Source organism: Candidatus Pelagibacter sp. PS_34 (genome assembly GCF_059417845.1).
This window is the reverse complement of sequence record NZ_CM182068.1, coordinates 353,187-583,872: the sequence shown is the minus strand read 5'-3', so window position 1 is coordinate 583,872 and position 230,686 is coordinate 353,187. Positions and strand designations below refer to the sequence as shown.

Here is a 230,686-nt window from a genome sequence, read left to right as displayed (position 1 = left end):
TTGCTTTAAGTGTTTGGGAATCTATTGACTCGATAGTTCTTTTAATATTCTCTATTCTTGACGGTAGTGTTGTGAAGGATACACAAAAATTTATCATAGCTTAATTTTATTCAATGCGTTATTTTTAAATAAATTTGCTTCTTTAATGTATCTTCTAACCATTTCTGTTGATTTATGTCCTGTCATAGCCATTATACTTCTTTCTTCTGCTCCAGATTCTGCGGCAGATGTCGCAAAACCTGATCTTAAACTATGTCCAGAGTAATTTCTGCTATCTATACCTGCTAATTTTAAATACTCTTTTATTAGTAAAGCAACTGTTTGGTCAGTTAATCTATTTTCTGATATTTTTGATCCCTTAATAAACCTTCTGAATAACGCTCCAGTTTTTATCTTTGATATTTCAATCCATTTTTGGATTGAGATTACTGGGCAATATTGTGGATTTTCAAAGTAGGGTAGTCCTTTTACAGAACCCTCACCAAATTGGTCTGTCTTAGATCTTCTAAGGTTAATCTTAAGACCTTCTTCCACAAAATCTAGATCTTCACAATCTAATGAAACAATCTCATTTCTTCTAAAACCGCCAGAAAATCCAATTAAGATAATTGACCTATCTCTTAATTTCTTTATTTCCTCTTTCTTTTGTTCATCTATTACATTAATAATTTTTTTTAAACTGTTAATTAATAATGGTTTTTTACCTCTTTGAATACTTCCTTTTCTTCTCTTAATACCCATAATATTTTCAATAATTGAAGGATGTTTAGTATCTAAATAATGACCTTTAAGTTTATGTATGACACCTATTGATACTAATCTTCTCTTTAAAGTGCTCATTTTAACGTTTTTAGTTGATAAATGAGTTAAATATAATGAGACTATTTTTGGCTCTGACGGAAGAGATTTAAATCCATTTTGAGTACAGAACAATCCAAAGTCATTAAAATCAGATTTATAAGCTCTAACAGTATTGATTGCTTTGGAACTTTGAAGGTTTAATAATGTTTCTTCTTGTAATGCTTTTATATCTGTTATTATTTCATTCATATATTAGTATTGATAACCATTAATTATCGTTAGTAATATATTAAGTGATTTTATATGTCAATAGTTTATTTTAAGCTAAATGAATTTATTAAAAGATAAAAATGAACTTGCTTTAGAGTTTCCAAAACTAACAGTTTATAGACCCAAATTTTACAGTATGGTTTCTGTAAAAGGTTTTTTTAAGACAAATGCTAAAACATTATGGACATGTAAAAAAAAATTTTTTATAGATTATATGGATGCTATCGGTATGGCAGAATCTATTCCCGATCCAAGGTTTAAATAATCTAATATTTTTAATAATAACAATAATTTAAGCAATATAACTAAACTAAATGATTAGAAAATTAATGATAAAAGATAAGGAAAATTGGTCTAAATTGTATAATGGTTATGCTGATTTCTACAAAGCTCCAATGAATACAGAGGTTTTAGACACTTTATGGGAATGGATTCACGATGATAATCATATTGTTAATGGCATTTGCTTTGAATTAGAAGGTAAAATTGTTGGTATTGCTCATTATAGAACAATGCCAAGACCAATTAAGGGCCAATATATTGGCTTTTTAGATGATCTATTTGTGGAACCAGAGTTTAGAGGTCAAAAAATAGCTCAAAAACTTATTAGTCACCTAAAATCATTATCTAAAGCCAATAATTGGGATGGAATTCGTTGGATCACCCACTCTTCCAATGAAAATGCAAAGAAATTATATGATAAAATAGCTAATAACACTGGTTTTGAACTCTATGAACTTAAAGGGAACTAAGTTTCAGCTAAAAGTTTGGAATTACCTAAAGAAAATACCCAAAGGTAAAGTTAAAACCTACTTGGAAGTTGCTAAAGCTATTGGAAAACCTAAGGCATTCAGAGCTGTTGCTAATGCAGTGGGTAAAAACCCTTATCCACCTAAAATACCATGTCACCGAGTCATCAGATCAGATGGAAGTCTCGGCGGTTACTCTGGAAAAGGTGGAATTCAACAAAAACGACGTTTATTGAGATCAGAAAAAGTCTTCATAAAATAGTACTTTTAACCTCAAAAAACGCCAAAAACCCTTGTTATTAAACACTTTTTAGGTATTTTGCCATATTTTCGTTTAATTGCTGTAATACATCCTTCAGTTGTACTACAAATATACTTTTGGCTAAAATAGACCATCCTATGAGCGTTTAAACAGTATATTCTCATACTGCATTGCTCTACTTGTCAACAATAGCAACGATTATAGAGAGAGTAAAAAAGACCATTTTACTAGCTTTTTTAACCCCTATTCTACTCAATAAACACTCTAATCTTAACAAAAATACCCTATTAATTGAAATAAGTATTTAATATCAATACTAAATCACCATTTTAGCCAGCTTAAAAACTATGTTTAATTTACTAAAAATTAAAATTACCCAATTCTCGCTTTTTCAACGTTAGAAAAATAGATTTATGCTACTTTTATTTTATTTTTAAGCTATTTTAGTAACTATAATTTAACTATTTTTAAATATTATTATATTTTATCTGTAATTTTCATAAATTAATAATATTATAATTAAATCAATAATTACAATAGTATATAATATATTATTAATATATAACGTTAGCTATTAGTAAACAAATAATACCTAGTTAATAGGATTTAATATAAGATTCTCTTCTGGAGATATAAACTCCACTCATAATAATAATGGATAAGCCTAAGAATGTCCAATTATCAGGAAAGTCACTAAAAAAGTAATAGCCAATAATTATATTAGTAATGATTTCGAAGTAGCTAAATGGAGCCAATTTAGAGGCATCGGCGTATTTAAGTGATAATATAAGAAATAAGTGCCCAATGCAGGCAAATACGCCTATTGAGGCCATCATAGACCATTGAGAAGGAGTTGGATTAACCCATACAAATGGAATTAATCCTGAAACGGCGATTAACCCAACCAATCCAGTTAGTAATAATGTTAATAAAGGGTTATCTGAAGTGCTCAATTTACGTGTAATTATTAAATAGAACCCATACATTACACCTGTTCCTAATGCAGCTAGACTGGCCAAGTTAATCTCCACAAAACCTGGTCTTATAACCACTAGAGAGCCTATAAATCCTATAATAACAGCAGTCCACCTTCTTATACCCACCTTCTCACCCAAAAATATAGGAGAAAATGCAGTAACAATTAAAGGTGCTACAAAAGCAAGTGTCAGGGCTTTAGCTAGAGAAATAACAGATATTGCGTAGAAAAAACAAATATTAGCAGAAAGTAGTATTAGCCCTCTTATTATTTGTAACTTAGGCTTATCTGTCCAAACAAGCTGCTTATTATAAAACAAGAACATTATTGGGAGAGTGAATGCGACCGTAAAAAAATATCTAGCCCACGTGATCTGTAAAACTGGCATATCAGCACTTAAATATTTTGCAAAACCATCCATGATTGGAAGCATTACCCAGGCTAAAAGGTTAAATATGATGGCTTTCATAAGCCAATTGATACAGTTTAATTAAAGTACTTTAAAGCAAAGAATACGACTACTGGAATAGTAAAAAAAGACATGACTGTTGAAACAACAATGGTACTAGCAACACTATCTACAATCTTTTTCGGTGAATAAATTGATGCTACAAGATAATTTAAAACAGCACTGGGCATTGAACATTGAATTAATAGAACACCAGCAGCAAAACCTGAGAGGTTAAAATATTTTATTATTGAAAAACCAATTATTGGGCCAATTATTACTCTTCCAATTGATGATATAAATGCTTTTTTGAATGAAAAAACCTTAAAACGAGTAAGAGCAATTCCTAAAGACATTAATATTAAAAAAATCGTAGCGTACATTAACAGAAAAGTTGTATTTTCAATAAAGAGAGGAAGTTCTATTCTAAAGTATAGAAAAATTACTGAAATTATAATCGCATAAAAGGGTGGGTTTTTAAGAATTACACTTAAATCAAATTTTCTATCAGCAAGAAATACTCCAAGAGTAAAATGGCATAGCACTATTAAGGCTGAAATTGCAGCAGCAATACCTAAACCTTGAGTGCCGTAAGCGAATAAACATATTGGTAAACCCATATTACCAGTATTAGGCATAACAAAGGGAGGTAATTCACGAATAATATCTTTAGTATTTAAAAAAAATAAAAAAACTATACCTATTATTGTAAAAATAAAAATTGCTATCAAATAGTACCAAAAATAATTTTTAAAAATGTCAAAAGACATTCCAGTTGATGTTAAAGAATATATTATCATTGCTGGAGTACCAATATTTGCTGCAAAGGTAGTAATAAAAGAAGTGTCTAATTTTGGATTATTTTTGCCAAGATAATAACCAATACCAACAACAAAAAAGACAGGAAATAAAACCTCAAACAGTTTTAGATATATTTCCATTAATTATAAATTCTAATCAATGTTGGGTATCTTAGAATATTTTTGTCTTTATTAAAAATAGAAAGACAGTTCTTAGAATTAAGCTCATTAGTTTTATGAGTAATAATAACAATTGTAGCTTTATTATTTTTTTTGTCAGGAGTTTGGATTAATCTTTTTACTGAAATTTTATACTTAGCTAGTCGGTTTGTGATTGTTGATAAAACACCTGGTTTGTCTTTAACTTCAAATCTCAAATATAGTGAATTCACATAATTATCAACGTTGTAACACTTAATTAATTTACGTTTATTGCCAGGAATGCCAAAAGGCTTCTTAATATTACCTCTTAAAATTGAGAGTAAATCTGATAATAAAGATGAAGAAGTAGGTCCAGGGCCAGCTCCCTCCCCTTGCAATATACTTTCACCCACAGGTTTTCCTTCGAGAATAACAGCATTCATAACACCACCAACGTTACCTATGTACGAATTTTTACTAACTAAGCATGGGTGTACAGTTTCAAAAAGTTGGCCATTAATTAGTTCTGAAATGCCAAGGAGTTTGATTCGTAAATTTAATTGATTGGAAATTTCTATGTCTTTTAATTCAATTTTTTCAATACCTTCCATTAAGCATTTATGTTTTGAAATTTTAGTATTAAAAGCTAGAGCAGACAAAATTCTTACTTTAGCAAATGCATCAAAACCATTTAAATCTAATTTAGGGTTACCTGGTTCAGCGTATCCCAATTTTTGAGCTTTTTTTAATACATTTAAAAAACTATCATTAGAATTTTCCATTTCTGAAAGAATATAGTTAGAAGTACCATTTAAAATTCCATAAACTTTAGAAATTTTGTTAGTTGCAAGACCCTCTTTAATAGTTCTTAATATTGGAATACCACCAGCAACAGATGCTTCAAATTCTAAATTAACATTATTTTCCTCTGCTAATTTTCCCAAATAATCACCATGTTTAGAGATAAGTGCTTTATTAGGAGTGATTACATGTATTTTATTTTTTAAAGCAGTTTCCACAACTTTTTTTGAAATCCCATCTGACATACCTATAGCTTCAAATAAAATATCTACTTTGGTCTTATTAAAAATTTCTAATGGGTTTTTAAAAAATATTTTCTTATTAACTTTAAATCTTCTTTTTTTAGAAATGCTTCTTGCTGAAACAGCTACTACTTTAATCTTTTTACCTGTCTTAAGTTCAATATCTTTTTTTTTAGTGTTAAGTTCATTTAACAAATAAATGCCAACTTGTCCTAGACCAACTACAGCAATATTGATTATATTTTTCATCTATTGGTTAATATCTGGGTATTCTGCATTTTTTGAATAATCTTTAAGAAAGAGGTTAAATTCATCAAAAGTCATAGATTTGTAATCACCAGTTTTTTTTAATATCTGAGAAAGTTTTTTGTCATCATTAGACTTTTTAATAGAATCTCCATTCCAATTAATAGACTCTTTGTTTAATGTGCACGAAGTTAAAAATACAATTAAAGATAAAAATAAGTATTTCAAATTAATCCTTTTGTTTCATTAAAACCAAATTTGATATTCATATTTTGTATTGCTTGACCTGCCCCACCTTTAATTAAATTATCAATAACAGATAAAATAATAACTCTATTTTTATACTTAGTTTTACAAATTACTATAGAGCAATTATTTGTGTTAATTACGTCATTTGTACTTAACAATGAATTTGTTTTTAAAATTTTAACGAATCTGTTTTTTGAATATTGACTCTTTAAAGTATTTTCTAAATTTTTAATACTTACACTTTTGCTAAGGTTTACGTAAATAGTACTAAGTATCCCTCTAAACATTGGCGTTAAATGGGGTGTGAATGTAAAAGAAAATTTATTTGTAGTGTGGTTTTCAATTTCTTGTTGAATTTCAGAGTTATGTCTATGGAAACCTACACCATAAGCAGTTAAGGATTCATAAAGATTTTTATCCTTATATTTTTTATGTACACCTCTCCCAGCACCAGAGTAACCAGATTTTGAATCTATAATAACATTATCTGTTTTTATTAAATTTTTTTTAACTAAAGGAATAAGTGGTAAAAGTATTGATGTTGGGTAGCAACCTGGACATCCAATAATATTAAATTTCTTTACTTTACCACCATTGATTTCTGGTAATGAATAAATTGACTTTTTAATATTTTTGATAGATCTGTGTTTTTGTTTGTACCATTTTAGATAATCTGATGCTTTATTAAGTCTAAAGTCTGCAGCTAAATCAATTAATACATTATGCTTTAATAAATCATTTGAAATATCTTGTGCTTCACCATTAGGTAGAGCTGTAAAAACAAGGTCTATGTTTTTTAAAAGTTCTTTATTGTATCTAATAATTTTAGGTAATTTTTTTGAACTTAATGATTTTTCATAACTAGAGATATTTTTTCCAACAGACGTATTACCACAAAGATATTTAATGTTAACATTGCTGTGTTTAACTAATAATTTAATTAATTGAACACCAATATAACCAGTTGATCCAGCAACTAAAACATTAAGCTTAGGCATTTTTTTATTATAACAGTTTAGAGTTAAAAAAGAATTATCTTTTCGAGAATTGGAAGCTTCTTCTTGCTTTTCTACGACCAGGTTTTTTTCTTTCAACCGATCTAGAGTCTCTAGTATTAAGCTTTTCTGTCTTAAGTACTGCTCTATTCTCTGAATCAAATAAGATTAATGCTTTAGCAATACCATGAACCATTGCACCAGCTTGACCAGTATGTCCACCACCTGCTACACTACATCTTACATCATAATCAGTTGCTTGGTTTATAATCTCAAATGGTCTTGTGATTTGCATTTTGTGACTTCCGCTAGTGAAGTACTCATCCATAGTTCTGCCATTAACGTAAATTTTGCCAGTACCCTTTTTCACCCAAATTTTTGCAATAGATTTTTTTCTTCTACCAGTTGCGTATTTACTATCTTTAAAATCTAATTTAATTTTAGGTTTTTTTGTAGACACTTTATTTGGTGAAGCTGCTGTTTCCATATTAATTTCTTATTAAATTTTTACTGTTTAATTTACCTAAGTCTAAAAGTTTTGGGTTTTGTGCCGCATGAGGGTGTTCTTCACCAGCATAAATTTTTACTTTAGTTAATTGTTTTCTTCCTAGAACTCCACCAGGTAACATTCTTTTAATAGCTAATTTTAATGTCTCTCCAGGTTTATTTTTTTCTAATAACTTTTCAGGAGTAATTTCTTTAATTCCACCTGGGTGACCAGTATGTCTATAATATTTTTTATCTTTAAATTTTTTTCCAGTGAACTTTGCTTGTTCAACATTTTTAACAACAACAAAATCACCATCATCCATATGAGGTGTAAAAGTTGTTTTATTTTTTCCTCTAACAATCATAGCGATAATAGAAGCTAATCTGCCAACTACAGCATTTTTAGCATCAATCTCAAACCAGTTACTGTTTAAATCACCACTTTTTAGAAATTTTGTCATTGTGCGAGGATTAATACTATTATTAGATATAATGTCAATTTTATATTTCCCTTGCAATATCTTGCTTAAATGATATTTTTATATAGCCGATTTGTTCCTATTGCAGGCTAGTTATTGCTAAAAAGGATTTTTTACCCACATTATCGGTAGGCGCATTTGAACTGTATTGTACGCCTTGCATAAAGCAAAAGTACTAAAAAAGGAGTATTAAGATGAGTACAAAAAGACAAAACCCTGAGACTATAGCTATACATGGTGGTGATTATAGAAATGATCCAACAACCAAAGCAGTAGCAGTTCCAATTTATAGAACAACATCGTATCAATTTGATAGTACTGAACATGCTGCGAATTTGTTTGCTCTTAAGGAATTTGGAAATATTTATACAAGAATAATGAATCCAACAAATGATGCTCTTGAAAAAAGAGTTGCTTCATTAGAAGGAGGATTAGCCTGTTTAACAGTAGCATCTGGACAAACCGCATCAACTTTTGCAATTTTAAACGTTGCACAAGCCGGAGATAATATAGTCAGCTCTACGGATTTATATGGAGGTACTATTTCGTTATTCACGCATACATTAAGTAAACTTGGTATTGAAGTTAGATATGCAGACCCTTCTGACCCAAAAAACTTTGAAAAAGCTGTTGATGATAAAACTAGAGCTTTTTATGGTGAGACTTTACCAAATCCTTATTTGAGAGTTTTTCCAATTAAAGAAGTTTCTGATATTGGTAAAAAATACAATATACCATTAATAATGGACAACACAGCTGCCCCTGTAATTTGCAAACCTTTAGAACATGGTGCTGCAGTAGTAGTTTATTCATTAACAAAATATATAGGTGGTCACGGTACAGTTGTAGGTGGAGCTTTAGTTGATGGAGGTAATTTTGATTGGACAGCTGATCCCAAAAGACAACCTTTATTTAACGAACCGGACGCAAGTTACGGTGGAGCTATATGGGGAAAAGTGGTTCCAGAATTAACTGGGGCTAATGTTTCTTTTGCAGTAAGAGCGCGGGTTACATTACTAAGAGATCTTGGTTCTGCCCTATCACCTGACAATGCATTTGGAATTATTCAAGGGCTTGAAACAGTTGCTCTTAGAATGAAACAACACTGCTCAAATGCATCAAAAGTTGTTGACTATTTAAAGAAAAATAAAGAAGTAACAAGAGTAATCTATCCAACAGAACATGAAGGTAAAATTGCTGATCGTGCTAAAAAATACCTTAATGAAGGAAATGGTGGTTTAGTTGGTATTGAGCTCAAAGGTGGTATTGAAGCAGGTAAGAGATTTATCGAGTCTTTAAAAATGTTTTATCATGTTGCAAATATTGGAGACGCAAGAAGTTTAGCAATTCATCCTGCAACAACAACTCATAGTCAGTTAACAGAAAAAGAATTGTTAGCCTCAGGTGTAACTCCTGGATACGTAAGATTATGTATTGGTATTGAGCATATAGATGACATTATTGAGGATTTAGACCAAGCTTTAAATAAATCTTCTAAAGGGAATTTGAAAGCAGTTAGTTAGAGTTTTTATATAATATCAAAAAATAAGAACTCAAAACTAATATTGAACCTAGCTGGTGTAGTGAAGCGTATGTAATCTCTACACCAGAAATCAAAGTTATAATTCCTAAAAAAATTTGAAACAAGATAGCAACATCAAAAAATAATACATATTTAAAATCATATTGTTTTTTAAAATAGATAAAATTTAAAATGATTATAAAAAATAAAAGCAAATATGCAGTTGATCTATGCAAAAATTGAATAATTGATGGGTTGTTAAATAATTGAGTACTAATTAAATCACCATAACTAACATCATTTGGAAAAAAACTACCATTCATATCAGGCCATGAATTATAGATAAGACCACCATCTAAACCTGATAAAAAAGCACCCAATACAATCTGCAAAACTATCAATTTAAGTATAAATAATAAAAATAAATTTGGAATTTTATTTTCAAATTTCTTAATTTTATGAATATCTAAAATATACCAAAAAATTAAACATAAAATAAATAAAGCCAAAGATAAATGAATGCTAAGTCTAAAGTGACTAACGTCATTATTTTCAATTAATCCGCTAGATACCATATACCAACCAATGAACCCCTGAAGACACACAAGAAAAAAAATCCAATAATATTTATTAGAATAATGCAGAGTTTTTTTAAAATAAAGAGTGAAGAAAAGCAAAGGCACTAAAGTAAACAAACCTACAAATCTTGCTAACAATCTATGAGCATACTCCCAATAAAAAATCACTTTAAATTCATCTAAGGACATGCCGTAGTTAATATTTTTATATTCAGGAATTTTTTTGTACTCTGAGAAATAAAAATTCCACTCATTAATATTCATAGGTGGGAGTATTCCAGTAAAGAGCTCCCAGGCTGTGATTGATAAACCAGAGTCTGTTAGTCTAGTAAGACCACCGACAGCTACCATAAGAACAATTAATGAAAATAAAGTTATTAACCACAATTTCAAATATTTTATATAGTTGTCGCTATTTACAAACATAAATTATACTTATAATAATTATCTTAATAACCAATTGAATAAATGTCGCCTACAAATAAAAAAAAACTAAATCAGATTAGAATTAAGCTTGATAAACTTGATAATGATTTACTTAAATTAATCAAAAAAAGATCTTCTCTAGTCAATGAAGTGCTAAAAGTAAAAATACATAAAAAAGAAATAATTGATCAAAAAAGAATCAATTTTATACTTAAAAAAATTAAAAAAAAATCAATACAAACTAATATTGACCCAAAAATCACTAATAGAATTTGGAAAAATATGATTTGGTCTTTTATTGATTACGAAAAAAGAAATTTTAGAAAAAAATAATACTATTTACTGTGTGGAGGTAATTTTTTTTCCACAAACATTTCATGTTTTCTTGTAGAAGGGTTATATTTCTTTGCAGACAATTTAACTTTAGCTTTTTCACCACCTGCAGGTTTTTTAACATAATAAAAAAAAGGACTATCAGGTTTAGCCTCAGGTACTAATCTAACTTTAACGTGCGTTTTTTTTGCCATTTTATTTTAAACTTTTTATCTTTTTTATTAAATCCGAAATCTTCTTAAGTTTATTTTTTAAATTATAATCAGCATTTATAGAATTATTTGGTAATTCGTCAAGTTTTAATGATTTATCAGAATTAAGAACTTTTTTAACACCAATAATTGTCATTCCTTGATCTTTGAGTAGATATTTAACTTTTTTTAAAACCTCAATAGTATCATTATTATAATATCTTCTATTACCATGTAAAATTTTTGGCTTAATTTGCTTAAATTCCTTCTCCCAAAATCGAATAGTATGAGTATTCAAGGTTCCTTTTTTTTTGTTTACAAGACCAAGAATTTTAGCAACCTCACCTATTGACTTATAAGCATCATTATTTTTATAAATCATTCTTAGAATTTACCAAATCTTTAAATTCCTTAGAAGCTTTAAATAAAACAACATCTCTATTAGATATAGTTGTTTGTTCTTTTGTTTTGGGATTTCGTCCAATTCTACTTTTTTTTGCCCTTATAGAAAAAGTACCAAATTTAGAGAGCTTTAATTTTTTTTCTATTTTTAAATTGTCTACTATTGTGATTAGAAAATCATCAATCAAATTTTCAGATATATTTTTTGAAAAACCAATTTGCATATAAATTGAATTTATAAGATCTTTTTTTGTTAAGTTAGTTCTTTGCATTAACTTATGTTGTTTCTTATCTTTTCTATTAAATTACCAGTTACAATTCTAGTGCAAACACTTAATGAGTTTGAAAAGCCTATATAATCTGTTCCACCATGGCTTTTAATAACAGGAGAATCTAAACCTATGAAAATTGCACCATTATAAAGTCTTGGATCTAATCTTTCTTTAAATTTTTTTAAATTTGAAATATTTAGTAAAGATGAAATTTTACCAATAAGATTACCTGTCATGGCTTTCTTTAATTCACTGGTAATAAAATTTGCAGTACCCTCAGCTGTCTTCAAAGCAATATTTCCAGTAAATCCATCTGCAACGATAACATTCACATCGCCATTCATTAACTGATTACCTTCTATATAACCCTTAAACTCAAAGTCATTGTTATTTCTTTGATTTAATTGTTGGTAAGTTTCTTTGATAGTCTCATTACCTTTAATTTCTTCAGACCCTATATTTAATAAAGCAACTTTAGCTGTATCATCTGGATATAAGGATTTAAATAACGAAGATCCCATTATAGAAAAATCAATTAAATTTTTTGGACTACATTCGATATTAGCTCCCAAATCTAGCACAACACTCATGTTCTTTTTATTTGGCCATAAAGCAGAAAGAGCTGGTTTATCAATGTTTTCAATCATCTTTAGATTAAGTTTTGAAATAACAAGTAATGCTCCAGTGTTACCGGCAGAAATAACTATGTCAGATTTTTTTTCTTTAACACTTTGTATGGCTAACCACATACTAGTGTTTTTTCCTCTTTTAGCTCCTTCTAAAGGACTATCAGTTCCTTTAACCAAATCTTTAGTGTGAATTATTTCAAATGAAGATGTGGGTAATTGATCATTTAAATAATTTTGGATTTTTTCCTTATCACCAAAAATTTGATAAAAAGTATTAGCGTTACTTTTATAATGATGATTAATGCCATCAATAATTTTTTTTGGTGAGTTATCTCCACCCATTGCATCAACTGCAATTTTTATTATTTTGCTCATTTAATTTTGGACTTTTATTCCTTAGGATCTAAAACTTGTCTACCTCTATACATGCCTGTTTTTAGATCTAAGTGATGAGGCAATCTGTATTCTCCAGATTTCTTGTCCTCAACAATATTGGTAGATTTGAACTTCATATTCTGAGCTCTTCTCATTCCAGTTCTTGACGGTGATTGTTTTCGTTTAGGTACAGCCATAATAAAATTAATGCTTAACTACACCTTTTATATAAGAATTTAAAGTATTATTTCTTAAATTTAACCTATAATTTTCAAAATATTTAACCAAATACTCAATATTAGATGAATTATCTAAAAAATTTACCAAAATAGAGTTTCTAGATTCTATATCCAATTCATCCCAACTGTGAATTTTGTCGATCATTCCATAGAATAAGTTTAAGTAATCTTTCATTTTTTTATTAATTGACTGGTCACCGTAACCAATTTCCCTGATGCTTAATTCAACTTGTCTGAAGGTAAAATCATAAATCTCTTGTAGTATTTTTTTATCATTATTTTCCTTATAAACTTTCAAAAAGAAAGCGAAATGCAGTAAAAAAAATATTAATCTATCAGAAAAAGTATCCTGATTTTTAAAACCCTTATACAAATCTTTATTTCTAGTTAATTTAACTAAATTGTTGTAAATATTTAAATATTCTTTGCTCATGAAAAATTATTTTTATCTAATTATTATTTTTTTATTTATTTCAAATTGTACATTAAATAAAGTTATAAAACATCATGGAGTACATTTTTTAGAAAAGAAGAATGAAAAACTTATAATTGGTAAAACAAATAAAAACGATATAATTGAACTTTTAGGACCTCCTTCAACAAAAGGAGCTTTTAATCAGGAATTATGGATTTATATGGAAATACAAACTAGCTCTTCAAAACTATCAAATTTAGGGAAAAAAGAATTGTTAAAAAATAATATCTTGCTATTGGATATTGATAACAGAGGTGTTTTATCAAAAAATATTTTTCTTACTAAAGAAGACATGAACAATATAAAATTTTCCGGAGACACAACTCAAATGAATTATTCTAAAAATAATTTTATATATGAGTTTTTGTACTCAATAAGACAAAAAATAAACGACCCTCTCGGTAAAAAAAAAATAAATTAATTTAACCAGCAATCACCGCCAACAATAGTAAAGCCACAATATTTGTAATTTTAATCATTGGATTAACAGCAGGACCAGCAGTATCTTTGTAAGGATCTCCAACAGTGTCACCAGTTACAGCAGCTTTATGTGCTTCAGAACCCTTTCCACCGTGATTTCCATCTTCAATATATTTTTTTGCATTATCCCAAGCACCACCACCAGCAGTCATTGAAACAGCTACAAATAAACCTGTAATAATTACACCTAATAACATTGCACCTACTGCAGCTAAAGCAGCAACTTGACCACCTATAGCTAGTATTACAAAGTATAAAACAATAGGAGAAAGAACTGGCAGTAACGAAGGTATAATCATCTCTCTAATTGCAGCTAAAGTTAATAGATCAACTAGTTTAGCATAATCAGGTTTTTGTTTACCCTTCATGATACCTGGGTATTTTTTAAATTGTCTTCTTACTTCAACAACCACTGCACCACCTGCTCTACCAACAGCTTGCATACCCATTGATCCAAATAAATATGGAAGCATTCCACCAATTAATAAACCAACTACAACGTAAGGATTTGATAAATCAAAAGTTACAACAATTCCTTCAAGCTTTGAACCGGCTACACCTGAAAAGTGCTTGATGTCTTCAACATAAGCTGCAAATAATACTAGAGCACCTAAACCTGCAGAACCTATGGCATAACCTTTAGTAACAGCTTTGGTCGTATTACCTACTGCATCTAATGCATCGGTAGTTTTTCTAACACTATTTGGTAATTTAGCCATTTCAGCAATACCACCAGCATTATCTGTTACAGGACCATAAGCATCAAGCGCAACAACCATACCTGCTAATGCAAGCATTGTAGTTACTGAAATAGCGATACCATAAAGACCTGCGATTGAATTTGTTGCTAATATACCCGCAACAATAATTAAAGCTGGTACTGCAGTAGCTTCCATAGAAACAGCTAAGCCTTGAATAACATTTGTTCCATGACCAGTTGTAGATGATTTAGCAATACTTCTTACTGGTCTGTATTCAGTACCAGTGTAGTATTCAGTAATCCAAATTAATAGTCCAGTAATAACTAAACCAATTATTCCACAATAATACAAACTCATACCAGTAAAGCTTTTACCATTAACAGTATATTCACTTGCAAATCCAATTACATAATCAGTAACAGGGTATAAAATTATTAATGAAGAAACAGCAGAAACTACAAACCCTTTATATAAAGCGTTCATAACATTTTTACTTTTTCCAAGTTTAACAAAGAAAGTTCCTAAGATTGATGTTAAAATACAAGCACCACCAATAGTTAGAGGATAGATCATCATATTTAAATCACCATAAAAAAATATCGAAGAAAGAACCATTGTTGCAACAATTGTTACAGCGTAAGTTTCAAATAAATCTGCTGCCATACCAGCACAATCACCAACGTTATCTCCAACATTATCAGCAATTACAGCTGGATTTCTAGGGTCATCTTCTGGAATACCCGCTTCAACTTTACCAACTAAGTCAGCACCAACATCAGCACCTTTTGTAAAAATTCCACCACCTAATCTTGCAAAAATTGATATTAAAGAAGCACCAAAACCTAATGCAACTAATGCATTAACAACTTCTCTGTCATCAATACCTGCTTTTAATAAAAAATAGTAATAAACTGCGATTGCAAGTAAAGCTAATCCAGCAACTAACATTCCAGTTACAGCACCTGATTTAAATGCAACAGCAAGACCGCTTGCTAAGCCTTTTCTTGATGCTTCAGCAGTTCTAACGTTAGCTTGAACAGAAACTAACATTCCAACATAACCAGCTATACCTGATAATGTAGCACCAATAAAATAACCTAAACCAACTAATGGACTGAACACAAAGCAAATAATAACTAAAACAACAACTCCAACCACGGCAATTGTTTTATATTGTCTTGCTAAATAAGCCTTAGCACCAATTTGAATTGCTGATGCTATTTCTTGCATCTTGGCATTTCCAGCACTTGAGTTAAGGATATTCATTCCTGTAAAAAAACCATAAACGATTGAAAGAGATCCAGCTGCTATGGTAAATAATAATATTGTTTCTATTAGTGAGTTCATTTTGCCTTTGGTTGTTTGGTTGTTAAATTTTATTCTTTAAATTCCGGACAATACAAAAAAAGCAATAAAAGGCAATATTTAACTTTTTAAAACTTATGCAAATAACCTTTATTTTTAAGGGTAATTTGTCGATTTGCATCATCAATAATGGATAATTTTTTAACATGACTTTGAATTGTGCCAATTTTAGTTAGCTTAACTCTACAATTAGTAGCTATTTTTTTTATGATTCTCATCTTATTTTTAGAAGCTGTAAATAATACCTGATAATCATCACCATTAGAAATGTAATTAATCTTAGATAGTTTTTTAAGAGCAAGTATCTTCTTTAGGTTATTTGAAATTGGAATATCTTTTAAAAAAATTTTATAGGATAATTTCTGATTATTAATCATTTTATCAAGGTCAGCTATAAGTCCATCAGATATATCAATTGAGGTATTGGCAAACTTTTTAATTTGATCAATTAATTTTAATTGAATATTTGGCATAAAATATTGATTAGTAAAATATTTTTTTAATCTTGAATTAAGCTTAATTTTATTTTTTAAAACTAATAGCCCTAAATAACTATCTCCTAAATTTCCAGAGACATATACATCATCATAAAGTTTAGCTTTGTTTCTATAGATAATATTGTTGGCAAAACCTATTGAAGTAATTGTAAAACTTAACTTGTTAGAAAAAACTGTATCTCCACCACTTAAAAATATTTTATATTTATTCTGTTCTTGATTAAGTGATTTGCTGATTTTTGATAAATTTAATTTAGAAAAACTTTTTTTATTGCCAGAACCAGAAATAAAATAATATTTTGGTTTAATGCCTTTGCATATTAGGTCTGAAATTGATGATCTAATTATTTTTTTAATGACAAGCTCAGGTCTTTTAAAGTCTATGAAATGATTGCCTTCTGTATATGTGTCAACAGATACTGCTAATTTATTTTTTTTATCAAAAAAAACATCATCATTCAAATTTAAAGCACTTGGTGATTTTTTAGAGAGTTTTTGAAAATAATTTTTTATTAATTCAAATTCATGCATCAGTAGTTCTTATTTTTTTAGCTATTTTATCTAATATTGCATTTAAATATTTAGTTTGACCATCTTCTAAAAAAAAGTTTGATGCATCAAGATATTCTTTAATAATTATTTTAGAAGAAACTTTAGGTTTGTATAAAAACTCAAATATAGCAGATTTTACTATCACTTGAAAAACCTGATCTAAATTAGTTAACTGTAAATCTTCGCTTAGATATTTTTTAACTTCTTCTTTAATAACTTCATCTCTTTCAATAGTACCTAAAACAACATCTTTAATGAATTTTTTAAATCTATGTTTGGGAAAAGTTAAGTCTGTGTCATCATTAAAAAAATTTCCATATAATTTTTGGATAATAATAACCCTCGGACTTTGATTAGGATTATATGGAGTTCTCATTGTTATTGAGAAAGAACAGATATTACAGCTTGAGCTGCTTCTCTACCCTTTTTCTTCCTAGCTATAGCTTGACGCATATTAAGACAAGTAATAATTCCATTACCAATAGGTTTTTTACTATCTACAGAAAGTTTCATTATTGCATCAGTTGAAGAATGAGAAATAAAGTCAAAATGAGGTGTTTGGCCTTTAATAACACAACCAAGAGCTAAAAAAGCATCATATTTTTTTATATTCTTTGAAATTGTAACTGGTATTTCAAAAACACCAGGGACATTGATAATTTTTATTAAACTAGATTTGGGTAATATGCTCTTTGCGCTACTTAGTAAACCCATTGATATATCTTTATAATAATCAGCTATAACTATTAAATATTTTCTTTTCATTAAATAATTTCCTGTTTGGTAATCTTTATATCATAACCTTCTAAACCAATAACTTTTTTAAGAGACTTAGTAATTAATATCATATTTTTAATCTTTAAATCTTTAATTATTTGAGCACCAATACCATAATTTCTTATAAGCTTATCATTTCCTTTTTTATAGAAATTTTTGTTTTTATAATCCTTAAGTGTTTGTGTAACAGATTTTAAATTTGTATCTTTTATAAAAACTAAAACACAGTTATTAAATTTCTTAAAATAATTTAAAGTTTTATCAAATGAATTCGGTAATTGTTGATTGATTAAATAATTTTGAACTACGTTAGAAGAAATTACTCTAACTCTTGGTATTAGCCCTTTTTTAATATTTCCTTTAATCAAAGCAAAATGCTCAGATCCATCTAAAAGGTTTTCATAAATTCGAATTTTATATTTTTGATTTTTTACTTTAATATCTGATTGTTTTTTAAGTTTAATTAGTTTTTCTTTTTTTAAACGATAAGCAATAAGGTCTTCGATTTTACCTATCTTTAAATTATGTTTGTTTGCAAAATCAAATAAATCTTGGCCTTTGGCCATTGTTCCATCTTCATTCATTATTTCACAAATAACTGCAGAGTTATTTTTTTTAGCAAGTTTTGAAATATCAACAGAGGCTTCTGTGTGGCCAGCTCTTACTAAAACGCCGCCATCTTTCGCAATAATTGGAAAAACATGTCCAGGTGAAACTATGTCTTTCTTATTTGCATTTTTTTTTGAAGCAATTTTAATTGTCTTTGCTCTATCTTTTGCTGAGATACCTGTTGTTATTCCTTTTTTTGCTTCAATAGAAATTGTAAATGCAGTTTTATTCCTTGATTGATTTATAGGCGACATCAAAGATAAATTTAATCGCTTTGCTTGTACACTATCTAGCGCCAGACAAATTAATCCACGACCATATTTTGCCATAAAATTTATATTTTTAGCGCTTGAGTCAGTGGTTGATATTATTAAGTCTCCTTCGTTTTCTCTTTTCTCATCATCAACTAAGATGAACATACCGCCCTTCTTTGCGATATTTATTATACTTTCAATGGATGCATAATTATTTTTTTTCATTAAAATAATTTCTAACGTATTTAGATAAGATATCTATCTCTATATTAACTAGACTGCTTTTTTTTAATGAAGATAAATTGGTTAGCTTAAAAGTGTGTGGAATAACCCAAACTTGAAAACCTTTTTTGGTTACTTTGGAAATTGTTAAAGAAATTCCATTTATACATATAGAAGCTTTATCAATTAAATTTGCTCGTTCTTTTTTAACAATTTCAAAATCAAATAAATATGATTTATCAATTTTTTTAATACTTTGTATTTTACCTACTGCATCGATGTGGCCTTGACAAATATGTCCTGATATTTTTTGACCAAATTTTAAAGGAAGTTCAAGATTAATTTTATCATTTATTTTTAAGAATTTAAATTTTGATCTTTGTGTAGTTTCATCAGAAAGATAAAATTCCATTATCTGATTTTTAATGTCGATTAATGTTAAGCAAACACCATCACAAGAAACTGATACGCCCAAATCTTTTCTCGTTAATTTTAAATCAGCTTTTACAAAAATATTAATACCTTTTGATCTTTTTTCAAATTTAGTAATTAAACCTTGATTAAAAATTATTCCATTAAACATAATATTATTTGTAAAGTGTAATTACATCATTGCCTAATTTTTTATTAATTTTCAATTTATTTTTATAATTTTTCTTTAATTCTTTAAGAAAACCAAACTTTTTATGATTAACTAACATTGATAAACTTTTACTACATTTGTATAAATAAAATTCATTAAATAATTTTTTTTTAATAATGTGTTTAGAAAGATCATTTCCTCCTTCAACTAATAAATTCCTACAACCAAGGACATAGAGTTTCATTAAAATTGATTTGATATCAAAGCTATTTTTATTTAATTTACTTTTTATTAAAATTATACCCTTTTTTTTTAACATTAATTTCACCTCGGCTTTGGTGTTATGATAAAAAATTATAGTATTGTCTTTATTTGCTGTTTTAAAAATATATGAATTCTTTTTAATTTCTAAGTTTCTATCTAAAATAATTCTTTTAGGGGAAAATTTACTCAAACCTTCAAGTCTGCAATTGAGTTTTGGATTATCTTTATTTAAAGTTTTGGAGGAAATCATTAACGAGTCATTTTTATATCTAAGAAAATGTGTAAATTTATCAGTGTGAATATCTGAAATTCTTTTAGTATCTTTGCTATATATCAAATTATTTTTAGAAATTGCAATTTTACCAGTAACATAAGGAAGGTTTCTTTTTCTATTAAAAAAATAAGGTATATAAAATTTATTAATTTTTTTTTTTAATAAATTTTTTTTTACTAAAATATTTTTCGACTTAAGAATTTTTAATGTTTTACCTTTAACTTTTTTATCAATATCTTCAACTCCATAGACAACTTCTTTAATTTTTTTTTTAATTATAATATTTGTGCACGGAGGGGTTTTTCCATAATGACTACATGGTTCAAGGGTCACGTACATTTTTGAGCCTTTTAAATTTTCATGTGAATTTTTAATAGCATTAAATTCCGCATGAGGTGTACCTTTAAAACCTGTTTGACCAATTGAAAGTATTTTATTATTTTTAACAATTACACAACCTACGGAAGGATTAATTCCAGTTAGTCCATGACGAGCTTTTGCCAAATTCAAGGCAAGCTCCATAAAAATTTTATCTTTATTTGAAAATTTATCTTTTTTTGTAGACATCTAATTTGTCCACGAATTGCACAAAGTCTTTTTCTTCTCTAAAATTTCTATAAACAGATGCAAATCTAACGTATGCAACAGGATCAAGATCTTTCAAACCTTCCATAACCATTGTGCCAATTGTATTTGATGAAATTTCACTTTGACCAAGTTCTTCTAAAGCTCTTGAAGTTCGACTAATAAATTTTTCTGCTGTTTCGGTATCAATAGGTCTTTTCTTTAAGGCTATATAAATTGATTTAGAAAGTTTATCTCTATCAAATGATGATTTTCTTCCATTCTTTTTGACAACCATTATTTCTCTAAATTGTACTCTTTCGAAAGTTGTGAATCTAGCTCCACACACACAAAGTCTTCTTCTTCTTATGGCTGTTCCATCTTCTGTAGGTCTAGAGTCTACTACTGATGTTTCACCTTTTTTACAAATTGAACAAATCATTATTTTAAATTTTTATATATTGGAAAGTTAGATGTAAGATCTATAACTTCATTTCTAACCTCTTCTTCAATTTTACTGTTATCCTCGGGGTTTTCAGACAAACCTTTTACAACTTTAGTAATTAATTCACCAACTTTCTCAAACTCTTTCAATCCAAAGCCTCTAGTTGTTGCAGCTTGAGTTCCAAGTCTTATCCCAGAAGTAATCATTGGCTTTTCAGAATCAAAAGGTATTCCATTTTTGTTACAGGTAATATTAGCATTTGAAAGGCTTTCGGCTGCAGCATTGCCTTTGACATTGAAAGGTCTTAGATCAACTAACATTAAATGTGTATCCGTTCCACCAGAATAAATCTTAAAACCATTATTCTTAAGTGTCTCAGATAAAATTTTAGCATTTGCCAAAACTGATTTGATATAATCTTTAAAATCTGGTCTTAAAGCTTCCAAAAACCCAGCAGCCTTTCCAGCGATGACATGCATCAACGGTCCACCTTGATAACCAGGAAATACTGCAGTATTAAATTTTTTTGCTAGGTCTTCATGATTAGTTAAAATAATTCCACCTCTAGCACTTCTGAAAACTTTATGAGTTGTTGAAGTAACTACGTGTGCGTGTTCACATGGGTTAGGATAACCTTTACCAGCAACTAAACCTGAAAAATGAGCCATATCCACCATCAAATATGCCCCTACTTTATCAGCAATCTCTCTAAATCTTTTAAAGTCAATTACTCTAGAATAAGCGCTACCACCACAAATTATGAGTTTTGGTTTATGTTCTAATGCAAGTTTTTCAACATTATCATAATCAATAAGTTCAGACTCTTTATCAACGTCATACCCTATGGGATTAAACCATTTACCTGACATTGATATTTTTAACCCATGAGTAATATGTCCACCAGAATTTAAACTCATTCCCATAAATGTATCACCAGGATTTAATAGCGCTAAAAATACAGCACCATTTGCTTGAGCCCCAGAATGTGGTTGGACATTTGCAAATTTACAATCAAAAATATTCTTTAATCTCTCTATGGCTAAATTTTCAGCAACATCAACATGCTCACATCCATTATAGTATCTTTTTCCAGGATATCCTTCTGCATATTTATTTGTTAATACAGAGCCTTGAGCCTCTAAAACAGCTTGAGAAACTATATTTTCAGAAGCAATTAATTCTATATGTTGTTGTTGTCTTTTTAGCTCATCACTTATGGCTTTATGTAATTCTGGATCAGTTACAGATAAGCTGTCTTCAAAAAAGCTTTTATAATTTTCATTTAAATAGTTTTTTTCACTAGACATAATTAAATTTTTTTAATTCTTTTTGCGTGTCTTCCACCTTCAAACTTTGTATTTAAAAAAACGCTAACACAATTTAAAGCAGTTTTTTTAGTAAGAAGTCTTGATCCTAATGTAATGATATTTGCATCGTTATGCAATCTTGATAATTTAGTTGATTTCAAATTAAAACACTGAGCAGCACGTATATTTTTATGTCTATTTGCAGCAATATTCATTCCCATCCCAGAGCCACATACGAGTATGCCGGCATGATTATTGTTTGTTTTAACTTTTTTAGCAACTTTATGAGCATAGTCTGGATAGTCAACACTTTCACTATTGAATGGACCTAAGTCTGTATAGTTAATTTTCTTTTTTTCTAAATGAAGTTTAATTAATTCTTTTAATTTATAGCCAGCGTGATCAGAGGATAAAAATATTTTTTTCAATTTAATTAAACTTATAATCTAAAACACAGGCTACCAAGTGAACTCTGTTTTCTTCACCACCATTAAAGGCATTATGGTATTTTACATTATTAGTTACCCACACTGAGCCATCAGCAGGCATATGTTTTGCGACATTATCAATAACCATTAAACAACCAGGGTTTGTAATTATAGGTATATGTAACCTTGGCTCTGGATCTCTATGCCAACTCAATGTTGATCTTGGCTCCTTAAGTAAAATTCTAACTCTACCTAATTTGTATTTTGAAGAAAGTGTATCAAATACTTCCTTGAAATAAGTGTTTTCATAGTCTGGTATAAATTCAGAGTATGCGGACTCATCTATTGAAATATCTCTAGTAACTTCTTTTCCTGATTTGTCTGGTTTTGTCCAGTAAGAGCCTCTAGCCTTGCTTCCTTTAATAGAATCTGGATCTCCAGGAATTTGTGTTAAACAAATAGCGCCAAAGTGAGCAATGCCACCGCCATCATCAAATTTTCTTGTTTGAACAATTTGATTATAAGCTTCTTGGAGTTTATTAATATCAAATTTAATATCTTGTTTTTGAAAATCACTAAAATCTAAAACTTTTTGATCTTTTTTAAGATCTAGGTCAATTATGTTATTGTTGTCTAAGCTCATGCAGTTGTTTTCTACCTTTTTTAATATATATTTGTATAATACATTTGTCGCATTTTAAAAGCAGATTTAAACATGATTACAGGAAATTACCCAAATTTAAGACTTAGACGTAGTCGTAAAAATGATTGGTCTAGAAGATTAGTTCAAGAAAATAGCCTGTCATCTAGCGATTTTATATTACCTATATTTTTGATTGATGGAAAAAATACAAAACAATCCATTAAAACAATGCCTGATGTTTATAGATACACAATAGATAAGCTTGGAATTATTGTTGATAAAGCAATCAAAAACAAAATACCTATGGTTGCATTGTTCCCTTATACAAATAAAACAAAAAAAAATGAAATTGGAACTGAAGCATTAAATGAAGACAATCTTGTTTGTAAGGCCATTCGATATATTAAAAAAAGATATAAAAATGAAATTGGTATTATGTGTGATGTAGCTTTAGATCCTTATACCTCACATGGTCACGATGGTTTAATAAAATCTGGCTACGTGTTAAATGATGAAACTATTGAAGTATTAATAAATCAATCATTGTTACAAGCAGAAATTGGCTGTGATGTTCTGGCTCCCTCAGACATGATGGATGGAAGAATAGGTAAAATAAGAAAAGCTTTAGATAAGGAGGGTCATGAAATGGTTCAACTACTTTCTTATGCAGTAAAATATGCTTCAAGTTTTTATGGTCCATTCAGAGATGCCGTTGGTTCTAAAGGTTTGTTAAAGGGTGATAAGAAAAATTATCAAATGGACTTTAGAAATAGCAATGAAGCAATAAGAGAGGTGGCGCTAGATATTAAAGAAGGAGCTGATATGGTTATGGTTAAACCCGGTATGCCCTATCTTGATATAATTAAAACAGTTAAAGATAATTTTAAAATTCCTGTTCTCGCTTACCAAGTATCAGGTGAATACTCACTATTAAGTAATAGTATCAAAAAAGGTCTAATAGATAAAAACTCAGTGTTAGAGAGCTTGATTGCTTTTAAAAGAGCCGGAGCAAACGCTATAGTAAGCTATTATGCAGATAGAATTGAAGATTTAATAAAATAACTATTTTAAAAGATTAATAAAATGAGTTCTAGAAGTAGGAAGATTTAAATTATTTGGTTTTAGAATACTTTTTTCAAGGTAATCACTAACAAGCTTGAGACCTTTAAGTAAATTTTTTAAATTAACATCCATATTATTTTCATCTATTAGAAAATTTGGAATACTTTTTTTTTCAGTTGAGGATTTAACGTAATAATTGACTTCACTATCAACAATTTCTTTTTCAGCCATAGTTTTTAATTCCAAATCATATCCCAATAATTTTAAAAGTTCTAACTCCCAGAAAATATATTTTTGAATCCAATTTTCAGAGTTTAATATTTCAAAAAATTTATCAATTAATTTAAAAATTTCTTTATTAGATTGTGCTTCAGCAGTAAGAAGTTTTATAAGGTGCATTGCCGATGTAATGCATGATAATTTTTGATTTTCGTCAAAATAGAGTGGAGTTAAAGCTTTTAGAATTTCTATTTTAAAATAACCAATTCTAGTAACACTTTTTGAATTATAGTTTACATAAATTTTATTACCAATTTGCAAATAGTTTTTAATTTTCTTTGAAGTTCCGCCAAAAATTATTCCTGAAATTTTTCCATGGTTTTCTGTAAAAACTTCTGCAATTATTGAATTTTCACTATATCTATTTTTAGAAACTAAATAAGCGCTATCGTCCCAATTCATTTTTTAAAAACATCCTCAAAACATAACGATGCAGCATTTTGTTCTGCTTCTTTTTTAGAAGTTCCTTCAGCTGTGAAAAATTTAGTATTTTTTAATTTAACAGCAACTTTAAAGAGTGGTTTGTGTCGAGGACCAGTATTAGATATTAGCTTATAAATAGGCAAAACTTTAAAAATCTTAAGCGAGTATTCTTGTAGTTTTGTTTTTGCATCAATTTGAGTTACTACACTTGCTGTAATATGTTCACTCCATAAATTAAGAATAAATTTTTCAGTAAAATTTAAACCTTTGTCAAGATAGATTGCTCCAATTAAAGCCTCTAAACAGTCTGCTACTATTTTGTCTTCAATTTCAATTTTTTTATTTTTAGGGTTTAAAACTAAAATATATTTCTCTAGTTCAATTGTTTTAGCAATTTCTAGACATTTTTTTTTATTTACTAATGATGCAAATTTTTTATCTAATACGCCTTCTCTTTCTTCTGGATAAAGTTCTAGTAATTTTTTTGCAATAATAAGACCTAAAACTCTATCTCCTAAAAATTCAATTTTTTCATTATTGTTGATTGAATCAAAGCTTTTGTGCGTTAAGCTTTTAATAAAAATTTTTTGATCTGAAAACTTTAATTTTAATTTTTTTTCTAATATTGTGTGAATAATTTTCATTAAATAATTTTCTTAAAAAACCTGTCAAATCTAATTGTCTTATGCCATTTCCAAAAAGAAAAAATATTTCCAATTCTAAAATCAGATGAAAAAAAAAGAAATTGAGCCTTACCAACTAAATTATCTTCATGTACATATCCAACACTAGTCAAGTATCTGCTATCTTTAGAGCAATCTCTGTTGTCTCCTAAAAAAAAATAGTGTTGAGAAGGAACTATAAAATTATCAGAATTTTGAAAACTATAATTTTTTAAATATACACTATTATGTATTTTGCCATTTGGAAGTTTTTCCTCAAATGTATTAACGTCTATAGTTTGATTTCCACAATAAGTTTTATCATTTTGGGAAATTCTAGATTTTAATATCTGATTATTGTTTACAAATAAGTCACCATTAATGAATTGAATATTATCTCCTGGTAGGCCGATTAATCTTTTAATATAATCCGTTCTATTATCAGCTGGTGTTTTAAAAACAATAACGTCACCAACCTTAGGTTTCTTAGAAAATATTCTTCCACTTATTATCGGTGGGCTAAAAGGGAAAGAATGCTTGCTGTAACCATAAGAATACTTCGTAACAAATAATCTATCACCAATTAAAAGTGTTGGTTCCATTGATGACGAGGGAATATAGAAAGGTTGAATAAAAAGAGATCTAATAATAATCGCTATTACTAAAGCATAAAAAATCGTCTTAACGTTATCAATTATAATATTTTTGGTAATCATTTTTTTTGTAAAATCACGTAGGCTATAGAATATTTTTTTTCATCTGAAATTGACAGAAAGAAATCAAAGGATGATATTTTAAATTGCTTTTTAACAATTTTTTTAATTTTATCTGTGACTACAAATGAGGGTTTGCCTAACTTATCGTTAATTATAGTTATATCTTTGAAGTTCAAATTGTTTCTAAAACCTGTTCCAATTGCTTTAGAAAATGCTTCTTTAGCAGCAAATCTTTTAGAATAATAAGATTTTTTATTTGTTGTGTTTTTGGCTATCGATATTTCTGAACTAGAAAAAACTCTTTTAATAAAACTAACATTTTTTAAAGATTTATGTATTCTAATATTTTCTACTATATCAACACCTATACCAAGAATTTTCATATTTATTTATTGGTTATTTTTTTAAATGTCTTAATAGTTTTTTTTAAACCATGAGTAAGTGACTCACCAATTATAAAATGGCCAATATTAAATTCTGTAATTTCTTTAATTTTACTTAATACAGAGGTAGTTTTATAGTCAAGACCATGGCCAGCATGAACCTCAATTCCAAGTTTAACACCAAGTTCTGAACATTTCTTAATTTTTAAATATTCATTTTTATAATTTTTATTTTCTTTTACTAAATTAGAAATTTTTCCAGTATGCAACTCAACACAAGTTGCATTTAATTCTTTTGCAATTTTTATATCTTTTAACGTTGGGTCAACAAATAAACTTGTTCTAATATTTTTTTTATTAAATAAGGATATTATTGCTTTTATTTTTTTTTTATTTTTAATTAAGTTTAATCCACCTTCTGTTGTGACTTCCTTTCTTTTTTCAGGAACTATACAAATAAAATTAGGTTTATTTTTTAATGCTATATTTATTATTTTTTTGTTTAATGAAATTTCTAAATTAGTGATTATTTTTTTATTTTTACAAATTTTAACAACATCAGTATCTTTAATGTGCCTTCTGTCTTCTCTTAAATGTATAGTTACTGAATGTGCTCCACATTTAGTTACATGTTTAGCAATAGTTAATGGATCAGGGTGGTATGATCCTCTTGCATTTCTTATTGTAGCAACATGATCAATATTAACACCTAGTCTTTTCATTTAATAAATCTACTTCCAGGAACTGTAATTCGAGTTTTTTTAAGACTTTCTGGAAGGTTATTTTTCTTAAATGTTGGAACATCTATCTTCATATGTGAGATAATATTTTTTTTTATCTTCAGTGAATTCTTAGTTGATCTATCAATAATTGAGGCAAAACCAATAAGTTTTGCACCTGGTTTTGTAATCAACTTAACACACTCTAAGCTCGATTTACCTGTTGTTATAACGTCTTCGATTATTAAAACTTTTGATCCTTTTTTTATATGAAAGCCTCTTCTTAAAACAAATTTACCATTAACTCTTTCACAGAATATTGTCTCTTTTTTTAAAATTTTACCAATTTCATAACCGATAATAACACCACCCATTGCAGGAGCTAAAATTAAATCTATAGATTTAAATTTTTTTTTAATTTTTTTTGCTAATGAATTACAAATATCTTTGGCTAAATGTGGAAAGCTTAAAAGTTTAGCACACTGGATATATTTAGCTGAATGCAAACCTGATGAAAGAACAAAATGACCCTCTAAAAGTGCGTTAGTTTTTTTTAAAATATTTAAAGATTTTTTGTGTGAAAGCATTTCTTTTTTCCTCATGTCTAATGATTTTAAATTTAATGTCTTTTTGTTTTAGCTCACTGATAAAATTTGTAAAGTTTTTCAAGTCTCTAATAATAAGGTTAAATCTAAAATTAATATATTCTTTTGTTTTTTCTTTCATCTCTACGCTTGATATATTGAGTTTATGAGAGCCTAATGAAGTGGTTATTTCACCCAGTTTACCTGGTTGATCTGGTAGAGAAATCCAAAGCGTAGTATTATATTTTTTAATTCTTTCTTCTTTTTGTTCACCTTTAGAATGCCAATATCTTCGTATAGCAGCTCTTGCTTTGCCAGTTTTAGTAATTGGTATCCAGTGTAATGATGGTGATTTGTTTTTGGATGTTATAATGTCAACTACATCTCCATTATGAAGTATGCTTTGCAATTCATTGTCATTACCATTTATCTTACAAGATATTGCATGATCACCTACTTTTGTATGAACCGCATATGCAAAATCTATAGGTGTTGCACCTTTTGGTAATTTTATAACCATGCCTTTAGGTGTAAAACAAAAGACATTTTCTTGAAACATTTGTAATTTTGTATATTCAAAAAAATGTTCAGAGTTTTCATTTTTACCAATAATTTCCACAAGGTCAGCTAGCCAATCATATTCTTTCCAAGTTAATGAATCAAATTTTTCTGATGATTTATATTTCCAATGAGAGGCAATACCTCTTTCTGCAAATTCGTGCATTGGCATAGTTCTTATTTGAATTTCAATAGGTCTTCTATTTGGACCAATTACAGCTGTGTGTAAAGACTGATAATTATTAATTTTTGGTGAAGATATATAGTCTTTAAATTTTCCTGGTACACAATTCCAGTGCTGATGGAAAATTCCTAATGCCTTGTAACAATCTTCTCCACTATCAAGGATAACTCTAAATCCCACTATGTCTGTAATTTGTTCAAGTGAAGTTCTTTTTTTTTGTACTTTTCTCCATATAGAAAATGCGGTTTTCTCTCTTCCAAAAATTTCAGCATTAATTTTATGTTCGTTTAAAAGTTCACTTAATTGCAATGAAATTGAATTAAAACTATTTACTTTATCTTCTTTAATTTCATCTAGTCTTTTTTTAATAAGCTCTCGTGCCTTATTATTTAAAACTTTAAATGATAAGTCTTCAAGTTCATCTCTAATTCTATGCATGCCCATTCTATCTGCTAATGGAGCATAAATTTCCATCGTTTCTTTCGCTATACGTTCTTTTTTTTCAATTTTTGAAATTGCATCAATTGTTCTCATGTTGTGTAAGCGATCTGCAAGTTTTACAAGTAATACCCTGATATCTTTCGATGTGGCTAAGATTAATTTTCTAAAGTTTTCTGCTTTAGATGATGATGTTGCTTGGTTTTCAAAAACAGAAATTTTAGTTACACCATCAACTAAATTGGCAATCTCTTCGCCAAACTCATCTTTAATATTTTCATAAGTTGCATGTGTATCCTCAATGGTGTCATGTAAAAGTCCAGTAACAATGGTAGCACTGTCCAATTCTAACTCACTAAGTATGGCTGCAACAGCTATCGGATGATTTGAATAAGGGTCACCAGAATGACGTTTTTGGTTCTCATGAGCTTTAACAGCATAATCATAGGCCTTACTTAATTTTTCTGGATTTAAAAATTTATTATAAACTTTGACTTTATTTATTAACTCTTCTGAATTAAGCATTTTTAACTATATCATTAATTTATATTTGTTTGATAGATCTTAAATCTTTAATTGGTAAAGAATTAATTAAATTAACTATACTAATCTTAGATTCTGGATGTTTCCAACCTCTATCTATTTCAAATAATGGCAACAAAACAAAATTTCTCTTAGTTGTATGTGGATGAGGGATTATTAGTTTATTATCTCTTATATTTAAAATTTTTTTATCATAATCAATTATATCAATATCGCATGTTCGTGGATCATTTTTTTTTAATCTAACCCTGCCTAATTTTAATTCAATAAAGTTACAAATTTTTAACAATTCTAAAGGTGCTAAGATTGTCTCAATTTTTATAACAATATTTACAAAATCTGGCATTAATGGATTTGGCCAAGATTTAGATAAATAATGAGATGATACTTTTATTATCTTAATTTTATTTTTTTCTAATTCAAACTTAGCTTTATGAATATTTATAATTTTATTTCCTAAATTTGACCCAATTGCTAAATATGAAAGTTTAACTTGATTTTCTAATGTGTCTTGCTTTTTCACGATTCCAATCTCTATTTTTTTTAGTAGCCCTTTTATCAAATTGTTTTTTACCTTTTGCTATAGCTATTTCTATTTTAGCTTTTCCTTTTTTAAAATACATTTTTGTTGGAACAAGAGTAAAGCCATCTCTCTGCATTTTACCGATTAATTTGTTAATTTCTTTTTTATTTAACAGCAGCTTTCGTTCATCAGTAGGGTTGTGATTTGAATAGCTGGCTTGTTTAAAAGCTGCAATGTGAGAATTAATTAAAATTATTTCACCATCTTTTTCTACAGCGTAAGAATCTGCAATATTAACTTTTCCCTCTCTAATAGATTTTATCTCTGATCCTTTAAGAACTATTCCAGCTTCAATTAGGTCTTCAAAAAAAAAGTTAAAACTTGCTTTTCTATTTAAGCAAATAATTTTCAAACCAGAATTGGTTTTCTTATTCATTAGAGTAGATTTGCTGATACTAAAGCTTTTTTAATAATATCTTTGGCTGGGTCTGTTACTTTAACTAAAGGCAATCTAACATCATCATCGCAAAGACCCAAAAGTTTTGCAGCATACTTAACAGGGCTTGGATTGCTCTCTACAAACATTGAGCTGTGAATAGGTTGTAAAATTTTATCTAGTCTAATTGCTTCAAGTTTGCTTTCATCATTTTCTATTTTTGAAGCTTTCTGAAAATCAGAACATAACTTGGGAGCAATATTTGCCGTTACACTTATAGAGCCAATACCACCCCTGTTATTAAATTCTAAAGCGTTATCATCATTACCTGTCAACTGAACAAAATCAGTTCCCATTTTATCTTTTTGTTGATTAACTCTATTTAAATCACCTGTAGCATCCTTAACGCCAACAATATTTTTCAATTCAAATAATCTAGCCATAGTATCAACAGACATATCAATTACAGATCTTCCAGGAATATTGTAAATTATAATTGGTATCCCACATTTGTCGTTTATTGCTTTATAATGCTGATATAAACCTTCTTGAGTTGGTTTGTTATAATATGGAGTTACTATAAGAGCTGCATCTGCACCTGCTTTTTCTGCATGCGTTGTGAGAGAGATTGCTTCTTTTGTTGAATTAGAACCAGTACCAGCAATTACTACAGTTTTTCCATCGCTTTCTTTAACGCATAAATCTATTACTTTTTGATGTTCATCATGGCTTAATGTTGGTGATTCACCCGTTGTACCAGCAGGCACCAAACCGTTAGTGCCATTTGATATTTGAAAATGAATTAGCTTAATATAAGCCTCAACATCTAGCTCATTATTCTTAAACGGGGTTATTAAAGCAACATTTGATCCTTTGAACATAAATACTTATAACATAGTTTAAAGATTCATTTAGTAAATTTATGCCCAGAAAGATAATTTTTTTTATAAAATCACTATTATTAAGTTTGGTAATTATAGGGAATATATTTGCTGCTGAAATATCAATAATTCCTTTAAAAAAACCTATTTTAAATGAAGAGGTACAAAATGCAAAGATATCACAAGGTATTCTTAAGCCCAAATCTAAACCATCCAAAAAAATAGAAGAAACTAAAACCATAACAGTCAAAAAAGATAAAAAAAAAATTAATTTTCTTATTCCCAAAAGTAAACCGTTAGTAGTTAAGAGTGAAAAATCAGTAGTTCAAACAAGCTCAAAATACTACAGTCAAAAAGACTATGGCATTGCAAAAAAATCTATCCAGGCAATGGAAAAAAGCCAATGGACAACTGCATTAACAAATTCAAAAAAAGCTAAAGATAAGTCTATATATGATTTTATTCAATGGAGGCATTTACTAACAACAGGTAACCAGGCTACTTTTTATGACTACATAGCATTTATAAAAAATAATAAAGACTACCCAAGAATAAGCAGAATAAGATATTTGGCAGAACAAAAACTTTCAACGGATAAAATTTCTCCAAAAAAAATTATTAATTGGTTTGGTTCTGATGAACCCTTAAGTGGGTTTGGTATGTTGGTATTAGGTGAAAGCTTTATACAAACTGGAAATAGTGAAAAAGGAATTGCTTTAATTAAGAGAGGTTGGATTACAGCAGAACTCTCTAGAGCTAATATGAAATCTTTAAGTAAAAAATATAAAAAATATTTAGACTCAAAAGATTATATAAATAGAGCTGATTATTTAGCGTGGGAAAATAAACAATGGGATTTAAAGAGAATGCTTCCTTATTTACCTAAAGATTATCAGCTACTTTATACAGCAAGACAAATTTTAATGAGCAAATCTTATGGTGTTGATCAAGCAATAACAAATGTTCCATCAAAATTCAAAAATGATGCAGGCCTTAATCATGATCGACTTAAGTGGAGAAGAAAGAGAGGTAGAATTGATAGTTCACTTGAAATATTATTCTCAATAAAAAATAATAAAGAGTACTTAGTGAGACCAGATAAATGGTGGGTTGAGAGAGCGATTATGACTAGAGCTCTTATTTATAAAAACAAATATGAGACAGCTTATAAAGTTGCTAGTGAGCACTCGTTAGATAAAGGGCCAGAATTTGCTGAGGCTGAATGGATGAGTGGTTGGATTGCATTGAGTTTTTTAAATGACCCTATCTTAGCAGTTGATCACTTCAATAACTTTTATCAAAACGTTAGCTACCCTATAAGTTTGGCTAGAGGCGCTTATTGGCTTGGTAGATCTTATGAAAAAATTGGTGATAAACGACAATCAGAAGATTGGTATCATGAAGCAACAAAATATTTAACAACATATTATGGTCAATTAGCTTTTTTAAAAATTAATCCTGGTCAAAATTTTGAACTTGAAGAACAAGCGAATGTAAAAGATGATTATCGAAAATATTTTTACAATAAAGAACTTGTAAAAATTACACATCTTTTAAATGAATTAAACAAAGACAAGTATACTAAAAATATATTAAGACATTTGGCTAATGACAATATTGCAAGTGGAAGTGAAATTTTAGCAGCTGAACTTGCAACAAATATATCAAGATATGATTTTGCTATCCAAGTATCAAAGTTAGCCTCATATGAAAAAAGATTTCATAATACTTTTAATTATCCAATTATAAGTGTGCCCCAATATGTTAATGGTAGAAAAATACCTGAAACAGCTTTTATACTTTCTCTTATAAGGCAAGAAAGTGAGTTTGATATGAGAGCTAATAGTCATGTTGGAGCACAAGGATTAATGCAAATAATGCCCTACACGGCTAAGCTAGTTGCTAAACAAGCAAAACTTCCATATTCAAAATCAAGGTTAACCTCTGATCCTGAGTACAATATTAATCTAGGGTCTCATTATATAGCTGGTTTAATTTTACAATACGATGGTGCCTACCCTTTTGCTGCCGCAGCATATAATGCTGGTCCAAAAAGAGTTAAACATTGGAAAAAAATAAATAAAGATCCTCAAAAAAAACAAATTGATTTTGTAGACTGGGTTGAATTAATTCCATTTAAAGAAACACGTAACTATGTTCAACGTGTTATGGAAAACTACAATGTTTACAGATATATCTTGGAAAAAAAGCCTATTAAAATGAAAGACTTTTTTAAAGATCAGCCTTTATTTTAATGGCGGAAGAGGAGGGATTCGAACCCTCGGTACAAGTTTCCCCGCACGGTCATTTAGCAAACGACTGGTTTCAGCCTCTCACCCACTCTTCCACTGCGACATTGATATAACCGATTGTATTGAATATTCAATATTTATAAAGTAATTCTTGAATAATATTATGAAAAATAAGTATTCAATATTCTCATTAGTCAAAAATGCTTTTTCCTATCATGAAAATTGGCAAAAAGCCTGGCAAGATCCCACTGTAAAAAAAGAATATGATGCGGTTATTATTGGTGGTGGTGGTCATGGTTTGGCAACTGCTTACTATTTAGCAAAAAAACATAATATGACAAATATTGCGGTAGTAGAAAAAGGCTGGATTGGTGGTGGTAATACAGGAAGAAATACTACGATTATAAGATCTAATTATTTATGGGATGCTAGTGCTGGTCTTTATGATCATGCTTTAAAATTGTGGGAAGGTTTATCTCAAGAAATAAATTACAATGTAATGTTTAGTCAAAGAGGTGTGATGAATCTTGCACATAACTTACAAGACGTTAGAGATTTAAAAAGACGAACACATGCTAATAGATTAAATGGTATAGATGCAGTTTACTTAAGCACAGAAGAGGTCAAAAAATTTTGCCCTATCATTAATACCTCACAAGATATTCGATATCCTGTACTGGGTGGAACTTTACAAAGAAGAGCTGGTACCGCAAGACATGATGCTGTTGCTTGGGGGTATGCTAGAGGTGCAGATGAAATGGGTGTAGATATAATTCAAAATTGTGAAGTTAAAGGAATTAAAAGAAATGGTGATGAAGTAGAAGGTATTGAAACAACTAAAGGTTTTATAAAAACTAAAAAAGTTGGAGTAGTTGCTGCTGGTCATTCAAGTGTACTAGCAAACATGGCAGGTTTAAGATTACCTTTAGAAAGCAAACCTCTTCAAGCTCTAGTTTCAGAACCAGTTAAGCCTATTATTGATACGGTAGTAATGTCTAACGCTGTACATGCATATGTTAGTCAGTCTGACAAAGGTGAACTTGTAATAGGCGCAGGCACTGATGATTATGTTTCTTATTCACAAAAAGGTAGTCACGATATTGTTGAGGGAACATTAAATGCAATCTTAGAACTTTATCCAATTTTTAGTAGAATGAGAATGCTTCGACAATGGGGTGGAATTGTAGATATCTGCCCAGATGCTAGTCCTATTATTAGTAAAACGACGATAAAAGGTTTGTACTTTAATTGTGGTTGGGGAACTGGTGGATTTAAAGCAACACCTGGATCAGGTGATTTATTTGCTCACACAATCGCAAATGATGAACCACACAAACTAAATGCTGCATTTAATTTAAATAGGTTTATCAGTGGAGACCTTGTTGATGAACATGGTGCAGCGGCGGTAGCTCATTAATGTTTTTAATTACTTGTCCTTTTTGTGGTGAACGAGAACAAAGTGAATTTAAAGCTGGTGGCGAGGCTCACATTGAAAGACCTAAACAACCCACGGAATTAAGTGATGATGAATGGGCAGAATACTTATTTATGAGAAAAAACATTAAAGGTATTCAATTTGAAAGATGGAACCATGCTCACGGATGTAGAAAGTGGTTTAACATGGTCAGGGATACTTCAAATGACCAAATTAAAGCTATTTATAAAATGGGTGAAAAACCTCCTATAAAATAATTTAATGCTAAAAAATTTAAGAGTTACAACTAGTAAATATATTGATGAAACTTCTAGAGTTTCTTTTAAATTCAATGGAAAATCTTATTTTGGATACAAAGGTGATACCCTTGCCTCAGCTTTGCTAGCTAATGGTATTCATTTAGTAGGAAGAAGTTTTAAATATCATAGGCCACGAGGAATAATGACTTCAGGATCTGAAGAGCCTAATGCAATTGTACAGGTTAATAACAACACAGCACTAACAGAACCCAATGTTAGAGCAACCGAACTAGAAATCTATCATGGGCTTGAGGCAAACAGTCAAAATTGTTGGCCTAGTGTTAACTTTGATATTGGAGGTATAAATAATTTCTTATCCCCACTTCTGCCTGCTGGTTTTTATTATAAAACATTTATGTGGCCTGCTAATTTTTGGGAAAAGTATGAATATGTTATAAGACATTCAGCAGGACTAGGAAAATCTCCAACAGTGCCTGATCCTGACATATATGATCATAAATACATTCACTGTGATGTTTTGGTTATCGGAGCTGGCATTAGTGGAATTATAGCTGCAAAAACTGCAGCAAAAAATAATCTTAAAACATTATTACTTGATGAAAAAAATGAAATCGGAGGATCTACAATTTTCCAAAATTCAGATCATATAAAAATAAACGATCAAAATTCTTCTGTTTGGTTAGAAAATGAAATTAATGAATTAAGAAATATTGAAAACCTAGAAATTAAAACAAGAACTAGTGTTGCTGCTTATCATGGATATAACTATTTATTAGCTAGAGAAAATTTAACTGATCACCTTCCTAAAAATGAAAAAAATAAAAAAGTAAGACAAAGATTATTAAAAATTAGAGCTAAAAAGGTTATTGTTGCTACTGGTTCTTTAGAGCGACCTCTGGTATTTAATAATAACGATAGACCTGGTATTATGCTTTCATCTGCAGTTAAAAAGTATGCAGATTATTATGGTGTTGCAACTGGTCAAAAAAATATATTTCTTACTAATAATGACACAGCTTATGAAAGTGCAATTTCATTACAAAAAAAAGGTATTAAAGTTGAAGCAATCATAGATATTAGAAAGCAATCTAAAACTGCATTTACTAAAGAAGCTGACGATTTAGGGATTAAAGTTTATAGATCACACACAGTTGTAAATACTGAGGGTTATAAAAGAATTAATAAAATTACAATAATGGAATTGTCAGAAGATGGTCAATCTTTTGCAAATCCAGAAAAAATAGAACTTGATTGTGATTGCCTAGCAATTGCAGGTGGATGGACGCCAGCCGTTCATTTGTTTACTCAATCAGGAGGTAAATTAAAATTTAGAGAAAAAGATCAAGTATTTATTCCTGATATATATTCATCAGCTCAAATTAGCATTGGTTCTTGTAATGGTGATTTTGATTTAGATGATGTTATAAAAAATTCTACAAAATCTTTAAAAGAATTTTTAAATATAAATGAAACTGAATTTGACAATTTAGAAATAAATTGTCCTAAAGATAATAAGATTAGAAATATTTGGCTACTTCCATCCGATAAAGTTTTAGGAAAAACAAAACCTTTCGTAGATTATCAAAATGATGCAACTGCAAAAGATATTAAACTTGCTCTAAGAGAAGGTTTTAGATCGATTGAACATGTAAAAAGATATACAACAACTGGAATGGGTACCGATCAAGGAAAGCTTGGTAATATGCATGCCCTTGGTATTATTGCAGAAACTGCTGGTGTTAAGATGGGTGAGCTTGGAACTACAACGTTTAGACCTCCTTACACTCCATTAACATTTGGAACAATTGTTGGACGAAATGTTGGTGAATATTTTGATACATTTAGAAGAACGCCAATGAATGACTGGCACATAGAAAATAAAGCTGAATTTGAAAATGTTGGTCAGTGGAAAAGAGCTTGGTACTATCCAAAAAATAATGAAACAATGCATGAGGCCGTTCAAAGGGAAAGTAAAGCTGCAAGAAATAGCGCTGGTATATTAGATGCTTCAACTCTTGGTAAAATTGATATTCAAGGAACGGATGCTTCAGAATTTTTAAACAGAGTTTATACAAATGCTTGGTCAAAACTTGCCATTGGAAAATGTCGTTATGGTTTAATGCTTAATGAAGATGGTATGGTTTACGATGATGGGGTCACAACTAGACTTGATGAAAATCATTATATTATGACCACAACAACAGGTGGTGCTGCAAACGTATTAGGAAAACTAGAAGATTACCTACAAACTGAATGGCCTGAACTAGATGTGTATTTGTCATCTGTAACGGATCATTATGCAACAGCTAGCATCTGTGGGCCTAATAGTAAAAAAATTCTTAATAAATTAATACCTGATCTTGATCTTTCAGATGAAAGCTTTCCACACATGTCATTCAAAAATACAAAAATTGGCAATATTAAATGTAGAATTATGCGTATTAGTTTTACTGGTGAACATAGTTATGAAATTAATATCCAAGCTAACTATGGTGAAGACTTATGGAAAAAATGCATGGAAGCAGGTAAAGAATTTAACATCACTCCTTATGGCACTGAGACAATGCACTTATTAAGAGCAGAAAAAGGATTTATTATTGTTGGCCAAGATACAGATGCAACAATGACTCCTATAGATTTACAAATGGATTGGATTGTTAGTAAAAAGAAATATGACTTTATTGGTAAAAGGTCTCTTTATAGGTCTGACACCATGAAAGAAGATAGAAAGCAATTAGTAGGTTTACTGACAGATGATCCAAGTGAAGTTTTAGAAGAAGGAGCTCAGATAGTTGCTGACACTAGTTTAAAACCAGTTGAAATGCTAGGTCATGTAACTTCAAGTTACTATAGCCCTAATTTAAATAAATCAATTGCCCTAGCAGTAGTTAGAGGTGGAAAAAATATGCTAGGTCAAAAATTATTTATCCCAATGGAAAATAAAAATATTAATGTGACGATTGTTGATCCTGTTTTTTTTGACAAAGAAAATTTGAGGTTAAATGCTTAATTATAAAACTTCTATTAAAGGGGATATAACATATTCTGATTTAGAAATTAAAGAAATCAAACCTATTATGAAATTAATCATAAGAGGTAAAACAAAAGATTTTATTACTGCAGTAGGTAAAAATCTTAATATGGTTTTACCCACTGAGGCTAATACGTCTACATCAGCAGAGAAATTAACTGCATTTTGGTTAAGTCCCGATGAATGGATGTTAATATCAAATGAAACTGTGAGTGAGGAAAGTAACACTTATCAAGTTGAAGATGAATTAATTAAAAATATATCTAAAGTTAAATTGGGCGCTGTAACTGATGTTAGCGACCAATTTGTAATGTTAAATATCAAAGGTGGTAAGGTTTTTGATTTATTTGCTACAGGTTCCCCTTTCAATTTTAATGATTTTAAAACAAAAAAAGGACCAGTTGTTCAAACAATATTATCTCATATTGATGTAATTATTCATCATAAAGAGATTAATGAGGTAAATTTATTTGTTAGAAGGTCTTTTTCTGAGCATTTACACTCTTGGTTGAGTGATAGTGCGTCAAGGTTATAAGCTTATATTTATTAAAATTATTGTTATATAAAGTTTATGAAAAAAATACTTCTTGTGGTGCTATTAGCACTTTTACCCTTCTCTCTTAACGCAGAATCAAAACTTGATCAGATTTTATCCTCTGGTGAGTTAAAAGTTGGAACAACAGGCGACTGGGATCCAATGACTATGAAAGATCCTGCTACAAATAAATATAAGGGATTTGACATTGATGTCATGCAAGAATTAGCAAAAGATATGGGTGTGAAAATTACATTTGTTCCAACTGAATGGAAAACAATTGTTTCAGGAATTACTGCTGGAAGATATGATATTTCTACAAGTGTCACTAAAACTCCAAAAAGAGCAGAAGTTGCTGGATTTACAGATTCTTATTACAAATATGGAACTGTTCCATTGGTACTTAAAAAGAATTTAAAAAAATATTCAACATGGAAATCTTTGAACAATAAAGATGTAACAATTGCTACAACACTTGGGACTTCTCAAGAGGAAAAAGCTAAAGAGTTCTTTCCTTTGTCTAAATTACAATCAGTTGAGTCACCTGCAAGAGACTTTCAAGAAGTATTAGCTGGTAGAGCTGATGGAAACATTACAAGTTCAACAGAGGCTAATAAGTTAATTATCAAGTACCCTCAATTAGCAATCGTTCCTGATGGAGAAAAAAATCCTGCCTTTTTAGCAATGATGGTTAGTAAAAATGATCAAGTTTGGAATGATTATGTAAATGAGTGGATTAAAAGTAAAAAATCCTCTGGTTTTTTTAATAAACTACTCGCTAAATATAATTTAAAAAGCTTATAAAAAATTAGATATTAATCTCTAATTCATTATAACTTTAAGAGTGAAAAATTTACTTTTTTTACTTTTAATTTTACCCCTTACCTCTTGTAGTGGTCAGGAATTGGGTTGGTTTATTCTCTCACCTAACAATGTTGAAGGTTTAACAAACCTAAAATTTTTATTAAGTGGTTTAACTACAACTATTTATATTTCAGTAGTATCTATAATTATATCTGCAATTTTAGGGTTTATCGTTGCAATTCCTTCTTTAGCTAAGAATAAATTTTTAACATACATAAATATTGGATATGTGGAAATTGTTAGAGCAATACCGTTACTTGTTTTAATATTATGGATTTATTATGGTTTACCTATAATGACTGGATTAAGTTTCAGTCCATTTGTGTCTGGAATAATTGCGCTGGCAATAAGTGAAAGTGCTTTTCAAGCAGAAATTTTTAGAGCAGGAATAAACTCAATTAAAAAATCACAATGGGAAGCAGGCTCATCACTGGGTTTAACTTTTTATAAAAGGTTAAGATTAGTAATTCTTCCACAAGCAATTAAAAATATCCTTCCTGCATTAGGCAACCAGTTTGTATATGTATTAAAAATGTCTTCATTGGTATCAATTATAGGTATTGGTGACTTAACAAGAAAAGCAAATGAATTAGTTGTGTCAACCTATAGACCATTAGAAATTTATACATTTTTAATCTTGGAATATTTAATTTTGATATTAATTGTTTCTTTCATAGTAAGAAAATTTGAAAAAAAACTTAAACAAGATGGTAATAATTAATGAGTAATTTAGACTATGATGTTGAACTAAATGATGGTGTTATTACTTTTAAAAACATTAATACTACACTTGGTTTTGTTCGGTATAATGAGACAGCCGAAGTGGAGTATATTTTTGTTAACCCCATGTTTAGACGTCAAGGACTTGCTAAAAAACTATTAAGTATCGTTGAGGAAAAAACTAAAATCAAACCCACACCTCAAGACCCAATCAGTCCTTTAGGTGAAAAGCTCTTTAAAATTAATAAACAAGAGATTAATTAAAATTTTGGAACACCTGGTAACAGAGCGCCCCTTCACATTCTTCTTCTTATCTTAATTTATAATGACAATTTATGATTAGTTTGTTTTTTGTCGAACCTATCTCGAAATTTTAGTTTAAAATCTTTTTCTTAGCTTTTTCAAACTCTTCTTTTGTTAATACACCAGCTTTGTATAGATCATTTAATTGTTTTATTTGAGTGATGACTTCACTAGATAATTTGTTTTTGTTATCCTTAGGTTTTATTTTTCCAGAATAATAATTACTTAAATCAAGTTTATTAGAATTTCTTGCGTTAACATTTTCTTCAAATCTTTTATGCCTTTCTGCTGAAATTGATATCCATTTTTGCATAACTTTTTTATGCTCAGGAAATTTTTCAATATTATATTTGTGATATTCTGAACTTTCTTCGGTATAAAATTTATTTTTTGGAGCATCAAAAATTTTAGGGTTTGCGATATATCCAACCACAAACCATGTTCCACCTGTTAGTCTTGAAAAATAACTATGATCACTACCTAAAGTAATCTTTGGTAATTTAATTGAATTATCTTTTAGCCATTTTTTTATTAAACGATTAGCACCTCTTAAAGTTGGATCATCAGGATTATTTAATTCTTTATCCACATCTTCATGCATAACCCAAAAACAATTGTGTGAGCTCCCTTTAGTATAAAATTCAAGTAAAAAATATTCAGATCTTTCGTAGCAACCATCATATTTATCTTTAAATAAAATTTCATAGAGTGCTGAATTTATTCTAGCCTCAACTATACCTGCTAATTGAAATTGGCCTACGCTAATACCTTCTAGAAATTCATTATTTTCTGTTTTAATCAAAATATATTCTTCAAGGTTTAATCCATGATAGTTCCAAAGTTGTCGAGCTGCTAAAGTCCATTTACCCTCTGGAAGATCTATCTTAACTTTTTTACTAAAAACTATTTGACCCTCAATTTCTTGACCTGTTTTATATGTTTTACCAAAAACAACACCACACCACAACAAGCCCAAAACTATGATCACTAAAAGTTTTTTCATGAACCAAAACTCTAGCACAAAAATCCTTGGCGTAATAGTGGCGCAATTCAGTTAAAACTTCTGCTATTTACTAAAGCAACTTTGTTGATAAAAAAGAATTATAGAAGCACGGTCTGGGGCACCAGGTAACAGAACTACCCTGTTAGCTTTAATTTTTCTTAGATTTTCTGTAATCCCAAGGATAATCAAACTCCATTGACCACATACCTATTTTATTAATTCTTGCATAATCTTCATCAGATACAAATTTTTTTGAATACCTTCTATAGGCAAATGCATAGCCACTTCTAACTAAATAACTTGATAAACTTTCATTATTAACAAAACATTCGGCCAGTGTTCTTTTGTATTGATCTTTTCCTTCACTAATACATTCAACGCTATTGTTTGAAATTTTATCAATAAGGATTTGTTTTGCTGTAATTCCACAAGGATCCTTAGCTCCTTCGTTAAGGCAAGTTTGTTTTAATTCAGGTGTATCTATCCCTGTAAATCTAATTTTTTCTCCATTAAGATGAATTGTGTCTCCATCTACAATTTTGATTGTTTGAGATTTGACTTGGTTAATAGTTAAAATAAATATTAGTACTGAGACACTAATAAGAAAAATGACTTTTTTTTTGTTTAAAAACATTATTTAAAAAATATCCAATAAAGATGATTACCGCAATACCCATAAACCAATTGGTTGCCATGATGGTATAAAAAATATCCGCATAATCTCCTCCTCTAATATTAATTACATACCATAATGATAAGAACGGAAATGCAGTTAACCTTAGAACGCTTAAGTAAAGACTATAAATTGGTTTTTTAAGTGCCTGAAAGACTGCTGTTGTAATAAAGAATACTGGGTAAATAGGAGCTATTAATGCAGCAACTTTTAAATATATAGCACCATGATAAATAGCTTCTACATTATCTGTAAACTGAGATACAAAAAACTCTGCACCAAAGAATAAAACCACACCTGCTACGGCCATAAACGATGATCCAAAAAATAATGCCTTAGTATAAAGCTCTCTAATACGGTTATAATTTTTAGCACCAAAGTTTTGTCCACCGATAGAAAGTACTGCTGTATTTAAACCAATTACTGGAAGTAAGAAGACTTGTTCAACTCTTAAAGCTGCACCATAACCTGCTGTTGCAAGATCACCAAATTGTCCAATAAAATATAATATGTTAAAAATACCTACTCCAATAAACAACATACTAATCATAATTGGCATTGCTTGTGTGAACAATTCTTTAAGAAGAATAAACTTAGGAATAAAGCATTTAATAGATAAATATTTTCTTAATTTACATGAGTTAATTTTATAGGCTAAATAAATAGTACCAATAGATTGAGCGATAACAGTTGCTATTGCAAGGCCACCTATACCATAAGCTGGAACAATTCCGTATCCCCAGATAAATAATGGGTTTAAAAAAATATTTAAAAAGAAGCTAAAGATAAGAACATTTCTATAACTTTTAGTATCTCCCTGTGCATTTAAAGCTCCATTTAAAGAGATTTGGATCATAACTATAAATGTTCCATAAAAAATTATATCTAAATACTCTCTAGTTAAAGCGATACCAGCAGCATCAGAGCCCATAACGCTCAAGAGAAAATCAGAAGCGTTTAATCCAAATAAAGTAACAACAATAGAAGTGACCAATGAAAAAATTACTGATTGGGCAATAAATAGTGAAGCTTTATTAATTTTTTTAGCACCTAATAAATTACCAATACATGAGTTCGTTGCAGCACCAATACCAACACCAACAGCAATGATAACAAAATATATGGGAAATGACTTAGCAATAGCACCTATAGCTTCTGCAGAAATTCTACCCGCAAACCAGGTATCAACTAAATTATAAAATGTTTGAAATAATGAACCAACACTTGCTGGGATGGTTACTTTTCTAAGTAACTCCCAAATTGGATCTTTAGTTAATTTAATGGCTTTGGACAATTATTTTTCCTATTTAAATTCTTTTTGAAATATATGCTTCGATCCACTCTTTTTAGCAAGGTTTATTTGCTTTTGTCTCATTCGAAATCTCTCTTTTTGAGTTTGAGTTAAATTATCATGACAATTTACGCATGAAACACCCTCCTCATATTTTTTAGACTTCTTATCTTTTGGTGAAACTGGTTTTCTACATCCACTACACATTGAGTATGTACCAGTTACTAATCCATGTTTAACACTGATTCTGTTATCAAAGACAAAACATTCCCCATTCCATAAACTTTCTTTTTTTTTAATATTTTTTAAATAATTTAAAATTCCACCTTTTAGCTGATAAACATTTTTAAAACCTTTTTTTTCTAAAAATACCGAAGCTTTCTCACATCTTATTCCACCAGTACAAAACATTGCAATTGGTTTCGTTTTTTTTAGTTTATTTAGGTATTTTGGAAATTCTCTAAAATTAGCAACATCAGGATTAACTGATCTTTTAAAGGTGCCCACATTATATTCAAATGGTTTTCTAGAATCTAGAACTAATGTGTCTTTATCATTAATTAACTTATTCCATTTTTTAGGATCTATATGATTATTTTTCTTATTTTTTGATGACAAAGAAAGACCCATGGGAACTACTTCTTTTTTAATTTTTACTTTTGGCTTATGAAATGGTTGAAATTTACTTTTTGAAATATTTTCACTATCAAACTTTTTAAAATTCAATATCTTTTTAATCTTGTTGATAGTTGACTTTAGATCGTTAGCTTTTCCTGAGATTGTTGCATTTACTCCTTCATTAGCTATAATTATTGTTCCTCGAATATTTTTTTTAATCAAATAATCCTGTAGTAAAATCTTATTTTTTTTTAAAGAAGTGATTTTTTTAAATTTGTAAAAACCAAAAACATCAAACATTATATCACTCTACAAACAGTCATACCGTCACCTAAAGGGACAATGATTTGTTCCACTCTTTTATCGTTTGCAACATAAGTATTAAAATCTCTAATATTTACAGTGAATTTATCTAAATTATCTTCATCAGCGACCTCACCATGCCATAAAACATTGTCTACAATAATCAATCCTCCTTTATCTAATAACTTCAGTGATTTTTCATAATATTCTTTATAATTCATTTTATCGGCATCAATAAAAACCATATCAAATTTACTATTCTTTAATTCATCTAAACTATCTAATGCAGGCTTAACAATTGTTTGAATTTTATTAGTAAGATTAGCTTTTTTAAAAAAACTTACTGCAATCTTGTTGGTTTCTTTGTCTTTATCTAGCGCTATAAGTTTGCCATCATCTGGTAATGCTAAAGCTATTGAAAGTGCACTTAACCCAGTAAAAGTACCAATTTCAAGTACATTTTTAATGTTAGAAGTTTTTATAATTAAATGAAGAAAATGACATTGAGATGTTGCTACTTGCATTCTCTTAACGTCTCCAAGTGTATTATTGTATTCGATTATTTCTTGCTGGATGGGATTTAACTTTAAACTAAAATTATTTATATATTTTTCAAGCTTTTCAGTAATTCTAATTGCTTTACCCATGGTATTTTAAGTCCTTTGTGTCTACCAATTTCACCACGAGGGCATGAGTTATTTTCATGAGTGTTTATGCCAATATTTATAATTGAACAAGAGGAATAAGTAAATTTTTTTTATTTTATCTCTCTAGGTACAAGTTTAGTACAAGTTATCCTTTAAAATCCTATAAGATTTACATTCTTTTAAAAGCTACTTAGTAAAATGACAGTTGGGTTCAACAACAGTCCAAGAAGCATGGTCAAATCTTACTTTTGAAACATTATTAAACTGGTAAACTATTTTTCTTTGATAGTTATTTAAATCAGTTGAATTTTGTGACCAATTTTTTACTCTTTTGATGTTATCATGATTTGGAAATCTTGTTACATAAGCATAAAGCCAACCCCAGTTACTACTACTTCTGTTCAGATCTTGGATCTTATAATCTTTAGCAGGACCAGGTGATTTCATTTCTTTAGCGTACTTAAAAACAATTTCATTATTTTCTGTAAAATCTATAAAAAACTTAACCAAGTTATGATAATTCTTTCCCTTATATTCATAATCCCAGATGTTATATCCTTGATTTTCTGCAATTATTGCTATCACTGCAAGAGCATTCATAGCTCGACCTTGGTAAAACATTGCTCTACCTCCCCTTCTAACTTCGATAGGTAAACTTCCATCTTTTCTTTGATATTTTATTGCTGCTTCGAAATTCTTAAATGCTTTTCTAAATAATTTTTCATCATTTAATAAAACACCTAATTCCATATGTGCAATGGCAGAAGATAATGCATGATTGTGAGCTCGTTTTGGAACTCCTGTAGCCTGAGTATTTTTTTTATAAATCCGGTCATACATAAGATGTTCATTTTTTTTTACTATTTTCTTAAACCATTTTTTTATAAGTTGATCTTCCTCATTTGGAACGTCAACTACTTGTTTCGCAAATGAATAAGCTGCCAACATTGGTGATGCGATATAAAGATTAACTGATAGAGTATCATTCCAATGTCTTCCTTCATGATCAGATGGTCCTGTTCTTTTTGCTGCATCAGCTTTTGCCCATTCTAAAATTATTCGTTTAACATTTTCACAAGCTTCTTTATTACCTCCACTACAAGGACGGCTAAAATTACTAAACTTATCAAGTGTATTATCAAATCTGTCATCTAACCCATAACCTTTTGGAGCTTTTACTTTTAAGATTGGTTTTACAAGATTCATCTGGGGGTCAATATGCATTTTAGTAATACACTTTTCTAAATTTTTGGGTATTGGAAAAATAATTTCTGGATTATTAATTATTGCTTTTTTTTTAATTTCTTTAAAATTTGCATAAGCACTAGATGAAAATATTAAGATAAAAATAATTATTAAAGGTTTTTTCATCAATAAAACTATAATTTTTTATCTCTCTAAGTTCAAGTTTAGTACAAATCTGCTCAAATTAATTAAGCCTTATTTTCTACTCTAAATTGAAAGCTAAATTAAAGTTATGAGATTTTATAGGATGTTTTAGAATGCCTTGGACTACTATTGACTGACTTTAACTACTATCCCTCAGCTTTTAAGTCCTTTGTGTCTACCAGTTTCAGTAATGTTAAAGCTTTTTCTTTAATATCTCATTTATTAATTGAGGGTTAGCTTTACCACCTGAAACTTTCATTGCTTGACCTACAAAGAAACCAAACAGTTTTTCTTTACCATTTTTATATTCAATAGCTTTTTCCCTATTATCATTAATAATCTTATCGATTAAAGCTTCCAGTGCTTTAGGGTCACTTTCTTGTTTTAAACCTTTTTCTTCAACAATTATTTGTGGATCTATGTCTCCATCCATCATTAATTCAAATATTGTTTTAGCTATTTTTCCAGAAATCGTTCCATTCTTAATTAGATTAATTAGCTTCGCTAAATTTTTTGCACTTATTGGGCTTTCAGATATTTCTAAATTTTTACTGTTTAAAACAGCAAACAATTCACCTGTAATCCAGTTAACGGCTAATTTCATATCTTGGTTCTTGCCCATTTTAGCAACAACTTCTTCGAAATATTTAGCTGTATCAATATCTGATACTAAAATTGTTGCTTCGTAAGGAGACACTTTAAATTTATCAATAAATCTTTTCTTCTTATCATCTGGTAATTCTGGAATATCAGCTTTTAATTCTTCAATAAATTCATCTGTTACTTCTAATGGTAATAGGTCTGGATCTGGAAAATATCGATAATCATGAGCATCTTCTTTAGATCTCATAGATCTTGTTTCATTTTTTTTAGTATCAAATAATCTTGTTTCTTGATCAATTGTTTTACCATCTTCAATTAAATCAACTTGTCTATTAGCTTCATAATCAATAGCCATTTGCATAAATTTAATTGAGTTAACATTTTTAATCTCACAACGAGTTCCAAGTTTATCAGAACCTTTAATTCTAACAGAAATATTGACATCAGCTCTTAAAGAGCCTTCCTGCATATTTCCATCACACGTACCAAGGTATCTCATAATAGATCTTAATTTTTTAATATAAGCACTAACTTCATCTGGAGTTCTCATGTCTGGTTTGCTAACAATTTCCATCAAAGCTACACCAGATCTATTTAAGTCAACCAATGTATTTTGTGGGTCCATATCATGAATACTTTTTCCAGCATCTTGTTCTAGGTGTAATCTTTCGATCCCTACTTCTTTTTGGCCATGTGCCATATCAAGAATAACTGTTCCCTCTCCTACTATTGGATACTTAAACTGTGAGATCTGATAACCTTGTGGAAGATCTGCATAAAAATAATTTTTTCTATCGAAAACTGATCTTTTATTAATTTGAGCTCTTAAGCCTATTCCCGTTTTAATTGCTTGTTTTACACAGTACTCATTAATAACCGGAAGCATTCCTGGAAATGCTGCATCTACTAAACTTACTTGTGTATTAGGTTCAGCACCAAAGGTAGTTGATGAAGATGAAAATAATTTTGAATTTGATGTAACCTGAGCATGAACTTCAAGACCAATTACCACTTCGTAAACATTGTCTCGTCTTTCGATTAAGTATTCTGAATTATCTTTAGTCATTTATTTAATCCACCAGTCAGTAATTTTGTTTTTAAACTGGATTTTCTCTTCCATAGCATAAGCAATGTTTAAAATATTTTGTTCATCAAAAGCTTTACCAATAATTTGTAGTCCCAATGGATAACCTTTAACATCTATTCCAGCTGGAATTGAAATTGCTGGTAATCCAGCTAAATTCACTGGAACTGTAAATATATCATTTAAATACATTGAAACTGGATCATTAGTTTTTTCACCAATTTTAAAAGCAGCACTTGGTGTTGATGGAGTTAAAATTGCATCAACTTTTTTGTAAGCTTCATCAAAATCGTTTTTTATTAATTTTCTAACTTTTTGTGCCTTTAGATAATAAGCATCATAATAACCAGAGGATAAAACATAAGTCCCAATCATTATTCTTCTTTGAACTTCGCTACCAAAACCTTCAGATCTTGTCTTTTCATACATGTCAATAAGGTTTTCACCTTTAGATCTAAAACCATACTTAACACCATCATATCTTGCTAAGTTTGAAGATGCTTCCGCAGGGGCCACTATATAATAAGTGGGTAGAGCATAGTTTGTATGAGGTAATGAAATTTCTACAATTTCAGCACCACAATCTTTTGCATACTCAATGCCCTTCGTCCATAAATCCTCTATTTCTTTTGGCATTCCATCAACTCTATATTCTTTAGGAATTCCAATTTTCTTACCTTTAATATTATTTGTTAATTCTTTACTGTATTCATTTCTTTTAAAATCAATTGATGTTGAGTCTTTTTCATCATAAGTGCTAATTATTTCTTGAAGCAATGCGCAATCTTTTACATCTTTAGACATTGGTCCTGCTTGATCTAATGAAGATGCAAAAGCAACAATTCCATATCGTGAACAACTTCCATAAGTAGGCTTTAATCCAACGGTACCTGTAAATGAAGCAGGTTGTCTAATAGAGCCACCTGTATCAGTTCCAATTGTAATAGGCGTTAAATTAGCTGCTAGAGCTGATGCAGAGCCTCCTGAAGAGCCACCTGGTACTAAACCTTTGTCTATTGGACTTTGTACATTTCCAAAAAAACTAGTTTCATTAGATGAGCCCATTGCAAATTCATCACAATTTAACTTACCAAGTAATATCGCACCTTCATTCCAAATATTTTGAGTAACAGTAGACTCGTATGGTGGAATAAAATTATTTAAAATTTTACTACCTGCTGTAGTTTTTACATCTTTGGTGCAAAACAAATCCTTAACAGCTATTGGAACACCCGGAAGTTTTAAATCAAAATTTGGTTTTTGATCAAAACTTTTAGCTTTCAAAAGTGCATTAGAAAAATCTTCTGTTATGTATGTATTTAAATCTCTAGATTTTTCTCCTCTATCAATAAAAGCTTTGGTAGTTTCTTCAGAAGAAATCTTTTTATCTTTAATATTTTTAACTAATTCAGTTAAAGTGAGTGATGTAATATCAGACATTATTCAACAACCCTTGGTACTACAAAAAAATCTTCATTTTCCTCTGGTGAGTTTTTTAATATTTGATCTCTAATATTTTCACTTTTAACCTCGTCGGCTCTTAATTTTAATGTGGTCTCTGCAACAGAAGTTAAAGGCTCAATATTATCAGTATTGAGTTCATTTAATTTTTCAATGAAATCAAATATAGAGTTAAGATCTCCAGCTAATTTATTAGCTTTTGCATCATCAACTGAGATTCTTGATAATTTAGATATATGCTTTATTGTTTTAAGATCAATTGTCATGTGGTAATTAAATATGTCGGCAAACTATCACTTAAGTATAAAATATACAATATGATCACAATTGAAGATTTTAAAATAAAACACACAAATAAGGTGAGATTTATTGGTTTAGATTTAGGGTCTAAAAGAATTGGCGTCTCAATTTGTGATGAAAGACAATCCATAGCCACACCCTTTAAAACCATAAACAAAACCAACACAAACGAACTAATTGATGAACTTAAGATAATAATTAAAGATAATAATATTGGTGGAATAATTGTAGGGAACCCAGTTAATATGGATGGCAGTCTAGGTAGATCCGCTCAATCAGTTAATGATGTTGCATCAAATATATCAAAATCTATAGACCTACCAGTAATTTTGTGGGATGAGAGACTTTCAACAGTTGGAGCATTTAATCTATCGAGTTTATTAGACGTTAACGTTTCAAAAAGAGTTAAAACAATTGATCAAAATGCTGCGGCCTTTATTTTACAAGGGGCAATAGACTTTTTAAATAATTAATACTTGCCATAGTGATGGTTAATAGTTATAGAGTTAATTTTAATGGCAACCAAAATAAATAAAGCTATTAAAATCTCTCAAAAACACCTCCTAGGGATTCAAGATCTATCAATTAATGATGTTAATTTTATTTTAGAAGAAGCTAAAAGTTTCATCAAATTAAATCAAAGTAAAAACAAAAGATTAAATGTCTTAAGTGGTAAAACTCAAATTAATTTGTTTTTTGAACCTTCAACAAGAACACAGAGTTCATTTGAATTAGCTGGAAAAAGATTAGGTGCAGATGTTATGTCAATGAATATGGCAAATTCAGCTATTAAGAAAGGTGAAACACTAATAGATACCGCAATGACTTTAAATGCAATGCATCCTGATATAATTGTAATTAGACACCAAGACTCAGGAGCATGTAATCTTTTATCTCAAAAAGTAAATTGTGCAGTACTTAATGCTGGTGATGGAAGCCGTGAACACCCTACTCAAGCTTTATTAGACGCTTTAACAATTATAAATCGTAAAAAGAAAATTGAAGGTTTAAGAGTTGCGATTTGTGGTGACATAACTCATTCACGTGTTGCAAGATCAAATATTTATCTTCTAAATATGCTGGGTGCAGAAGTTAACATTATTGCACCATCAAATTTAATGCCAAAAGAAATAGAAAAGTTTGGGGTTAATACTTTTACAGATATGAAAAAAGGTTTGAAAGATTGTGATATTGTAATGATGTTAAGGTTACAAAATGAAAGGATGACTAGTTCTTTCTTGTCTTCTAATAGAGAGTACTATGAATATTATGGACTAACTCCAGATAAGCTTGCTTATGCGAAAGATGATGCTTTAATTATGCATCCAGGCCCTATGAATAGAGGGATCGAAATTGACACTAAATTAGCAGATGACATTAACAGAAGCGTAATTAAGGAACAGGTTGAACTAGGTGTTGCAGTAAGAATGGCTTGTTTAAAAATATTTTGTGAATAAATGAAAAAACAATACTTTATAAATGCAAATATAATTGACCCTTATAACTCTATCAATGAGAATGGCGGATTAATTATTGGAGAAGATGGCTTTATTGAAGCTGTTGGTAAAAAAGTAAATATTAATAACATTCCTTCAAGAGAAAAAGTAATAGATTTAAATGGCAAATATATATTCCCAGGTCTAGTTGATATGCGTGTCTTTGCAGGTGAGCCTGGTTATGAATATAAAGAAAATTTTAGAACGCTAAGTAATGCAGCTCTTGCAGGAGGTGTTACTTCAGTTGTTACTATGCCAAATACAGATCCAATTATTGATAACGTTTCAATAGTAGATTTTTTAAAAAGACGTGGAAGAGATAAATCTAAAATTAATGTTTTTCCAAGTGCAGCACTTACCAAAAATATTGAAGGAACTACCATGACTGAATTTGGTCTACTTCAAAGCAGAGGAATAATTGGATTTACTGATGGAGTTAAAACAATTCAAAATACTAGATTAATGTCACGTATAATGAATTCAGCTAAAGACTTGGGCACACTAATCATGCAACATGCTGAAGATTATGATTTATCCAAAAATGGAATGATTAATTCTGGAATTATTGCAACTAAACTTGGATTATCTGGAATTCCTGCTGTTGCTGAAAGAATAATTATTGAAAGAGATTTAACGTTACTTGAAAACATTAAATGCAGATATCACATATCACAGATTTCAGCTGCTAAATCAGTAGAAATTATCGAGGAAAGAAAAAATAAAGTTAAATTTACGACAGGTGTATCTATAAATAATCTTTCTTTAAATGAAAATGATATAGGAGATTTTAGAACTTTTTTAAAATTATCACCGCCATTAAGAACTGAAGAAGATAGAATTGCTCTAGTACAAGGACTAAAAGATGAAACAATCGACGTTATTGTATCTGATCACAAACCAGAAGACGAAGAGCAAAAAAGATTAACATTTGCACAAGCGTCTACAGGGGCCTCTGGAATAGAAACGCTTTTATCATTAAGTCTAGAATTATATCACAATGGCTCTGTTAAATTAGAAACTATCATTAAAGCTTTAACATCAAACCCTGCAAAAATTTTAAAAATTGATAAGGGTAATCTTTCAGTGGGCAATGAAGCAGATTTTTGCATTGTTGATATTGATAAGCCATGGGTTGTCAAAAAAGATAAGCTTGTCTCCAAATCAAAAAATACCTCTATTGAAGACAAAAAACTCCAAGGAAAAGTCACTAATACATTTGTAAAAGGTGAAGAATTATTTAAGTTATAATAATGGAATATTTAATTGTTGCATTAAGCTCATATTTATTAGGATCAATACCCTTTGGTTTTATACTTACAAAAATATTTTTAAAAAAAGATATTAGAGATATTGGCTCAGGAAACATTGGAGCTACAAACGCTCTTAGAACAGGTAATAAAACATTAGGCTACGCAACTTTACTACTAGATATAACAAAAGCTGTATTGCCTGTATTATATGTAAAATTTAATTATCCTGATTTTATCTTTATTGCATCATTAAGTGCATTTTTAGGTCATGTTTTTCCAATATGGCTTAAGTTTAGAGGAGGCAAAGGTGTTGCAACATATGTTGGAATATTATTTTCGATAAACATAGTTTTGGGTTTAGTATTTATTATTAGTTGGGCTGTTACATTTCTTATTTCAAAATACTCATCACTTTCATCACTAGTTGGTAGTTTAATGGTGCCAATGTATTTAATAATTTTTGAAAATTATAATTCAATATTTTTCATAATAATGTTTGTGCTTATATTCTACACGCACAGAGAAAACGTCAAACGATTGAAAAACAAAGAAGAAACAAAGACTAAAATTTATTGATTTGACTATCTAAGTCTTTTAAGTAATTTGTTTAGTAATGAATCTTGTAGTCGTAGAAAGTCCAGCTAAAGCTAAAACTATCAACAAATATCTTGGTGATGAATATATTGTTTTAGCGAGTTATGGTCATATTAGAGACCTTCCCTCAAAAAATGGTTCTGTTGATCCAGAAAATAATTTTAAAATGGAATGGGAAGTCGATAATTTTTCTAAAAAATATCTTAAAGAAATTACAGATGCAGCTAAGATTTCATCAAAAATTATACTAGCAACTGACCCAGACAGAGAGGGAGAAGCAATTGCTTGGCATGTTAAAGAATATTTAAATGAAAAAAAATTAATTAAAGACAAGCATATAGAAAGAGTTGTTTTTAATGAAATTACAAAAAAAGCTGTTATTCATGGAATTGAAAACCCTCGACAAATAGAGCCACTACTTGTTGATGCCTATATGGCTAGAAGAGCCTTAGACTATTTAGTTGGCTTTAATATATCACCAATTTTGTGGACAAAGTTACCAGGTTCTAAATCTGCAGGTCGTGTTCAGTCAGTTGCCTTAAAATTAATTACAGAACGAGAACATGAAATAGAGCTTTTTGATCCTGAGGAATTTTGGACTTTAAGTATTCAATTCAACGATAGTGATAAAAATTCTATATTAGCAAGTATCACTCAATTGAATGATAAAAAAATTGAAAAATTTTCTTTTAAAAATAAAGCTGAAATTGATAAAGCAATGGAAGAGGTTAAATCTAAGAATTTCAATATAAATGACATCTCTAGCAAAGTTGTTAATAGAAACCCTTCTGGCCCTTTTACTACCTCCACATTACAGCAAGTTTCTTCTGGTAGGTTAGGATTTGGAGCGTCACGTACAATGCAAATAGCTCAAAAACTTTACCAAGGTATAGAAATTGACGGTGAAACTATTGGTCTTATTACGTATATGCGAACAGATGGCACTAACCTGTCCACAGACGCTATAGATACTTTTAGAAAATATATAAAAAATGAATTTGGTGATGAATATGTTCCAGATAACGCAGCAAGTTACTCTGGAAAAAAAGCTAAAAATGCTCAAGAGGCACATGAAGCAATTAGACCCACAGATATAATGCGAGCACCAGATACAGTTAAAAAATACCTAAGTCCAGATCAGCATAAATTATATGATTTAATTTGGAGTAGAGCCCTATCCTCTCAAATGAAACCTGCTCAATTTGACAGAAATACTATAACGATAACTTCGGATGATAATGGAACAATTTGTAAAGCTAGTGGATCTGTTATTAAATTTGATGGCTTTTTAAAAGTTATGAAAGATACTAAAAAAGATGATGATGAAGATATCCTTCCTGAAATGAACAAGGGTCCAGTTAATATAGAATCTCTATTAGATGAACAGCATTTTACACAGCCACCACCAAGATATTCAGAAGCTAGTTTGGTTAAGAAATTAGAAGAATTAGGTATTGGAAGACCTTCAACATATGCAAGTATAATATCTGTTATATCTACTAGAGGATATGCGGAAACAATTAATAAAAGATTTCACCCAACTGATCGTGGTAAATTAATTTCTGCTTTTCTTGAAAAGCTTTTCTCTAAATATGTTGATTATAACTTCACAGCAAGTTTAGAAAATCAACTTGATGATATTACTACCGGGAAGGAAGGATGGATAAAAGTTCTAGAGTTATTTTGGAAAGACTTTAATCAAAACGTATCTGACGTTAAAGAGAAAAGAACTAGGGAGGTTTTAGATCTATTAAACGATAGTCTAGGAAGTTTAATTTTTGAAAGAGATGCGGATGGAAATATTAATAGACAATGCAAATTATGTGACAGTGGATCATTAAGTTTAAAAAATAGTTTTAGAGGTGGTGCTTTTATTGGTTGCTCAAATTATCCAGATTGTAAATTTACCAGACCCCTGTCTAAAGCAAAAGCAGCTGCTCAATCTCAATTAGCTGAACCAAAGTTTATAGGTAAGCATGAAAATGGAAATGACATGTACCTTAAAAATGGAAGATTTGGTCCCTACTTACAATATGAAAAAATTGAGGAAATAAAAGAAGAGATTATAATTGAAACAAAAAAGAAAAAGAAAACAAAAAAAAAGAAGATAGAAAAAGAAGATAATAATTTAAGAAATGTATCAATACCTAAAGGAATTACATTAGATAGCGTGGATCTTGATAGAGCTAAATTTTTATGCTCATTACCAAAAAGTTTAGGCATTAACCCTGAAAATCAGAAAGATATAATATTAAACTCAGGAAGATTTGGCCCATATTTGAAATGTGAAAACAAATCAGCAAGAATTGAAAATGTTGAGGAGATCTTCTCAATTGGACTTAATAGAGCAATAACTCTAATAGCGGAGGCTAAACCTGGTAGAATGTCTGCATCAATTATAAAAGATCTAGGAGAACACCCTGAAGACAAAAAACCTGTTAGAGTAATGAAAGGACAATATGGGCCTTATATTAAATATAAATCTCTTAATGCAACAATTCCAGAGGAAAAAGACCCCTTAGAACTTAATATGGAAGAAGCTTTAATATTAATTGAGAAAAGAAAAGAATACGATAAAAATAAAAAAGTTAAAAAAAAGAAAAAGAAATGAAAAAAATAGTATTTATAACATTAATTATATCAGTCCTTATGTCTAATGCTATGGCTGAAAAAATTGATTGTAATCAGTTTGAAAAGATTAGTGCAAAATACATAGAGTGTTCAGCAAAAAATCTAAAAGAAAAATCTTCAGAACTTAAATTAAAAGCGACGGTTGGAGCTGAAGAACTTAAAGATAAAATAACTACTAATGCTAAGAGTGGAAAAAAGAAATTTGACAAATCTAGTTTAAAAGAAAAGCTTGTTAAATTTAAAAACAGTAAAACATTAACTGAATCTATGGAGAAATAATCATGTCATATGAAGATAAAATAAAAGAATTAAACTTAGAACTACCAGAAGCAAGAGATCCAGTTGGATCATATCTTGCATCAAAACAAATTGGTAAAATGTTATTTATCTCAGGACAAATTTCTATTGCAGCAAATGGAGAATTGATCAAAGGTAAGGTTGGTAAGGATTTAAAAACTGAAGATGGATATGAGGCAGCTAAACGTTGTGGCCTAAATATAATATCTCAAGTTAAAAAAGTTTGTAACAATGATCTTTCAAAAGTAAAATCTTGTATAAAACTTACAGGGTTTGTTAATTCAACAGAAGACTTTATAGAACAACCCAAAGTAATAAATGGTGCTTCAGATTTAATAGTTTCAGTTTTTGGAGACTCTGGAATGCACACAAGAGCTGCAGTTAGTACAAATAGTTTGCCCCTTGGTGTGTCAGTTGAAGTTGATGCTATTTTTGAATTAAATTAATTTCCAATACTAAAATATTTAATTTTCTGATCTTTCATCTTATTAGCAGAGTAAATATTTCTCATATCAAAAATTGAGAATTTTTTATTTTTAACATCTTTTTTGAAATTAATAGTTTTAAAATCATTCCATTCTGTATGAATAATGATTAAATCTGATTTTTTAATTGCGTCTTTAATGTTGTTTGAAAAAGTAACATTATTAAATTTTTTAAAATCTGACTTTTCACCAGTAGGATCAAAATAATTTATTTTTGCACCTTTTTTAATTAATGCAGGGATCATTGTTAGACTTGAAGAATCTCTCATGTCATCAGTATTTGCCTTAAATGTAACACCTAAGAAACAAATATTTTTATTGTTTACTTTATTTTTTAAAATATCAAAAACTCTTTTTAACATTAATGATGATCTATTTTCATTCGATTTAATGACACTTTTAATAACTGTTAAATTTGTTTTAAATTTATTGGCAGTAGCTGTAATAGCTTTAGTATCTTTAGGAAAACAAGATCCACCATAAGCAGGACCTGCTCTTAAAAAACGGCTGCCAATACGATCATCAAGCCCCATCCCAATGGAGATATCCTCCACATTAACATTAATTTTTTCACACAAATTGGCTAGCTCATTAATAAAAGTAATCTTTGTTGCGAGAAAAGCATTAGAAGCATACTTTATTAATTCCGCTGCTCTTCGAGACGTATTAACGTACTTTGCACCTTTTGATATCAATGGTGAATAAAGATTTTTTAATATCTTATTAGATTTTTTATTATTTGTACCTATTACTACTCTATCTGGATAAGTAAAATCTCTTATGGCATCACCTTCTCTTAAAAATTCAGGATTTGAAACTACTGAAAAAAATTTTTTTGATACTTTTTTTGAAATAATTTTTTCTATTTCGTCTCCAGTGGTCACAGGAACAGTAGATTTAGTTATAATAACTTTAAATTTTTTAATAGATTTACTAATTTCTTTTGCAACATTGAATACCTGACTTAAGTCAGCGTTATTTCCATTTTTTTTAGTGGGTGTGCCAACACAAATAAAAATAATATCAGACTTTGAAATTGAATCTTTTAAGTTCGTAGAGAACTTTAAACGATTATTTTTATAATTTTTAATGAGTAATTCATCTAAACCAGGTTCGTATATTGGGATAATACCATTTTTTAAGTTTTCAATTTTACTCAAATCTTTATCAACACAAATTACGTCATTTCCTAAGTCGGAAAAACAAACTCCACTTACTAAACCAACATACCCCGTTCCTATCATACAAAGTTTCATTATTTAGAAATCTCCAAAGTTGATTTAATATAACCCTTCATTGTTCCGCAATCTAAGTATTTACCTGAAAAATTGTGACCGATAAAATGATTATCATCTTCTATTAAAGCTTGGATAGCGTCAGTGATATGAAATTCACCACTTTTACCTGGTTTTAGAGATTTTAATTTAGAAAAAATTGTTTTAGGTAATATATATCTTCCTATTACAGCATTATTAGAAGGTGAAGTTTTTATAGAAGGTTTTTCAACAACATTATTTATAATAAAATTATTTTTATCAATTTTTTTTCTGATGTTGTAGATACCCCACCTAGATACATCATTTTTATTAACCTTCATACTTGCCATAACTGATGCTTTAAATTTATTATGCACAGCAATCATGGACTTAGAGCAGTTTTGTTTAATTATCAAATCATCAGGTAGCAACATTAAAAAATATTCATCTGTAATAAATTTTTTAGTCTTGTAGACAGCATCACCAGTTCCTAATGGTTTGTCTTGAAAAACAAATTTAATCATTTTTTTATATTTGAGAATTTTTTTATATTCTTTGATAATTTTTGGATCATTTTTTTTCTTGATAATATCTTTATAAAATTTATCATTATAAAAATATTTCTTTATCATCAATTTTTTTTTAGAAATAATAAATACAATTTCCTTAATACCAGCCTCAATACATTCTTCGATAATATATTCTAAGCCTGGTTTTCCATTAATAGGTAGAAGCTCTTTAGCAAAAACACTTGTTAGTGGTAGTAGTCTAGTCCCAAGACCAGCTAAAGGAATTATAGCTTGTTTAATCATATAAATGTTTTACTTATTAATATTCTTATTACAAATGAAATTAATAAAATTAAAAACTGATTTAATTAAGGCAATTGAGTTAGATAAAAGATTAGGTTTTGTCCCAACAATGGGAAGTTTGCATGAAGGTCACAAAACATTAATCAAAACATCACAAAAAAACTGCAAAAAAACATTAGTAAGTATTTTTATTAATCCAACTCAATTTAACAATAAAAAAGATTATAAAACATACCCAAAGAATTTAAAGCAAGATTTGAGTTACCTTAAAAAACTTAAAGTTGACTATGTATATTTGCCAACCATTAAACAAATTTATTGGAAAAAAAATAATAAGATTAAACTAAATAAATCACAAAAAATATTATGTGCAAAATTTAGAAAAGGACATTTTGAAGGTGTACTTGATGTTTTGGATCGTTTTATTGAATTAATTTCTCCAAAAAAAATGTTTATGGGGGAAAAAGATTTTCAACAATTTTTCTTGGTTAAAAAATATATTGAAAATAAGTACAATATCAAAGTTCACGTTTGTAAAACAGTCAGAGAAAAAAACAAACTAGCTTTATCTTCTAGAAACTCTTTATTAAATAAAAAAAGTTTTATCAATTCAGGAATAATTGCAAAAAAACTATTATCTCTAAAAAATGAGATTAAAAAAAACAAAAAAAATTACAAAAAAATGATATTTAATTTAAAAGAAGAACTATCTAAAAATTTTGATATTAAAATTGAATATTTGGAATGTAGAAACACACATAATTTAAGCACAAATATTATGAACAAACCTTTTAAACTTTTTGTGGCTTACTATATTAATAACGTACGATTAATTGACAATTTTTAGAGAAAATAAGCGCTAACACCAAGAAATGAAACAAAACCTATAACGTCAGTAATAGTTGTCACAAACACACTTGATGCAATAGCAGGATCAATATCCATTTTTTTTAAAGTTATAGGTACTAAAATTCCAAATAAACCTGCAACAATCATCGTAACTATCATTGACATAGAAATTATTAAAGAAAGTAGAGAATCTTGAAACCAAACTTGAACTACTAAAGCACTTATTATTGCAAATATAATGCCATTTAAAATACCAATATTAAATTCTTTTAAAATATTTTGTGTAAAATTGTTTTTTGTTAAGTCATTTGTTGCTAATGTTCTTACAGTTACTGCCAAAGTTTGCATTCCAGCATTACCACCCATAGATGCAACAATTGGCATAAGAAATGCGAGCACTACCATTTGTTCAATTGTAGCACCAAATAAACTAATAACCCAGGTTGCAAGAAATGCTGTAAATAGGTTTAATAAAAGCCAGTTAAATCTTCTTCTAGTTTTCTTAAAAACTCCATCAGTAATTTCTTCATCCCCTACCCCAGCTAATCTTAAGGCATCTTCTTCAGCTTCTTCTTTTAATACGGTTAAAACATCGTCATACATGATCATACCAACCAACTTGTTTGATTTATCAACAACAGCTGCTGAATTTAAGCTATAGTTTTCAAACACGTTACCAACTTCTTCTTTGTCCATATCAACAGGAATAAGTAGTTGAGATTCTGACATAATAGAAAGCATTTTAGTTTCTCTCGAAGTAGTCAAAACTTTAGATGATGGAACAGTTCCAATCGGTTTAAAATCTTCATCTATAATAAAAATTTCTAAAAATTCCTCAGGTAAATCTTTATTTTCTCTTAAATAGTCAATTGTTTGACCAACTGACCAATTACTAGGAATGGCCGTGAACTCACGTTGCATTATTCTAGCAGCTGTGTCTTCCGGATAACTTAAACTTTCAAGTAAAGCAAATCTATCTTTTGGAGGTAAGGAGCTTAATATTGTATTCTTATCTTTTTCATCAACATTTTCTAAAATTGTAATCGCATCATCAGATTCAAGATTTTTTAAAAGTCTAACAATAGTATCAGGTGAAAGATAAGCTATGATTTCAGACTGCACCGACTCGTTTAATTCAATAAAAACTTCTGGATCTATATTGAAATTATTAAGTTTAATTAAGCTTTCTCTATCATTTTGACCAAGATGTTCAATTATATCAGCCGCATCAGCTGGGTGCATCTCATTAAAAGAATTAGTAATAAATTGAGCATCATTATTAACAATCTTAGAAGTAACAACTTTTATGTACTCTTTATTAAACTCAAAATTAACTTTTTTATCTTTTATTTTTTTTATTAAAGACATAAATTTACCTATAAATCAATTTTGCACTAATAGTGCATAATAAAAATAATACAATTTATAAATGAATATGGAGATTAAAAAGTCAATAAAACCAATAAAATATGAAGATGCAATAAAACTACTTGAAGAAAGATTATTGGAGATAAACAATGGTCAAAAAGAGGATTTGATATGGATCTTAGAACATGAAGAGGTTTATTCAGCAGGTACGAGTTATAAAGAAAAAGAAATTCTTAATAAAGATATTAGTCTAGTAAAAACAAACCGTGGAGGAAAAATTACTTATCATGGTCCAGGTCAATTGATTTGTTATTTTGTGATAGATTTAAAAAAAAGAAAAAAGGATATAAGAAAATTTATAACTTTAATTGAAGAGACGATTATTGACAGTTTATCAAAATTTAATATTAAGACATTTGGTGATCCAAAAAACATTGGTATTTGGACTGACCATAAAGGTAAAATTAATAAAGTTGCAGCAATAGGTGTAAGAGTAAGTAAGTGGATAGCCTATCATGGATTTGCAATAAATATTAATAACGATCTTACAAAATATAAAAATATTATTCCGTGTGGTATTTCAGACAAAGGCGTAATCAATCTTAAAGAAATTAAAGATCAAGACTATAAGAATTTAGATGAAATTATTATTGAAACCTTTTCTAAGAATTTGGAAATCTAAGTCTTTTTGTCTTTAAAAGTTTTTTAAAATAATCTGGTAATAATGCTGTGTAGGTATATTTTTTATCATTTATCATAAATTTAATTTGATATGAATGAAGCATTAAATTTTTATTTATTGCTTTATCTGTGTTACTAAATTTATATTTTTGATCCCCATAGATTGGACATCCTACTGCATAAAGTTGTTTTCTTAGTTGATGTTTTCTTCCTGTGATTGGTTTCATTTCAACTAGACTACATATAGAATTTTTATCTAAAACTTTGTAAAGTGTTCTAGCTTTTTCAACTACCTCTCTATCATTATCATATCTGGTTAAATCATCATTCCACTCACCAGAGTCCTTTTGCAATTCTCCATGGCATATAGCCAGGTAAGTTTTATGAACTTTTCGAAGTCTAAATAAAGAAGTTAATAACTGAGCGGATTGTCTGTGTTTTGCCATAATAAAAACTCCAGATGTATCTTTATCAAGTCTATGTACAGAAAATGGTTTTGTGTCCTGAAAAATTTCACTACGAGCAAATATATCTACAAGATTTTTTTTAGATTTAGTTCCACCTTGAACTGAAATACCAGAGCTTTTATTAAGAACAATGAAATCATCATTATTATCAATTATTAATTCTTCATTTTCTTTAATAACTTCTTCTGAAGGTACAAATTTAATTGTCTTTTGAACAATTGTTTCTTTAAAATCAAAGTTGAATAAATCTATAGTGTCACCTGTCTTTACTTTATGAGAGCTTTTAATTTTTTTATTATTGATTTTAACTTTTCCACTTTTTAAACTTTTTTCAATTAGACCTTGAGGGTAATTGCCAAGATTATTACGTATCCATCTATCGATACGCATATCGTTAAACGTTGAATCAACGTTAAAAGACTTTTTCATGATGATATAATTTTATATAAAAAATTAAGCAGTAGCTAATTTTTTCTCTTCAGTTTTATCTTTAGCTGGATCTTTTTTCTTTCTATCAACTCTTTTTGCCTCAACATCTCTATCTACAAATTCAATTACAGCCATAGGTGCATTGTCACCATATCTAAAGCCAGCTTTGATGATTCTTGTGTAGCCACCATTTCTTGCTTCATATCTTTTTGACAATGTTTTTTTTACTTTATTCGCAGATGTTATATCTTGTAATTTAGACATTAACATTTTTGTAGTTTGAAGAGTCTCTTTTTTTCCTAAAGTTATGATTTTATCAGCTTGAGGTTTTAAGAATTTAGCTTTTGGAAGTGTTGTAGTGATCTGCTCATATTTTATTAAAGAATTAAGCATATTCTTCAATAAAGCTTTTCTATGTTCAGAAGTTCTATTTAACTTCTTATTAGCCATACCATGTCTCATTAGATTTGCTCCTCTAACTTTTTAGACATTTCAGCTATATTTTCTGGTGGCCAGTTCGGAATCTCCATACCTAAGTATAAAGACATACCAGTTAATACTTCTTTTATTTCATTAAGTGATTTTCTTCCAAAGTTAGGTGTTCTAAGCATTTCACCTTCTGACTTTTGAACTAGATCTCCAATGTAAATAATATTATCATTTTTAAGACAATTCATAGAACGCACAGATAATTCAAGTTCATCAACTTTTCTTAATAAATTCTTATTGAATTCAGGCTCAGATGAAACTTCTTTTACAGGTACTTCAACAGGTTCGTCAAAATTAACAAACATATTTAGTTGATCTTGGAAAATTCTAGCAGAATAAGCAACGGCATCTTCAGCAGAAATTGATCCATTAGTTTCAACTTCCATAATTAATTTATCATAATCAAGGGCTTTTCCTTCTCTTGCTGTGCTTATAGAGTAAGAAACCTTCTTAACTGGACTATATAAAGAATCTATAGCAATTAATCCCAAAGGTGGTTCTTCTGGTTTGTTCATTACTGCAGGAACGTATCCCTTACCTGTTCCAACATTCATTTCCATATGGAAATGCGTATTTTCATCTAAATTACAAATAACCAGATCAGGATTTAAAATTTCAATATCGGCAACTGGTGCTATGTCAGAAGCTTTAATTTCTCCAGGACCTTTAGCATCTAAAATAAGTTTTTTAGTAGTTTCTGATGAGCTTTTTAAAGCTAATGATTTAACGTTTAAAACTATGTCAGTAACATCTTCTCTAACACCTTTGATAGATGTAAATTCATGTAAAACACCATCAATTTGAATTGAAGTTACAGCAGCACCTCTGATTGATGAAAGTAAAATTCTTCTTAAAGAATTACCTAAAGTTAAACCATATCCTTTTTCTAAAGGTTCTGCGATAATTTTTGCATGTGATTTGTCATCACTAATTTTAACATCTAATTGAGCTGGTTTAATTAATGCTTTCCAATTTTTAGCATTTACATTTAAACTTTCCATTTATTAAACTCTCCTTTTTTTTGGTGGTCTTACGCCGTTATGTGGCATTGGTGTTGTATCTTTTATTGAAAGAATCTTAAATCCTCTCGCTTGTAAAGCTCTTAATGCGGTTTCTCTTCCTGAACCAGGTCCTTTAACCTCAACTGATAAAGTTTTCATTCCATATTCTAAAGCTTTAGATGCAGCAGAATCTGCAGCAATTTGTGCAGCATAAGGTGTTGATTTTCTTGAACCTTTAAAACCTTTTTGTCCAGCGGATGCCCAAGAAATTACATTTCCATTAGTATCTGCAATTGAAATTATTGTATTGTTAAAAGTAGACTGTACATAAGCAATACCATTAAGAATATTTTTTTTTATTTTCTTTTTTTTGGAATAAGAACTTTTCTTAGATTTTTTATCTACTTTTTTTTCTACAACAGCATCTTTATTCTCAACTTTATCTACTTTAGCCATAAATTAATTATTTTTTAAGTGGAGTTAATTTTTTACCAGCAATTGCTATTGCTTTACCTTTTCTTGTTCTTGCATTACATCTTGTTCTTTGTCCTCTAACAGGAAGTTTTTTTCTATGTCTAGATCCCCTGTAACAAGCAAGGTCAATTAATCTTTTAATAGTTAAAGAGTAATCTCTTCTAAGATCACCTTCGACTTTAAAATTTGCATCAATGTATTCTCTAATTTTTAAAATATCTTCGTCAGTAAGTTCATTTATTCTTTTTGCTTTAGGAATTTCTAAAGAAGTACAAATTTGGCTAGAAAATTTATTACCAATACCATAGATGTACGTTAGTCCTATGTGGACAAGTTTGTTTTGCGGAATGTTTACACCTGCTATACGAGCCATATTTTTGAGAATAAATTTAGCCTTTTATATAAGAAGATGTTCCAAAGTCAACGTCTTAAACCTTAAGAATTTCATTAATTTTATTGGTTATTTGATCAATTTCACCTGCTCCATCAATTTCAGTGAAATTTGAATTTTTTGAATAGAATTCTAACACTGGTTTTGTTGAAGACATATAAGTGTCATATCTAGAAATAACAATTTCAAGATTGTCATCTTTTCTTTTCTTTAAGTGTTCAACACCACAAGGATGAAGCTCTATTTGCTCCTTATTAAAATATTCATTTAACGTCATATTACATTTTTCACAGGTCATTCTGCCCATAATACGTTTTTCAATAATGTCTCTTGATACATTTAAAAATATAGTATGCCCTATTGTTTGGTTAAACTCATTTAATAAAACTTCTAAATTAATAGCTTGTTCAACATTTCTTGGATAGCCATCAAAAATAATTCTATCTCTATATTTTAAATTAATTAAAGATTGTCTTAATAAAGTATTTACGATCTCATCTGAAACAAATTTGCCATTAGATATTAGCTTTTCTATATCCACTCCAAGATCAGTTTTAGATTTAACTTCATCTCTTAATAGATTTCCTGTTGATAATTGGAAGTAATTATGTTTTTTAACAATAGATTGAGCTTGAGTCCCCTTACCCGCTCCTGGAGGACCAAAAAGAATTATATTCACTTAATTATTTTCCGAATTTTGTTTTTTTAATTAATTGCTCATATTGAGAGCTCATTAATCTAGTTTGGATTTGTGTAACGGTATCAATTGCAACTACAACAACAATCAAGATTGAAGTTCCACCTAAATAAAAGGGTATTGGATAATTAGCAATTAGAAATTCTGGCATTAAACAAACTATTGTTAAATACAATGCCCCAATTGTCGTAAGTTTTGTCACAATTTTTTCAATATACAAAGCTGTATTTTCACCTGGTCTAATCCCAGGTACAAAACCACCATATTTTCTTAAATTATCAGCAGTCTCAGTTGGATTAAATGTTATGGATGTGTAGAAAAAAGTAAAAAATATTATTCCAGAAGCATAAAGCAACATGTAAAGGGGTTGTCCTTGAGTAAAGTATGAACTTAAATTTAAGAATGTGTCATTGTCTGAAAAACTAAAATTAGAAAAGGTTACAGGCAATAATAATAAAGCTGAAGCAAAGATTGCTGGAATAACACCGGCTTGGTTAATCTTTAAAGGTAAATGAGAAGATTCACCACCGTACATTTTATTTCCCATTTGTCTTTTAGGGTAATTTATTAAAATTTTTCTTAATGCTCTTTCCATGAAAACAATGAACATAATTGTTGCGACTAATAATACAAAAATTCCAATAATCATAATTGTAGATACAGCGCCCGTTCTACCCAACTCGAATGTAGTAACTAAAGCACGTGGAATTTCAGCAACAATACCAGCAAAAATAATCAACGAAATACCATTACCGATACCTCTTTGTGTTATTTGTTCACCAAGCCACATTAAAAACATTGTACCAGCAACAATGGTTGATACCGCTGTTATAGTAAAAAATAAGCCTGGATTAATAACTAAGTCAGCAGAAGATTGTAAACCTATAGATAATCCGTAACCCTGAATAGTAGCAAGAATTACAGTTCCATATCTTGTGATTTGAGTTATTTTTGCTCTTCCAGTTTCACCTTGTGCCTTTAAATTTTTAAAATAATCAGATACGCCAGTTAATAACTGAACTATGATTGAAGATGAAATATAAGGCATAATTCCAAGTGCGAATATAGCCATTCTACTTACAGCCCCGCCTGAAAAAACATTGAACATTCCAAGTAATCCTTTTTGATTACCACTCATCATTGTTTGTAATTGCTCAGGGTCAATGCCTGGAATTGGCACAAAAGTACCAAATCTATAAACTGCTAAGATAAATATTGTAAAGATTATACGATTTTTAAGATCATTAGTTTGAGAAGAAGAGCTCATAATATCTTAATTATTTTTTTAATTGTATTGTTCCGCCAGCTTTCTCTAATTTTTCTACAGCAGATTTAGAGATTAAGTCAGCTTCGATATTAACTTTATCTTTAATTTCACCTGTACCTAGTATCTTTAATTTTTGTGAATTTTTATTGATCAATTTAAGTTTTTTAAGTAATGCCATATTAATAACATCACCAGAATTAATTGTTTTTTCAGTTATAAAAGTTTGAATTTTTTCCAAGTTCATTATTGCAATAACAGCTTGGTATCTCTTAATTGCATTAAAGCCTCTTTTAGGTAATCTTCTATATAAAGGCATTTGACCACCTTCAAAAGCTTTAATAGCAACACCAGATCTAGATTTTTGACCTTTAACACCTCTGCCAGATGTTTTTCCTTTTCCAGAACCGATACCTCTACCGACTCTCATCTTTTTTTTGTATAAAACTTTTCCTGTAGTATTTAATGTAGTCATTATCCTCTTTTTTCGATTACATCAGAAATTTTTTTATTTCTAATTGTTGCAATATGCTTTGGTGAATTTTGTTTTGAAAGAGCTTTCATCGTCGCTCTTATCATATTGTGAGGGTTTGATGTACCCATTGATTTAGCAACTATATCTTTAATTCCTAAAACTTCACAAACTGCTCTTACAGGACCGCCTGCAATAATACCTGTTCCCTTAGGAGCAGATCTTAAAATAATTTTACCAGCACCATCTTTACCATAAACATCATGATGAATAGTTCTACCTTCTCTTAGCGGCACATGGATTAAAACTCTTCTTGCTGTTTCATTGGCTTTTTTAATTGCATCAGGCACCTGTTTGGCTTTAGCATGCGCTACTCCAATTTTACCTGCTTGATTACCAACTACTACTAAAGCTGAAAAACCAAATCTACGACCACCTTTTACTACTTTTGTAATTCTGTTGATGTGAACTAATTTTTCTAAAATACCGTCGTCTTTTTTATCTTTAAAATCCATAATTAAAATTCCATTCCATTTTTACGTAGTGTTTCAGCAAAAACTTTAACTCTGCCGTGGTATTTGTATATACCTCTATCAAAAAATATTTTTGATATTTTCTTTTCTTGGGCTTTCTTTGCAAGTTTCTCTGCTACTATTTTAGAAATTTCTGTTTTATTTACTTTGTCCATAGAACGAATGTCTTTTTCAACAGAAGAACATGACACTAGAGTAATGTTTTTAACATCATCAATAATTTGAGCTGAAATATTTTTTGCAGATCTTGATATGCTTAGTCTTAATCTATCAGATGATGCAACTTTTTTTAATTTACCAGTAACTCTAAATTTCTTTCTTTGAATGGTGTTTAATTTCATTATTTCTTCTTCCCTTCTTTTCTTAGAATGTATTGACCTTGCTCTCTAATACCTTTGCCTTTATATGGCTCTGGTTTTCTAAAAGCTTTGATTTTTGAAACAACCATACCTACTTGTTGTTTATCAGATCCACTGACTTTAACTACCGTCTGTTTTTCAACAACAATTTTAATTCCTTCAGGAATATCAAAATTAATATCGTGGCTATAACCTAATTGTAAATTTAACTGTTTATCTTTTAATGCAGCTCTGTAACCCACTCCAACAAGCTCAAGAATTTTTTCATAGCCAGTACTTGACCCAATAACAGCATTATTGATTAAGCTTCTATTCATGCCCCATAATCTTTTTGAGTTTTGATCCTTTACTTTAGGGCTGATAGATATTTCTTTTCCTTCGGTAACGTCAAGATTAAACATTTCAAGATCAATATTAAGTGATTTTTTACCTAAAGGTCCCTCAATGTTAAGAACACTACCAGAAAGTACTGCTTTAACTTTTTCAGGGATTGAAATACTTATTTTACCAATTTTAGACATTAAAATACCTTACAAATTATTTCGCCACCAACTTTTTGTTTTCTAGCTTCAATATCAGTCATTACACCTTTTGGTGTTGATACAATAGCTATTCCTAGTCCGCCATTAATTTTTGGCAAACTATCAGCACTTGAAAATATTCTTCTACCAGGCTTAGATACTCTCTCAAAAGTACTAATTACTGGATTTCCAGAATAATATTTTAAGTCAACTGACAATGTGGGTTTATTATTTTCAGTTTCAATTTTATAGTCTTTTATAAATCCTTCACTTTTAAGAATATCTGCAATCTTAACTTTAAAGTTAGAAGAAGGTAATGCTACTTTCTTGTGATTTCTCACTTGTGCATTTTTTATTCTTGCGATCATATCCCCTATTGGGTCACTTAAACTCATATTATCCTTTCTACCAACTCGACTTAGTCATGCCAGGAATTAATCCATGCAGTCCCAAGTCTCTTAAGGCTATTCTTGATATTTTTAATTTTCTGTATACACCGTGTGGTCTTCCAGTAATTTGGCATCTATTCATAACTCTGTTTTTTGCAGAATTACGAGGTAAATTTGAAAGCTTTTGCTGTGCTTTAAATCTTTCTTCTAATGATATTTTTTTATCCATTACAATTTTCTTTAATGCTTGTCTTTTTTTGAAAAGCCTATCTGAAAGTTTAATTCTTTTATTGTTTTTATTTACTGCGCTTACTTTAGCCATTCTTAATTGTCTCCTTTTTTAATAAATGGAAAATTTAGTTTTTCTAAAAGAGCAAAACTATGATCTTTATTTAAAGCAGAGATCACAACTACAATATCAAGACCTCTAATCTTATCAATTCTATCAAAATTAACTTCTGGAAAAATTATATGTTCTTTAATGCCAAACGTATAATTACCAAACTTATCAAATCCTTTGGGAGATAAGCCTCTAAAGTCTTTAATTCTTGGTAAAGCAATATTTACAAGTCTATCTAAAAATTCATACATTTTGTTGCCTCTTAAAGTAACTTTTAAACCAGCGTTTGTACCTTTTCTCGTTTTAAAGTTTGCTACTGATTTTTTAAATTTAGTCACAGTTGGTTTTTGACCTGTAATTTTCCCTAAATCTTCTTCAGTAGATTTCATAATTTTTGCATCAGCACCATCAAGACCAAGACCCATGTTAATAACAACTTTTTCAACTTTTGGCCCCATATAGGTATTTTTATATCCAAGGGTTTCTTTAAGCTGTGGTTGGATTTCTTTGTAATAAAGTTCTTTTAATCTAGGTATCATTATTTCTTAGCCTCAGTTTTTTTTGTTTTAGCTTTTTCGTCAATAAGTTTAAGGTTTGAAATGTGGATGAAGCTCTCTTTAGAGACTATTCCACCTTTTTTTTCTTTTGTAGTTTTAACATGTTTTTTCACAATGTTAATTCCTTGAACTTTTGCTCTGTTATTAGGTCTATCGATTTCAATAACCTCACCCTCTTTTTTTTTATCTCTTCCTGTTAAAACTCTAACTTTTAATCCTTTTTTAATCATTTATAAAACCTCTGGAGCCAATGAAATTATTTTCATTTGACCTCTACTTCTTAATTCTCTTGTTACTGGACCAAAAATCCTAGTCCCCACTGGTTCACCTTTATCATCAACTAAAACAGCTGCATTATTATCAAATCTAACTTTAGATCCATCTTCCCTATGAATTCCCTTTTTAACTCTAACTACAACAGCTTTATGAACAGAACCTTTTTTAACTTTTCCTTTAGGTAATGCCTCTTTAACTGCGATAACGATAGTATCACCAATACTTGCGTATCTACGTTTAGAGCCACCTAAAACTTTAATACATTCTATTCTTTTTGCACCAGTGTTATCAGCTACTAATAATTCAGTTTGTACTTGTATCATTTAGATTCATCCATTACTTGAAATTTTTTATTCTTAGAAAAAGGCTTACACTCAATAATTGACACTGTGTCTCCAGTTTTAAATTTATTGTTTTCATCGTGTGCGTTATATTTTTTTCTAACTTTAACTACTTTTTTTAATACTGGGTGCGAATATTTTCTTTCAACAGATACAGTTATAGTTTTGTTTGGTTTATCGCTTGTTACTACTCCTGTTAATATTTTTTTAGGCATTTAATTTTCCTTTTAGTGTAGTTTTTAATCTAGCTATAGTTTTTTTAGTTTGTCCAATTTTAGATGGATCTGTAACTTGTGAATTAATTTTTTGAAATCTAAAGTTAAATAAATCTTTTTTTAATTTATCAATATTTTTGATAACTTCGTCCTTAGATAATTTTTTAATTTCTTGTTTTTTCATATTATGCAAATCTCTTAATAAATTTTGTTTTTATAGGTAGTTTAGCTGAAGCCTTATAAAGTGCTTCTTTTGCTATTGTTTCTGAAACACCATCAATTTCAAATAAAATTCTACCTGGCTTCACTCTGCAAGCCCAATATTCAGGAGCTCCTTTACCTTTACCCATACGTACTTCAACAGGTTTTTTTGAAACGGGTATATTTGGAAAGATTCTTGTCCAAACACGGCCCTGTCTTTTCATGTGTCTTGTTAAAGCAACTCTAGCAGCTTCTATTTGTTTTCCTATAATTCTCTCTGGCGCCATAGCTTTTAATGCAAAAGATCCATAGTTAATCTTGCTAGCACGTGTAGCTGTTCCATGAATTCTTCCTTTATGAGCTTTTCTGTATTTTGTTCTAACTGGCTGTAACATAATTATTCTTTAACCTCTTTTGGAACTATCTTGTTAGTTTCTTGGCTAAATTCTTTAGCGAATACTTCACCTTTATAAATCCATATTTTTATTCCAATAATACCAAATGTTGTTAATGCTTCAGCTTCTGCATAGTCAATATCTGCTCTTAAAGTATGTGATGGTATACTTCCTTCTCTTAACCATTCAGTTCTAGCTATTTCATTTCCACCTAGTCTACCACTAATAGAAACTTTAATGCCTTTTGCACCAAGTCTTAAACATGATTGCATAGCTCTCTTCATGGCTCTTCTATATGATATTCTTTTAACTAATTGTTGTGCTATATTTTCAGCAACTAAATAAGCATTTGTTTCCGGTTTTTTAACTTCTTTAATATTAAGTGTTACTTCATTGTTGGTAAATTTAGATAAATTGTTTTTTATTTTATCAATATCACTACCTTTCTTTCCAATTACAAATCCCGGTCTTGATGTGTAAATAGTAACAAAACATTTATTAGAGGTTCTCTCTATCATAACTTTAGATACACCAGAATTAACAACATTTTTCTTGATATATGCTCTGATCTTAAAATCTTCGATAAGATAATTTCCAAAATCTTTCTTTTTTGCATACCAGACAGAATCCCAACCTCTGTTTACACCTAGTCTGAAACCAACAGGATTAACTTTTTGACCCATGACTCTCCATTTGTTTTGCTTCTGATAATATAATTGTAATAGTTGAATAAGGTTTTAAAATTGGTGCAGCTCTACCTTTTGCTCTTGGTCTAAATCTTTTCATAACAACTTTTTTTCCACAGTATGCTTCTTTAACAATTAGTTTATCTATGTCGTATTGATTGTTATTTTCAGCGTTAGCAACAGCTGATGAAACTGTTTTTCTTATTTCTCTAGTAATTCTTTTTGCAGAAAATTGAAGCTCTCTAATAGCTACATCAACTTTTTTTCCAACAATTGCTTTAAGTATTGGGTTAAGTTTTCTAACACTAGATCTAATATTATTATTTACAGATCTAACTGTATCTACTTTAGTTCTGTTAATTTTCTTTTTTTTATTCATAATTATTTTTTCTTCTCAGCTGGTTTTCCTTTTTTTTCAGCTGGTGTATGTCCAAAAAATGTTCTAGTTGGAGAAAATTCACCTAATTTATGACCCACCATATCTTCAGATATAGTAACTGGAATGAATTTTTTTCCATTATAAATCAAAAAACTAACCCCTATAAACTCAGGAATTATTGTTGATTTTCTTGACCACGTTTTAATAGGCATTTTTTTTGGATCTAATTTTTGTTTTTCAACTTTTTTAATCAAGCTCTCTTCAACAAAAGGTCCTTTCCATACTGATCTAGCCATTATTTTTTAGAATCCTTCCTGTTGTTTCTTCTTCTAACTATAAATTTATCTGTACTCTTATTGTCTCTAGTTTTTAATCCTTTTGCAGATTGACCTGTTGGAGATACTGGATGTCTACCACCTGCAGTTTTACCTTCACCACCTCCGTGTGGGTGATCAACAGGATTCATCACAACTCCTCTAGTATGAGGTCTTCTACCAAGCCATCTTGATCTTCCAGCTTTACCAATCTTAATGTTTTTTTGATCTGGGTTTGAAAGCACACCAATTGTTGCCATGCATCTTGAATCAATTTTTCTAACCTCTCCAGAGGTCATTTTAATTAATGAGTAATTTCCATCTAACCCACTGATAGTAACAGATGTACCTGCAGATCTAGCTATTTTTCCACCAGCTCCAGGTTTTAGCTCTACATTATGGATATTGATACCAACAGGAATATCTCTAAGTGGCATACAGTTTCCAACTTTAATTTCTTTTTCCGATCCATTTTCAACTTTATCACCTACTTTAATTTTTTGAGGAGCTAAATAGTAAAAATGTTGTCCATCATCAAACTTAACTAACATGATGTAGCAAGATCTATTTGGATCATATTCAATTCTTTCGACAGTGCCTGGCATGTCGATTTTCTTTCTGTAGAAATCAACCAACCTATACATTTTCTTGTGCCCACCGCCTGACATATTACGAGAAGTTATGTGTCCATTATTATTTCTTCCACGCATTGAATTTTTTGGCTCAACTAAGGCCTTAAATGGCTTGCCTTTCCAAAGACCAGCTCTATCAACTAAGATTGTTCCTCTTGTTGATTTTGTATAGGGTTTGAATGTTTTTAATGCCATTTTTAAATTCCAGATGTTAGATCAATACTTTGACCCTTTTTAAGTGTTATTATTGCTTTTTTGTAACCTTGAACATTAACTTTTTTACCTCTAGTTACTTTGGTTCGATTTTGTTTATTGATAATATTTATTTTTGTAACATTAACTTTAAAAATCTTTTCAATATTTTTCTTCAAATTAGTTTTGTTGGCAGCTCTGGGTACTTTAAAAACAATTTTATTTTGTTCTGACAAGTTAGTTGTTTTCTCAGTAACCATTGGTGATAGAATTTTATCGTATAAATGTATTTTATCCATTTTAAGAATATCTCTTTTCTAGTTCTTTAATTGAACTTTCTGTAAAAACTACTTTTTTAAACTTTATAATATCAAATGCACTGAAATGATTAATATCCGTAACTTTAACATTTGGAATATTTCTAACTGACTTTTCAATTTTCTCTTTAGATGATTTATCTAAAATTATTAATGAATTTGTAATTTCAAATTTTTTAATAATTGAATGCATTTCTTTAGTTTTTTTAATCTCATTTCCAAAATCACTAAAAATTATCAAATTATTAAGTTTATTCTTCTCAGTAATTAGTGAAGCAATACTTAGTTTTTTTTCACTTTTATTTAATTTTCTTTTTTTGTATGCCAGCTCACCTTTAGGTCCATGTGCAACACCACCACCAACGAAAATAGGTGCTTTTCTACTTGCGTGTCTAGCTCCACCAGTACCTTTTTGAGCATAAATTTTAGATGTAGATCCAGTAATCTCATTTTGTTGTTTAGTTTTTGCGTGTCTACCTTTGTAATTAGCATTAGTTTTATATAATACGTTATCAACCAATCTTTTGTTAATTTTAGCAGAGAAAATTTTATCTAAAACTTCAATTGAATCTTTTTTACCGTCTAAGTTTAATTTATCAATTTTCATTATTTTTTCTTTTTTATCTGGTGTTTTTTTAGCTTCTTCAGCGGCAGCAATTTTTTCATTAATAGTCATTTTATTTATAACTTTTACTGACTTTTTAACTAAGATTTCAGTATTTTTTGAACCAGGAATTGATCCTTTTAAATATAACAATTCATTTTCAACATCTGTCTTAATAATCTCTAAATTTTGCATAGTTCTAACTCTATCACCCATATGACCAGCCATTTTTTTACCTTTAAAAACTTTACCAGGATCTTGTCTTTGTCCAGTGGATCCATGAGATCTATGTGATACAGAAACACCGTGTGTAGCTCTTAATCCACCAAAATTGTGTCTCTTCATGGCACCTGCAAAACCTTTACCAATAGTTTTTGAAGTAGTATCAACAAACTTAACTTCATTAAATATTTCAAGACCAAATTCGTTACCTTCTTTGTATAACTCTGTATCTTTAACTCTAAATTCTTTTAATTTTTTCTTAGCTTCTGTATTTTTCTTTGCATAAAAGCCTTTCATTGCTTTTGTAAGTTTAGATGCTTTAATTTTACCAAACCCCAGTTGCACAGCTTTATATCCACGTTTTTCTTCGTCAATAACTTGGATCACTCTAGCCTTTTCCATTTTAATAACAGTTACTGGAACTAAACGCCCTGTTTTATAGAACTCTCTAGTCATACCAATTTTTTTCCCAATTAATGCAATCTCGGTCATATTTAAATTTTAATCTCCACATCCACACCTGATGCTAAATCTAATTTCATTAAAGCTTCAACAGTTTGAGGTGTTGGCTCTATAATATCTATTAATCTTTTGTGTGTTCTTGTTTCAAATTGCTCTCTACTTTTTTTATCAATGTGAGGACCTTTTAAAACGGTGTATCTTTCAATTCTAGTTGGTAAAGGTATTGGTCCTTTTATCGTGGCACCTGTTCTTTTTACAGTATTTACAATTTCTTCTGTAGATGCATCTAGAATCTTATTGTCGTATGCTCTTAATTTAATTCTTATATTTTGTTTTTCCATAATAATTAGCCTGCAATCTTTTTAGTTACTTCATCCTGAACATTTTGTGGGACTTTAGAGTAATGATCAAAAAACATTGAATACTGAGCTCTACCTTGAGACATTGATCTTAAACTATTTATATAACCAAACATATTAGCTAAAGGAACCATAGCTGTAATCACTGTTGCATTTCCTCTATTTTCTTGAGTACTGATTTGGCCTCTTCTACTATTCAGGTCACCAATAACATCACCCATATAATCTTCTGGTGTGACAACTTCAACTCTCATAACTGGTTCTAATAATTTCAAAGTTCCTCTAGTACACGCTTCTTTAAAGCAAGCTCTACCTGCTAATTCAAATGCAAGAACACTTGAGTCAACATCATGATGTAATCCATCTAAAATTGTAACTTTATAATCAATCATTGGAAATCCTGCTAAAATTCCGCCGTCTGAAATTGTTTCAATTCCTTTTTCAACACCAGGAATAAATTCTTTAGGAATTGCACCACCTTTAATTTTGCTTTCGACAGATCTACCTGAACCAGGCTCTTGTGGCTCAACCAAAAGTTTAACTTTTGCAAACTGACCAGCACCACCACTTTGTTTTTTATGAGTATATTCAAATTCTGAGGCGTTTTGTAATGTTTCTCTATAAGCAACTTGAGGAGCACCAACATTTGCCTCTACATTAAATTCTCTTTTCATTCTATCGACAATAATATCAAGGTGTAACTCACCCATTCCTTTAATAATAGTTTGACCAGATTCTTCATCTGACGTTACTCTGAATGATGGGTCTTCTTTAGCCAATCTTCCTAATGCTTCACCCATTTTTTCTTGGTCAGCTTTTGTTTTAGGCTCAACAGCAATTTCGATTACAGGTTCCGGGAACTCCATTGGTTCTAATAAAACAGGATTAGCTTCATCACAAAGAGTATGTCCTGTTATCGTGTATTTTAAACCAGCTAAAGCAACAATGTCACCCGTATTTGCTTCTTTGATATCCTCTCTTGAGTTCGCATGCATTAAAAGCATTCTACCAACTCTTTCTTCTTTATCTTTTGAAGTATTATAAACGGCAGTTCCAGTTCTAATCGTTCCCGAGTAAATTCTAATAAAAGTTAATGAACCAACAAATGGGTCATTAGCAACTTTAAATGCTAATGCAGAAAATCCTGTACCATCATCAAACTTCATTTCAACAACATCTTCACTACCTGGTTTAGTTCCATTAATAGATCCAATATCGATCGGGCTTGGTAAGTAGTTAATTACAGCGTCAAGTAAAGGTTGAACACCTTTGTTTTTAAAAGCTGAACCAGTAGTTATTGGAACAAAACTAAAATTTAAAGTTCCTTTTCTTATGCATTTTACTAAATCTTCTTCTTTGATTTCTTCCCCATTTAGGTAAGCTTCCATTAGTTTTTCATCTTGCTCTACAGCCATTTCAACTAATTCAGTTCTGTATTTTTGTGAAATTTCTTTTAAATCATCAGGAATTTCTTTGTATTCCCATTCAGCTCCTAAAGCTTCATTTTTCCAAACTTGAGCTTTCATTTTAACTAAGTCAACAACGCCAGATAAATCTGCTTCAATACCAATAGGGATTTGAATTGGTAGAGGCTTACAGCCTAATCTATCCTTAATCATTTCAACACATCTATAAAAATCAGCACCCGTTCTATCTAACTTGTTTACAAAACAAATTCTTGGAACTTTATATTTATCAGCCTGTCTCCATACTGTTTCAGATTGAGGTTCTACACCGGCAACACCATCAAAAACACAAACAGCACCATCTAAAACTTTTAATGATCTTTCTACTTCAATCGTAAAGTCAACGTGTCCAGGCGTGTCGATGATATTAATTCTATGATCATTCCAGAAGCAAGTTGTTGCTGCTGATGTAATCGTAATACCTCTTTCTTGTTCTTGTTCCATCCAATCCATTGTTGCAGCACCATCATGTACTTCACCAATTTTATGACTTTTTCCTGTGTAATATAAAATTCTTTCGGTGGTAGTAGTTTTACCAGCATCAATATGAGCCATGATACCAATATTTCTATATTTATTTAATGTATGTGTTCTAGCCATAATTTATTACCACCTAAAATGTGCAAAAGCTTTATTTGATTCTGCCATTTTATGTACATCTTCTCTTTTTTTAACAGCAGAACCTTTTTTTTCATAAGCATCATACAGTTCGTTAAAAATTTTATCTGACATATGTTTGTCTTTTCTTTTTCTAGAAGCATCAACTAACCATCTAATTGCTAGTGCTTGTGCACGTTTAGTTTTAACTTCAACAGGAACTTGATAAGTTGCGCCACCTACTCTACGTGATCTAACTTCTACAGTAGGTTTGATGTTATTTATTGCTTCATTAAAAACATTAATGGGCTCTTCTTTTGTTTTTGATTTTATTTTTTCTATAGCTTCATAGACAATTTTTTCAGCAACTACTTTTTTGCCGTCGTACATTATTGAGTTAATTAATTTAGGGATTATTGTAGAATTAAATATTGGGTCTGGAGTAACAACTTTTTTGGGTTGTGTTTTTTTTCTAGACATAATTATTTACCTTTTTTAGTTCCATACAAAGATCTACGTTTCTTTCTATTTGCAACACCTTGTGTGTCTAGGTTTCCTCTAAGGATATGATAACGAACACCAGGTAAATCTTTTACACGACCACCCCTAATTAAAACAACTGAGTGTTCTTGTAAATTATGACCTTCACCACCAATATAAGCTGTAACTTCAAAACCATTAGATAGTCTAACTCTAGCAACTTTTCTTAATGCTGAGTTGGGTTTTTTAGGAGTTGTTGTGTAAACTTTTACACAAACGCCTCTCTTCAAAGGTTGTTTCTGAAGTGCAGGAACTTTATTCCTAGCAACAGGTTTAATTCTTTTTTTTCTTAACAACTGGTTAATAGTTGGCATAAATTTTTTAATTAATTAATATATTTTTGAGTGAAAATAACTGACAGGTTATTTTGTGGCAGCGTTTAGTTCCGTAAAGTAGGTACTACATTCCAACCAAAAACAGCGTCAAAATACTATTAAATCTCTGATTGTCAAACTAAAACTACAAGTTAAACGTGTTTTTTTTATTAATTTGCTGGAGTTTCTGAAGCCTCTAAAGGCTCGATTTTCTCTTGCTCAGCTAAGAATTTATTATCAGCATCAATGGCATTCTTGTTCCATTTATTCTTAATGTGACCTGTTCCAGCTGGAACTAATCTACCTACAATAACGTTCTCTTTTAAGCCATTTAATGGATCAACTTTACCTTTAATCGCAGCATCAGTTAAAACTCTAGTAGTTTCTTGGAATGATGCAGCAGAAATAAATGACTCAGTTTGAAGTGAAGCTTTGGTAATACCCATTAAAACTCTTTCACCAGATGCTGGATTCTTTCCTTCAGCAACTAGTTTTTCATTTGTATTATCAAACTTAATTCTGTCAATCATTTCACCTGGTAAGTAAGACGAGTCGCCAGACTCTTTGATTTCAACTTTTTTAAGCATTTGTCTTAATATCGTTTCGATATGTTTGTCGTTAATAATTACACCTTGTAACCTATAAACTTCTTGTACTTGGTTAACAAAGTATTCTGTTAAATCTTTTATACCAAGTATTCTTAAAATATCATGTGGCAACGGTTGTCCATCTAAAAGATACTCACCTTTTTTTATTTTTTCACCTTGGTTAAAATTAATATGTTTACCTTTTGGAATTAGATAATTTGAAGGTTCACCATTATCTGGTTGTATGGAAATTCTTTGTTTACCTCTAACTTCTTTACCAAATAAAACTTGGCCATCATTTTCTGCAATTATTGCGCTATCTTTTGCTTTTCTAGCTTCAAATAATTCTGCAACACGAGGTAATCCTCCAGTAATATCTTTTGTTTTAGTAGTTTCTTTTGGAAGTCTAGCTATTATGTCACCAGCAAATATTTTTTGACCATCTTTCACTGAAAGAATTGAATCTGGAACTAAATAATATCTGGCTTCATTATCGTCAGCTTTTTTAATAACATTACCTTTATCATCTCTTAAAGTAATTCTTGGTTTTAAATCAGTATTTTTAGATTGAGCTCTCCAATCAATAACTGATTTAGATGAAATTCCTGTTGCATCATCAGTTGTTTCTTGAATTGAAACACCATCAATTAAATCTACATAACCAGCTATACCACTTTTCTCTGCGATAACTGGAGTTGTATAAGGATCCCATTCACAAATTTTTTCATTTGCTTTAACTTTATCACCATTCTGAAAGAATAATTTCGAACCGTAAGCAACTTTGTAAACAGCAACTTGAACTCCATTATTATCTTCAATTGATAATTGAGTGTTTCTTCCCATTACAATTAAATTTTTCTTAGAATCTTCTAATAGGTTAGAATTTATAATTTTTAAAGTTCCAGCTGTTTTCGTTACGATCTGAGACTCTTGTTTAACAGAAGCAGTACCACCAACGTGGAAAGTTCTCATTGTTAACTGAGTACCTGGTTCTCCAATCGATTGTGCTGAAATCATACCAATTGCTTCACCAACATGAACCATTTTTCCTCTAGATAAATCTCTTCCATAACAAGTAGCACAAACACCAAGTTTAGAGCTACAAGTCATAACTGAATAAGCTTTGATAAATTTAACACCAGCTGCATCAATTTTATCGCAACCAGCTTCATCAATCATTGTTTCTTTTTTAATAACTACTTCACCAGTGATTGGATTTTTTACATCGAAAGCTGTAACTCTACCAAGTGCTCTTTCTGATAAACTAACAACAACATTTCCACCTTCCAAAATTTCTCCTAATTCAATAAACCCAGGATTATCACACTTAATTTTAGATATAGTAAGATCTTGAGCTACGTCACAAAGTCTTCTTGTTAAATAACCCGAGCTTGCAGTTTTCAGGGCTGTATCAGCTAAACCTTTTCTGGCTCCATGTGTTGAGTTGAAATATTCTAGTGCAGTTAAACCTTCTTTGAAATTAGAAATAATTGGTGTTTCAATAATTTCTCCAGATGGTTTTGCAATAAGACCTCTCATACCAGCCAACTGTTTCATTTGCGCAGCTGAACCTCTAGCTCCACTATCTGCCATCATAAATACTGAGTTAATCTTCATGCCATCAGGAGTACTTTCAGTGGCTGAAATACCTCTCATCATTTCACCAGCAACTTTATCTGTACATTTTGACCAAGCATCAACAACTTTGTTATATTTTTCACCTCTAGTAATTAAACCTTCTGAATATTGATTTTCATAATCTGCAATTAATTTTTTAGTATCTTCAATTAGTTGTCCTTTATTTGCAGGAATAACCAAATCGTCTTTACCAAAAGAAATACCAGCTTTAAATGCATGTTTGAAACCTAAATCTTTTAAATGATCACAAAATATAACTGTAGTCTTCTGACCACAAAATCTAAATACACTATCAATAATTTCTGAAACAGTTTTTTTAGGAAGCAATCTATCAATCATTGAAAAAGTAATATCTTTATGTTTTGGAAGTAAATTAGCTAATAAGAATCTTCCAGCTGTCGTTGTGTGTTTTTCAACTCTTTTGTTTCCCTTCTCATCTAATGTTTCAAATCTAGAAACAATAGTAGAGTGAACTTTTATTTGACCTGTAGATAGTGCATGTTCAATTTCATCATTATTTATGAAGTAACCATCTGGCTTTTCAGTTTGAAAAGGCGCTTGAGATAAATAGTAAAGACCTAAGATCATATCCTGACTGGGTACTATGATAGGTTTACCGTTTGATGGACTTAAAATATTATTTGTTGATAACATTAAAATTCTTGCTTCTAGTTGGGCTTCTAAACTTAGAGGAACGTGAACAGCCATTTGGTCACCATCAAAGTCAGCATTAAAGGCTGCACAACATAAAGGATGAAGTTCAATTGCATCTCCTTCAATTAACTTAGGTTCAAAAGCTTGAACACCAAGTCTGTGAAGCGTTGGTGCACGGTTTAATAAAACTGGGTGTTCTCTTACAATAAGTTCTAATGCATCCCAAACAGCATTAGTTTCTTTTTCTACCAATTTTTTTGCTTGTTTGATTGTAGAAGCTAATCCTAATTTATTTAATCTAGCATACAAGAATGGCTTGAATAATTCTAAAGCCATCTTCTTAGGCAAACCACATTCATGCAATTTAAGGTCTGGCCCTACAACGATTACAGATCTTCCTGAATAATCTACTCTTTTTCCTAATAAGTTTTGTCTAAATCTACCTTGTTTACCTTTAAGCATCTCTGCTAAAGATTTAAGTGGACGTTTACCAGTTCCAGTAATTACTCTTCCTCTACGACCATTATCAAATAACGCATCAACAGATTCTTGAAGCATTCTTTTCTCATTTCTAACAATGATATCTGGAGCCTTTAAATCCATTAATCTCTTAAGACGATTATTTCTGTTTATTACTCTTCTATAAAGATCATTAAGATCTGATGTAGCAAATCTTCCACCATCTAATGGAACTAAAGGTCTTAATTCAGGTGGTATAACTGGTATTACAGTTAAAATCATCCATTCTGGCTTTTGACCAGTTTCAATAAATGACTCAATCAATTTAAGTCTTTTAATTGATCTTTCTTCATTAACTTTTGATTTTGTTTCTTTAATTGTATTAATTAAAAGCTTTCTTTCAAGCTCAAGATCCATTGATTTAAGAATAGATAAAATTGCTTCAGCTCCAATACCAGCTTCAAATGACTCTTCACCAAATTCGTCTTGGTATTTTGCTAATTCTTCTTCGTTAAGTAATTGATTTTTTTGAAGACCAGTTAAACCCGGCTCAATAACTATGAAGTTTTCAAAATAAAGAACTCTTTCAACTTCTTTTAGCTTCATGTCAACAGCTAGTGAAATTCTACTAGGTAAAGATTTTAAAAACCAAATGTGTGCAACAGGAGTAGCAAGGTTTATGTGACCCATTCTCTCTCTTCTTACATTGGATTTTGTTACTTCAACTCCACATTTTTCACAAATAATTCCTCTAAACTTCATACGCTTGTACTTACCGCACAAACATTCATAATCTTTTATCGGTCCAAAAATTCTAGCACAAAACAAACCGTCTTTTTCTGGTCTAAAAGTTCTATAGTTAATAGTTTCAGGTTTTTTAATTTCACCATATGTCCAAGATTTAATTTTTTCAGGGCTAGCTAAAGTAATTTTAATGCTATTAAAATTTTGTGCTTCAGAAACTTCACTATTTTTAAATAAATCTGTTAATTCTTTTTTCATATTTAATTTAACTCTATGTTTAGTGCTAATGATTTAATTTCTTTAACAAGAACGTTGAATGACTCTGGAATTCCAGACTCAAAATTCTCTTCACCTTTAACAATCGTTTCGTAAACTTTAACTCTTCCAGCAACATCATCTGACTTGACTGTTAAAATTTCTTGTAATGTGTACGAAGCTCCATACGCTTCAAGAGCCCACACTTCCATTTCACCAAATCTTTGTCCACCAAGTTGTGCTTTACCACCCAATGGCTGCTGTGTAACAAGACTATAAGGACCAGTAGATCTTGCGTGAATTTTATCTTCAACCAAGTGATGCAGTTTAAGCATATAAATAATACCAACAGTTACAGGTCTATCAAACATTTCACCTGTTCTACCATCCCATAAATTAGTTTGACCTGAAGTAGGTAATTTTGCTAACTCAAGCATTTCAGAAACATCTTTTTCTTTAGCTCCATCAAATACTGGAGTTGAAATAGCTATACCATTTTGTAAGTTTTCACATAAATCTGAAAATTCAGTTTTGTTTAATTTATCAATTCCACCATCAAACACTTCCTTACCATAAACAGATTTTAGGAATGATGAAATTTTTTCAGTTTTTTCAAATTTTTTATTATTTTCATTAACCAATCTTTTAACTTCTTCACCAAATTCTTTACAAGCCCAACCAAGGTGAGTTTCTAAGATTTGACCTACGTTCATACGACTTGGAACTCCAAGTGGATTTAATACAATGTCAACAGGTCTTCCATCTTCCCTATAAGGCATATCTTCAACAGGGACAATTTTACTGACTACACCCTTGTTTCCGTGTCTACCCGACATCTTATCACCTGGTCTTAATCTTCTTTTAATCGCAACAAAAACTTTTACCATTTTCATAACACTTGGTAATAAATCATCACCACTTCTAATCTTTAAAACCTTATCTTCGAATCTTTCTTGAATATCTTGTTTTGCTTGATTGTATTGATCTTTTAATTGAGCAATACTCGCTTCATCATTAACATTGCCTACTGTTATTTTGAATACATCATTAATATTAATTTTATTAATTGTCTCAAGATCAAGTTTGGTACCTTCGTCTAAATCTTTTATTTTTTTAGTTAAAGAAGCTCCTGATAAAATTTGATTAGCTCTTTGTTTTATGCTTCTTTCTAGAATTTCTTCCTCTACAATTTTGTCTTGTTGAACAGTATCAATTTCTGCTCTTTCAATTGTAATAGATCTTTCATCTTTTTCTATACCATGTCTATTAAATACTCTAACATCAACAACCGTTCCACTGCTTCCTCGAGACATCTTTAATGATGTGTCAGTTACATCGATTGCTTTTTCACCAAAAATAGATCTTAATAATTTTTCCTCAGGTCCAGATGCTGAATCTCCTTTAGGTGTAACTTTACCAACTAATATATCGCCAGCTTTTACTTCAGCACCAATATAAACAATTCCAGATTCATCAAGGTTTTTTAGGGCTTCTTCATTTACATTTGGAATATCCCTAGTGATTTCTTCTTCACCCAATTTTGTATCTCTAGCCATAACTTCATATTCAACAATATGAACTGATGTAAATACATCATCCGTGACACATCTTTCTGAAATTAAAATAGAGTCTTCAAAATTGTAACCTTGCCAAGGCATAAATGCTACTGTCACATTTTTTCCGAGTGCTAACTCACCTAGTTTAGTAGATGGTCCGTCAGCAATAATATCTCCTGATTTAACTTTATCACCTACTCTAACAAGTGGTTTTTGGTTAATACATGTATTTTGGTTTGATCTTTTAAATTTTTGCAGGTTATAAATATCCACACCTGATTTAGTGAAATCCGTTTCTTCAGTTGCTTTGATTACAATTCTTTTTCCATCAATTTTATCTACTGTACCATCACGACTAGCAACAATAGTTACACCTGAATCAAGAGCAACATCACTTTCAATTCCAGTACCAACTAAAGGAGACTCTGGTTTTAATAAAGGAACTGCTTGTCTCATCATGTTAGATCCCATTAGAGCTCTGTTCGCATCATCATTTTCTAAGAAAGGGATTAGAGAGGCTGCAACAGAAACTAACTGTTTAGGTGAAACATCAATATAATCAATTTTACTTGGATTTGACAAAACGAAGTTCAAATTTTCTCTACAAGGAACAAGTTCTTCTAAAATTTTTCCAGATTTATCTATTTTTGCATTAGCTTGAGCAATTGTATATTTTGTTTCTTCCATCGCTGAAAGATATTCAACTTTATCTTGAACTACACCGTTTAGAACTTTTTTATAAGGACTTTCAATGAAACCATACTTATTAATTTTAGCATAAGTAGATAAGCTATTAATCAAACCAATGTTGGGTCCTTCAGGTGTTTCAATTGGACAAATTCTTCCGTAATGAGTTGGATGAACGTCACGTACTTCAAATCCAGCTCTTTCTCTAGTTAACCCCCCTGGTCCTAAAGCTGAAACTCTTCTTTTGTGTGTAATTTCTGATAATGGATTTGTTTGATCCATAAATTGAGAAAGTTGTGAACTTACAAAAAAATCTTTAAGAGAAACTGTTAATGGTTTTGCGTTAATCAAATCTTGTGGCATTGCTGATTCAATATCAAGTGTTGTCATTTTTTCTTTAATCGCTCTTTCCATTCTGTAAACACCAATACGCGCTTGGTTTTCAACAAGTTCACCAACAGATCTAACTCTTCTGTTGCCTAAATGATCAATATCATCAACTTCATCTTTACCATCTCTTAAATCTAACATTTTATGAACGATAGCAATTATGTCATCATTTCTTAAAATTGTGATTTTATCAGAACACTCAAGGTTCAGTCTCGAGTTCATCTTAACTCTACCAACATCAGAAAGGTCGTATCTATCTGAACTAAAGAATAGATTGTTAAATATCTGTGTAGCAATCTCAACTGTTGGTGGTTCACCTGGTCTTAAAACCTTGTAAATTTCAGTAATTGCATCATTTCTTGAATTATTTTTATCATTTAAAATTGTTGTTAATAAATAAGGTCCTTTATTAATAGAATTAGTAATAGAAATTTCAATTGAGCTAATATTAGCCTCTAAAATTTGCTTAATAATAGTGTCATTTAACTCTGTACCTATTCCAAAAGTACCTTCTTCTTCATCATCACTAACTTTAACTTCATTATGCAAATATTTTCCAATTAAAGACTCTTGAGATACAAGAATGTCTTTAAGTCCATCTGAAGCTAACTTTTTAGCAGTTAAAAAATTAATTTTATCCCCAAGCTTAATTACTACATTTCCTGTTTTAGCGTCAGTAACTTCTTCAGAAAAATTTTTTGCTTTGTAATTTTCAGGATTAAATTTTGTTTTCCATTTACCTGTTTTCGCATCAAATGAATAAGTGTCTTTATCATAAAACTCATCCGCTATTTCTGATTTAGTTAAACCTAATGCCATCAAAAGAGTTGAAGCAAATATTTTTTTCTTTCTATCAATCTTAAAATATAAAAAATCTTTAACATCGTATTCTAAATCTAACCAAGATCCCCTGTTAGGAATAACTCTACAATTAAATAATAATTTACCACTTGCATGTGATTTGCCTTTATCATGATCAAAGAAAACACCCGGACTTCTGTGCATTTGGTTTACAACAACTCTTTGAACACCGTTTGTTATAAAAGTTCCACTATCAGTCATCATAGGTACTTCACCCATATAAACTTCCTGCTCTTTGGCAGATAAAATATCTTTAGTATTATTTTCTTGGTCAATTTCGTAAACAACCAATCTTAAAGTACATTTTAATGCTGACGTAAAAGATAATCCTCTTTGAATACATTCTTCGGTATCAAATTTTGGTTTTTCAAGTCTATAAGAAACGTATTCTAATGTTGCTTTATCATTTAGATCTTCTATTGGAAAAATACTTTTAAAAACTCTATCAAATCCTTTTGATAAATCCCCAGCTTCACTGTCAAAATCAGTAAGTTGTTTGTATGAGTTTTTTTGGACTTCAATTAAATTTGGAATAGATAAAGTTTCAGAAAGCTTTCCAAAGCTTTTTCTTACATTTTTCTTTTGAGTAAAAGATAATTGCATTTAATACTAATCACTGATTAATAAATTAACCAGTTATGAAATCTTTCTAATTAATTTATTTAAGTTCTACTTTTGCGCCAGCTGCTTCCAACTTAGCCTTGATCTCTTCAGCGTCTTTTTTGTTTACACCAGACTTAACTTCTTTTGGTGCACCCTCAACTAAATCTTTTGCCTCTTTAAGACCTAAAGATGTTGCTGCTCTAACTTCTTTAATAACATTAATTTTTTTATCACCTGCAGAAATTAACATGATTGTAAAATCATCTTTTGCTTCTTCAGCTGCACCACCTGCTGCTGCTGCTGGTGCTGCTGCAGCCATAGCTGTAACACCCCACTTTTCTTCAAGCTGTTTTGAAAGTTCAGCTGCTTCAACGACAGTTAAACTTGATAAGTCTTCAATAATTTTGTTTAGATCAGGCATATTTTTTTATACTCTTTAGGTTGTTTTTTAAGAATTTTCTGGGCTCAAACTACTCATTTTTTCGGATCGTGCAAGTAAAATACTAACTAATTTTGATGCTGGTGTAGCCAAAATTCCGACAAGATTAGCTCTTGCTTCATCAAGTGTTGGTAAATTTGCTACATTTTGAACTGCAGCTTGGTCTAATACCTCATTACCCATAATTCCACCTAAAAGTTTCAAACTTTCGTTTGTTTTGGCAAATTTAGATAAAATTCTAGCTGATATTATCGCGTCATTAGAAAAAGCAACTGCAGTAGCGCCTGTAAATAAATTTGATAGCTCCTTACACTTAGTTTTTTCTAGTGCAATTTTTGTAATTCTATTTTTTGTTATAGTGAACTTAATGCCATGTTCTCTCATTTGCGCTCTAAGTTCATCAAGTTGAGACATTGTAAGTCCTTGATAGTGAGTTACCATTACAGCTTCATTATTTTGAAACTGTGTTTCCATTTCACTAATATAATTCTTTTTTTGTTCCTTGTTCATCATAACTATATAGCTTTTCCTAATTTAACTTTATACGAAACACCCATGCTTGATGTTATAAAAGTATTTTTTATTAAGTCACCTTTTAAAGTTAGGTTTCCTTTTTCTTTTTCTAAAGTATCTAAAATAGCATGAAAATTTTTAAGTAATTGATCATCATGGAAAGATTTCTTACCTATGCTCACGCCAATATTTCCATCTTTATCGTTTCTAATTTCTGCTTGTCCTGATTTAGCATTTGTTACGGCTTGTTTAATATCCTCTGAAACTGATCCTAATTTTGGGTTAGGCATTAATCCTTTTGGACCTAAAACTTTTCCTAGCTTAGATAATTTAACCATCATACCTGGTGTACAAATTAATTTTTCAAAATTAAGTTCACCTGCTTTAATTTTATCTATAAATTCGTCGCTACCAACTATATCAGCACCAGCATCTTTGGCTTCTTTGGCTTTTGTATCCTCACAAACAACAGCTACTTTCACTTTTTTACCTGTTCCGCCAGGTAAGTTAACTACAGTTCTAATATTTACTTCACCTTTTTTTTGTTTGTTGTTCACTTGAAAGCTCAAGTCAATTGATTCATCAAATTTTGTAGTACAATTTTTTTTAACAGTCGCTAATAAATTTTCAATAACGTCAGCAGTTAAATCTTTTGTTTTTTCAGGTAATTGTTTAAATCTTTTTGATGGCATTAGTCTTTAACCTCTATCCCCATTGATCTTGCTGATCCTGCAATAATTTTTACCGCTTGCTCGAGATCGTGAGCATTAAGATCTTTCATCTTTTGGGTTGCAATTTCTTCTGCTTGTTTTTTTGTAATTGATCCAGCAATACTTCTGCCAGGCTCTTTTGATCCACCTTTAAGTTTAGCAGCTTCTTTAATAAAATGTGATGCTGGCGGTGATTTAATTTCAAAATCAAATTTTTTATCTTTATATACAGTGATAACTACTGGAATTGGTTTTCCAGCAAAAGCTTTTGTTTTATCGTTAAAAGCTTTACAAAATTCCATTATATTAATTCCACGTTGACCTAACGCAGGACCAACTGGTGGTGCTGGATTGGCTTGGCCACCCATAATTTGTAATTTTATATATCCACTAATTTCTTTTGCCATTAACTTGCTTTCTCTACTTGGTTATATTCTAAATCAACTGGTGTTGGTCTTCCAAATATTGAAACTGAAACCTTAAGTCTTGATTTCTCTTCATCTATATCTTCAACCATACCGCTGAATGATGCAAAAGGACCGTCAACGACCTGAACTTTTTCACCAATGCTGTATTCTATACCAGATTTTGGCTGAGCTACACCATCTTTTATTTGTCCTAAAATCTTTTCTATTTCTTTATCAGAAACAGGAACGGGAATGCCCTTTGAACCTAAAAACCCACTTACACGCTTTAAGTTTTTAATTAAATGATAAAGGTCATTATCCATTTCACTTTTAATCAAAACATAACCCGGAAAGTATTTCTTTTTTCTTTGAATTCTCTTTCCTCTTTTTACTTCTGTTACATCGTGTGTTGGAACAACAATTTCTTCAATTTTGTCAGATATTTTTGCTTTTTCAGCTTCTTCCTTAATTAATCCAGCAACTTTATTCTCAAAATTTGAGTGAGATTGAACAATATACCAATTTTTCATTAAATACTTACCTTTAGTAAAGCTTCCAATAAAAATTTAAGTACTTGATCAAGAAGCAAAAAGAAAAGAGACATAATAACTGCCATAGCAAATACCATTAATGCACCTTGCATTGTCTCTTTTCCAGTAGGCCAAGAAACTTTAAAAGCTTCTTGTTTAACTTCTTGGATAAATTTTATCGGGTTTTTCATAATATACTGTTTAGCTTATTGGCAGGAGCGGAGGGAATCGAACCCTCAACCTCCGGTTTTGGAGACCGGCACTCTACCAATTGAGCTACACTCCTATAGAGTTTACTCTATAATTTTAGTTACTACACCAGCTCCAACTGTTCTACCACCTTCACGAATAGCAAAGTTTAATTTTTCGCTCATCGCAATTGGAGTAATTAATGTAACAGTGAATTTAGCGTCATCACCAGGCATAACCATTTCAGTTCCAGCTGGCAATGTAACTTCTCCAGTTACATCAGTTGTTCTAAAGTAAAACTGAGGTCTGTATTTAGTAAAGAAAGGAGTGTGTCTTCCACCCTCATCTTTTTTAAGTACATATGCCTGAGCTTCAAATTTAGTGTGAGGTGTAATTGAAGCAGGTTTACAAAGAACTTGTCCTCTTTGAATGTCATCTCGCTCAACACCTCTTAATAGAATACCGACATTATCACCTGCTTCACCTGAATCTAAAAGTTTTCTGAACATTTCAACACCAGTACAAACTGATTTTTTAGTTGCAGTAACTCCTACGATTTCAACTTCTTCACCTGTTTTAATAACACCAGATTCAATTCTTCCAGTTGCAACAGTTCCTCTACCTGAAATTGAGAAAACATCCTCAACAGGCATTAGGAAAGGCTTGTCAATATCTCTAGTTGGTTGAGGAATAAATTCATCAACAGCTTTCATTAATTCTACAATAGAATTTTTTCCAATTTCTTCATCTCTGCCTTCAACAGCAGCTAATGCAGATCCTTTAACGATAGGAGTTTTATCACCTGGATATTTGTACGAAGTTAAAAGTTCTCTAATTTCTTCTTCAACAAGTTCAATCATATCTTTATCATCAACTTGATCTACTTTATTTAAGTAAACAACAATTGCAGGAATACCAACTTGTCTTCCTAAAAGAATGTGTTCTCTAGTTTGAGGCATAGGACCATCAGCAGCATTAACTACTAAGATAGCTCCATCCATTTGAGCTGCACCTGTAATCATGTTTTTTACATAGTCAGCGTGACCTGGGCAATCAACGTGTGCGTAGTGTCTTTTTTCAGTTTCGTACTCAACGTGAGCAGTTGAAATTGTAATCCCTCTTTCTTTTTCTTCAGGGGCTTTATCAATCTGATCGTAAGCAACAGCTTTTCCTCCACCAAGTTCTGCTAATGTAATAGTGATAGCGGCTGTTAATGTTGTCTTACCATGGTCGACATGACCAATTGTACCGATGTTACAGTGTGGTTTATTTCTTACGAACTTTTCTTTTGACATTACGTTTTTACCTCAGTTTTAGTTTTATTAATAATTTCTTTTTTTCTTGGAGCGGGTAAAGAGAATCGAACTCTTACATCCAGCTTGGAAGGCTAGCGTTCTACCATTGAACTACACCCGCACAACATCAAGAATAACACTCCATTGTTATAAAAAATTTTATTGATTGGTGGAGGGGGAAAGATTCGAACTTTCGAAGACCGAAGTCAACGGGTTTACAGCCCGCCCCATTTGACCGCTCTGGAACCCCTCCTTTTTGGGGAAGTGTCCCCTTGCTCAATAAAGCTTCAAACAACATGCGTTTTATATATTTTTATTATGCAATTGCAACACGAGATTTACTGTGAAAATGGAGGAAAATACGTATAAAACAAAGATAATTTTATGAATAAATCATCTTTTTTAATCGTTGGTCAACATGCTGTAATTGAGGCTTTAAGAAACCCAAAAAGAAAGGTTTTAAAAGTTTTTTTAACGGAAGAAAGTAAAAAAAATATTCATAGAAAGAATCCGAAGAAAAATGTCCTTGAAGACGTTAAAGTCTATTTTAAATCAAAGAAAGAATTAGATAAGTATACTTCTAAAGATCAAATTATGCACGGTGGGTACATTGCAGAAGTTGAGCATATCGATCAACCCGACTTAAAAGAATTTATAAAAGGAAAAAATAAATTAACATTTGTTTGCATTGATGAAGTAACGGATCCTAGAAATATTGGATCGTTAATTAGAAGTGCTTCTTCATTTCATATAGATGGATTAATAGTTAAAGAAAGACAATTCCCGTCTGATAGTAAGCTTATGTATAAAGCTGCAAGTGGATGCATGGAGCATATTAATATTTTTGAAGTATCAAACATAAATTCAACACTTAAAAATTTAAGAGAAAAGAATTTTTGGGTTTATGGGTTTGATGCAAGAGGAGAAAAAGACTTTACAGATGTCAAATGGGAAGGAAAGAATGTTCTTTTGTTTGGATCTGAAGGATTTGGTATGAGAGAACATACTGGAAAATACACAGATTTTTTAGTTAAGATTGATATAAATAAAGATGTAGAAAGCTTAAATATCTCAAATAGTGCAGCGATTGTGTTTCATCATTTAAGTTATTTGAAAAAAAATTCTTGATTAGTCTAAGATTTCTTAATAGAAATCGTTTATGCCCTTGTAGCTCAGCTGGTAGAGCAATTGATTTGTAATCAATAGGTCCGCGGTTCGACTCCGTGCGGGGGCACCACACAATCCTTTACTTATTTCACTTTTTGAATATTTAGAAAAAAATCTATAACAAAAAATAGTAGAACAAAGACTATACAAAGGAAGAAAGTAGAACTCGTTGTAGTGAAATTGTAGTGAAATTTTAGATTGGTAAAAATATTTACTAAAGTGTCTTTAAATAATTGAGTAGTCTTTTAAGATAGATAAATCTTTATCGTCAAGATGAATAAAATCAAATTTAATTTTAGGACTAATACTTTGTTTGATCAATTTTATATCTTCAATATCTTCAGATTGAGCTGGGTCAAAATCAGATGTATTCCAATTAGGGTTTTTTAAACCATTTTTTATCCAGTCATCATCTTCAGTATCAAAAACAGATGGCTCCATTAAATTTATTCCTACACTAATTTTTTCTAAACCATCTAACTTATTTATAAAAGCAGATATTAATATTGGGTCAAATAACAATACATCACTAATAATATCTAAATTAGTTGATTTGAATTCAGCTATTCTTGAAAAAAATCTATTATCTTTTCCAACCTTATATTCTTGATTGGGCTTTAAATCATCTATCTGATTACCATAAGGAATTGTATAATTAATTTTCCATAAAAAGTTTTTGATAGAGGTTTTTTCTTTTATAAAACTTAAAATATCATTATCCCAACAAACCTCTTGATCATCCCAAAACGATACATTTTCTCTAACCCAGAGATCTCCCCCATCATACTCAAATATATCATTTTTAAGATCTTTTTTAATAAGCTTTGGATAAATCATTTCAAATTATTTTTCTTTTTTTCTATTCGCCACAACATATAAAATAGTATTATTAAGCTAGGCTGAAGAAAAACAAAGATAACTATATTTGCAAGCTCATAGCCCATGCCTGTGAAGTCACCAATAAACTCTAAAACATAAACACACCAGTTAAAAAAATTACTAATCATTTAAAATATATTTTAACCTTTTATTTAATAATTTTATATTTTTTCAGAATTTTTTTCTCAACTTTGTCTAATTTATCAAAAGTAAATTTGATCTTAGGACTAATTTTTTTTCTTAAATATTGTAAAGACTCTAAGTCAGATCTAAATTTTTTATCAAATAGTGTTTTAATTTGAAATTGTACAGTAAACCATGCAGGCTGATCTAGTTTGTCTAATAAATATTTATCTTGTGAAAAACTTGGTTTAAGCCAACCATAATGAGGCAGTCCTTTTTGCAAAAAACCTAATTTAAAATTTATTTCTTTTAAATCTTTTAAAAGTTTTGAAGCTAATACTATTGATTCCATGGTTTTTCCACGCGGAAACTTTACGGTATGATTATCGGTCAGAAATAAGTCTGAGGAAACATTTAGCTTTTTATGATCATCATAATTAGAACATATGAGTTCAAGAAGATGTGCAGATTTTTCTAAACTATCTTTGTATTTTTTATTTTTCTTATAATATTTGATTTGATTCTCTTTAGGGACATAATATTTAATAAACCAATAAAAACCCTTAAATTTCATTTTTTTTGGTTTTGATAATTTAACTAAATGTGGATATAGAAAGTCTAAACTACTCCACACATCCAAACATTTAAGAACTGATACTCTTTTTAATAAATCACCACCCTCAAAAGCACAAACAAATGAGTCTTTAAGTATTTTCTTCATTAAATGAATTGAGCCTTTTTCATTAAAATATGGATATTTAATTTTTTTCATTTATTTGTAATTTGTCTTAAACTTTAAAAGCTTACAAAAACTATTCATTAATTTCATCTCTTTTATTGAGCTAGCTGATGCTAAAAGAAGGTTTTCATTAAATATAATAATAGCAACACATTCAGCTCTAGAAATTGCTACGTTCAATCTGTTCCTGCTAAAGAAGAAATCTTTATGTCTTGGTAAACTTTCAACATCAGATGTGGTCATCGATATAAGTACTACTTTTGCTTCTTGCCCCTGAAACAAATCTATAGTTCCCACCCTAACATCATCATATACTTTCTTTAATCTCTCTCTAATATTATTTGCCTGAGCATTATATGGAGCAACAACCATGATGTCTTTTGATGATATTTTACCTATATTTTTACCAGCTTTAAATTCTTTATTTATTATTTTATTATAAGTTTTCTCAACTAAATCTGCTTCTTCATCTGATCGTTGAGAACAGCCACTATGTTCAATTGGAACATAAAATAATCCCTCATTTTTAATTGGATCTAATTTTAAACTAACTGATCTAGTTTCCGTTATTGGGTCAGAAGTTAATCTAGAGTCATAAAAGCTAGATGATATGTAATTACAAATCTTATTATTTAGTCTTCGCGTAACATTTAAAAATACACCTTTGTCAGCTGGTATTGTATCTTTATCTTCTAGCACAAAGTCTAAAGAACTCATTCTTGCATATCCTTCATGCTTAGCCCTCATTGGTTGAGAGAGTTGCATCTGATCACCAATTAATACTAAATTTTTAGCTGATGTTGCGTTAGCTATTGTTGTACCCAGTGCCACCTGTCCCGCCTCATCTATAAAAAGATAATCCAAAGCTTTATTCATTCTAGGATCAACAAAGAACCAAGAAGTTCCTGCATACAATGAGTAGTCATCAAAATTTAAAGGCTTACCTGTAGTAATATCTTTTATAAATTTCCAATCATATTTGTCTGAACTTCTAGCTTTTCTCATTCCACTAAATTCAAAATTTTGGCTTTCAGCTTGTTGTTCTAAAGCAATAAGCAAAGTTTTAATTGCTTCATGAGAGTTACTTGTAACCCCAACTTTTTTGCCTGATTTCATTAATTCAATAATAATATTTGCAGATGAATATGTTTTTCCTGTACCAGGAGGACCTTGAATTGTTAGATAAGAATTATTCAAATTTTTAATAATCTCAAATGATTGAGAAATTAAATCTTTATCTTCATCAATTAAATTAGAGCCTTCTTTAACACCTTTTACATCTGGACTACTTCGCTCAAGCATATCCATAATAGACTTATAATTTTTACCATCATTCTTAATGTAATCCTCTAAAAATTTATTTAATGCTTGATCATGCTGATGTACTTGAGGAGGAGTACCATTTCCCAAGGTCAATAAACTTGGCATCTCTACATTTTTTCTTCTTTTGGATACAAAAATCTTAATTACATTCTTATCAGGAAATTTTTCCTCTATTGAATAAATGGTTCCAATACCTTTAATTTGATGAACATCAAAAGCAGCTTTTCCTTCTTTTAATTTATAATTTTGATCATTAAATCTATAAGAATAAATGGACCCATCATCTGTAACTTTGGGTTTGTCACTAACTAATACACAATTAGCTATACATTCTGTATCATCCTCAAGTTCTAAATGAGTTTTTTCAGCTCTATCAAAAACCTCCCAAAATTCTGGTTTATTACTTTTCCAATGAAAGCCTATAAAATTTTTTAAATTTTCAACAAATTTTTTATTAGATTTATTTTTCTTTTTTTCCAATCTATTATTTAGGTCTACCTCAACTTCTTCTCTAGATAACTTGTTAGGTTCTTTACGCCTATATTTGCTTGGCGCTTGATCTTCATTCTTAGCTGGCTCTTGTTTTAAAAACCAATCAATAGTTTCTGGTTTATTTTTAACTAAAAATTCTCTTAAATGATAAGTCGAAACACAGTCTTCTTCATTATAATCAATGATATCTTGCTTATATTTTTCATTTTTAGTTGTTATCCAATTATCGTATTTAGCAACACTATCGTCAGCCTTGACGATGTCAGCTTTTCTCTCAAAATCATAAAATTTTTCAATAGATTTTAAAGACATATCTCTTTCAGAAGTTCTTATGCTTTGTTTGGTAATAGCAAATAAATCTACATATTTTTCTTTTCTTAATAAATTGTCATTAACTATATCTCCCTTGGGAAATTCAGATGAATAAACTGTAGCCAACTCTCTAATGGCTCTTTTTTCATATGGTGCATAATGATAAATATGAGCGTTAGGATATTCTTCAAAACGTTTTTCAAAGAAATTTATAAGCTCAATAAAAATATTTTTTTCACTTTCTTTATTGTAATCTTTAGCCCAAAGATCTTTAAATTTTAGTTTACCTTTATCTTTATAATATAGACCATGAAGATACTCAAAAGGACGGTCCATTCTTGGAAAACCCTCAATATCAAAAAAGACATCTCCATCGTCCGGTTTAGGTAATTTATAAAACCCTTTACCATAATCTGGATCTAAAAATATTATCTTATCCTCTCCAGTGAGTCTTTTTTCTTCTTGTAATTCTGCTTGAGATTTTATCTTTTCAAAACTTTCAGTATTGATTTTAAGGTCGGTTGCAATAAGTTTAGTTTTAGCTAGTTGTTCAACAGTTCTTACTTTGTTTTTTTTTAATTTTTCTATTTGAGATTTGTTAGATCCTGCAACTAAATTTACATAATTATCTTTTTCCCAAATTTGATCACACCCATCTTTCCAGTTACAAAGATTACAATATGAACACTTCTCAGGATATAATTTCTCTTTAGCGGTATTTGATAGAAATTTAACAAATTCTTTCTTACCATAATTAAATAGCTCTATGTATTCTATGGTCTTAAAAGAGTGGAGATTATCTGAACCATCAATGAGATGCATTTTTTCAGGCATTAACTTTTGTATCTTACAAAGCATATCTGAATAAGCTGTTATTTGAGTTACATGTCTTGGTCTTAAATTTCTGGTGATCTTAGTATCATAAACTTCATAACTGTAATCACCAAGTTTAGATGGGGTGTCACACTTAATTAAAAAATCAGCCTCTCCTCTAAAGTTTTCATCTATAAGGTAAGCATGATAAATTAAATCATAACCCTTTTGTATGGCTTTAACAGTCTCATTAAATCTATCATTTTCATCTAGATTTGATTTTATCGAAATATTTTTCTTATATTTATCCTTTAATATTTTGAAATGTTTTTTTTCATGATCGATACCCATTTCTTTCCACAATTTATCATTTGCTTTATCTTCATTTTTTTTAATTTCTTTATTGTGGTACTTGATTTCGTTTAAGGCTGTGTATTTACAAGCTACAAAATTATTTAAATCACTTGGTGAAATAAAAAACTTACCCTTTTTTATCTTCATTAATGAGCCATTATATTTTTCTATAAACTTATTATATTCAATAAATATACTTTATTTGTAGATATAAATAGATACATTAATATTATGTCTGTTTATCACCACAGGGCTGCACAAATTGTCTCCGACCAGATACTTTATTCTTGGAGAAACAAAGATAGATGGATTAATCCATTTGTTTCAAATGATGTTCAGCAAACAATATCACCAAATGATTTTCCATCTCCAGATGCTCTTTTTCAGGACACACAAAAAAGAACAAAAGTTTCTTTAGAATTTAAACCATACACAGAAACTAAAAGAGGTATAATGACAGGAATAGGACAAGCAATTGCTTACCTTAACAAATCTCATGCATCTATTCTTGTATGTTCTTCGGTAGTCGATGGATTTAATATGGGTGATTATCTTACAAAAACTTTTAATAAATTTATCTATGGAAAGTTACCTCTGGCATTATTTATTTATGATGGAGAAAAATTAGAAAATTTAAAATTAGCAGTAGATATTGATCCAAAATTATTTACCCCATCTAATTTAAAACAAATACCTTTTAGAGGCTCTGGTGCACCATACTTTGCTTTTTGGAGAGAATTACCAGTAAATGGTTTTTATAAACTTTCAAAATCAGCTAAAAATATCACCTCTAAAACTAATAGAAGTGAAAAGGTTTGGGATGAATTTTTTTATAAATATTATGCACCAAAAGCGGCTCTTAATACTTTAAATGATATTGATTCAGATATTTATATGGATGATATGATTAAAAAAATTATACCATTTTCAGATAGGAAAAAAGATTTACGTATTTTAGTTGATAATAAAGAGGTATCTGAAGCTGAGGCTTTGAAAACTTTAGAAAAGAAAAGTTGGAGTAAAAAAGAAACGGATAATAATTACAGAAATTATAAAAAAAATTTCTTCAACTTTATGAATCATAACAGCCTTTGGGATGAAAATTTTTACTTAACCCCACTTGGAAATAGGTTTGTAGAAAGATACGAAAAAAATATAACCTCACCTCAGACACTTATTGATGAAATGGCCCAAATTTTACTAGTTGAAGGTAAACATCATAACTTGATTGAAGAAATAAAGGATATTTCAAATCAAACGTTTAATGATGACAATGCTTATCTTGAGCATATTTATAAAGAAATGGATAAAAGAGGTCATGTTGCAAAAAATACAGCTCGTAAAAGTTCTGGATCTCGAAAGTATTTACAAGCTGAAAAACAACTTTGGGGAAGGTTTGGATTAATCCAAAAAAATGGTAACACATATTTTAATAGAAATATTGGATATGTGTTTGAAAATAAACGAATAGATGAATTGGTAGAAAAGTATTATCTTAACTATGGTGATGTGAATTCAAAAAAAACTTTTGATAATAAAATTTATAATTAAATTATTTTTTTAAACTTTCATAATATTTTTTGTCTAAAATACTATAATCTGCTAATTTGCTTTTACTATCAGGCTTCCAATTATTAGAAATTGTTTTTAAAATAGTTTCTCCCAATTTTTGTGCAACCATACATGGGAAGGCATTTCCCACTTGAACACATTGATTTTTTGATGATCCATGAAACTCAATATCATCTGGAAAAGTTTGTATTCTAGCAGCTTCTCTTGCCGTAATTAATCTATTAAGCCAAGGGTGAATGGGGAAAGCATTATGACCTGGTACTAAGGTTATGGAGGGTTCATTTCTATGTAATCTTCTATAAACATGACTAAAATTCTTTATCTTTTTACCAGTAAATTTTGCATACTTAAGTTTTTCAGGTAATTTTTCAACATCCATCTTTTTACCTTCTTCAACATAAGAGTATCTATCAGAGATTTCCTTTGAATGATTCATTGGTTCGTGATTTGTAAAATGTTTATGGCTTTGTTTGGTAGCAAGGTCTGAGATAACCTCACCTACAGTTCTGTATGGAAGTTGCCATTCTCTTGGTTCACTAAAATATTTCGGTTTTGGCCATGGTATAATGTGACCTGTGTTGTTTGCTATAAGTATAAATCTTTTTCTTTTTTGAGGAACTCCATAATCGGCTGTATTAATAATTCTATAATCAAAATTATTGTATTTTAATTGTTTTAATTTTTTTTTAATAAAATCAATATAAATACCCTCACCTAGATTTAAAATTCCACTAACATTTTCAATTATTATCCATTTTGGTTTAATCAATTCTATATATTCAAAATAAGTCTTAACTAAATCATTTCTATCATCATCTAGTGGATTGTAATTTTTTGTATTTTTAAAACGTCTTTTACCAAATATAGAAAATCCTTGGCAAGGTGGACCTCCAACAACTAAATCAATTTTTATATCTTTTATTGTATTTATAATTTCTTTTTTAGTTTTTTTTTCCCTCACATCTCCAAAAATAAATTTTGTATTAGGGTAATTTTTTTCATGTGTCTTTTTTACATCTGAATCAAAATCATTTGCAAAAATACAATTCATGCCAGAATTTTTTAACCCTATAGAAATTCCACCAGCACCAGAGAAAAAATCTACAAAGTTAAAATTCATTTTTTTCTTTTTTTCTTTGTTGAAATCAAGAAGATTAAGAGCATTATTCTTTTTTAATATTAGATTAGAACTTTCTTTGTAAGACTCTTTCAAATGGCTATCAATAGAAATAGCAATTTTTGCAGCGAGTAAAGGAGGAACCGCATTACCAACAAGTATGCATTGCTTTCTTCTTGTGCCTACAAAGATATGTTTATCTGGAAAAGTTTGTATTCTAGCCGCCTCCCTAGGTGTGAGGCTTCTATTTAAAGTTGGATGAATAGGGAAAGCATTATTTCCAGGTACCAATGTTTTAGAAACTTTTTTTCTATCTAATCTTTCATAAGTACTACCAAAGTTTGATCTTCTAATATTTTTTGGTAACTTTTCTGGTAGTGGTAATTTTTTTCCCTCAGGAATTAATTTGTATCTAGATATAACTTTCTCAGAATGATTTAGCGGCAAATGATTTGGGAAAGTCTTTGTTTTATTAGTTAAATCATTAATAGCCTGTCCCACATTTTCATAGTTTTTTAGTTTACCTATGCTTTTCATAGTTTTTTTAGGAAATTGGAAATGATTATCAAGTCTAGTGCCAAATATAAAAACTCTTTCGCGAATTTGAGGAACTCCATAATCGGAGGACTTAAGAATATCAAAATGAATATTATAACCACATGACGAAAAACCATTTACAGTCTTGTCAAAGAATCTTCCTTCATACATTGACTTAAAACCTTTAACATTTTCAAATAAAAAAAATTTAGGATTTAAATCTCTAACTAGCTTTATATAAGAGTTAAATAAGTCATTTCTTGGATCTGACGAGTTTTTATCACCCATTGCAGAGAAGCCCTGACAAGGTGGCCCACCAATAATTAAATCAGGTCTTTTATTATTTGTTAGCTTTAGAATTTCTTTGTAATCTAGTTGCCTTATATCTTTTTTAATAAATGGAATATTAGGGTAATTTTTTTGATGTGTTCTTTCAGCATCTGCCTCAATATCAGAGCTTAATAAACACTCATATCCAGCATTTTCAAATCCAATTTGAAAGCCTCCTCCACCTGAGAATAAAGATATAAAGGTTAATTTATTTTTCATTGATTCTGTTTAGACTAATACTATCAGTAAATATCTAGCTCTACATTTAATAATTCAGACTTATTACATCTTGTAGGTGTTATCCATTGGACAATTTGAAATTAATTCTGTTAATTCTTCTATACACTTATGCATTTATAATAAGTAACAAACCTAGAACCACGATCCCTAAAAGTTTTTTCATATAATCAGGTGTCTAGGTGATGGAATTATGTGTAGTGAAATTGTAGTGAAATATCTTTAACCAACTTGACGGGAGTCTAGAAGTAAGTAGTATCAATAGTTAATGAATGTAAATTTGTTTAGCTTATTGATTTGTAATCAATAGGTCCGCGGTTCGACTCCGTGCGGGGGCACCATCATCCCAAGTTAAACGTACGCAAACTATAAACTTTGGTTATAACTTTCAGTGGGCATGGTCGTCAGGTTATTTAGCAGGTCAATATGCTTAAATACTATTAAATTAACTTTTCTAATTAGTCTAAAAATACTAATCCATCTCTTTTCAAAAGTACTTCGTTGATTTCAAGAAACTCTTTATATGTGCAGGCACCAGAATTTTTAAAACTTTTAATTGGGTCTAAAATTTCAAAATCTCCTAAATGATCTTTGTTAATAAAAAAAGCATTTGTACCCGAACTATCTATTGCAATTAACTCAAACTTTTTTTCTTTTAATAAATTAGTAAAAGCTTTGAGTGAAGCACCAAAATAAAAATCTGGTTTCATAGAATGATCTTCATTATATTCTATTGTCACTGAAGCATCCTTGCCAAAAAAAGGGTTATATTCACAACAGATTAATTTAATTTTACTTAAGTTTAATTCCTTAACTATCCAATAGTCATTACCGTCAATATCTAGTGAAAAAAAATCAAAATTATTATTTTCGATTATTTGTTTTAAGCTAAATTTTTTTATAAATTCATTAACTATATTAATTTTTTGATTTGGGTAACATTGGTTTATATATAAACGCATCTTATCACAAATTTTATTATCAGAGTCTATTAAGGTTCCATTCCAGCCGTTTCTAATTAAATTTAATGAATTACATTCACTATAATGAAACCCAACTTCTAAAAATTTTTTAGAATTTTCTATTTTTGAAAATATATAATCTATCAGACCATCTTCATTATTTTGTGAGTTAATCTTGTATTCATATTTATTAATATAATCTAAGTTATTTTTGTAATTTAATAATATCTTTTTTTTATTTTTTATTTTATAAAAAATCTTAAGGTTAGATAGATGATTCAGTTTTGAATATAAAAAAGGGATCTTATTTTTACAAAATAGTAATATTTGAGGGTAGATTTCTTTTTTAATTTTTTTTCCTATACCAAGCATAATAAATATATTTTGTTAATTACCTCTAAAGTTTATTGGTTGCTTCAATTTCTTCCACTTTCTTTGATTCTTCAATAGGTCCGCGGTTCGACTCCTTGCGGGGGCACCATCACTCCAAAGCATAACGTAGCAAACTCAAGACTAATTGTTATAACTTTCTATTCCCACAATATCCTATAACTAGATTCTTGTCACAATAATTGTGCCAGGATTATTAACTTTGACTCTGGAATGATGAATAAGTATTACAGGCCATCGTAGAAGTCTGCACGAGCAATTGATTTGTAATCAATAGGTCCGCGGTTCGACTCCGTGCGGGGGCACCACTTCACTTACTTTTTAATCAAAATAATTTATGCAAAGACTATTCTTACGACAATAAGTGTTGTCAGATTGTTGTCAGATTGTTGTCAAATCAAGTAGTCGTTTATATTTACAATCATATTTTATTTTAACGATCTATGCATTTAAATAACCAGTAATTTGTTTGGTAAGCTTCTTGAATGAATTTATAAAATTGTGCATCCTTATTATGTTTCAGACAATGTTCGCTAGCAATATTTGAAGCTTCTGGTGAACTAAGTAATCGAAAATCATCCTGAACAAAAACTTGAACTGAATTACCTTGGGTTCTTCCAGTGGTGCTTGGAATATTACATCCGCTCAACAGCAAACCCAGAACCAAGATCCATAAAAGTTTTTTCATCACTTAAACTCTACCACTGTTGCCAGATTGTTGTCACGTATTAATTATTTATGAAATAATATTGCAAACGAACGTTTATTTAAACTTTTAGAATTGATTTGTAATCAATAGGTCCGCGGTTCGACTCCGTGCGGGGGCACCATCATCACTTAATTATTTGAAGTTTCTTTACGCGTTTGTTCAATTTTTATTTTTTTATGAAGACTATTATTTTTATTGTACAATAATTCAAAGCTAATTTTTTTATTGGCTTGAATTTTAATTGTTTTTGCATTTCTAACCTCAAAATTATCTGCAACAGCGCTGATAGGTCTTTTATTTGTATCTAAATTTTTTATTAAAATTTTAGATTTATCACTAATAATTGTACCCTTCCATCTTCTAGGTCTAAAAGGACTAATCGGAGTTACTGCTAGCTTTCTTGAATCTAAATTTAGAATTGGTCCATGTGCTGATAAATTATAAGCCGTACTACCTGCAGGTGTTGAAACTAACACGCCATCAGAGATTAGATTTTTAATAATATTTTTCTTATTAGCAGTAATCGAAATTGATGATGCTTGCTTACTTTGTCTTAATATTGACACCTCATTGATAGCTATTGATTTTTTTGTTTGATTTTTTTTATTAGTCACAGTCATTTGTAGAGGATAAATTTTAACACTATTAGAGATATTCAAATTTTTAATAAAGTTTTCTTTAGAAAACTTATTCATCAAAAAACCATAGTTTCCGGAATTAATTCCATAGAAAGGTTTTTTATATTTATGTAATTTTTTTAAAGTTTGAAGCATGAAACCATCTCCTCCTAGAACAATTATTATGTTGGATTTTCTTAAAGATTTAATGTTAACTTTTTTAATAAGAATTGATTTTATCTTAAGGGAGACTTTGGTTTTATCAAATACTAAATATACTTTATCTCTCATTTAGTGGTGCCCTCGGCCAGACTCGAACTGGCACTCCAAAAAGGCACGGATTTTAAGTCCGTTGTGTCTACCAATTTCACCACGAGGGCATGTACTATTTTCATTTGTTTAACTGTTTTTATTTATAACTCAACTTCTTTTTGTTAACAAATCATATCAATATTTTAATTAAGCTTTTAATGCTTTTTTAAGAATACGATTATCTAAATTACAATCTTTATAACCTCTCTTTACAACATTTAAATATCGTTCTGTTGGATATGCAAATAAAGTTTTTTTGGTCATGGTATAGGTCATTACTTTTTTACCATAATAAGTAAAATAATATTTTTTATATAGAACTGGATAATCTTCATAAACATCTAATTTTTTTTCATCACTTTTAGATATTTCAAATAAAGCACCAGGAACAATTGAGTTTTTTTTAGGTTCTATATCAGCAGCTCTATATTTGCTTCTAAAGGTTAGTTTAAAATTAGTTAAATTAATTTTTTTTAAAAAGACACTGTCCTTGCATCTTCTTTTCATTTGAAAATGATTAAGATTACTTCCGTAAGCAAAATAAAGCATTAAACTATCTAACAACTACTTCTATTTTTTTTTGATTAACAAACTCTAATACTTCAGAACTACACTTGTCAATTTTAAGTTGGTCTTCAGATCTTATTACTATTGATACGCCTAATTTTCCTGCATGAAAAAATGGGTAACTTCCAATTTCAACATCTTTATTGTTATCTTGAACATTGGTTAAAGAGTTTGCAATTTCACTTTCAACAGTTTTTAAACTTATTGTATGGCTTAATATTGGATCTCCCCCTACTATCTTGTTTTTTAATCCACCCAACATTGATTTTAAAATTGAAGGAACTCCTGGTAAGCAAAAAACGTTTTCTATATTAAATCCTGGAGCACCACTTGTTGGATTTAATATTAAATTAGCATTACGTGGCATCCATACCATTTTTTGTCGACCTTCATTAAATTCACCTACTTTGTAGTAAGCTTCTAATATTTTAAAAGCTTCTTTGTGAATTTCATACTCAAGATTAAATGCTTTAGAAATAGACTGAGCAGTAATATCATCATGAGTTGGTCCTATACCACCGGTTGTAAATACATAATTATTAACCTTTCTTAAATGATTAACGGTCTCAATAATTGTATTCTCTATATCTGGAATTACCCTAACCTCGTTAACTTTTACACCAATTGAGTTTAACCATTGTGCAATTGTGCTGGTATTAGTGTCTTGCGTTCTTCCAGATAGGATCTCATTACCAATAATAAGTATTGCTGCATTAAATTTTGTATTTTGGGTCATTATTAAATATACAATTTAAATATGGAATTTACCAAAGCTTTAATAAAAGGCAAACTGATCAAACGTTATAAGAGGTTTTTTGCAGACGTTAAAATTGGCAAGGAAATTGTTACAGCGCATTGCCCTAATACTGGATCTATGAAGGGCTTATTAGATGAAGGAAATGAGGTTTATGTATCTAAAAATGATGACCCAAAAAGAAAATTAAAATATACTCTTGAAATAGTTAAAGTTAAAAAAAATTTAGTTGGTGTTAATACTCATTTTGCAAATAAAATTGCCTTCCATGGTTTAGCAAATAATCTAGTTAAAGAAGTTGCAAACAATGACAGTATCAAGGCTGAGGTATTTTTTGATAAAGAAACACGGTTTGATTTTTTAGTTGAAAAAAATAAACAAAAAATATTTGTAGAAGTTAAAAATGTTACTTTATTCAGAGAAGAAAAAACTGCAGAATTTCCAGATGCCGTTACCACCAGAGGGTCAAAGCATTTAAAAACACTTATAGAGGCGGTTAAAAAAGGCTATAAATCTTATCTATTATTTTTAGTTCAAATAGAGGGTGTGGATAATTTTAAAATAGCAAAAGACATTGATAAAGAATATTATGAAAATTATTTAATTGCAAAAAAAGCTGGAGTTAACTTTTTAGCTTATCAATGTAAAATAAATTCAAAAGAAATTAAAATAGATAAAAAAATTAAAATTATTAATGCCTGATTATTTAGAAAAATTTGAAAAGATGAGAGTTGCTGGAAATCTTGCAGCAAGAACTCTTGATATGCTTACAGATAATATTAAGCCAGGTGTAACTACAGAGTTTGTAGATAAACTAGGATATGAATTTATTAGGGACAACGGTGGTTACTCAGCTCCACTTTTTTATAGAGGTTTTAAAAAATCATTATGCACTTCTTTAAATCATGTTGTCTGTCACGGTATACCTTCTGATAGAGTTTTAGTTGAAGGTGATGCTTTAAATGTTGATGTAACAGCTATAGTTGATGAACATTATGGTGACACAAGTCGAATGTTTTGTGTTGGAAAAACTCCTGTTAAAGTTAATAACTTAATTGATGCTACATACGAGTCGATGATGAGAGCAATCAACTTATTAAAACCAGGATTAAAATTGGGTGACATTGGATATGAAATACAATCTTTTGTTGAAAAAAAAGGCTACTCAGTCGTTAGAGATTTTTGTGGTCATGGAATAAGCACAACATTCCACGAACCACCTAATATTTTACATTATGGAAGAAGAAATACGGGGATGGAACTTAGACCTGGAATGACTTTTACAATTGAGCCTATGATAAATATCGGTGAATGGGATGTAAAGATGCTAAAAGATGGCTGGACTGCAGTTACAAAAGACAAATCTTTATCAGCACAATTTGAACATACGTTAGGTATTACTGAAAATGGTTATGAAATCTTTACAGAATCTGTTAAAGGTTATTCTAAGCCCCCTTACTTATAATTAATGATTGAACGATATTCTAGAAAACCACTAACTGACATATGGTCAGAACAAAACAAATACCAAATTTGGCTCGATGTAGAGGTTGCAGCAGCAGAAGCCATGGAAAAATTAGGTCAAATTCCAAAAGGTGTTTCATCAATTGTTAGAAAAAAAGCTAAAATAAACGTTAAAAGAATTCATCAAATTGAGAGTAAAGTTAAGCACGATGTTATAGCATTTTTAACATCTGTTACTGAAAAAGCAGGGATTAAAGCAAGATACCTTCACCAAGGTATGACCTCTTCTGATGTTTTAGATACTAGTTTAAATATTCAATTAGTTCAATCTGGTAAAATTTTACTCAGTGATATCGATCAAATTCTAAAAGTTTTAAAGAAACAAGCCAAAAAATATAAATACACTCCTTGCATGGGCAGAAGTCATGGAATTCACGCTGAACCTATAACATTTGGTTTAAAATTAGCTTCATTTTATGAAGAGTTTAAGAGAAATAGAAAAAGATTAGTTGATGCAATTGATGAAATTTCAACATGCGCAATTTCTGGTGCTGTTGGCACATTTGCAAATATTAATCCTAATGTTGAAAAACATGTAGCAAAAAAACTTGGATTAAAAGTTGAGCCTATATCAACTCAAGTAATACCAAGAGATAGGCACGCTTTTTATTTTTCAATTCTTGGAATTATTGCAGGATCAGTTGAAAGAGTTGCAATTGAGATTAGACATTTACAGAGAACTGAAGTTTATGAAGTTCAAGAGTTTTTTTCAAAAGATCAAAAAGGTTCATCTGCAATGCCTCATAAAAAAAATCCAATCCTAAGTGAAAATTTAACAGGTCTTGCAAGAATGGTTCGAAGTGCTGTAATCCCTGCTCTTGAAAATATTGCACTATGGCATGAAAGAGATATTTCTCACTCAAGTGTTGAAAGAAATATTGGTCCAGACGCAAATATTACCTTAGATTTTGCTTTAGCAAGACTAAGTAATATTTTAGATAAAATGCTTGTCTATCCAAAAAAAATGATTGAAAATTTAAATATAACTAAGGGTTTAATTTTTTCACAAGAAGTAATGTTAGAGCTAACAAAATCAGGTTTAAGTAGAGAACAATCTTACAAAATGGTTCAAAATTATGCAAAAAAATGTTTTGCAGAAAATCTGCATTTATTTGATGTTATATCAGATGATAAATTCATAATGGCTAAAATTTCATCAAAAAGATTAAAAGCTATATTCAATTATTCATCGCATTTTAAAAACGTAGATTTAATTTTTAAAAGAGTATTCAAATAATGAAAAAAGGTAAAAAATTATACGAAGGTAAAGCTAAAATAATTTACGCAACATCTGATAAAAATTTGGTTATTCAATATTTCAAAGATGATGCAACTGCTTTTAATAATTTGAAAAAATCAACAATTGAAGGCAAAGGTGTTTTAAACAATAGAATTTCAGAACATATTTTATCAAACCTAACTCAAATTGGGATTAAAAATCATTTAGTAAAAAGACTAAATATGAGAGAACAAATTATCAAATTAGTTGAGATTATACCTATTGAATTCATTGTTCGTAATGTTGCAACAGGCTCTATTACTAAAAGATTAGGTATCGAAGATGGAACAGTTTTAAAACAGCCACTATTAGAGTATTGCCTTAAAGATGATAAATTGGGTGATCCACTTATTGCTGAAGAGCATATTTTAGCTTTTGATTGGGCTACAAAATCTGAATTAGAAAAAGTTAAAAAAATGATTCTTAGAATTAATGATTTTATGATTGGAATGTTTAGAGGAGTTGGGATTAAACTAATTGATTTCAAACTTGAATTTGGAAGACTTAAAGAAAATGGGAAAAATGAGGTTATTCTGGCTGATGAGATTAGTCCTGACACTTGCAGATTATGGGACAGTATTACTGATAAAAAACTAGATAAAGATAGATTTCGTAAAGATTTGGGTGATTTGATACCCGCATATACTGAAGTTGCAAAAAGACTTGGTATATTGCATGAGCAATCAAATTTAAGTGCTGTTAATGTTACAAAGTTAAGATCAGTTAAAAAAAGAAAATAATATGAAAATATCTGTAATTATAACTCTTAAAAAAGATGTTTTAGATCCTCAAGGTAAAGTTATCCATCAAACCCTGGATGGCATGGGGTTTGAAGGGATTAATGAAGTAAGACAAGGAAAATATTTTGAAATTGACACTAAAGAAGATGATAAAAAAAAAGCTGAAAAAAAAGTTGAAGAAATGTGTAAGAAACTTTTAGCAAACTTAGTAATAGAAGACTTTAAAATTATTGGATCACAATAATAAAAAATGCATTCATCCGTAATAACCTTTCCTGGATCTAATTGTGATAGAGACATGGATGTTGCTTTAAAAAAATTTGGCTTTAAAAACAAAATGGTTTGGCATGACGATGTTGAGCTGCCAAAAAGTGATTTAGTAGTTTTACCAGGTGGTTTTTCATACGGGGATTACCTTAGATGTGGAAGTATGGCATCCAAATCAAAAATTATGAAATCGGTATTAAACTTTGCTCAAGGGGGTGGTAAGGTTTTGGGTGTTTGTAATGGTTTTCAAATTTTAGTTGAATCTGGTCTGCTACCAGGTGTGCTTCTTAGAAATAAATACCTAGAATTTATTTGCAAAAATGTTTTTGTTAAAGCTAATAATAAAGATAACTCTTATTTTAAAGATGATAAAAAAGACGTCTACGAATTTCATATAGCTCATAATGAGGGAAATTACTTTTGCTCTAGTGATCAAATTAAAGAAATTAACGACAATAACCAAATAGCTTTATTTTATTCAGATGAAAACGGAAATGTTAATGAACAGTCTAATCCAAATGGTTCATTACAAAATATAGCTGGTGTGTTTAATAAACAAAAAAATGTTTTAGGAATGATGCCTCATCCAGAAAGAATGATAGACCCTGCTCTTTCAGGTGAAGATGGTTCAATTTTTTTTCAAAACTTAATTAATAATTTAAAATAATGATAGTTAACGAACAGCTTGCAATTGATCATGGTTTAAAAAAAGATGAATATAAAAAAATCTGTGATTTGTTAAAAAGAGTTCCCAATATTACTGAGCTTGGTATTTTCTCAGCAATGTGGAATGAGCATTGTTCTTATAAATCTTCAAGATTTCACCTTAAAAACTTACCTACTAAAGGAAAAAACGTAATTCAAGGTCCTGGTGAAAATGCTGGTGTTATTGATATTGGCGATGATGATGCAATAGTATTTAAAATTGAAAGTCATAATCACCCTTCATTTATTGAACCTTATCAAGGTGCTGCAACGGGTGTTGGTGGAATTATGAGAGATGTCTTTACAATGGGAGCAAGACCAATAGCTAATTTAAACTCAATTCATTTTGGCTCACCTCAGCATAAAAAAACCAAAAATTTATTACGTGGAGTTGTTCACGGTATAGGTGGATATGGTAATTGCATGGGTGTTCCAACAATTGCTGGTCAAACTAGTTTTGACGAATCTTATAATGGTAATATTTTAGTAAATGCTATGACCTTAGGTCATGTAAAAAAAGATAAAATTTTTTATTCAAAAGCTGCAGGTTTAGGAAAACCTGTGATCTATGTTGGTTCAAAAACAGGTCGAGATGGAATACATGGTGCAAGCATGGCATCAGCTTCATTTGATGATAAAATTGAAGAAAAAAAACCAACTGTTCAAGTTGGAGATCCTTTTACAGAAAAACTATTATTAGAGGCTTGTTTAGAATTAATGGCAGGAGATTCAATTATTGCTATTCAGGATATGGGCGCTGCTGGATTAACTTCTTCAAGTATCGAAATGGCTTCAAAAGGAAATTTAGGAATTGAGATCAATTTAAATAAAGTTCCTTGTAGAGAGGCAAACATGTCCCCTTATGAAATTATGCTATCTGAAAGTCAAGAACGAATGCTTATTGTTTTAGAAAATGGCAAAGAAGAAATGGCTAAAAAAATATTTGATAAATGGAATTTAGATTTTGCTGTAATTGGTCAAACAACAAAAAGTAAAAAGATTGAACTTTATTTTAATGAAGAAAAGGTAGCAGATATTCCTGTTAACACATTGGTTGAAAACTCACCTATGTATGACCGTAAATGGAAGAAAGCTAAATTACCTAAAAGAATTAAAGTTAAGAAAGAACAATTTAAAACCTTAAAAGTAAAAAATGTTTTAAACAAAATATTATCTAATCCAAATGTTTGTAGCAAAGAGTGGATTTGGCAACAATACGATCATACCGTTATGGGTGACACTATTCAAAAACCTGGTGGAGATGCTGGTGTTGTTAGGGTTCATGGTACCAATAAAGCTGTTGCAGCATCTGTAGATTCATCTGCTGTATATTGTTGGGCTCACCCTTTAAGTGGAGGAAAGCAAATTGTTTGTGAAAGTTGGAGGAACTTAATTTCAGTTGGTGCTAAACCAATCGCTATTACTAATTGTTTAAATTTTGGTAGTCCTGAAAACGAAGATAACATGGGTGAGTTTGTTGAGTGTGTTCAAGGTTTAGGTGAAGCAAGTGCTTACTTAGAGTTTCCAGTAGTTTCAGGAAACGTTTCATTTTACAACCAAACTAAAGATATTGGGATTAAACCTACTCCAGCAATTGGGGGAGTTGGTTTAATTAAAGATTACCAAAACATGGTTACAATGGATTTAAAAGAAACTGATAATATACTTTTAGTTATTGGTAAAACTGAAGGTCACTTGGATCAAAGTTTATTTGCAAGAGATATTCTAAATGAAAAAAATGGACCTCCTCCTGAAATTAATCTTTTTAATGAAAAAAATAATGGTGAAACAATTTTAAAGCTTATTGATAAAAAATTTATAAAATCTGCTCACGATGTTTCTTTAGGTGGAATAATTACTGCTCTTTCTAAAATGTGTATTAAAGGTAAAAAAGGTGCAACTCTTAAAAAGTCTAATTACTTAATTAATCAATTTGAATACTTATTTGGTGAAGATCAGGGAAGATACATTATTGAAATTAGTAAAGATGATCTAGAAAATGCCACTAAAATACTTCAAGAAAACTCCGTACATTTTGATGAACTTGGGTTAGTAAATGAGGATAGTTTAATAATTGACGATAAGACGAAAGTATCAATTGACGATTTGATTAAATCACATACAAACTGGCTAACGAACTATATGGAAAACTAAAATGGCAATGGATATAAAAGAAGTTGAAACACTCATTAAAGAAGCTTTACCAGATGCTATAATAGAAATTCAAGATCTTGCAGGAGACAGTAATCACTACTCAGCAACGATAACCTCTAAAGAGTTTTCAGGAAAAAGTAAAATTGAACAACACAAAATGGTGTACAATTCTTTAAAAGGGAAAATGGGCAACGAACTTCATGCATTAGCAATTAAAACAAAGGAACAATAATGGACGATAGCACAAAAAATTTAATTCAAAGTCATATAGATACCAACGAAGTATGTTTATTTATGAAAGGAACGCCAGATGCTCCTCAATGTGGATTTTCTATGGCTGTGTCAAATATGTTAAAAATTTTAGAAGTAAATTACAAAGGAATAAATGTTCTTGAATCTCAGTCTTTAAGAGAAGGAATTAAAGAATTTAGTGACTGGCCTACTATTCCACAAGTTTATATTAAGGGTGAATTTGTTGGAGGCTGTGACATCGTTAAGGAAATGTATGAAAACGGTGAGCTCAAAAAAGTTCTTGAGGATAAAGGAATTAATTTTAAAAAATAGTTTATTACTTATAAATATAATCTCTAGTATTAGGAGTTGACATATAGTTCTTTGTTAGTTGAAATTGATAAACAACTTGGTCTCCCCATTTAAAAGCACTTTCACAGCTGGCTAAATAAAATTCCCACATCCTAAAAAATTTTTCATCAAACATGTTAATTATTTGAATTTTATTTTTAATACAATTTTCTTTCCAGTGCCTTAGAGTGTGAGAATAATGCAATTTAAGAACCTCTATGTCAGATACTATCAATCCAGCTTTTTCAACAGGTGTTACCACCTCACTGAGACTAGGCGTATAACCACCTGGAAAAATATACTTAGTTATCCAAGGGTGTGGGTCTCTAGGAGGATTAACTGAGCCAATAGTGTGAACTAGTGAAACACCATCATCATTAAGTAAATTATCAATCTTATTAAAAAAATTTTTATAAAATTTTCTACCCACATGTTCAAACATTCCAACACTTACAATTCTATCAAACTTTTCATCTAACTGACGATAATCTATTAGCTTAAAGGTAACTTGATTTTCTAAATTAAGTTCTTTGGCTTTTTTAATACAGTAGTTAAACTGATTTTCAGATAAAGTAATTCCTGTGACCTCACAATTGGCACTTTTTGCAATATCAATCGCTAAAGATCCCCAGCCACAACCTATATCAAGAACTTTTTGATTTGGCTTTATATTAAGTTTTTTTATTATGTGTTGTATTTTATTATTTTGAGCATCTTCTAAAGTATCATTTTCATTTATAAAATATCCACAAGAGTATTGTTTTTTAGGATCTAAAAATAAACTGTATAAATCATCTGAGAGATCATAATGATGTGCAACATTCATTTTTGATTTTTTTATAAAGTTAAAGTTTGTCAAATATCTATAAGAGCCATAAAGCTTATTTATCAACATACTAAAAAAATTTAATTCACCTCTTCCTATATTCATAAGCGCTATATCTAAGAAATCAGTTAAACTTCCGTTTTCAATTTGTATATCTCCATTAGAATAAGCTTCTCCAAAATATAAATCTGGCCTAAAAAATAATTTATAATGGAGTTTTTTATCTAATATTTTAACTGTGATTGGTTTATTGTTTTTTGGTGTACCTATAATATATTTATTTGAACTTGCATCAATTAAAAGAAAACCATCTTTCTGGAACAATTTATTTAGATATCTTGCCAGTTGCATTTAAAATCTCATAAAAATTTTATTTATAAGAAAAAATATATAATGAATTTATGTAAAATTCACTTAGGATTAATTCACAATTTTATTGGAATTTTAAGAACAATATTAAAAGAATTATTTAAAAAAAAGGATATTTATTATCTAGAGTAATATTCAATTACTAGATTAGGTTCCATTATTACTGGATAAGGAACTTCGTCGAACTTAGGTGTTCTAACAAAAGTAACTTTTTTATTTTTTTCATCTAAATTAATGTATTCAGGAGTTTCTCTTTCTTTGCTAGCTAGAGCAATATCAATTATAGCCAACTGTTTAGATTTATCTCTAATTTCAATTATATCTTCTTCTTTAACAACGTAACTTCCAATGTTAACTTTTTTACCGTTAACTCTTACGTGACCATGGTTAATAAGTTGTCTCGCTGAAAATACTGTTGTTGAAAATCTTGCTCTATAAACAACAGAATCTAATCTTCTTTCAAGCAAACCAATTAAATTTTCACCGGTATCCCCTTTTAACATGGTAGCTTTTTTATAAATATTTCTGAATTGTCTTTCGTTAATGTTACCGTAGTAACCTTTTAATTTTTGTTTAGCTTGTAGTTGAATTCCGTAATCAGAAGGTTTTCCTTTTCTACCTTGTCCATGTTGTCCTGGACCATAATCCCTTTTATTAAAAGGACTTTTAGGTCTACCCCATAGGTTAATTTTTAACCTTCTATCTATTTTATGTTTAGCGCTTATTCTTTTTGTCATTTGATAGATGGGTTTATAAACTTACTCATTATTTTGTCAATCAACCTTTTTTGGACAAACTTGCAAATACACTGGATAAAATACGTGTTTCTTTCTCAGAAAGCTCCATTTTAGAAAAAATACTTCTTAAGTTTTCAAGCATAATAGGTCTCTTCTCCAAGGGTTTAAAAAAGTGTTTTTCCTCTAGTTTTTTGATGCACAAGTTAGTCATAGCTTGAATATCCTTTTTGCTAGCTAAGGTTACTTTTTTTGATTTAGAATATTTTGCACCCTTTAAATTAATAATGCTTGCTACTGTATGAGCAATAATAATAACACTATGTGACAAGTTTAAGGATTTAAAATCAGGGTTAGTTGGGATCTGCATGGTGTAATTAGCATAACTGATCTCATTATTAGATAAGCCAGACGCCTCAGAGCCAAATAAAAAAGCTATCTTTTTATTAAAATCAATTTTTTTTAAATCATCTAAATTAATATGTTTAATATTTTTATTTCTAAATCTTGCAGATGTTGCAATAACGTAATCTACTTTTTTTACAGCAGATTCTAAAGTTTCATATACTTTAGCATTAATAATTAGATCTTTTGCACCAACTGACGTTGCTAAAATTTTATCATTTGGAAAAATTGGTTTTGGTTTAACAATAACTAGCTTTTTAAAATTAAAGTTTTTAAGAGCTCTCGCACAAGCTCCAATATTTTCAGATAATTGGGGTTGATGTAAGACAAATGATATATTGCTAAAAGACATTAAAGACTTGCTGGAGCTTTATCTTTAAATAATTTATAATCTAAACTATCCACCAATGCTTTAAATGAAGCATCAATTATATTTGCTGAAACACCAATGGTGAACCAATTTTTGCCTTTTGAATCTGTGCTTTCTATTGAAACTCTAGTGATTGCCTCAGTACCTGTATTTAAAATTCTAACTTTATAATCAACTAATTTTAAATCTTTTAAATATTTAGAGTATTTATTTAATCGATCTACATTTTGTCTAATAGCATTATCTAGTGCATTAACAGGACCATTTCCTTCACCGGTACACATAATTTTTTCACCATCAACTTCAAGCTGAGCTTTTGCAGAAGAAACAATTGTGCCTGATGAATCTTTTTTAACAGAAACATCATATTCTTTAATCAATATATACCTTGGTATTTTGCTAATAATCCTTCTGGCCAATAATTCAAAAGATGCGTCAGCACCATCATAACTATAACCTATAAATTCTCTATCTTTTACTTCATCTAAAAGTTTTTTAATTTTAGGGTCACTCTCCTCTATTTCTATACCAATAGTTTTTAATCTTGAGATTATATTGGATTTTCCAGATTGATCTGAAACTACTATGTTTCGAGAATTTCCAACTTCTACTGGATCAATATGTTCGTAAGTTTTTGGATCTTTTTGAACCGCTGATACATGAAGGCCACCTTTATGAGAAAAAGCAGCAGCACCAACGTATGGAAGATGTTTGTTAGGCTTTCTATTTAAAATCTCATCTAACAATCTAGAGCATTCTGTTAATTTTTTAATATTGTCTGGTTTAATTTTTAATTCAAAATTAGTTGCAAAATCTTCTTTTAAAAAAAAAGTAGGGATTAGTGACATTAAATTAGCATTACCACACCTTTCACCTAAACCATTGATGGTTCCTTGCACCTGTCTAACTCCAGCCCAAACTGCAGCTAAAGAATTCGCAACTGCATTACCCGTATCATTGTGGGCATGTATCCCTAAATTTTTTCCAGGTATAGTTTTAGAAACTTCTGTAACTATTTTTGTAATTTCATGAGGCAAGGTTCCACCATTAGTGTCACATAAAACAATCCATCTTGCTCCCTCATCAAATGCTGCTTTAAGACATGATAAAGCATAACTTGGATTAGCCTTGTATCCATCAAAGAAATGCTCTGCATCAAACATGAATTCTTTATTCTCTTTAACGAAATGTTTAGCTGTCTCTTTAATGTTTTCTAAGTTTTCTTCATTAGAAATACCAAGTGCTATATCAACATGAAAATCCCAAGATTTTCCTACAATGCAAACAGCCGGTGTGTTTGAGTTTAAAAGTGCTGATAGTCCAGGATCATTATCGGCACTTCGACCGGTTTTTTTAGTCATACCAAAAGATGTTAGCTTAGCATTATTAAATGAATGTTTTTTCTGAAAAAATTCGGTATCTGTAGGGTTTGCACCTGGCCACCCACCCTCAATATAATCAACACCTAAATTATCTAAAGCTGAGGCAATTTTTAATTTATCATCTACAGAAAAGTCTACACCTTGTGTTTGTGCACCATCTCTTAGTGTTGTATCAAATATAAAAAGTTGTTCTTTGCTCATTTTAGTTTCCAAATTGTTTTACCATCTTTGTCTTCTATTAAAACCCCTTTATCTAAAAGCTTATTTCTAATGATATCAGCTTCTTTATAATTCTTATCTTCTCTTGCTTTGTTTCTAAGTGAAATCATTTCTAAAATGTCATCTTCACTAATAGATGATTTTTTCTTTTTAAATTCAATCCACTCTTCTTTTGTTTTATTTAAAATACCAATAAAATTACAAGCTAATACAAATAAACTTTTCTCTTCATTTCCTCCTTTTAAGGCCTTATCATAAAGTTGATGTAACTTTGCAATGTAGCCAGGTGTATTCAAATCATCGTATAATGGAGACAAAATATCTTCATCTAAAACTATTTTGTCTTTTGGGGGTAAATAAACTTCATACCATTTATCAATAGTATTTTTGCAATCTTCTAAGAGCTTTTCGTTCCAGTCTAATGGTTGTTTGTAGTGAGCACTCATAAGAGCAAGTTTTAAAACTTGTCCGTCAACATTATCTTTAAAATCTTTAATCTTAAGTATGTTGCCAGTTGATTTAGCCATTTTTTCATTGGACATAGTAATAAATGCGTTATGGATCCAATAATTTGCAAAAACTTTACTATCATTGGCACATCTTGATTGTGCAATTTCATTTTCATGATGTGGAAAAATTAAATCAATTCCTCCACCATGAATATCAAATACGTTTCCTAGGTATTTCTTTGACATTGCAGAACATTCTAAATGCCAACCAGGTCTTCCTTTTCCCCAAGGAGAATCCCAAGAAGGCTCATCATCCTTAGAGGGTTTCCATAAAACAAAGTCTTCTGATTTTTTTTTATTATCTGAAACTTCTACTCTAGATCCTGCAATTAAATCTTCTAATTTTTTATTCGATAGCTTTCCATAATCATCAAATTTGCTAACTTCAAAATAGACATGGTTGTTTGCCTCATAGGCAAAATCTTTTTCTATTAAAGTTGATATCATTTTAATCATGAGATCAATATGATCTGTAGCTTTTGGTTGTTCTGATGGATTATCTAAATTTAAGTAATTACAATCATCATTAAAATCTTTAATAACATTATTTGTCAATTCAGATATTGAAAGATTTTTTTCTTTTGCTGATTTAATTATCTTATCATCAACGTCTGTAATGTTTCTTATATAATTTATTTTATCATGACCATATTTTGATTTTAAAACTTTGAACAAAATATCAAAAATAACAAGAGGTCTAGCATTACCAATGTGTGGATTGTCATAAACGGTTGGACCACATACATACATTCCAATATTTTCTTTATTTATTGGAACAAATTTTTCTTTTTTATTATTTAGATTGTTTGTTAAAAAAATATCCTTGTTCATTATCTTAGAATTATACTTTAATTATAGATTTGTGAATCTATAAGATTAGTTGGGAATCTTGCAAACTGGGATTGGTTCCATTTTATGCAAGTTCATCTTTCTTATTTTTTCGTATTTTTGACGATTTATTGAATTAACATTGTTCATAGCTTCTTCTAATTCCTCGTATTTAAGACCTAACTGACCTTCATCAGTTCTGCCATCATCCCATAATCCATCTGTTGGAGCAGCATCAATTATCTCTTGAAGAATATTAATAGATTTACCTATTTCCCATACTTCTGATTTATTGCAATCCGCAATAGGAGATATATCAACTCCACCATCTCCATATTTTGTATAAAACCCTACTCCAAAATCCTCAACTTTATTTCCAGTACCAACTACAATACCTTTGTTTGTAGCTGCTACTTGATAAAGAGTGGTCATTCTAATTCTTGCTCTAGAATTTGCCATACCAAGTTCACTATCAAAATTAGATAGCGTACTCTCAAACGTTTCAAATAATTTATCTAAATTTATTGTGTGTGCTTCAACATTATCAAAATTTTTAACAAGCCATTCTTGATGTTTTAAGCTTAAATCATGTTGTGATGATTTTTGTTTAATGGGCATTGATAAAACAATTGTTTTAATGCCTGTCATTGCGCTCAATGTACTTGATACAGAAGAATCTATTCCCCCAGAAATTCCAATGATTAAAGATTGAGCCTTACTTGGCATCTTGTTCACGTAATCTTTAATCCAATTACTTATAAATTGTGCTTTTTCTAAAGGTTTCATTTCCTAAAATTTAAACGAAATTGTATTCAATACAATGGTTTAAGATGCCGCTTTAATATTTTTTTTAGAATAAGCGGCATTTTTTTTAATCTCATCAGAAATTAAAAAAGCTAACTCTAATGCTTGGTTAGCATTAAGTCTTGGATCGCAATGAGTGTGGTAACGGCTAGATAAATCTTGGTCAGATATTTTCTGAGCACCACCTGTGCATTCCGTAACATTTTGACCAGTCATTTCAATGTGTAATCCACCTGCATAACTTCCTTCACTTTGGTGGCATTCAAAAACATTTTTTACTTCTTTGACAACACTATTAAAGGGTCTTGTTTTAAATCCAGTTGTAGCTTTAATTGTATTTCCATGACAAGGGTCACATGACCATATTACATTTAAACCTTCTTTTTTGATTGCTCTAATTAATTTTGGTAAAAATTTAGAAACATTTTCATGGCCAAATCTAGAAATTAAAGTTATTTTACCTTTTTCATTATTTGGATTAATTTTATTACAAAGGTTTATCAAGTCTTCAGCTTTTAATGTTGGTCCACATTTAATTCCAATTGGATTTTCAATTCCTCTACAAAACTCAACATGTCCACCATCTAGTTGTCTTGTTCTATCTCCTATCCAAACAAAGTGAGCTGAGGTATCATGATATTCACCTGTTGTTGAATCTACTCTCGTCATTGCTTGTTCAAAAGGAAGTAATAAAGCTTCATGTGAAGTCCAAAAGTTTACTGTTTTTAATCTTCTATTAAAGTCAGAATTAATTCCACAAGCATCCATAAATGCTAAGGCATCTGCAATTCTATCTTCTAAATCTTTAAATTTTTTAGCAGCAGGTGTATTTTTAATAAACCCTAAGTTCCAAGTATGTACTTTTTTAAGATCAGCAAAACCTCCATGAGAGAAGGCTCTTATAAGGTTAAGCGTTGATGCAGATTGAGAATAAGCTTTAAAAAGTCTTTTTGGATCAGGAACTCTTGATTTTTCATTAAATTCCATTCCATTAATATTATCACCTAGGTAACTAGGCAGTTCAACACCATCAATATTTTCAACAGGAGAACTTCTTGGTTTTGAAAACTGTCCAGCAATTCTTCCAAGTTTAATAACTGGTAATGATGCCGAATAAGTAAGCACTAACGACATTTGCAGTATCAGTTTAAATGTATCTCTAATGTTATCAGGATGAAATTCTGCAAAACTTTCTGCACAATCTCCACCTTGTAATAAAAAAGCTTTTCCATCGACAACATCAGCTAATTGTTCTTTTAAATGTCTCGTCTCACCAGCAAAAACTAATGGTGGGAAATCTTTAATTTTACTTAAAACACCATCCAATTCTTTTTGATCAGGATATTCAGGAATGTGTTTTACAGGATAATTTCTCCAGCTATTTATTTTCCAATTTTTCATATTCAACCTAGGGGTGTTGTAGCAGAGTTTAATTATTATTCAACTGTGACTGATTTTGCTAAATTTCTAGGTTTATCAATGTCATACCCTTTTTTAAGAGCTGAATAATAAGCTAATTTTTGCAATGGAACAGTTAATAAAAAAGGCAACAAGTCATCATTGGCACTTTCAACTAATACTGTTTCCCAAATATTTTCTGAAAAAACTTCGTCTTTGCTCTTGTTAGTAATCAATAAAACTTTAGCCCCTCTTGCTATTACTTCCTGCATATTAGAAATTGTTTTTTTATAATAATTATCTCTTGGAGCTAAGACAACAACTGGCATTCCATCTTCAATTAAAGCTAAAGGCCCATGTTTCATCTCACCTGCAGGGTACCCTTCAGCATGAACGTAAGCTAATTCTTTTAATTTTAACGCCCCTTCTAATGCAATTGGGTAAGAAAAGCCTCTGCCTAAAAACATCGAACCTTTTGCATCAGTAAATGAACTTGAAACTGTCTGGATTTTACTCTCTGTAAGTAAAGTTTGCTCAACTAATTTAGGTAATAACTTTAAGTCTTTAATTTTGTTTAAATATAAATCTTTGTCCAAGTCTTTTCTTAAAATTCCTAATTTTAATACCAAAATATATAAAACCAACATTTGACCCATAAAAGCTTTTGTGGATGCAACACCAATTTCTTGCCCACAATGAATGGGTAAAACAAAGTTAGAGTCCCTTGCAATAGAGCTTTCTATAACATTAACTACACTGCAAGTTTTCATGTTATTTTTATTGCATAAATCTAGAGCCGCATAAGTATCTGCTGTTTCACCAGACTGAGAAACAAAAATGTATAAATTATCATCTTTAAATCTATTTTTTCGGTATCTAAACTCGGATGCAATATCAATTGTTACATCAAGTGTAGTATTTTCTTCAAACCAATACTTTGCCATTAAGCAAGAATGGTAAGCTGTACCACAACCAATTAAAGTAACTGAAGAAATTTCTTTAATATCCCATGGAAAATTATAGATGTTGATGTCGTTGTTAATTGTATCAACATACTCTTTTATACAGTTCTTTAATGTTGTTGGCTGTTCTTCAATCTCTTTTGCCATAAAATGTTTAAAATCACCTTTGTCATAATCCTGTTCTTTTGAAGATAATTCTAAAACTTTCTTATTAACTTTTAAGCCTTCTTCATCAAAAAACTCAACCTGGTCTTTTTTTATAATACAAAAATCTCCATCATTTAAATATGAAATTTTATTAGTCATAGACTTTAAAGCATAAGAGTCTGAGCCTAGATAATTTTCGTTAGGACCATAACCAACTGCAAGTGGAGACCCTCTTCTAGCACCTACTATAAGATCTGGTTGATCTTTAAAGATTATACCTAAAGCAAAACTTCCATGTAATTGCTTAAGAGTTTCAATAATTGCCTCTTTTAAATCTAATTCTTTTAAATACTCTGTTATTAAATGAACAATTACCTCAGTATCTGTTTGAGATTTAAATACATGACCCTTGTTTATTAAATGCTTTTTTAAAAGTGTAGAATTTTCAATAATCCCATTATGTACAACCGATACACTCTCTGAAGAATGAGGATGTGCATTAATAGTATTTGGAATACCGTGCGTTGCCCATCTAACATGTCCAATTCCAATAGGGCCCGACATATTCTTAACTGCAAGATTTTTTTCTAAAATATCAACTCTGCCTTCTGATTTTGCCTCACTTACAATTCCATTTGATAGTGTGGCAATTCCTGCAGAGTCGTATCCTCTATATTCTAATTTTCTAAGAGAATTAATAATTGTTGATGAAACCGGTTTATTACTAGCTATTCCTATTATTCCACACATTTTATTTCGTTCTTCTTTTGTAGTTTTTAACTTCTGTTTGAGAGCTTCTAGTTAAAGCTAATGAATTTTTTTTAACTTTCTTTGTAATAACTGATCCTGCCCCAACAATACTATTCTTTTCAAGAGTAATTGGTGCAACTAATGATGAGTTAGATCCTATAAATACATTATCTCTAATTTTTGTTTTACTTTTTTTAACACCATCATAATTACAGGTAATTGTACCAGCTCCAACATTTACACCTTTACCCAATTCACTATCGCCAATGTAGGATAAATGATTAATTTTTGATTTTTTTCCAACTGTACTTTTTTTAACTTCTACAAAATTTCCAATTTTTGAACCTTCTTCAAGAATAGTTCCTGGTCTTAATCGTGCATAAGGTCCAACTTCAACTTTATTTTTTATTTTACAATCTTCTAAATGTGAAAATGAATTGATAGTTACATTATTTCCAATTTTAACTTTTGGCCCGATGACAACATATGGATTAATAGTAACGTTTTTTCCAACCTTTGTATCTTTTGAAAAAAAAATAGTTTCAGGACCAATCATCTTTACACCAGACTTGATAAAAAATTTACGAAGTTTTTCTTGTTCAATATTAGAATTTATTTGTTTCATCTGGAAATATTTTTATATTAAGTGTATAGATAGCTTAATTCACAATTTATTTCTTAAAAATACTTTATTAATGACTCAAAATTACTCAATTTTATTTGACCTAGATGGAACATTAGTCGATACCGCACCTGATTTAATGAATGCTCATAATCATGTAATGAGAAAATATGGTTACCCCACCAAATCTACTGCTGACATTAGAAATTTAGTGGGTCAAGGAGCTGGTGCGATGATTGGTAGATCTATATGGGGGCAAGCAAAAAAAGAGTTTGGTAAAATTGATGATCAAAAAATTAAAGCTGAAATGGTAAAAGATTTCGTTAATTTTTATGGAAAAAATATTATTAAAGAAAGCACACTTATTAATGGGGTAAAAGAATTTCTAAAATGGTGTAAAGAAAAAGAAATTTCAATGGCAGTTTGTACTAATAAACAAGAACACCTAGCAATTGATCTTTTAAAAAAAATTGGAATTTATGATTACTTTGAGTACGTTGCTGGGTCTGATACGTTTGATTATTGCAAACCCGATCCAAGACACATAACAAGTATTATTGAAATCATCGGGGGTGATGTAAAAAAATCTCTAATGTTTGGGGACAGTGAAACTGATGCAAATGCAGCAAAGGCTGCCTCTGTTCCTGTTATTTTATTAGAAAATGGTTATACAGAAAAAAATTCTAATGAAATTTACCATAATCATTTAATAAAAGACTTTATTGGTGTTGAAAAAATAGTTTCAACTTACTTAAAAGATTGATTTAATTTTTTTTCTTACTATTAATAGGTTTGCACAATTAAGGAGGCCTAATGATTTCACATAAAGTTAAAGTTTACCCATCAAAAATTGATTTACCTAAAAAAAATCAATTAGCATGGAAAATTGCTGAAATTGCCTCTGATAATGCAAAGTTAGATAAGGCAGCCATTGAGATGGTTATTAATAGAATAATTGATAATGCTTCAGTTGCCATTGCTTCTTTAAATAGAAAAGCGGTTATCTCTTCAAGGGAAATGGCCTTAAAACATCCTAGAAAAAATGGTGCGAATTTATTTGGTATTGATTCAAAATTAAAATTTGATTGTGAATGGGCTGCTTGGTCAAATGGAACAGCTGTTAGAGAGCTTGATTTTCATGATACTTTTTTAGCAGAAGATTACAGTCACCCTGGAGATAACATTCCACCCATCTTAAGTGTTGCTCAACAAACTAAAAAAAGTGGACTAGATTTGTTAAGAGGAATTATCACTGGTTATGAAGTTCAAGTTAATTTAGTTAAAGGAATTTGTTTGCATAAACATAAAATAGATCACATAGCACACTTAGGACCAAGTGTTGCTGCAGGTTTGGGTGCAATGTTAAAACTCAACACTGAAACAATTTATCAAGCAGTTCAACAAGCTCTACATACAACAGTTTCAACAAGACAATCTAGAAAAGGTGAAATCTCTAGTTGGAAAGCTTACGCCCCTGCTCATGCTGGTAAACTTGCAATTGAAGCAGTTGATAGAGCAATGCGTGGTGAAGGTGCTCCAAGTCCTATTTATGAAGGAGAAGACAGTGTTATAGCTAGAATATTAGATGGGAAGAAAGCTTTATATAATGTGCCTCTACCTAAGAAAAAAGAATCTAAGAGAGCGATACTTGAGACCTATACAAAAGAATATTCAGCTGAATACCAGTCTCAAGCACTAATAGATATTGCTAAAAAACTTAATAAGAAAATTCCTAATTTAAATCAAATAAAAAAAATTGATATTCACACAAGTCATCACACTCATTACGTAATTGGAACTGGTGCAAATGATCCACAAAAAATGGATCCAAATGCAAGTAGAGAAACACTTGATCACTCTATTATGTACATTTTTGCAGTAGCACTTGAGGATGCTGATTGGCACCATGTTAAATCATATACCAAACAAAGAGCTAATAGAAAAAGCACTATAAAAATTTGGAAATCAATTACGACGTTTGAAGATAAAAAATGGACTAAAAAATATCACGATCCTAATCCAAAAAATAAATCATTTGGTGCAAGAGTTGTAGTTACTTTAAATAATGGTAAAAAAATTATAGAACAATTAGATAGAGCAGATGCTCATCCATATGGAGCACGTCCGTTTAAAAGACAAAATTATATAAATAAGTTTTTAACGTTAACAGACGGTATCTTAGATAAAAAAGAGAGTGCACGTTTCTTAAAAGTTGTTCAAAATCTTAAAAACCTGAAAGCTGGAGAGTTAAATAAATTAAACATCCAGGTTAAAAGAAGTCAGATAAAGAAAAATACGAAACAAGGAATTTTTTAATGCATTTTGTAGAAAAAGAGCCCAGTCAAAAAAGAGCTGACTTTGTTAGTAAACTAAAATCAAATAAAATTTTAAGAGTTCCTGGTGCTTATAACCCACTAACAGCAAAACTAATTGAAGAAATTGGGTATGATGCAGTTTATGTATCAGGTGGAGTTATGGCTAATGATTTAGGATTTCCAGATATTGGTTTAACTACGCTGCAAGATGTTAGTACTAGATCTTATTTAATATCTAGAGTTACAAGTTTACCTACCATCGTTGATATCGACACTGGCTTTAAGTCTTGTGAAGAAACTATTAAAACTTTTGAAGAATTTGGGGTGTCAGCAGTTCACTTAGAAGATCAAGTAGAACGAAAAAGATGTGGTCACTTAGATAACAAAGAATTAATTTCAACAGAAGCAATGGTTAAAAAAATTAAAGAATGTGTTGCAGCTAAACAAGATGAAAATTTTAAGATTATAGCAAGATCTGATGCTAAAGGAGTTGAGGGAATAGATAAGATGATTGATAGATGTAAGGCATATATTGATGCTGGAGCTGAAATTATTTTCCCAGAAGCTTTGCAAGATGAAAAAGATTTTGAAAAAGTTAGAAAAGAATTATCCTGTTACTTGTTAGCGAATATGACGGAATTTGGAAAATCTAAGCTATTCAATTACAAAGAATTAGAAAACTTTGGGTATAATATTGTGATTTATCCAGTAACTACACAAAGATTAGCCATGAAAAATGTAGAAGATGGTCTTAGAGACATTTTTGTGAATGGACATCAGAACAACATTATTGATAAAATGCAAACTAGAAAAAGACTTTACGAATTAGTAGAATATGAAAAGTACAATTCGTTAGATGAAAAAATTTATAACTTTAGTACGGAAGGACATGAATAATGAGTGATGATATTAAAAAAGGTTTACTAGGGATAGTTGTTGATGAAACAGAAATTTCAAAAGTTATGCCAGAAATCAACTCTCTTACTTATAGAGGTTATGCAGCTCAAGATTTATGTGCAAGATGTGATTTTGAAGAAGTTGCTTACTTAATTTTAAATAAAGAATTACCTAATAAAAAACAATTAAAAGAATTTAAGAAAGAATTATCTAAAGAAATAACTTTATCTAAAAATTTATTAAGTATTTTAAAAAAAATACCTAAAAATTCTCATCCAATGGATGTTGCAAGAACAGCTGTTAGCGTCATGGGTCTTGAAGACAAAGAAACTAAAGACAGCTCACCAAAAGCAAATTTAAGAAAGGCGATTAGAATTCTTGCAAAAACACCTACTGCCTTAGCTGCTTTTTACAGACTTCGAAAAGGGAAAAAAATTATAGCTCCAAAGAAAAATCTTACTTTTTCTGAAAACTTTTTCCATATGAGCTTTGGCAAAGTTCCTGAAAAAGAAATTGTTAAGGCTTTCGATGTGTCATTGATTTTATACGCTGAGCATAGTTTTAACGTATCAACATTTACAGCAAGAACTATTACCAGTAGTTTATCTGATATTCATGGAGCAATCACAGGTGCGATCGCTAGTTTAAAAGGTCCTCTTCATGGTGGTGCTAATGAAGAAGTAATGCACATGATGAAGAAAATTAAAAAACCTGAGAATGCTTTAAAATGGATTACGAAGGCTTTAAAAAACAAAGATGTAGTAATGGGATTTGGTCATAGAGTTTACAAAAGTGGAGACTCAAGAGTTCCAACCATGAGAGAATACTTTAAAAGAGTAGCTATTATTAAAAAAGATAAAACATTTGAAAAAATTTATGACATTGTTGAAAAGGTAATGATTAAAGAAAAAAATATTTATCCAAATGTTGATTACCCAACTGGACCTACTTACCATTTAATGGGTTTTGATACTGATTTCTTTACCCCAATATTTGTAATTTCAAGAATTACAGGTTGGTCCGCTCATATTATGGAACAACATGCTGCTAATAAATTAATTAGACCTCTTGCAAGTTATAAAGGTAGCAAGCACAGAAAAGTTATTCAATTAAATCAAAGATAATTTTAAAAAACTTATCTCAAGATTATTTAATTTTTATACAGATAAAAAAAAGGGACAGTAAATACCATCCCTTTAAATCTTAATTTGGTAAAATCGGACTTAACTAAAAGCTTCTGTCCAAGTTCCTTGAGTTGCTGCTTTAGAATATTCAGTAGAACGACCTTCGAAGAAGTTCATGTGTTCAACTGCATTCAACATAGAATCTAACCAAGTAAGTGGGTTTTTGTCCACATCATAAATTGGCTCTAATCCAAGCTGAGATAATCTTCTATTAGCAATAAATCTTATATAAAGTTTTACATCTTGTGCCGTAAGACCTTGCATAGGACCCATTTCAAAAGCTAAATCAATGAAAGCATCTTCATGCTCAATGATTGTTCTACATGCTTTGTAAAGTTCTGCTTTTAATTCAGGAGTCCAGATTTCTGGGTTCTCATGAATGAACTCTTTAAACAATCTAATCATAGAATTACAGTGCAACGTTTCATCTCTTACTGACCAAGTAACAATTTGGCCCATCCCTTTCATTTTATTGTGTCTTGGGAAGTTAAGTAAGATTGCAAAACTTGCAAACAATTGTAAGCCTTCAGTGAACGCACTAAATACAGCTACTGTTAATGCAATATCTTTTTTTGAACTCATGTCAAAATTTTGCATGTAGTCGTATTTATCTTTCATCTCTTTATATTTCATGAACGCTGAATATTCAGACTCAGGCATTCCAATCGTATCAAGTAAATGAGAGTAAGCAGCGATATGAACTGTTTCCATTGAAGCAAAAGCAGTCATCATCATTAAAACTTCTGTAGGTTTAAATACAGTTGTATAATGTCTTAAATAACAATTTTGCACTTCAACATCGGCTTGAGTAAAAAATCTAAAAATTTGTGTTAATAAATTTTTTTCAGATTGAGTTAAATTTTTCTGCCAATCTCTAACATCATCACCAAGAGGCACTTCCTCTGGTAACCAATGAATTCTTTGTTGAGTTAACCAAGCATCATAACACCATGGATATCTAAAAGGTTTGTAAACTGGGTTTTCAACTAGTAGTCCCATTTTTTGGGGTTTAACTATTTCCTCTTTTGGTGGTTGAATAATTTTAGTATTCATTTTTTCTACTGACATGATAGGCACTCCTCGTATTCTGGTTGTTCAGTTGTTTGTGGTTTTGATTTGTAAACATTTGCGTTAACATCTGTTGCTTTAGTGTCATTAACATTTTCCGCACGTTGAATTGATTTTGATCTACAGTAATAAAGGCTCTTTAAACCTTTTTTCCAAGCATCAAAATGAATTTTGTGTAATTCTCTTTTGTGAATATCAGCTGGCACGAATAAGTTAATTGATTGAGCTTGAGAAATATACGGCGTTCTATCTCCACTTAATTCAATAATCCATTTTTGATCCAACTCAAAAGCAGTTTTGAAAACATCTTTTTCTAAATCAGTTAAAAAATCTAAATGAGAAACAGATCCTTGGTTTGTTGTAATACCAGACCAAACATCATCAGTATTTTTCCCATGTTTTTCTAATAATTCAACTAAGTATCTGTTTCTAACATTAAATGATCCAGATAAAGTTTTGTGTGTGTAACTATTTGCTGCAACTGGCTCTACTCCAGGGGATGCTCCACCACAGATAATAGAAATAGAAGCTGTGGGTGCAATCGCAGTTTTGTTAGAAAATCTTTCATTATAACCATAATCTGCAGCATCTGGACAAGCTCCTCTTTCATCAGCTAAATCTTTTGAGGCTTGATCAACATGTTCTTGAATATGTTTGAATATCTTTTTATTCCAAGCTTTACTCATCACAGATTCAAGTGGAATACTATGCTTTTGCAAATAAGAATGGAAACCCATTACACCTAGGCCAACACTTCTTTCTTTTTCAGCAGAATATTTTGCATCATCAAATTGCTCTGGAGCTCTTTCAATAAAATCAGTTAATACGTTATCTAAAAATCTCATAACATCATTGATCATAACGTTATCGTCTTTCCACTCATCATACTTTTCTAAGTTTAAAGATGATAAACAACATACAGCAGTTCTATCTCTGCCATTTTTATCTATTCCAGTAGGTAATGTGATCTCACTACAAAGGTTAGAAGTTTTAACAGTTAGATTTGCTAACTTATGGTGTTGTGGAATTTGTCTGTTAACTGTATCGATATAAATAATATAAGGTTCACCCGTTTCAATTCTTGCAGTTAATAATCTAATCCATAAATTTCTTGCAGAGATCGTTTGTTGTACAGTTCCATCAGCAGGACTTTTTAGTGCCCACTGTTCATCTGTTTCAACCGCTCTCATAAATGCATCGGATACTAAAACACCATGATGAAGGTTTAATGCTTTTCTATTAGGATCTCCACCTGTAGGTCTTCTCATTTCTATAAATTCTTCAATTTCAGGATGTTCAATTGGAAGATAACAAGCAGCCGATCCTCTTCTTAATGAACCTTGGCTAATTGCCATTGTTAACGAGTCCATTACTTTAATGAAAGGAATTATTCCTGATGTCTTTCCAACTTTACCAATTTTTTCTCCAATAGATCTAAGGTTACCCCAGTAACTTCCGATCCCACCACCTTTAGCAGCTAACCAAACGTTCTCACTCCATAGATCAAGTATTCCATTTAAACTATCTGATGCTTCATTTAAAAAACATGAAATGGGTAAACCTCTTTTAGTTCCCCCGTTTGATAAAACTGGAGTTGCTGGCATGAACCATAAATTACTAATGTAGTTATAAATTCTTTGTGCATGTAAATTGTCATCGGCGTATGAACTTGCAACACGGGCAAATAAATCTTGAAAAGATTCGTTGTGACCTAAGTAACGATCTTTTAAAGTTGCTCTACCAAAGTCTGTTAATTTATTGTCTCTTGATCTATCAATTTTAATAATGATACCTTTTTCATTTTGAAAAAGTTCAGTGTCATTGCTAAGTGAAAATAAATCTGGTCCTTTATTTTTTGAAAGTTCGCTATTATCTGGGCTATATTCGGAGACAGCTTTCTTGAGTGCCTGTGATAGAATTTTGTTCATATTTTAAGTTTATTTTAGTTTTTTTTACAAAACAACTATATGTTGTATGCTGAAAGCATTGATACACCATATAAATCATTATTCAACAGAACGTTTATAGAACATATAAAAAAAATATCAATAAAAAAATTAAATTGATTGTAGAAACATAAGCAATGACAACAGAATTAAAAATAGATCCGTATGGCTTCAGGGAGTATGACGCGAGGTGGTTGTATGAGAAGGACATAAACAGAATCGGAATAGAGAATCTAGGCAAAGGTTTAGGTACTCAAATTATAAAACATACAAAAAAAGCGAATCCAAGAGTAATTGTTGGTCATGATTATAGATCTTACAGTGAAGAAATAAAATCTGCACTTAAAAAAGGTCTGCTTTCAACAGGATGCAATGTTGAAGACATAGGTTTATCATTATCCCCTACTGTTTATTTTGCACAATTTAATTTAGATGCGGATGCTGTTGCAATGGTTACTGCTAGTCACAATGAAAATGGTTGGACTGGAGTTAAAATGGGTATCAAAAAAGGTTTAACCCATGCACCTGAAGAGATGAAAGAATTAAAAGAGATAACTTTAAATGAAAATTTCATAAAAGGTGAAGGAGTTGAAAAACAAATAGAAGGTTTTCAACAAATTTATAAAGATGATTTAATAACTAAAAATAAAATCACAAAAAAAATTAAAGCAGTTGTTGCTTGTGGTAATGGGACGGCTGGAATATTTGCCCCTGAAATTTTAAGAGGAATTGGTTGTGAGGTAATTGAACTTGATTGTGATCTTGATTGGACTTTTCCAAAATACAATCCAAATCCAGAAGATTTAGAAATGTTACATGCAATTGCAAAAGCGGTAAAAGATAATAACGCAGATATTGGTTTTGGTTTTGATGGTGATGGCGATAGAGTTGGTGTAATTGATAATTTGGGGGATGAAATCTTTTCAGATAAAATTGGATTATTAATTGCAAGAAACTTATCTAAAACTCATAAAAATTCTAAGTTTATAGTCGATGTTAAATCAACTGGACTGTACGCAACTGACAAGGTCTTAAAAGAAAATAACTGTCAAACCATTTATTGGAAGACAGGTCACTCACACATTAAAAGAAAAGTTAATACTGAAAAAGCTTTAGCTGGATTTGAGAAAAGTGGGCATTTTTTCTTTAATCAACCTTTAGGTTTTGGTTATGATGATGGAATTAATTCTGCAATTCATGTGTGTCATTTATTAGATAACCAAAATAAATCTATGAATGAAATTATAAAAGAACTACCTAACACTTTTCAAACCCCAACAATGGCTCCCTTTTGTAAAGATGAAGAGAAATATCAGGTTGTTGAAGATTTAGTTAAACAAGTAAACACTATTAAAGATAATAAAACTAAAATTGATGACCAAGAAATTAGTGAAGTCTTAACGGTTAATGGTATCAGATTTTCTTTTAAAGATGGATCGTGGGGATTAATTAGAGCCTCATCAAATAAGCCATCACTTGTGATTGTGACCGAAAGCCCAACATCAAATGAGAGAAAGAAAAAGATCTTTGATTTCATCGATGATCTTTTACAAAAAACTGGCAAAGTTGGTGAATATGATCAAAAAATATAAATATTTACTAATCTTTATCCTCCTGTTTACCTCTAAAAGTCATGCTCTAAGCCCTCAATATGAGAAGGAATTATACATTGGATGTTATACCAACTCTAAGCAATATTTGGGTAACGAAAATGCTAAAATATACTGTCAGTGCACAATTGATAAATTAAGTGCAAAATTCAATGACAAACAAATCGATGAAGTCTTTAGTAAAACACCTGAAGAGATCATGGAGCTAACTGCATTTGCAACAGAGGAATGTGAAAATAACAAATGATGACCCCAAAAGATTATATATCCCTATATTTACTAGTTATTGTCTTAACGGTAGTCTCCGTTAACTTCATGTACCGTCTCTATTTTTAGTAATATTACCTATTCTATATTATCAGTGTGATTTTAAAACTACCAACATAGAATAAATTCAGGTGTATAGGTGATGGAATGAGAGTTAATCAGCTAATAAGATCGTAGTATTTAAATATTGATTAATAAAATGATTATAGCGATAGCAATTAACACAGCACTCACAATAATATAATTCAATCTAATATTAAATTTTTTAAGGACTATTTCAGTAATCTTTTCCCAGAATAATACGATTAAGAAGATGATTATAGCTGGCAGAATATATTTGATCATAAGTCCATAATTATTGTGTAAGCTAAATAAGTAAGTTCAATGGTTAATAGTATTTCAAGTCCAGACATAATTTAAATCTACCAAACCTTAAATCAGGTGTCCAGTTGATGGAATGAAGACAAAGATAACTGCTTGTTTAATGTTCATTTTTTACAATATGTCATTTATAGATGTGCTCCACATAGGATCTGAATGCTTATCCCAATAGAGTTTGTGAATTTTTCTTGTAATATCCCCTACCGTTCCTTGTTTAATATTTTCCCCACTTACTTTTGTTATTGGCATTACCCCTCCTGCTGTTGAAGTTGCAAATAATTCTTTAGATGATTTTAACATTTCAATCGTTATAGATTTTTTATTAACTTTGATATTTAGTTCTTTAGCTAAATCAATAACGGTTTGTCTTGTAATTCCTTCTAGTACTCCATGGTCTGGGGTATTAATTCCATTTTCATCAACAGAGAAAATATTAAAGCCTGGGCCTTCAGAGATATTATTATGCTCATCTACTAATAAAGCAGTATGATGTCCTCTTTCATAAGCATCAAGCATACCGGTGACTAAATCCATCCAATGATAATTTTTAATAGTTGGATCAACTGAACTTGGAGGAATTCTTGTTATATCGGTTAAATATACATCTAATCCTTTTTCAAAATCTTCTGGTTTAAGTATCCAACCAAAGGGAACTGCAAAAGCCATAAAACGTGGTGTCGCTTTACGAGGATCTCTAACAAAATTTGGAGACATTCCTCTTGTTTGTATCATTTCAACATAAGAATCTTCAAGATCAGCTTTTTTAACACAACCTGCTAATATTTTTTTTATTTCTTCACGACTAAGTCTGCATGGCATTCTCAGTTTTTCTGTTGATTTAAAGAAACGATCAATATGTTTATCTAATTGAAAAAATCTACCCTTCCAAACATGAACAACATCATATGTGGCATCAGATCTTAGAAAACCCCAATCTAAAATAGGAATTTTAGCTTCAGAAAGTTGAATGAACTCACCGTTCATCCATGCCGATCCTTTTGGAAAAATATCACTCACTGACAAACCCTACCAATATTCAAATCAGGTGTCTAGGTGATGGAATTAGCTAATATTAAATATAATTAAAGAAGTCTTAGGTGTGGGTAATATTGTTATTTAATCTTTATTTTATAATCCAAAAAATGATATTTATTATATAAACCAAAATACCATAAAATAAGAACATTAGAAATTTGTCTTTTCCTGACTTTTCTTTCCAATTCAAAGTAAATAACGCAGCTGGAGATGCAACCAATAAAATAACCCCAACAACAATTACCAATACTGATAAAATTATAAATACATTCATAAATTAGTTTTTATCATAAATTTTCTTAAATATTAAATCTGTCTTTAATTAATAAGTTTAACCAGATCTAGTTGTTTCGAAGCTTTGGAAAAACCAGCAAGTTTTGTGTCGATATTAATTACTTGTTTATTAGAAAAACTTTTAACCGACATTAGTAGTTTTTGACTTTTTATTAAACTTTCATAAACCTTATCATATTGAGCCTGCTCATCTTTTATTTCAGTATCTGTTTTTAATAAAACTAAACATCCAAAACTCTCACAATTAGCCCATTTTAACTCTATTATTTCGTTATCATCAAATTTTAATTGTAAATTACTTTGCAAATCTATTCCTAGAGGTGAAATTATTGTAATAATTTTATTCAGTTGATTTTTTGAATTATAAAATTTTGAATAAACAATTGAAAAATTAATATTAGAATTTTGAATTCTTACAGATTGTGAAACTTCACAATTTTTTTTATCAGTACTTTCTATACATTGATATGTCCAATTTTCATATTGTTGGGTGATTACTTTTGGTGGTAATTCTTCAGCTACTACTAAAGTTGAAACAAGTACAAAAATAAAAAGATGTATAGTTTTCATTAATAATTTTTTGTTAAACTAAAATATGCACGATTTCCTTTTGTAAGTCCATCTACATCTTTGGTTTCTGTATCTGAGCCTGGGTTATTACCAATTGTAAAAGCATAGGTAGCATTAAAATTAATATCTTTAAATATTGTAGCATCTAAAGCAAAACCCCATCCTCTTAAGATATAATTGTTTTTTAGTTTTGGATTTGTTGAATTCCAATTTTCATAAAGATGTTTATGAAGTTTTATTTTTCCATAATCATAAAAAAGTGTGCCTTCAAATTTATCAAAATTTCTCTTAAGCTCTAAGTTTGTAACAAAACCTAAATCACCAGATGCCTCACTGGATGGATATGCTCTAACACCATTAACTCCACCAAGTGAAAATTGATCAGACCCATCAAGATTATCTGCTGAATATTGACCATTAAATTTAATTAATAAATTTGTTTTTTGATTTAAATTTTGCAATCTATTTAAAATCAAATTACTCTTTAAATTTCTTCCATTGGTATCAGTGGTGGTTTGATCTGTTTCAAAATTTGTTTGATTATCTGTTAAATCAACATCTCCCAAAGAAAAAGATATGGAACCAAAATTTACACCCCCACCAAATGCATTGTCTGTTTTATCAAACCCCACATTTAGCAAAGCTTTTGTGGTGTCTTTATCACTATTATTGCCAGTATTGAGATTATTGACATAGTCATTTCTTGAAAGTGATAAAGAGGAATTTAGATTAAATCTTAAAGTTTCAATTAATTTTTTACTTAAAGTAACATTATATTCAGTTGAATAACCAGATGGTTTGGTTGAATCAAATGGATCAGACAACTTATATTCCATTTTTGATGTTCTAAATGTTGACTGTAGACCATTATAACCCAATGGAAAAATTGCACTTAAAGCATAGTAATTAGATTTTTCATACTGGTCTTCATTCAATACATCTCCCGTCATTGTGCTAGAAAAAATAAATCGTTCTCCAAGATTAAAAAGACCATCTATATTAATTGAGTTTGATAATCTTCCAGTTCCTGAAGATCTTGATCCATGATTATTTGTAATTGTAGATCCTGAAAACATTGGTGTATTAAATATTTGAATTTTAATATCTGTTTCACCAAAGTTTTCTCCTTCTTGAAGTTCAGCTATAGCATTTATTCCATATAAACTATTAATTTGTCTAATATTTTTGTCTAACTGACCTATGTTTAAAACAGATTCTTTTTCTAATTTGTTATTAATAAATTTTTCAATTTTTTTTTTTGATAGATTTATTTCAGATGATCCTGTGTCAATTATAATTTTACCTAATTTACCCTCTACAATCTTAATAATTATTATTCCTTCATTAATGTTTTGTTCTGGTAAATAGGCTGTAGCTAGAAAACCTCTTGTTCTATAATAGTTTGATATAACGTTAGTTACATTAAGTAAATCATCATAGTTAAGTTCTTGAGAAATAAAATTTTCTATACTTTTTTTTAATTCCTCACTTGAATATTTAATATTTCCATCAAATAAAATATCTGTAACTAAAATTTTTAAAAGCTGATCTTGGTTATCTTGCTCAATATTAGTTTTGGGCTCAATTAAAGTTTGTTCCTCTTGTTGTTTAGGTAATTGTGGAAGTTCTTTATTAAGATCGTCTACTGTTGGAATAGTTTCAGCATGTAAAGAGCTACTGAATAAAATTAAAAACAAAACTTTTAAAGAAAAATTAAACATAATCTGTTTAACAACTTAGATTTTGATCTACTTCACATGCTCCTAAATCAGGGTTTTCTTTGCTTGTATTTGGATTTAAAAAACTAGCTTTTATTTTTCCACCAGGTCCTTTTAAAAATAATTCTTTAATGTCCCTTGGTGCTTTATTAAAGTTATCGTTTGAAAAATCATTATTACTAGATGTGTTTGATTTTATCGTAGCTAAATTATTTCTTGTACTTTGGAAATTGTTAAAAAATCCTTGAGTGTTATTTCTTGGCTTAGGATTTATATCTTTTCCAAAATCAGAGCTATCTCCATAAACAATTTCTACAGATCTTTTAAAACCTATTGATCTATTTCCTGAAAATGAGATGTTTTTAAAAGTATCTAAAAAAGAATTTCTTAATATTTTTGTAATTTGATTTGCTCCTTTCTCGGCTTTTTTTGCTCTATCGTTTGAACTTGATGATGACCCCATAGTTTGTCCCAATCCTTTTTTAGTTCCAACTGGAACAGAGTTATTAATGGTTCCATAATTTCTGTTAATCACTTGATAACCAGTAAGACCATTATAGCCAGCTAGTGCGGTACTTCTTCCAACTGTTGAATTAAAATTTACCACAGGTATAGAATTTGTACCTCGATCAATTTCAATGGCTTTAGCAATTAAAGTATGTTTTCCTTTAACGGTATCATTTACTGTGCCATTGAATTCAACTTTAGGATCCATTGATAAAAATGTTCTAGTGGTGCCATTCGTTGCTGTACTTCCAATTAATACATCGCCATTGTAAGTTTGTTCTTCATAAGTCATTACATCCCCTTTGATAGTAATTTCATTTGCATCTACTACTAATTTATAAAAACTATCTGCTGTATTATTAATGTTTACAACTTGATCATTAAAAGCGTAACCAACTCTATCTCCAAATAAAACATTTCCTGTACCTGCATCAATGTTAAGAGATCTAGCTTTTGCATTCCCTTCCCCTTTTAAAGTTCCTTTAAAACTAATATCAGAGTTTGTAGTTGAAATTTCAGCAGGTGTTGCTCTTGACCCCGCTTTTACTACAACGTTGTTATTATAAATCTGTGCACCGGTCGTTGTAATTCCTGAGTCTAATTGAACATTTCCAGAAACTGTTAATGAAGGTAAAGTTATACTTGAAGCTGTTGAAATTCTACCTCCAGAAGAGGTAATTGTTGCAGAACCAAATGAGTTTGCATGACCTGCTTTAAACCCACCGTCTGCAATATTTAATGCACCTGCAAAAGTATTATTGCCACTAAATGTTGAAGTACCTGTTCCACCTAATAATAAAGTACCTGCGCCAGATAGAACACCTGAGTAAGTATTATTTTGAGCAGTATCAATTTCTAAAGTAGCACCAGCAGCTATTGCTACAGTTCCTGCGGCTGTGTTAGTTCTTCCCCAGTCTCCATTAAGAACTAATTTTCCAGCATCAATCTGTAATCCAATTGAGCTACTATTTAATTCTTGACCAGATGTTGCAGCAAAAGTGGTTGTCCCTGTTCCTTTTTTAATTAAGTTACCTGCAGCAGCGTATCTTGAAATACCACCGGCTACAGAAGTGTTTGCGTTATTTGAACCAAATTCTATATTTCGACCACCCACAAGTCTCCAATCAGTCATATCTCCAGCTAGACCTCCAAGAATAATATTTCCACTTCCACTTGTTCTGCTAAAACCTCTACCAACGTTTGTCCTTGTTGGTGATAAATAAACTGTACTGTTTTGGAAAGCTTTTGGTGTTATTTCAATATTGTTATTACTTCCTGAAGTAAAATTAAATTTTGTATCTCCGGTATAGGTATTCTCTCCATAAAATCTTATTGTTTTTGAACCTGATCTTGTAAAAGTTATTCCACCGATGCCATTTACAACTCCTTGAATGTGTGCGGCGCCGCTTCCACCTGAGCCCGTTTCAATAAATTGCTGACCTGAGGTTGGTAGATTAATACCTCGATTAGCTGACCAGTATGTATGGCCCGCAGTGTTAGAGCTATTTTTACTTCCAAAGATTGCTTTACCACCGTTTTTTAAAATAATGTTATCTGGGTCTACTGATCCTGGTAATGCTCCCCAGTTTCTGTCAGTGAATGCTGCAATAATTCCACCATCAATTACCGTTCCACCTGTATAGGTATTGGTAGCTTTTGGTTCATAGGTTCCTGTTCCAGTAACTAAAACATTTCCAGATCCTGAAATTACACCAGTTGAAATTAAATTTGCACTTGTATCAAATTTAAAAACTCCACTATTTGCAATTGCTCCAGCATATGAACCAGCGCCTAAATTTCCTGAGCCACTTAATGTAAGTGTCCCTGCCGAAATAGTAGTGCTGCCTGTGTAAGTATTATTTCCTCTTAAAAGTAAATTACCATTTCCAGTTTTAGTTAAATTTTTACTGCTTCCACTAATTACTCCATCAATAATTAAATTATTATCAGCTTTGATAGTTGAGTGTGCTCCTAAAGTAATATTTCCATCCCAATACTGACCAAAACCATTTGTTCCACGAAGTGTTCCGCCATTTAAAGTTAGTGCATTAGTTAAAGCGCCATCATCACTTCGATCAATCCAAAGCGTTGCACCACTTGCAACTGAGATTGATCCTGTTCCAAAAACATTATTTGATCTACTTGCGGCACCACCAAATAATGTACCAGCGCTAACTGTTGTGCCTCCTGTATAGGTATTATTTGCTGAAGTGGTTAATCTTGAAGTTCCAGCTTTAACTAAAGCAGTATCTCCACTAATCACTCCTGAAATAGTTGAGCCACCAGAGTTTGTTACTGTCAAATCTCCACCAACTTCTATAGCTTGAGCGCTAAACTGATTTGCAGTTATAGATAAATTGTTTATTGCGGCACCTGCATCTACTGCTTCAATTGATATCGCATTCAAAATTGGATTAACGTCATTGCCATGTAATCTCCCTCCACTATTTTCAGCAGTTCTTCCTGATAATCTAAACATTACATTTGTTGACGCTGCCTCAAATTGATAGGTCAAATATCTTCCTCGATTAACACTGGTGCTTCCAGCATCTAAAGGTCTAAAATCATCTACAATTTTTGTTCCATCTACATAGACATCAAAATATCTATTATAATTTTGTTCTTTAAATAAAGCTTGAATCTTATATTTTTGGCCAGCTGTAGCATTTGTAAATTGGACATAAGGAGAATGTCCCGTTCCACCAGACCATCTAATACCCTTCATTATGTTATTCAAACCTGTGTTGCCATAATTTCTTGAATTCCAATTTTGGATTTCATGTTGGAATGACTCATTTGCATTTGAGGTATTATTAGATGCGCGACCATCTTGAAATGTCACATCACCTATAGTGGTTGCTGTTCCAGCTATGTTAATCGCGTTCAAGAAAGTACCACTAAAATCTAAATCACTTATTGATGTAAAATTACCTTGAGCAAATCCTGCAGAATAATCACCTACTTGTTTAACTACATTAGATGAAAAAGTGACATTTCCCGTGCCAGCATTAATTGTAAAATTATTACTATTTTCTCCAGTAACAGCTCGAATAACACCACTAATATCTACATTACCTCCGTTTGTGGTAAATGTCGTATTGGTTGCTCCAATTTCTAAAATTGTATTTATATCAATAGATAAAGTTCCATTAGAAGATGTAATATTTGCATTCAAAACCGTGGTTGTAGCATCAAATGTTAAAGTAGAATTTCTAGATCCTGAGTAAGAAATATTATTATTTAAAGTGATTGTGTTATCTGCTGTTAACGTTACATCCGTACTTGCTAAGTTAGAGGCATAAGTAGAGGCTTCTGATGATCCGATTGTTAAATCAGTTGGATCAACTAACCAATTTCCATAACTTCCGCTAACAGAACTGGTATTAACTCTAATTCCATTAATATCAAGATCTGCTCCAGAAGTTTCAATTTGACCACCACTGCCATCGATACCTTTAGCTTCTAATGTTCCGCTTACTGTTGTGAGTGAATTTGAATTTTTTATATCAGACCATGCTACAATTATTCCACCTGATCCACTTGTTAAGGCGTTTGCTGTGATTTTAGAATTTGAATCAATATTTAGATATGTTGCTTGAAGTAAATCACCTGAACCTTGCCAATCTCCACCAATTAAAACTTTTCCTCCCCCTGTTTTACCATCAGCTGATATTGTTGCAGTATTGATATCAATTTCTTTTGCAGTTACTTCTACTGAGCCACTATTTGAAGTGTCAGAGTTAGAATTTAATGTACCTGAAATTGTTGAAGCACCATTTGAACCTGCATCAATTTTAATATCTTTGGCTGTAATTGCTCCAGTATTAGTAACTAATTTAACAATTCCATTCTCTGATATTAAACCATCTGCTTTGGCATTTTCAATTTTAATTACTTGATCAACGACAGATTGAGCAATATCTGTTTTTAAAGTCACAATTCCATTTTGAGATTTAATAATTCCTTCGTTGTTAATTGAAGATTTTATTTTTGAAGGATTGACTGATACCGTTAAAAGATTGCTATCACTTATACTTAATTTTAGATTATCTCCAGCAGCAAGGCTTGTTGCAACATTTGTATTAATAGTTCCTTTATTAGTAATTATTGGAGAAAGCAAAGCAACATACTCACCCTCTATGTTACCTTCGTTTATTAAAGTTGAATTATTGTTAGTTGAAAAGTTATAGGTATTATTTAAATAATTTTGATTAGTTAAATTTAAAGTTGATAAAATTGCACCCTCAGATCTAATTGCAGACGTAGGTCCTGTTAAAATTCCTGTAGGATTAACTAAAATTAGACGACCATTAGAAAAAATAGATCCATTGATGATTGATTGACCACTTAATACATTATTTAAAATACTTGATCTTGAGGTTGGTTGATTAAAATGTACTGATGCACTTGAACCTACATTAAAAGTATCCCAATTCACTATTCCTTGATTAGATGTTTGATTTACATCCATCTTTCCAACTTCTGGGATTGAAATTGTTACGGTTCCACTAATTACATTTCCACCAGTTGGAAGTGTTGTTGCTGCAATATCGGCAAATGAATAGGTGTATGGATTTCCAATACTAAGGAGATAGATAAATAACCAAGTTAAAAAACTTTTTAGTCGTTTCATATTTTCTTAACTTGTATTTTGGGTGGGGCATGGTTTAAATTTGAAAACCAACCTTTTTGATTTCCCAAGCCCATAGATGTGCACTTGGTTGTAGCACTTAACCAATATGACATAATTGCTGTTTTTTTCATATTTTTTTGAATTTTATTAAAGTAACTAGTTATATTTTAAAATAATTTCCAAATAATGCAATTTAAGAAAAATTTCACGGAAATAAGTTTAATAAAAACTTATCGTTTAGTTTGTGATGATTAATAAATCAACTTGAGGTAGCAACAAAAGCTACCTTTAACAAATATTATTTAAAATAAATTTATAAATATAAAATGCTATTTTTTTTATCAGCTTCACTCATAGCGAGTTTCATAACTCAATATTGCGAAACCTCTAATCAGATGTCTAGGTAATGGAATTAGTTAATATTAAATCTGTCTTTAATTGCATAAAACCATACCGCTAATCTAAAATAAAACGTTCTTAACTGGGGGAAGATAAATTTTTTAGGTAATCCTTTATAAATTTTTGAAATATCTAACTCTTTACTGTTTGATAATACTAACTTAGACAATTGTTTACCGGTCCAAGGAGCAGCACTCACTCCAACCCCATTATAACCAAATCCATAATAAATCTCTTCATTATCAATTTTACCAATAGAAGGAGTTAATTTTTGAGATAAAGCAATTAATCCTCGCCAATTATAATCAATATTAATATCTTTCCATTTAGGAAAAATATCTTTTAAGAATTTTTCCATTTTCTTAGACATATTTAAATTAGATTGATCGCTGCCACTTAAATCCCCTCTAGTGCCAAATAAAATTCGGTTGTCAGGTAACTTTCGATAATAATATAAAAGATTTTTAGTATTAGCTATTGGAGAAAATGTTTTAAAATTATGTTGGTCAATTTCTTGCTCGGTTAAGGGTTGGGTGACAATAATATTTGAAATTACTGGTAAAATTCTTGAATTCATCTCTGGGATTAAGCCTTCTTGATAGAACCCATTTGTTGCAACAACTATTTTTTTTGATCGAATAGATCCTTCTTTCGTCCTTAAAATATAAGCACCATTCTCTTTATCAATTTTATCCACTTTAGTGTGCTCGAAGATTTTTAATTGTTTAGATAAAGCATATTTTGCAATGCCATTAACAAATTTAAGAGGATTGATTGCAAAACCAGGTTTATAAGAAAAAGCTCCAAATTGCTCTGTGCCACCATGGCCAATTTTATCAAAGTCTTCTTTTGAATAAATCTCAGTTTCAATGCCAAACTCTTCTCTGTAAGCTGTAGCTTGTTCTTGAATATCTTTAAACTTATTTGGATGATGGGCGACTACGTAATTACTATCCCCCGTTACATCACAATCAATATTATATTCTTGTATAATATCTTTTGTATAATTTGAACCTTCAACAGAGTTTTTAAAGAACTTTTTAGTTTCATCATTGCCGTAAATAGATTGCATCTTTTTAAAAGACATCTTACTTGGCGGTAGAGAACAGAAACCTGCATTACGAGATGAAGCCCCCCAACCTATTTTTCCAGCTTCAACTAAAATGACATCTAAATTATGATTTTCTATTAAATTAATTGCACAGGATAAACCAGTGTACCCTCCACCTATTACAACAATTTCTGAACTGATATCTTTATTAAGTTTATCTAGATTTAAATTTTCACTTGAATGATCTTCCCAATAACTACTAACTGGGGTGTTAAATTGATAAATATCAGAATGATAAATATTTTTCATTAACAAGACCCTAGCACGCAATTAATACTTAATTCTAGTCAAACTTCTAATTTTTTAGGATTTGAAATGAACTTAAAAGACTCAAGCCCTATTTTTCATAGGGCTTGAGTTAGATTGGTTAAGCAGCACTTACTCTTTGCTCTATGTGCTCTTTATTATTAGAACTTGAAGAAACCTTTTGAAACAATTTAATAGGAACTCCTTTTGATAAAATATCTAATACCGGGCAATGTGTATTTACCGTATCAATCAATTTATCTATTTCAGCTTTTGGTGATGAAGATTTAATATCAACAGTACCAGAGATGGATTGAAAGCCAGGTCTAGTGTTTTTATTTAAAGCTAAAAAACCCTGAAGATCTAATTCACCTTTTAATTTAACACTAACACTCTCAATATTAATACCCGCTGCTGTAGCAAATGCTTTATAGGTTATCTCCTGACACGTTGCTAACGCTGCTAATATTAACTCTACTGGGCTCGGACCTTCGTCTTTACCACCAAAACTTTTGGGTTCATCAACAACTAATTTATGCTCTCTAAGAGTGACTACAGATTGAAGTCCTTCCTTAAGAATTGAATTGCTTTCATATTGGACCACAGCATTTTTTGGGTTGGCTGTAAAATCCTTCTGTAGATTACTTATTGTTTCTTTTAGATTGTTACTCATTTTTTTTCTCCTGTTTTAGTGCTTCGACATATGTCAGGCGCACAATTTAGTTAAATGCCCTTCTTAATTTATTTACGCTTTGTCTCCATATTCAGTCATATGTTTTGGAATTCTTTTATTTTTTCCATACATAAAATGATTTTCCATGTTCTCTCGATATTTACTTGCTGGAACAGTTAAACCAATAGATTCAGCAACTTCCCTAATCAACATTGGGTTTGCTCCACAGCATACTCCAAGGTAATTAATACCTAGCTCATAAGCATCTTTTGCAAATTTACCTATTTCATATCTATTACAAAAGTGTGGGTCCAATGCTGTTGGAAACGTTCTTCCATGAGGTGATGGACACTGACAATTACTTCTGTCCGGTAGATTAAAAAATGTTGGGTAATCTTCACTGGTTCTATAAGGAATAGGTAAAGCTCCAACATGACATTTAACTGCTTTTCTAATTTCTTTTAAAAAAGGAAACATGGTAGCAGGTCCTCTAAAACAATTTAAACCAACAACATCAGCCCCTAATTGCTCTAGCTCTTTACAGGTATCAACAACGGATTTTCCATCTCTCATTTTATTTTCACCCATTGGAGATATGGTTAATACAGTTGGTAAACCTGTTTTTTTCATAACTTCTAAAGCTTTAAAAGCTTCTTCAGCATAATAAAAAGTTTCACCAATTAACATATCAGCACCTTCTTCAACGGCCCAACCAATCATCTCTGTAAACATTCCTTCAACTTCTTTTTGAGATTGTGGATCATTATGTTTCCAGATATTTGAATTTGAAATATTACCTGCCATCAAATTTGGTTTTGATCCTTTAGGAGTATCTAGTGCTACTTTTTTAGCAATTTTTAATGCTGAACGATTTAGTGGTTCAAGAAGTTCTTCTTTACCAATAACACGCATTTTTTCTCTGTGTCCATTATAAGTAAAGGCCTCAACTACATCAGATCCTGCATGTTGAAATTCTCTATGTAAATTTTCTAAAACTTCAGGATGATCTAATGACACCATTGGAACAAATTCCCCTGATGACATGTAGCCACGTCTTTCTATCTCAAATAAAAAACCTTCTGCGCATATAACAGGTCCTTTATCTAATCTTTCTTTTAATTTATTTGTGCTCATTTTTTTTCCTCTTGTTTTGGAGAAAAAAGGTCACAAAATAATAAGAGGTTATATTCATAGGCCTCTTTTCTCCTTTTTAGTGCTTAAGCAAATGCAGGGCGCACAATATGGTTCAACTGCCCGGTTTAATTTTATGAAAGATAAAAAAAAACCACCTGTCTAAAGCGGTGGTTGAAGCGTCGCTTTAGCAGGATTTATAACGCGCTCTGCAATTTAACTTAAATCAGCGCACCTAAATATAATCAACTTTCTCTCAAACTGTCAATTGAAAAAATAAATAATAGTTAAAATTATGAGAATAATGACAATCCAAATACTAAGATTAGTTAAAAACTGCTTTAATTTAGAATTAGATTGTAGAAAAGCTGGGAGTACTAATAAGAGTATCCCTAGCATATAAACAAAGGGTAATATCTGATCTGCCATTTATATCGATGATAGCTTCATCTTTTTTGAATACTTTTTCTGAGGTGAATTTTTTATAACTGCTTGAGCACAACGCATGACCCCTCTTTTTTTATCAAAGGTCATTTTGGGTTCACCATACAATTTCCATCCATTGGATATGGCCTCCGTTACACGATGGCAAAATTCTGAAGTGTCGTCACTTGTAATAAATCTATAACCTTTCATAATCAGACCTTAACAAGTCCTAAATCATGTGTCTATGTTCAGTTTATTATTATTATTTTAAGTCTTTATGCTTCTACAGTCATTACTAATTTAATGAATAGCCAGCTGATCTTACGGTTCTAATTAATTCTTTAAATCCATCAATATTAATACTTTGTCTAAGTCTTCTTATATGAACATCAACTGTTCTTGTTTCAACATTGATATTATCAGACCAAACATTCTCTAGAATTTGATCTCTTGAGTAAACACGTTTAGGGTTTTTAATAAAAAAATTGATTAAATCATATTCCTTGGGTCCCAAATGAATTTCTTTGTTTTTTCTAAAAACACGTCGTGTTAATCTATCCACCTTAAGGTCTTCGAATTCAACAATATCAGAAACTAATGAGGGCTTAGATCTTCGAAGTAGCGCTTTTATTCTTGCAAGTAATTCTGGGAAACTAAAGGGTTTGGTGATGTAATCATCTGCACCAGAGTTTAACCCTTTAATCTTATCTTCATCCTCACCCTTAGCAGTAAGCATTATGATTGGAATTTCTTTAAATTTTTTTTCTTTTTTTAAAATTTTACAAATTTCTACACCCGAGAAATCGGGTAACATCCAATCTAATAAAACAAGATCAGGTAATATTCTTTTAATTTCTTCAATACCGTCATTGCCATTGTCTGAAAAAGAAACCTTATAACCTTCTTTTTCAAGATTATATTTAACAAGAGTGATAATGGGTTGTTCATCTTCAACGATATGAATACTAATACTCATTAGTTTGGATCAAAATCTTTACCTTTAGGTCTTGCACCTTCTATATGCTCACCTTCAATCAGATAAAATATAGCTTCAGCAATATTAGTGATGTGATCCCCCACTCTTTCAATATTTTTAGTTACAAACAGTAAGTGCGTTGCAAGATCTAGATTTTTTTTATCTTCACTTAAAAATTTTGCAACTTCGTTCATTGCGATATGGGTTAAATCATCAACTTTTTCATCGGTTTTCCAAATCTTAATCGCATCTGTTTTTGACTGGTTAAGGTAAGCGTCTAAAACATCTTTTAATTGTGTTTGAACCAAACTACCTAATCTTTTTAAACTAGTAACTAATTCTTCAGGAAGATTATGTGGTAATGGTTTTATTTTTTTAGCCACACTTTTTGCTAAATCACCAATACGCTCAAGATCACTTGAAATTTTTAATGTTGAAATAGTTAACCTTAGATCAATTGCCATTGGAGCTCGTTTAACAAGTACGGTTACGATTTGTTCTTCAATGATTGCTCTTAACTCATTAATTTTTTCATCATTTTTAATTATTTTATCTGCGGCATCTTTATCAACTTTGATAATAGCTTCCATTGAGTCTGAGAGTTGACTTTCAACTAAGCTACCCATTTTAATTAAGTTATCATTTAAACTTTGTAATTCATCCTCGTAGGATTTAACAATATGTGTAATATCTGACATGATTAACCAAACCTCCCTGTAATATAATCCTGGGTCATTTTATTTCCAGGGTTTTTAAATATTTTCTCTGTTGTATCCACTTCAATTATTTTTCCTAAATGGAAAAAGCCAGTTCTTTGAGAAACTCTTACAGCTTGGGACATTGAATGAGTAACAATGACTATTGTATAACTTTTTTTAAGTTCATCAATTAATTCTTCAATTTTAGCAGTGGCAATAGGATCTAGTGCTGAGCATGGTTCATCCATTAAAATAACTTGAGGATTTACTGATATGGCTCTTGCAATACATAATCTTTGCTGCTGACCTCCAGATAAACCTGTGCCTGCTTCATTTAACCTGTCTTTAACTTCGTTCCATAAAGCTGCTTTTTTTAAACTATTCTCAACAATTTCATCCATATCTGTTTTATTTTCTGCTAAACCATGAATGGTTGGTCCATAAGAAATATTATCATAAATACTTTTTGGAAAAGGATTGGGTTTTTGAAAAACCATACCAATTTTCTCTCGAAGTCCTACAACATCCAGATTTTTGTCAATGATCTCTTCATCATCTATTGTAATTGATCCTTCAACTTTACAAATATCAATAACATCATTCATTCTGTTTATGCATCTTATGAAGGTTGATTTTCCACATCCAGAAGGACCGATTAAAGCTGTAACTTCTTTGTCATAGATATCCAAATCTACATCAAAGAGCGCTTGTTTTTCTCCATAATGCACATTTAAATTACTGCTTTTAATTTTTATTTTACTATCTGTCATTACCACTTCCTTTCAAATTTTTGTCTTAAATAAACTGCTATAAAATTTAACGTAATCAAAAAACTTAAAAGAACCATTATGGTTGCTGAAGTTTTTTCTACAAACCCTCTTTCTGCTTGTTCTGACCATAAATAAACTTGTACTGGTAATGATGCCGATGGATCTGTTGGAATTGATGGAATATCAACTACAAAAGCGACCATACCAATCAATATCAAAGGTGCTGTTTCTCCTAAAGCTTGCGCTAATCCAATAATAGTTCCTGACAAAGTTCCAGGAATTGCAAGAGGTACCACATGATGCATAACAGATTGAACTTTAGAGGCACCAATTGCAAGAGCCCCCTCTCTTATTGAAGGAGGTACAGCTTTTAGTGATGCTCTACATGGAATAATAATTCTTGGTAAAGTCATTAACGCTAAAGTAATCCCCGCAACTAATGGAGTTGATCTTGGTAAATTGAATGTAGCAAGTAAAATACCCAAACCTAACAATCCAAAAACAATTGAAGGTACTGCTGCTAAGTTATTAATATTAATTTCTATAAAATCAGTAATTTTATTTTTTGGAGCAAACTCTTCTAAATAAATAGAAGCTGCAATAGCGATTGGAAAAGATAATAATAAAGTTATTACAATAGTAAAAAAAGAACCAACCAATGCACCTCCAATACCCGCTAATTCTGGATTTCTAGAATCTCCTTTGGTAAATAAATATGAGTTAAATATTTTATCAACTTTACCTTCATTAACTAATTCATCATAAAGATTTAATTGAAAATCACTAATTCTTCTTCTCTCTTCTGGAAGATGTCTTGGATAATTACCTTTGTGTAATTGATCAAAATCATCAGAAGCTGTTAATTTCAAAACTTTTGTTTGGTTTATAAAACTTGGATTGTTAATTAAGAAAGCTCTAATTTCGTATTCATAATCTGGGCTAAATAAATTAATTAATGATTTTTCTTCATCTAAACCATCAACTGATTTTACATTAAGAATATTATCTATAGATAGATCATAATAATCTGCATTTTCTAAATCGTCTTTAGTAGACTGTTGACTTAATTCTAAGGTGTCTGCATCAAAATTTACCTCAACATCGATTGTTGTTTTTAAAAAAGCACCACTGCCCTTTGAAAAGATAGCGTTTAATAAAAAGAATACAAAAAAAATCGCAAGCAAAATAGAAGCTAAGCCATAAAGCCTAAATCGCTTTTCCGCATTATGTCTTTTTTTTAATCGCTGTTCTTTATTCATATTTTTCTCTGTATTTTTTAACAAATCTTAAAGCGATGTAGTTTAGAATTAGTGTTGCAAAAAAAAGGGTTAAACCTAATGCAAATGCAGATTGAGTTTTTGGACTATCAAACTCTTGGTCACCAACTAATAACATTACTATTTGAGTGGTGATTGTTGTGGTCGACTCAAGTGGGTTAATGGTTAAGTTTGCTGCTAATCCTGCCGCCATAACAACAATCATAGTTTCACCAATAGCTCTTGAAACTGCCAGTAAAACTGAACCAACAATTCCAGGTAAAGCTGCTGGTATGACAACTTTTTTAATAGTTTCTGATTTTGTTGCACCAATTGCATAAGATCCATCTCTTAAAGATTGAGGAACGGCATTAATTACATCGTCTGATAAAGAAGAAACGTAAGGAATAATCATCACACCCATGACTAACCCTGCTGCAAGAGCACTTTCAGATGAAACTTCAAGACCAAGTTTTTCACCAAACTCTCTAAAAAAAGGACCAACCGTAAGTGCTGCAAAAAATCCATAAACTACTGTTGGAATTCCAGCAAGAATTTCAATGATTGGTTTAGAATATTTTCTAACTTTTGAACTTGCGTACTCTGCCATATAAATTCCTGAAAATAATCCAATTGGCACTGCTACGCACATTGCAATTAAAGCTATAAAAGCAGTTCCAGCAAATAATGGCACAGAACCAAAAGCTCCTTTTAAATTTTCATACTCTAAAGCTGTAATTGCCGAGGCGTCACTAACAAAGGCTCTTTGCGGGCTCCAAGACATTCCAAATAAAAAATCAAAAATATTAATTGCAGTAAAAAATTTAATACTTTCAAATAATAGGGAAAAAATAATTCCCATCGTGGTTAGGATTGCAACTAATGAACAAGCAAAAAGTAATCCTGTTAAAATTTTTTCAACATCGTGTCTTGCTTTATTATTTTTTGAAATTCTAATAATTCCGTATGAGATGGTTATGATAAAAGTTGATAATAATAAAACAATTTTTGAATTTTGTGCAATTCTGTAAAAAGATTTGTAGTTTTTAACACCTAACTTAATTTCTTCAGTTAAAGTTCCTGAGAAATTTCCTTCATACAAAGATCTAATTTTTTGATAAATTAAATTAACTTCATCTGCTGAATAATTAGCTAGGTTGTTTTGAATTAAAGTTTGTGAAATTAAAAATTTAATAATGGTTGGTTCAAATATGGACCACAATAATAATATAACTAAAGCCGGTATGGCACACCATAAGGCCAGATAATAACCATAATAATTTGGCAGTGCATTAATCTTAATAGATTGAGTGGATGTTATTTCTTTAATTCTTGATCGGCCATACAAAAATGAAACATAACTAAAAATTGTAACTAACAATAAAATTATAATATTCATTGCCAAGATATTATGATTTTAATGTTACAGTTTTGTTACAATTTTAAACCACAAATTGTATCAATAAAAAAAGCCAGAAGTTAATTCTGGCCTTTATTTTAATTTAAGAAACTTTAATTAATTAGTCTTAATAGTCTTTAATTCAACAGCAGATAATCTAACTGCATCATATTTTTCTTTTGCTAAAGGTACTAAACCGATCTCAGCCAAATAACCTCTTTCACCCATTGCTTTTTTTGAAGTAAAATCTTTTAAAAATTCGCCAATACCTGGAACCACTCCAATATGTGCTTTTTTTACATAAAAGAATAAAGGTCTAGCTATTGGATATGAGTAATCTTGAATACCTTCAAGACTAGGTTTAACTCCTTCGATTGCAGCAGCTTTTACCTTATCTTTGTTACCAACTAAATAGCTAAAACCAAAAAAGCCATATGCATCTGGGTTAGATACGAGTTTTTGTATAATTAAAGTATCATTTTCACCCGCTTCAACTGCATAACCATCTTCTCTCATTTTAGTACATTCGCTACTAGCTTTATCACCAAAAAGTGCTTTTGCCTCTTTAGAACAACCTTTGCCCATTACTAATGAATTCCAAGCATCTCTCGTACCTGATGTTGGTGGAGCAATAAGAATTTCTATCTTTTTAGAAGGAAGTGATGGATCAATGTCACTCCATTGTTTGTATGGATTTGCAACTAATTTTCCATCTACATCTACTTCATTCGCTAAAGCTCTCCATAATTGTTCTTTAGTAAAATTTGAATCTGGAGAATTTGCTGACTGTGCAAATGAAATACCATCATTACCAACAATAACTTCAATAATTTCAGTTACTCCATTTTTAACACATAAATCAATTTCTTTAGATTTTATAGCTCTTGATGCGTTAGTGATATCGGGATGATTAACACCAACACCGGCACAAAATAATTTCATTCCACCACCTGTTCCAGTACTTTCAATTACAGGTGTTTTAAATTTTCCAGTTTTACCAAAATTTTCAGCAACTACTGTCGCATATGGATATACTGTAGACGATCCTACTATTTTGATTTGATCTCTTGCTTGGGCATTTGATGAAAACATCAAAACTGTCAAGATTGATAAGATTAATTTAACATTTTTCATTTCTATTTTTTCCTTTGTTTATTTATATTTGCTAATTTAGAATTTCTTTGTTTCAATTTTATTACAAGTTTATGAAACTTTTATGACAATGATGTTTTATTATTATAAATTTTAGGCTTTTGGAAATTCAATAGTAAATTCAGTACCTTTTCCATCTGTACTAATAATATCCATAGTTGCACGATGTTGATTTACTATATGTTTAACAATAGCTAAACCTAAACCTGTTCCTCCTCCATCTTTACTTCTTGCAGGATCTACTCTGAAAAAACGCTCAGTGATTCGTGATATATATTTTTTAGGAATTCCTACACCCTGGTCTTTAATGGAAAATAAAAAAGTATTTTTTTTATTAACTAAAGATATTTTAATGACAGTATCACTATCGCTATACTTGCAAGCATTATCAATTAAATTAGTAAAAATTTCTATCAACCTACTTCTGTCACCTAACATTTTGTAAACATCGTCTTCAATATTGCTTTCTATTTTTATCTTTTTTTTCTTAATCAATTCTAAATTTAATTTAATGACATGATTGATTATTTCTTTTAAGTCTACTTCAATAGTGGGTCGAACATGTTCTTGTAATTCAATTTTTGATAATGAAAGCAAATCATTAATCAAACTTTCCATTCGTTCACTTTGTTGAAGCATAATAGGTAGAAACTGCTTTTGAACTTCAAAATCTTTTGCAGCATGACCTTCATTTATGGTCTCCAATCCTAATTTAATTGACTGCAGCGGTGTTCTTAACTCATGAGAAACATTGGCTACAAAATCTGATTTAAATTGTTGGGTCTTGTATATTTCAGTTAAATCTTTTAAAAATATTATTACGGACTGTCCATCCTTAATTTCACTTAAAGGTATGGGAATAATATTTGCTTTATAAAATTGGAAAACAGGTAGTTTAATTTCTACATCTAAAATTTGTGAACTTTGCTTTTCAATTGCAAGATCTATACTTTCTAATAATTTAGCATCTCTTAGAATTAACGAAATATTTTTTTCAACAATATCGTTACCAAATCTAGCAATTGCACTTTTGTTTGCAAAAAAAACATTTTTAAATTTATCAAGAGAAATAACCTGATCCATCATCTCATCAAGGAATATCATTTTTTGATCTTTTATTTTAATATCAGAGCTCATAATTTTAAAACCAGAGGTAGTATTATAACTCTAAAAATAAATTTGTAATTAATAATTAATTATATAGAAAGTTTTAATGACTCTTACATTGTTTTATACAATCGTCGGCTTTGCTTTAGCGGGGTACAGTGTTATTGCAAATGACTCAATTCAAACATTGGGAACTTTTATCGCGTCAAAACAAAAATGGTTTAAATGGTACACTCTTGCTAGTGCAGCATCATTTGTAATGATACTTGCTATTACTTGGGGCTGGTACAGTAATAATGGAGATATCTCTTACGGTAGATTGACAAGAATACCTTTCCAAGAAATACAATGGTACCACGCTGTGGCACCAGGAATACTTCTTGTATTAACAAGAGTTGGAATACCTGTTTCAACAACCTTCTTAGTTTTATCAGCTTTTGCATCAACGGTGGTGCTTGAGAAGATGCTTATGAAAAGTGTTGTCGGCTATGGTTTAGCTGCAACGGCTGCTTATATTTGCTGGGTCGTTATTTCAAAATTTATTAATGAAAAACTAGATGAAGTTGAAGACAAATGGATTGGCTTTTGGCGTAACTCTGTTTGGGTAACTTCTGCTTGGTTATGGTGGGTTTGGTTATCTCATGATGTAGCTAACATTGCAGTTTATCTTCCAAGACAAATTGATGTTAACTTATTATTAATTGTACTAGCTTACTTTACAGCACTACTTTTTTATATCTTCTACATTCATGGTGGAACTATTCAAAAGGTTGTCTTAGAGAAAACTGGCACAAGGTACGCAAGATCAGCAACCATAATCAATATTATTTATGCTGCGGTTCTTTATTATTTTAAAGAACTTAATGACTTACCAATGTCAACAACTTGGGTGTTTGTTGGACTATTGTGTGGAAGAGAATTAGCAATCGCATCAATGAATAGTGATTATAAATTCAAATATGTGTTTCCACTAATTGGTAAAGACTTTCTTAAAATGACTATAGGATTGACGGTGTCAGTTGCAATTGTACTTGCAATTCACTACATCATTATTCCTAACAATTGGTTTTAAGGAAGTAAGACATAACATTGTAATTATTAGCTCTAAGCATTTAATTTATTGCTTAGGGCTTAATAATTTAATCTAAGCTGAGCAATTCAAGTATTAGCTATTTAAGCTTAAACCGTGAACAGAGAAATTTAAAGATAAGGTAATTAAATTTACCAAGACCGTAGAAATTAGGTGCAGATTTTTTAGTCTTTAATTTTTTAGCTTTTTTCTTCTTCATAACTGATTTGGTTTTGTGTTTCGTTTGAATGTTTAAGATTATAGCAATCTGTGCAAAGTAAGATCACCTCTGGTCCTGAGCTTACTTGTGTTAAGATGGCTGTATCATCTCCACACTCACTGCACCCTGATAAACGTTTTTTCATTTATGTTTTTTGCGGGTAATTTCATTAATTCTATCAATATAATTTTTAATCTCAGGGTTATCTTGAGCTTTATTATCTTGCTTAGGGTTTTTCTTCCTTTGGTAATAATAATAGATAGGCATAACAACAGATAAGGCAACAATAATAATTGCTAATATAATTTCAGAAGTTGTAACCATTTAATATTTAATGACAGGCTTGATTGAATTTTTTAAGTCTCCAATAATTATAAGGCCATGGTGTTAAAAATCCCGCAGTTAACATAATAGGTACCACCCACCAAGTTAGCATCGCTCCACCAGTTAAAAAATAATCTGTAGCGTTCATAGAAATTTCCATACTAACCATTGAGATGAAACTCATTCCACAGGCGGTCTTTAAAGCATTAATTAATTTAAAATTTTGTCTCATTAAAATAAAAGTTTCAAGCATAATGCTAGTTAATAAACCATTTATGATTGCTAAAGTCATAATGCCCAATACTGGAAAAGGAATTTTACTTAATTGAAAAAATAGTATGGTTCCAAAGTCACCAATTGCACAGCCGATAACACACCACATCGTATTCTTAGCACTTTTTCGCCACGTGTGTTTACACGACCAATGAAATGTGTCTGTTGCCATTTAATTTATTTACTTAAATTTATTTGATGTTTGTAATAATCATCTGGCCAAAAACTTTTAATGTAGGCTAAAACTGAATCTATATCTTTGTCATTTAATTTATCTCCAAAGGCACCCATTTTTCCTTCATAGTCACTAATTATTCCAACTAAACCATATTTAATAATTTTATGTAATGTCTCATCATCATGATGCCAAGTGTGACCTGTACCATTTAAAGGCGGCGCTTTTCTATGGCCGTCTTCATCAACGCCCTTCCAATTTTCAGCACCTGATAAATTAACTTGATGACAGCTTGCACAATTATTTTGGTAGGCAATTTTACCTCTAGCAATCATTAATTCAGAATCTCTCGTGATTGGATAATGATTATCAGAATAAGAAATGCTGCTTAATGATATAAGTAGAGTTAAAATTAGAAGTATTTTTTTCATAACTATTAAATTTATATATTAAAAATTGTTAGATTAATCTTATATTTTTTTAAGACTGATTGATTATAGTCCTTAATAATGAACAATTTTTTCTTATTTATTGTCACACTTTTTTGCTGGTCCCCTACTTGGTATGTCATCAAGTTTCAATTGGGTTACGTTGATCCATTAGTATCGGTGTTTTATAGATTTTTGATAGCTGCAATAGTTATTTTTGTTTATTTAATTTATAAGAAGAAAAATCTTAAGTTTTCTTTAAATCAACATCTTTGGTTTTTACTCTTTGGTGTTTGTCTTTACTCTTTAAATTACGTTTTCTTTTATCTATCAAACACTTATTTAATAAGCGCATTTCCAGCAGTTGTCTTTTCAACGGTGGTTATTATGAATATTTTAGGAGAAGGCTTTTACTTTAAAAAGAAACCTTCTTTAAAAACTTTACTTGGTGCAACTATTGGAATGATTGGAATTATAATTATTTTCAATGATGAGATTTTCAATTTCAGCTTTGCTAATGGAACCCATGTTGGATTATTTTTAGCCTTACTTGGTACATTTAGTGCATCAACAGGTAACATGGTTCACCAAAGAAACTTAAATAATAACTTCTCATTAATACCAACACTTGCGTATTCAATGCTTTATGGATCATTAGTTACTCTATTAATCACTCAGATAAAAGGCACTGAATTATTATTTGAATATAGCTTCAGTTACATCGCATCCCTTGCTTATCTATCTATTATTGGCTCGATATTTGCTTTTATCTTTTACTTAAGATTATTAGAAAAAGTTGGAGCTGGTCGAGCGGGTTATGTAGGAGTTGTAATGCCTGTACTTGCTTTATTAATCTCAACAATATTTGAAAACTTAGAATGGCAACAAGATTTAATAATAGGTTTACCTATTTTAATAATTGGAGCAGTGCTCGTTATTAATCAAAAAATTAAACCAATAAAATAATTCTTAAGAATTTTTTATTTATTACATTTACCAATAGAACCTAGTAAACATTTAGTTCCATCAATCCAAACTGCGTTATTAAGATTAGCGCCTTCAAAAGTAGCATTTAAAATATTAGCACCCATTAAATCTGCTTCAAAAAGATTACTGTTAGTAAAGTTAGTCTCAATTAATGAAGCTCCTTTAAAGTTTACTCTTGTTAAATTAGCACTTGAAAAGTTAGCTTTCTCAAAAATACCCCCTTCAAGATTTGCTTCATATAAATTCGTTCTAATAAAAGAAGATTCTACAAAATTACCATTAGCTAATGTTGCATTCATCATTACCCCTTTATCAAAGGTAACTTTAATAAAACTAATAAAAGATAGATTAGAGTTTGGTATATAGGCTCTACTTAGATCTTGGCCTTCTGAGAATTGACAATTAGAATAATCCACTCCATCAACTGGTGCATCATCACAACCTGCTTTAGCACCATTAGATAACCATAAACTTAGAACTAAAATGGCAAAAAGCTTGCTTATAAAGCCTGCTCTTATTAATTTTATCATGTCAAATGCTAACAAATCATAGATTGAGAGTCTTCTATTAATTTAATTATAGGTAAAATTAAGCCACTATTTATCGTTTAGGAAAGCCTTCTACTGTATAAAAATTTCTTATCTTCTTTAGAGATACATAATAAGCGCTATCTCTAAATGATTTTTTAATTTGTTTTTTAGCATTATAAATTTCAATAAATGCATTTCTCATACTGTCTTCTAGACCTGAAAAAGCTAAATCTTCTTCGTCCGCTCCATGAATAATTTTTTTAATAGTATCAAAATCAGTTTTAGTATTAGTTTTTTTATCTATCAAATCAATAATGTCTAATATTTTTTGTTCTTGAAATCTTTTTTCAACTCTACCAAAACGTATATGAGAAATATCTTTTACCCACTCAAAATAAGAAACCACAACACCCCCTGCATTGACATAGATATCAGGAATAATCATAACGCCTTTTTCAAATAATTTTTGATCCGCCTCAAATGAAATGGGTCCATTAGCAGCCTCAATTATTAATTTCGTTTTAATTTTATCTACATTATCAATGGTGATTGCATTTTCTAATGCAGCTGGAATTAAAATATCACAATCTAATTCTAAAAGTTCACTTGGATTGTTTTTAAATTTTCCAAGTTTAGGATTATTGATAGTTTTATTTGTCTTATAAAATTCAATTAGTGCATTTATATCAATGCCTTTTTTATTATATAAATAACCATCAAACTCTCCTATGGCTATAATCTTTGCATTATCTCTATTATATAAATGTTTGGCTAAATTACTTCCAACATTACCAAAACCTTGAACTATAATTTCATTATCCTTTAATTCATTTTTCAATCTTGCTTCTTTAACAACATCTTCATGCCTAAATATTTCTCTAACTACTTCTTCAATACCTCTACCGGTAGCCTCAGTTCTGCCAGCAATACCTCCTCTGTGTAAGGGTTTACCTGTTACGCAACCTCTATAATTTATATCATCTGGTTTAAGTGTTTTATAAGTCTCTAAAATCCATTCCATTTCTCTTTCAGACGTTCCAACATCTGGAGCTGGAACATTTAATGCTGGAGAAATAAAACCTTTATTAATTAGTTTACTAGCAAACGCTTTAGTAATTTCTCTAAGTTGGGGCATGGTGTAATTCTTAGGGTTAATCTTTAAACCCCCTTTAGCACCTCCAAAAGGAATATTAACTATTGCACATTTGTAAGTCATCAAAGATGCTAGAGCTTCTGTATCATCTTGATCAACCGTTTCTGAATATCTTAGCCCACCTTTAGTAGGAAGAATGTGCTCTGAGTGAACGGCTCTCCATCCAGTAAAATTATTAATTTTACCGTCTAGGACAACACCTACATTTACTTTAATTAATGAATGAATAGATTTTAAATGTTCAAGTAAATCATCACTAAAATTTAGTAATTTAGCTGATTTATCTACATGTAAATTAACGTTATCTTTAAAGCTCATTAATAATTATTATATCTTTAATTTATTTTTTTCCAATAACCATAAACACAACGTGTGCCCCGTCTTGAACAATCATATGTATCATGCAAGACACCCTCTTTAACAACAGTTATGTGTTTTGAGCAAGATACAATTAACGTCCCACTTGGAAGTTCATCTTTTTTTAAATGAACTTTACAACCCTGTCCAATAAACATTGTCGGCGTCCACTGCCACCCAAGTTTTTCAAGATATTTTTTAACCACCACCCTATGAGTGCCTGATCTTGGGCTATCATTTTTTTGTTTTAAACTTCTAGCAAGTTTTGTTCTTGATGTAGTTCTAAATTCTTCATTTGCCTTATAAAGATCATCATAAATTTTTTGATAAGGAAGATTTGTTACAATTGCAATAGATCTAACTACACAGTCTCCAGCTTTACCTTTATATCCAGCCGCAGCTCTACCACCATCATTGATTTCTAGTTCTAAATTGCTACTTGAAAATAATCTTTTAAAGAAATTCACGATTTAGTTTTATGATCTAAGATCTCGATCATACACTGAGTTGCGTATTCACGCCATTCACTAGCGGTTTTGCCTTTAAGACTATCAAGCTGTTGTTTATTACTATTAATACTTTCTTGGTATTTAACTTTATCTGTTTCTTCTAGATTTTTTTCCATGTTAGTAAGATTGGTTTCCATGGCACTAATCCAATCATTACCAAGTTCAACACATTTAACATCATCTTTCTCATCACAAACTTGCTTGAAGAAATTGAAAATAACATCATCTGTTTTAATCTCTTTGCTCATCTTATCTGCCAAAAATACCTAATTTAACATCATAATCAACTGCAATTCCGTAATCAGGATCATCATCACTATCAACTACTAATTGGCCTGCTCTACTTAATAATCTATGACAATCTTTAGTTAAATGTCTTAATTTAACTTTTTTTCCAAAACTATTATATTTGTCAGCAATGTCTTCAATGGCTTTTAATGCTGATTGATCAATTACTTTTGATCCTGCAAAATCTATAATAATTACTTCAGGATCTTCTTCTGGTTTAAATAATTCTAAAAAGCTATCCGTTGAACTAAAAAATAATGGTCCTTCTATTTCATAAACCTTAGCACCTTTTTCTCTAACAGATGGTCTCTCTATGGCTCTAATTCTTGATGCAGATTTCCAGGCAAAAACTAATGCTGATACAATTACTCCGACAATTACAGCAACAGCTAAATCCTCTAAAACAGTTACAACAGTTACAAGGACAATTACTAACGCATCACTCTTTGGTACAAAAAATAATATCTTTAATGAGTTCCAAGCAAAGGTTCCAATCACTACCATAAACATTACACCAACAAGTGCTGCAATTGGGATCATCTCAATATAGTTTGATGTATATAAAATAAAAATTAATAGAAATAATGCTGCAGCTATTCCTGCAATTCTTGTTCTACCACCTGATTTTACATTAATCATGGATTGACCGATCATCGCACATCCACCCATACCCCCAAAAAAACCAGTAACTGTATTTGCAAAGCCTTGTGCTAAGCATTCCTGACTAGCCCCACCTCTTTTATTGGTAATTTCACCAACTAAGTTAAGAGTTAACAGGCTTTCAATTAAGCCAATGGCTGACAATATAAATGCATAAGGGAAAATGATCTTTAAAGTTTCAAAGTTTAAAGGAACACTTGGAATTGAAAATATTGGTAATCCTCCTTTAACACTTGCAAGATCTCCAACACTTGGAATATCAATCTTTAATGCTAAAACTAAAATTGAAGTAACCAAAATTGCAGCGAGTGTTGCTGGAACCGCTTTAGTAATCTTTGGTAATAACCAAATGATTAACATGGTTAAAACAACGAACCCTACTGAATAATATAAAGTGTTTCCTGAAATCCATTCTAATTGCCCCATTGCATTAAGAGTTTTAAACTGACTAAGTTGTGAAATACCAATAACAATTGCAAGGCCATTAACAAAACCTAACATTACTGGTTGTGGTACCATTCTAATAAATTTTCCAAGCTTAAAGACACCCGCTAATAATTGTAAAATTCCCATTAAAACTACGGTTGCAAACAAATATTGTGCACCGTGATCCATAACAAGGGACACCATAACAACAGCTAAAGCACCAGTTGCTCCTGAAATCATTCCAGGTCTTCCACCAAACACAGCAGTAATTAAACCAACAATAAAAGCTGCATAAAGTCCTGATAAGGGTGCAACTCCTGCAACAAAAGCAAAGGCAATAGCTTCAGGGACTAACGCTAAAGCAACTGTTAAACCAGATAAAACTTCAATTCTAAATAAAGAAAAGGATGCCCCTTCCTTTGGAATATAATTTTGTGAGTTAAAGCCAATAGATTTAGCAAATGATGAGAGTGTGGTTTTAATCAATGTGTTTAAATTTTAATTATTTATAAGTAGGCGTGTTATCTATTTAGTAAAGCAAGCAGTTGATAAAGTCTAGTTTCAATTAATACGTGTTAACAAATTTGAGACGAATCATATACATAATGATTAAGAGGTAGTGGCGGGAGACTAAAACTACCTCTGTCCTTACCCTTTAATCCTTAAAAAACTTTTTAATTTTTGAAATAGTTTTTGCTAATAAAACTTTTGAATAAGGTTTCCCCTTTACTACCCAAACTGAAAGTGGCCAGGTACTATCTTTAGTAGATCTTGCAATAATATGAATGTGTAATTGGGGAACAATGTTGCCAATTTTTTCAACATTAAGTTTTTTTGTTTTAAAAATTTTTTTCATTAACTTGCTGCAATGAACAATTTCTTTCATTAATAACATTTGATCTTTTGAATTAAGTTCTGAGATATCAGTTATATTTTTTCGCTTTGGAATTAAAATGATCCAAGGAAATTTAGCATTATCAATTAAACGAATACTGCATAATTTTAATTCAGTTATTAAATGAGAATCTTTTAGAAAACTTTTACTTACTTTATTTGCCATAACTACAGTTTGAAATATTCATATAAAAATTTTGCAGCAATGATAAGTAAAAATATTCCAAAATATTTACTAATTCTATTCTTATCAATTGCATGAACTGTTCTTGCACCAATTCTAGCCATAAAGGTTGTAATCGGTATAAAAATTAAAAAAGCTGGAATATTTAAAAAACCAATACTTAATGGAATATTTGTTTTTAAATAACTGCCAGTTATCAAAAATCCGATTGCACCAAATAATGCTATTAAAAAACCAATAGCCGCAGCGCTACCTATAGCTCTATTAATTGAGTAACCAAAAAACTTTAGAATTGGAACATTCATAACAGCCCCTCCAATACCCATGGGTGCCGAGATAAAACCTACTAAAAATCCTAAAATAATTTTCAAATGAAGTTTAATTTTAAGAGTTATATTTTTTTCCTTCTCTTTTAATAATAAAAGATAAATACTTAATAAAAATATTACGATTGCAAAGAAAAGAACTAAAGTTTTAGTTTTAAGAGTTGCTGCAAAAATTGTTCCAAAAATAACACCAAGCACTACAAATATTCCATAGCTTTTAACTATATCAAAATCAACTGCTTTAAATTTATGATGAGTTAAAACTGAGACAGTTGAGGTTGGTATTATGATTGCAAACGATGTTCCAACTGCAAGGTGCATGACATATTGTTGATCAATCCCTAAAGAATTAAAAATATAAAACAAAAATGGAACTGTAATTAATCCACCGCCAATACCAAATAAACCTGCAACAAATCCCACAGGAATAGCGGTTAAGGCCATTAGTAGGCTAAAGTATATGTACTCGTTAGATAAAAGAGAACTAAGCAGATTGACTTACCGACGTGTCGACATTGTTATATTTAATCTTATCCATGATGTGATCAATCTTTTTAACATCGGCATCTCTAACACACATATTTTCGCTTAAATACCTTTTCCAAAAGCTAGATCCTGTTTGACCATGAAATAATCCAAGTGTATGTCTCATAATTTGATTTAAACGTGTTCCTTTTTTTATTTCTTCTCTAACGTACGGTAGCAACTGTTCAATTACATCTTGTCGACTTGGTACATTTTCATTATTAAATATATCTCTTTCAATATCAGCTAATAAATAAGGAGTATGGTAAGCAGCACGTCCGATCATAACTCCATCAACTTTATCTAAGTGATCTTTCATTTGATCAGTTGTGGTAATTCCACCATTGATAATAATTTCTTCATTAGGGAAATCTTTTTTTAATCTGTAGACAAAATCATACTTTAAAGGAGGGATGTTTAGATTTTGTTTAGGAGTAAATTTTCCAAGAATAGCTTTTCTTGCATGAATGATGAAAGTTTTAACACCAGTGCTTTTTAAAGTTGAAATAAAATGATGTAAATTTTCATAATCCTCAGTGTCATCGTAACCAATTCTTGTTTTAATCGTGACCGGCAACTTTGTAACCGATTGCATTTTACTTAAGCAGTCTGCAACTAAATTTGGTTCTTTCATCAAGCATGCCCCAAATTTATTTTTCTCAACTTTTTTTGAAGGGCAACCAAGGTTTAAATTTATCTCATCATAACCAAAGTCTTCACCTGCTTTAGTAGCCTCTGCAAGTAAAGTTGGAGATGATCCACCAATTTGAAGGGCTATTGGTTTTTCATTTATATTAAATTCTAATAGTTTTTTTTTATCCCCTCGATGAATAGCTTCAGAGACAACCATCTCACTATAGAGCAATGTATTTTTACTAATCAGTCTTAAAAAAAAACGTTCATGACGATCAGTGCAATCCATCATAGGTGCAACGGATACTTTCCTGTTCATACTAAACTTTTATATTATTTTTTTAGCTATTTGTAGTCTCTGAATCGTCAGAGTTTTCTTCAGTTGTTTCAGCTTCTGTTTCAGCTTCAGCTATTTGATCTAAAGAAACTGCTGTCTCTTCATCTCCCACTTCTAACTCTGCATCAACGTCAACTTCTGGCTCTGCCTTTGCAGTTAATTCTTCTAAATCATCAGAGGATACTTGAATTTTTTCTGGAATTTTTCTAGCTCTTTTAGATGGTAAAATAGGAGTTCCACTTTTAGAAATTTCACCTTTGTACATACTTTCAAAATCATCACCAATAATTTCATCATCATCAGTACCATCGTCAACTTGCTCAACGTGTTTTCTAAGTTTGTGAATAGCGCTATCTGTTAAGTCTGAAACTTTAATAGTTTCTGCTGCAATTTCTCTTAAAGATATAACTGTGTTTTTGTCATTATCTCTATCTAAAGTTGGTTCTAAACCTGAGTTTAATTGAACTGCTCTTTCTTTAGCAACTAAAACTAATTCGTAAGGACTTTCTACTTTATCTATGCAATCTTCTACTGTTACTCTAGCCATGCGCAGTATCTATACAGTAGTTAAAAAAAAATCAAGGATAATTCTATAAATAATCAGGATTAAGCTTGTTCTTTACAAGGAATAACAACAATATTGCTATTAAAATATAAGATCCTGAAACAAGAGCAATTTGCTCAATGGAAAGGCTATTATCAATCAAAATTCCAAAGAGTGCTGTACCAAATGCAGTTGAAAATACCATTAACGCTGTGGTTAATGCTTTAATGGAACCAATATATCTTACTCCATAAATCTCAGCCCAAGTAGCAGAACCTAGAACATTTGCTAAACCATTTGAAATTCCAATTAAACCTAAAAATACAAATGATGAAATTGGTGAGTTAAAATAATAAAGCACAAACGTTGCAACTAATAAAGGAATGTTCATATAAATTATTAATTTTCGACTACTAAACTTATCAATTAAAAAGCCTGTTAAAAATAAAGTAATCACTGATAAAATTGAATACACCATAAAGGATTGGGCAATAACATAAGGTCCCCAACCTTTAGATGACACTATAAAAGATTGATAAACAAATGTACCCGTTGCAATCCAAGGCATCGCTAACATGCTTAAACATATAATATAAAAGCGATAATCTTTTAAAACTTCACCTCTCGTCCATTGTTTTATATCTTTAGTTTTAATATTTGTAGCACTAGATGCTTCTCTTGAATCTAATTTAACATTTTTAACTAATGCAACAATGACAATAGGTAAAATGATAATAACTGAAATTGATATAGCTATCCAAATATTTCTCCAATCAACAAAAGTTAATAAAAAAATAATTAATAAGGGTAAAATAAATTCAGCTAACGATAAACCAAGCCAAGTTGTGCTTAATGCACGTCCCCTAGTCTTTTCAAAAAATCTTGATATTGTTGTGGTTGCAGTGTGAGACATTAGTCCTTGACCTGATAACCTCATTAAGAAAATTGATAAAAATAAGAAAGCGACTGATGAAATTTTAGAAAATAAAAAACAAGAGATCGCTAGTAACGCAATGACATAAGATGCAAATTTTAAAATATTAAAGTCATCTATTTTTTTACCAACCCAAACAAGTATAAAACTACTTAATAGAGTAGCAGATGCATAGATAGATCCAAACTGACCATGCGTGATAGAAAGCGCGTCTCTTATGCTTGAATTAAACAGTCCTAGAAAAAAACTCTGTCCAAAGCTTGAAAAAAATGTAAATATAAAACCAAATAAAATTACTTTAAAATTCAAACTTTTAAACATAGGAAATAGAAATTATGAGCAATGTTGCATTTATAGGTTTAGGTGTCATGGGTTATCCAATGGCAGGATATATATCAAAAGCAGGTCACAATGTAACTGTTTATAATAGAACAGCTGCAAAAGCTGATAAATGGGTTGCTGAATATAAAGGGTCAAAAGCAGATACTCCTGCAAAAGCTGCAGAAGGTGCAGATTTTATATTTACCTGCGTTGGTAATGATAATGATTTATCAGATGTTACAATTGGTAAAGACGGAATATATAACACAATTAAAAAGGGAGCTATTCATATTGATAACACTACTGCTTCAGCTGAAATTGCACGAAAATTATATAAATCATCTAAAGCACATGGTTGGGGATTTTTAGATGCACCGGTATCAGGTGGTCAAGCTGGTGCTGAAAATGGTGCACTAACGGTAATGATAGGTGGCGAACAAGCTGACTTTGATAAAGCAAAAGACATTATTGATTGCTATAGCAAAAAAATGAAATTATTAGGTGGTGCTGGTAATGGCCAATTAGCAAAAATGGTTAACCAAATCTGTATTGCAGGTTTAGTTCAAGGTTTATCAGAAGCAATTAACTTTGGCAAAAAAGCTGGATTAAATATGGAAGATGTAATTGAGGTTATATCTAAAGGTGCTGCTCAATCTTGGCAAATGGAAAACAGATACAAAACAATGATTGATGATCAATTTGAATTTGGTTTTGCAGTTGATTGGATGAGAAAAGATTTAAAAATTGCAATGGATGAAGCTAAAAATAATGGCTCACTACTACCAGTAACTGAAATCGTTGATAAGTATTACGGTGAAGTTCAAGAGATGGGTGGAAAACGTTGGGATACTTCTAGTTTGATTAGAAGACTTAGTAAATAAGCCATAATGCAACCAGCATACTACGAAGATTTTGAAGAGATCAAAAATAAGATCTGGTCAATGTTGGACAATGCTGTCAAGGATAGAGGGTCTCCTTTTAGAATTCCTGTATTTATTTGTGGTGGTCAAGATGACTTTGATGGAAGAATTGTAGTTCTTAGAAAATCAGATGAAACAAATAATCTTGTCCAATACCATAGTGATATTAGATCTAATAAAATTGCTAAATTAAAATCAAATAAAAACGCAGCAATGCTTTTTTATGACAAGGAAGAAAAGATCCAAGTTAGACTTAAAGTTGAATGCACCATTAATCATGAAAATGACATTACAAAACAGTCTTGGTTAAAAACAGGTCATATGAGTAGAAAGTGTTATTTAGTAGATAACGGACCAGGAACATTATCCAAAACCCCTACTTCAGGACTAAAGCCTGAACTGGATAATTTTGAATTTACGATGGAGCAAAGTGAAGTTGGATATAAAAACTTTACTGTTATTCAATGTAAAATTAAAAGCATGGAGTGGCTTTATTTAGCAGCCAAAGGTCACCGTCGTGCTAAGTTTGATTTAGAAAATAATAAAGATTGTTGGTTAGTTCCTTAGTAAAAAGAAGTCTTCACATCTCCAAATGTAGATGATGTTAGGGCTTTAGAAAAAGAAAATAAATTACAAGATTTATTAAAATAAATTACTGAATTGTTATAGAAACGTAAGGCTCTTCAATCCACATAACGTCTGTTGTTGTGTCTTCACATCCAACTGCATTTTCTGTGTTAAACGCTACTTTAATTACAGGAGCTTTTAATAATCTAGTATAAGGCTCAGTTAATTCATAAATCATGACTGCGTTATCACCTGATACACTCATTGAAGATGCGTATGTAGGATTTGTGTATCCTATGGTAATATTTTCAGAGTCAGTAGTACCAGTACCAACCTCATATTTATCATCATTTACAAGATACATTGCTGTTGATGATGCAGCAGTTGCTGTTGTTACCAATAAATTATCAGCCACGTTATCTGTTCCTCCGTCAGTGAAGCAAGAGCTTGAACCAGAAATTACGACTGTACCTGTAATTTGAATTGTTCTAGAAATTGTAATTCTAATGTGTGAATAAGTTCCACTAGGTATTCCTGCAGTTGAGGCATAATTTCCAACAGTAGCACCAGCATCTGCTGCTGCAATATCAGCTGCCATATCTCTTTCACCAACAGTGATAGGTGTGGTGCAAGTAGCATCCGAACATAATTCAACTTTTTTCATAGTAATCTCATATTCTGTTGCTTCTCCAGTTGCGGTAGCTGCATAACCCTTATTAAGAATTAAAAAAGTAAATAATAAAATTAAAAATATTTTTTTCATTAGTTTCCGTTTACCAATACTACTCCACTACTTTCAACTTCTAGAGTTATTATGTTGCTTCTTTTTACTTTTGTTAACATATCTTTACTAACATCTGAATTTTGAAATGCTTCACTTGAAAATCCATCCTCCGCATTAGGTCTTTTTTTTGATCCAGCAACGTATATAAGTTTTGCAAAATTACTGTAATTTGTTAAATTATTATCGTCTCTTCCAATTTCAATAGTTAAATTATTAGATAAATCCATTGTTGCCGTATAAATACTCCCCTTTGAATTTTCTGACCCTTTTTCTTTTTTCCATTCATAGTCATTGAAAGTAATATGAGCCCAAGGCGTATATGGAACTTGTCCCGTAATATTTAAATCATATCCATCTAAAACTCTTTCTGTATTATTGCCAACTTTATTTCCTCCACCTTGTGCATCTAAATAATAATTTCCATTGATATCAAAAGCTGAAGCTCTAAATTCTGTACCAAAACCTAGTCTACTATTGGTTTCGATATCTAAATCTAGAAAAGTATTTATTCCCCAAAAAGTACTCTTATCATCTGAAAGAAATCTTTTACCAATTCCATAATTTATAGATTGCCTATCATCACCAAATACATGATAGCTATTAAGCTGTGCCTGATAGAAAAGAACACTATCTTCTTCCACGCTCATTGGTCTAACAATCATAATAGAGCCTGTTGGCTTATTATTTCTTTTTGTTCCTATTGAAACTTCTGTGTCTCCTGGGCCGTCTAAAAGATTACTAATATAATTCTCTGCAGCATCTGAACCCTTGTCATACACTTTATTAAGTGTGTTCTCCAACTCATTAGCATTAGCTACAGTTGTGATAAATAGTGATAATATTATTACTAAAACTTTCATTATCATTGCTTAATTTAAATAACTTAAAAAACAAATATTTTATAACTCAAAATAGGTTTTTTTTGTTGAAAAAACTTTACTTTTTGAGGGTGATACTTTTTTTTAAGTCTTATTTAAGTTGATTAGTGAATTTTTTATATAGTTTTAAACAATCTTCAGTGTCTATTTTTCCTAATGGTTCAATCGTTTCCTTAAATTTTTTACCTAAACTTAGCCCTTCTGATTTAGAATAATCTAATAATTTTTTTTTAATTAATTTTTCTAATTTCCTCCTAACCGTTTCTTGAGGCATGGATAGATTTTCTGCAACTGCAAAGATTGTCAATTTTTTATCTTTCATTAATATCTTGTGATCTTCAGTCTCTGTCTCATCAAAAACTTCAGTCCAACTAAGTGACTTTCCTGAAGTGATAGTTTGATAGAGAAAATGTGTATATACTACTGACAAGATCATGTGACTTTCATAATCATGTTTCACCATCTTTTTTACATTTAGAAAATGGTTAATATGATGAGAAACAATAAAATATAATAATTCATTGTCTATCCCTTTAACCATGATTTATAAAAGATTTTTCTTAAAGAAATTTATAAATTGAGGCATATATTCATCACCATGATTTCCTCCAACATGAGCTCCTCTTTTTAAACATTTTTCACCTTTTAAAATTTTAAACATTTTTTTAAAAGTTTTTTTAGGTTCTGTGGCAGCAGCTTCACCGTACTCCTCCCAACTATTAAAAAGTTTATACTTATTTAAACCTAGGTCAGCAAGTTTGCCCATAACAACACCATTATCATCAACGTAATTTGCAGGACATGTAGGCATAACCATTGCCTTAACTTTTTGAGGTTTATATGGTGAATGCCAATCATGACCCCAGCCTGATTTAATATCAATTTCAATTTGTCCTTCTTTAGCCAGAATATTTTTAACATATTCTTCACATGGCTTTGCTAAAGTTAAATCATCATCTTCACCGTGGACATAAAGCATTTTTGTATTCTTTGTAAGTTCAGCATTTTTAAACAATCCAGCCATTCTGCACTCTGCAGCCTCTGGAAGTATTGCATCAAATCCATTTGATCCCTCTAAAAATTTTGATGTAAATTTTACATCTGCAACAAGTAAAGAATTCGTACCACCTCTTGAGTGACCATTAGTTCCAATTTTTCCATTTGATCTTGGATGAGATTTTATAAATTGATAAGCCATCATAGTATCTATTGCTTGACTAACCATCGTCGCCTTAGATTGATCTCTCCATGTATCTTTTGTGCCTCTATTACAAAAGCTATCAATCAACATTACTCCAATCCCAGCCTCTAGAAGATTTTTACGCGCTTTAACATAATAAGGATTAGTAAATAATGATCCAGCACCTCCGCTTCCATGAGTCATAATCACTACAGGAGCTTTATTAGTACCTTTTGGAAAAGCTAAATATCCTGTTACAGTTACTGGGTTCAACAAATACTTTTCATTTAAAACGTTATACAAACCCATTGTTGTGTAAGAAGGCAATGCGATTATCTCCCCATCTTTTAAAACTTTATCTGCACCATATAAAATAGATTCTTTTTTAGAGCATTTGTATTTATCATGATCTGCAAAAGCAGATGATGAAAATAAAATTACAATTAAAATTAAAAATATTTTTTTCATAAATTATAAAAAACCCAATATAAGTTAACTATTTAAAACTCAAATGTCTAATAAACAAAAACCTATTTTGAGTTTTAAAATACTGATTTAGAATATTTTTTCCAATTATCTTGGTAATGAATTGCATTTTCAGTAATTAACTTTACCTCTTCAGTTGAGACTTGTCTTACAATTTTACCTGGGGATCCAACAACTAAAGAATTATCAGGGATGACTTTGTTTTCTGTGATCAAAGCATTAGCTCCTATGATGCAATTTTTTCCAATCTTTGCTCCATTTAAAATAACAGCACCAATTCCAATTAAAGAATTATCTTCAATGGTGCAACCATGCAACATTACTAAATGACCAATAGTTACATCTTTACCAATTTTTAATGGGTAACCAGGATCGGTATGTAATACACTGCCATCTTGAACATTGGAACCTTCACCGATATGAATATTTTCAACATCCCCTCTTAAGGTAACGTTAAACCAAATGCTGGTATTTTTTTCTAAAGTTACATCACCAATAATAGATGCATTAGATGCAGACCAATTATCACCTAAATTTTTAACTTTTTTATCTTCCAAATCATAAAACATAACTTATATATTATTATAACATGCCGTTAAAAACTCCAATATGTGATTTCGGACAAGCAGCTAAAAGCTTTGAATTAAAGTCCACTAATAACGAAATTATTAAATTAAATGATGTTAAAGGGACAAATGGAACTTTGGTTATGTTTATTTGTAACCACTGTCCTTATGTAAAAGCAGTTATTAAAGACATTGTTGAAGATTGCAAAAATTTAGAAAAACATGGGGTAAAAGCTGTGGCTATTTCAGCAAATGATCCAGTAAATTATCCTGAAGATAGTTTTGAAAATATGATTGAATTTGCAAGAAAACATCAATTTAATTTTCCATATTTATTTGATGAAACTCAAAATGTTGCAAAAAGTTATGATGCAGTATGCACTCCTGATTTTTTTGGATACAATAATAATTTGGAATTACAATACAGAGGTCGTATAAGAGAATTGGATAATTTAAAACCAGTAAGAGCTGGGGATAGTGATTTATATAGTGCAATGAAACAAATTGCAGAGACTGGCAAAGGTCCTGAAACACAAATTCCAAGTATTGGCTGTAGTATCAAATGGTTAGATAATTAATGTACCTAATAGTTACAAAAACGTTCCCTCCAGAAGTTGGAGGTATGCAGAATTTAATGTGGGGTTTAGCAAACGAACTTTCAAAACACTACATGATAAAAGTATTTGCTGATTATCATGAAAATCATAAATTATTTGATGAGCAAGTTTCTTTTTCAATAGAGCGTGTTGGTGGCATAAAACTTCTTAGAAAATATAGAAAAGCTCAATTGATTAATGAAATTATTAAAGAAAATAAAATTGATGGTATTATTGCTGATCATTGGAAAAGTTTAGAACATCTTAAAACTAATAAAAAAAAGATATGTTTAATCCATGGTAAAGAAATTAATCATGAAAAAGGCACCTCTCTTAATAAAAGAGTATTGGAGGTTTTAGATAGTGTTGAAACCATTGTTGCAAATTCTGAGTACACTAAAAATTTAGCTATTTCATTAGGTGTTCACCAAGATAAAATTGTAGTTATTAATCCTGGTGTTGATCCTGTTGAAGAATTAGATAAAAAAACTTTAGATAAAGTAGAGAATTTATTAAAACATAAATCTCCCAGATTAATTACTGTCTCTAGATTTGATAAAAGAAAAAACCATGAAAAAGTAATCATGGCGCTTCGAAATTTAAAACAGATTTATCCTAGTATTGTCTATATTTGTGTGGGTTACGGCGATGAAGAGGAAAACATTAAAAAATTAGTAGCAGAACTAGGTCTTCAACCTCAAGTGATGTTCTTTAAAGATATTTCTAATGAATTAAAAAATGCACTAGTTGCTAAATCTAATATTTTTGTAATGCCATCTATTGTTCATAAAAAATCTGTTGAAGGATTTGGGATAGCTTATGTTGAAGCTGCTCAATATGGATTGCCCTCTCTTGGAGGTAAAGATGGTGGTGCAGCAGATGCAATCGAGCATGAAAAAACAGGTTTAATATGTGATGGTAATGAATTAGATGAAGTTTATTCATCAATTAATTTAATGATAGAAAATAATAAATTTCATGAGTATGGAAAAGCTGCAAAAGAAAATTCTGCTAAATTTAATTGGAATACAATTATTGAAGAATATAAAAAAATTCTAAACTAAATCTTTTTATTCTTAATTGTTTTATAAATCTGCCAACTAACAATTAGAATTGTAAATCCTATTATTATAGCGGTAAGAGGTCTGTCCCATAAAAAAGTCCAAGATCCATCACTTATTAATAAAGATCTTCTTAAATTTTCTTCCATTAATCCTCCAAGAACAAAGGCTAATATAAGTGGTGGCATTGGAAAATCATATAAGCGCATAAAAGTTGCAACAACTGCAATCCCAATCATTAAATAAATATCAAAATTATTAAATGACATTACGTAAATTCCCGTAATTGAAAAAAATAAAATAAGTGGAATTAAATAATTTTTAGGAACTGCAAGTATTCTTGCTATGTAAGGTATTAAGGGTAAGTTTAGAATAAGTAATACTACCATTCCAATATACATAGACATAATAACTGACCAAAAGATTTCAGGATTAGTTATATAAAGTCTAGGCCCTGGTTGAATTCCAAATCCTAATAAAGCTCCAAGCATAACTGCTGTAGTTCCACTTCCGGGTATTCCTAAAGTTAATAAAGGAACAAAAGCTCCAGAGCATGCTGCATTATTTGCAGTTTCTGGTGCAGTTAAACCATGAACACTACCTTTACCAAATTTTTCTTTTTCTTTATCACTAACAAAATTTCTTTCCATTCCATAGGCTAAAAATGATGCAATAGTTGCACCCGCTCCTGGTAAAACTCCAATTAAAAAACCGATAATTGAGTTTCGAGGAATAGCTTTTAACATTTTACCTCTCTCTTCTTTATTAATCTTGATTGAACCTAGTTCAGTTAATGAAACTTGTTTAGCGACAGCAGATGGATCATTTCGTTTTAAAATAATTGTTAAGGCTTCACTCATAGCAAAAGTTGCCATTACAACTAAAACGAAACTTATCCCATCAGATAAATTCATATTATTAAAAGTAAATCTTGAAATATCAGATAAAGAATCTTGACCAACTGATGCTAACATTAAGCCTAAAACAACCATCATCATTGCTTTTAAAAATTGTCCCTTTGATGAAAAAGCTGCAATGGCTGTTAAACCTAAGATCATTAAAGCAAAATAATCTGGTGATCTAAAAGATAAACTTACTTTAGATAAGCTTGGTGCAAGAAATAATAAATATATTGAAGCAAGGGTTCCACCTGCAAAAGAGCTCCAAGCAGCAATCGCTAAGGCTTTTCCAGCTTTACCTTGTTGAGCCATAGGATATCCATCAAATGATGTTGCAACAGTTCCAGGAACACCCGGGGCATTTAATAAAATTGATGAAGTTGATCCACCAAATACTGCACCATAATAAACACCTGCCATTAAAATTAATCCAGTAGCTGGATCAAAACCATAAGTAATAGGTATCATTAATGCAATCGCTGTCATTGGTCCAAGACCTGGTAGCATTCCAATGATGGTTCCAAAAAAACAACCAATCATAACCATAAATATGTTTTGGAATGTAAGAGCTGTTTTTAAACCAATTAAAATGCCTTCAATCATCCCATAACTCCAATTAGTTTTAAAAATGGATCTCTTAAATAAATTTCAAGTACTCCATGCAAAAGATACATAAAAGCACCCACAAAAGGGAACGAGAGTAAAAATATTAACTTCCACCTTCTCTCACCTAACGCATAATAAGAAGATGCTAGAAATAGAGAGGTCGTTAAAAAATAACCTACTTTTAATATAGTTACTCCATAAATAATTGCTATGAGCACAAGTATAGCTGTTTTTTTATACTCTAAGTTTTTATGATTAACTTTAATGGTATTGGGCTCTGGTAAAATAATTTTTAAACCAGAAAAAAATAAACCTGCATAACCTAAATAAATTGGAAACGTTCTGGCATTAAAAGGTGCGTTTTCATCAAATGAAAAAACTTGAATTTGATATGCGATATATAAATAGAATGCTGAAAAAATAAAAAAGAGCAGTGATATAATTTTAGTAGTATTTATATTCACTGCTCTAATTTTTAAATAATCCTAAAGGATTATATAACTCCTAATTTCTTCATAAGAGCTGTCATTTCTACAGTTTGTGCATCTAAGAATTTAACAAAATCCTTATCTGAGTTATAAATATTAACCCAAGCATTTCTTTTTCTAACAGCTTCCCATTCAGGAGTTTCCATCACTTTACCTAACATTGTAGATAAAGCTTTTTTATCTTTATTGCTCATATTTGGAGGTCCAAAAAATCCTCTCCAGTTTACGAACTGAACATCATATCCTTGTTCTTTTAGAGTTGGTGCATCAGGTGCATCAGCTACTCTTGAAGGAGCAGTGATACCAATAATTCTTACTTGGTCTCTTGCACCCATAAGTTCACCTAAACCTGTAGAGATAATTTGAGTTTCTCCAGATAAAAGTCCAGCTAACGCTTTTCCACCAGCATCATAAGGAATGTAAGCAACATCATTTGGATTAGCACCAGCAGCTTGGAAAGCTAAAGCACCAATTAAATGGTCCATACTTCCTCTTACTGATCCACCAGCCATCTTAATAGAGCTTGGATTCTTTTTATATGCATCAACTACATCTTTAAAGTTTTTGTAAGGTGAGTCTTTTGCAACTGCAATCGCACCATAGTCACCAATTACACCAGCGATCGGTGTAACATCTTTATAAGATAAAACTCCAGATCCTGTAACATAACCTTCGTGTCTAGTAATAGATCTTAAAACTAGCGGTGTAGATTGTACTAAAACCGTATTTTTAGGTTGAGTATTAATCATGAAAGCTAAAGCTTTTCCTCCACCACCACCTGACATATTTTCAAATGATGCACTTTTTAACATTCCTGATTTTGTTAAAGCTTCTCCAGTACCTCTAGCAGTTCCATCCCATCCACCACCAGCACCACCACCAATTACGAAATGGATTTTTTCCATTGCGATTGAATTTGTTGCTGTTGCAGAGAATAATAGAATTGCTGAGAATAATACTGAAACTAATTTTTTAATGTTTTTCATTATATTCCTCTATTGTTAGTTTTTAATAGTTGCAGTTAATTATACTACGGTCATGAAAGCAAGTTTTGAATAGAATACAACTTAACGTTGATTTTCTTTTTTTAAGAAATAAGCAAGTGTTATCTCAAATATTTTATTAATAAAAAAATAGATATCTTTAATTACGAAAGTTTCTTTTCAGTTATCTTTTTTAAAGTAAATGATAAAAGAATATTTGTTAATGAAAAATTCTTCTATTCAATTTAATTCCTTAAGCATTAAAGAATTATTTTCTAAAAAATTTCTATTAGTTATTTTAATTTCTATCCCAAGTGCAATTGTAGCTGACTATTTTAATATCCCATTAGCGTGGATGCTTGGTCCTATGCTTGCAGTTTCAATTGCAGCATTAAGTGGATTAAAAATTAGAATGCCAAAACTAGCTTTAAGTTCAATTTTAATAGTTCTTGGTCTTCATATTGGAAATTATATCGATCAAAATTTAATCAATCAAATGACTGAATGGGTGTGGACTTCAATAATAATGTTTGTCTATATTCTAATAAGTATTTTAATTGTTTCAAAATATTTACAAAAATTTTCAGGCTATAATGTCAAAACTTCTATTTTTTCAGCAGCACCGGGTGCATTAGGTCCTTTGATGATATTGGCAGAACATGAAAAATCTGACTTATCGCAAGTTGCTACATCACATTTAATTAGATTGATTATAATAATAACTGTCATTCCCTTTTTTGTTGTTAACTATTCAACAAATGAAGCTCTAATAATTGAAAAATTTAATTATCTTGATCAAAACCATTTTCATCTTTTAATTCTCTTATTAGGTTCGATATTATTAATTTTCTTATTTGATAAAATTGGTGTGCCTGCTGCATTATTATCTGGGACATTAGTTGCAAGTGGAATTTTACAAATAACTGAAGTTGCCTCCTACAAACTACCAGATGAAAGTATAAATTTTTGTTTGCTTATTTTAGGTGCCTCTGTGGGTTGTCGTTTTGCAGATAAATCATTAAAAGAAGTTGCAGGTAATTCATTTCATAGTTTAGTTGCAACTGTAATACTTGTAGCTCTTGGATTATTAGCTGCAATTGTTGCAACATATTTTGTTGATACCAATTTCTTAACTCTACTTTTATCTTTTTCTCCTGGAGGAATTTATGAGGTAGCTGTAATAGCAATAGCTTTTGATTTAGACCCTAACTTTGTGGCATTTCACCATATTATTAGATTACTAATGATACTTTTCATTGTTCCTGTAATATTGAAACTTATTGGTAAGAAATTAAATTAATATTTTTTCTAAAACTTTACCTGCACTTAATTTATTTAAATCATCAACCTGTATTGCTTTAAAGTTTTCTCGCTCAATACTTACTTTAAAAGCCGTGGTGTGCTTACCAAATAAGGTCAAGCCTTTTACTCCAAGATGAGCAGTCATGTGAGCAGGTCCTGTATCATTAGCAATAACAAATGAGCTTTCTTTAATTAAGCTTGCTAGCTGAGAAATATCTAAAGCTTTACCTTTATCTAAAATTGAAATGGCATTAATGTTTTTTGCATCATTAATTTCAGAGGGTCCAGGCGCAACAATAATTTTAATTTGGTCTTTATATTTATTTTTAATTAACTCAATTAGCTCATTGTAATGGGGCCACTTTTTATGAGTTAGATGCGCTGAACAAAATGGAAATAAAATAATATATTTATCTAATTTAAATTCTTGTTTAAGATTATCAATGTTAGTCACAGCCCAACTAAAATTTGGTTTCATGGTGTGCTGTGTTTTAATTCCAGAGGTTTTAAGTTGATGATCAAATCTATTTAAAACTGGGTCTTTATCAAATTCATCTTTTGAAATATTACTTGGCAAAGTTGTTTCTGAACTAGACCAAGTATTAAAATTTGCTTTTGGAAATAAAATATTTTTATAAAATTTTGTTCTAGATGAGTTTTGTAAATCATAAACTTTTCTAAAATTCTTCTTTTTCAAGTTTCTCATTAACATATATAGATAAATTAAATTAAATCTTGATTTACGTTTGTCTAAAATAACATTGTGTACAAATGGGTTTTTCCTAAATAATTCAAAATAAGGTGTTGTTGTTAATATATGTATTTGATCTTCAGGGTGGCTTTCAGAAATATCTTGAATTGCCCCACAAGCTTGGGCTATATCTCCTAAAGAACCATGTTTGATAACTAAAATATTAGACATATTTCTAACAACTTAACATAGTATAAATTTTTATGAATAAAATTCTAGTTGAAGTATCAGTTGGTGAACTTTTGGATAAAATTTCTATTTTAGAGATTAAACAAGAAAAAATTAAAGATCCTGAAAAATTAAAATTTATTAATAGTGAACACAGTATTTTAAAAGATCAATTAGATAACAATGTTAAATCTGATGAAAAAATTAATACACTTTTTAAGTCACTGAAAGATATTAATGCAAAATTATGGGTGATAGAAGATGATAAACGATTGTGTGAAAAAAATTCTGATTTTACTGAAAAATTTATAAAATTATCAAGAGATGTTCATTTTTTAAATGATGATCGTGCTAAAATAAAATTAGAGATGAATAATCATACAGGCTCTAAGATTAAAGAGATTAAAGAATACACTTCTTATTGAAAACTATATTTCTTTTCTAAATATTTTATCAAGTTGTGAAAAATAAAAGTCATAAATAAATAAATTCCACCTGCTAAAAGAAACACTTCTAAGGGTTTATAAGTTGTTGATACAATATGTTTTGCAACACCTGTGATATCCATCAACGTTACCGTGCTTGCAAGAGATGTGCCCTTCATCATTAATATAATCTCATTACCATAAGCTGGTAAAGATTGTCTGATCGCTACAGGAATTTGAATTTTATATAAAATAATTTTACTTGATATCCCTAAACTTTTACCCGCTTCAATTATTCCAGGTTTTATAGTTTGAAAAGCTGATCTTAAAATTTCTGAAGTATAAGCCCCTGTATTTAAGGCAAATGCAATAATTGCGCACCAATAGGGTTCTTTTAAAATGACCCAAAGAAAAGTAGATCTTAGCCATTCGATTTGTCCAAGACCATAATAAATTATAAATATTTGAACTAGTAATGGAGTTCCTCTAAATAAATAAGAATATCCATAAGCAAATTTATTAATAAATGGGTTTTTATTTAATCTTAAAACTGCAAATAAAAATCCAATAAATAAACCAATGATTAATGATGCTGATAATAATTTTAAAGTTATAATTGCAGCACTAAGTAACTTTGGTAAACTTGTGATCATTAAATCAAAATCCATTAAAAGCCCCTACTGTATTTGACTTCAAGTCTGTTGATTAGTTTCATGCTTAAAAATGTTAGCATTAAATATAAAACTGCTGCAAAACAATAAAAGAATAAAGGGTCTCTAGTAGATCCTGCTGCAATATAAGATTGTCTCATAATCTCAACTAAACCAGTAACTGATATTAGTGATGTATCTTTTAAAGTGATTTGCCAAACATTACTTAAGTTTGGAATAGCAAGCCTTAACATTTGAGGTAGAATTATTTTATAAAATTGTACAAATTTACTAACCCCTAAAACTTTGGCGGCTTCAAATTGGCCTTTATCTATTGATTGTATCGCTCCTCTAAACACTTCTGTTGAATAGGCCCCAGATATAATGCCGATTGCAACTGAACCTGTAACAAATGCATTAATTTCTATATATTCAAAGTATCCAAAAATTGAAGCAACATACATTATTGCTCCACTTCCCCCAAAAAAGAAAAGATAGATTACTAATAATTCTGGAACCCCTCTGATAACTGTCGTGTAAGTATTACCAATAAAATTTAAAAATTTATTATTTGATAATTTTAACGGCGTAAAGATTAATGAAAATAAAAAACCAATTAACATTGCAGTAACTGCTACTGCAATTGTCATTAGAGTTGCATAAAACAACTCGTCTCCCCAGCCTGTTTTTCCGAATGATAAAAGATCCATATCGAAAGGGCGACTAATTAAATAGTCGCCTTTTCAAAATATTATTTACATAGAAGCGTCAAAGCCAAAATGCTTGATTGCAAGTCTAGAAATAACTCCATCTTTTCTTGCTTGATCAATGGCTTTGTTAAAAGCTTTTAAAAGCTCAGCGTCTCTCTCTCCTAGTGCTCCACCTAATTGAGAAGCTTGTCTTAAGCCAACTCCAACACCATTTCCAAATGCACCACCTGAAAAAGTTGGTCCAACTAGTACTACTGGTTTTCCAGATTTTTCAGCATAATCAGTAAATGCTACTGCTGCCGCTAAAGCAACATCACATCTTCCTGCTTCTAAGTCTAGATTAACTTCATCTTGAGTTTTATAAGTTCTAACATTTACTTTACCTACATCACCAGACTCTAAAAAGTTTTGGTGAATAGTTCCTGTTTGAGTACAAACAGTTTTACCAGATAAAGCTCCAGTTATAGTTTTAAGTGCTTTATTAACACTTGAACCACCCAATGTTAGATTCACTCCTTCAGGAGTTTCCATTCCCTCTAAATCTGAACCTTTCATAACAGCAAGTGAAGCAACTTCGTCAGCATAACCTTGAGAGAAAGTAATTACTTTTTTTCTTTCATCAGTAATTGACATTCCAGCCATAATTGCATCAAATTTTCTCATTTGAAGAGCTGGTATCATTCCATCCCAATCTTGCTCAACAACTTCACATTGTCTTCCAATGTATCTGCAAAGTGAATAAGCTAACTCAACTTCAAATCCAATTAATTTTCCTGAAGCATCTTTAGAGTTCCATGGTGGGTAAGCGCCTTCTGTTCCAATCTTTATTTTATCAGCGTAAACATTTCCGATTAATAATAAAGAAGCAAGAACAGTTAAAATTGTTTTTTTAAATATATTCATTTTTCCTCCATAAATTTTAGGGGAAGAAATCCCCCTTAGGGATATTTATTTCACAAATTTGCTAATTTAAAAAGAAATTTTTAGTGATTAATTGATGATGAAAAGTTCCAAGAACAGTCAAAACTTGGGATATAAACCCTATCCAAAGTTGTATTTCCAAAATTCTTATTGAAAACATCTAGCCATTTCTCAACTTGCTCTGGTTTCTTATCTTGACTACCTACTTGAGCAGTAATTACTCCATTAGGTTTTAATATTCTAATTAATGAGTCCATATTTTTGGCAGCAAGATCAATACAAAACTGATCATCGTTAAGATCAACAAAAATTTTATCATATTTATCATCTTCAACAGATTTTATACTTTCAAAAGCATCCCCCCAAATACATTTAACTGAATTTTTCTCAGTTGATTTGTTGCCAATGCTTCCAAGGTGTTTGTTACAAACTTCAACTACTTCTGGATCAAGTTCATACCAGTCTATAAAATCAAAACCTTTAGACGTACACTCTCTTGCAACTCCTCCATCACCGCCACCAATGATTGCAGCAGTCCCCATATCTTTATTTAGTTTTAAAGCAGCGTTTACAAATGTTGAGCTATATAAAACCTCATCATTTGTTGCGACTTGAATTTCGTTATCAATGAATAATGATTTACCAAATTGTTCTAAATCTAATATTTCAATATGTTGACCCACTTTAGATTTAAAATCTTCTAAAACTTCATTTACAACATATGACTTTTGTAATCCAGGCGAACTGTAAATATCATGATATAAAGACTTAGTATCTCTATCAAAAGCTTTTGTGACAATTCTCTTATGTTTAAATTCTTTTTTAACAATATCGAGCGCAATAGACGGACTTACCTTCCCACATGTGAAAAAATCAAAACTAATAATTCCTTTTTCTGGAAACGTATGAAAACTGATATGACTTTCAGCTAATAAAGCAAGTATAGTGAAACCTTGAGGCTCAAATTTATACTTTGAAATTTCAAGAATTGTAACTTCTGCAGCTTTTGCAATTTTACGAATTACGTTCTCGTAAACTGAAGGGTCATACTCATGAGTAGTACCTATGATGTCTAAAGTTATGTGCTCACCTACTTTAGTCATAAAAATTATTCCCTCTTATAATTTTTTATTAATATTAAGTTGCTCGGTTTTATATAGGTGTATTGATAATTTTCAACAATTAATCAATTTTTTGATATTTTACTTAATTAAATTAAAACTGAGCATTAATTAAATTAGCAAATGCACTAGCCCCTTTTGCTAGTTTTTTGTTCCAATCTTGGTCAGCATTTTCATCTGCATTATCAGATATGTATTTAAAACATTTAAACTCAATATTTTCTAACTTACAAACTTTTGCAATAGCGTAAGCCTCCATATCGACTACATCAACCACCATATCTATCTTTTTATTAACAAAGCTATCTCCTGTTCCACAAGAATAACCTTCTTTTGATGTAATAATTTCTTTAATTTTATCAAAAGGTGTCTCGCCTAATTCAAAATCTAACCCTCTAACATCCATATCTCTTTGATAAAATTTGGTGCATTCAACGATTCCTTTTAACTTAGGATTAATTGCACCTGCAGTACCATAATTGATAATTAGTTTTGGTTTGTGAATATTAATTAACTTTAATGTGTTATAAGTTGCATTAATTTTTCCAACTCCAACATGGTTAAAATAGTCTAATCCAATCGTTTCTTCTTTAATTGCTGCTAAGAATAATTTGTCCATAGATTTTTTTTACTAAAGATATAAATATATTAATATCATGAATTTAAAAGATTATATTAGATCTATTCCAGATTATCCAAAAAAAGGAATTTTATTTAGGGATATAACAACTCTCATTAAAGATGCAGATGCATTTGAAGAATGTATTAATCAAATAATCGAAAGATCTAAGGATTGTAAAATAGATAAAATTGCTGCAATTGAATCAAGGGGTTTTGTTTTTGCATCGGCAGTCTCTTATCTTCTTAAAAAACCTTTCATAATGCTTAGAAAAAAAAATAAATTACCTGCTGATACATATTCAATAGATTTTGAATTAGAGTATGGCACGGCAACTATTGAAGTTCATAAAGATTCAATTGATAAAAATGACTCAGTTTTAATTATAGATGATTTAATTGCAACAGGTGGCACTGCTGAAGCGGCAGCTAAATTGGTAGAAATATCAGGAGGTAAAGTTGCAGCTTTTGTTTTTGCAATTAATCTTTTTGACTTAGGGGGTTATAATAATTTATTAAAAAAAGGTTACAAAATAGAAAGCCTAATGAACTTTCCTGGTCACTAACATTTCAAATTTGTGGTCTATACCATGATTTTTTACCAAGTATGGAGTTGCTAAGTCCCAAGAATCTCATCATATAAATCTTTTTTTTAAATTTATTGAAAGTTACTAAATAATAAAAAAATTTAATCATAGAAGTGGTCAATGTTGGGACGCTTATTAAAATGGCTCTTAAATAACCAAAATGTTTTTTATTAAAATAAAATTTTGACCACATCCAATGCCAGTTTCGTGAAAATTCAACTTCTCTTTCATGCATAGGAGAATGAGATTTTCCTCCGAGGTGATTAATTTTTGCTTTTTTTGATATATATATTTTATTATTTTTTTTTTTCGTTCTTAAGCACAAATCATCATTTTCTAAATAAAGAAAAAAATTCTCATCAAAAAAAAAATTATCTTGAAATTTATTTTTATTTATCAGCATTGCATATCCATCTACAGAGTCGACACTTAAAAACTCTAAGTCATTATTTTGTAATTTCTTATTTTTAATCTTATAATTCGGATATTGAATATCATCAGATATTGGTGCTAAAATTGAATAATCATTATGCTTTGATGACAAAGTGATTAATTCGTCAATAGTATTTTTATAAAATTTTACATCAGGATTAATCACAAAAGCATAATCTGTTTTACATAATTTAATTCCCTTGTTATTTGCAGACCCCATACCTGTATTTTCTTGAACAATAACATTAATTTTAGAATACTTTGCTTCAAGTTTTTTTTTAAATTCTAGACTATTTGAATTTTCAATAATAATTATACTAGAGTCCTTTGGTAAAGACTCGATGCATTCGTGAATGATATGATCACTTTTAAATGTAACGATAATAAATGTTAGGTTATTTAAACTTAAAGTCATTGTTGAAGTAAATTATTATATACTTACTATAACGTTTATTATAAATAAAATCATGCAGAATATTTTACTAACTGGTGGACTTGGGTTTATAGGTAGTAATCTAATTGAGCTATTACTCCTTAAAAAATATAAAGTTATAAATCTAGATAAGGTCAGCTACTCATCAAATTTTTATAATACAAAAGAGTACCAAAAAAATAAGAATTACAAATTTATAAAGTGTGATCTTAATAACAAAAATAAACTTAATAAAATTATTTTTAAACATAAGCCAATTGGTATTTTTAATTTAGCAGCAGAAACTCATGTTGATAGATCAATAGATGGTCCTAAAAGTTTTATTGATAGCAATATTGTTGGTGTTTTTAATCTACTTGAAATATTTAGAGAATATTCGAAATTAAATAAAAAAAGTAAATTAATTCATATTTCAACTGATGAAGTTTATGGAGATATATTAAAGGGGCGATCTCATGAAAACTTTCCTTATAAGCCTAGTTCGCCGTATGCCGCTACTAAAGCAGCCTCCGATCATCTTGTAAGTTCATATGTTAGAACCTATGGTATTCCTGCTATAGTCACAAATTGTTCAAATAACTATGGCCCAAAACAACACCCTGAAAAACTTATACCAAAATTAATTTATAATATTTTAAATAATAAAAATTTGCCCATTTATGGAAATGGAAAGAATTCAAGAGAATGGATATACGTTCAAGATCATTGTGAAGCATTAATAAAAGTTTTTCAAAAAGGTAAAATTGGTGAATTTTATAATATAGGTTCAAATAAAAATTTGAACAATCTTGAGATTTGTAAAGCTTTAATAAAAATCGCTAAAAAAAATCACTTAATTGGTTCAAATGTTATGATTAAATTTGTTAAGGATCGACCTGGTCACGACATAAGATATGCGCTTGATAGTAAAAAAATATTAAGAACCTTGAGATGGAAAACAAAAGTTAGTTTTGAGAAAGGTTTGGAAAAAACATTTTTGTGGTATCTTCATAATAATAACTACTACAAATCTATATCTAAAAAAGATATTATTAAAAGATTGGGTACAAAATGATTAAAAAGGGAATAATTTTAGCAGGAGGAATGGGAACTAGAATGAGTCCTCTTACAAAAGCTGTTAATAAACAACTTTTACCAATTTACGACAAACCTCTTATCTTTTATCCACTCTCAATACTAATGTTGGCAAAAATTAAAGATATTTTAATTATTGTAAATAAAGGACAGTTAAATCAATATAAAAAACTAATTCCTAATGGTAACAATCTAGGAATTAAAATTACTTACATAGAGCAAGACAAGCCCAGAGGATTGCCTGATGCTTTTGTTTTGGGTGAGAAATTTATTGGTAAAGATAACGTTGCAATGATTTTAGGAGATAATTTTTTCTATGGTCAGAACCTAACTTCAAAGTTACTAGACTGTGCAAAAATTAAAAATGGTGCTAAGGTTTTATTACATAGTGTTCAAACTCCCGAGTTATTTGGTGTTGCAAAAGTAGATAAAAATAACAAAATAATACAATTAAAAGAAAAGCCAAAAAAATTTATATCTAATAACGCCATAACTGGTTTATATTTTTTTGATAATAAAGTTGTACAGTATTCAAAAAAACTAAGACCATCTAAAAGAGGTGAAGTAGAAATTATTGATCTTTTGTTAAGATACAAAAAAAATAACAAACTTTCAGCTGATTTTATTGGAAGAGGTGGTGCCTGGTTAGATACAGGTTCAATTGATGATTATTATAAAACAATTGCTTTTGTGCAGGCAATTGAAAATAGACAAGGATTTAAAATTGCCTGTATAGAAGAAATTGCATTAAACAATAAATGGATAGGGAAAAAAGAAATTGATAAATCAATTAAGTTTTATGGTAACTGTAATTATTCAAAATATCTTAAAAATTTAATTTAATGCAAAAAAAGATAGTTATCACGGGTGGCGAGGGAAGATTTGCCCAAGTTTTAAAGAGAGATAATAAAAAATTAAATATCCTTTATCCAAGTAAAAAAGAATTAAATATTTTAAGTATAAATTCTATAAATAAATATTTAAAAAAAAATAAGCCTAAATATTTGATTCATGCGGCAGCTTTATCGAGACCAATGAATATTCATGACAAACAAATATCTAAAAGTATTGATTTAAACATAATAGGTACAGCCAATATAGTAAAAGTCTGTTCAGAACTAAAAATTAAACTTATTTATTTTTCAACTGGATATGTTTATGAGGGAAAAATTGGTAATTATAAAGAAGTTGATCCTGTTTTACCTGTTAACAATTACGCATGGTCAAAACTTGGTGGTGAGTGTGCGGTTACTATGTACAAAAATTCTTTAATCTTGAGAATTACAATGTGTGAAAAGCCTTTTTTACATAAATATGCTTTTCATGATATTGAAGCAAACTTTATATTTCATGAAGAAGTTGTAAAAATTATACCTAAAATTTTAAATAAAACAGGAATAATTAATGTTGGTGGCAAAATTCAATCAATTTATTCATTTGCAAAAAAAAATAATAAAAGTGTCAAAAAAAAATCTGGTAAAAAATTATTTCCAAAAAAAATTTCCATGAATGTTGAAAAATTAAATAAAATTATGAAATGGTAGTGGGAAGTGGAATCGAACCACTGACCTCAGGCTTATGAGTCCTGCGCTCTAACCGACTGAGCTACCCCGCAACTTAATTATTAATTAAAATTAAAAAATAAATCTTTTTCTGAAAACATGTTTGGATAATCCAATAATTCAATTGGAAAATTTTTATTTCCAGACTTATATTCTTTTATAAATCTTTTGTTAATAAATGTTATTTCTGCAACATTCGGAAAGTTTATACTATTTAAAAGTGAGCTACTGTTATTTCCATGAATATGAACAATAGAAAAATATTTAAGAATTTTTTTTATCCCCACTGTAAATTTATCAAGATCCTCTTCAAGATTGTGAAATTCTATTACCGCCAAATCTATCCTATTTTGATAATTAAGAAAATCATCTATAATTTCATATTCTGAACCCTCGATATCACACTTAAAAATTACCTTATCATAATTAATTTCTTTAAATATGCTTTCTATAGTTGACGTATTTTCAAATAATTTTTTTTTATTTTTTGAAAATTTTCCAATTATTTTTTTTGCTTTGAAATTAACTTTTGAATTTTTTACAAAACAAATGTGTTCAATTAAACTTTGAAAATAAAATTTAGGCCCTTTTTTTTTTCTATTAATTCTAAAAATAAACTTTAAAGAACTTTCCAACAATCTCTCTACTAATTTAAAAGAACTGCACGAATAATCATAAATATATACTTTCCCTGAAGTATGCTTAATATAATCATACTCAAAAGAAGGTTCATATGAGTAGCCAAAACTTAATAAAATTTCTGAATTTTCTATAATTTTTTTTGAAACAATATACCCACCATCAAAATTATTTCCTAAACGTATCAGGTCATCACAAAAAATAGGTTTTAAGAAATTATATTCGTTTGATACAGTTTTCATAAGTTTTATAAAATTATAAATAATTTTAAATGGTAGCGGGAAGTGGAATCGAACCACTGACCTCAGGCTTATGAGTCCTGCGCTCTAACCGACTGAGCTACCCCGCCACTTAATTTCACAGCCAAAACTCCTTTGACTTTGCTCTTTTCTTTCTAAAATTAAAATACACTTATAGTAGATTCTCGTCAACTTCAATTGGAGCATTGGAGCATCAGTGGAACAGGAATGAGTCTGGCCGCGAGAATTAAAATATCATTCCCGAGGTTAGTACGCCCAATGTTCGTCCTATTGGACTCATGAACCTCTAATCAATAGTTGTACCACAACCGTTTCGAACGGTGGGGTTTTTCTAAAAAACGGTTTCCCTATCACAGAACGTTAACGTTAATAGTTAGTATATATAGTCTGTTTCACTCGAACAGTGTTTAATAAATACTTTTCTAAAAAATTATAAAAAAAATAGTTTTTTCATAAATACCTTGACGTAAATATTGAGACTTTACTCTAGTATACCCCCTACAACTATACAGCACTGTAATTTTGTTTTAAGAATTTTACCTAGCTTATTTAAACTTTTTAAACTATTTTATGGGCAGAAAGGTACAGGCGTCAGGCTCATAACCTGAAAATCAGTGGTTCAAATCAGTCCCCCCAGCAACCAATTTAATTAATATTTTAATAATTTGGAGTTATCAAAAAATAAAAATATGATTATAGTTAGATAAATTATGTGTGCCATAAATGGATTTAGTTATCATAACTCATTATTGTTAAAACAAATGATGAGTTTTTGTAAAAATAGAGGGCCTGATTGGGAAGAAACTTACCATGATGAAGATTTTAGCATAGGTCATAATAGACTATCCATTTTAGATATTGATAACCGCTCAAATCAACCATTTATTTATAAAAATTTTATTTTATCTTTCAATGGTGAAATTTATAATTATTTAGATTTAAAAAAAGATTTACAACAAAAAGGATATAAGTTTAATACAGCTTCAGATACTGAGGTTTTAGTTATACTTTTTTACGAGTATGGCATTGAAGCCTTTAAAAAATTATCAGGAATTTTTTCAATATCAATTTGGGACAGAAATAAGAAAATATTATATTTAATAAGAGATATAGTTGGAATTAAGCCACTCTATTATAAAGAAAAAAATGGTAATATTTTTTTTTCATCATTAATAAATCCACTTTTAATAAATGATAAAGTAAATTTAAACTTAAAAGCTGCAAATTATTTTAATAACTTTGGATATAATGATTTAAGTGAAACATTTTATAAGGGTGTATTTAAAGTATTACCAGGAGAGTTATTAATTTACAGGGATAAAAAACTCACTAAGAAAAAATTTTTAAATTATGATTTTAAGACAAATAAAAAATTATCAAACGAATTTATAAAAGAAAAAATAATAAAAATAATAAAAAAACAAACAGTATCAGATGTACCAATCGCACTCTCTTTATCAGGGGGATTAGATTCTAATATCTTATTAGGTAATATCAATAAACCCTTAAAAACATATAGTGCCTCTTTTATCTACAATAATAACAAAAATCTAGACTCAATATTTGCTGCACAAAGAGCTACAGAATATAAAACTGAACATAACGAAATTAATATTAGTGATGATGATTTTATGAACTCACTGGAGTTAATAAATGATATATTAGAAGAGCCAATAGGTAATGAAAATTCTGTAGGTAATTATTTTTTATCAAAAAATATAAAAGAAAAAGTCTTACTTACGGGTGATGGTGGGGATGAAATATTCACTGGCTACAACAAATATAGATCTATATATTTTTTTTCTATATTAAATAAAATTAAATTCTTAAAATTCTTAAAACCCTATTCAAAAAATAAAAATTTAAATAGGTTTTTTTTCTCAAATTCTAATGACATGCACCTTTCATTTAGTAATCAAAATTTATTAAATAATAAAGACACCTATAAGTATTACAACCAAATTAAATCTGGTGAAGTTAATTTTAACCACTTTAATAAAAAAAATTCTGGCTTGAATTTGGAGAATATAATGTTTGCAGATATTGATACTTGGGTTCAAAATGATGTCTTATTAAGAAATGATAAAATATATATGGACAAAGGTATAGAGGTTAGGGTTCCTTATTTGGATCAGGAAATGATCGAAAACTTTTTATTTTATAGTTCTTTTAAAAAAATAAATTTTTTTAAAAGAACTAAGCCTTTATTAAGAAAGTTGTTTAAAAGTCAATTAAAAACAATCTTAAAACAAAAAAAAGGTTTTAATAGTCCTTTTAATTTTTGGATTAATGAAAAAAAAAATATTGATAAAATAAAATTTTTTTTCAGCAAAGAGTACTACAGGTCTGATTTATTGAACTATGAGGAAATCCAAAAAATACTACACAATAAATATAAAAATTCTTTTGAAATATATTCACTTTTAATGTTTCAGATCTTTCTTAAAAAAAATAATTTCTAAATATGTAATCATATATTATTAGTTACTAGGTCAAAAAACTTATCTACTAATAAAATGAAATTTTGCTTCTTATTCCGCATAGTCGATGATTATAGATATTATTTTTAGTGCAATTAAGTATTTGCATGTTTTCCTTATTGACTGTGTCCTATGTGTGTCAAGAACCGATACTTTTCATATTCCTGCGCTCTAACCGACTGAGCTACCCCGCTACTTAATTCTTGATGATTTATAATAGGTTTTTAATTTAGATCAATCAACTTTTGATCAATATGATTATTTTATAGCTACTATAAAAGTTGAAAAAAGAGTTAATGCTAAAATTACTGAACTATAAAAAACGATTTGTCTTTTAGTTTCATTTTTTTTATCTATTCTTACTCTGTTCAATAATTTATTGATGTCTACAATTCTCTTTTGATCAATATATTGCAGTGGAATGGTTTTTTTATTAACTTTTTTTTCACCGATATGTTTTCTGTCATGAAAATAAGTTTTTTGCATGAGATTATTTAACCACCAATTATTTAACTCGGCAACAAAATTATAACAATCTAGGACGTTTATCTTTTAGAGGAGTGATCTCTACTAGTGCTGGGAATTTTTGTTTAGCAACTTCAATATATAGGTTCATTTTTGAAAGTACTTCATTTGAATGTATTGAGCTTACATATCCAAAAGACAGGTTTTTTTTATAATTAAAGGAATAATTCCCAGATGTCGTTCTTCCTATAATCTTATCTTCCAGATAAATTGGTTCTTCATGTAATAATAGAGGTGTGCCTGGCTTACTATTTTTAAGTGACAGCATAACAAACCTTCTGTTTTGTTTTTTACCTTTTATTTTTAATAAGCTTTCTTTGCCAATAAAATCGATTTCTTTTTTATAACTAATTGCAAAATTTAATCCTGCCTCGTATTGATTTTCTTCAGGTGAAATATCGTGACCCCAATGTAAAAATCCACTTTCCATTCGCATTGTATCCATTGCATGCGACCCACAGTGAGATAAATTATGATTTTTTCCTTCTTCAACAATTAACTGATAAATTTCTGTAGCATCCTTATTTTCTATATAAAGCTCAAATCCTAATTCACCTACATAAGATAATCTTTGAGCCCAAATTTTTTTTGAACCAAGACTTATAAATTTACCATAACCAAATTTAAATCCTTCATTACTAAAGTCATCATTTGAAATTTTTGAAATTAAATTTCTACTTTTTGGTCCAAAAATTCCTAAACAAATAAGATCATCTGTAATATCTTTTAATTCTAAATTAGGAGATAAATGTTTTATGATATGCGCTTTATCATGGGTTCTTGTTGCAGCTGAACTTATTATTCTAAAATGATTTCTATCAATACAAATAACAGTTAAGTCTGCTTCAATTCCTCCAGCTTCATTCAGCATTTGTGTATATGTTGATCTACCTATTTCATTTTTAATATTAGCTGTACATATTCTTTGTAATTCTCTATGTGCTTGTTCTCCTTTTATTTCATATTTTGAAAATGGAGAGAGTTCATACAAACCAACATTGGTAATTGTATTTTTTGTTTCAAATTCAACTGAAGGATACCAGTTTTGATAATCAAAACTGTATTTGTATTCTGCTTTTTCATTATCTTTTGCGTACCACATAGGTCTTTCGTATTCACCGGATACACCAAAGCACGCTCCCTCTTTTTTTAATTCTTCATGATACGGTAATAATCTTTGATTTCTTGAAGTGTTATGCTGTTTATAAGGCCAGTGCATTCCGTATAAATCACCAAGAGTTTCTGTTACTCTTTCCATAATAAATTTTTTAGATGAGTGGAACTTTTGAAATCTTTTAATATCAAGTGAAAATAAATCTTCATTCATATATCCATTAATCATCCATTCAGCAGTAACTCTTCCAGCACCCCCTGAGCTGGCTATGCCAATGCTATTAAATCCACAGCATGTGAAAAGATTATTAACTTCTGGAGTTTCTCCTAAAAGATATTGAGTATCTGGTGTAAAAGATTCAGGACCTGAAAAAAATTTTCTAATCCCAGCAGTTTCAAGTATTGGTAATCTTTTAAATGATTTTTCTAAATAAGGCTCAAAGTGATCAAAGTCGTCTGGAAATTCTCCAAATGAAAAATCATCTGGTACAATTCCTTTGTCTTTAAAAGCAGGTTTTGCATTAGGTTCAAATATTCCAACTAACATTTTGCCAGCATCTTCTTTTAAATAAAGACAAGAATTGTAATCTCTCAAAACTGGTAGATTTTTAGGCAATTTATCTAATGGTTCTGTAATTATATAAAAATGTTCATTTGGATATAGTGGTATACTTACTCCAATATCTTCACCCATTTGTCGAGCCCACATCCCGGTTGCAATTACAACGTATTCACAATCAATTTTGCCAAATTTCGTTTGAACACCAACAATTTTTTTGTCTTTAATTAATATTTTTTCAACAGGAGTTTTCTCAAATATCTGAGCTCCTTCCATTTTTGCAGCTTTTGCTAAAACATTAGTCACTCCAACGGGGTCTGCCTGACCGTCTTCCGGCATATATACTCCACCTAAAATATCATCATCATTTATAACAGGATAAAGTTCTTTTATTCTTTGTTTGCTAACAGTTTCAACATTAACATCAAATAACTGAGCAGCAGTTGCTTGTCTTAATAATTCTTGTAGCCTTTCAGGTGTGCTAGCAACTGTGATTGCTCCATTTTGTTTTAGTCCAGTTGATAAACCAGTTTTTTTTTCTAATTCTTTGTAAAGATTTAAAGAGTATTTACGAAGTCTTGTAATTGTAGCGGATGCACCCAACTGACCAACAAGACCTGCTGCATGCCAAGTAGTTCCTGATGTTAGTTGGTCTCTTTCTAATAAAATGGTATCCTTCCAACCATATTTTGCAAGATGATATGCAACAGAACAACCAGCAACTCCCCCACCAATAACAACAACTTTTGCTTTGGCCGGAAGCATTTTATCCATACTTTTTTACTGGGTTATAGCTTTTGCCGCTGCTACAAACTCGTGTCCAAAAACATCAGCAACAGCTTTATAAGTCACCATACCCTTATGGACGTTTAATCCTGCAAGGAAATTTTTATCTTCGCCTAAAGCTTTTTGATAACCTTTGTTAGCAAGTTTAACTAAATAAGGTAGTGTTGCAGCATTTAATGCAATTGTTGAAGTTCTTGGAACTCCACCTGGCATATTAGCTACACAGTAATGAACTACATCGTCAATGATATAAGTTGGATCACCATGGGTTGTTGGTTTACTCGTTTCAACACAACCTCCTTGATCAATTGCAACATCAACAATAACAGATCCTCTTTGCATAAGTTTTAACATTGGTTTAGTAATTAACTTTGGAGCTTCAGCACCTGGAATTAAAACACCTCCAATTAATAAATCAGCTTTTGCAACTAGTTGATTTAAATCGATCTTATCACTTTGTTCTGGAATTATTTTATCTCCAAACATTTCAACTAATTGTTTCAATCTTGCTTCAGACTTGTCAACGATATGAACTTTAGCACCCATTCCTGTTGCAATTATAGCAGCATTTTCTCCAACAACACCACCACCTAAAATAACAACAGTTCCACCTTCTACTCCAGGAGCACCTCCCAATAAAAGTCCTCTACCTTTTTGATTTTTTTCTAAACAATGCGCACCAGCTTGAACTGACATACGTCCAGCAACTGCACTCATTGGTGCAAGTAATGGTAATCTGCCATTGTCATCTGTAACTGTTTCATAGGCTATACAAACACCTTTAGATTTAATCAAACCCTCTGTTAATTCTTTAGCTGCTGCTAAATGTAAGTAAGTATAAACAATCTGATTTTCTCTAATCATCTTAACTTCACCTGCTTGGGGCTCTTTTACTTTAACAATAATGTCTGCATCATTGAAAATATCTTCAGCTTTATCAACAATTTTAGCACCCACACTTGTGTATTGATCATTTTCAAAACCAGCTTCAAATCCACCATTATTTTCAACTAAAACTTCATGACCTTCTGATATTAAAGTTTTAACACTTTCAGGTGTTAATCCAATACGATGTTCTTGTGGTTTGATTTCTTTAGGTACGCCGATTTTCATAACCTTCTCTCCTTAATTTAATACTTTAAAATTTTAAAGTTTTTAGTTTTTTTGATTTTTTTGATAGTTAGTGATACCAGTTCTTAACTTTTCAATAATCTCATCAATGTGTTTTTCTTCACAGATGAATTGAGGAGCTATAATTAAACAATCTCCTGTAGCTTTAAAGTTAACACCAGCTTCATAACAAGCTTTAAAACATTCATAACCAGCTTTACCTGGTTTAGTGTTTAGCTTCATGTCTATTCCGCCCATCATTCCATATCCTCTAATATTATCTACAGACTCTAGATCCTGAAGAGAGAATAATCCTTTTTGGAAATAAGGAGATAAATTTTTTGCTCTATTGAAAATATCATCTTTTTCAAAAATTTCCTGCACTGCAAGAGCGGCAGCAACTGCAACTGGAATTCCTGAATAAGTATAGCCATGAAACAATTCAACTGCACCTGTTGGTGAAGCATCCATTACCGCATCATAGATATAATCATTACATGCAACAACACCCATGGGAACAACACCGTTGGTTGTAGCTTTAGCCATTGTCATAATGTCTGGAGTTACTCCAAATTCATCTGCAGCGAATTTAGATCCTGTTCTGCCCCATCCTGTAATTACTTCATCAAAAATTAAAAGTATTCCATGCTTGTCACAGATCTCTCTTAGTTTTTGTAAATATCCTTTTGGTGGAACCAATGTTCCAGTTGATCCAGCAATCGGTTCAACAATACAAGCAGCAATGTTTTCGCCACCAAAGTTTTGACAAATAGTTTCTAAATCATTTGCTAAATAGTCTCCAGTTTCTGGTTGACCACTTACAAACTTATGTTCTGGTAAATGTGTATGTCTAATGTGTTGGACACCTGGCATTAAAACACTTGCAAACGTTTTAACATTATTTACCATTCCACCCACTGAAATACAGCCAATGTTCATTCCATGATAACCACGCTCACGTCCAACAAATCTAAATCTTTCTGCATGTCCTTTTGCTCTGTGATATGCAACAGCAATTTTAATTGCAGTTTCTACAGCTGTAGATCCACAAATTGTAAAAAACATTTTATTTAAATCACCTGGTGTGTGTTTTGAAATTTTTGTAGCTAATTCAAATGAACCACCAAAACCTTGTTGAAATGGTTGTGCGTAATCTAAAGTTTCTAATTGCTTTGTAACAGCTTCTGTGATTTCTCTTCTTCCATGGCCTAGTGGGTTACAAAATAACCCTGAGCTCGCATCTATTTGTGTTTTTCCATGGTGAGTTTTTAAGTAAACCCCCTTAGCTTCTGTAATTAGTCTTGGGTTTGCTTTGAAATCTTTATTAGATGTAAACGGCATCCAATGTTCATTTAATGAATTAGGTACTGAAGTTCTGTTTTCTGAGCTCATAAATATTCTCTCTCTAAGTATGTAGTGTTATAATTTTATTCCTAACTATTAGACTAAATCAAAAGGTTTTCTATAATTATTTTTTTCTTTAAGGCTTATAATCTTACAACTTATAGGTGTATAAAAATTAAAATTTGTTTTACATCAATTCCAAATTCTATTTAAATACAGATAATTTAATTAAATTACTAACAAAGGAATAATAATGAAAAAAATAATTAGTTTTATTCTTGGTGCTGTAGTTGCTCTTAACTTATCAATGTCAGTTGCTAACGCTGCTGCTAAAGAAGTTAGAGTTGCATTCTTTTTAGAATGGCCTACTCCAAACCAAGAAGACAAAGTTAAAAAGATGTTTGATAAAGCTCTAGGTGTTCCAGTTAAATGGACTAACTTTTCAAACGGTGGTGCTATGACTGATGCTATGTTAGCTGGAGATATTGATATTTCTTACTCACAAGGCTTAGTGCCATTCATCAATGCTGTTAAATCAAAAGCTCCGCTAAAACTTGTAGATATTGCTATGGAATACGGAATGGGTGGAACAACTTGTGTTACATCTAATGCTTCTGGAATTACAAAAGCTAACGCTTCTGAATTAGAAGGTAAAAAAGTTGCTGTTCCTCTAGGAACAATGGCTGAGTATGTTTTTGATGAAAGTATGAAAGTTGTTGGCGCTGATAAAAGTAAAATGACAGTTATTCAAATGGATCCTGAAGAAGGTGCTGCTGCACTAGTTTCTGGTGATGTTGTAATGGCATGTTTATTTGGTGGTAATTCTATTAAAGCTGCAACTGCAGTTGGAAGTAGATTACTAACAGTTCAAGAAGCGCGTGATGCAGGTATCTTAGGTATCGACATTACATCTGTTACTGACAAATTTATGAAAGAGAACCCAGGTATGCTGAGAACTTTCATAGAAGTAACTCATGAAGCAAATGCTAGATATGCAGCAGGTAAAAGTGATTTAAATGTTATCGCTAAAGATGCTGAGATGAAGCTTGGTGATATGAAAGAAACTTTAAGCGGATTTAAATTTCTTACACCTGAAGAGACTGAAAAATCTATGACTTCTGGAAATCTAAGTGGATTTTTAAAAGGAATGGGTACTCCTAACGGAGCAGTTGATACAAGCTTTTTACCTCTTTAATCTAGAGAGTTAAATAAATTTAAATAGGCACCAGTTAAATAAATTGGTGCCTATTTTTTTAAAAAAATTCTAATATAGTATTGTCTTATGAGTGATTTAATTTCTCAGAATTTAAACATGATCTTTAAAACTCCTAAAGGAGAAACAGTTCATGCATTAAAAGATGTAAACTTTACACTTAAAAAAGGTGAACTTTTAACTGTTCTTGGTCCTTCGGGCTGTGGAAAAACAACTTTATTAAACATTACTGCTGGATTTCTACAACCTACTTCTGGAGTTCTCACTCTTAATGGAAATGAAATTAATGGCCCTGGTGTTGAACGGGGAATGGTCTTTCAACAAGGTGCTTTATTTGAATGGCTAACGGTTGCAGAGAATGTTGACTTTGGTTTAAGAATGAAAAAAGAAGACCCGGTTAATACTGCTAAGAAAGTTGAAGAATGGTTAAATATAGTAGGCCTACAAGGTTTTGGAAACACTCCTACTTATCAATTATCTGGAGGTATGCAGCAAAGAGTTGCTCTTGCTAGATGTTTAATTAATGACCCTGATTTAATTTTAATGGATGAACCGTTAGGAGCATTAGATGCATTAACCAGAGAGAAGATGCAGTCTTTAGTTTTAAAAATTTGGAAAGAAACAGGAAAAACAATTATCTTAATCACCCACTCAGTTGAAGAAGCTTTACTACTAGGTGAAAGATTATATGTAATGGCACCAAGACCAGGTCGTATCCATAAAGAATATAATCTTCCTTTTGCATCAATGGGTATTGATGGTGATTTAAGAGAGATAAAAAAAACACCTAACTTTGTAAGCACTAGAGAAGAAATTCTAACTATGATTTGGAATATGGAAGAAGAAATTATGGGTAAAGATATTTAGTATGCTAACAGGTATTATAACATTCGTAGTAATTTTTGCAGTTATTGGATCTATTTTGTATGGAAGAAAATTAGCAAAAACTGAAAAATTAGATGCTGTATTTGGTAATCCTGAAAGAGCTAAAGGTGGAGTTCATTGGGTTATTGTTGGTAGTAGTTTTTTACTATTAACTTGGCTTTACTATTCTTGGGATATGGCGAAATCATTTTATCCCCAGTCTGCAAATGAACTTTGTCAGGTTGCAAAAGTAAACGACTCTTTACTTTCGTTAAAATATTTATTTCCAATTGAAGAACGTGAATTTAAGAGTACTTCAATAATCAAAGGTGAAAACAAAAATATACAAAAACTAGCTAATGAAATTAAAAATTCACCCAATATAAGAGAGCAAGACAAAACTACTCTTTTAAAATTTATTGCAAAAACTCAACAATCAATTCCATTGTTAACCAATATTGACCTTTTAGAAGAAGAAACGAAAAGTCAAATTCGAGATTTGACAAATAGAATTACTTGGTTAACAGAAGATTTTCAAAAAATAAGCTATCCACCAATTAAAAGTATTGAAGAAGAGAACGCAAGAATTGAAGCTTTAAAAAAACAAGGGAAATGGGGAGCCTCTGCAACCGCTGTAGAAAATACAGTTGAAATACCAACTATTCCTGAAACAAAAATGGGTTTAAAATTTGATGCAGCTGCAAAAGAATTAACTCTTATTAGTAATGACTTTTTCAAAATAAGAAATCATAACTATAAATATAAACAGTTAATGAAAGAGATTAAGGATGAGATTAAAGCTTATCGATCTAGTTTAGATAATACCCAAGAAGTAGCTTCTGCATTAGCAAAAGATGTTTTAAAAATTGCTCGAAGAATCGAATACGCAAGTATTTTCCCACCTAATACTCTTGATGATATGCAAAAATCAATAATAGAGTTTGATGAAGTTCAAAAGAAAGAACAAGGTGTTTTAAGACTAGTTGATATTTTTTTATTTCCTGCTGGTACAATTGTTTCAAGTGGACCAAATTGTTCTGAACAAGGATCTGGAAGATGGTTACCAAAACCGTCTGATACCTTTAATAAATTTGTGCTACTCCTTAAACCCAGTATTGGATTTAAAAACGTACCTCTAATTTGGTATGAAATGATGGATGTAAGTAAAATAGTTGGTTTTATATTACCTGATTGGATTGCAGATGCTATGCCTGGGGCATATCCAATTCATAATGCTGACGGAACTGTTACTCCAAACTTTAAGAGTAAAGTCTTAAGTGTTGTTACAGGTGAGTTTAAATTATTTAAGATACCAGTTCCGATGGGTCATATCTGGGATTCTTTTTTAAGAGTTCTACTAGGTTTAGTACTTGGAATTATTTTTGGTGTACCACTAGGATTATTTATGGGTTTAAACAGGTTTGCTAAAGGATTTTTTGATCCATTAATTGAACTATATAGACCGGTACCCCCATTAGCTTGGGCTCCTCTAGTTATTACTGTATTTGGAATTGATAATGTTGGGAAAGTTTTCTTGTTATTTATGGTTTCATTTTCAATAATGATCATCTCTGCTAGAGCAGGAGCAGCTGGTACGCAGTTGTCTAAAATTCATGCTTCACACTCACTTGGTGCATCTAAATGGCAAATATTAAGACATGTAATATTTCCAAACTCATTACCTGAAATTTTAACAGGGGTTAGAGTTGCTGTTGGAATGTGTTGGGGAACTTTGGTTGCAGCTGAATTTTTAGCAGGTACTACAGGTATTGGATTTGTTGAAAACGTTGCTAAAAAATACTTCCAATATGAAGTTATTTGGATCACTATTTTTGTAATGGGTATGTTAGGTTTATTATTTGATGTTGCTTTAAGAAAAATAATTGACAAAACAATTCCATGGCATGGTAAAGGTTAATCAAACTTTTATTAAACTATGAAATCTTCGAAATTAAAAAGAATTATTAAAGATATCTTTATTAAGTATAAATTAAACAAAGATCATGCCACTATTTGTGCTGAAGCCTTAATCAATGCAGAATTAGTTGGTGCTCCATCACATGGTTTATCTAGACTTAAGATGTACTGTGACCGTATTTCTAAAAAAGTTATTAATCCAAAAGCTAAAATTAAAGTTAAAAAAATTTCTCAATCCATTGCCCATGTTGATGGTAACAATAGTATTGGCTTTGTTGCAGCAGATACCGCTATTAAAACTGCTATAAGCAATGCTAAGAAAACTGGAATTGGCTTAGTTGCAGTTAAGAATAGTGGTCATTATGGTTTATCTGGTTATTACGCAGAGCAAGCAGTTAAAAAAGGTTTAATGGTAATGGTATTCACTAATGCACCTCCAGCAGTTGCACCTCATGGAGCTTTAAAAAGTTTATTTGGAACAAACCCTATTTGTTTTGGAACACCTACTGGATCAAAGGTTCCTTTTATTTTAGATACTTCAATCTCAATGATTAATAGAGGAAAAATTAGAGTTGCAGCAAGAGAAGGAACTAAAATTCCTGAGGGAGTTGCTTTAGATAAATTTGGTAAACCAACAACGGATCCTAAAAAAGCATTAGAGGGTGTTCAATTACCAATTGCTGGTTTTAGGGGTTCTGGATTAGCTTGGATGGTTGATATTTTAAGTGGTGTATTAACAGGTGGTAATCATGCAGGTAGAGTTAAAGATCCATTTACCGATTTTAGTGGTCCACAAAATATTGGTCACCTATTTTTTGTTTTAAAGCCTAATTTATTTGTCGGAAATTCTTTCAATAAAAGAATAAAAGACAATATCAAAACTATAAAAAGACTACCTAAGATAAAAGGTGTTAAAGAAATTCTTTACCCAGGACAAAGTAAGTTTAATAGGTTTAAAAATAATCTTAAAAAAGAAATTAATATTTCAAAAGCTGTTTTAAAAGACTTGGAATATTTACAAAGTATCTAGCTATCTTACAGTTCTTGAAAACTTTACAAGATCATTAACAAGAAGTTCAGGTTCTTCAAGCGCTGCAAAATGTCCACCCCTCGGCATCTCTGTCCATTGAGTAACATTAAACATTCTGTCTACATAAGATTTTGGTGGCCACTCAGACATTTCTGCTGGAAAAATTGCTGCAGCTGTGGGAATTTCTATTTTTTTAAAATCTTTAGGAAAAAAACGTCCACCCTCTTCTCTTCTTCCGTAATAAATCCAAGTAGCTGTGTTAAAAGTTTTTGTAACTACATAAACCATAATATTAGCTAAGAGTGTATTTTTTGAATAAACACTTTCAATATTGTTGTCTTTTAAATCAGACCATGAGTACATTTTTTCAATAATCCATGCTGCAATTCCAACAGGACTGTCCATCATTCCATAACTTAAAGTTTGAGGTTTAGTTGCTTGTTGAGTTCTATATCCATCCTGCATTATTTGATCTTGATTAAATCTTTGTTGCCATTCTTCCTCTTGTTTTGTTTGTGGACCATCAGGGTGGCGCATTGTTAAACAATTAATGTGAATTGCCTTGCATGATTTTGAATGATCATAACCAATCCAGTTTGCAATAGTTGCTCCCCAATCACCTCCTTGTGCTAAATATTTTTTATAACCAAGGTTTTCTGTCATCAATTTATTTAAAGTATTGGCTATTTTTCTTGGTCCCATGGGTCTTGAAGGTCTCCCAGAAAAACCAAAACCAGGTAATGATGGGACCACTACATCAAAGGCATCGTCAATGTTTCCACCAAATTTTTCAGGGTGTGCAAGTCTTTCTATAATATGTAAAAACTCAATTACCGATCCAGGCCATCCATGCATAAGAAGTAAAGGTGTTGGGTTGGACCCACTTCCCTTTTCATGAATAAAATGTATTTCGATATCATCTACAATAGTTGTGAAATTTGGAAATTGATTTATTTCTGCCTCATGTTTTCTCCAATCAAAATCTTTAATCCAATAATTTGAGATCTCTTTCATATAATCAAGATTACTTCCATATTTCCAGCCACCATCATCTGGCATTTCATGCCATGGGTAATTTTTTACTTTAGTGTATATTTCTTGAAGTACTTTATCGGGAATATCTAATTTAAAAGGCTTAATCATTATCAATTTACAGTATATACTTTTTAAAAATTCAGACTAAATATACCTCATGCTTTCAAATAAAGAAATTGTTTGTCCTAATAACCTTCTGGATCATGCACATAAGAAAAAAGGTGTTAATGCTGCAATCGTAAATGCAGGGTTGCCTTTACCAATGCTTTCAGTTCAAGATGCTGTTAATGAAAATTTAATAACACCTATCTTTATAGGGAATAAAAAAGAAATTCTTAAATGTGCTGAAGATTTAAAATGGGATATTTCAAAATTTGAAATCATTGATGAACCTATTGAAAATAATACTGCTGCTATTGCTGCAAAACTTGCTAGCCAAGATAAAGTAAAAATTATTGTTAAAGGTCATATTCATACAGATGTCTTAATGAAAGAAATTTTAAAAAGAGATTACAATTTACTTGGTAAAACTAGACTTAGTCACATATGGCATATGACAAATACTAAAGATGACAAGCCACTTATAATTACTGATGGTGCTTTAAATGTTTTACCCAATGTAAAAACAAAAATGCATATTATAAGAAATGTAATTGATTTTTCAAACCGTATAGGAATTGAAAGGCCCAAAATTGCAGTTCTATCAGCAACAGAAGAAATTTTAGATAGTGTACCAAGCTCTATCGATGCAGATGAAATTACAAAACTTGCAAAAGAAGAAAATTTAAATGCTGATGTTTTTGGTCCCTTGGCATTTGATAATAGTATTTCAAAAAAATCTGCCGCTATAAAAGGTGTTAAAAATATTGTAGCTGGTAATGCAGATGTATTGCTAGTTCCAAGTGTTGAAACCGGAAATAGTTTGGTTAAAATGATGATTTATTTTATGGGAGCTTGTGCAGCTGGTGTAGTAGTAGGTGGTAAAGTTCCAATAGTAATTACTAGTAGATCTGATGAAGCACAAGCTAGATTAGCCTCTATTGCTGCAGCTGTTGTTGCTTTAGACTAATTCTTCATTGAAATAATGACATTAATGTTTTAAATAAAGCTTCAAAATCAGAGAGGGAAACAATGGCTATAACGTACTTAAAAAAATCACCAAAAACATCGTCAACGGACGATACTAAAACAACTGGAATTGTTCAGGATTTATTAAAAAATATCGAAACTACAAAAGAACAAGGTTGTATCGATCTTACAAAAAAATTTGATAAGTACGATGGAGAAATCATCGTTTCTAAAGAAAGAATTGAAGAAATTAAAAAAACATTAGATCAAAAAACAAAAGATGATGTTCAATTTTCATATGAAAGAGTTAGAAAATTTGCTGAAGCTCAATTAAAAAATTATGGTCAAGATTTTGAAGTAGAGCTTTCAGATGGACTTTTTGCTGGTCAAAAATTAATACCTGTTAATACCGCTGGATGTTATGTACCAGGAGGTCGTTATGCACACATTGCATCAGCTGTTATGAGTGTAACAACAGCAAAGGTTGCTGGTGTAAAAAACGTTATTGCCTGTAGTCCTCCAAAAGAAGGAGTGGGTGCACATCCAACAATTATTTATACCGCAGATCTTTGTGGTGCTGATGTAATTTTAAATTTAGGTGGTGTTCCTGCAATTGCAGCAATGACTAATGGCTTATTTAATAACCCTCCTGCAGATATTATCGTTGGTCCTGGAAATCAATTTGTTGCTGAAGCTAAAAGAATTTTATTTGGAAAAGTGGGCATTGACTTGTTTGCTGGTCCTACTGAGATTGGAATTATTGCTGACGCTAAAGCTGACCCTGAGATAGTTGCTGTAGATTTAGTGGGTCAAGCTGAGCATGGTTATAATTCACCTTGTTGGTTATACACAACGAGTAAAGAGCTTGCAGAGAAAGTAATGAAAAGAGTTCCAGAATTAATTGCTGAACTACCAGAAGTTCCAAGAACAAACGCAGATGCAGCGTGGAGAGATTATGGTGAAGTTATCCTTTGTGATACTGATGAAGAAATGGCAACTATTAGTGATGAGTATGCTCCAGAACACTTAGAAGTTCAGACAGAAAATTTAGAGTGGTTTCACAAAAGACTTACAAACTATGGTTCTTTATTTATTGGAGAAGAAACAACTGTTGCTTATGGAGATAAATGTTCAGGAACTAATCATATACTTCCAACTAAAGGTGCGGGAAGATATACGGGTGGATTATTCGTTGGTAAGTTTGTTAAAACTTTAAGTTTTCAAAGAATGACAAAAGAATCTACTGAATTAGTTGGTGCTGCAGCTGCAAGAATTTCTAGATACGAAGGAATGGAAGCACATGCAAGAACAGGCGACGTTAGGCTTAAAAAGTACGGTTATTCTAGTTAAATTATATAATTTCCATTAGCACTGTTAAAGCCAAAATAGACATAAAAAGAATAATCAAATAATTTATTCTTTTCCACACTGTTGCACTTTTAAGATATTTAGAAAAATATTTTGAAAGATATCCTATTATAAAAAAAAATAGGAATGAAGAAATGGCTGCCCCAGCACCAAAGTAATACTTATCCACTTGACTAAGGCTTTTAGAGAAGTTTCCTAGGAAAAACACAGTGTCTGAATAAACGTGTGGATTAAGAAAAGTAAAACCTAAAGTTTTAACTACAATGTTAGATAAATTATTAGTTTTACTATCCACATCAAATGAAGTTTCTGAAACTTTAGTTTTAATTTTTCCCCAAATAAAATGTAATAAAAATATTAAAAGTAAAATATTAAAAACTAACTCAATAATTGGAGTAAAAAAATAATTCAGATACTGAAATAAAAAAATTCCTAAAAAAATTAATAAAAAGTCTGAAATTGAACAAATTAAACATACAATAAAAATATATTGTTTTTTTAAGCCTTGTTCTATGACAAATATATTTTGAGCACCTATTGCAAGAATTAAACTTAACCCAGTTAAAAAACCTAATATTAAATAATCCATTAAGTTTTATTAAACTCTTTTTTTACCCTGAACAACCCTATCAAGTATTAATGCAACAAATAAAATAGCTATACCTGCAAGTATACCTTGTCCAACATTAGCATATTGTAATGCCTCGAGAACATCTTGACCTAAACCTTTTGCACCGATTAGAGATGCTACAACAACCATGGCTAAACTTAACATTACTGTTTGGTTCACACCTGCCAAAATTGAAGGTGTAGCTAGTGGCAGATCTACTTTTCTCAGCAAATACCATTTAGTTGCACCGTATGCGATAGCAGCTTCTCGAATTGTTTCTGGCACTCCACGTAACCCTAAAACTGTAAGTCTTACAACAGGTGTACCACCAAAAATCATTGTAATAATTACTGCTGCAACCTTTCCAGTTCCAAAAAACGCTATTACTGGAATCATAAATACAAAAGCTGGCATTGTTTGCATGAAATCCATTATCGGTCTAATTAATGAATAAAATCTTTGTCGTCTTGCACAGAAAATTCCAAGCGGAATTCCAATTGCTATACTTAAAACTGCAGCAGTTCCTAATAAGGCAAGTGTAGTCATTGCTTTAACCCAGAAACCTAAAAAACCCATGTAACATAAAAATCCTGTAGAATAAATTGCAGCCCTGGGTCCTGCAGATAACCCAGTTAAAGTTACAATTGCAGTTATAATTACAATCCAAGGAGTTTTAACAAACAATAATTCTAAGAAATCTAATACGGACCTAATACCAATTGTTATAGCTGTAAAAATTAAATCTCCTTTAACAACGGCATAATCAAAAACAATTTCTATCCATTTAATTGAAAATAATCTTATTTCAGGATGTGTTGGGAACGTATCCATTATCTGAAGTAAGCCCGGAAAACTGTAATGGATAACTGTAAAAATCATTATAACAGAGGTAAAAACACCACTTAAAATGTAATTTTTCATCTGCATTCCTGGATGAATAGATTTATCGGATAACCATTCAGAATATTTCTTTTCTAAAATTGAATTTGCCAAAACACCCTGAACAATTTTAACTCCTATCAATAAAATAAAACCAAAAATTGCTATCCAAATTGCTGAAGCTTCTACTCTAGTAATTTCATCTAAATAACCTTGCATAGCATCCTCTAAAGATTTTATATTTCTTTTAAAGACATCAATTTTATCTGGATTATTTTCTATCGCAGCTTCTAATTGTTTATTTCTAAAGGCTATAGTGCCTTTTACTTGCTCAACTTTAGCAATAGCATCTGCTGTAATATTACCAAATAAACCTCTAATAATTTGTACTACTGAAAAAGTTTCAATAATTAAAAAAGCTAAAGTCCAATTCCAAACATTACGCATTCCAAACCAAATTGGCCCAAATATGAATGCAAATAAATTAAATGAAAATGAGTAAGTAGGCTTGCTACCAATTTTTTTAAACTCTTTAATATAATAGTCTGGATTACTTTTTACAAAGTCAGTAATTAATTCATCTCTTGATGGGTTTCTGTTTGCTTTATTATCCATCACTACCCTCTACAACAGCTTTTAATAAGTCTGCCTGTGTTATTATACCAATATTTTTGTTTTCATTATTAACTACTAATATCGGCTCATCCTTAATAGAAGATTTTTCTATCAACTTATTTAGTAAATCATTTTCATGAACGCTTTCTAAATTTTTTGATATTAATCCAAATTCTTTTTCAAATTTCTCAACAGGCTGCATGATAGATTTTGCTTGAATAATTTTTAATCTAGATATTCCTTTTACAAAATCAGCAACATAATCATCTGCTGGTTTCATTACTATTTCTTCTGGTGTTCCTATTTGGATAACTTTTCCATCTCTCATGATAGCAATTCTATGACCCACTCTTACTGCTTCATCTAAATCATGAGTTATAAATACTGTAGTCTTTTTCATTTGTTTTGAAAGTTTGATAAATTCTGCTTGAAGCTGCCTTCTTATTAATGGGTCTAGTGCACTAAAAGGTTCATCCATTAATAAAACATCAGGATCCGCTGCCAAAGCTCTAGCTAATCCTACTCTTTGTTGCATTCCACCTGAAAGTTCATGGGCAAATTTATTTCCCCAACCTTGAAGTTCCACAATATCTAAAATCTTATTAGCAGCATCCAATCTATCATTTTTACTAATACCTCTTATTTCAAGCGGCATTGCTATATTGTCTAAAACTGATCGGTGAGGCATTAGAGCAAAGTTTTGAAAAACCATGCCTATCTTTTTATTCCTTAAATCTTGTAAACTTTTTGGATCAAACTTCATCACATCTTCATTATCGATCAAAATTTGTCCTGAAGTAGGTTCTAGTAATCTATTAATATGTCTCACTAAAGTGGATTTACCACTCCCTGAAAGACCCATTACACAAAATATTTCTCCTTTTTTAACGTCAAAAGAGACATCTGATACACCAATTACTGAATTATATTTTTCTAAAGCTTCTTGTTTTGAAATACGATTATTTTGAATGGCATTTAATGCTTCCACAGAAGTGTTGCCAAAAATCTTCCAAACATTTTTTATTTCTATAGCAGAGTCCATCAGATCCGTTCGAAAATTTAATAATTTTTTAAAGAAATATACCCGGCAACAAATTTGGTTGCCGGGTAAAATTTAGTTTAACTTAAAGGCCTAACCAACCATCAACTTTAGACTTATTGTTTTTCATCCATGTTCTAGCAACATCAGCTGGATCTTTTTTCTCAACTGAAATTTGAAAAGCCATTAATGAAACATCGTCTGCTGACAATTGAAAGTTCTTAAAGAAATCAACAATCGCTGGTGACTTTGCTTCTAAAGAAGTTCCCCAACCGATTTGGATTTGCTTAAGAGCATCTTTTGATGCAACATAAGATTTTTTGTACCAATCAGCATCTTCTTTAGGCTGAACCATTTTGTATTTTGCTTCATCGAACTTAGGTTCAGTTAACATAACTACATCAGCCATTCCCCAAATTGCATGTGGCTTGTAACAATAAAATGCATAACCTTCACCTTTTTTAATAGAGTCAAGCACTCTTGCATTTTTTACAGCTTCAGCAGCTCTGATTGCTTCAATGCCTGCATCGTATAAACCGTAATCTCTAAGTTTTACTTGGTTTACATTTGCAGAAGCCCATCCATCAGCACCAATCCAAAACTCACCTTTACCATTTCCGTCACTGTCCATTGCTTTAACAACTTCTGGTCTAGCTAAGTCTTCAATTGCTGTAATATTCATTTTTTTAGCAAATTGTTGAGACACACAATATCCTTGGTTTCCTTCGTAAGGTTTTGAACTTAACTTAAGAGTTCCTTTAGGAACTAGATCGTTAGTATAAGCCTGTTGATTAGGTAGCCAGATATCAGGGTGAACTTCTATCTCACCTTTGCTTCTATCAATTGCTGCGTAGATTGCAGTATTATTTCCTGGAACTAATTCTGCTTCTCCACCCATTTTGTCATTAACAACTGCTGCTAATAAATTTGCAATAGCTGTTGCACCTGTCCAACCTGGATCTCCAATTTTAACTTTCTCAGCAAGCACTGAAAAAGTAGCAAATAAAGAAATTAAACCAGCTACAAGTGTAGTTTTTATTATTTTCATTATATCCCTCTCGATTAATTTAAAAAAACTAGCATAACTTAAAACTTTTGAGCAAGTCAAAGAAAATTATCTACTTATAATCCCTAATATTATTTATCTTTTTATGAATGACTAATCCAAATAGTCTTGGTTTGAAGGTATTGGTCCAGAGCTTCTGTACCTTGATCTCTACTTAAAGATCCAGATTGTCTGTATCCACCAAAGGGCGTTTTAATATCTCCTTCAGAAAAAGTATTAACAGAGACAGTTCCACAAGGTAAACTTTTAGCCATATGAAAAGCCCTATCTATATCTTGAGTAAAAACACTTGCGTGCAACCCATACTTTGAATTACTTGCAATTTTCAAAGCTTCTTCATCACTATTGATTGTAAGAACACCAAGTACTGGTCCGAAAATTTCTTCTTGGGCAATAGTCATATTCTCTTTTAAATCATCAAAAAGAGTTGGTTTTGCAAAAAAACCTTTTTGATCTTTACTTGAAACTCCTCCGAATAATAATTTAGCACCTTCATCAACTCCTTTTTGAATGTACCCATCAACAGTTGCTAGATGTTTTTTAGAAATCATTGATCCCATATTAGAGCTTGGATCTAAAGGATCTCCTACTTTAAGATCTTTTACTTTTTTGGAAACTTTATCTAAAAATTCATCTTTAACTTTAGTGTGAATTATTTGCCTCATATTTGCAGAGCAGTTCTGTCCACCATTCCAAAAGGCAGAATTAATTGCATTATCAATTAAATTATCTGTAATCTTTGCATCTTCTAAAACGATGAACGGACTTTTACCACCCATCTCTAAACCAATTGTCTTTAAATTACTTTCACCAGAATATTTCATGAACAGTCCTCCAACTTCTGTTGAGCCAGTAAATGAAACTGCATCAACATCATTGTGTCTACCCAGTGCTTCTCCCACATCTCCAAAGCCAGGTAATACATTTAAAACTCCATCTGGAATACCTGCTTCTTTAGCAATTTGAGCAACTCTAATTGCAGTTAAAGGTGTGTCTTCTGCTGGTTTAATTATAACAGAGCATCCTGTAGCTAACGCTGGTGCCATTTTCCAAACTGCCATCATTAAAGGGAAGTTCCATGGAACAACTCCAGCAACAACACCAATTGGTTCTTTAACAATTAAACTAGTTAACGATGGTTCTGTTGGTCCAACTTTACCAAATACTTTATCTATTAATTCTCCATACCACTGGAAATGCATTGGCGCGTCATTTGCAACTTCATTAATACAATCTCCAATTAATTTTCCAGTATCCACACATTCAAGAACTGAATTTTCTTCACCAGTTTGTCTTAATAATTCTGCAAATTTCAGTAAGACATCTTTCCTAAACTCTGGAGATGTTCTGGACCAAATTCCACTATTAAAAGCTTTTCTTGAAACTTTAACTGCTAGATCAACATCTTTATGATTACATTTTGAAACTGCACAAAGGACTTCGCCTGTTGCAGGGTTTATATTTTTAAATTTTTCGCCATCAATGGCATCTACATATTTACCATTAATAAAAGCTCTGCCTTCAAATTTTAAATTTTTAGCTATAGTTTTGTAATCTACAGTCATTTTATAGATTTAAAGATATTCTAAAGATTGATTTTAGTAAAGAAGCTATTCTGGATTTGCAGTCAATGTTTTAATCTCTAAGATGTTTTCATTAGGATCTTTAACAAAGAATGTTTCTTGCTCATACTTTGTACCTTTAAATCTTAAATAAGGTTCATCATAATATTTAGTATTTTTTTCTCTTAGTCTACTTTTAAGAGCATCAAAATTTTCTCTAGATAAATGTACACCGAAATGAGGAACAGAAACGTTACCCATATCAACATCATGTCTTTCGCTTTCAAGTTTATGCTCGCTTGCGTGAAGAGTTAATTCATTTCCCCAAAAATCTACATCTGCCCATTCTTGAGCTGAGTTATCTAATCTGCACCCTAATATTTCACTGTAAAAATGTTTTGCTTTCTCTAAATCGCCACAAGGTATTGCTAAATGAAAACAGTTGGTGTTTTTGTACATAGATTTTCCTCTTTAAATTACTTATTTAAAGCTTATATAAACCACTATAAATTTATAATCAACATTAGCAAATAATGAACGACTTTTTACAATCTATAATTGATAGAGATCCTGCGGCAAAATCTAAACTAAGTTTAATTTTAACTTACCCAGGCGTTAAAGCAGTTTTTTTTCACAGAATTGCAAATTTTTTTCAACTAGCCAAATTTTATTTGGTTGCAAGAATGATTTCTCAACTCTCTAGGTTTTTAACTGGAATAGAAATTCACCCAGGTGCTAAAATTGGAAAAAATTTATTTATTGACCATGGTATGGGTGTTGTGATTGGTGAAACTTCAGAAATTGGAAATAACGTAACCATTTATCATATGGCAACTTTAGGTGGGATTGCGCCAAGTATTAATTCAAATGACCAAAGACAAGTTAAAAGACACCCTACATTAGGTGATTGTGTTGTAGTTGGTTCTGGTGCACAAATATTAGGCCCTGTAATAATTGGTACTCATGCTAAAATTGGAGCTAACGCCGTTGTAACTAAAGATGTTCCTGAGAATGCAGTAATGGTTGGAATACCCGCTAAAAATGTTGGAACAGCAACTGAAGAATTTAAACCTTATGCGGTAGAAGAGGTAGATAAAAATACTTCAAGCTAATGAAAAATATTCAAGACAACTTTATTTCTGGAATTGGTAACACTCCTTTAATCAAGCTTAGAGCTGCATCAGAAATAACTGGTTGTAATATTTATGGTAAAGCAGAATTTATGAACCCTGGTGGTTCTGTAAAAGACAGAGCGGCACTTGCTTTAATTAGAGATGCAGAGACCAAAAAATTAATTTCTAAAGGTGGAACAATTGTTGAAGGTACTGCTGGTAATACTGGTATTGGCTTATGTCTACTTGGTAATTCACTTGGTTATAAAACAATCATAGTAATGAATGATAACCAAACACAAGAAAAAAAAGATCTTCTTAGAAATATTGGTGCTGATTTAAGACTAGTTCCAGCTAAACCTTATAAAGATGATGCAAACTTTGTAAAAGTTGCAGCAAAACTTGCTGATGAATTAAGACCATCAAATAATAACGGTGTTGTTTGGGCTAATCAGTTTGACAATGTTGCAAATGCTAAAGGTCATTATGAAGGAACAGGACAAGAAATTTGGGAACAAACCGAAGGTAAAGTTGATGGTTTTGTATGTTCATCTGGAACAGGTGGAACGATTTCAGGAGTAAGTAACGCTCTTAAAGAAAAGAATAAAGATATAAAAATATTTCTATCTGATCCAAAAGGATCTGCTCTTTATAACTATATAAAAAATGGAGAATTTAAATCTGAAGGTGGTTCAATTACTGAAGGAATTGGATCAAGTAGAGTAACAAAAAACTTTGAAAATGCTAAGATAGATGACGCCTACTCTATTGATGACCATGAAGCGCTTCCTATACTTTATGATTTAATTCAAAATGAAGGTTTAAGTCTTGGCACTAGTTGTGGAATTAATATTGCTGGTGCGATTAGAATGGGTAAAGAGTTGGGTCCTGGAAAAACTATTGTGACAATTCTTTGTGATAAAAGTGATAAATACGCTACCAAAATGTTTAACAAATCTTTTCTTGAGGAAAAAGGATTGCCTTTTCCCAATTGGATTGATTAAATTTAGATAAAAATTATGACTGGTCAAAGACGTTGGTTAAAAATTTGGGCAAGAACAGTTGGGATGCCCATAGGTATTAATGACAAAGACAAACCTGAATTTTTACCTATAAAACAAAACGATGTTAAAAAAGCATTAGCCTTTAGAACATTTTGGATTCTACTTCATGTCCTAACTTGCCTATTAATTATAGCTGGTAATGGTCGCGTAATGGGTTGGTGGTAATATAAGATAATTTTATCTAAAATTTTATATAAATTAATCTTAATTTTCGTATAAGTGTTTAATGAAAGATAAGAAGTTTCACTTATTCATTTTAATAATTATTCCATTTATTTATCTTTTTCCACATACATTACGATTAATTGAAATAGGTAATGACTTTGAATTATTATACTTTGCCTATAAAAAATATATATTTGAATTTATTCAAATTGGTCATCTTCCACTATGGTCACCAAGTGAAGCTGGAGGGTACTCATTAATCTTCAACCCGTTTGCTCAATACTTTTATCCTTTAAGTTGGCTTCTTTATTTTTTTAGTTTCATTATTGGTGACTTAAGTAAATATACTTATCTAATTTATACAATTTTAGGAGTTTCAATTTATAATGTAGGTCAATATCTTTGGTTAAAAAGACTGGGTCTTGATATTAAGTACTGTTTTTTTGCAACCTTGATTACTTGTTTTGGACTAAAAATAAACGAAATACTAAGATTTCCTAATGCCATTCATGCATTTGCTTGGTTTTCATGGATTTTGTATGGAATGACACTGTCAATAAAAGTTGAAAATAATATAAAATCTTCTTTAATATTATTTGTATCAACAATATTAATACTTACAGCTGGATATCCTTATTATATCTTTTATGGATTTTTATTGTTTGGTTCTTACTTCATTTTTATTTCTTTCTATAGAGTAAAAAAAGAAATTTATAAAAATGATACTATTCATAACAACTTGTATCTATTTTTTTACAATGTATTACCACCTTTTCTTGCACTATTGATTGTATTTCCTTGGCTTGAGGGAATTAAAGAGGTCATGGATATAACTAGAGATAGAAACGTTCAAGATATAACTTTTTCATATATATTAGACTCTAATTTCATAGATCAATTAGGTTCGTGGATTTTTCCACCAATTTCTTTAGCTGAAGGTTGGTATTATTTTGGAACTTTAATGACAGTATTGTTTATTTTTTATGTAATAAATTTTTTATTAAGTAAAAATAAACAATCGTTAGAAAAATATTTCTTAACGTTTTTCATTATATTTTTTTTATTTAATTATCAATTCTCAGCCGCAGAAAACTCATATTTATTCAAAATTATTTGGGAAAAATTTGATTTATTAAAAAATTTTAGAGCTTTTTCTAGAATTAATATTTTATTAATTCCCTTATTTGCTGTTTTATTTTGTTTTGTTTTAAAATTAATAGAGGAAAAAAAACATAATATCAATTTTTTGATCACCACTTCTTTAGTGGCAATTTTTATAATTTTATTACAAATCTATATTATTGAAATATCTGATATTAAGAATCATTATTGGAAAACTTGGCAGGAAAGAAGATTGCTATATGGCTCTATTAAATTTAGCTCAATTGCCTTCATATTTAATCTATATAATCATTACATATACTCAATATCACTAATCATTTCTTTGATTATCTTTAATTTTTTAAAAATAAGAAAATCAAAAAAATTATTACCTCTTTTAGTTGTTATTTTAGTTTCTGGAGAATTATTTTTACTATCCAATATACAGTGGGCTATTCCTTATAAATTTTATGATTCTAATAATTATAATCTTTTAAGTAAAAAACCTTTAGATGATATTAATGATGCTTTTTTAAGTCCAAGAGTAGTAACAGAAGTCAAGGGAAATACTTATTTCAGGAATTTTAGAAAATTTAATATAAATTATTTTGATAATTTTGGTTTAGATAAACATACTAAACTAATAGATAAATATTTTAAAAGAAATGGAAATTTAAAAGATGGATTAGATCAAGAAACTATCAAAAAAATAAATCAGTTTTGGGGTCTCAATGATAATAATAAAATTTTTTTTACAAAAAAAATAGGTTATCTAACAATAGAAAAATTTATTAACGATGTGAATTTTTTAAAGAATAATAAAGATGTGTTTATTTCAATGGAGATAATTAATTATAATGGTGATGAAATTTATATTGATCTAAAAACCAATATAGATGGCTTTTTAACATTTGTAGATAATTGGAGTCCAGGTTGGAAAGTCTATGTTAACAACAAAGAAAAAAGTATCATTAAAGTACTAGAAACATATAAATCTGTTAAGATTAATACTGGTTACAATAAAATTAAATTTAAATATGAGCCTTGGTAAAAAAAAAATACTAATTTTTATAATTTCTTATAAAGCATCATTCAGAATTTTAAATGTTTACAAAAAAATACCCTTTAAAAATTTGAGTAAATATGATGTTAAGATATTATTGAGTGATGATAATTCTAAAGATGACACAATAAAATATGCAATAAATATTAAAAAAAAAGAAAAAAATATTTTTTTAAATGAAAATAAAATAAATATTGGATATGGAGCTCATATAAAGAAATGTTTAAAGTTTGCACTTACAAAAAAATTTGATTATGCGGTAATGATTCATGGTGATGGACAGTATGACCCTAGATATATACCCAGTTTATTAAAGAAATTTTCTAATAATAAAAATATAAGTGCGGTAACAGGCTCAAGAATACTTCGAGGTATTAAAAAAGTTTATCAAGGTGGAATGCCTTTTTATAAATTAATTGGTAATATACTTTTAACCAAAAGTTTCAATTTGCTTTTAAATACATCTTTTACAGATACACACACAGGTTTATGGGCTTATGATTTAGAATCTTTAAAGGATAATAAGTTTAAATTACTTACAGACAGCTTCAACTTTGATCAAGAATTTAGGTTTATGAATGTTATAAAAAATAGAACTATAAAAGAGATTCCAATACAAACAAAATATGGAGATGAAAGATCTCAATTACATATTAAATATGCTATCAAATTTTTTTTAAATTCAATTATATATTTTTTTATCAAAATCAGATTGTTTAGTTTGAAAAAATTTAGATAAAAATTATGACTGGTCAAAGACGTTGGTTAAAAATTTGGGCAAGAACAGTTGGGATGCCCATAGGTATTAATGACAAAGACAAACCTGAATTTTTACCTATAAAACAAAACGATGTTAAAAAAGCATTAGCCTTTAGAACATTTTGGATAGCGCTTCATGTATTAACTTGCCTATTAATTATTGCTGGTAACGGCCGTGTAATGGGTTGGTGGTAATATCTAAATAATTATATATCTCTAACAATATTTCATTTAAGATAATTAGATGAATCTTACTGGCGGCTACATATTTCTAGTATTGGCAATAATACTTGGTATTTCATCCAATGGTTTTTTAAAAGCTACAGAGGGCTTTACAAATATTTACCCTACTCTTTTTTGCATTATTACAATTGTTGCATGTATCTTTTGTTTATCTAAGGCAATGAATGTTATACCTGTTGGCTTTACTTATGCTACTTATGGAGGTCTCACTATTACTGCTGTAACAATTTTTGGTGTTGTGAAATATAATCAAACACCAAACTTTTATGCTACTCTTGGAATATCTTTAATAATAATTGGAGTTATATTATTGAATACAATGGGAAAAACTAATTAATGAATATGACAACTTCCTACTTATTTCTAGCTTTAGCAGTAGTACTAGGTGTTGCTTCAAATAGTTTTGCAAAAAGCGCCGAAGGTTTTACTCTACTTGTTCCAAGTATTATTACGGCAATTACTATAGTTTTATGTATGTATGCCTTATCAATGGTGATGAAAAATATTCCAATGGGAATTACTTACGCATCATTTGCGGGTCTTGCGATTATCTCAACTGTAGGTGTTGGCATAATCAAATATAATCAAGTTCCAAATCTTTATTCGATAGTTGGTTTATGTTTTATTATTGTGGGTGTACTAATGGTAAATCTTTTAGGTAATAATTAATAAAATTATTTAAATAAAATTAGTTAGAAGAGTTTCTAAAATTATCGAAATCCTACAGTTTTGCTAGGTTGCATTCAATAAATATATTTAACATAAAGTGAAATAAATATTTTGAATAGAGTATTCAAAAATGCTAATATATGAATATCAATAAAGGAGGATGATTATGAATTTATCACCACCTGACACATAACTGGTGTGATTAAATAATCAAAGACTAGATAAGACCATAGAAAATAAAAAATCTATTATTATAGATTTTAGCGTAAACCGCTGACTTATAGGGGAACTCTTTTGGAGTTTACCGAAAGGGTGACCCCCTTAAAAAAAAAGCGGTCAAAAAATATCCGGCAACACATGATTGCCTTCATCATCTAAAGTAATATCAAATTCATCTACTACATTAGAAATATCTAATGGCGAATATAAATGTGGAAACATATTTCCATCTGATGCTTGTTCCCAAACTAAATGATCTAACTTTAAAGTATCAACCTTTAATAAAATTAAATCTTTTTGATTTTGGTAAAATTTTTTAAGCGTTCCAGCAACTTGATCGTCACCTGAAAAATGAATGTAACCATCTTCTAAATCTTTTTTAGAACCTGTTAATTTACCTTTAGTCTTAACCTCTTGCCATTCAGATTTGGTACATATTTTATAAACAAACTTAAAGTTCATTCAAAATTTATATTATTCGGGAGGGATATTGACAATAAGAAACTTCCCTCGAAAGAGGGAAGTTAATATTAACTATCTAATAGAGAGAGAAGATAATGTTAATTTTTTTAAATTTTATGAGCTCCTTATAGATAGTAAATTTCAATATTAAAATGACTATTTGTCACTAATAGAAAGCAAATATTAGATATTTTATTTTATCTGTTCACTTAGTGGACGATTTACCAGGATGAGTTTGGTTGACCTAGAAACTCTATTTCCTCAGGAGTAGATTTTCTATCTAACACTATGTTTCGATGGGGATATCTATGAAATTTTTTAATTGCTAATGTGTGATATTTCCAAGATTTTTTTATAGAAACTAAATTCGGATGATCTTTTAAATATTTATCGAGTAAATAATAGGCCATATCATGATCAGTTATCTCCTCACTATGAATGAGTGGTAGTAGCATAAATAATCGTTGATCCTGATCCATTTCATCTAAAAATCCAGCATAAACAGAATCATTAACTATTAATCTTGCTTTATGGTCCAGACTAAAAGCTTTTGAGTCGTCTCTAAACATGTTTCTTGAAAATTGATCAAACAAAATAACTAGTGCTAAACTTCCTAATGGAGTGTCTTGCCAATCATCATATTCATTTGTACTTGCTAATTCAAAATCTTTTAAAAAAAATTTCTTAATAGAAGCATCAAGTTTTTCATCTCTTTTAAATCTTTTATCAATTGGAGTTTCTTTAAACCAGAAATCGATTATTTCTTGAGCCTTGGTAGGTACTACAGACATTTATTTAGAAACTGGTTTTAAAAGTTTAAGCATTTTATTATGTATTAATTGATTTGCAGATACTAAAATATTTCCTGCGTTAACTGCATCTCTATTATCCCAAGTAGTTACAACTCCACCTGCTGCTTTTATAATTGGCATTAGTGGATGAATATCCCAAATTTTATTTGTAGCCTGAAATACAACATCAATTTTTCCCTCACATAGATGAGAATAACTTAATGCATCTGCAGTTGGAAATTGCATTAATTTTAAAACTTTTGGTATTTTCATTTGCTGCCTAAGGCTAACTGCACCATGGAAAGCACCTGAAACTTTTATTTTGGAAAAAGGGACATTCTTTGAAACAAAAATTTTTCTTTTTTTACCCTGCTCAAAAACAAAAGAGTTTTTATAATCAAAATTTAAATAGTACTTATTTAATATTGGAAAATTCGCTAAACCTACAACAGGATTACCTTTGAAATTAAGAGAAATTAAATTGCTCCATGTGGGGTTACCTATTACAAATGATCTTGTTCCATCTATAGGATCTATCACCCATGTAAAGTCACTAGTTGATTTTTTGTGGCCAAACTCTTCACCTATAACTTGATGATTTGGAAATTTTTTTTTAATTTTTAATCTAATAAATTTTTCAAATGCTTTGTCAGCTGTTGTAACAGGATCATACCCTTTGCCTTTAAGCTTATTAGATATCACAAAAGTTTTATTAAGTTTTGAATAATAAAATTTATTTAAGTCTTTTGCTAAATTGCTTAAAAATTTCGAATATAACTTATATTCATTAACGCTTAATAAACTCATTGTATTATATTCTCAATTTGCTTTTCTGCATCTTTAATTGATTTTTCATAATCTATGGCCAATTGATCTGCAGCAATAATATCTATTTTTTTTATACCAAAAAAATTTAAAACGTGCGTTAGCCAAGGTGTTAAAAAATCTTCCTTACTATTGATCTTTGTGCCACCAGATGTAATTATGAGATAAACTTGTTTGTCTTCAAGCAAACCTACCCTGCTTCCGTCTTCATTATATTTAAATGTTTCTTTAACTCTTGCTGCCAAATCTGCCCAGGCTTTTAGTGTTGCTGGTGGGCCAAAATTATAAATTGGTACAGAAATTATAATTGTGTCGCTTTCTTTTAACTCCATGACTAGTTTATCAGACATTTCAAACATTTTCTTATGTTGCTCTGTTTGCTCACCATCAGGGATTTTCATTCCTGACTCAGTTAAATTAGAAATAAAGATCATTTCGTCATTAAGGTCTCGGTAAACAACCTCATCTTCTGGCTTTTTAATTTTATCCAATAATTTTTTTGCTAAAGCTCTTGAGGTAGAACCTTCTTTTCTAGCGCTGGTGTCAATTTGATATATTTTCATGAATTAATTGTCTTTAGTAGTTTTTAACCGAAATTTTGTAAAAATGGTAAATAATTCAGAATATAATAGCCAAGAACTTGTAATTGGTTTGTTAAAATTAAAATTCCTGTAATTAAAAGTATTATACCCCCACCTTTTGTAACCAAACTAATATTTCTTTTGAAATTTTTTGAAAATAGTAAAAACTTTTGCATCAAATAACCCGATAGGACAAAAGGTATCGCTAATCCAAGTGAATAAAAACTTAACAGTAAAATTGCTTTATAAATAGTTTCTTCAGTAGAAGCTAAAGCAAGAATTGATCCTAAAATAGGGCCAATACACGGTGTCCATCCAAAGCCAAATGCCATTCCAATAATAAATACAAAGAAAATATTATTTGATTTTTTTGTATAAAATTTCTTTTCAACATTGAGAAATTTAATATTTAAAACACCAATTAATTGAAGAGAGAATATGATTATTATAACTCCAGCAATAGTTCTTAAAATTTGAGAATTTTGTAAAAGAATTTGTCCTAAGAAAGAAGCAGTTGCACCAAAGACAATGAATACAAAAGAAAAACCTAATGAAAAAACTATCAACGGCAATAAATCTATTTTCTTTTTTTCTAAAATTTCATTTAATGTACTACCAGTAATAAATGAAACATAACCAGGTATTAGAGGTAAGACACATGGAGATAAAAAGCTAATTAACCCTGCGCCAAATGCAATAAATAATTCTAACATTAAATATTATTCAGCTAACACTTTTAAGTTTTGTCTTCCAAGATTATCAATTGATAGCTCCATGTTATCACCATCTTTTAAAAAAACAGGAGGACTCATGCCAAGACCAACTCCAGGAGGAGTTCCTGTTGTAACTATATCACCAGGCATTAACGTTATAAAACTTGTAATATGGGCTACCAAGAAGTTAAAATTGAAAATCATCTGATTAGTGTTACCTGTTTGATGTCTGTGACCATTAACATCTAGCATTAAATTCAAATTATTAATGTCTTGAATTTCATCTTTAGTTACTAAATATGGACCTAAAGGTCCGAATGTATCACCAGATTTACCCTTTACCCACTGGCCCCCTTTTTCTTTTTGCCATTCACGCTCACTAATATCGTTACAAATACAGTATCCAAAAATATAATCTTGTGCATCTTTTTCTAAAACTCTTTTTGCTTTTTTTCCAATCACAAAAGCAATTTCAACTTCATGATCTAATTTTTTTGAAGTCTTGGGGATGATTACATTGTCGTTTGGTCCAATTATAGAATGAACAGACTTATTAAATAGAACTGGGTTTTCAGGTGTTTTCGCACCAGTTTCTTTTGCATGTTCCACATAATTTAAACCAATTGCAAAAAAGTTTCCAGGTTTAGAAATACAAGATCCTATTCTTTCATTTTGATTTATTTCTTCCAAGCTCTCAAGATTCATTTTTTTAATCTTTTCTAAATTTTCAAAATTAATACTTTCAGGGTTTAAGTCTTTAATAATCGATGATAGATTTCTATATTTTCCATCCTTATCTAATACTACAGGAATTTCTTGACCTTCTTTTCCAATTCTTAAAAATTTCATTTTTTATTTATTTTTTTAATTGCATTATATAAGGAGCTATGATCTGTATTTCCCTGACCATCTGCTACTAGATCTTTATACATTTCTTTAATTAAACTAGAAATAGGCAAATGAGTTTCAACAGCTTTTCCAGCATCAACAATATTAGTCATATCTTTTAACTGTGTTGTAGTTTTTCCTTTTGGTGTAAAATCTTTATCAATCATTCTTTTTCCGTGTGTTTGCAGTATTTTGCTATCAGCCCAGCCCCCTGATAATGCTTCAATCATTTTACTTGGGTTGGTACCAGATTTTTCACATAAAGTGATGGCCTCCGCTACAGCTCCAATAGTAACACCTACAATTATTTGATTTGCTAGTTTTGAAATTTGACCAGATGTCACGGGGCCTACAAGTGTTGGATTGCCTAATATTTTAAGAAGATCATAACATTGTTTAAATGTTTTTTCATCACCACCCACCATGATAGCTAAAGAAGCTTCTTCTGCTCCAATTGTTCCTCCAGATACGGGTGCATCTAGATAGTTAATATTTTTTTCTTTTAAAATCTCAGCATATTTTTTTGTAATAACAGGATTGACAGAGCTCATATCAATTACTGTAGCTCCTTCCTTAATATTGGATATAAATTCATCACTACCCATTACTTTCTCAACTGCCGCATCATCTGTGAGCATTGTAATAACTACATCGGAATTTGTAACAACGTCTTTGATAGATGTGGATATTTCTGCCCCAAATTCTTTTAATCTATCTGCTTTATCTTGAGATCTATTATAAGCTTTTAAATTATAGCCTGATTTAAGAAGGTTTTTTGTCATGGGAAAACCCATAAGACCAATTCCAATAAAACCAATATTCATCATATAATTTAAATATAACCTATAATATTTTCTTAACTAAGCTTAATCACTTTATAATTATTATATCTTAAAGGATTTTGGCTGAATTCCTTTAATATTTGTTTTTATCTTAAATAAAGAGCCTGAAAGTTTATATTTTTTAATTTCATGTTTGCTCATACCTTTTAAGGCAGTTGATACAAAAATATCATTGTTTTTTAATCCACCGAATGTGCAATTTGTAATATTTTTTGCCAGTAAGTCAATTTTATGAATTTTTTTACCTTTTAAATTATAAACTGTAATACATGCTCCACCAAAATGACAAACCCAAATATTTTTTTTTGAGTCAATCGTCATTCCATCAGGTGAGCCATCCTTTTTAGAGAATTTTAAAAATTTTGTTTTTTTAACTATTTTATATTTTTTATTTATTTTAATTTTATAAATTGTTTTACTACGACTATCTGTGTGTAAGAAATTTTCAGCATTGATAAAAGCCGGTCCATTTGTAATGTAATATTTTGTATCTACTTTATGAATATTAAGTTTTTTATCTAAACAATATAAAGATCCATTTTTTATATTTCTCTCAGGGTTATCCATAGTTCCAAACCACAGTCTACCTTTAGGGTCTATCTTTCCATCATTTATTCTATTTAGAGGTATATCTTCTTCAATTGGAATAGATCTAATAGTTTCTTTATTTTTAAGATTAATAATTCTAAGCTCTGATTGTAAACCAAGTATAAAAATATCTTTTTTAATATGAGCAAGAAATCCAATTTCTTTATCAACTTTAATAATTCTTTTTTTATTAGTTTTTATATTTAAAGTTAAAATTTTTTTTTTCTTAATATCAACAAAGTAAATTGAATTATGTGATGGCACCCAGAGAGTGCCTTCACCTAATATTGCTTTTGAATTCCAAATAACTTTAGGCTCTGAAGTTATGATATTCAAATTATTCTGCTACAATTTTTGAGTTTTGTTCACCTAAATTGTCAATCGACAATCTAATTGTGTCACCTGCTTTTAAAAATACTTGAGGTTTTTTTCCCATACCCACTCCTGGAGGTGTTCCAGTGGTAATAATATCACCCGCTTGTAACGTCATGTACTTACTTAAATATGAAACAATAAAGAACACATTAAATATCATCTTATCTGTGTTTCCAGTTTGCATTCTTTGCCCATTAACATCCAAGCTTAAATTAAGACTGTTGATATTGGTTATTTCATTTTTAGTGACCAAATATGGTCCAATTGGTCCATATGTATCATGTGATTTTCCTTTAACCCATTGTCCCATTTTTTTAAGTTGCCATTCTCTTTCACTCACATCGTTTACTAAACAATATCCAAGAATGTGATTTTCAGCCTCTTTTTCACTAATATTTTTAGTGTCTTTTCCGATAATTATTCCCAATTCTACTTCCCAATCAAGCTCTTTTGAATCTTTTGAAATTTCAATATCGTCATTAGGACCATTAATTGAGCTTGTCGCTTTCATGAATACAATGGGTTCTGATGGAGCATCCATACCAGACTCTGCCGCATGGTCAGAATAATTTAAACCAATTGCTACAAACTTTCCGGGTTTATTAATACAAGCTCCTATTCTCTCAGAATTTGAAATTTCAGGTAAGTTTTCTAAATCTATACTTTCTAATTTTTTAATAGTTTCAAAATTTACAGTATCTGAATTTAAATCAGTAATATGAGAACTTAAATCTCTAATTTTTCCATTTTTATCTAATGCTGCTGGTTTTTCTTTTCCTTTAACACCTACTCTTAATAGTTTCATGATTTTCCTTTTCTTAATTTATTAAATTGAAATTCCACCATCAACAGAAATTGTTGTTCCTGTAGTAAATGTTGCATCGTCTCCAGCTAAATAAACTGCTACAGCAGCTATTTCTTCTGCTGTTCCAAGTCTTCCCATTGGTTGTCTTGCTATAAAATCTTTCTTTGCTTGTACCGGGTCCGGGCTTTGATTAACTCTATCTTGCCAAGAAGGTGAAAATACTGTTCCTGGTGCAATAGAATTGCATCTAATATTTTGTTTTACAAAATCTGCAGCTATTGATTTAGTTAAGCCAATTACTGCTCCTTTTGTAGTTCCATAGACAAATCTATTTGGGAAACCTTTAAGGCTTGAGGCACATGACGAAACGTTAATTATACTTCCACCATTCTGCTTAACCATTAAAGGTAAAATTGCTTTACACATTTGATACATAGATTTGACATTTACATCAAAAGAAAAATCCCAATCCTTTTCTTCACATTCTAGAATAGTTCCATGATGAACAAAACCTACTGCGTTGAATAAAACATCAACTTTATCAACACTTTTCATAAACTCTGAAATAGCATTATTGTCTGTTGAATCTAAAGTTTGAACTTTAATTTTAGGATATTCATTATTTAATTCAGCTAAAGTTTTATTATTTAAATCTGTTGCAGTTACATTTGCTCCTTCATTATGAAATGCTATAGCCGTTGCTTTACCAATTCCCTGGCCTGCTGCTGTTACAATAATATTTTTACCTTCTAGTCGATTGCTCATGTTTTTCCTTTTTTAATGTGAATGCCTAGGCATCCCTTTTGTGTTTGTTATATCTAAATATAAAGATTCAGTTTCTAGGCAAGCACCCGTTTCTAATTGACCCACCATTTTTCTGGAAATTTCCTGCCATGGTGTTTGGTTTGTTAATACTGGGATCTTGGTATTTTTTTTTCTATCTGAGATCTCAGTCTCTGATATTAATAAGTCAATTCTTCTATTGTTAAGATCAATCTTAATTTTATCTCCTGTTTGAACTATCAATAAATCCCCACCAATAGCCGATTCTGGTGAAACATTCAAAATAGATGGACTTTCTGAAGTGCCACTTTGTCTGCCATCTCCTAATGTTGGAAGAGTGTTAATCCCTTTTTTCAATAATCTATCTGGTGGCTGCATATTTACAACTTCAGCGGAACCTGGATAACCTACGGGTCCACAGCCTCTAATCATCAAAATTGATTTTTCATCTATATTTAACTTTTCGTCGTTTATTCTTGAATGGTAATCCTCTGGTCCTTCAAATACTACGGCATTAGCTTCAAATACATTTTTATTTTTTGGATCTGATAAATATCTTTTTCTAAACTCATCACTAATAACCGATGTTTTCATAACAGCAGAACTAAAAAAATTACTTCTCATAACGATATAACCTGCATTTTCTACTAGTGGATTTTCAAATGATTTAATAACATCAGTATCTACATCTATTTTAATCTTTAAATTTTCTTCTACAGTTTTCCCAGATACTGTAAGTACGTTTTTGTGCAATTTATTATTTTTTAATAATTCTTGCATAATTGCAGGAACCCCTCCTGCTCTATAAAATCTTTCCATTAAGTGTTCACCAGCTGGCTGACAATTTACAAGTAATGGGATATCGTGACCTAGTGTTTGCCAATTTTCTATATCTAATTCTAAACCCATATGTCTTGCTATTGCTGTGAGATGTGGTGGACAATTACTTGAAGCTCCTATTGCACTTGCAACTAATATTGCATTTTCGAATGCTTCTTTAGTCATGATTTTTGAAGGTGTTAAATCTTCATGAACCATATCAACAATTCTTTTTCCTGTTTCAAATGAAATTTGTGATCTTTCCCTGTATGGAGCTGGTATAACCGCACAGCCTGTTAAAGACATTCCTAATGCTTCTGCAATAGAGTTCATAGATGAAGCTGTTCCCATTGTATTACAATGACCTATGCTTGGTGCTGATGCAGCAACCATGTCCATAAATTCATCATATGTAATTTCTCCTTTTGCGTGCAGTTTTCTCGCTTCCCAAACTACAGTTCCAGAACCTACTTTTTTTCCTTTATAACTTCCATCAAGCATCGGACCACCTGATAAAACTATTGCTGGTATATTTACAGTTGCCGCAGCCATTAATGCTGCTGGCGTAGTTTTATCACAACCAGTTGTTAAAATTACTCCATCTATAGGATAGCCAAATAAAACTTCTACTAAAGACAAGTAAGATAAGTTTCTATCCAAACCAGCTGTAGGCCTTTTACCTGTTTCTTGAATAGGATGAGTTGGGAATTCAATGGGTATTCCTCCCGCCTGTCTAATCCCATCCTTAATTCTACTACTTAATTCTTGAAAATGTCTATTACATGGTGATAGATCACTACCAGATTGAGCAATTCCGATTATAGGCTTTCCAGATTGCAATTCTTGTCTTGTCATTCCATAATTTAGATATCTTTCTAAATATAGAGCAGTAAGAGCTGGATCATTTGGATTATCAAACCACTGTTTGCTTCTTAATTCTTTTTTTTTCATTTTTGTGAATTTTATTATAACCAACCTTTATCGACTACATAATCTTGATTAGTACATCCAGATGAAGCATCAGAACCAAAAAATAGAACTGTTTTAGCTATATCTGAGGGCATTAACTTATGTTTTAAACACTGTTTTTTTAACATATCTGCCTCAGACTCAGGTGTTAACCATTTCTCAACTTGTCTCTCTGTCATCACCCAACCAGGAACTACTGAATTTACTCTTATATCAAACTCACCAAGGTCTCTTGCAAAAGATCTCGTTAAACCCACAACGCCAGATTTAGCAGCAGTATAAGCAGCCATTCCACCTTGTCCAATCATCCATGAAACAGACCCAATATTTATAATGGAGCCACTTTTATTTGCTATCATTGCTTTTTTAACTGACTGAACTGTAAAAAAATAATGTCTTAAATTAATATTCATTCTTTCGTTCCAAAATTCCTCAGTTACTTCATCGATAGAATGTCTCTCATCATTTGCTGCATTATTTACCAAAACATCGATTGCTCCATTATTATCAATAATTTTTGATATAGTATTTTGTAAATCTTTTATATTTAATAGGTCACACTTTATAAAAGTAGGAACAGAAAAATTTTTATTTTTACATTCTAAAACTAATTTATTTGATGCTTTCTCATTTATATCTATAAAATATACTTCTGAACCTTGTTCACAGAAATGCTCTACGATAGAGGCACCAATACCAGAACCGCCTCCAGTTACAAAAACTCTTTTATTTTTTAAATCTTCATAAATAGCTGTCATTTAAATTCTCTTTTTTGAATCTTTATCAAATAAAGAAATTTGAGATGTATCAATATTTAATTTTAATTCTTTATTTATTTCTATATCAAATGTAGATGCAAACTTACCAAGAACTTGTTGTCCAAGATAATCAAACGTTACTATTTGCTCATGACCTGTGTATTCTAAAAGCTCCGACTTTAAATCAATTTCAAAACAATCAGGATTAATTTTATCAAAGTAAATGTGTTCTGGTCTAATTCCTAAATAAGTAGTTAGTTCAGTGTTTTCAAATTCATTTTTAAAAGAGTAGTTCCCAACTGGTATTTTAATACCTTCATTTGAACCATTGGGCATAAAAATAATATTATTATCATGTTTCTTTAATTTACCTTCAATCAAATTCATTGATGGAGATCCAATAAAATCTGCAACAAAGACACTTTCAGGTTTATTGTAAATATTTTTAGGTGTATCACATTGTTGAATTAATCCATGATCCATAATTGCAATATTTGTACCTAAGCTCATAGCTTCCGTTTGATCATGTGTAACATAAACTATTGTAGTTCCAAGTTTTTGATGTAGTTTTTTTATTTCTCTTCTCATTTCAACTCTTAATTTTGCATCAAGATTTGATAACGGTTCATCAAATAGAAAAATTTTGGGGTCTCTTACTAACGCTCTACCCATTGCAACCCGTTGACGTTGACCACCAGATAATTGAGATGGTTTTCTGTCTAACAGTTGTGTTATTTGTAATAAATTAGAAACATCATTTAATGCTTTTTCTATTTTTTCTTTTGGAGTTTTTCTTTGTTCCAGTCCAAAGGTAACGTTTTTTCTAACAGTCATTGCTGGATAAAGAGCATAAGACTGGAACACTAAAGCAATATCTCTATCACTTGGCTCCATATTATTTACATTATGATCGTCTATCAAAATATCCCCGCTATTGGATGTTTCTAGACCTGCAATTGTATTTAACAATGTAGATTTTCCACACCCAGATGGTCCTAAAAGTACAAGAAATTCACCGTGTTTAATATCTAGATTAATTCCTTTTAAAACTTCAGTTTTTCCAAAGTTTTTATTGATGTCATTAATTTTTAAAGTTGCCATATTATCCTTTCACTGATCCAGCTGTTAGTCCTTTAATAAAATAATTTCCAGCAAGAATATAAACTATTAATGTTGGAACACCTGTAATAATTGCTGCTGCCATATCTACGTTATATCTTTTGACAGCTGTACTTGTTAATACCAAATTATTAAGGGCTACTTGAATTGGTGCTGCTTCCCCAAATGAAAAAGTAGCTCCAAATAAAAAATCATTCCATACTTGTGTGAATTGCCAAATGACAGTTACAACTAGTATAGGAATAGAAATTGGTAGGATAATTTTAAAAAATATTTTAAAGAATCCTGCTCCATCAATTCTTGCAGCTCTCACCATTTCATCTGAAATAGATACATAATAATTTCTGCAGAATAATGTTGTAAAACAAACTCCATATACTACATGAACTAATATTAGCCCACTTATTGAATTTGACATTCCTAGGACACCTAGAGTTCTAGCCATTGGTAATAATATTGCTTGATAGGGTATAAAAGTTCCAAATAAAAATAATAGAAATATATATGAATCTCCTTTAAATCTCCATTTTGTTAAAGCGTAACCGTTAATAGCTCCAAGTAAAGTTGATATTATAACTGCTGGGACTACTAACTTAATAGAATTCCAAAAATAAGGTTTAAGAACAACATCACCTCCTGTAAATCCAGCTCCATCCCAGGCCTGTTTCCAAGCATCAAACTTAATAGATTCTGGTAAAGAAAATAAATTACCCTGTCTAATTTCTGGCATAGTTTTAAATGATGTTACAATCATTACATATAGTGGGGTTAAATAATAAAATACAAAAATTCCTAATATAAAATATAAAATCCATCTATAGATAATATTTTTTCTTTTAGAATTTGCTTCTAATCTATTAAGATTTAATTTTTCTTTATCTTGCATTTTCCCTCTTTAATTCTGAATACAAATACGGCACAACAATTGCAGATACTGTTAAAAACATCATTATCGCACTTGCAGATGCTAGTCCCACTTCACTTCTATGAAAAGCCATAGCAGTCATAAACACTGCGGGCATATCTGATGAAATTCCTGGCCCACCTGAGGTTAGTGCTATAATTAAATCATAACTCTTGATTGATAAATGAACCAAAATTACTATTGCACTCATAAAAACTGGTCTCATCATTGGAAGAATAATTTTACTATAAATTGAAAAAATTCCTGCACCATCTATTTTTGCAGCTTTAATAATTTCATCATCAACCGATCTCAGGCCTGCTAAAAAAATTGCCATAATAAATCCGGAAGATTGCCATACACCGGCTATTACTATCGTGTAGATTGACATTTCTGGTGTTACTAACCAATCAAATTTAAAGGTTTCAAAACCCATATCATTAACAAACTTTTCAATGCCTAGTGTTGGATTTAGAACCCATTTCCAAGCTGTTCCTGTCACTATGAACGATAAAGCCATAGGGTATAAATAAATTGTTCTTAAAAAACCTTCTGCTCTAATCTTTTGGTCCAGTAATATTGAAAGAAGAATTCCAATAGCAATACATAAGATTATAAATAACACTGTAAATATTAGTAAATTTTCAACTGCTACATGCCATCTTGGCATATTCCATAATCTAATATACTGATCTATCCCCCAAATTTCGTACCTTGGTAGCATCTTAGATTTTGTAAAAGAAATATAAATCGTCCAAAAAATAAAACCATACACAAACCAAGATAAAATTCCAAGTGATGGTACTAGAACTAATTTAGGTAAATTTTTTTTTAACCAAAACATATTTTTAATTAGATCTGCGCTATCATTTTTATGAAAGCGCAGATTTTAACGTACTTTTTTTTATTATAGCGAAGCCTTAACTGCTGCAGCTAGTTTTTTAGCAGCATCAGATGAAGACATATTTGAATTGAAATGCTCAGTAACTACATCTTGAATAGCACCTTTTTGTGCAAGTCTTAATGCCATACCGTGAGCAAAACTTGGTAGTAATCCACCCTTAGAACCAGCAGTTTTTAAGTCTGCGTTTGATTTTTTAGCACACATATCAAACTCATCCATAGAAACATCTAATCTTGCAGGTATCGAACCTTTATAGATGTTGAAAACTTTTTGGAAGTTTTTTCCCATCATTAAGCTAGCAAGTAGTTTTTGACCTTCAACTTTATCTTTACCTTTAACTTTGTAGAAAATAAATGAGTCTACATTGTAAAGATATCCATTGTTAGATGGAGTTGGCGCACAGATATAATCTTTTCCTGGTGCCATGTTGTTAGCAGCAAATTCACCTTTTGCCCAATCACCCATGATTTGAAAAGCAGCTTTGCCTTCCATTACCATACCAGTAGCAACGTTCCAGTCTCTACCTGGAGAACCAGCATCAGTGTAACCTTTAAGTTTTCTCATTTGATCAAACACTTTAGTCATAGTTGATCCACCTAACGTAGCAGCATCTAAATCTACAAAAGCTTTTCTGTAGAAATCATTACCACCGACACCAAGAGCTACAGCTTCAAATACTGTTGCATCTTGCCAAGGTTGACTACCATGAGCTAAAGGAATAATTCCATTTGCTTGTAGTTTATCCGCAGCAGCATTAAACTCTGCCCAAGTAGAAGGCATTTTAATACCATTAGAATCTAGAACTTTTTTATTAGCCCAGATCCAGTCAATTCTGTGAATGTTTACAGGTGCAGCACAATACGCTTTACCATCATCACATTTCATATGACTAGCAACTTGCTTACTTAAAAGATTGTCCCAACCCTCTTTTTTTGCAACAGCATCAATGTTGTAAGGTGCAACTACACCCTCTTCATCGTACTCTTGAATTGTAGGACCTTTAATTTGAGCTGCTGCTGGTGCATCGTTAGCAACTATTCTAGCTTTTAGTGTTTGCATTGCTGCATCTCCACCACCACCAGAAACAGGCATGTCTAACCAAACTCCATTTTGTGCAGCAAACTCATCTTGTAATACTTTTAAAGCTTTTGCTTCACCACCACCTGTCCACCAGTGCAATACCTCAGCCTTAGGTGCTGCAAATGAAACACTTGGAGTAAGAGCTAGAGCTATTAAAGCAACTATCAGTTTCTTCATTTTCATTTTATTTTCCTCTTTTTAGTTAATATAATTAATCGATTAATTAATTTAAAAAATTAACTTATTAAAAAAACAAAAAAACCTAAACAAAAAACTTTTTCTACAACCTAAGATTGATTTAATTATTTTTAAATTTAACTATGTTTTATTTGAATAAAAAATTTTATAAAAAAAATTTATTCACTTTTTGATAGATATGAAAATTTAATAGCTTGATTTTCTACCTAATCTTGCCGCACCCCTAACTCCACTGGCATCTCCATATTTGGGTTTTAAGAAAACACCTTCATATTCTTTGCCTATAACATATTTTTTAGTTAAGTTTTCTATCTCATCAAAAAAATCTATTTCATTTGTAACACCACCACCAAATATAAAAACATCTGGGTCAAGAATATTAACTATAGTGGCCAAAGACATTGCAAGATTAGTCTTAAATTCCTCTATCATTTTTTCTGCATCTAGTTCATGTCTTCTATAGAGTTCAAATATTTCGTTAGCTTTCAAATTTTTTTTATACTTTTTATTAAATCTTTTAGCTAACCCTAACCCTGATACAAAACTTTCAACCTCTGCATCTCTTAGATTTAATGTCTTAAGCTCCTCTTTTTGGGCAGCCATAAATGGTAGCTGATTGTGACCCCATTCCCCAGCAACA

At 30.3% G+C, this 230,686-nt stretch carries 250 protein-coding genes, 9 tRNA genes, 1 pseudogene and 3 riboswitches (2 of these 263 only partly in view); of the genes and pseudogenes, 70 read left to right on the top strand and 190 right to left on the bottom strand.

What is annotated here, in order from left to right; all coding sequences use genetic code 11:
- Together AC5SL3_RS03140 and AC5SL3_RS03135 are read right to left on the bottom strand one after the other, a co-directional pair.
- Positions 1–97, bottom strand: the start of a protein-coding gene (locus AC5SL3_RS03140) for a hypothetical protein (RefSeq protein ID WP_494578724.1). 629 nt of this gene lie to the left of the window's left edge; the window shows 97 of its 726 coding nt (coding positions 1–97); the start codon lies at positions 95–97; the stop codon falls past the left edge of the window.
- A complete protein-coding gene (locus AC5SL3_RS03135; RefSeq protein ID WP_494578722.1) occupies positions 94–1,050 on the bottom strand; it encodes a site-specific integrase in 957 nt (318 codons plus the stop codon). Before AC5SL3_RS03135 ends, AC5SL3_RS03140 begins: the two co-directional genes overlap by 4 nt.
- A 79-nt stretch (positions 1,051–1,129) precedes the next feature.
- Between AC5SL3_RS03135 and AC5SL3_RS03130 the strand changes: the two genes are divergently transcribed.
- Genes AC5SL3_RS03130 through AC5SL3_RS03120 form a run of 3 tightly spaced genes read left to right on the top strand, consistent with a single transcriptional unit; the run spans position 1,130 to position 2,082 of the window.
- Complete coding sequence (locus tag AC5SL3_RS03130; protein WP_494578720.1) at positions 1,130–1,336, top strand: hypothetical protein; 207 nt, start codon at positions 1,130–1,132, stop codon at positions 1,334–1,336.
- Positions 1,337–1,385: 49 nt separating this feature from the next.
- On the top strand, positions 1,386–1,823 hold the full coding sequence (locus tag AC5SL3_RS03125; protein ID WP_494578718.1) for a GNAT family N-acetyltransferase: 438 nt from the start codon (positions 1,386–1,388) through the stop codon (positions 1,821–1,823).
- Positions 1,804–2,082 (top strand): methylated-DNA--[protein]-cysteine S-methyltransferase, encoded by a 279-nt coding sequence (locus tag AC5SL3_RS03120; RefSeq protein WP_006996903.1) that lies wholly within the window; start codon positions 1,804–1,806, stop codon positions 2,080–2,082. Before AC5SL3_RS03125 ends, AC5SL3_RS03120 begins: the two co-directional genes overlap by 20 nt.
- A gap of 596 nt (positions 2,083–2,678) precedes the next feature.
- On the opposite strand, the gene AC5SL3_RS03115 is transcribed toward AC5SL3_RS03120, so the two are convergent.
- Genes AC5SL3_RS03115 through rplM form a run of 7 tightly spaced genes read right to left on the bottom strand, consistent with a single transcriptional unit; the run spans position 2,679 to position 7,930 of the window.
- Complete coding sequence (locus AC5SL3_RS03115) at positions 2,679–3,527, bottom strand: DMT family transporter (protein WP_494578716.1); 849 nt, start codon at positions 3,525–3,527, stop codon at positions 2,679–2,681.
- Between the two features lie 17 nt (positions 3,528–3,544).
- Positions 3,545–4,447 carry an AEC family transporter gene (locus AC5SL3_RS03110; protein WP_494578715.1) on the bottom strand — a complete coding sequence of 301 codons (903 nt, stop codon included), beginning with the start codon at positions 4,445–4,447 and terminating at the stop codon, positions 3,545–3,547.
- On the bottom strand, positions 4,447–5,739 hold the full coding sequence (locus AC5SL3_RS03105; protein ID WP_494578713.1) for a homoserine dehydrogenase: 1,293 nt from the start codon (positions 5,737–5,739) through the stop codon (positions 4,447–4,449). The genes AC5SL3_RS03110 and AC5SL3_RS03105 overlap by 1 nt, the downstream gene beginning before the upstream one ends.
- Complete coding sequence (locus tag AC5SL3_RS03100; RefSeq protein ID WP_494578711.1) at positions 5,740–5,964, bottom strand: hypothetical protein; 225 nt, start codon at positions 5,962–5,964, stop codon at positions 5,740–5,742.
- Entirely contained in the window at positions 5,961–6,983 is a 1,023-nt protein-coding gene (argC, locus tag AC5SL3_RS03095; protein ID WP_494578709.1) for an N-acetyl-gamma-glutamyl-phosphate reductase, read from the bottom strand. The genes AC5SL3_RS03100 and argC overlap by 4 nt, the downstream gene beginning before the upstream one ends.
- A gap of 34 nt (positions 6,984–7,017) precedes the next feature.
- Complete coding sequence (gene rpsI, locus AC5SL3_RS03090; RefSeq protein ID WP_494578707.1) at positions 7,018–7,467, bottom strand: 30S ribosomal protein S9; 450 nt, start codon at positions 7,465–7,467, stop codon at positions 7,018–7,020.
- Between the two features lies 1 nt (position 7,468).
- Positions 7,469–7,930 carry a 50S ribosomal protein L13 gene (gene rplM, locus AC5SL3_RS03085; protein WP_006996896.1) on the bottom strand — a complete coding sequence of 154 codons (462 nt, stop codon included), beginning with the start codon at positions 7,928–7,930 and terminating at the stop codon, positions 7,469–7,471.
- Between the two features lie 139 nt (positions 7,931–8,069).
- Positions 8,070–8,138: riboswitch (SAM riboswitch) on the top strand.
- 4 nt (positions 8,139–8,142) lie between these two features.
- Here rplM and AC5SL3_RS03080 point away from each other — a divergent pair.
- Complete coding sequence (locus AC5SL3_RS03080; RefSeq protein WP_494578706.1) at positions 8,143–9,471, top strand: O-acetylhomoserine aminocarboxypropyltransferase/cysteine synthase family protein; 1,329 nt, start codon at positions 8,143–8,145, stop codon at positions 9,469–9,471.
- On the opposite strand, the gene AC5SL3_RS03075 is transcribed toward AC5SL3_RS03080, so the two are convergent.
- Entirely contained in the window at positions 9,464–10,441 is a 978-nt protein-coding gene (locus AC5SL3_RS03075; RefSeq protein ID WP_494578704.1) for a COX15/CtaA family protein, read from the bottom strand. The two genes, AC5SL3_RS03080 and AC5SL3_RS03075, sit on opposite strands and share 8 nt — an antisense overlap.
- A gap of 75 nt (positions 10,442–10,516) precedes the next feature.
- On the opposite strand from AC5SL3_RS03075, the gene AC5SL3_RS03070 reads away from it, so the two are divergent.
- Positions 10,517–10,807 (top strand): chorismate mutase, encoded by a 291-nt coding sequence (locus AC5SL3_RS03070; RefSeq protein WP_006996893.1) that lies wholly within the window; start codon positions 10,517–10,519, stop codon positions 10,805–10,807.
- A gap of 2 nt (positions 10,808–10,809) precedes the next feature.
- Here AC5SL3_RS03070 and AC5SL3_RS03065 read toward each other — a convergent pair whose 3' ends face one another.
- From AC5SL3_RS03065 to AC5SL3_RS03040, 6 genes are read right to left on the bottom strand one after another with little or no spacing between them, the layout of a single operon-like run.
- Complete coding sequence (locus AC5SL3_RS03065; protein WP_006996892.1) at positions 10,810–11,001, bottom strand: 50S ribosomal protein L33; 192 nt, start codon at positions 10,999–11,001, stop codon at positions 10,810–10,812.
- Position 11,002: 1 nt separating this feature from the next.
- Entirely contained in the window at positions 11,003–11,380 is a 378-nt protein-coding gene (locus tag AC5SL3_RS03060; RefSeq protein WP_494578702.1) for a MerR family transcriptional regulator, read from the bottom strand.
- Positions 11,370–11,672, bottom strand: coding sequence for an integration host factor subunit alpha (locus AC5SL3_RS03055; RefSeq protein WP_494578700.1), 303 nt, complete (start codon positions 11,670–11,672; stop codon positions 11,370–11,372). Before AC5SL3_RS03055 ends, AC5SL3_RS03060 begins: the two co-directional genes overlap by 11 nt.
- Complete coding sequence (gene plsX, locus AC5SL3_RS03050) at positions 11,672–12,676, bottom strand: phosphate acyltransferase PlsX (protein WP_494578698.1); 1,005 nt, start codon at positions 12,674–12,676, stop codon at positions 11,672–11,674. The genes AC5SL3_RS03055 and plsX overlap by 1 nt, the downstream gene beginning before the upstream one ends.
- A gap of 14 nt (positions 12,677–12,690) precedes the next feature.
- On the bottom strand, positions 12,691–12,873 hold the full coding sequence (gene rpmF, locus AC5SL3_RS03045; RefSeq protein WP_011282128.1) for a 50S ribosomal protein L32: 183 nt from the start codon (positions 12,871–12,873) through the stop codon (positions 12,691–12,693).
- Positions 12,874–12,880: 7 nt separating this feature from the next.
- Positions 12,881–13,348: a ubiquinol-cytochrome C chaperone family protein gene (locus tag AC5SL3_RS03040; RefSeq protein ID WP_494578696.1), complete on the bottom strand. Its 468-nt coding sequence runs from the start codon at positions 13,346–13,348 to the stop codon at positions 12,881–12,883.
- Between AC5SL3_RS03040 and AC5SL3_RS03035 the strand changes: the two genes are divergently transcribed.
- Positions 13,347–13,811 (top strand): hypothetical protein, encoded by a 465-nt coding sequence (locus AC5SL3_RS03035; protein ID WP_494578694.1) that lies wholly within the window; start codon positions 13,347–13,349, stop codon positions 13,809–13,811. The genes AC5SL3_RS03040 and AC5SL3_RS03035 overlap by 2 nt on opposite strands.
- A gap of 1 nt (position 13,812) precedes the next feature.
- Here AC5SL3_RS03035 and AC5SL3_RS03030 read toward each other — a convergent pair whose 3' ends face one another.
- The 11 genes from AC5SL3_RS03030 to AC5SL3_RS02980 all read right to left on the bottom strand — a co-directional run bounded on the left by AC5SL3_RS03030 (position 13,813) and on the right by AC5SL3_RS02980 (position 23,355).
- The gene (locus AC5SL3_RS03030) at positions 13,813–15,918 is read right to left on the bottom strand and encodes a sodium-translocating pyrophosphatase (RefSeq protein WP_494578692.1); all 2,106 of its coding nucleotides are present in this window, start codon (positions 15,916–15,918) and stop codon (positions 13,813–13,815) included.
- 86 nt (positions 15,919–16,004) lie between these two features.
- Complete coding sequence (thiL, locus tag AC5SL3_RS03025) at positions 16,005–16,964, bottom strand: thiamine-phosphate kinase (RefSeq protein WP_494578691.1); 960 nt, start codon at positions 16,962–16,964, stop codon at positions 16,005–16,007.
- On the bottom strand, positions 16,957–17,361 hold the full coding sequence (locus AC5SL3_RS03020; RefSeq protein ID WP_494578689.1) for a transcription antitermination factor NusB: 405 nt from the start codon (positions 17,359–17,361) through the stop codon (positions 16,957–16,959). The genes thiL and AC5SL3_RS03020 overlap by 8 nt, the downstream gene beginning before the upstream one ends.
- 2 nt (positions 17,362–17,363) lie before the next feature.
- The gene (gene ribH, locus AC5SL3_RS03015) at positions 17,364–17,750 is read right to left on the bottom strand and encodes a 6,7-dimethyl-8-ribityllumazine synthase (protein ID WP_494578688.1); all 387 of its coding nucleotides are present in this window, start codon (positions 17,748–17,750) and stop codon (positions 17,364–17,366) included.
- Complete coding sequence (gene ribB / locus AC5SL3_RS03010; RefSeq protein ID WP_494578687.1) at positions 17,750–18,850, bottom strand: 3,4-dihydroxy-2-butanone-4-phosphate synthase; 1,101 nt, start codon at positions 18,848–18,850, stop codon at positions 17,750–17,752. Before ribB ends, ribH begins: the two co-directional genes overlap by 1 nt.
- Complete coding sequence (locus tag AC5SL3_RS03005) at positions 18,837–19,430, bottom strand: riboflavin synthase (RefSeq protein WP_494578685.1); 594 nt, start codon at positions 19,428–19,430, stop codon at positions 18,837–18,839. The genes ribB and AC5SL3_RS03005 overlap by 14 nt, the downstream gene beginning before the upstream one ends.
- A 4-nt stretch (positions 19,431–19,434) precedes the next feature.
- Positions 19,435–20,535, bottom strand: a complete 1,101-nt coding sequence (ribD, locus tag AC5SL3_RS03000; protein ID WP_494578683.1) for a bifunctional diaminohydroxyphosphoribosylaminopyrimidine deaminase/5-amino-6-(5-phosphoribosylamino)uracil reductase RibD — start codon at positions 20,533–20,535, stop codon at positions 19,435–19,437.
- Positions 20,516–20,974 (bottom strand): transcriptional regulator NrdR, encoded by a 459-nt coding sequence (gene nrdR, locus AC5SL3_RS02995; protein WP_006996878.1) that lies wholly within the window; start codon positions 20,972–20,974, stop codon positions 20,516–20,518. The genes ribD and nrdR overlap by 20 nt, the downstream gene beginning before the upstream one ends.
- Complete coding sequence (glyA, locus tag AC5SL3_RS02990; protein WP_494578681.1) at positions 20,974–22,284, bottom strand: serine hydroxymethyltransferase; 1,311 nt, start codon at positions 22,282–22,284, stop codon at positions 20,974–20,976. Before glyA ends, nrdR begins: the two co-directional genes overlap by 1 nt.
- Positions 22,285–22,286: 2 nt before the next feature.
- Entirely contained in the window at positions 22,287–22,712 is a 426-nt protein-coding gene (rpiB, locus tag AC5SL3_RS02985; RefSeq protein ID WP_494578679.1) for a ribose 5-phosphate isomerase B, read from the bottom strand.
- Between the two features lies 1 nt (position 22,713).
- Complete coding sequence (locus AC5SL3_RS02980) at positions 22,714–23,355, bottom strand: aspartyl/asparaginyl beta-hydroxylase domain-containing protein (RefSeq protein ID WP_494578677.1); 642 nt, start codon at positions 23,353–23,355, stop codon at positions 22,714–22,716.
- A gap of 72 nt (positions 23,356–23,427) precedes the next feature.
- Between AC5SL3_RS02980 and hemB the strand changes: the two genes are divergently transcribed.
- Complete coding sequence (gene hemB / locus AC5SL3_RS02975; protein ID WP_494578676.1) at positions 23,428–24,417, top strand: porphobilinogen synthase; 990 nt, start codon at positions 23,428–23,430, stop codon at positions 24,415–24,417.
- Here hemB and recO read toward each other — a convergent pair whose 3' ends face one another.
- The 10 genes from recO to dapA are packed head-to-tail and all read right to left on the bottom strand — an operon-like array spanning position 24,418 to position 31,746.
- Positions 24,418–25,098 (bottom strand): DNA repair protein RecO, encoded by a 681-nt coding sequence (recO, locus tag AC5SL3_RS02970; RefSeq protein ID WP_271766851.1) that lies wholly within the window; start codon positions 25,096–25,098, stop codon positions 24,418–24,420. It lies immediately after the preceding gene.
- The gene (gene rnc / locus AC5SL3_RS02965) at positions 25,095–25,763 is read right to left on the bottom strand and encodes a ribonuclease III (RefSeq protein ID WP_494578674.1); all 669 of its coding nucleotides are present in this window, start codon (positions 25,761–25,763) and stop codon (positions 25,095–25,097) included. Before rnc ends, recO begins: the two co-directional genes overlap by 4 nt.
- On the bottom strand, positions 25,763–26,497 hold the full coding sequence (gene lepB, locus AC5SL3_RS02960; RefSeq protein ID WP_494578672.1) for a signal peptidase I: 735 nt from the start codon (positions 26,495–26,497) through the stop codon (positions 25,763–25,765). Before lepB ends, rnc begins: the two co-directional genes overlap by 1 nt.
- On the bottom strand, positions 26,494–26,880 hold the full coding sequence (acpS, locus tag AC5SL3_RS02955) for a holo-ACP synthase (RefSeq protein WP_494578670.1): 387 nt from the start codon (positions 26,878–26,880) through the stop codon (positions 26,494–26,496). Before acpS ends, lepB begins: the two co-directional genes overlap by 4 nt.
- Positions 26,881–26,882: 2 nt before the next feature.
- Positions 26,883–27,602 carry a pyridoxine 5'-phosphate synthase gene (locus tag AC5SL3_RS02950; protein ID WP_494578669.1) on the bottom strand — a complete coding sequence of 240 codons (720 nt, stop codon included), beginning with the start codon at positions 27,600–27,602 and terminating at the stop codon, positions 26,883–26,885.
- Positions 27,599–28,186 (bottom strand): orotate phosphoribosyltransferase, encoded by a 588-nt coding sequence (gene pyrE, locus AC5SL3_RS02945; RefSeq protein WP_494578667.1) that lies wholly within the window; start codon positions 28,184–28,186, stop codon positions 27,599–27,601. The genes AC5SL3_RS02950 and pyrE overlap by 4 nt, the downstream gene beginning before the upstream one ends.
- Positions 28,143–29,888, bottom strand: coding sequence for a bifunctional (p)ppGpp synthetase/guanosine-3',5'-bis(diphosphate) 3'-pyrophosphohydrolase (locus tag AC5SL3_RS02940; protein ID WP_494578665.1), 1,746 nt, complete (start codon positions 29,886–29,888; stop codon positions 28,143–28,145). Before AC5SL3_RS02940 ends, pyrE begins: the two co-directional genes overlap by 44 nt.
- 19 nt (positions 29,889–29,907) lie before the next feature.
- Positions 29,908–30,429, bottom strand: a complete 522-nt coding sequence (gene folK, locus AC5SL3_RS02935) for a 2-amino-4-hydroxy-6-hydroxymethyldihydropteridine diphosphokinase (protein ID WP_494578663.1) — start codon at positions 30,427–30,429, stop codon at positions 29,908–29,910.
- On the bottom strand, positions 30,395–30,865 hold the full coding sequence (gene smpB / locus AC5SL3_RS02930; RefSeq protein ID WP_494578662.1) for an SsrA-binding protein SmpB: 471 nt from the start codon (positions 30,863–30,865) through the stop codon (positions 30,395–30,397). Before smpB ends, folK begins: the two co-directional genes overlap by 35 nt.
- On the bottom strand, positions 30,865–31,746 hold the full coding sequence (gene dapA, locus AC5SL3_RS02925; RefSeq protein WP_494578660.1) for a 4-hydroxy-tetrahydrodipicolinate synthase: 882 nt from the start codon (positions 31,744–31,746) through the stop codon (positions 30,865–30,867). Before dapA ends, smpB begins: the two co-directional genes overlap by 1 nt.
- A gap of 41 nt (positions 31,747–31,787) precedes the next feature.
- On the opposite strand from dapA, the gene AC5SL3_RS02920 reads away from it, so the two are divergent.
- A complete protein-coding gene (locus AC5SL3_RS02920) occupies positions 31,788–34,001 on the top strand; it encodes a lytic transglycosylase domain-containing protein (RefSeq protein WP_494578658.1) in 2,214 nt (737 codons plus the stop codon).
- Here the strand turns inward: AC5SL3_RS02920 and AC5SL3_RS02915 are convergent.
- Positions 34,002–34,093 (bottom strand) — tRNA-Ser (locus tag AC5SL3_RS02915).
- A 68-nt stretch (positions 34,094–34,161) separates the two neighbouring features.
- Here AC5SL3_RS02915 and AC5SL3_RS02910 point away from each other — a divergent pair.
- Genes AC5SL3_RS02910 through AC5SL3_RS02880 form a run of 7 tightly spaced genes read left to right on the top strand, consistent with a single transcriptional unit; the run spans position 34,162 to position 41,107 of the window.
- The gene (locus AC5SL3_RS02910; protein ID WP_494578657.1) at positions 34,162–35,415 is read left to right on the top strand and encodes a sarcosine oxidase subunit beta family protein; all 1,254 of its coding nucleotides are present in this window, start codon (positions 34,162–34,164) and stop codon (positions 35,413–35,415) included.
- Positions 35,415–35,690, top strand: coding sequence for a sarcosine oxidase subunit delta (locus tag AC5SL3_RS02905; RefSeq protein WP_271479686.1), 276 nt, complete (start codon positions 35,415–35,417; stop codon positions 35,688–35,690). Before AC5SL3_RS02910 ends, AC5SL3_RS02905 begins: the two co-directional genes overlap by 1 nt.
- A gap of 4 nt (positions 35,691–35,694) precedes the next feature.
- Positions 35,695–38,703, top strand: coding sequence for a sarcosine oxidase subunit alpha family protein (locus tag AC5SL3_RS02900; protein ID WP_494578655.1), 3,009 nt, complete (start codon positions 35,695–35,697; stop codon positions 38,701–38,703).
- Complete coding sequence (locus tag AC5SL3_RS02895; RefSeq protein ID WP_006996859.1) at positions 38,696–39,259, top strand: sarcosine oxidase subunit gamma; 564 nt, start codon at positions 38,696–38,698, stop codon at positions 39,257–39,259. Before AC5SL3_RS02900 ends, AC5SL3_RS02895 begins: the two co-directional genes overlap by 8 nt.
- 36 nt (positions 39,260–39,295) lie before the next feature.
- Entirely contained in the window at positions 39,296–40,063 is a 768-nt protein-coding gene (locus AC5SL3_RS02890; RefSeq protein WP_494578653.1) for a transporter substrate-binding domain-containing protein, read from the top strand.
- Between the two features lie 40 nt (positions 40,064–40,103).
- Positions 40,104–40,844, top strand: a complete 741-nt coding sequence (locus tag AC5SL3_RS02885; RefSeq protein WP_006996857.1) for an amino acid ABC transporter permease — start codon at positions 40,104–40,106, stop codon at positions 40,842–40,844.
- A complete protein-coding gene (locus tag AC5SL3_RS02880) occupies positions 40,844–41,107 on the top strand; it encodes a GNAT family N-acetyltransferase (protein ID WP_006996856.1) in 264 nt (87 codons plus the stop codon). The genes AC5SL3_RS02885 and AC5SL3_RS02880 overlap by 1 nt, the downstream gene beginning before the upstream one ends.
- A 109-nt stretch (positions 41,108–41,216) precedes the next feature.
- Here AC5SL3_RS02880 and AC5SL3_RS02875 read toward each other — a convergent pair whose 3' ends face one another.
- The 9 genes from AC5SL3_RS02875 to gatC form a co-directional block, all read right to left on the bottom strand.
- A complete protein-coding gene (locus AC5SL3_RS02875; RefSeq protein WP_494578651.1) occupies positions 41,217–42,149 on the bottom strand; it encodes an SHOCT domain-containing protein in 933 nt (310 codons plus the stop codon).
- Positions 42,150–42,297: 148 nt separating this feature from the next.
- Positions 42,298–42,783, bottom strand: coding sequence for a thermonuclease family protein (locus tag AC5SL3_RS02870; protein WP_271564650.1), 486 nt, complete (start codon positions 42,781–42,783; stop codon positions 42,298–42,300).
- On the bottom strand, positions 42,746–44,116 hold the full coding sequence (locus AC5SL3_RS02865; protein WP_020169469.1) for an MATE family efflux transporter: 1,371 nt from the start codon (positions 44,114–44,116) through the stop codon (positions 42,746–42,748). Before AC5SL3_RS02865 ends, AC5SL3_RS02870 begins: the two co-directional genes overlap by 38 nt.
- A 9-nt stretch (positions 44,117–44,125) precedes the next feature.
- Positions 44,126–45,031 carry an oxygen-dependent tRNA uridine(34) hydroxylase TrhO gene (gene trhO, locus AC5SL3_RS02860; RefSeq protein WP_494578649.1) on the bottom strand — a complete coding sequence of 302 codons (906 nt, stop codon included), beginning with the start codon at positions 45,029–45,031 and terminating at the stop codon, positions 44,126–44,128.
- On the bottom strand, positions 45,031–45,681 hold the full coding sequence (locus AC5SL3_RS02855; RefSeq protein ID WP_020169471.1) for an O-methyltransferase: 651 nt from the start codon (positions 45,679–45,681) through the stop codon (positions 45,031–45,033). The genes trhO and AC5SL3_RS02855 overlap by 1 nt, the downstream gene beginning before the upstream one ends.
- A gap of 186 nt (positions 45,682–45,867) precedes the next feature.
- A complete protein-coding gene (locus AC5SL3_RS02850) occupies positions 45,868–47,052 on the bottom strand; it encodes an alginate lyase family protein (protein ID WP_494578647.1) in 1,185 nt (394 codons plus the stop codon).
- Positions 47,053–47,263: 211 nt separating this feature from the next.
- Complete coding sequence (gatB, locus tag AC5SL3_RS02845; RefSeq protein WP_494578645.1) at positions 47,264–48,739, bottom strand: Asp-tRNA(Asn)/Glu-tRNA(Gln) amidotransferase subunit GatB; 1,476 nt, start codon at positions 48,737–48,739, stop codon at positions 47,264–47,266.
- Positions 48,740–50,197 carry an Asp-tRNA(Asn)/Glu-tRNA(Gln) amidotransferase subunit GatA gene (gene gatA / locus AC5SL3_RS02840; RefSeq protein WP_011282145.1) on the bottom strand — a complete coding sequence of 486 codons (1,458 nt, stop codon included), beginning with the start codon at positions 50,195–50,197 and terminating at the stop codon, positions 48,740–48,742.
- Positions 50,197–50,484, bottom strand: coding sequence for an Asp-tRNA(Asn)/Glu-tRNA(Gln) amidotransferase subunit GatC (gene gatC, locus AC5SL3_RS02835; protein WP_006996849.1), 288 nt, complete (start codon positions 50,482–50,484; stop codon positions 50,197–50,199). The genes gatA and gatC overlap by 1 nt, the downstream gene beginning before the upstream one ends.
- Before the next feature lie 51 nt (positions 50,485–50,535).
- On the opposite strand from gatC, the gene ruvX reads away from it, so the two are divergent.
- From ruvX to AC5SL3_RS02800, 7 genes are read left to right on the top strand one after another with little or no spacing between them, the layout of a single operon-like run.
- Positions 50,536–50,991: a Holliday junction resolvase RuvX gene (gene ruvX, locus AC5SL3_RS02830; protein ID WP_006996848.1), complete on the top strand. Its 456-nt coding sequence runs from the start codon at positions 50,536–50,538 to the stop codon at positions 50,989–50,991.
- A 42-nt stretch (positions 50,992–51,033) separates the two neighbouring features.
- Positions 51,034–51,975: an aspartate carbamoyltransferase catalytic subunit gene (locus AC5SL3_RS02825; protein WP_271479697.1), complete on the top strand. Its 942-nt coding sequence runs from the start codon at positions 51,034–51,036 to the stop codon at positions 51,973–51,975.
- Complete coding sequence (pyrC, locus tag AC5SL3_RS02820) at positions 51,976–53,262, top strand: dihydroorotase (protein WP_271479699.1); 1,287 nt, start codon at positions 51,976–51,978, stop codon at positions 53,260–53,262.
- A gap of 2 nt (positions 53,263–53,264) precedes the next feature.
- Entirely contained in the window at positions 53,265–53,840 is a 576-nt protein-coding gene (plsY, locus tag AC5SL3_RS02815; protein ID WP_018414163.1) for a glycerol-3-phosphate 1-O-acyltransferase PlsY, read from the top strand.
- A 37-nt stretch (positions 53,841–53,877) separates the two neighbouring features.
- A complete protein-coding gene (topA, locus tag AC5SL3_RS02810; protein WP_494578642.1) occupies positions 53,878–56,469 on the top strand; it encodes a type I DNA topoisomerase in 2,592 nt (863 codons plus the stop codon).
- Positions 56,466–56,768, top strand: coding sequence for a hypothetical protein (locus AC5SL3_RS02805; RefSeq protein ID WP_271479707.1), 303 nt, complete (start codon positions 56,466–56,468; stop codon positions 56,766–56,768). The genes topA and AC5SL3_RS02805 overlap by 4 nt, the downstream gene beginning before the upstream one ends.
- Before the next feature lie 2 nt (positions 56,769–56,770).
- Entirely contained in the window at positions 56,771–57,232 is a 462-nt protein-coding gene (locus AC5SL3_RS02800; protein ID WP_494578640.1) for a RidA family protein, read from the top strand.
- Here the strand turns inward: AC5SL3_RS02800 and AC5SL3_RS02795 are convergent.
- Positions 57,229–58,527 carry a UDP-glucose dehydrogenase family protein gene (locus tag AC5SL3_RS02795; RefSeq protein ID WP_271767209.1) on the bottom strand — a complete coding sequence of 433 codons (1,299 nt, stop codon included), beginning with the start codon at positions 58,525–58,527 and terminating at the stop codon, positions 57,229–57,231. The two genes, AC5SL3_RS02800 and AC5SL3_RS02795, sit on opposite strands and share 4 nt — an antisense overlap.
- The gene (locus AC5SL3_RS02790; protein ID WP_494578638.1) at positions 58,527–59,339 is read right to left on the bottom strand and encodes a sugar phosphate nucleotidyltransferase; all 813 of its coding nucleotides are present in this window, start codon (positions 59,337–59,339) and stop codon (positions 58,527–58,529) included. Before AC5SL3_RS02790 ends, AC5SL3_RS02795 begins: the two co-directional genes overlap by 1 nt.
- Before the next feature lie 4 nt (positions 59,340–59,343).
- On the opposite strand from AC5SL3_RS02790, the gene panC reads away from it, so the two are divergent.
- The gene (panC, locus tag AC5SL3_RS02785) at positions 59,344–60,186 is read left to right on the top strand and encodes a pantoate--beta-alanine ligase (protein WP_494577284.1); all 843 of its coding nucleotides are present in this window, start codon (positions 59,344–59,346) and stop codon (positions 60,184–60,186) included.
- Here the strand turns inward: panC and mgtE are convergent.
- Positions 60,183–61,556, bottom strand: coding sequence for a magnesium transporter (gene mgtE, locus AC5SL3_RS02780; protein WP_494578636.1), 1,374 nt, complete (start codon positions 61,554–61,556; stop codon positions 60,183–60,185). The genes panC and mgtE overlap by 4 nt on opposite strands.
- Positions 61,557–61,617: 61 nt before the next feature.
- Between mgtE and lipB the strand changes: the two genes are divergently transcribed.
- Entirely contained in the window at positions 61,618–62,238 is a 621-nt protein-coding gene (gene lipB, locus AC5SL3_RS02775; RefSeq protein WP_494578634.1) for a lipoyl(octanoyl) transferase LipB, read from the top strand.
- Here lipB and AC5SL3_RS02770 read toward each other — a convergent pair.
- The 42 genes and pseudogenes from AC5SL3_RS02770 to AC5SL3_RS02565 all read right to left on the bottom strand — a co-directional run bounded on the left by AC5SL3_RS02770 (position 62,219) and on the right by AC5SL3_RS02565 (position 91,902).
- Positions 62,219–63,133, bottom strand: coding sequence for an RluA family pseudouridine synthase (locus AC5SL3_RS02770; RefSeq protein ID WP_006996836.1), 915 nt, complete (start codon positions 63,131–63,133; stop codon positions 62,219–62,221). The two genes, lipB and AC5SL3_RS02770, sit on opposite strands and share 20 nt — an antisense overlap.
- Before the next feature lie 24 nt (positions 63,134–63,157).
- Entirely contained in the window at positions 63,158–63,595 is a 438-nt protein-coding gene (gene rplQ / locus AC5SL3_RS02765; RefSeq protein WP_006996835.1) for a 50S ribosomal protein L17, read from the bottom strand.
- Positions 63,595–64,623: a DNA-directed RNA polymerase subunit alpha gene (locus AC5SL3_RS02760; protein ID WP_006996834.1), complete on the bottom strand. Its 1,029-nt coding sequence runs from the start codon at positions 64,621–64,623 to the stop codon at positions 63,595–63,597. Before AC5SL3_RS02760 ends, rplQ begins: the two co-directional genes overlap by 1 nt.
- Positions 64,624–64,626: 3 nt before the next feature.
- The gene (gene rpsK / locus AC5SL3_RS02755) at positions 64,627–65,079 is read right to left on the bottom strand and encodes a 30S ribosomal protein S11 (protein ID WP_006996833.1); all 453 of its coding nucleotides are present in this window, start codon (positions 65,077–65,079) and stop codon (positions 64,627–64,629) included.
- 7 nt (positions 65,080–65,086) lie between these two features.
- Entirely contained in the window at positions 65,087–65,470 is a 384-nt protein-coding gene (gene rpsM / locus AC5SL3_RS02750) for a 30S ribosomal protein S13 (protein WP_006996832.1), read from the bottom strand.
- Positions 65,471–65,525: 55 nt separating this feature from the next.
- Complete coding sequence (locus tag AC5SL3_RS02745; protein WP_494578632.1) at positions 65,526–66,167, bottom strand: adenylate kinase; 642 nt, start codon at positions 66,165–66,167, stop codon at positions 65,526–65,528.
- Positions 66,168–66,171: 4 nt separating this feature from the next.
- Positions 66,172–67,452, bottom strand: coding sequence for a preprotein translocase subunit SecY (gene secY, locus AC5SL3_RS02740; RefSeq protein ID WP_006996830.1), 1,281 nt, complete (start codon positions 67,450–67,452; stop codon positions 66,172–66,174).
- 10 nt (positions 67,453–67,462) lie between these two features.
- On the bottom strand, positions 67,463–67,924 hold the full coding sequence (rplO, locus tag AC5SL3_RS02735; RefSeq protein WP_006996829.1) for a 50S ribosomal protein L15: 462 nt from the start codon (positions 67,922–67,924) through the stop codon (positions 67,463–67,465).
- Positions 67,924–68,436, bottom strand: a complete 513-nt coding sequence (gene rpsE / locus AC5SL3_RS02730; RefSeq protein ID WP_006996828.1) for a 30S ribosomal protein S5 — start codon at positions 68,434–68,436, stop codon at positions 67,924–67,926. Before rpsE ends, rplO begins: the two co-directional genes overlap by 1 nt.
- 2 nt (positions 68,437–68,438) lie before the next feature.
- Positions 68,439–68,795, bottom strand: coding sequence for a 50S ribosomal protein L18 (rplR, locus tag AC5SL3_RS02725; protein ID WP_006996827.1), 357 nt, complete (start codon positions 68,793–68,795; stop codon positions 68,439–68,441).
- Complete coding sequence (gene rplF / locus AC5SL3_RS02720) at positions 68,795–69,334, bottom strand: 50S ribosomal protein L6 (protein ID WP_006996826.1); 540 nt, start codon at positions 69,332–69,334, stop codon at positions 68,795–68,797. The genes rplR and rplF overlap by 1 nt, the downstream gene beginning before the upstream one ends.
- Positions 69,334–69,729 (bottom strand): 30S ribosomal protein S8, encoded by a 396-nt coding sequence (gene rpsH / locus AC5SL3_RS02715; RefSeq protein WP_006996825.1) that lies wholly within the window; start codon positions 69,727–69,729, stop codon positions 69,334–69,336. The genes rplF and rpsH overlap by 1 nt, the downstream gene beginning before the upstream one ends.
- A gap of 10 nt (positions 69,730–69,739) precedes the next feature.
- Complete coding sequence (gene rpsN / locus AC5SL3_RS02710) at positions 69,740–70,045, bottom strand: 30S ribosomal protein S14 (RefSeq protein ID WP_006996824.1); 306 nt, start codon at positions 70,043–70,045, stop codon at positions 69,740–69,742.
- Positions 70,046–70,047: 2 nt separating this feature from the next.
- Positions 70,048–70,602 carry a 50S ribosomal protein L5 gene (gene rplE, locus AC5SL3_RS02705; protein WP_011282153.1) on the bottom strand — a complete coding sequence of 185 codons (555 nt, stop codon included), beginning with the start codon at positions 70,600–70,602 and terminating at the stop codon, positions 70,048–70,050.
- Positions 70,602–70,850: a 50S ribosomal protein L24 gene (rplX, locus tag AC5SL3_RS02700; protein WP_006996822.1), complete on the bottom strand. Its 249-nt coding sequence runs from the start codon at positions 70,848–70,850 to the stop codon at positions 70,602–70,604. Before rplX ends, rplE begins: the two co-directional genes overlap by 1 nt.
- A complete protein-coding gene (rplN, locus tag AC5SL3_RS02695) occupies positions 70,851–71,219 on the bottom strand; it encodes a 50S ribosomal protein L14 (protein WP_006996821.1) in 369 nt (122 codons plus the stop codon).
- Positions 71,216–71,452 (bottom strand): 30S ribosomal protein S17, encoded by a 237-nt coding sequence (rpsQ, locus tag AC5SL3_RS02690; protein ID WP_011282154.1) that lies wholly within the window; start codon positions 71,450–71,452, stop codon positions 71,216–71,218. The genes rplN and rpsQ overlap by 4 nt, the downstream gene beginning before the upstream one ends.
- Positions 71,445–71,636, bottom strand: a complete 192-nt coding sequence (gene rpmC / locus AC5SL3_RS02685; protein ID WP_006996819.1) for a 50S ribosomal protein L29 — start codon at positions 71,634–71,636, stop codon at positions 71,445–71,447. Before rpmC ends, rpsQ begins: the two co-directional genes overlap by 8 nt.
- 1 nt (position 71,637) lies before the next feature.
- Entirely contained in the window at positions 71,638–72,048 is a 411-nt protein-coding gene (gene rplP, locus AC5SL3_RS02680) for a 50S ribosomal protein L16 (RefSeq protein ID WP_006996818.1), read from the bottom strand.
- A gap of 2 nt (positions 72,049–72,050) precedes the next feature.
- Entirely contained in the window at positions 72,051–72,731 is a 681-nt protein-coding gene (gene rpsC, locus AC5SL3_RS02675; protein WP_011282155.1) for a 30S ribosomal protein S3, read from the bottom strand.
- Complete coding sequence (gene rplV, locus AC5SL3_RS02670; RefSeq protein ID WP_006996816.1) at positions 72,715–73,113, bottom strand: 50S ribosomal protein L22; 399 nt, start codon at positions 73,111–73,113, stop codon at positions 72,715–72,717. Before rplV ends, rpsC begins: the two co-directional genes overlap by 17 nt.
- 2 nt (positions 73,114–73,115) lie before the next feature.
- Positions 73,116–73,409, bottom strand: coding sequence for a 30S ribosomal protein S19 (rpsS, locus tag AC5SL3_RS02665; protein ID WP_006996815.1), 294 nt, complete (start codon positions 73,407–73,409; stop codon positions 73,116–73,118).
- A complete protein-coding gene (gene rplB, locus AC5SL3_RS02660; RefSeq protein WP_006996814.1) occupies positions 73,409–74,254 on the bottom strand; it encodes a 50S ribosomal protein L2 in 846 nt (281 codons plus the stop codon). The genes rpsS and rplB overlap by 1 nt, the downstream gene beginning before the upstream one ends.
- Before the next feature lie 2 nt (positions 74,255–74,256).
- Positions 74,257–74,550, bottom strand: coding sequence for a 50S ribosomal protein L23 (gene rplW / locus AC5SL3_RS02655; RefSeq protein ID WP_020169482.1), 294 nt, complete (start codon positions 74,548–74,550; stop codon positions 74,257–74,259).
- 1 nt (position 74,551) lies between these two features.
- Complete coding sequence (rplD, locus tag AC5SL3_RS02650; RefSeq protein WP_011282156.1) at positions 74,552–75,175, bottom strand: 50S ribosomal protein L4; 624 nt, start codon at positions 75,173–75,175, stop codon at positions 74,552–74,554.
- Positions 75,176–75,178: 3 nt separating this feature from the next.
- Positions 75,179–75,886 (bottom strand): annotated as a pseudogene (rplC, locus tag AC5SL3_RS02645) (50S ribosomal protein L3); the annotation flags it as partial.
- A 2-nt stretch (positions 75,887–75,888) separates the two neighbouring features.
- Complete coding sequence (gene rpsJ / locus AC5SL3_RS02640; protein WP_006996810.1) at positions 75,889–76,197, bottom strand: 30S ribosomal protein S10; 309 nt, start codon at positions 76,195–76,197, stop codon at positions 75,889–75,891.
- Between the two features lie 5 nt (positions 76,198–76,202).
- Entirely contained in the window at positions 76,203–78,281 is a 2,079-nt protein-coding gene (fusA, locus tag AC5SL3_RS02635) for an elongation factor G (protein ID WP_006996809.1), read from the bottom strand.
- 6 nt (positions 78,282–78,287) lie between these two features.
- Positions 78,288–78,758: a 30S ribosomal protein S7 gene (rpsG, locus tag AC5SL3_RS02630; protein ID WP_006996808.1), complete on the bottom strand. Its 471-nt coding sequence runs from the start codon at positions 78,756–78,758 to the stop codon at positions 78,288–78,290.
- Positions 78,759–78,760: 2 nt separating this feature from the next.
- A complete protein-coding gene (gene rpsL / locus AC5SL3_RS02625; RefSeq protein ID WP_006996807.1) occupies positions 78,761–79,132 on the bottom strand; it encodes a 30S ribosomal protein S12 in 372 nt (123 codons plus the stop codon).
- Between the two features lie 170 nt (positions 79,133–79,302).
- Positions 79,303–83,472, bottom strand: coding sequence for a DNA-directed RNA polymerase subunit beta' (gene rpoC, locus AC5SL3_RS02620; protein WP_494578630.1), 4,170 nt, complete (start codon positions 83,470–83,472; stop codon positions 79,303–79,305).
- A 2-nt stretch (positions 83,473–83,474) separates the two neighbouring features.
- A complete protein-coding gene (gene rpoB / locus AC5SL3_RS02615; RefSeq protein ID WP_494578628.1) occupies positions 83,475–87,566 on the bottom strand; it encodes a DNA-directed RNA polymerase subunit beta in 4,092 nt (1,363 codons plus the stop codon).
- A 55-nt stretch (positions 87,567–87,621) separates the two neighbouring features.
- Entirely contained in the window at positions 87,622–87,987 is a 366-nt protein-coding gene (rplL, locus tag AC5SL3_RS02610; protein WP_006996804.1) for a 50S ribosomal protein L7/L12, read from the bottom strand.
- A 27-nt stretch (positions 87,988–88,014) separates the two neighbouring features.
- Entirely contained in the window at positions 88,015–88,515 is a 501-nt protein-coding gene (rplJ, locus tag AC5SL3_RS02605; RefSeq protein WP_006996803.1) for a 50S ribosomal protein L10, read from the bottom strand.
- A 5-nt stretch (positions 88,516–88,520) separates the two neighbouring features.
- Positions 88,521–89,210, bottom strand: a complete 690-nt coding sequence (gene rplA, locus AC5SL3_RS02600; protein ID WP_011282160.1) for a 50S ribosomal protein L1 — start codon at positions 89,208–89,210, stop codon at positions 88,521–88,523.
- Positions 89,210–89,635, bottom strand: coding sequence for a 50S ribosomal protein L11 (gene rplK / locus AC5SL3_RS02595; RefSeq protein WP_006996801.1), 426 nt, complete (start codon positions 89,633–89,635; stop codon positions 89,210–89,212). Before rplK ends, rplA begins: the two co-directional genes overlap by 1 nt.
- Positions 89,635–90,165, bottom strand: a complete 531-nt coding sequence (gene nusG / locus AC5SL3_RS02590) for a transcription termination/antitermination protein NusG (protein WP_006996800.1) — start codon at positions 90,163–90,165, stop codon at positions 89,635–89,637. The genes rplK and nusG overlap by 1 nt, the downstream gene beginning before the upstream one ends.
- Positions 90,165–90,356: a preprotein translocase subunit SecE gene (secE, locus tag AC5SL3_RS02585; RefSeq protein WP_006996799.1), complete on the bottom strand. Its 192-nt coding sequence runs from the start codon at positions 90,354–90,356 to the stop codon at positions 90,165–90,167. The genes nusG and secE overlap by 1 nt, the downstream gene beginning before the upstream one ends.
- 19 nt (positions 90,357–90,375) lie before the next feature.
- Positions 90,376–90,451 (bottom strand) — tRNA-Trp (locus AC5SL3_RS02580).
- A 7-nt stretch (positions 90,452–90,458) separates the two neighbouring features.
- Positions 90,459–91,649 carry an elongation factor Tu gene (gene tuf, locus AC5SL3_RS02575; RefSeq protein ID WP_271563404.1) on the bottom strand — a complete coding sequence of 397 codons (1,191 nt, stop codon included), beginning with the start codon at positions 91,647–91,649 and terminating at the stop codon, positions 90,459–90,461.
- Positions 91,650–91,696: 47 nt separating this feature from the next.
- Positions 91,697–91,770 (bottom strand) — tRNA-Gly (locus AC5SL3_RS02570).
- A 46-nt stretch (positions 91,771–91,816) separates the two neighbouring features.
- Positions 91,817–91,902: transfer RNA gene (locus AC5SL3_RS02565), tRNA-Tyr, on the bottom strand.
- A 131-nt stretch (positions 91,903–92,033) separates the two neighbouring features.
- Between AC5SL3_RS02565 and rlmB the strand changes: the two genes are divergently transcribed.
- Complete coding sequence (gene rlmB / locus AC5SL3_RS02560; protein WP_271617155.1) at positions 92,034–92,777, top strand: 23S rRNA (guanosine(2251)-2'-O)-methyltransferase RlmB; 744 nt, start codon at positions 92,034–92,036, stop codon at positions 92,775–92,777.
- A 33-nt stretch (positions 92,778–92,810) separates the two neighbouring features.
- A tRNA-Thr gene (locus tag AC5SL3_RS02555) sits at positions 92,811–92,886 on the top strand.
- Between the two features lie 155 nt (positions 92,887–93,041).
- Here the strand turns inward: AC5SL3_RS02555 and AC5SL3_RS02550 are convergent.
- From AC5SL3_RS02550 to AC5SL3_RS02535, 4 genes are read right to left on the bottom strand one after another with little or no spacing between them, the layout of a single operon-like run.
- A complete protein-coding gene (locus tag AC5SL3_RS02550) occupies positions 93,042–93,653 on the bottom strand; it encodes a hypothetical protein (RefSeq protein WP_494578625.1) in 612 nt (203 codons plus the stop codon).
- Entirely contained in the window at positions 93,650–93,823 is a 174-nt protein-coding gene (locus AC5SL3_RS02545; RefSeq protein WP_494578623.1) for a hypothetical protein, read from the bottom strand. Before AC5SL3_RS02545 ends, AC5SL3_RS02550 begins: the two co-directional genes overlap by 4 nt.
- A 20-nt stretch (positions 93,824–93,843) precedes the next feature.
- Entirely contained in the window at positions 93,844–94,590 is a 747-nt protein-coding gene (locus AC5SL3_RS02540) for a hypothetical protein (RefSeq protein WP_494578621.1), read from the bottom strand.
- Positions 94,591–97,998, bottom strand: a complete 3,408-nt coding sequence (locus AC5SL3_RS02535) for a TM0106 family RecB-like putative nuclease (RefSeq protein WP_494578619.1) — start codon at positions 97,996–97,998, stop codon at positions 94,591–94,593.
- Positions 97,999–98,082: 84 nt separating this feature from the next.
- Between AC5SL3_RS02535 and AC5SL3_RS02530 the strand changes: the two genes are divergently transcribed.
- The gene (locus AC5SL3_RS02530; RefSeq protein WP_494578618.1) at positions 98,083–99,402 is read left to right on the top strand and encodes a hypothetical protein; all 1,320 of its coding nucleotides are present in this window, start codon (positions 98,083–98,085) and stop codon (positions 99,400–99,402) included.
- A gap of 1 nt (position 99,403) precedes the next feature.
- On the opposite strand, the gene AC5SL3_RS02525 is transcribed toward AC5SL3_RS02530, so the two are convergent.
- Positions 99,404–101,626: a DNA cytosine methyltransferase gene (locus AC5SL3_RS02525; protein ID WP_494578616.1), complete on the bottom strand. Its 2,223-nt coding sequence runs from the start codon at positions 101,624–101,626 to the stop codon at positions 99,404–99,406.
- A 476-nt stretch (positions 101,627–102,102) separates the two neighbouring features.
- The gene (locus AC5SL3_RS02520) at positions 102,103–102,978 is read right to left on the bottom strand and encodes a hypothetical protein (protein ID WP_494578614.1); all 876 of its coding nucleotides are present in this window, start codon (positions 102,976–102,978) and stop codon (positions 102,103–102,105) included.
- Positions 102,979–103,229: 251 nt separating this feature from the next.
- Here AC5SL3_RS02520 and AC5SL3_RS02515 point away from each other — a divergent pair.
- Positions 103,230–103,304 (top strand) — tRNA-Thr (locus AC5SL3_RS02515).
- A gap of 125 nt (positions 103,305–103,429) precedes the next feature.
- Here AC5SL3_RS02515 and AC5SL3_RS02510 read toward each other — a convergent pair.
- From AC5SL3_RS02510 to AC5SL3_RS02490, 5 genes are all read right to left on the bottom strand, one after another.
- Positions 103,430–103,684 (bottom strand): hypothetical protein, encoded by a 255-nt coding sequence (locus AC5SL3_RS02510; RefSeq protein WP_494578612.1) that lies wholly within the window; start codon positions 103,682–103,684, stop codon positions 103,430–103,432.
- A 149-nt stretch (positions 103,685–103,833) separates the two neighbouring features.
- On the bottom strand, positions 103,834–104,613 hold the full coding sequence (locus tag AC5SL3_RS02505; protein ID WP_494578611.1) for an NAD kinase: 780 nt from the start codon (positions 104,611–104,613) through the stop codon (positions 103,834–103,836).
- Between the two features lie 4 nt (positions 104,614–104,617).
- Positions 104,618–104,702, bottom strand: a tRNA-Leu gene (locus tag AC5SL3_RS02500).
- A 79-nt stretch (positions 104,703–104,781) separates the two neighbouring features.
- Positions 104,782–105,183, bottom strand: coding sequence for a gamma-glutamylcyclotransferase family protein (locus tag AC5SL3_RS02495; protein ID WP_011282161.1), 402 nt, complete (start codon positions 105,181–105,183; stop codon positions 104,782–104,784).
- Positions 105,184–105,187: 4 nt separating this feature from the next.
- On the bottom strand, positions 105,188–105,937 hold the full coding sequence (locus tag AC5SL3_RS02490; protein ID WP_018414180.1) for a competence/damage-inducible protein A: 750 nt from the start codon (positions 105,935–105,937) through the stop codon (positions 105,188–105,190).
- Between the two features lie 21 nt (positions 105,938–105,958).
- On the opposite strand from AC5SL3_RS02490, the gene sfsA reads away from it, so the two are divergent.
- The 9 genes from sfsA to grxD are packed head-to-tail and all read left to right on the top strand — an operon-like array spanning position 105,959 to position 113,188.
- Positions 105,959–106,657, top strand: a complete 699-nt coding sequence (gene sfsA / locus AC5SL3_RS02485; protein ID WP_271626242.1) for a DNA/RNA nuclease SfsA — start codon at positions 105,959–105,961, stop codon at positions 106,655–106,657.
- The gene (gene map / locus AC5SL3_RS02480) at positions 106,650–107,420 is read left to right on the top strand and encodes a type I methionyl aminopeptidase (protein ID WP_020169493.1); all 771 of its coding nucleotides are present in this window, start codon (positions 106,650–106,652) and stop codon (positions 107,418–107,420) included. Before sfsA ends, map begins: the two co-directional genes overlap by 8 nt.
- Before the next feature lie 3 nt (positions 107,421–107,423).
- Positions 107,424–108,716 (top strand): adenylosuccinate lyase, encoded by a 1,293-nt coding sequence (gene purB / locus AC5SL3_RS02475; RefSeq protein WP_494578608.1) that lies wholly within the window; start codon positions 107,424–107,426, stop codon positions 108,714–108,716.
- On the top strand, positions 108,716–109,498 hold the full coding sequence (gene purC / locus AC5SL3_RS02470; protein ID WP_006996790.1) for a phosphoribosylaminoimidazolesuccinocarboxamide synthase: 783 nt from the start codon (positions 108,716–108,718) through the stop codon (positions 109,496–109,498). The genes purB and purC overlap by 1 nt, the downstream gene beginning before the upstream one ends.
- 1 nt (position 109,499) lies before the next feature.
- Positions 109,500–109,742 (top strand): phosphoribosylformylglycinamidine synthase subunit PurS, encoded by a 243-nt coding sequence (gene purS / locus AC5SL3_RS02465; protein WP_006996789.1) that lies wholly within the window; start codon positions 109,500–109,502, stop codon positions 109,740–109,742.
- Between the two features lie 6 nt (positions 109,743–109,748).
- A complete protein-coding gene (purQ, locus tag AC5SL3_RS02460) occupies positions 109,749–110,432 on the top strand; it encodes a phosphoribosylformylglycinamidine synthase I (RefSeq protein WP_494578607.1) in 684 nt (227 codons plus the stop codon).
- A complete protein-coding gene (purL, locus tag AC5SL3_RS02455) occupies positions 110,432–112,624 on the top strand; it encodes a phosphoribosylformylglycinamidine synthase subunit PurL (RefSeq protein WP_494578605.1) in 2,193 nt (730 codons plus the stop codon). The genes purQ and purL overlap by 1 nt, the downstream gene beginning before the upstream one ends.
- A 1-nt stretch (position 112,625) precedes the next feature.
- A complete protein-coding gene (locus AC5SL3_RS02450) occupies positions 112,626–112,856 on the top strand; it encodes a BolA/IbaG family iron-sulfur metabolism protein (RefSeq protein ID WP_006996786.1) in 231 nt (76 codons plus the stop codon).
- On the top strand, positions 112,856–113,188 hold the full coding sequence (gene grxD, locus AC5SL3_RS02445; protein WP_271564803.1) for a Grx4 family monothiol glutaredoxin: 333 nt from the start codon (positions 112,856–112,858) through the stop codon (positions 113,186–113,188). Before AC5SL3_RS02450 ends, grxD begins: the two co-directional genes overlap by 1 nt.
- Before the next feature lie 4 nt (positions 113,189–113,192).
- Here the strand turns inward: grxD and AC5SL3_RS02440 are convergent, their stop codons facing one another.
- The 9 genes from AC5SL3_RS02440 to AC5SL3_RS02400 form a co-directional block, all read right to left on the bottom strand.
- On the bottom strand, positions 113,193–114,383 hold the full coding sequence (locus AC5SL3_RS02440; protein WP_494578603.1) for a class I SAM-dependent methyltransferase: 1,191 nt from the start codon (positions 114,381–114,383) through the stop codon (positions 113,193–113,195).
- A gap of 137 nt (positions 114,384–114,520) precedes the next feature.
- Complete coding sequence (rpsD, locus tag AC5SL3_RS02435; RefSeq protein ID WP_006996782.1) at positions 114,521–115,138, bottom strand: 30S ribosomal protein S4; 618 nt, start codon at positions 115,136–115,138, stop codon at positions 114,521–114,523.
- 40 nt (positions 115,139–115,178) lie between these two features.
- Entirely contained in the window at positions 115,179–115,892 is a 714-nt protein-coding gene (locus AC5SL3_RS02430) for an RNA methyltransferase (protein WP_494578601.1), read from the bottom strand.
- Positions 115,892–117,493 (bottom strand): citramalate synthase, encoded by a 1,602-nt coding sequence (cimA, locus tag AC5SL3_RS02425; RefSeq protein WP_494578600.1) that lies wholly within the window; start codon positions 117,491–117,493, stop codon positions 115,892–115,894. Before cimA ends, AC5SL3_RS02430 begins: the two co-directional genes overlap by 1 nt.
- Positions 117,490–118,851, bottom strand: coding sequence for a cysteine--tRNA ligase (gene cysS / locus AC5SL3_RS02420; RefSeq protein ID WP_494577245.1), 1,362 nt, complete (start codon positions 118,849–118,851; stop codon positions 117,490–117,492). Before cysS ends, cimA begins: the two co-directional genes overlap by 4 nt.
- Before the next feature lie 45 nt (positions 118,852–118,896).
- Entirely contained in the window at positions 118,897–119,634 is a 738-nt protein-coding gene (gene nadE, locus AC5SL3_RS02415) for an NAD(+) synthase (RefSeq protein WP_494578599.1), read from the bottom strand.
- Positions 119,635–119,673: 39 nt separating this feature from the next.
- Positions 119,674–121,053 (bottom strand): class II 3-deoxy-7-phosphoheptulonate synthase, encoded by a 1,380-nt coding sequence (locus tag AC5SL3_RS02410; protein WP_271616013.1) that lies wholly within the window; start codon positions 121,051–121,053, stop codon positions 119,674–119,676.
- 35 nt (positions 121,054–121,088) lie between these two features.
- Positions 121,089–122,909, bottom strand: coding sequence for a glutamine--fructose-6-phosphate transaminase (isomerizing) (glmS, locus tag AC5SL3_RS02405; protein ID WP_494578597.1), 1,821 nt, complete (start codon positions 122,907–122,909; stop codon positions 121,089–121,091).
- 1 nt (position 122,910) lies between these two features.
- Entirely contained in the window at positions 122,911–123,534 is a 624-nt protein-coding gene (locus AC5SL3_RS02400; protein WP_494574595.1) for a DapH/DapD/GlmU-related protein, read from the bottom strand.
- A 70-nt stretch (positions 123,535–123,604) separates the two neighbouring features.
- On the opposite strand from AC5SL3_RS02400, the gene AC5SL3_RS02395 reads away from it, so the two are divergent.
- From AC5SL3_RS02395 to AC5SL3_RS02380, 4 genes are read left to right on the top strand one after another with little or no spacing between them, the layout of a single operon-like run.
- Entirely contained in the window at positions 123,605–124,294 is a 690-nt protein-coding gene (locus tag AC5SL3_RS02395; RefSeq protein ID WP_271499403.1) for an HAD-IA family hydrolase, read from the top strand.
- 50 nt (positions 124,295–124,344) lie between these two features.
- On the top strand, positions 124,345–125,847 hold the full coding sequence (locus AC5SL3_RS02390; protein ID WP_494578596.1) for an MmgE/PrpD family protein: 1,503 nt from the start codon (positions 124,345–124,347) through the stop codon (positions 125,845–125,847).
- The gene (gene prpB / locus AC5SL3_RS02385; RefSeq protein WP_006996772.1) at positions 125,847–126,743 is read left to right on the top strand and encodes a methylisocitrate lyase; all 897 of its coding nucleotides are present in this window, start codon (positions 125,847–125,849) and stop codon (positions 126,741–126,743) included. The genes AC5SL3_RS02390 and prpB overlap by 1 nt, the downstream gene beginning before the upstream one ends.
- Positions 126,743–127,867: a bifunctional 2-methylcitrate synthase/citrate synthase gene (locus AC5SL3_RS02380; RefSeq protein ID WP_494578594.1), complete on the top strand. Its 1,125-nt coding sequence runs from the start codon at positions 126,743–126,745 to the stop codon at positions 127,865–127,867. The genes prpB and AC5SL3_RS02380 overlap by 1 nt, the downstream gene beginning before the upstream one ends.
- A 99-nt stretch (positions 127,868–127,966) precedes the next feature.
- Here AC5SL3_RS02380 and AC5SL3_RS02375 read toward each other — a convergent pair whose 3' ends face one another.
- The gene (locus AC5SL3_RS02375; protein ID WP_011282174.1) at positions 127,967–128,980 is read right to left on the bottom strand and encodes a ribonucleotide-diphosphate reductase subunit beta; all 1,014 of its coding nucleotides are present in this window, start codon (positions 128,978–128,980) and stop codon (positions 127,967–127,969) included.
- A 5-nt stretch (positions 128,981–128,985) separates the two neighbouring features.
- On the bottom strand, positions 128,986–130,923 hold the full coding sequence (locus AC5SL3_RS02370) for a ribonucleoside-diphosphate reductase subunit alpha (RefSeq protein WP_278387125.1): 1,938 nt from the start codon (positions 130,921–130,923) through the stop codon (positions 128,986–128,988).
- A gap of 155 nt (positions 130,924–131,078) precedes the next feature.
- Between AC5SL3_RS02370 and AC5SL3_RS02365 the strand changes: the two genes are divergently transcribed.
- Positions 131,079–132,533: a phosphomannomutase/phosphoglucomutase gene (locus tag AC5SL3_RS02365; RefSeq protein ID WP_494578593.1), complete on the top strand. Its 1,455-nt coding sequence runs from the start codon at positions 131,079–131,081 to the stop codon at positions 132,531–132,533.
- A 106-nt stretch (positions 132,534–132,639) separates the two neighbouring features.
- Positions 132,640–132,798 (top strand): hypothetical protein, encoded by a 159-nt coding sequence (locus AC5SL3_RS02360; protein WP_494578591.1) that lies wholly within the window; start codon positions 132,640–132,642, stop codon positions 132,796–132,798.
- Positions 132,799–133,313: 515 nt separating this feature from the next.
- On the opposite strand, the gene AC5SL3_RS02355 is transcribed toward AC5SL3_RS02360, so the two are convergent.
- The 16 genes from AC5SL3_RS02355 to AC5SL3_RS02280 form a co-directional block, all read right to left on the bottom strand.
- A complete protein-coding gene (locus AC5SL3_RS02355) occupies positions 133,314–134,183 on the bottom strand; it encodes an aminotransferase class IV (RefSeq protein WP_494578779.1) in 870 nt (289 codons plus the stop codon).
- Positions 134,184–134,322: 139 nt separating this feature from the next.
- On the bottom strand, positions 134,323–134,508 hold the full coding sequence (locus tag AC5SL3_RS02350; RefSeq protein WP_006996719.1) for a hypothetical protein: 186 nt from the start codon (positions 134,506–134,508) through the stop codon (positions 134,323–134,325).
- 44 nt (positions 134,509–134,552) lie between these two features.
- On the bottom strand, positions 134,553–135,098 hold the full coding sequence (locus AC5SL3_RS02345) for an invasion associated locus B family protein (protein WP_494578589.1): 546 nt from the start codon (positions 135,096–135,098) through the stop codon (positions 134,553–134,555).
- On the bottom strand, positions 135,098–136,819 hold the full coding sequence (locus tag AC5SL3_RS02340) for a ShlB/FhaC/HecB family hemolysin secretion/activation protein (protein ID WP_494578588.1): 1,722 nt from the start codon (positions 136,817–136,819) through the stop codon (positions 135,098–135,100). The genes AC5SL3_RS02345 and AC5SL3_RS02340 overlap by 1 nt, the downstream gene beginning before the upstream one ends.
- 7 nt (positions 136,820–136,826) lie before the next feature.
- A complete protein-coding gene (locus tag AC5SL3_RS02335) occupies positions 136,827–141,956 on the bottom strand; it encodes a beta strand repeat-containing protein (RefSeq protein ID WP_494578586.1) in 5,130 nt (1,709 codons plus the stop codon).
- A 412-nt stretch (positions 141,957–142,368) separates the two neighbouring features.
- Positions 142,369–143,715 (bottom strand): NAD(P)/FAD-dependent oxidoreductase, encoded by a 1,347-nt coding sequence (locus AC5SL3_RS02330; RefSeq protein ID WP_494578584.1) that lies wholly within the window; start codon positions 143,713–143,715, stop codon positions 142,369–142,371.
- A 118-nt stretch (positions 143,716–143,833) separates the two neighbouring features.
- A complete protein-coding gene (locus AC5SL3_RS02325; RefSeq protein ID WP_494573553.1) occupies positions 143,834–144,385 on the bottom strand; it encodes an OsmC family protein in 552 nt (183 codons plus the stop codon).
- 4 nt (positions 144,386–144,389) lie between these two features.
- A riboswitch (SAM riboswitch) is annotated at positions 144,390–144,454 on the bottom strand.
- Positions 144,455–144,457: 3 nt separating this feature from the next.
- Positions 144,458–145,519: a homocysteine S-methyltransferase family protein gene (locus AC5SL3_RS02320; protein WP_494578583.1), complete on the bottom strand. Its 1,062-nt coding sequence runs from the start codon at positions 145,517–145,519 to the stop codon at positions 144,458–144,460.
- A 66-nt stretch (positions 145,520–145,585) separates the two neighbouring features.
- A riboswitch (SAM riboswitch) is annotated at positions 145,586–145,650 on the bottom strand.
- A 295-nt stretch (positions 145,651–145,945) separates the two neighbouring features.
- Entirely contained in the window at positions 145,946–146,152 is a 207-nt protein-coding gene (locus AC5SL3_RS02315) for a DUF1737 domain-containing protein (RefSeq protein ID WP_006996714.1), read from the bottom strand.
- Positions 146,153–146,237: 85 nt separating this feature from the next.
- Positions 146,238–146,918, bottom strand: coding sequence for a phosphate regulon transcriptional regulator PhoB (gene phoB, locus AC5SL3_RS02310; RefSeq protein ID WP_494578582.1), 681 nt, complete (start codon positions 146,916–146,918; stop codon positions 146,238–146,240).
- Positions 146,918–147,616, bottom strand: a complete 699-nt coding sequence (phoU, locus tag AC5SL3_RS02305; protein WP_494578580.1) for a phosphate signaling complex protein PhoU — start codon at positions 147,614–147,616, stop codon at positions 146,918–146,920. The genes phoB and phoU overlap by 1 nt, the downstream gene beginning before the upstream one ends.
- Before the next feature lie 2 nt (positions 147,617–147,618).
- On the bottom strand, positions 147,619–148,386 hold the full coding sequence (gene pstB, locus AC5SL3_RS02300; RefSeq protein WP_494578579.1) for a phosphate ABC transporter ATP-binding protein PstB: 768 nt from the start codon (positions 148,384–148,386) through the stop codon (positions 147,619–147,621).
- Positions 148,386–149,645: a phosphate ABC transporter permease PstA gene (gene pstA, locus AC5SL3_RS02295; RefSeq protein ID WP_494578578.1), complete on the bottom strand. Its 1,260-nt coding sequence runs from the start codon at positions 149,643–149,645 to the stop codon at positions 148,386–148,388. The genes pstB and pstA overlap by 1 nt, the downstream gene beginning before the upstream one ends.
- Positions 149,638–151,041 (bottom strand): phosphate ABC transporter permease subunit PstC, encoded by a 1,404-nt coding sequence (gene pstC, locus AC5SL3_RS02290; RefSeq protein WP_494578576.1) that lies wholly within the window; start codon positions 151,039–151,041, stop codon positions 149,638–149,640. The genes pstA and pstC overlap by 8 nt, the downstream gene beginning before the upstream one ends.
- Positions 151,042–151,158: 117 nt before the next feature.
- Positions 151,159–152,175 (bottom strand): substrate-binding domain-containing protein, encoded by a 1,017-nt coding sequence (locus AC5SL3_RS02285; RefSeq protein WP_494578574.1) that lies wholly within the window; start codon positions 152,173–152,175, stop codon positions 151,159–151,161.
- 111 nt (positions 152,176–152,286) lie between these two features.
- A complete protein-coding gene (locus tag AC5SL3_RS02280; protein WP_494578573.1) occupies positions 152,287–153,330 on the bottom strand; it encodes an ATP-binding protein in 1,044 nt (347 codons plus the stop codon).
- 76 nt (positions 153,331–153,406) lie between these two features.
- On the opposite strand from AC5SL3_RS02280, the gene AC5SL3_RS02275 reads away from it, so the two are divergent.
- Complete coding sequence (locus AC5SL3_RS02275) at positions 153,407–154,372, top strand: hypothetical protein (protein WP_020169522.1); 966 nt, start codon at positions 153,407–153,409, stop codon at positions 154,370–154,372.
- A 197-nt stretch (positions 154,373–154,569) separates the two neighbouring features.
- Here the strand turns inward: AC5SL3_RS02275 and AC5SL3_RS02270 are convergent, their stop codons facing one another.
- Genes AC5SL3_RS02270 through AC5SL3_RS02255 form a run of 4 tightly spaced genes read right to left on the bottom strand, consistent with a single transcriptional unit; the run spans position 154,570 to position 155,792 of the window.
- A complete protein-coding gene (locus AC5SL3_RS02270; protein ID WP_020169523.1) occupies positions 154,570–154,734 on the bottom strand; it encodes a hypothetical protein in 165 nt (54 codons plus the stop codon).
- Positions 154,731–154,913 carry a hypothetical protein gene (locus AC5SL3_RS02265; protein ID WP_494578570.1) on the bottom strand — a complete coding sequence of 61 codons (183 nt, stop codon included), beginning with the start codon at positions 154,911–154,913 and terminating at the stop codon, positions 154,731–154,733. Before AC5SL3_RS02265 ends, AC5SL3_RS02270 begins: the two co-directional genes overlap by 4 nt.
- A 7-nt stretch (positions 154,914–154,920) precedes the next feature.
- A complete protein-coding gene (locus tag AC5SL3_RS02260; protein WP_018414244.1) occupies positions 154,921–155,358 on the bottom strand; it encodes a DUF4396 domain-containing protein in 438 nt (145 codons plus the stop codon).
- A 5-nt stretch (positions 155,359–155,363) separates the two neighbouring features.
- Complete coding sequence (locus AC5SL3_RS02255; RefSeq protein ID WP_494578569.1) at positions 155,364–155,792, bottom strand: c-type cytochrome; 429 nt, start codon at positions 155,790–155,792, stop codon at positions 155,364–155,366.
- 78 nt (positions 155,793–155,870) lie between these two features.
- Between AC5SL3_RS02255 and AC5SL3_RS02250 the strand changes: the two genes are divergently transcribed.
- The gene (locus AC5SL3_RS02250) at positions 155,871–156,755 is read left to right on the top strand and encodes a DMT family transporter (protein WP_011282202.1); all 885 of its coding nucleotides are present in this window, start codon (positions 155,871–155,873) and stop codon (positions 156,753–156,755) included.
- Between the two features lie 14 nt (positions 156,756–156,769).
- Here AC5SL3_RS02250 and AC5SL3_RS02245 read toward each other — a convergent pair whose 3' ends face one another.
- The 10 genes from AC5SL3_RS02245 to AC5SL3_RS02200 form a co-directional block, all read right to left on the bottom strand.
- Positions 156,770–157,306 (bottom strand): pentapeptide repeat-containing protein, encoded by a 537-nt coding sequence (locus AC5SL3_RS02245; RefSeq protein WP_494578567.1) that lies wholly within the window; start codon positions 157,304–157,306, stop codon positions 156,770–156,772.
- 70 nt (positions 157,307–157,376) lie between these two features.
- Positions 157,377–158,777, bottom strand: a complete 1,401-nt coding sequence (locus AC5SL3_RS02240) for a Glu/Leu/Phe/Val family dehydrogenase (protein WP_494578565.1) — start codon at positions 158,775–158,777, stop codon at positions 157,377–157,379.
- 17 nt (positions 158,778–158,794) lie between these two features.
- The gene (locus AC5SL3_RS02235; RefSeq protein ID WP_494578564.1) at positions 158,795–159,283 is read right to left on the bottom strand and encodes a hypothetical protein; all 489 of its coding nucleotides are present in this window, start codon (positions 159,281–159,283) and stop codon (positions 158,795–158,797) included.
- On the bottom strand, positions 159,280–159,573 hold the full coding sequence (locus AC5SL3_RS02230; protein WP_494578562.1) for a hypothetical protein: 294 nt from the start codon (positions 159,571–159,573) through the stop codon (positions 159,280–159,282). Before AC5SL3_RS02230 ends, AC5SL3_RS02235 begins: the two co-directional genes overlap by 4 nt.
- Position 159,574: 1 nt before the next feature.
- Positions 159,575–161,185 (bottom strand): SulP family inorganic anion transporter, encoded by a 1,611-nt coding sequence (locus AC5SL3_RS02225; protein ID WP_494577190.1) that lies wholly within the window; start codon positions 161,183–161,185, stop codon positions 159,575–159,577.
- A gap of 169 nt (positions 161,186–161,354) precedes the next feature.
- Positions 161,355–161,759, bottom strand: coding sequence for an HIT domain-containing protein (locus AC5SL3_RS02220; protein WP_020169526.1), 405 nt, complete (start codon positions 161,757–161,759; stop codon positions 161,355–161,357).
- Between the two features lie 2 nt (positions 161,760–161,761).
- Complete coding sequence (locus tag AC5SL3_RS02215; protein WP_494578560.1) at positions 161,762–162,547, bottom strand: sulfite exporter TauE/SafE family protein; 786 nt, start codon at positions 162,545–162,547, stop codon at positions 161,762–161,764.
- A gap of 40 nt (positions 162,548–162,587) precedes the next feature.
- The gene (dusA, locus tag AC5SL3_RS02210; protein WP_018414250.1) at positions 162,588–163,580 is read right to left on the bottom strand and encodes a tRNA dihydrouridine(20/20a) synthase DusA; all 993 of its coding nucleotides are present in this window, start codon (positions 163,578–163,580) and stop codon (positions 162,588–162,590) included.
- Between the two features lie 22 nt (positions 163,581–163,602).
- The gene (gene rpoZ / locus AC5SL3_RS02205; protein WP_494578558.1) at positions 163,603–164,145 is read right to left on the bottom strand and encodes a DNA-directed RNA polymerase subunit omega; all 543 of its coding nucleotides are present in this window, start codon (positions 164,143–164,145) and stop codon (positions 163,603–163,605) included.
- 43 nt (positions 164,146–164,188) lie between these two features.
- Positions 164,189–165,397 carry an MFS transporter gene (locus AC5SL3_RS02200; protein WP_494573836.1) on the bottom strand — a complete coding sequence of 403 codons (1,209 nt, stop codon included), beginning with the start codon at positions 165,395–165,397 and terminating at the stop codon, positions 164,189–164,191.
- A gap of 14 nt (positions 165,398–165,411) precedes the next feature.
- Between AC5SL3_RS02200 and AC5SL3_RS02195 the strand changes: the two genes are divergently transcribed.
- Positions 165,412–166,278, top strand: coding sequence for an NAD(P)-dependent oxidoreductase (locus AC5SL3_RS02195; RefSeq protein ID WP_494578556.1), 867 nt, complete (start codon positions 165,412–165,414; stop codon positions 166,276–166,278).
- A 6-nt stretch (positions 166,279–166,284) separates the two neighbouring features.
- The gene (locus AC5SL3_RS02190; protein WP_494578554.1) at positions 166,285–166,884 is read left to right on the top strand and encodes a flavin-binding protein; all 600 of its coding nucleotides are present in this window, start codon (positions 166,285–166,287) and stop codon (positions 166,882–166,884) included.
- A gap of 85 nt (positions 166,885–166,969) precedes the next feature.
- On the opposite strand, the gene AC5SL3_RS02185 is transcribed toward AC5SL3_RS02190, so the two are convergent.
- From AC5SL3_RS02185 to AC5SL3_RS02165, 5 genes are all read right to left on the bottom strand, one after another.
- Positions 166,970–167,647, bottom strand: a complete 678-nt coding sequence (locus AC5SL3_RS02185; RefSeq protein ID WP_494578552.1) for a hypothetical protein — start codon at positions 167,645–167,647, stop codon at positions 166,970–166,972.
- Positions 167,647–168,528 carry an inverse autotransporter beta domain-containing protein gene (locus tag AC5SL3_RS02180; protein WP_494578550.1) on the bottom strand — a complete coding sequence of 294 codons (882 nt, stop codon included), beginning with the start codon at positions 168,526–168,528 and terminating at the stop codon, positions 167,647–167,649. Before AC5SL3_RS02180 ends, AC5SL3_RS02185 begins: the two co-directional genes overlap by 1 nt.
- Before the next feature lie 109 nt (positions 168,529–168,637).
- Complete coding sequence (locus tag AC5SL3_RS02175) at positions 168,638–169,087, bottom strand: hypothetical protein (protein WP_494578548.1); 450 nt, start codon at positions 169,085–169,087, stop codon at positions 168,638–168,640.
- A gap of 3 nt (positions 169,088–169,090) precedes the next feature.
- Positions 169,091–170,194, bottom strand: coding sequence for a dienelactone hydrolase family protein (locus AC5SL3_RS02170; RefSeq protein ID WP_494578546.1), 1,104 nt, complete (start codon positions 170,192–170,194; stop codon positions 169,091–169,093).
- Between the two features lie 74 nt (positions 170,195–170,268).
- Entirely contained in the window at positions 170,269–170,781 is a 513-nt protein-coding gene (locus tag AC5SL3_RS02165) for a gamma carbonic anhydrase family protein (RefSeq protein WP_494578544.1), read from the bottom strand.
- Between the two features lie 20 nt (positions 170,782–170,801).
- Between AC5SL3_RS02165 and AC5SL3_RS02160 the strand changes: the two genes are divergently transcribed.
- Positions 170,802–171,356, top strand: a complete 555-nt coding sequence (locus tag AC5SL3_RS02160) for a thioredoxin family protein (protein ID WP_494578542.1) — start codon at positions 170,802–170,804, stop codon at positions 171,354–171,356.
- A complete protein-coding gene (locus AC5SL3_RS02155; protein ID WP_494578540.1) occupies positions 171,356–172,438 on the top strand; it encodes a glycosyltransferase family 4 protein in 1,083 nt (360 codons plus the stop codon). Before AC5SL3_RS02160 ends, AC5SL3_RS02155 begins: the two co-directional genes overlap by 1 nt.
- Here AC5SL3_RS02155 and AC5SL3_RS02150 read toward each other — a convergent pair.
- From AC5SL3_RS02150 to AC5SL3_RS02140, 3 genes are read right to left on the bottom strand one after another with little or no spacing between them, the layout of a single operon-like run.
- Positions 172,435–173,937 carry a tripartite tricarboxylate transporter permease gene (locus AC5SL3_RS02150; RefSeq protein WP_494578539.1) on the bottom strand — a complete coding sequence of 501 codons (1,503 nt, stop codon included), beginning with the start codon at positions 173,935–173,937 and terminating at the stop codon, positions 172,435–172,437. The genes AC5SL3_RS02155 and AC5SL3_RS02150 overlap by 4 nt on opposite strands.
- Positions 173,934–174,404: a tripartite tricarboxylate transporter TctB family protein gene (locus AC5SL3_RS02145; protein ID WP_011282218.1), complete on the bottom strand. Its 471-nt coding sequence runs from the start codon at positions 174,402–174,404 to the stop codon at positions 173,934–173,936. Before AC5SL3_RS02145 ends, AC5SL3_RS02150 begins: the two co-directional genes overlap by 4 nt.
- Before the next feature lie 29 nt (positions 174,405–174,433).
- Positions 174,434–175,414 carry a tripartite tricarboxylate transporter substrate binding protein gene (locus tag AC5SL3_RS02140; RefSeq protein ID WP_494578536.1) on the bottom strand — a complete coding sequence of 327 codons (981 nt, stop codon included), beginning with the start codon at positions 175,412–175,414 and terminating at the stop codon, positions 174,434–174,436.
- A gap of 220 nt (positions 175,415–175,634) precedes the next feature.
- Between AC5SL3_RS02140 and AC5SL3_RS02135 the strand changes: the two genes are divergently transcribed.
- Positions 175,635–176,711 (top strand): AbrB family transcriptional regulator, encoded by a 1,077-nt coding sequence (locus AC5SL3_RS02135; RefSeq protein ID WP_494578535.1) that lies wholly within the window; start codon positions 175,635–175,637, stop codon positions 176,709–176,711.
- On the opposite strand, the gene AC5SL3_RS02130 is transcribed toward AC5SL3_RS02135, so the two are convergent.
- Positions 176,703–177,635 (bottom strand): glycosyltransferase family 9 protein, encoded by a 933-nt coding sequence (locus AC5SL3_RS02130; protein ID WP_494578533.1) that lies wholly within the window; start codon positions 177,633–177,635, stop codon positions 176,703–176,705. The two genes, AC5SL3_RS02135 and AC5SL3_RS02130, sit on opposite strands and share 9 nt — an antisense overlap.
- Positions 177,636–177,667: 32 nt before the next feature.
- Between AC5SL3_RS02130 and AC5SL3_RS02125 the strand changes: the two genes are divergently transcribed.
- Positions 177,668–178,057 (top strand): DUF6165 family protein, encoded by a 390-nt coding sequence (locus AC5SL3_RS02125; RefSeq protein WP_494578531.1) that lies wholly within the window; start codon positions 177,668–177,670, stop codon positions 178,055–178,057.
- Here the strand turns inward: AC5SL3_RS02125 and AC5SL3_RS02120 are convergent.
- The 5 genes from AC5SL3_RS02120 to AC5SL3_RS02100 form a co-directional block, all read right to left on the bottom strand.
- Positions 178,051–178,725, bottom strand: coding sequence for an ABC transporter permease (locus AC5SL3_RS02120; RefSeq protein WP_494578529.1), 675 nt, complete (start codon positions 178,723–178,725; stop codon positions 178,051–178,053). The two genes, AC5SL3_RS02125 and AC5SL3_RS02120, sit on opposite strands and share 7 nt — an antisense overlap.
- Positions 178,725–179,417 carry an ABC transporter permease gene (locus AC5SL3_RS02115; protein ID WP_494578527.1) on the bottom strand — a complete coding sequence of 231 codons (693 nt, stop codon included), beginning with the start codon at positions 179,415–179,417 and terminating at the stop codon, positions 178,725–178,727. The genes AC5SL3_RS02120 and AC5SL3_RS02115 overlap by 1 nt, the downstream gene beginning before the upstream one ends.
- 45 nt (positions 179,418–179,462) lie before the next feature.
- A complete protein-coding gene (locus AC5SL3_RS02110) occupies positions 179,463–180,320 on the bottom strand; it encodes a transporter substrate-binding domain-containing protein (RefSeq protein WP_494578525.1) in 858 nt (285 codons plus the stop codon).
- A gap of 80 nt (positions 180,321–180,400) precedes the next feature.
- Positions 180,401–181,441 (bottom strand): adenosylmethionine decarboxylase, encoded by a 1,041-nt coding sequence (gene speD, locus AC5SL3_RS02105; protein WP_271486632.1) that lies wholly within the window; start codon positions 181,439–181,441, stop codon positions 180,401–180,403.
- 112 nt (positions 181,442–181,553) lie between these two features.
- Positions 181,554–182,078 carry a 5'-methylthioadenosine/S-adenosylhomocysteine nucleosidase gene (locus tag AC5SL3_RS02100; protein ID WP_494578523.1) on the bottom strand — a complete coding sequence of 175 codons (525 nt, stop codon included), beginning with the start codon at positions 182,076–182,078 and terminating at the stop codon, positions 181,554–181,556.
- A gap of 37 nt (positions 182,079–182,115) precedes the next feature.
- On the opposite strand from AC5SL3_RS02100, the gene AC5SL3_RS02095 reads away from it, so the two are divergent.
- Positions 182,116–182,643 carry an adenine phosphoribosyltransferase gene (locus tag AC5SL3_RS02095; RefSeq protein ID WP_494578522.1) on the top strand — a complete coding sequence of 176 codons (528 nt, stop codon included), beginning with the start codon at positions 182,116–182,118 and terminating at the stop codon, positions 182,641–182,643.
- 4 nt (positions 182,644–182,647) lie between these two features.
- On the opposite strand, the gene AC5SL3_RS02090 is transcribed toward AC5SL3_RS02095, so the two are convergent.
- Positions 182,648–183,511, bottom strand: a complete 864-nt coding sequence (locus AC5SL3_RS02090) for a glycosyltransferase (protein ID WP_494578520.1) — start codon at positions 183,509–183,511, stop codon at positions 182,648–182,650.
- Between the two features lie 52 nt (positions 183,512–183,563).
- On the opposite strand from AC5SL3_RS02090, the gene rfbB reads away from it, so the two are divergent.
- Genes rfbB through AC5SL3_RS02075 form a run of 3 tightly spaced genes read left to right on the top strand, consistent with a single transcriptional unit; the run spans position 183,564 to position 186,147 of the window.
- Entirely contained in the window at positions 183,564–184,583 is a 1,020-nt protein-coding gene (gene rfbB, locus AC5SL3_RS02085; RefSeq protein WP_494578518.1) for a dTDP-glucose 4,6-dehydratase, read from the top strand.
- Positions 184,580–185,446, top strand: coding sequence for a sugar nucleotidyltransferase (locus AC5SL3_RS02080; protein ID WP_494578516.1), 867 nt, complete (start codon positions 184,580–184,582; stop codon positions 185,444–185,446). The genes rfbB and AC5SL3_RS02080 overlap by 4 nt, the downstream gene beginning before the upstream one ends.
- Positions 185,446–186,147: a sugar nucleotide-binding protein gene (locus tag AC5SL3_RS02075; protein ID WP_494578514.1), complete on the top strand. Its 702-nt coding sequence runs from the start codon at positions 185,446–185,448 to the stop codon at positions 186,145–186,147. Before AC5SL3_RS02080 ends, AC5SL3_RS02075 begins: the two co-directional genes overlap by 1 nt.
- Here AC5SL3_RS02075 and AC5SL3_RS02070 read toward each other — a convergent pair.
- From AC5SL3_RS02070 to AC5SL3_RS02060, 3 genes are all read right to left on the bottom strand, one after another.
- Positions 186,142–186,221, bottom strand: a tRNA-Met gene (locus AC5SL3_RS02070). The two genes, AC5SL3_RS02075 and AC5SL3_RS02070, sit on opposite strands and share 6 nt — an antisense overlap.
- A gap of 6 nt (positions 186,222–186,227) precedes the next feature.
- Positions 186,228–187,046, bottom strand: coding sequence for a hypothetical protein (locus AC5SL3_RS02065; RefSeq protein ID WP_494578512.1), 819 nt, complete (start codon positions 187,044–187,046; stop codon positions 186,228–186,230).
- Positions 187,047–187,076: 30 nt separating this feature from the next.
- A tRNA-Met gene (locus tag AC5SL3_RS02060) sits at positions 187,077–187,153 on the bottom strand.
- A 621-nt stretch (positions 187,154–187,774) separates the two neighbouring features.
- Between AC5SL3_RS02060 and asnB the strand changes: the two genes are divergently transcribed.
- Positions 187,775–189,526, top strand: coding sequence for an asparagine synthase (glutamine-hydrolyzing) (gene asnB, locus AC5SL3_RS02055; RefSeq protein ID WP_494578510.1), 1,752 nt, complete (start codon positions 187,775–187,777; stop codon positions 189,524–189,526).
- A gap of 276 nt (positions 189,527–189,802) precedes the next feature.
- On the opposite strand, the gene AC5SL3_RS02050 is transcribed toward asnB, so the two are convergent.
- The 4 genes from AC5SL3_RS02050 to aptA are packed head-to-tail and all read right to left on the bottom strand — an operon-like array spanning position 189,803 to position 195,029.
- Positions 189,803–190,030, bottom strand: coding sequence for a hypothetical protein (locus AC5SL3_RS02050; RefSeq protein ID WP_494578508.1), 228 nt, complete (start codon positions 190,028–190,030; stop codon positions 189,803–189,805).
- 40 nt (positions 190,031–190,070) lie between these two features.
- Positions 190,071–192,515, bottom strand: coding sequence for a GcvT family protein (locus AC5SL3_RS02045; protein WP_494578506.1), 2,445 nt, complete (start codon positions 192,513–192,515; stop codon positions 190,071–190,073).
- Positions 192,516–192,521: 6 nt separating this feature from the next.
- Positions 192,522–193,640: an alanine dehydrogenase gene (gene ald, locus AC5SL3_RS02040; RefSeq protein ID WP_271766461.1), complete on the bottom strand. Its 1,119-nt coding sequence runs from the start codon at positions 193,638–193,640 to the stop codon at positions 192,522–192,524.
- Between the two features lie 42 nt (positions 193,641–193,682).
- Entirely contained in the window at positions 193,683–195,029 is a 1,347-nt protein-coding gene (gene aptA, locus AC5SL3_RS02035; RefSeq protein WP_006997111.1) for an omega-aminotransferase AptA, read from the bottom strand.
- 205 nt (positions 195,030–195,234) lie between these two features.
- Between aptA and AC5SL3_RS02030 the strand changes: the two genes are divergently transcribed.
- The 4 genes from AC5SL3_RS02030 to AC5SL3_RS02015 all read left to right on the top strand — a co-directional run bounded on the left by AC5SL3_RS02030 (position 195,235) and on the right by AC5SL3_RS02015 (position 200,005).
- The gene (locus tag AC5SL3_RS02030; protein WP_018414008.1) at positions 195,235–196,176 is read left to right on the top strand and encodes an ABC transporter substrate-binding protein; all 942 of its coding nucleotides are present in this window, start codon (positions 195,235–195,237) and stop codon (positions 196,174–196,176) included.
- 87 nt (positions 196,177–196,263) lie between these two features.
- Positions 196,264–197,061 (top strand): ATP-binding cassette domain-containing protein, encoded by a 798-nt coding sequence (locus AC5SL3_RS02025; RefSeq protein ID WP_494578504.1) that lies wholly within the window; start codon positions 196,264–196,266, stop codon positions 197,059–197,061.
- Position 197,062: 1 nt separating this feature from the next.
- Entirely contained in the window at positions 197,063–198,976 is a 1,914-nt protein-coding gene (locus tag AC5SL3_RS02020; RefSeq protein ID WP_011281959.1) for an ABC transporter permease, read from the top strand.
- A gap of 18 nt (positions 198,977–198,994) precedes the next feature.
- Positions 198,995–200,005, top strand: a complete 1,011-nt coding sequence (locus AC5SL3_RS02015) for an Ldh family oxidoreductase (RefSeq protein WP_494578502.1) — start codon at positions 198,995–198,997, stop codon at positions 200,003–200,005.
- Here the strand turns inward: AC5SL3_RS02015 and AC5SL3_RS02010 are convergent, their stop codons facing one another.
- Positions 200,006–201,148, bottom strand: a complete 1,143-nt coding sequence (locus AC5SL3_RS02010; protein ID WP_494578501.1) for an epoxide hydrolase family protein — start codon at positions 201,146–201,148, stop codon at positions 200,006–200,008. It abuts the gene before it with no gap.
- Positions 201,149–201,197: 49 nt separating this feature from the next.
- Here AC5SL3_RS02010 and AC5SL3_RS02005 point away from each other — a divergent pair, with 49 nt between their 5' ends.
- Positions 201,198–202,109 carry a bifunctional enoyl-CoA hydratase/phosphate acetyltransferase gene (locus AC5SL3_RS02005; RefSeq protein ID WP_494578499.1) on the top strand — a complete coding sequence of 304 codons (912 nt, stop codon included), beginning with the start codon at positions 201,198–201,200 and terminating at the stop codon, positions 202,107–202,109.
- A 62-nt stretch (positions 202,110–202,171) separates the two neighbouring features.
- Positions 202,172–203,458 carry a histidinol dehydrogenase gene (hisD, locus tag AC5SL3_RS02000; protein ID WP_011281955.1) on the top strand — a complete coding sequence of 429 codons (1,287 nt, stop codon included), beginning with the start codon at positions 202,172–202,174 and terminating at the stop codon, positions 203,456–203,458.
- A gap of 1 nt (position 203,459) precedes the next feature.
- Here the strand turns inward: hisD and AC5SL3_RS01995 are convergent, their stop codons facing one another.
- The 6 genes from AC5SL3_RS01995 to AC5SL3_RS01970 form a co-directional block, all read right to left on the bottom strand.
- A complete protein-coding gene (locus tag AC5SL3_RS01995; protein WP_018414003.1) occupies positions 203,460–204,065 on the bottom strand; it encodes a LysE/ArgO family amino acid transporter in 606 nt (201 codons plus the stop codon).
- Between the two features lie 9 nt (positions 204,066–204,074).
- The gene (locus AC5SL3_RS01990; protein ID WP_494578497.1) at positions 204,075–205,580 is read right to left on the bottom strand and encodes an ABC transporter permease; all 1,506 of its coding nucleotides are present in this window, start codon (positions 205,578–205,580) and stop codon (positions 204,075–204,077) included.
- Positions 205,573–206,622 (bottom strand): quaternary amine ABC transporter ATP-binding protein, encoded by a 1,050-nt coding sequence (locus AC5SL3_RS01985; protein WP_494578495.1) that lies wholly within the window; start codon positions 206,620–206,622, stop codon positions 205,573–205,575. Before AC5SL3_RS01985 ends, AC5SL3_RS01990 begins: the two co-directional genes overlap by 8 nt.
- A gap of 82 nt (positions 206,623–206,704) precedes the next feature.
- Positions 206,705–207,667: an ABC transporter substrate-binding protein gene (locus AC5SL3_RS01980; RefSeq protein WP_020169281.1), complete on the bottom strand. Its 963-nt coding sequence runs from the start codon at positions 207,665–207,667 to the stop codon at positions 206,705–206,707.
- Positions 207,668–207,768: 101 nt separating this feature from the next.
- Entirely contained in the window at positions 207,769–209,250 is a 1,482-nt protein-coding gene (locus tag AC5SL3_RS01975; RefSeq protein ID WP_494578493.1) for an aldehyde dehydrogenase, read from the bottom strand.
- 45 nt (positions 209,251–209,295) lie between these two features.
- Positions 209,296–209,706 (bottom strand): VOC family protein, encoded by a 411-nt coding sequence (locus tag AC5SL3_RS01970; RefSeq protein WP_006997125.1) that lies wholly within the window; start codon positions 209,704–209,706, stop codon positions 209,296–209,298.
- 74 nt (positions 209,707–209,780) lie between these two features.
- Here AC5SL3_RS01970 and epsC point away from each other — a divergent pair, with 74 nt between their 5' ends.
- The 8 genes from epsC (at position 209,781) to AC5SL3_RS01930 (ending at position 215,423) form a co-directional block, all read left to right on the top strand.
- On the top strand, positions 209,781–210,359 hold the full coding sequence (gene epsC / locus AC5SL3_RS01965) for a serine O-acetyltransferase EpsC (protein ID WP_494578491.1): 579 nt from the start codon (positions 209,781–209,783) through the stop codon (positions 210,357–210,359).
- Positions 210,359–211,363: a cysteine synthase A gene (locus AC5SL3_RS01960; protein ID WP_494578489.1), complete on the top strand. Its 1,005-nt coding sequence runs from the start codon at positions 210,359–210,361 to the stop codon at positions 211,361–211,363. Before epsC ends, AC5SL3_RS01960 begins: the two co-directional genes overlap by 1 nt.
- A gap of 15 nt (positions 211,364–211,378) precedes the next feature.
- Entirely contained in the window at positions 211,379–211,588 is a 210-nt protein-coding gene (locus AC5SL3_RS01955; RefSeq protein WP_027306630.1) for a hypothetical protein, read from the top strand.
- A 61-nt stretch (positions 211,589–211,649) separates the two neighbouring features.
- Positions 211,650–213,740, top strand: coding sequence for a hypothetical protein (locus tag AC5SL3_RS01950; RefSeq protein ID WP_494578488.1), 2,091 nt, complete (start codon positions 211,650–211,652; stop codon positions 213,738–213,740).
- Positions 213,727–214,491, top strand: coding sequence for a glycosyltransferase family 2 protein (locus AC5SL3_RS01945; RefSeq protein WP_494578486.1), 765 nt, complete (start codon positions 213,727–213,729; stop codon positions 214,489–214,491). The genes AC5SL3_RS01950 and AC5SL3_RS01945 overlap by 14 nt, the downstream gene beginning before the upstream one ends.
- Positions 214,492–214,496: 5 nt before the next feature.
- Complete coding sequence (locus tag AC5SL3_RS01940) at positions 214,497–214,706, top strand: hypothetical protein (RefSeq protein WP_011281944.1); 210 nt, start codon at positions 214,497–214,499, stop codon at positions 214,704–214,706.
- A gap of 49 nt (positions 214,707–214,755) precedes the next feature.
- Entirely contained in the window at positions 214,756–215,091 is a 336-nt protein-coding gene (locus AC5SL3_RS01935) for a DMT family transporter (protein ID WP_494578484.1), read from the top strand.
- Positions 215,091–215,423 (top strand): DMT family transporter, encoded by a 333-nt coding sequence (locus AC5SL3_RS01930; RefSeq protein WP_006997130.1) that lies wholly within the window; start codon positions 215,091–215,093, stop codon positions 215,421–215,423. Before AC5SL3_RS01935 ends, AC5SL3_RS01930 begins: the two co-directional genes overlap by 1 nt.
- A 336-nt stretch (positions 215,424–215,759) precedes the next feature.
- Here AC5SL3_RS01930 and AC5SL3_RS01925 read toward each other — a convergent pair whose 3' ends face one another.
- From AC5SL3_RS01925 to AC5SL3_RS01845, 17 genes are all read right to left on the bottom strand, one after another.
- Positions 215,760–216,104 carry a DUF952 domain-containing protein gene (locus AC5SL3_RS01925; RefSeq protein ID WP_494578482.1) on the bottom strand — a complete coding sequence of 115 codons (345 nt, stop codon included), beginning with the start codon at positions 216,102–216,104 and terminating at the stop codon, positions 215,760–215,762.
- Between the two features lie 221 nt (positions 216,105–216,325).
- On the bottom strand, positions 216,326–216,895 hold the full coding sequence (locus tag AC5SL3_RS01920; protein WP_494578480.1) for a DUF924 family protein: 570 nt from the start codon (positions 216,893–216,895) through the stop codon (positions 216,326–216,328).
- Positions 216,896–217,702 (bottom strand): inositol monophosphatase family protein, encoded by an 807-nt coding sequence (locus AC5SL3_RS01915; protein ID WP_494578479.1) that lies wholly within the window; start codon positions 217,700–217,702, stop codon positions 216,896–216,898.
- On the bottom strand, positions 217,699–218,283 hold the full coding sequence (locus AC5SL3_RS01910; protein ID WP_494577147.1) for an FMN-dependent NADH-azoreductase: 585 nt from the start codon (positions 218,281–218,283) through the stop codon (positions 217,699–217,701). Before AC5SL3_RS01910 ends, AC5SL3_RS01915 begins: the two co-directional genes overlap by 4 nt.
- A 23-nt stretch (positions 218,284–218,306) precedes the next feature.
- Positions 218,307–219,014, bottom strand: a complete 708-nt coding sequence (locus tag AC5SL3_RS01905; RefSeq protein ID WP_494578477.1) for a cytochrome c biogenesis CcdA family protein — start codon at positions 219,012–219,014, stop codon at positions 218,307–218,309.
- Between the two features lie 6 nt (positions 219,015–219,020).
- Complete coding sequence (locus tag AC5SL3_RS01900) at positions 219,021–219,863, bottom strand: fumarylacetoacetate hydrolase family protein (RefSeq protein WP_494578475.1); 843 nt, start codon at positions 219,861–219,863, stop codon at positions 219,021–219,023.
- The gene (locus tag AC5SL3_RS01895; protein ID WP_494578473.1) at positions 219,860–220,729 is read right to left on the bottom strand and encodes an NAD(P)-dependent oxidoreductase; all 870 of its coding nucleotides are present in this window, start codon (positions 220,727–220,729) and stop codon (positions 219,860–219,862) included. The genes AC5SL3_RS01900 and AC5SL3_RS01895 overlap by 4 nt, the downstream gene beginning before the upstream one ends.
- A gap of 57 nt (positions 220,730–220,786) precedes the next feature.
- Positions 220,787–221,668: an SMP-30/gluconolactonase/LRE family protein gene (locus tag AC5SL3_RS01890; protein WP_494578471.1), complete on the bottom strand. Its 882-nt coding sequence runs from the start codon at positions 221,666–221,668 to the stop codon at positions 220,787–220,789.
- 1 nt (position 221,669) lies between these two features.
- Positions 221,670–222,512, bottom strand: a complete 843-nt coding sequence (locus AC5SL3_RS01885) for a fumarylacetoacetate hydrolase family protein (RefSeq protein ID WP_494578470.1) — start codon at positions 222,510–222,512, stop codon at positions 221,670–221,672.
- Between the two features lie 21 nt (positions 222,513–222,533).
- Entirely contained in the window at positions 222,534–223,277 is a 744-nt protein-coding gene (locus AC5SL3_RS01880) for an SDR family oxidoreductase (protein WP_494578469.1), read from the bottom strand.
- 12 nt (positions 223,278–223,289) lie between these two features.
- Entirely contained in the window at positions 223,290–225,065 is a 1,776-nt protein-coding gene (locus AC5SL3_RS01875) for an IlvD/Edd family dehydratase (RefSeq protein WP_494578467.1), read from the bottom strand.
- A 14-nt stretch (positions 225,066–225,079) separates the two neighbouring features.
- Positions 225,080–225,841 carry an SDR family NAD(P)-dependent oxidoreductase gene (locus AC5SL3_RS01870; RefSeq protein ID WP_006997142.1) on the bottom strand — a complete coding sequence of 254 codons (762 nt, stop codon included), beginning with the start codon at positions 225,839–225,841 and terminating at the stop codon, positions 225,080–225,082.
- Positions 225,842–226,942, bottom strand: coding sequence for an ABC transporter ATP-binding protein (locus AC5SL3_RS01865; RefSeq protein ID WP_494578466.1), 1,101 nt, complete (start codon positions 226,940–226,942; stop codon positions 225,842–225,844). It lies immediately after the preceding gene.
- A gap of 1 nt (position 226,943) precedes the next feature.
- On the bottom strand, positions 226,944–227,846 hold the full coding sequence (locus tag AC5SL3_RS01860) for a carbohydrate ABC transporter permease (RefSeq protein WP_006997144.1): 903 nt from the start codon (positions 227,844–227,846) through the stop codon (positions 226,944–226,946).
- Positions 227,836–228,708 (bottom strand): carbohydrate ABC transporter permease, encoded by an 873-nt coding sequence (locus AC5SL3_RS01855; RefSeq protein WP_006997145.1) that lies wholly within the window; start codon positions 228,706–228,708, stop codon positions 227,836–227,838. The genes AC5SL3_RS01860 and AC5SL3_RS01855 overlap by 11 nt, the downstream gene beginning before the upstream one ends.
- A 63-nt stretch (positions 228,709–228,771) precedes the next feature.
- Positions 228,772–230,031 (bottom strand): ABC transporter substrate-binding protein, encoded by a 1,260-nt coding sequence (locus AC5SL3_RS01850; RefSeq protein ID WP_006997146.1) that lies wholly within the window; start codon positions 230,029–230,031, stop codon positions 228,772–228,774.
- A gap of 201 nt (positions 230,032–230,232) precedes the next feature.
- On the bottom strand, positions 230,233–230,686 hold the 3' portion of the coding sequence (locus AC5SL3_RS01845; RefSeq protein ID WP_027306637.1) for an ROK family protein. It continues 449 nt past the right edge of the window; only the last 454 of its 903 coding nucleotides appear in the window; its start codon lies beyond the right edge, outside the window; it ends in the stop codon at positions 230,233–230,235.

Excerpts from the sequence above, each read along its gene's own strand:
- AC5SL3_RS01885 (WP_494578470.1), bottom strand. The coding sequence starts at position 222,512 with ATGAAACTATTAAGAGTAGGTGTTAAAGGAAAAGAAAAACCAGCAGCA.
- AC5SL3_RS02010 (WP_494578501.1), bottom strand. The coding sequence starts at position 201,148 with ATGATTAAGCCTTTTAAATTAGATATTCCCGATAAAGTACTTCAAGAA.
- AC5SL3_RS02065 (WP_494578512.1), bottom strand. The coding sequence starts at position 187,046 with ATGAAAACTGTATCAAACGAATATAATTTCTTAAAACCTATTTTTTGT.
- AC5SL3_RS01925 (WP_494578482.1), bottom strand. The coding sequence starts at position 216,104 with ATGAACTTTAAGTTTGTTTATAAAATATGTACCAAATCTGAATGGCAA.
- AC5SL3_RS02430 (WP_494578601.1), bottom strand. The coding sequence starts at position 115,892 with ATGTCTTTTAGCAATATATCATTTGTCTTACATCAACCCCAATTATCT.
- AC5SL3_RS02190 (WP_494578554.1), top strand. The coding sequence starts at position 166,285 with ATGCAACCAGCATACTACGAAGATTTTGAAGAGATCAAAAATAAGATC.
- rpsC (WP_011282155.1), bottom strand. The coding sequence starts at position 72,731 with ATGGGTCAAAAAGTTAATCCTGTTGGTTTCAGACTAGGTGTAAACAGA.
- AC5SL3_RS01960 (WP_494578489.1), top strand. The coding sequence starts at position 210,359 with ATGAAAAATATTCAAGACAACTTTATTTCTGGAATTGGTAACACTCCT.
- AC5SL3_RS02530 (WP_494578618.1), top strand. The coding sequence starts at position 98,083 with ATGTCTGTTTATCACCACAGGGCTGCACAAATTGTCTCCGACCAGATA.
- rplQ (WP_006996835.1), bottom strand. The coding sequence starts at position 63,595 with ATGAGACATGGTATGGCTAATAAGAAGTTAAATAGAACTTCTGAACAT.
- AC5SL3_RS02875 (WP_494578651.1), bottom strand. The coding sequence starts at position 42,149 with ATGAAAAAACTTTTAGTGATCATAGTTTTGGGCTTGTTGTGGTGTGGT.
- rplO (WP_006996829.1), bottom strand. The coding sequence starts at position 67,924 with ATGACTACATTAAATACTACAGGAAAAGTTTTATACAAAAAAAAGATG.
- rpsI (WP_494578707.1), bottom strand. The coding sequence starts at position 7,467 with ATGGAAACAGCAGCTTCACCAAATAAAGTGTCTACAAAAAAACCTAAA.
- AC5SL3_RS01930 (WP_006997130.1), top strand. The coding sequence starts at position 215,091 with ATGAATATGACAACTTCCTACTTATTTCTAGCTTTAGCAGTAGTACTA.
- rplW (WP_020169482.1), bottom strand. The coding sequence starts at position 74,550 with ATGGATAAAATACATTTATACGATAAAATTCTATCACCAATGGTTACT.
- dapA (WP_494578660.1), bottom strand. The coding sequence starts at position 31,746 with ATGTTCAAAGGATCAAATGTTGCTTTAATAACCCCGTTTAAGAATAAT.
- AC5SL3_RS01990 (WP_494578497.1), bottom strand. The coding sequence starts at position 205,580 with ATGGATAATAAAGCAAACAGAAACCCATCAAGAGATGAATTAATTACT.
- nusG (WP_006996800.1), bottom strand. The coding sequence starts at position 90,165 with ATGAAAAATTGGTATATTGTTCAATCTCACTCAAATTTTGAGAATAAA.
- AC5SL3_RS02025 (WP_494578504.1), top strand. The coding sequence starts at position 196,264 with ATGAGTGATTTAATTTCTCAGAATTTAAACATGATCTTTAAAACTCCT.
- gatB (WP_494578645.1), bottom strand. The coding sequence starts at position 48,739 with ATGACTAAAGATAATTCAGAATACTTAATCGAAAGACGAGACAATGTT.
- AC5SL3_RS02545 (WP_494578623.1), bottom strand. The coding sequence starts at position 93,823 with ATGATTAGTAATTTTTTTAACTGGTGTGTTTATGTTTTAGAGTTTATT.
- rfbB (WP_494578518.1), top strand. The coding sequence starts at position 183,564 with ATGCAGAATATTTTACTAACTGGTGGACTTGGGTTTATAGGTAGTAAT.
- AC5SL3_RS02400 (WP_494574595.1), bottom strand. The coding sequence starts at position 123,534 with ATGAAACAAATAAATTCTAATATTGAACAAGAAAAACTTCGTAAATTT.
- AC5SL3_RS02170 (WP_494578546.1), bottom strand. The coding sequence starts at position 170,194 with ATGAAAAAAATATTTTTAATTTTAATTGTAATTTTATTTTCATCATCT.
- hemB (WP_494578676.1), top strand. The coding sequence starts at position 23,428 with ATGATTACAGGAAATTACCCAAATTTAAGACTTAGACGTAGTCGTAAA.
- AC5SL3_RS03110 (WP_494578715.1), bottom strand. The coding sequence starts at position 4,447 with ATGGAAATATATCTAAAACTGTTTGAGGTTTTATTTCCTGTCTTTTTT.
- rpsE (WP_006996828.1), bottom strand. The coding sequence starts at position 68,436 with ATGGATTTTAAAGATAAAAAAGACGACGGTATTTTAGAAAAATTAGTT.
- AC5SL3_RS02340 (WP_494578588.1), bottom strand. The coding sequence starts at position 136,819 with ATGTTTAATTTTTCTTTAAAAGTTTTGTTTTTAATTTTATTCAGTAGC.
- AC5SL3_RS02895 (WP_006996859.1), top strand. The coding sequence starts at position 38,696 with ATGCTTAATTATAAAACTTCTATTAAAGGGGATATAACATATTCTGAT.
- AC5SL3_RS02335 (WP_494578586.1), bottom strand. The coding sequence starts at position 141,956 with ATGAAACGACTAAAAAGTTTTTTAACTTGGTTATTTATCTATCTCCTT.
- purL (WP_494578605.1), top strand. The coding sequence starts at position 110,432 with ATGATAGTTAACGAACAGCTTGCAATTGATCATGGTTTAAAAAAAGAT.
- AC5SL3_RS02050 (WP_494578508.1), bottom strand. The coding sequence starts at position 190,030 with ATGCAAAAAACTTATTTTCATGACAGAAAACATATCGGTGAAAAAAAA.
- rpsS (WP_006996815.1), bottom strand. The coding sequence starts at position 73,409 with ATGGCTAGATCAGTATGGAAAGGACCTTTTGTTGAAGAGAGCTTGATT.
- AC5SL3_RS02805 (WP_271479707.1), top strand. The coding sequence starts at position 56,466 with ATGAAAAAAATAGTATTTATAACATTAATTATATCAGTCCTTATGTCT.
- AC5SL3_RS01935 (WP_494578484.1), top strand. The coding sequence starts at position 214,756 with ATGAATCTTACTGGCGGCTACATATTTCTAGTATTGGCAATAATACTT.
- AC5SL3_RS01950 (WP_494578488.1), top strand. The coding sequence starts at position 211,650 with ATGAAAGATAAGAAGTTTCACTTATTCATTTTAATAATTATTCCATTT.
- AC5SL3_RS02540 (WP_494578621.1), bottom strand. The coding sequence starts at position 94,590 with ATGAAAAAAATTAAATATCCATATTTTAATGAAAAAGGCTCAATTCAT.
- aptA (WP_006997111.1), bottom strand. The coding sequence starts at position 195,029 with ATGAGCTCAGAAAACAGAACTTCAGTACCTAATTCATTAAATGAACAT.
- AC5SL3_RS02760 (WP_006996834.1), bottom strand. The coding sequence starts at position 64,623 with ATGGAAAGTTTAAATGTAAATGCTAAAAATTGGAAAGCATTAATTAAA.
- AC5SL3_RS03080 (WP_494578706.1), top strand. The coding sequence starts at position 8,143 with ATGAGTACAAAAAGACAAAACCCTGAGACTATAGCTATACATGGTGGT.
- AC5SL3_RS01995 (WP_018414003.1), bottom strand. The coding sequence starts at position 204,065 with ATGGATTATTTAATATTAGGTTTTTTAACTGGGTTAAGTTTAATTCTT.
- AC5SL3_RS02905 (WP_271479686.1), top strand. The coding sequence starts at position 35,415 with ATGTTTTTAATTACTTGTCCTTTTTGTGGTGAACGAGAACAAAGTGAA.
- pstC (WP_494578576.1), bottom strand. The coding sequence starts at position 151,041 with ATGAATATTATAATTTTATTGTTAGTTACAATTTTTAGTTATGTTTCA.
- rplK (WP_006996801.1), bottom strand. The coding sequence starts at position 89,635 with ATGGCAAAAGAAATTAGTGGATATATAAAATTACAAATTATGGGTGGC.
- AC5SL3_RS02520 (WP_494578614.1), bottom strand. The coding sequence starts at position 102,978 with ATGCTTGGTATAGGAAAAAAAATTAAAAAAGAAATCTACCCTCAAATA.
- AC5SL3_RS02285 (WP_494578574.1), bottom strand. The coding sequence starts at position 152,175 with ATGAAAAATGTTAAATTAATCTTATCAATCTTGACAGTTTTGATGTTT.
- AC5SL3_RS02440 (WP_494578603.1), bottom strand. The coding sequence starts at position 114,383 with ATGCAACTGGCAAGATATCTAAATAAATTGTTCCAGAAAGATGGTTTT.
- AC5SL3_RS02330 (WP_494578584.1), bottom strand. The coding sequence starts at position 143,715 with ATGAAAAATATTTATCATTCTGATATTTATCAATTTAACACCCCAGTT.
- AC5SL3_RS02030 (WP_018414008.1), top strand. The coding sequence starts at position 195,235 with ATGAAAAAAATAATTAGTTTTATTCTTGGTGCTGTAGTTGCTCTTAAC.
- AC5SL3_RS03035 (WP_494578694.1), top strand. The coding sequence starts at position 13,347 with ATGAAAAATTATTTTTATCTAATTATTATTTTTTTATTTATTTCAAAT.
- AC5SL3_RS02855 (WP_020169471.1), bottom strand. The coding sequence starts at position 45,681 with ATGGGTAAAGCAATTAGAATTACTGAAAAGCTTGAAAAATATATAAAT.
- AC5SL3_RS01905 (WP_494578477.1), bottom strand. The coding sequence starts at position 219,014 with ATGTTAGAATTATTTATTGCATTTGGCGCAGGGTTAATTAGCTTTTTA.
- AC5SL3_RS02770 (WP_006996836.1), bottom strand. The coding sequence starts at position 63,133 with ATGAAAAAGTCTTTTAACGTTGATTCAACGTTTAACGATATGCGTATC.
- AC5SL3_RS02115 (WP_494578527.1), bottom strand. The coding sequence starts at position 179,417 with ATGGATCTTTTATCATTCGGAAAAACAGGCTGGGGAGACGAGTTGTTT.
- AC5SL3_RS02110 (WP_494578525.1), bottom strand. The coding sequence starts at position 180,320 with ATGAATATATTTAAAAAAACAATTTTAACTGTTCTTGCTTCTTTATTA.
- ribH (WP_494578688.1), bottom strand. The coding sequence starts at position 17,750 with ATGAAAAGAAAATATTTAATAGTTATAGCTGATTATTATAAAGATATA.
- tuf (WP_271563404.1), bottom strand. The coding sequence starts at position 91,649 with ATGTCAAAAGAAAAGTTCGTAAGAAATAAACCACACTGTAACATCGGT.
- AC5SL3_RS02270 (WP_020169523.1), bottom strand. The coding sequence starts at position 154,734 with ATGAAAAAACGTTTATCAGGGTGCAGTGAGTGTGGAGATGATACAGCC.
- AC5SL3_RS02155 (WP_494578540.1), top strand. The coding sequence starts at position 171,356 with ATGTACCTAATAGTTACAAAAACGTTCCCTCCAGAAGTTGGAGGTATG.
- AC5SL3_RS02130 (WP_494578533.1), bottom strand. The coding sequence starts at position 177,635 with ATGTCTAATATTTTAGTTATCAAACATGGTTCTTTAGGAGATATAGCC.
- AC5SL3_RS03120 (WP_006996903.1), top strand. The coding sequence starts at position 1,804 with ATGAACTTAAAGGGAACTAAGTTTCAGCTAAAAGTTTGGAATTACCTA.
- fusA (WP_006996809.1), bottom strand. The coding sequence starts at position 78,281 with ATGGCTAGAACACATACATTAAATAAATATAGAAATATTGGTATCATG.
- rpsG (WP_006996808.1), bottom strand. The coding sequence starts at position 78,758 with ATGTCTAGAAAAAAAACACAACCCAAAAAAGTTGTTACTCCAGACCCA.
- AC5SL3_RS02940 (WP_494578665.1), bottom strand. The coding sequence starts at position 29,888 with ATGCTTAATTCAGAAGAGTTAATAAATAAAGTCAAAGTTTATAATAAA.
- AC5SL3_RS03135 (WP_494578722.1), bottom strand. The coding sequence starts at position 1,050 with ATGAATGAAATAATAACAGATATAAAAGCATTACAAGAAGAAACATTA.
- AC5SL3_RS02045 (WP_494578506.1), bottom strand. The coding sequence starts at position 192,515 with ATGGATAAAATGCTTCCGGCCAAAGCAAAAGTTGTTGTTATTGGTGGG.
- AC5SL3_RS02365 (WP_494578593.1), top strand. The coding sequence starts at position 131,079 with ATGACAACAGAATTAAAAATAGATCCGTATGGCTTCAGGGAGTATGAC.
- AC5SL3_RS02160 (WP_494578542.1), top strand. The coding sequence starts at position 170,802 with ATGCCGTTAAAAACTCCAATATGTGATTTCGGACAAGCAGCTAAAAGC.
- acpS (WP_494578670.1), bottom strand. The coding sequence starts at position 26,880 with ATGAAAATTCTTGGTATAGGTGTTGATATAGTAGAAAATATTAGAATA.
- AC5SL3_RS02275 (WP_020169522.1), top strand. The coding sequence starts at position 153,407 with ATGACTCTTACATTGTTTTATACAATCGTCGGCTTTGCTTTAGCGGGG.
- AC5SL3_RS02180 (WP_494578550.1), bottom strand. The coding sequence starts at position 168,528 with ATGAAAGTTTTAGTAATAATATTATCACTATTTATCACAACTGTAGCT.
- AC5SL3_RS02490 (WP_018414180.1), bottom strand. The coding sequence starts at position 105,937 with ATGACCCAAAATACAAAATTTAATGCAGCAATACTTATTATTGGTAAT.
- rplD (WP_011282156.1), bottom strand. The coding sequence starts at position 75,175 with ATGAAAATTGATAAATTAAACTTAGACGGTAAAAAAGATTCAATTGAA.
- rplN (WP_006996821.1), bottom strand. The coding sequence starts at position 71,219 with ATGATACAAGTACAAACTGAATTATTAGTAGCTGATAACACTGGTGCA.
- AC5SL3_RS02495 (WP_011282161.1), bottom strand. The coding sequence starts at position 105,183 with ATGCTTTATTTTGCTTACGGAAGTAATCTTAATCATTTTCAAATGAAA.
- AC5SL3_RS03105 (WP_494578713.1), bottom strand. The coding sequence starts at position 5,739 with ATGAAAAATATAATCAATATTGCTGTAGTTGGTCTAGGACAAGTTGGC.
- AC5SL3_RS02185 (WP_494578552.1), bottom strand. The coding sequence starts at position 167,647 with ATGAAAAAAATATTTTTAATTTTATTATTTACTTTTTTAATTCTTAAT.
- secY (WP_006996830.1), bottom strand. The coding sequence starts at position 67,452 with ATGAGCTCTTCTTCTCAAACTAATGATCTTAAAAATCGTATAATCTTT.
- rplE (WP_011282153.1), bottom strand. The coding sequence starts at position 70,602 with ATGATACCTAGATTAAAAGAACTTTATTACAAAGAAATCCAACCACAG.
- AC5SL3_RS02355 (WP_494578779.1), bottom strand. The coding sequence starts at position 134,183 with ATGAACGGTGAGTTCATTCAACTTTCTGAAGCTAAAATTCCTATTTTA.
- AC5SL3_RS01980 (WP_020169281.1), bottom strand. The coding sequence starts at position 207,667 with ATGAAAATAATAAAAACTACACTTGTAGCTGGTTTAATTTCTTTATTT.
- AC5SL3_RS02150 (WP_494578539.1), bottom strand. The coding sequence starts at position 173,937 with ATGATTGAAGGCATTTTAATTGGTTTAAAAACAGCTCTTACATTCCAA.
- AC5SL3_RS02220 (WP_020169526.1), bottom strand. The coding sequence starts at position 161,759 with ATGGCAAATAAAGTAAGTAAAAGTTTTCTAAAAGATTCTCATTTAATA.
- AC5SL3_RS02505 (WP_494578611.1), bottom strand. The coding sequence starts at position 104,613 with ATGAGAGATAAAGTATATTTAGTATTTGATAAAACCAAAGTCTCCCTT.
- AC5SL3_RS02350 (WP_006996719.1), bottom strand. The coding sequence starts at position 134,508 with ATGAATGTATTTATAATTTTATCAGTATTGGTAATTGTTGTTGGGGTT.
- topA (WP_494578642.1), top strand. The coding sequence starts at position 53,878 with ATGAATCTTGTAGTCGTAGAAAGTCCAGCTAAAGCTAAAACTATCAAC.
- AC5SL3_RS01975 (WP_494578493.1), bottom strand. The coding sequence starts at position 209,250 with ATGACTGTAGATTACAAAACTATAGCTAAAAATTTAAAATTTGAAGGC.
- AC5SL3_RS01940 (WP_011281944.1), top strand. The coding sequence starts at position 214,497 with ATGACTGGTCAAAGACGTTGGTTAAAAATTTGGGCAAGAACAGTTGGG.
- rpsD (WP_006996782.1), bottom strand. The coding sequence starts at position 115,138 with ATGACAAAAAGAATAAGCGCTAAACATAAAATAGATAGAAGGTTAAAA.
- sfsA (WP_271626242.1), top strand. The coding sequence starts at position 105,959 with ATGGAATTTACCAAAGCTTTAATAAAAGGCAAACTGATCAAACGTTAT.
- phoB (WP_494578582.1), bottom strand. The coding sequence starts at position 146,918 with ATGAGTATTAGTATTCATATCGTTGAAGATGAACAACCCATTATCACT.
- AC5SL3_RS02510 (WP_494578612.1), bottom strand. The coding sequence starts at position 103,684 with ATGAAAAAACTTTTATGGATCTTGGTTCTGGGTTTGCTGTTGAGCGGA.
- AC5SL3_RS02375 (WP_011282174.1), bottom strand. The coding sequence starts at position 128,980 with ATGAATACTAAAATTATTCAACCACCAAAAGAGGAAATAGTTAAACCC.
- AC5SL3_RS03040 (WP_494578696.1), bottom strand. The coding sequence starts at position 13,348 with ATGAGCAAAGAATATTTAAATATTTACAACAATTTAGTTAAATTAACT.
- AC5SL3_RS01900 (WP_494578475.1), bottom strand. The coding sequence starts at position 219,863 with ATGAAATTTTTAAGAATTGGAAAAGAAGGTCAAGAAATTCCTGTAGTA.
- map (WP_020169493.1), top strand. The coding sequence starts at position 106,650 with ATGCCTGATTATTTAGAAAAATTTGAAAAGATGAGAGTTGCTGGAAAT.
- AC5SL3_RS02920 (WP_494578658.1), top strand. The coding sequence starts at position 31,788 with ATGCCCAGAAAGATAATTTTTTTTATAAAATCACTATTATTAAGTTTG.
- AC5SL3_RS02790 (WP_494578638.1), bottom strand. The coding sequence starts at position 59,339 with ATGATTAAACAAGCTATAATTCCTTTAGCTGGTCTTGGGACTAGACTA.
- rlmB (WP_271617155.1), top strand. The coding sequence starts at position 92,034 with ATGAATAAATCATCTTTTTTAATCGTTGGTCAACATGCTGTAATTGAG.
- AC5SL3_RS02100 (WP_494578523.1), bottom strand. The coding sequence starts at position 182,078 with ATGGACAAATTATTCTTAGCAGCAATTAAAGAAGAAACGATTGGATTA.
- thiL (WP_494578691.1), bottom strand. The coding sequence starts at position 16,964 with ATGCATGAATTTGAATTAATAAAAAATTATTTTCAAAAACTCTCTAAA.
- rpmC (WP_006996819.1), bottom strand. The coding sequence starts at position 71,636 with ATGAAAAAACAAGAAATTAAAAAATTATCTAAGGACGAAGTTATCAAA.
- AC5SL3_RS02850 (WP_494578647.1), bottom strand. The coding sequence starts at position 47,052 with ATGAAAAAACCTTTAATAATTATTTTTATCTTAATATTTTCATCTAGT.
- AC5SL3_RS01895 (WP_494578473.1), bottom strand. The coding sequence starts at position 220,729 with ATGATGAATATTGGTTTTATTGGAATTGGTCTTATGGGTTTTCCCATG.
- AC5SL3_RS02230 (WP_494578562.1), bottom strand. The coding sequence starts at position 159,573 with ATGAGCAAAGAGATTAAAACAGATGATGTTATTTTCAATTTCTTCAAG.
- AC5SL3_RS01910 (WP_494577147.1), bottom strand. The coding sequence starts at position 218,283 with ATGAAAATATATCAAATTGACACCAGCGCTAGAAAAGAAGGTTCTACC.
- ribB (WP_494578687.1), bottom strand. The coding sequence starts at position 18,850 with ATGAAAAAAAATAATTATGCATCCATTGAAAGTATAATAAATATCGCA.
- nadE (WP_494578599.1), bottom strand. The coding sequence starts at position 119,634 with ATGAAACCTTTAGAAAAAGCACAATTTATAAGTAATTGGATTAAAGAT.
- AC5SL3_RS03030 (WP_494578692.1), bottom strand. The coding sequence starts at position 15,918 with ATGAACTCACTAATAGAAACAATATTATTATTTACCATAGCAGCTGGA.
- AC5SL3_RS02280 (WP_494578573.1), bottom strand. The coding sequence starts at position 153,330 with ATGAGCTCTGATATTAAAATAAAAGATCAAAAAATGATATTCCTTGAT.
- AC5SL3_RS01970 (WP_006997125.1), bottom strand. The coding sequence starts at position 209,706 with ATGTACAAAAACACCAACTGTTTTCATTTAGCAATACCTTGTGGCGAT.
- purC (WP_006996790.1), top strand. The coding sequence starts at position 108,716 with ATGAAAAAAGGTAAAAAATTATACGAAGGTAAAGCTAAAATAATTTAC.
- AC5SL3_RS02380 (WP_494578594.1), top strand. The coding sequence starts at position 126,743 with ATGAGTGATGATATTAAAAAAGGTTTACTAGGGATAGTTGTTGATGAA.
- hisD (WP_011281955.1), top strand. The coding sequence starts at position 202,172 with ATGGCTATAACGTACTTAAAAAAATCACCAAAAACATCGTCAACGGAC.
- rpsN (WP_006996824.1), bottom strand. The coding sequence starts at position 70,045 with ATGGCTAAAGTAAGCGCAGTAAATAAAAACAATAAAAGAATTAAACTT.
- lipB (WP_494578634.1), top strand. The coding sequence starts at position 61,618 with ATGAATATGGAGATTAAAAAGTCAATAAAACCAATAAAATATGAAGAT.
- rpsM (WP_006996832.1), bottom strand. The coding sequence starts at position 65,470 with ATGGCTCGTATAGCAGGTGTAAACATTCCGCAAAACAAACTTGTCCAC.
- rplM (WP_006996896.1), bottom strand. The coding sequence starts at position 7,930 with ATGACAAAATTTCTAAAAAGTGGTGATTTAAACAGTAACTGGTTTGAG.
- pyrE (WP_494578667.1), bottom strand. The coding sequence starts at position 28,186 with ATGCTTTCACACAAAAAATCTTTAAATATTTTAAAAAAAACTAACGCA.
- AC5SL3_RS02165 (WP_494578544.1), bottom strand. The coding sequence starts at position 170,781 with ATGTTTTATGATTTGGAAGATAAAAAAGTTAAAAATTTAGGTGATAAT.
- AC5SL3_RS02250 (WP_011282202.1), top strand. The coding sequence starts at position 155,871 with ATGAACAATTTTTTCTTATTTATTGTCACACTTTTTTGCTGGTCCCCT.
- AC5SL3_RS02005 (WP_494578499.1), top strand. The coding sequence starts at position 201,198 with ATGCTTTCAAATAAAGAAATTGTTTGTCCTAATAACCTTCTGGATCAT.
- rplB (WP_006996814.1), bottom strand. The coding sequence starts at position 74,254 with ATGGCATTAAAAACATTCAAACCCTATACAAAATCAACAAGAGGAACA.
- rpsQ (WP_011282154.1), bottom strand. The coding sequence starts at position 71,452 with ATGCCTAAAAAAATATTAACAGGAGTAGTAACAAGCGATAAACCAAAC.
- AC5SL3_RS02175 (WP_494578548.1), bottom strand. The coding sequence starts at position 169,087 with ATGGTTAAAGGGATAGACAATGAATTATTATATTTTATTGTTTCTCAT.
- gatA (WP_011282145.1), bottom strand. The coding sequence starts at position 50,197 with ATGTCTGATATTACATCACTCACTTTAACTGAATTAGTTAAAAATATT.
- prpB (WP_006996772.1), top strand. The coding sequence starts at position 125,847 with ATGCATTTTGTAGAAAAAGAGCCCAGTCAAAAAAGAGCTGACTTTGTT.
- smpB (WP_494578662.1), bottom strand. The coding sequence starts at position 30,865 with ATGAATAAGAAAACCAATTCTGGTTTGAAAATTATTTGCTTAAATAGA.
- rpoC (WP_494578630.1), bottom strand. The coding sequence starts at position 83,472 with ATGAAAAAAGAATTAACAGATTTATTTAAAAATAGTGAAGTTTCTGAA.
- ruvX (WP_006996848.1), top strand. The coding sequence starts at position 50,536 with ATGATCACAATTGAAGATTTTAAAATAAAACACACAAATAAGGTGAGA.
- gatC (WP_006996849.1), bottom strand. The coding sequence starts at position 50,484 with ATGACAATTGATCTTAAAACAATAAAGCATATATCTAAATTATCAAGA.
- pyrC (WP_271479699.1), top strand. The coding sequence starts at position 51,976 with ATGAAAAAACAATACTTTATAAATGCAAATATAATTGACCCTTATAAC.
- AC5SL3_RS02095 (WP_494578522.1), top strand. The coding sequence starts at position 182,116 with ATGAATTTAAAAGATTATATTAGATCTATTCCAGATTATCCAAAAAAA.
- AC5SL3_RS02900 (WP_494578655.1), top strand. The coding sequence starts at position 35,695 with ATGCTAAAAAATTTAAGAGTTACAACTAGTAAATATATTGATGAAACT.
- cimA (WP_494578600.1), bottom strand. The coding sequence starts at position 117,493 with ATGAGCAAAGAACAACTTTTTATATTTGATACAACACTAAGAGATGGT.
- AC5SL3_RS02880 (WP_006996856.1), top strand. The coding sequence starts at position 40,844 with ATGAGTAATTTAGACTATGATGTTGAACTAAATGATGGTGTTATTACT.
- AC5SL3_RS02215 (WP_494578560.1), bottom strand. The coding sequence starts at position 162,547 with ATGGCCTTAACCGCTATTCCTGTGGGATTTGTTGCAGGTTTATTTGGT.
- AC5SL3_RS02200 (WP_494573836.1), bottom strand. The coding sequence starts at position 165,397 with ATGTTTAAAAGTTTGAATTTTAAAGTAATTTTATTTGGTTTTATATTT.
- recO (WP_271766851.1), bottom strand. The coding sequence starts at position 25,098 with ATGAATTGGGACGATAGCGCTTATTTAGTTTCTAAAAATAGATATAGT.
- AC5SL3_RS02195 (WP_494578556.1), top strand. The coding sequence starts at position 165,412 with ATGAGCAATGTTGCATTTATAGGTTTAGGTGTCATGGGTTATCCAATG.
- pstA (WP_494578578.1), bottom strand. The coding sequence starts at position 149,645 with ATGAATAAAGAACAGCGATTAAAAAAAAGACATAATGCGGAAAAGCGA.
- AC5SL3_RS02090 (WP_494578520.1), bottom strand. The coding sequence starts at position 183,511 with ATGACTTTAAGTTTAAATAACCTAACATTTATTATCGTTACATTTAAA.
- AC5SL3_RS01865 (WP_494578466.1), bottom strand. The coding sequence starts at position 226,942 with ATGGCAACTTTAAAAATTAATGACATCAATAAAAACTTTGGAAAAACT.
- rpoZ (WP_494578558.1), bottom strand. The coding sequence starts at position 164,145 with ATGGCTAGAGTAACAGTAGAAGATTGCATAGATAAAGTAGAAAGTCCT.
- rplA (WP_011282160.1), bottom strand. The coding sequence starts at position 89,210 with ATGCCATCAAAAAGATTTAAACAATTACCTGAAAAAACAAAAGATTTA.
- ribD (WP_494578683.1), bottom strand. The coding sequence starts at position 20,535 with ATGTCTACAAAAAAAGATAAATTTTCAAATAAAGATAAAATTTTTATG.
- glyA (WP_494578681.1), bottom strand. The coding sequence starts at position 22,284 with ATGTCTAGTGAAAAAAACTATTTAAATGAAAATTATAAAAGCTTTTTT.
- AC5SL3_RS02015 (WP_494578502.1), top strand. The coding sequence starts at position 198,995 with ATGAAATCTTCGAAATTAAAAAGAATTATTAAAGATATCTTTATTAAG.
- dusA (WP_018414250.1), bottom strand. The coding sequence starts at position 163,580 with ATGAACAGGAAAGTATCCGTTGCACCTATGATGGATTGCACTGATCGT.
- AC5SL3_RS03065 (WP_006996892.1), bottom strand. The coding sequence starts at position 11,001 with ATGGCAAAAAAAACGCACGTTAAAGTTAGATTAGTACCTGAGGCTAAA.
- rpmF (WP_011282128.1), bottom strand. The coding sequence starts at position 12,873 with ATGGCTGTACCTAAACGAAAACAATCACCGTCAAGAACTGGAATGAGA.
- rplV (WP_006996816.1), bottom strand. The coding sequence starts at position 73,113 with ATGAATAAAAAAAAGAAAATTAACAGAACTAAAGTAGATACAGTTAGA.
- AC5SL3_RS02825 (WP_271479697.1), top strand. The coding sequence starts at position 51,034 with ATGGCAACCAAAATAAATAAAGCTATTAAAATCTCTCAAAAACACCTC.
- AC5SL3_RS01945 (WP_494578486.1), top strand. The coding sequence starts at position 213,727 with ATGAGCCTTGGTAAAAAAAAAATACTAATTTTTATAATTTCTTATAAA.
- AC5SL3_RS01920 (WP_494578480.1), bottom strand. The coding sequence starts at position 216,895 with ATGTCTGTAGTACCTACCAAGGCTCAAGAAATAATCGATTTCTGGTTT.
- AC5SL3_RS03060 (WP_494578702.1), bottom strand. The coding sequence starts at position 11,380 with ATGATTTATAAAAATAATGATGCTTATAAGTCAATAGGTGAGGTTGCT.
- AC5SL3_RS02870 (WP_271564650.1), bottom strand. The coding sequence starts at position 42,783 with ATGTTTTTAAACAAAAAAAAAGTCATTTTTCTTATTAGTGTCTCAGTA.
- argC (WP_494578709.1), bottom strand. The coding sequence starts at position 6,983 with ATGCCTAAGCTTAATGTTTTAGTTGCTGGATCAACTGGTTATATTGGT.
- rnc (WP_494578674.1), bottom strand. The coding sequence starts at position 25,763 with ATGAAAATTATTCACACAATATTAGAAAAAAAATTAAAATTAAAGTTT.
- purB (WP_494578608.1), top strand. The coding sequence starts at position 107,424 with ATGATTGAACGATATTCTAGAAAACCACTAACTGACATATGGTCAGAA.
- plsX (WP_494578698.1), bottom strand. The coding sequence starts at position 12,676 with ATGAGCAAAATAATAAAAATTGCAGTTGATGCAATGGGTGGAGATAAC.
- AC5SL3_RS02240 (WP_494578565.1), bottom strand. The coding sequence starts at position 158,777 with ATGAGCTTTAAAGATAACGTTAATTTACATGTAGATAAATCAGCTAAA.
- AC5SL3_RS02245 (WP_494578567.1), bottom strand. The coding sequence starts at position 157,306 with ATGATAAAATTAATAAGAGCAGGCTTTATAAGCAAGCTTTTTGCCATT.
- AC5SL3_RS02020 (WP_011281959.1), top strand. The coding sequence starts at position 197,063 with ATGCTAACAGGTATTATAACATTCGTAGTAATTTTTGCAGTTATTGGA.
- trhO (WP_494578649.1), bottom strand. The coding sequence starts at position 45,031 with ATGTTTGATGTTTTTGGTTTTTACAAATTTAAAAAAATCACTTCTTTA.
- mgtE (WP_494578636.1), bottom strand. The coding sequence starts at position 61,556 with ATGTCTTTAATAAAAAAAATAAAAGATAAAAAAGTTAATTTTGAGTTT.
- speD (WP_271486632.1), bottom strand. The coding sequence starts at position 181,441 with ATGACTAAAGTAGGTGAGCACATAACTTTAGACATCATAGGTACTACT.
- AC5SL3_RS02450 (WP_006996786.1), top strand. The coding sequence starts at position 112,626 with ATGGCAATGGATATAAAAGAAGTTGAAACACTCATTAAAGAAGCTTTA.
- AC5SL3_RS03130 (WP_494578720.1), top strand. The coding sequence starts at position 1,130 with ATGAATTTATTAAAAGATAAAAATGAACTTGCTTTAGAGTTTCCAAAA.
- AC5SL3_RS03055 (WP_494578700.1), bottom strand. The coding sequence starts at position 11,672 with ATGCAAAGAACTAACTTAACAAAAAAAGATCTTATAAATTCAATTTAT.
- AC5SL3_RS01875 (WP_494578467.1), bottom strand. The coding sequence starts at position 225,065 with ATGAAAAAAAAAGAATTAAGAAGCAAACAGTGGTTTGATAATCCAAAT.
- AC5SL3_RS02525 (WP_494578616.1), bottom strand. The coding sequence starts at position 101,626 with ATGAAAAATAAATTAACCTTTATATCTTTATTCTCAGGTGGAGGAGGC.
- AC5SL3_RS02410 (WP_271616013.1), bottom strand. The coding sequence starts at position 121,053 with ATGAAAAATTGGAAAATAAATAGCTGGAGAAATTATCCTGTAAAACAC.
- AC5SL3_RS02140 (WP_494578536.1), bottom strand. The coding sequence starts at position 175,414 with ATGAAAAACATTAAAAAATTAGTTTCAGTATTATTCTCAGCAATTCTA.
- AC5SL3_RS01850 (WP_006997146.1), bottom strand. The coding sequence starts at position 230,031 with ATGAAAATGAAGAAACTGATAGTTGCTTTAATAGCTCTAGCTCTTACT.
- AC5SL3_RS02370 (WP_278387125.1), bottom strand. The coding sequence starts at position 130,923 with ATGAACAAAATTCTATCACAGGCACTCAAGAAAGCTGTCTCCGAATAT.
- AC5SL3_RS02135 (WP_494578535.1), top strand. The coding sequence starts at position 175,635 with ATGAAAAATTCTTCTATTCAATTTAATTCCTTAAGCATTAAAGAATTA.
- phoU (WP_494578580.1), bottom strand. The coding sequence starts at position 147,616 with ATGTCAGATATTACACATATTGTTAAATCCTACGAGGATGAATTACAA.
- AC5SL3_RS02315 (WP_006996714.1), bottom strand. The coding sequence starts at position 146,152 with ATGAAAGGTTATAGATTTATTACAAGTGACGACACTTCAGAATTTTGC.
- AC5SL3_RS02390 (WP_494578596.1), top strand. The coding sequence starts at position 124,345 with ATGATTTCACATAAAGTTAAAGTTTACCCATCAAAAATTGATTTACCT.
- epsC (WP_494578491.1), top strand. The coding sequence starts at position 209,781 with ATGAACGACTTTTTACAATCTATAATTGATAGAGATCCTGCGGCAAAA.
- rplP (WP_006996818.1), bottom strand. The coding sequence starts at position 72,048 with ATGTTACAGCCAGTTAGAACAAAATACAGAAAAGCTCATAAAGGAAGA.
- AC5SL3_RS01915 (WP_494578479.1), bottom strand. The coding sequence starts at position 217,702 with ATGAGTTTATTAAGCGTTAATGAATATAAGTTATATTCGAAATTTTTA.
- AC5SL3_RS01985 (WP_494578495.1), bottom strand. The coding sequence starts at position 206,622 with ATGGACTCTGCTATAGAAATAAAAAATGTTTGGAAGATTTTTGGCAAC.
- AC5SL3_RS03115 (WP_494578716.1), bottom strand. The coding sequence starts at position 3,527 with ATGAAAGCCATCATATTTAACCTTTTAGCCTGGGTAATGCTTCCAATC.
- AC5SL3_RS02795 (WP_271767209.1), bottom strand. The coding sequence starts at position 58,527 with ATGAAACTTTGTATGATAGGAACGGGGTATGTTGGTTTAGTAAGTGGA.
- nrdR (WP_006996878.1), bottom strand. The coding sequence starts at position 20,974 with ATGATTTGTTCAATTTGTAAAAAAGGTGAAACATCAGTAGTAGACTCT.
- panC (WP_494577284.1), top strand. The coding sequence starts at position 59,344 with ATGTTTTACTTATTAATATTCTTATTACAAATGAAATTAATAAAATTA.
- AC5SL3_RS01855 (WP_006997145.1), bottom strand. The coding sequence starts at position 228,708 with ATGTTTTGGTTAAAAAAAAATTTACCTAAATTAGTTCTAGTACCATCA.
- purS (WP_006996789.1), top strand. The coding sequence starts at position 109,500 with ATGAAAATATCTGTAATTATAACTCTTAAAAAAGATGTTTTAGATCCT.
- AC5SL3_RS03125 (WP_494578718.1), top strand. The coding sequence starts at position 1,386 with ATGATTAGAAAATTAATGATAAAAGATAAGGAAAATTGGTCTAAATTG.
- rplF (WP_006996826.1), bottom strand. The coding sequence starts at position 69,334 with ATGTCTAAAATTGGTAAAATAAGTATTTCAATCCCTGAAAAAGTTAAA.
- rplJ (WP_006996803.1), bottom strand. The coding sequence starts at position 88,515 with ATGAACAAGGAACAAAAAAAGAATTATATTAGTGAAATGGAAACACAG.
- AC5SL3_RS03070 (WP_006996893.1), top strand. The coding sequence starts at position 10,517 with ATGTCGCCTACAAATAAAAAAAAACTAAATCAGATTAGAATTAAGCTT.
- AC5SL3_RS01955 (WP_027306630.1), top strand. The coding sequence starts at position 211,379 with ATGACTGGTCAAAGACGTTGGTTAAAAATTTGGGCAAGAACAGTTGGG.
- AC5SL3_RS02800 (WP_494578640.1), top strand. The coding sequence starts at position 56,771 with ATGTCATATGAAGATAAAATAAAAGAATTAAACTTAGAACTACCAGAA.
- AC5SL3_RS02120 (WP_494578529.1), bottom strand. The coding sequence starts at position 178,725 with ATGGATTTTGATTTAATGATCACAAGTTTACCAAAGTTACTTAGTGCT.
- AC5SL3_RS02345 (WP_494578589.1), bottom strand. The coding sequence starts at position 135,098 with ATGAAAACTATACATCTTTTTATTTTTGTACTTGTTTCAACTTTAGTA.
- glmS (WP_494578597.1), bottom strand. The coding sequence starts at position 122,909 with ATGTGTGGAATAATAGGAATAGCTAGTAATAAACCGGTTTCATCAACA.
- AC5SL3_RS02910 (WP_494578657.1), top strand. The coding sequence starts at position 34,162 with ATGAAAAATAAGTATTCAATATTCTCATTAGTCAAAAATGCTTTTTCC.
- cysS (WP_494577245.1), bottom strand. The coding sequence starts at position 118,851 with ATGAACAAGGATATTTTTTTAACAAACAATCTAAATAATAAAAAAGAA.
- lepB (WP_494578672.1), bottom strand. The coding sequence starts at position 26,497 with ATGATTACCAAAAATATTATAATTGATAACGTTAAGACGATTTTTTAT.
- rplR (WP_006996827.1), bottom strand. The coding sequence starts at position 68,795 with ATGAAATTAAACACCATTCAAAGAAAGAAATTTAGAGTTACTGGTAAA.
- AC5SL3_RS02890 (WP_494578653.1), top strand. The coding sequence starts at position 39,296 with ATGAAAAAAATACTTCTTGTGGTGCTATTAGCACTTTTACCCTTCTCT.
- AC5SL3_RS02075 (WP_494578514.1), top strand. The coding sequence starts at position 185,446 with ATGCAAAAAAAGATAGTTATCACGGGTGGCGAGGGAAGATTTGCCCAA.
- rpoB (WP_494578628.1), bottom strand. The coding sequence starts at position 87,566 with ATGCAATTATCTTTTACTCAAAAGAAAAATGTAAGAAAAAGCTTTGGA.
- grxD (WP_271564803.1), top strand. The coding sequence starts at position 112,856 with ATGGACGATAGCACAAAAAATTTAATTCAAAGTCATATAGATACCAAC.
- AC5SL3_RS02255 (WP_494578569.1), bottom strand. The coding sequence starts at position 155,792 with ATGAAAAAAATACTTCTAATTTTAACTCTACTTATATCATTAAGCAGC.
- AC5SL3_RS02320 (WP_494578583.1), bottom strand. The coding sequence starts at position 145,519 with ATGAGCACAAATAAATTAAAAGAAAGATTAGATAAAGGACCTGTTATA.
- AC5SL3_RS02325 (WP_494573553.1), bottom strand. The coding sequence starts at position 144,385 with ATGAGTAACAATCTAAAAGAAACAATAAGTAATCTACAGAAGGATTTT.
- secE (WP_006996799.1), bottom strand. The coding sequence starts at position 90,356 with ATGAAAAACCCGATAAAATTTATCCAAGAAGTTAAACAAGAAGCTTTT.
- AC5SL3_RS02395 (WP_271499403.1), top strand. The coding sequence starts at position 123,605 with ATGACTCAAAATTACTCAATTTTATTTGACCTAGATGGAACATTAGTC.
- rpsK (WP_006996833.1), bottom strand. The coding sequence starts at position 65,079 with ATGGCTAAAGTAGATAAAGTTGAGAATAAAGATGCTGTTGTAGAAAAA.
- rpsJ (WP_006996810.1), bottom strand. The coding sequence starts at position 76,197 with ATGGAAAAACAAAATATAAGAATTAAATTAAGAGCATACGACAATAAG.
- rplX (WP_006996822.1), bottom strand. The coding sequence starts at position 70,850 with ATGATTAAAAAAGGATTAAAAGTTAGAGTTTTAACAGGAAGAGATAAA.
- AC5SL3_RS02260 (WP_018414244.1), bottom strand. The coding sequence starts at position 155,358 with ATGGCAACAGACACATTTCATTGGTCGTGTAAACACACGTGGCGAAAA.
- AC5SL3_RS02950 (WP_494578669.1), bottom strand. The coding sequence starts at position 27,602 with ATGAAAAGACTAGGTGTTAATATTGATCATGTTGCTACAATAAGAAAT.
- rpsH (WP_006996825.1), bottom strand. The coding sequence starts at position 69,729 with ATGAGTTTAAGTGACCCAATAGGGGATATGATCGCAAGAATAAAAAAT.
- AC5SL3_RS01860 (WP_006997144.1), bottom strand. The coding sequence starts at position 227,846 with ATGCAAGATAAAGAAAAATTAAATCTTAATAGATTAGAAGCAAATTCT.
- AC5SL3_RS02535 (WP_494578619.1), bottom strand. The coding sequence starts at position 97,998 with ATGAAGATAAAAAAGGGTAAGTTTTTTATTTCACCAAGTGATTTAAAT.
- AC5SL3_RS03020 (WP_494578689.1), bottom strand. The coding sequence starts at position 17,361 with ATGAGAACTCCATATAATCCTAATCAAAGTCCGAGGGTTATTATTATC.
- rplL (WP_006996804.1), bottom strand. The coding sequence starts at position 87,987 with ATGCCTGATCTAAACAAAATTATTGAAGACTTATCAAGTTTAACTGTC.
- AC5SL3_RS02265 (WP_494578570.1), bottom strand. The coding sequence starts at position 154,913 with ATGGTTACAACTTCTGAAATTATATTAGCAATTATTATTGTTGCCTTA.
- pstB (WP_494578579.1), bottom strand. The coding sequence starts at position 148,386 with ATGACAGATAGTAAAATAAAAATTAAAAGCAGTAATTTAAATGTGCAT.
- AC5SL3_RS02080 (WP_494578516.1), top strand. The coding sequence starts at position 184,580 with ATGATTAAAAAGGGAATAATTTTAGCAGGAGGAATGGGAACTAGAATG.
- plsY (WP_018414163.1), top strand. The coding sequence starts at position 53,265 with ATGGAATATTTAATTGTTGCATTAAGCTCATATTTATTAGGATCAATA.
- AC5SL3_RS02125 (WP_494578531.1), top strand. The coding sequence starts at position 177,668 with ATGAATAAAATTCTAGTTGAAGTATCAGTTGGTGAACTTTTGGATAAA.
- AC5SL3_RS02550 (WP_494578625.1), bottom strand. The coding sequence starts at position 93,653 with ATGATTTATCCAAAGCTTATTAAAAAAGATCTTAAAAATGATATATTT.
- ald (WP_271766461.1), bottom strand. The coding sequence starts at position 193,640 with ATGAAAATCGGCGTACCTAAAGAAATCAAACCACAAGAACATCGTATT.
- rpsL (WP_006996807.1), bottom strand. The coding sequence starts at position 79,132 with ATGCCAACTATTAACCAGTTGTTAAGAAAAAAAAGAATTAAACCTGTT.
- purQ (WP_494578607.1), top strand. The coding sequence starts at position 109,749 with ATGCATTCATCCGTAATAACCTTTCCTGGATCTAATTGTGATAGAGAC.
- AC5SL3_RS01880 (WP_494578469.1), bottom strand. The coding sequence starts at position 223,277 with ATGAGCAATCGACTAGAAGGTAAAAATATTATTGTAACAGCAGCAGGC.
- AC5SL3_RS01870 (WP_006997142.1), bottom strand. The coding sequence starts at position 225,841 with ATGACAGCTATTTATGAAGATTTAAAAAATAAAAGAGTTTTTGTAACT.
- asnB (WP_494578510.1), top strand. The coding sequence starts at position 187,775 with ATGTGTGCCATAAATGGATTTAGTTATCATAACTCATTATTGTTAAAA.
- AC5SL3_RS03005 (WP_494578685.1), bottom strand. The coding sequence starts at position 19,430 with ATGTTTAATGGAATAATTTTTAATCAAGGTTTAATTACTAAATTTGAA.
- AC5SL3_RS02980 (WP_494578677.1), bottom strand. The coding sequence starts at position 23,355 with ATGAGCTTAGACAACAATAACATAATTGACCTAGATCTTAAAAAAGAT.